Genomic DNA, 230,686 nt, shown 5'->3' with positions numbered 1-230,686 from the left:
CACTTTGTTCCTGCGCTCCTTAGGCTTGTTCATGCGGCAGATGACGACGCAGGCTTCCATGGGCGAGTTGTAAAAGAGGTTGGGTCCGAGGCCCAGAACACACTCCACCACGTCGTGGGTAACCAGCTTTTCGCGCATCGCCAGCTCTTCATTGCGAAAGAGGACACCATGCGGAAACAGGATGGCGCATCGGCCGGTTTTAGCCTTCATGCTCTCGACGATGTGCTGCCAGAAGGCGTAGTCGGCACGGCCTTGGGGCGGAGTACCGTAGATGTTCCGACCCCATGGATCGGCGGCCCAGGCCTCGCGGTTCCACTGCTTGATGGAATATGGCGGATTGGCCAAGACCACGTCGAACTGCATGAGTCGGTCGCCTTCGACAAAGGCGGGACCCGTCAGGGTGTCGCCCCGGAAGATGCGGAAGTCCTCGATGCCGTGCAGGAACAGATTCGTCCGGCCGATGGCCGAGGTGAGCAGGTTGCGCTCCTGACCGAATAGTCGCAGGTTCCGCCATTCCTTGTTCTGTCGCTTCAGGTGGGCGACGGAGGAGAGCAGCATGCCAGCCGAACCGCAGGTCGGGTCATAGATCGACTCGCCTGGCTTGGGTTCCAGCATCTCGGTCATCAGGTGGACCACGGTGCGATTCGTATAGAACTCCGCAGCGGTGTGGCCGGAATCGTCGGCGAACTTCTTGATCAGAAACTCGTAGCCCACGCCCAGTTCATCCTCCGGGCAGTTGGAAAGCGACAAAGTCTGCGAGCTGAAGTGCTCGATAAGTTCGCGCAGCATGTGATCCGGCAGGCGGTCTTTGTTGGTCCACTGGGCATCGCCGAAGACCCCGTACAGGGTGTCGGGGTTGGCGCGTTCAATGTCGCGCAGGGTATCCTGGATGGTTTTGCCCACGTTTTTGACCTTGGTGCGGGTGGCTTTCCAGTGTGCTTCCTCCGGAATCTGGAAACGGTGCTGTTCTGGGAGCGCGGCGTATTTCTGATCGCCACCGGATTCCTCCAGCGCATCAGCCAGCTCCTCGTCATACACGTCGCACAGGCGCTTGTAAAACAGTAGCGGGAAGATGAACTGCTTGTAGTCCCCTGCGTCGATGTAGCCGCGCAGCAAGGTGGCCGCGCCCCAGAGGTAGGATTCAAGTTCCGATTGGGAAATGTGTTTGTTCTTCTTCATAGCGCTACCACTTCCCATTCAGTAATGTCCGTTGGAATATCGACGCCATCCAGGGAGTCCCAATCGTAATCGCCGGTCGCCTGCATGTAGACGTCATCGGCGGCCGCCATGGCCGAGTGATAGGAGCCGAGCAAGTCATCGTTGAACCAAAGACCCCAACGACCGTTGGTTTGCGGTTTGATGAGAAAGCGGCCAACAGGTGATCTGTACTGATAGACTTTCATAACAGGCCCTCTCTGAGCAGCAGTTCCTTCAGGCGATCCTCGGCCGCATACGCTGCCTGCAACGACTCCTTGAGGTTGGCGATGGCCTGATTGATGGTCATGGATTCTTCCTCGATCACCGGCTCCACGTAGCGAGGGATGTTCAGGTTGAAATCGTTCTCGCGGATTTCGTCGAGCGTGACTACCCGGCAGATCCCTTCGGCATCCTGATAGGCCTCGTACCAGCGATGGATGTTGTCCACGTGCTCGGGTAACAGTTCGTTCTGAGCACGACCGGTCTTGAGTTCTTTCGAGGCGTCGATAAACAGCACCTTCTGGCGATGGGCCTTTGGTTTGCTGTCCCTGAAGACCAGCACGCAAGGCGCGAGGCCGGTGCCATAAAAGATGTTCTGACCAAGGCCGATTACCGTTTCGAGGATATCCATTTCCAGCAGCTTGCGCCGGATCTCGCCTTCCTTGGACATACGGAAGAGCACGCCATGGGGAAGCACCACGGCCATGCGGCCGGTCTTGCGGGCCATGGACTTGGTCATGTGCTGAACCCAGGCGAAGTCTCCGGACTTGGCTGGCGGGAGCCCCGCGAAGTTGCGGCCGTAAGGGTCGTTGATCCAGACGTCATCCCCCCACTTTTCCAGGGAGAAGGGAGGATTGGCGATGACGCAATCAAAGGTGGCGAGGCTGTCTCCCGAATAAAAGGCGGGCAATCGCAGCGTGTCGCCGCGTTCGATATGGAAATCTTCCGCGCCGTGAAGAAAGAGGTTCATCCGGGCGATGGAGGATGTGGTCAGATTCTTTTCCTGGCCATAAAGCTTGCCCAGCATGAGGTTCTCGTCACCGCCATGCTCTTTGACATGGTGCAGGGCCTCGAGGAGCATGCCGCCGGTCCCGCAGGCCGGGTCATAGATGGTTTCCCCGGCCTTGGGCGCAAGGATGCGGACCATCAGCGCGACCACGGAGCGTGGGGTATAGAACTCACCGGCCTTCTTATTGGTAAGGTCAGCAAATTTCTTGATCAGGTATTCGTAGGATTGGCCGAGGATGTCAGCCTTGCAGTGCTCATTGCCGAGGCTGAGCGACGAGAAGTGTTCAATTAGATCCTTGAGCAGCGCGTCGGAAAGGCGGTCCTTGTTGGTCCACTGGGCGTCACCGAAAATGCCGTGCAGGGTATCCGGGTTGGCTTGCTCGATACAGCGCATAGCCTTTTGGAGCGCATGGCCGATATTGGCACTCTTGGCCCGGACATCCTTCCAGTGACAGCCCTCTTGAACCTGGAAACGGTGGTTCTCGGGGAACTGGGCGAACTCTACATCCCCGCCGGACTCTTCCAGCGCGACTGTATACTCCTCGTCGTAGACGTCAGAGAGTCGCTTGAAGAACAGCAGCGGGAAAATGTAGGTCTTGAAGTCAGCCGCATCGACAGGACCGCGCAAGATATTGGCGGCCTCCCAGAGATGCCCCGAGAGGGTCCCGATATCCAGATCGACCGAATAGTTGTTTCCGTTCTTTCTGCTCATTCAGATTCCGTAAGTTGATAAGCGGACATAAAGTCGTTTATGTGACTGTATTTGCGTTCTTGCAAAATGCGTCTATGTCCGGCAATTATCAACCGGATTAATAAAAGGAAAGCTCTTTGATCCTAGAAGATTCAATCTCGCGCAGAAGAGCAAGCTTTGTTTCAATTTCTTCACGATTTATGAGGATAATTTGTTGTTTTTTCCCAGAAATCGATTCATTTTCTTTATGAAGACCTAGTCGCTGTTTCAAGTAGAAATGAAAAGCAGCTTTTATTTCAATGGCCACTTCTCCGTTGACCATATTGAATTCACATTCAATGCTCTTTTTTTGACCTGGAGAAAGATCTTTATGGGCTGCAATCTTGAACACTAAATTATTGTGCCATAGAAAATCATTTAAATGTCCGTGCGGAAATATTTTGCTGTCTCCAACAGAAATTATCCTGCTTAAGACAAAGTCTTTATACATTTTATCTTTGTGGCACAATCCCCTTACATGCCATCTAAGACCATCAAATCCAAAAGCATGTGGTGAAATCCATCGTGTTGTTGGATCAGGCGTATTCATCGATTGATATTCAATTTCTATTGACTCACTCCCATGCATGCTTTTAAGAATTTGCTTTAATATCTGGGAGTCGATAGCTCTTGCTAAAAGTGGCAGTTGATATGATTGAGGGACTCTACCGCAAAAGAATTCTCCAGGGGATTTGTCCAGACCAGATACTATGAGATGAGAAAAATATGACTCTCCTTCTAGCGTAGCCAATACCGGAAGAAATCTGTTCCCAGCCACATAATGTTTTGCACTGCTATCGTATTGGATGTTTGTTGGCGCTATCTCGCTGTATTTCTTTATATCTTTCGTTGCTTGAGGGATAGATACATCGAAATATTCCGTCAAATCTTTCCTGCTGATCTTACCATCCCAAAATAGTCGCGACTCGATAAATTCCAGTCGTTTCTTTGTACTCCATCTCATTTTTTCACCTGTTTTTAAGATCTTATTGCTAGAGCCATACACTATATCACATCAATAAATATTCACAATATATGAATATCGAGAATACTACTTTTCATCAATCATTATTTATTGACATACTTAGTATTCGTGTTTATCGTTTTAAGAGTTTGTAAAATCTGCCCAAGAGCAAATATTAACTACGAGGTACCAAATGGCAAAAAAAGTAACAGGTTCAACAGCTGCTAAGAGTGCGTCAAGTGTTTTGACGAGTAAGAACACCGGCACCAATTCTAAATCTGTAGCTGCGAGCGCTCTGAGTCAAACAAAGGCTCCGAACAAATCAACATCTCGAACAGTGGCGACGAAAGCCTCTGCCGTTCTGAGGGACGGAAGAACCAGTGCACAATCAAAAACTGCAGCCGGAAGTGCTTTGGCTCAAACAACATCCAGGAAGAAAGGAGGAAGGTAGGAAATGGCGAAATTTCAGGGCGCAGTGATCAAAGAGCAGGGCGTAAAATTTGCAATCGTGGTGGTGAAAAGCCATGTCGTCCAGGTGCAACATGAGGCTCTCAAGGCAATTGATGATTTTGGACGGTTTTTCCCAGGAATTCCGGTAATATTAATGGCTCAGAACGGCAGAGGCACTCCGACATATTATGGTCGCAGAGATATTGCTAAGTTTATGAGCAATGTTCCCATCCAAGCTATCCCATGGAAGGAATACACGGTTAGCTGATCGATCTTTACAAACTGGGCAGAACAAACAAGGGCAGTGTTATTCTCAGTAAAGGATAGACTGCCTTAATTTTCTTGCAGCATCGATCCGCTGAATACGGAATGAACATAAGGAGAGAGCATGATCAAAATCAAAATCGGGGAAGCAGAGGGTGAGCTCGGTAGCATTGAGGAAAGTTGGATCAATCAGCAGATTAATCGACGTCGAGCGGATGGGCTTTCGGTTTGTGTGAGAGTAGTCGTGCAAGAGGGCGATTTGGACCTAATTCTTGCAACTCCCAATTGCGGAGCCAGCGGAGGCGGAAGTAGACTTCCTCGGCCTCGCGAAAAAATGGTATTCGATCTTTGAAATCAACGGGGCTTAAATGACACTGATTTTACTGGGGGTAATTTGATTGCATTCCTGAAACAGCTAAAGCATCTTTTGTAAGATAAAAAATTGGAAAGGTTAAAAAACATTATGGCAAAGCTGTTCTTTTCTTATTCGCACAAGGATGAGGAGCTACGAAACGAGTTGGAAACTCACTTGGCGCTGCTGAAACGTCAAGGAGTTATATCCTCCTGGCATGATCGGCGTATTACTGCTGGCAGCGATTTTGATCAAACAATTAACTCCGAGCTTGAATCCTCTCAAATTGTCCTTCTTCTCGTCAGCGCCCACTTTCTCGCATCTGACTATTGCTATGAAAAGGAAATGACGCGTGCGATTGAAAAACATGAAGACGGAAGCTCAGTTGTGATACCAGTGATTTTGCATCCCTGTGATTGGCACTCTGGGCCATTCGGTCATTTGAGAGCTACGCCGACTGATGGGAAACCAGTTTCTATGTATGCCAATCAACATGAGGCCTTTGCCATTATTGCTAAAGATGTTCGCGATGCTGCAAACGCAATCCCTGTACCGGTTGAAACCCCGAAGGACGAACAGTCTCCTGTAAGGTTTCAAACAAATGTTCCCAAGGGCGATCGTTCAAGCAATCTAAGAATCAAACGGAAATTTGATGATCATGAACACGATGAATTTTTGGAAAATAGCTACGAGTACATGGCGCGATATTTCGAAGGATCTCTTCAGGAAATCTCAGCACGAAATACGCATATAAACACTAGATTTAAACGATTAAGTGAGACTAGTTTCGCGGCGTCCGTCTATGAAAGTGGTAAGCGAACTGCACAATGTTCTATATATTATGGTCAGGGTATTCTCGGCTCTCCGGGAATAGCTTACTCACAGTCCGGGGAGGTTCAGCGAAACAGTTTCAATGAATCACTTAGTGTTGTGGATGATGGGTACACACTACAGCTCAAACCTTTGGGTATGCAACTGTTTGACAATCGTCGTGAGGAGGCCTTGTCGCAACAAGGGGCTGCTGAATATTATTGGAGCATGTTTATTAGACCATTACAGGAATAATAGTGCCCCTATCCGACCAGAGGCCTGTGCAACTCGTTTGATTCACGCATGAACAGCTGCCATATAAATACTTGAATTGGCAGATAGTTCGCTCAGTGAGAATCTTACGTTAATGAGAACAAAACCGTAGATGTTAGAAATTGAGCCAATTCTTCAGGAGCACGTGAAAAATAGCGGACCTTTAACCTTTTTCATAAACTTCAAATACAGAAGTTATTGAAATTATCGATCATATAGCCCTCATTTTAGCAGACTTAATAAATATCTACAGATATGGCTTCATTCATTTACCTACAAAGTGCCAAAATCCAGGATATCTTTGATTCCCACGCAGGTCTAGAACTTGACGCCGCAGAATTCGTCGGCAATGATGAACGAGCTCTGAAACTCAGGACGAGTCTACGTCAAGATATTGAACGTGGTGAGGCCAGATACGTTTGCCCTATTTGCTACCAGCCTATTTACCTTTGCTCAAATCCTGGGAAAACAGGTCAATACTTTGCTCATCGTGATTCTGAAAATAATTGTCCAAAGTTGGAGAAACAAAATGCCAGCCAGGATATTATTAGAGCTATCAAATATAACGGAGCCAAAGAAAGTCATGCACATCTTGAAACCAAAAGACTATTGATTGATAGCTTAAACGCTGATCCGAATTTTTCAGGAGCCGAAGAGGAGAAAGTCTGGAAAAGCAAGAATGAGGATGGAAAATTCCGTCGCCCAGATGTCCAGGCAATATACCACAGCCCAAAAGGTGATTTGCGAATAGCTTTTGAGGTACAGCTATCAACTACGTTTCTTTCAGAGATCGTTCAAAGAAGCGAATTTTATCTCAATGACGGGGCACTGCTGATTTGGGTTTTTCGGCGGTTTGTGGAGAAAGGCCCAAAACTTACTCAGTTAGATATTTTCTATCCCAATAATTTGAATGCGTTCGTGATTAATGAGAAAACACGAGATATTTCAATTGAAACTGGACAATTGCATCTACGTTGTCACTGGGCAGAACCGATCATCAGCAACTCAAATATTGATCAGCGGTTGTTTGAACAAATAATTCCTTTTAAATCTTTAACCCTCAACCAAAGTAGACAGCAAACGTACTTTTTTGACTATGACACAGCAAAACTGATTGTACAGAAAGATATTAAGTTCAAGATACTTCAGGATCTCGGCAACCAACTAAAAAATCATTGCAAATTCAGGTCATGGGAATATGACGATCCCATTATAAAAAAGCTCAAGCACCTTTTTGCAGAGCATGGATACCATATCCCTAAGTCAACAGCGAAATTCCATCGGTTATTAAAATCATTGTATTCTCTTGAAGTAGGGCAGCCTATTGGATCAGGATTCAATAATCTTGTCGAACTTGGTCACAAACTTTACACAGCGTCACCCGGCGATTTATTTTTCTTTTTTGCTGCTAGCAATGCCTATAATCGAAGAGATGAGCTATTGGATCATGGCAATGCTGAGAAATGGAAGAGAAAAAAGAGTGAAGTTTGGAAAGAAATAGTAGAGAATCCATCATCTAAATTTCAATGGAACGAAGATTTTTCTGACTTCGTATTTCTTCTATTCCCTGAAGTGAAGGCTGCATTTGATCAATTAGTCGCCCAAGTAAGAAGTGAACGAGAATCGAAAGCCCTCTGGCCAAATCTTAAAACCAATGGGTGAACTATGAGTGAAAGACATTCTAGTGTCGGGGAAAACGTCGGGGAAAATTTTAGAAGCTATCCTGCAAAACAACACTATAAACATCCAGGAACTATCAATATTCATAGGAATAACAAAGCTTTTTATTGAACGTAATCTTCAGAAACCTCAGAAAAAAGGTACACTGAAACGTATTGGCCCAGCCAGAAGCGGGTATAGGAATTTTTGATTCTTGGAAAAAGTTTGGCTTGTTTTTCTGTAATCAGTGGATTTGGCAACGGTATTGACAAGTTCTTCTTTTGTCATATCTATTTAAAATAGAAAGAGTTTTAGTTTTGTTATTGATGATTTTTTGTCCTGGCTGTAATAATAATGCTTGTTCCATTTCCACTTTTCAAAAATTTTGAAAAAACACTCTGGTGAGGGTGGCAGCATGACTATCTATAGTTTTTTTAGAAAATGGGTTAATGACAAGATGTATTCTTTAAAGCTGAAAAAGCCTTGTCATCCTCAATCGAAAGAACCTCGTTGGATACCTCCGTGGATAAAGCCGGTCAAACGTGATGATCCCGACTGTGTTTATGACCCCGACTGGCATCATGATATAATGTACTCTGAATTGGCAGGTAATCTCAATTACGAAGCACAGGATAATTAGCTCATCCTTACGGGCTACTTCGTTCTCTCTTTTTCTCAAAAAGACTATTCAGCCGATCCTGTTTTAGGCAGCATTCTGAATTCTTCAAAATCTTTATTACGTGAATCTCGAAGATCTTCCATGTCTCTAAGAGTTACATTGCCTTCTTCTTGTGGAGTTACTAAAGGATCATGATTATCGCCAGGGTGGCCACCGAAACCTCCCGGATTAATATTATCCGTTCGGATACCAGCGACAGTTGCCCCTGGCCCTACCTGGCCTTGAACATTTGCCATTCTTCCGCCGGCCTCACTTCTGGTTGCATCAATGGTAGTATCCGCCTGAGCTTGTCCGTCACCCCAAGTATAATTTCCACTTTTAAGGAATCTTTGTTGATGGCTTTGTAATTGATTCATGCCAGGCGACCCGCCTGTTGCCATGTGATTAAGGGCGGCACCAGCTTTGTCTATATTTTCAGGGCTGTCGGACCCGTAGCGATCAGTTGCATACCAACCAACAAAGGCAGTTGTAGCATCGGCCCCTGTAGTTTCAGTTGTACGGGTCATACTGCTGGCCTCTTTCAGATATGAAGCTGCTTCGGTCGCACCAATCCTGCTTGCTAAATTTGTTGCAAATTGAAGCCCCTTACTATCCCCAAAGGTTTCAGAGACAGCTCTTTCACGAACACTGCTCATACTCTCTTTTATTGAATTAGCTGTCGATTCATCGACCGAAAACGACAATATTTTACCTTCGTCGCCGGTCGCTGTCATAATATATCTGCCACCTCCGTCTGCTTTTATTCCAATATTTACTCCAGCGCCTCCACCCCCATAGGCTTGTAATTGTTCTTTTTGACCTTGAGTCAAATTATTAACGAAACTGGATTTATCATTGAGTACCCTTCCCCATTCCGACCCGGCAACGTTAGCCAATTTATCACTATAGGCACGGGACTCGGCACTGGTATGACCATCAGTTTGCAGCTGGCTCCTCATCTTGTCCCAACTCTCATTCGTACCAAGGGCATGAGCTGCTTTTTCTGTATTGATATGTGCGTTCTGTTCTGCAAGAGCCATGGGAGACATCCCATTTATACTGGCAGAGGTGAGATTGGTGCCGCCATGACCGTCCGAAGTAAAACTACCTTTCCCCCATGCGCCGTTAAGATTCTGTACACCTGCCCCACCGGCCCCGAAGGTTGTACCTGCCATAGTAGAACCACTTGGCATAACAGCATTCGTTTTGCCCTGGGTCGCTTGTCCGTCAGGGCCAAGGGAAACCGATGCTTGACCGGCTTCTGTTCCTGCCTGTTGGTTAAAGTTATGCTTCATCTCTGCATAGTCGGCATCCGAAGTCCCTTGTGGAATTTGCCCTGCTTGTGTCAAGGCGTTCCTGGCGTTCATAGAGGAATTGTACCCACCAACCGGACTATGGACACTATTGAAAGCCTCTGCCGAGGCCATGTTGGAAAACCTATGCTGTGGCATACCTTCCAAATTCCCTGATGCTTTAAGCTGCTGGCTCATGGCCGCTGAGGTGCCTTCCGGAGTCATCAAGGCTCCGGCCTGTCCACCTGCTCCGCTTACCGCACCACTCAAACTCCCGGCCATCATTGCCAGGGCATGACCACCAAATTTAATCAGCATCATGGTGAAGAGACTTGCCAGCATGATACCCGACGAGCGGATAATGCCGAACATGCTCAGCATCTTTTCAGATAATGAAGGAAAGGCAGCCATCGAATAAACGCCTAATGATGACTGGCGCATCTCTTCAAAGGCGTATTGTGCGTAATCCATTGCCGCAGTATGAACCACTGCATCAGTGATGCCCCAGATGGTGAGGAAACAGAAAAATCCGAACATGGCTGAAAGGGCCTTGCCGACTACGGGTGTCGGCAGGAATAAGGCCAAGAACGGAATCATGCCAATGGCGATGGCAGTCATGATCGCCTTGATAATCGGTATCCATTCGTTCATGGCAATACCAATACCAACACCTTGGGAGGTGATCTTCCGGTTTGCCTCCATGAGCATTGCAGTTTCTACATCATCCTGATAGTAGAAAGTATAAAGAATTTCTGAGATTTGTCGTTGCTGGATGAGCTTCTCCGGTACGACCGTATTCCCCGTTGTGAATCTCAAGGTGCTGGTTATGAGGTCTTTACAGGTAGTATATTCAAGAGCATTGCCCGAATCAAAAGAAGCCTTGCCGCATGTCTTCCTGAGTGCTTCCGCATAATTAGTGGTATTTTGAAAAATTGGCCGGATAAGGTTCCATGCTTCGGTACAGGTTTTTGTTACACCTGCCGGTTCAGCCGAATCATAATAAACTGTATAGATTGCAGGGTGTACAGCCTTGCCAAGTTCAATCAAGAAATCGGTGGTGTCATTGCGGAGAGTATCAAGAGATAAAGTTGTTCCAGGCCGCATCAGTTCAAAAGTCACACAATCCTTGGTATAGCGTATCAGACTTGTTCTGAGGTGGTTATCTTTGATGTATGAGTTTCTAACCGACTCCAAGGTTTTGAAACCTATGCCACCAGCACCTCTGGAGTATTCTGAATCGGGAGCGGAAGCTGTATCAATAATCTCAACCAGCCCTCTTTCGATTTTGTTCAGTACACCGGCAGTAAAGACAACAGCATCAGGGATTCCACCAATAGTCTGAAATCTATTGAGCGTTGGGTCATAAACCGTGATATTTCCCTTGGGAACAAACAGGCCAAAATAGAGAATTATCCCGAAGAAAACAGGTACTGTCCAGATTAAAGGGGTGGCTTTCCCGCCATTGGACACCTGGACAAGCCAAGATATGGCCCCTGCAAGAAAGCCCATAACCGTTACTACTGCAAATAAACCAATATATCCGGCATCACTGAAGATCAGGGCCAGTCGGGTAAAGGCTTGCGTAATCGGGCCAAAACCGCCGTAGGTATAGTATTCCATGTCCATAGCAAAGGCAGGAGTGACATAGAATATGGTTGCAACCAGAAATACCAGACACAAAATGGCAGGGAATTTGACAGGAGTTTCTTTCATTGGTTTCAGCTATTGTAATGGCCAGATACTTTTCTAAGAGTGGTCATTTTGCACCGTAATTGCGGTCATAGTAGGCCCTGACATCCTCCTCATTGCTTATTACTCCTCCCTTTTCATCTTTCATATTTCTTGCACCAACGACATTAACCTTCTCTTCCAACACCTGATTTTCAGCAAAAATGTACGCCTTGGCGAGTTCGGCGGTATTATCGTGAAAAGTTGGTTGCCGGCCCACAATTGGCCTTGTCCCTGCCCGTTCTTGTCGGTATTCTGCATATTCTGCGGCTTGCCCGAACATCTGGGTTTGCATGTCAGTCACTGTTTGCCGACATGCCTGTTGCTCCGCGGGGTCTGATTGTGAGCACTCCTGGGATTTTTGATTTATAGCAGCTTGCTGGCTTTCCTGAGTTTGTTGTTGTGCCAGGTCTTCTTGATTTTTTTGGTTGTCCCATTCTCGTTGATCTGCAATCGCTTGATTGTATGCCGCTAAATCGGCCAGGTATTGATTATATTCAGCTTTTCGACCTTCAAAATACTGCCGCATCTGTGGAGTTGTCGTTTGCCCTTCCTGAAAATTCGGATTTTCGCCAAAACTTAGGTTGGGATCTGTGGATGCTAAAATTAAAAATAGAAAAATTGTTTTTTTCATATTTCCATTCTCCTTTGATTTCCAAACCCCTTTGTGTCGGGGTTCAATTCTATTGAAACCTTGAGAGCACATTATTCCCAAACCGCTGGGTGACTTCTTTGTTCATCCGGCTTTCAAGGTCTTGCATGTGGTCCAGATAGCTTAAAATGGCATTCATTTCTGATGTCGAGGCGATATAACTGGCTTTGGCCCCTTCTTTTAACTGTTGGATTTTCTCCAACATGATGGAAAGGTCCTGACTGGCATTTTCTGCAAAAATGACAGCGGCACAAGTGTCTGGGCTGCCAGACGACCCCGAAGCCTTTTTTTCCAAAACTTCTCTGGCTTTTCTGGCAATCATTTCCGCCCGAATATACAAATCCGAGATCATTTGCAGGCTGTAAGCAGAAGCGGTTATGTCGGCTAGGCCGCTTATGGTTGCACCTTCCGTCCTGGTGCCAACGGCACTTTTGAGAATAGGCAATGGAGACAACGGATTAGAGTCCATAAAAGCTATCTCCGTCGCTGTGTATGTGCCTTTGGTGCGTAATTTGTCGGCTAAACTAGTCAACTGAGTTCTGACATACGCTCCCATATCCTTATTGCCATCAGTAACCTGCGAACATTGGCCGGTAGTGCTTTTGAGGTAAATATCACCATTGGCAATGGATTTGATCGAATCAGTATTATTTTCTGAACATGGCGGCATGTAAGAAATTTTATATGCCTCAGCCGCTCCCGACAATTTGAGATCACCAACCAGACCACGAATGAGATCAATATGAGGCCCAGGTAGAGACATTTTGGCTCCGACATTTGCGAGCATCGAATCGCCGTTTAAAAACAAATCCAGCACATCTGCGTTACATCCCGAGGTTACGGCGGATACATCACCAGATGAAACAGCACCTCCGCTTGCTTGCTCTGCTGTTGTCAGGTCTGTCCACATTTCCGATACACCGCTGACTAATTTATTTTCTTTGACCGCAGTACCGAGTCTTTCCTTCATTTCCTCACCGGAACGAACACCATTCTCGTCGGCTACAATTCCTACCAATGATTTAGCCGCTGCACATTCGTCTATCTGCATCTGATTGAGTGCGTCAGATAAAGCCTCAAAGTTTTTAATTGTGTTGGAGCATTGCTCACAGAGAGTTTTAAGTGCCAGGTCGAAGGCCACCCCTGCGGCATTTGACAAGATGGCCTGGAGCTTATCACCCAGATAATCAGAATCCATAAACGAGAAACCGCCCATAAACACATCAATACCACCACAGCCGCTCTTTACTTTTGGCATTTCCAGAGTAACCGGATAATCGGCGGTACTTTTCCAGCGACCGGAAAAACTGCCGGCGGAATAATATCCCCGCTGTTGCCCCTCAAAATAGCCGGACTGCGTTGAATTGCTCTGTTGCAACCAATCATCCACCCAACCAGCCTCTGCAACTTGGCCTGATATTGGACATAGCAAACTCACGAATAAAGCTAAGATCATCTTTTTCATCATCTTTCCCTCCAGGGCTGTTCTTCTGTCTTTAAAATTGCACCTGGGTCAAGTGCGCCACCTTTTTGATAATCATACGTCTGGAAGGTATCTATGTTCGTTTCCCCGCCCATATAGCGGATGGCCTGATACAGTTTCCGTTCCATTTCCGACAGGGCCACTACCCCGACTGCTATCGGCATGGATTGTTCTGTTCCGTTTTTGATGAGAACCAAGGTTGGAGTGGTAGTGATGTTAAACCGTACCGCCAAAGTGCTGTGCCGGCCGATATCAATGGATTTGATCTGCCAGCCGTATTTTTCTACAAAATAAGTAAGAATTGCCGCTTGCTTATCACAGAATCCGCAGCCCTGGCCTACAAAAAACAGCAAGGCATGATTTTCACGAGCAGCCAGGATGGTGCCCGATATTTCCTTTTGTTGCTCCTGTACCCTGGCCGATATACCGGGTATCGTAGTCGGATAAACCTGATTGATATTGAATTTATCGCTGTATTTTTGAGTGACGAATTTTGAGGCATTGGCATAAGCCAGAGCCTTCCGGCGAGCCACATCCTGCATGATAAGATATTCCAGAATGTTCTTCTCATTCGGGTTTTGTACTGCTTTTTTCTGTACGCCATTCAACAGCCCTTGAAATTCGTCTGGATGTAAATTCCAAATTTCTTTGATGGTGTACTTGTCCATCGACGGATTTTTCTTCTCAAATGCCTTTGGTCCGGCCTCACGTGTTATGGTCGAGTTATGGCTATCAGATTCCTCCGGCACCCCTGGAGGTGGGTCGTGATACCAGAACCAACCTTCTTTGGCGGTTTTATAGAAAGCTGGCTCCGGCGAAAGAACCTCTTCGGCCAGGGCCTTTGTCGTCATGGTGATGACCAGAAGCCAGCAACATAGCCAGCAACACAGCCAGCTACCAATAATCCCGTTACCAGAGCCGGTTACCAAAGCGGTAAAGCCTTATGAAGAATTTTGCCTGCATCAACAAATCCAAAATATTTGCTGTCGTAACTGCGCGGGTTGGTGCCGATCATAAAGAAGTTTTTTTCTGGTACAATCCCTGAATATTGAAATTGAGGCAAAGGACGCTTTTGGCTATCAGCTTCCAACGCCTTGCCGACAAAAACACCCTCACAGAAAAATTGGCCTTGGACGTCACGGGTGAGCGTTTCACCTGGAGCGCAGCCAACTTTTTTTATCAGCTTGTCGAGTCTGTTGTTCAACATTGGCTTGGCATGTTTTTCCACTTCTTCTTTGCTCCCTTGAAAAACGAGATAATCGCCATTTTTGATTTTATCCGGGTTGAGCCCCGTCATGAAAAAAAGCCGATGGTCGAGTGAATCGCTGAGTGCGACGATGATCCGTCCCGGGATGAATGACCCCAGCAAAATGGCAACCAGAAAAACTATTGCCACGGTCTTTTCCCAGCGGGTTAACCCGAAGAGAAAACCCGCCAACCGGCTACTGAGGAGAAATCTCATTACCATTTCGCATCACCACATCTTTCAAAAGTATGACATGCCGCCTCTTTTCCGCTTCTGCACTCAGAAGAGCTTCTGTCCTGTCCAAGCTTGATTTGAATTGCTCTTCTGTCATTTGACCCGCTTTTATCAAAGCCGTTTGCTCCCGCAGGTAGCCATTGAGGTCAAAGGTCAAAATCTTCTGGGCAAGGAACTGGTCGTATCCCCAAATCGCACCACCTACGATCAGAGTCGTGATGACAATTATTTCCAGATAGCTGGGAGTTGTTTTTGTGGTTTCTGCTCCTGGTGCTTTTGCTGTTGATGTTTTTTCTTCACCAGGAGTTTTTGTTGTTTTTTCTGTCATGCTTTCTTCTTTTCTTTTTAATAATCTTTTAAGAACTTTTGCTGACTTTAACTTCACAAAATATCATGTTGTTTTATGGCATTTTTTTGATGGTGAAAAAAATAAGATTGCGAGCGCTATGCCATAGTCGTGCGACCGTTATGCCATACTCATTGCGACCGCTATGCCATACCTTGCGACCGCTATGCCATACCCTTGCGACCGCTATGCCATACCTTTGCGACCGCTATGCCATACCTTTACGACCGCTATGCCATACCTTTGCGACCGTTATGCCATACCTTTGCGGCCACTATCCCATGCCTTTGCTACCGCTATGCCATACCCATTACGACCGCTATGCCATACCCTTTGCGACCGCTATGCCATACCCCTTGCGACCGCTATGCCATACCCCTTGCGACCGTTATGCCATACCCCTTGCGACCGCTATGCCATACCCCTTGCGACCGCTATGCCATACCTTTGCTACCGCTATGCCATACCCTTAAACTGGTTTTTCTATGACTTTTTTGGTCTGCAAACGAACGATATGAATCTTGTCTTCGCTATCTATTGTCCAGGATTTAAGAGCTCCAACTTCTACAAGATTATCCAGTGAACGGCGTAAGGCTCTTCTGAAATCACTTAACCTACCGCAACTTGAACCACTCAATTCTAATAATTTGGACACCTGCATAGGGAAAATGGTTTGCATGCTATTGTAAAAACCATGTAGCCATTTTGATAAATTATTGGATAACGATACCCGCTGTTCCCATTGCACGGGTGTCCATCCTCGCTCAAACAGTGCGCCTAAACTACCGTTTAAGCGAAGTGAATATGTTTCTGTTTTGTAATCGTAGTAAAAATCGTGAATTAACGAGCCGCCGTACATTTGCCGCTTTCCCGTATATGAATCAGGGACTTCGATATACACCATATTTGCCGCCAAACGATCTATGACACCCATCAACCATTTTTCACCGGAACCACCAACGGTCTTTCCGGTAGCCGCCAAAAAGCCATTCATCGAAAAGCGCACGGCATTTCCCGGCTGGATATTGTTTTTGTCTGTCGTTAAATGAATAGCGTGAAGAAAAACATCAAGATCGCTCTGGTCGAGTTGCTCGCCGGTGTACCAAATTTCTATTCCATTGAGCGATGCAACTTTCTGTTGTTTTACGTATTTTCGCGTTCCTTTTTCTACCAAACCAAACAGGGCCGATTGCAGACAACTGTTTGGCGCCACATGCTCGATATCGGCATGAACAGGCAAAGCCGGGAGTTGCTGGTCTTCGAGATTATCAGGTAGCATTTGCAGAGATTTACTTTTGGTCATAGCTTTTCTTCTTAGCATCCGGAAGATGCGCTAAATGACTCAAAATTGATTTTCATTGGTTGGCCGTTACATTCTCGCCTGAAGGAAAAGCCGAATAGTCCTGGGCTTGACTCAGCGGTTTCCCCTGACCTTTGCTATAAAAGCAGTTAGACTTCTGCTTTTTGCTTCCTGATTAACTTTTTCCAAGAGGGTAAAAATGCCCACATCGCCTTGAATTTGAAAAATCTCATCGCCTCGGTCATAGACCAGGGCTGGAACATCGGTGATGCTGTACTGATTAAAGAGTGCGGGTTTGACCGAAATAGCCGGTTTAATCAGGTCACAGGGCTCCTCCGGTGTCTTTTCGCAGGTGGTATCTTTTTTCAGAACCTTGCTCCACCATTGTACTCTCTCTTTTTTGTTCTCTTTACCCAGACCGCCTACCATTCCCTTCATGACCGGCACGATCTCAGGCAGTCCATCGAGAGAGGCCATGTACCCCTGAAACGATGCCTCTGGGATCGAGCTCGATAGGAAGAGATAAACTTTTTCAGTCTCAAGAAAGATGCCTTGTGCTTCCTGTTCCCTTTGTTTGTTTTTCCCGCTTTCAGGTATAAACAAATTTACCTGCCTGTTGAACTCATCTGCTATTTTCTGCTGAAATTCGGGCTTCCTGAAATCAGCATTGGTCTTTTGGGCTGTTTTTAGTCCTGCCTCTTTATGGATATTTTCAGGAATAGTCATGGTCTTAGCCAGCTCTCTTGCCGTATCCATAGCGTTCCTGGTTGCTTTGTCGTCAATTACAGCCTGTGCCCTGGCCTTTTCCAAGAGATCAGGTGGCAATGCAGGGACAGTCTTGTCAGAACAAGATCCTTCAGCGCCTTGCACCGCTAAAGCAGATAAAGCCGATAAGCCGACAACCAATCCGGCCAGCATGATGATACTTATTTGTCTTCGCATATCATTCGCAACAGGTGCAACAGAGTACCTTCCTGAACACCACCCAGAGAAATTCATCATTTGACCCCTTTACTCCCTCATAGGGTGGATTGAGACCGGAATCATACGTCTTGGCTGCTTGGCCGATAGGATAGGTGGCCCGAAGATCGGGCCTGGCGGTGTGCATCTTGTAATGGCTCTTTGTCCAGATCGGCGTGTACTCGCAGCCACAATATAAATACGGATCGCAAAGCATAAACAGACGGTTCAGCTTGAAGATCAGCCGTGACGCTGCCGTATTACTGGCCTGAACAATATTATCGTTGTCCACATGGCCGCTTACGGGATATGTTGACCCGCTGCTCCCAATACACCAGGGCATGTAATCGAGAGGGTATCCCAAATTTACTGCCGTAGCATCTGTCATACAAAGCAACTGCATGGCTTTATTGGCAAATAATGCAACTTCCGGAGTGATAGTGGCCGCAAGTTCATCACTTTGCCACATTGAATCATATTCAGTCCACCAACCTCCCTTGTCGTCATTTTCACAAGGGTTTCCATCCAGCATCGAAAAAATAAACGCATGCGCCTGGAAGAAGGTTGATTCATCGGCAATAGATACAGCATCCGAAGATTTGTTCTTTCCGCCTAATTCGTCATCAATCGTACCCTCGGCATCACCACCAGAACCTGAAAACGGAGAATAATTAGCAACTGAAACCGTATCTATGAATAAAGATGGGTCCCAATATTCATAAATTTCACCTTCCTCGTAAAAAACTGGTGGAGGTCTTGGGCAGATGCAAATACCTAAAAATTTAAATTCCATATCATCCCAGTTGATATCCGAACCAGCGTTGAATGAATCGCCTTTTTTAATAATGCCGGCAAAGGATGGAAACGCAGAAAACAACAGCACTACGACCAGCAGGTATTTATTTGTAAATCGATCCATCGATCTTTATCTCCTGCACCATCATTTTTTTACCATTTTGGGTAATCACGCAAGGAACAGCGGCTAATTGCAGACGGTCAGCTATGGTTTTTGTCAGATAAAAGACGGGCCTGTTTAATTGCTTTATCAAGGGGGCGGCAAGTCCTGCGGAAATCAGCAATTTCTGTTGACGATTCTTGTTATAGGGCGACTTCACAAACCACTCCACTTGCCGTGCGTCCTCGCTATTAATGACCACCAAGCCATCAGGTAGAGAGACATAGTCCAAAGGGTTCCAGGTAAGCCCTCGCTGGTACATGATCTCCCCATTTTCACCTGGGATGTCGTGATCCAGGGTGTAGGTCATATCGACGAAAAACGTCCTGTCTCTGCCTGCTGCAGGCAGGGCATAGATGTCTTTTGCTTTGTAGTTCTGCCTGTTCTCCTCCATGACCTTTGCCAATTTTTCATAGTCAATACTCGCCTTGACCTCTTCAACCAGGTCAGGCTCCACTATGGGATAGGTCATTCCGATGGTGCCAAGATTTTTTCCATAGGCAAGAGAAGCCGGCAGAAGGCCAAAAATGACAATGAAAATAAAAAACTTATAGTTTGCCATTTTTCCGCAACTCGACCATTTCCAGGATGGCCCCATGATAGGTCATGCCGGAAGTAACTCTCTCTTCGATCATGGCGATTTCAGAAGCCTTTGAAGTGTAAATAAAATAGGCGTAATCGTTTACTATCAAACGAGCCGGGCCAATTCCAAAGGGTGTGTCAAAAAAGATTTCCGAGTAGTACGGAGGGTTGGATTTGATACTTTTCAGGAGCTTCATGGAAAAATCATCGTAATCAATCAATTTCAGGTCGAGTGCCTTGTCAAAAGCAGGAGATTCCAAAAAGATTTTGAAGGCCGAGTTGTCTTTGATTACAGTTCCAACTTCACCGAATTGGTCCAGATCAAGAATAGATTGGGTGATAATCATGAAACTGCCGGAGTATTTCCTGGCTCTGCGGTAGCCCTCATTGACAACCGGAGCAAGCATTGAGGACTTATCCAGAAACTGCCATGCTTCATCAAAAATAATCAGCCGATGCCGTGACCGATCTGAGAGATAAAGGTCTTGAGTTACGGCATTGATAATGAGCATGGTGACAATCTTGTAGAGATCAGGTTTTACCTTCAGGTTTTCGAGCTCAAGGACCACAAACTGATCATTGCGAATATCAAAGGTGCTGGGGCCGCAAAAGAATTTTCCGTAAAAGCCATACGAGGTGAAGTTCATCAAGAGAAAGCCTAACTTCCTTGCTTTCTCAATTAAATTTTTATTCTCATCATATTCTTTATGTTGTTCCATACCGGGGCCAGTAGGAAATGATTTCATAAATTCCCAGACCGTATTGGCATCAGCAGCTTGTCCTTTTTGATGCCATGCCCAATTCACCGCCCAATAAAATAAATTTATTTCCTCTATATCCTCACATCCTGTTTTTGAGTTGGCGTAGGCCATTTGCGCGAATACGGTTGCAATCGCCGATAATTCCTCCTCCGGCTCAATAATATTTGTAAAAGGATTGAGGCATATATTTGAATCAGGGCTGAAATCCAGATACCTTGCACCCAACATATCAGCCATTTTTTTGTAGGAACCACCAATGTCAATGATGCGGATTATCGAACCGCAGGCGTAATAATTAAAGGCTATGAAGTTGACCAGAAATGACTTGCCGGAACCAGATGTAGCGCAGCAAAAGCAATTAAAGTTGGTTGCCCCTTTTGCGAAAAAGTCGAGCGAAATCAACTGCCCTTTTCGGCCAGTGAAAATCAGATTCGGGATGCCGCCGGAACCGACAAAATCGCCCTGAACCGGCAGCAATGGGGTAATTGAAGGTACTGATGCAGTAAAATCACGCTCCAGATTTTCTATGTTCTTACCGCCCGTGTAGAGACAAAGAGGAAAAGACGAGATAAACAGAATTTTCAGGATCATGTTGTCCCTTTGCATCACATAACCGTTGTTCTCCCACAACCGTCTGACCCTGACACATGAATCTCTGGCATTTTCTACATCGTCCGAAAAAACCCAGAAAACGGGAATGATCTTGAGAAATTTTACACCATGTTCCAGATCATCGGCGGCCTCTACGTGTTCCGCTTGCTTGCGGTAAAGAAGAGTAGATAATGAACCAACGCCTTTCTGATTGAGCATAAGATTTGTTTTTGCGTGGATTGTTACATCTATCCCCTTCTGAAAGACGATATTGAAGCAATAGAGAAAATCAGTCTTGATCTGGTCAGCATCCGAGACAATGCCCCATATCCCGCCAAACAGGGAGTTGGTCTGCATCGGGTCAACTTCTTTGGGAAAGCTCTTTGGGGTTGTGCAACACCAGTATTTATCTCCAGCCTGAATATAATCGCTCCCTTCCTTGATAATGGTATCCGCATTGATAATCTGTTTCAGAATTGGGATATCAGGGCTGTAGGAATTGAAGTTATGCTCTGGATAATCCTTTGGGTAGGTATTGAGCAAGCGCCGCAACCATTCCATAAGGTTGCCCGGCGGCAGGTTTCTCGGGTAAAGCTGAGCAGCTCTCAAGGTCTCGTTGATCTGCCGCTTGATGTCCTGTAACGGTGCAATCTTCTTTTTATCAGCCAATTCTTCTGGTTTTGGCATACCAGACGCATCCCCGGGGACTTTAACCGCTACAAACAGACGGAAATTTCTGACTGGAATAAAGCTACATGCCTCCAGCCCCTTTTTCCCTTCGAGTAAAAATTCACTAACTCGTTCGGTATTGGTGACAATTATTGGTTCTGTTCTGGTCCGGCTTTTTCGGTACATATCTATGATCGGTTCTATGTGGGAATCAGCATGTAAAATAAACTGAATATTAGTGCCATAAGGCATCCCCGCCCTGAAAATACCCTCAAGTGAGTTCATGGCCTTTTCGCCTGCGTAGGTAAGCGGGGAACACTCCCATATTATCCCAAAGGTGCTGTCCTGATTGACATAGATTTCATGCTCCTGGTCGTAAGCGACATAGTTCAGGAAGGCAGAAAAAGGATGCCGCCTGGTCAACTTGGCAATATCGCTGTGTTTCAGGTATTCAGTGTTGCCGTAGAGAAGCCGCTTACAAAAATCTATCATTGTACTGCCTTTGCCTTTTCACTTATATCTGTCAACACCCACTGAGATTCTTTCAGCTTCAAATAGACATAGCGAGTCATAAACAGTTCGTCGTCCTCTCCTTTGTACGGCAGCATCAGTACCCGCATGATCTTGGGTGGTTCAAGCATTGGTTTGTCCGGTTCCTGCATGAGTTCGGTAAGTGCCTTGTACCGGCTATTCTGAGCAGTGAGCTGGTTGATGTTGGTCCTTATACCTGACTCAGCGGTTGTAGCCGGTGGACAGGGAATAGTGTCACCACTTACGTTCGTGCAGCTTGTCTCGCTTGCATTATCAACATCAGGGAATCTGGCCTCCTTGTAAGCGGATGACGTATCGATACACTTACCGGCATCATCTCTGGTGCGGCATTTGAAATTTTCTTCATAGGGATTGACAAGTTGTCCTACCAGCCCACCACAACCTGACAGGGAAACCAGAAGTAATAACGGCAGAATGACATAGTGTAATTTCATAACGATTCGTCTCTTTTGTAGTCTTTAATCTCCAGTTCTTTGCCTTCCGAGACAATAACCGTAACCTTCTTGGTAGCAGCCACTTCAATAACCGGAGTCGTCTGTTTTGCTAATTCCATGTAAAAATCCTGCAGGGTGTTTGCTCCCTCTGATAGCCCACCGCCAATGGCATGCTTCCCGAGCTGCGAGGAATCAATAATTTTGGTTGTTCCCAGGACAGATGTTGAGGTTGTGGAGGACGCCGCTTTTAACGCGTCGCCGGCCCCGCCAAAAATTCCGGCGATGATCGCCCTGGCGGTTGCCGCGCCCATCCGGGAAACCACTCGACCGGAGAGGCCAACCTTGGAGTCGGAATCAGTTACAAAACCTTTGAGAGGGGTATCAATAATGGCACTGCCTTCGTTGGAGAGACATGAAAGTGAGACCAAGCGCACATCTGCTCGTTCTTTATCCAACCTGCCTACGGCCTCGGCAATAACAAAACAGCCGGACAGGTTCGCCTTGATGTCATTTGGCAGCACTGCCGGGGTCTGGATACGGAGCAAAAGAGGTTCGGAGTTGCCCCCCTTGGCACCGCTCGAAGTAGCAGCATCGAAACCTGTCAAAAGTCTCGCCTCCATAAAAGATGGAGGAAGATAGACCGTCCGACCTTTTTTTTTATCGTCATCTTGAGGAAGAGCCGCGGCTTGGTTTGAAATCACTGAAATCTTGCCGACGATCCTCCTTTCCTGCTTTTGGTTTCCACGACCACGGCTACTCCCCCCAGGTGATGGCCCCAGATCACGACCACCTGATGATGGTTGACTATTGTGAAACACCGGCATTCCCTGTTCATCAAGCACTTGTTTTCCATTTGCCCCAAGTACTGGTATAGGTATGGGTTTTCCAACAGATAATTGTTCAGGCGTGGGGATAACTAATTTGCTTTCTGCATCTTTTTTTTTCTTCTCTTCAATAGCCAAAAAATCGGTCTGGCTTTTTGTCAGATCGGTCATGCCCTTTCTCAGAGCATCAATCTGCCGACCCTGTTCCTTGAGCATGGTCTTTTCAATCATGTCAGGATCAAGGTGAATGGTCCTGTTTTTTTCTGTCCCCGCAACATCCATGCTTTTTTTAGCGCGGGAATTATAACCAGTAACAGCGATTCCCATAACAATGAGGCCGACTACCGACCAGACTAAAACCTTTTTATTTCGTGGTGTCAGGTTGGTGAACCTTTCTTTCAGGGTCATTGTGATTGCTCCCGTTTTTCAACCACAAACACCCTGGTCGCCTCGCCGGTGTTCAGAACCTGATCTTCTATTGCCACGGCCAGGATGGCTTCACTGATAAAAAGTGACAGAAAGGTTTTCTCCTTCAATTCCATTGTTTCATCCCTCTTAGAGGCCACCTTGAATTGCTTCAATCGCAATCCTATCCCTTCCACATCCACGGTCTGGATCAGATTGACGCTAAGATCACCACACAGAGGAATCAGAGTGTCCGCAGTTGAAACCTTGTAGCTGGATGGATAGCCGCCTTCATAACCTTCCTTGATGATTTGCAAGACCTGTTTTTCCAAAGGCATGTTTTTGTAATGGTCGATATTCTTTTTGAAAACATCCTTTGCCGGTGCAGCCAGATGCAGTGTTACAGATGAGGTTGCCTGAGGTTCCGCAATCAGGGTGTAAACTGCCCCATTGCAGACAATAAATAACTCACTGGGTGTCTCAGCATAGGTGAGCTGTCCGTCCAACTCCTCGGCCTTGAATTTGATAAAGGCACTACTGCCGGAAAAATGGCCAGTTACGCCCTTTTCTTCCGAGTAAATTAAATCACTCATCGGCCCGGAACAGACAATCCGGTTGATGTCACGATTGGACAACTGCACGATGCTTGGCATATCAGGGGAAATGAATTTGACAGTTGTAGGCTTGTCAAAATGGTCATTGGTCATAGGTGAAAGTTTCAGGGGTTTTGGTCCCCTTATAACCGGTGCTTCTTCTGCTTGCACCGAAGAGGCAGCTAGTAGCAAGCACATGCTTATCTGAATAATTGTCTTCATTTCGTTTCCACCTCCACGTGCTTGTCCATCTTCATTTTTGCATCTGCTCTTTTTTTGAGCTGTTCTTCTGTTTCCTTTTCTGCTTTCTGTGCGTCTATGTCTGCTCTGAGGTTTTTCTCCTTGAACTCGCTAATCTCAAAACGACCGTCACGGATGCGATACGCGACCACAAAAGTTTTGGCGGTCTTTTCGAGTTTTGTATCTCCAGCAAACTGCACTACATTCCCGAACATCTCTATAGTGCCTTCGCCTAGAGTGATTTTCTCCATGTAAAATGTCGAACTTACTTGCGATTCTTCAATACGACCCGCCAAGGAGTACCAGCTTTTCGAGGCTTCCGGATAGGCTTCGGAGGTGTAGAGAGAGAGCAGATCATCAAACTGCCCTCTTGCCGTGGGCGGGGAGTAGGTAGTTGCCAGGTTGACAATCTTTCTGCTCATATCCTTGATGTAAGTCTCGGTAGGCTTGCCCTGGACGAACTCAATTGTGCCGGTCATAGCGGGTGGAATGAGCACAACACGTTGATATTTAACAGCCCGATACACCATAAGGGAGTTGAAGCAGACGGCTACGGCCATTGCCCCGACAGCAAATTTAAGCAGTCGGTTTTCAACGAATAAATTGCTGGTTTTTTGTACGAAAATGTCTGCTTTCACTCGTTAAACTCCTGCTGGAAATAGTCGGGATAGTTGTTCATCTTGACCAGGCCAAAGACATACAGGACATGCTTCAAGAATCCCCGTGCCTGAGATCGTTTGATTTTGGTGTAGGAATACTGAAATACCAGGAAGATAAGCCACATCAACTTACCGTAGAGGAGTGACAGGGTAAGAAAGAAGAGGAACAGGACCAACTCATCCACCTCAAACCACAGCACTTGGAACGGTTTAGAGAGATATTGCGGAAACTTTCTGGCAATCATTGCTTATAGCTCCTCGTTAAACGATTACAGCGCCGATAGACTGCACAACGGTATCAGCGGAAAGAAGAAATGCACCCCCAAGGACAACGCCTGCCGCAGGAAGAATCATCTGCCGGATAGCAAGGATGGCTGCAAAAGCCATAGAAGCAACACCAGCGACAAATCCAATAGGGCCAAGCAAAATCTGAGTTACCGCAATATCGTACAGATCATAGGCAAACGAACCGGCCGCCGGAGTTGTCATAGCGAAGGCACTGACTGTCTGGAGCAGTAAAACGGTTAAGAAGGCCAAAAAAGTTACTTTTTTCATGATGACTTTTCCTTTTGTTGATGTTGTTGCACCATTGTGCCTTTCAGTTTTTCGTGAGTTTTATCTCTACCCTTCGGTTGCTTTCCGGGCTGCTACTGTCAATCATCCCTTTTCCTTCCGCCAAGGCCACCTTGAAACCATTTCTTCGAAGCATGGTAGCAACAGCCTCGGCTCGAGACCTGGAAAGCTTCACGTTCTGGCTTTCGATTCCAATCGAACAGGTATAGCCGGTGAGATACAGAGGACAGGCGGCACAACAATCCCGCAAATCCATCAGAAGTTTGTTGCCGGCATCCGGGGACAAGTTGGCGCTGCCCAGGTCAAAATAAACCACAGGGAACGGACGGCTTTTCGGTTCAGCGTAAAAAGATGGGAGGCTTGCAATGATGAAAGTTTGATGGATGGGAATTTGTACAGGTGTGTTCATGGCAGGTGGGTAACTGAAAAAATCCTGCCGGATTTCAAGCCCCCAAGCCGGACGACAAACCGAACTGATGGCGATGAAAAATACCCCTACAATCCGGAAGGTTTTTTGAATTTGTTTTTTGGCCTGAGTCATCATTTCTGTCGCATTAAAGAAACTACCGTTTCTTTCTCTTTGTTTATGTTTTGTCGCACAGTTTTCAGGGTTGATTTGCAATTGCTCATGCGCTTTTCCCGAGGGCATTGTTGGACATATCCATGCCCTCAGGTTGCTCTTCAATCAGCTCCTTTTGCACTTGTCTTTCTTTGGCTCTGTGGGCTCTCTTTCGTACCCGGTACAATTTTCTAATGTCGAAAACTGACATCCTAAACCGGAAGGTTAACTCAATTTCTGCTATCAGATTTTCCATAAAAAGACGTTTATCTGGCGCAAGGTTCATAAACCTGGAAAACGCATAGCGTTCCCATTTTGTTTCCAGGTCGCAGGTGGCAATGAGTGCTTTTCGATATTTTACGTTTTTCTGACTCAACTGAGGTCTCAGAAAATCATGCAGTCCCCACAGTTTTTCCAGTAATTTCAGACCGATTAAATCGTTATCCGAGAGCGGGTCACTTATTGTTTTTATCCTTTCCATCCAGCGAAGTGTTTTCAGCGGAACTTTAGAGGTCTTAGCATATTCTTTGATTTCCATATCCCTCTATTCTCCTGATAGTATTTGATAATATCCTTCTGACCGATTGGATATGAATCCCAAAATGGTTGGCAATAGTGTAAAAGCTGACCGGTTTTGGTTGTGAAAGAATCCATTGAGAAACCTGTCTTTGTCGGCCAGTGAGTGCAGACAATGCTTCGGCAATGACTGAGTCATCGATGTCAGAAGATTCGTCTCGGTCGGGGGATTGTTCGCTTTGAATTGCCACGGTTGCCAGTTGTCCGTTAACTAAGGCAACACCAGCGGCCATCTGGATACATCTGGTGCGAAAAACAGTACGGAAATACTTGCTCGTTAAGGACAAATCCTTGTTTTGATCGATTAAGACCGAGATTACCTGATACACAGCAAGCTTGGCCTCTCCAGCCAAGTCACTTGAATCGCATGACATATACCGATGATATGGTGCGGCTATGTACCATATCAGCACCCTGTTTGCGCTCACCCAGGATTGAGCCAGTGGCCAGATGTTTTGTGTATTTGGGTTAACAGAACACATTTCGATTACCTGAGTATTCGATTGAGATAGATTCCGTTCATGCTTCATCCTCGCTCGGGGTGAGATACGACCTCAAATATGCTTCTGCAAACCGTTGATAAGGTGACTCTCCAGTTGATAACGCTAACGACTCAAACGGTATTTGTATTTTTAGTGACAAATCTTTAGCCTTTGTTTTCGTAAGCAATCGTCGCCCAATAGCAGATCACTTATCATTTGCGGGGACATGCCAATAAAATCCACATAACGTAAATATAAAACCAATAAATCGACATAAAATGTACAAATAATGAAGCATAAGCACATCTATACACATAATGTGAAATTATTGTAAATAAAAATCTTCACATTGGTTGTTTATTTTTATCCGCAGAATGTGTATAATGCGCAGATGGAAAATAACAAATCTGACATAATGGAAATTTTCAGCATCGCAACCATGCATATCTTATCCACCAAAGGAATAAAGCAAAACGCGATAGCTAAAAAGCTCAACATGGGGCCAACTACACTGAATAATTATATAAATGGGAGGAGGCAAGGAAGTGAATCTACGCGAAGAAGGATTGCAGATCAACTTGGTTGGAATTATGAAAAGCTGTTAGAGCTTGGTCGATGGATACTCCGAGGGAATCCTCCCGAGAAATTTTATCCACCATTTGTGCATTCTACAAAACAAGACCTTTCCGAATCAATGAATGACGCCACTCCGTCCTCAAAATTCTCAGGCACCAAAACTAGTCGACCTGATTATGCAATTCCTCAGAACACAGCAAATTTTATTTCTGTTCCCAAATTTGCAGCACAGCTACCAGTCGATCAAGGTTCTTTTCCAGATACAGACCTTGTTGAATCAGACATGATGTTCCACAAAAACTTCCTGATGAAGTTTGGAAATCCTGATCAAATGGCACTATTTGAGGTTACAGGTAATTCTATGAAACCATTTTTATATAATGGAGATGTCGTCCTGGTTAATTTATCAAAAAATAATATCACCGACATTATTGATGGTAAAGCATATGCGTTTCGTGAAAATCATACTGTCAAGGTTAAAAGGCTATCGCTCCAAGGAACTACTTTAATTGTGACAAGTGAAAATTCGCTCCTTTATCCACCATACATAGTTGACACAGGCAACTTCAGCATGATTGGCGAAGTTTTATGGGTAGGACACGAGGTCAATTAAAGGTTTTCTATGCCAGCAGTGCCTGCAACAGCCTGAGAAAAAGTTAAAGACTCTGGCCGTGGGAATCTTCGAGGTATACGAGAAGTTCAGCGATCGGTTGAGTGATCCTGTGGTGATTAACGGAGACTTCTTGGGATGGATCGAGAAGGAAATTGAAGAACGGACGAAAAATATTTGGGATACGATTGTTGATCCAAGAGATGATGAGCTTTTGCGGTTGAAGAATGTTGCGAATGATCTCCGTGAACGGCAACATCAGGTCTTCGTAAACGTAACCACTCATTTCGAGGGTTCTGCAACTCGGACGATAGAGAAGATCAAAGCGCTTCTGTAGATCGCGGGAGAATTATCAACTACAGGAGCAAATCATCCCTCATTAATCTTGCTTCGCAGGATCCCGGATGGATGGAAAGTGACAACTCTCCTGGCATCCAAATCAAGATCTTCCCCTGTCTGTGGATTTCTTCCACGTCTGGGATTCTTATCCCTGACATTAAATTTCCCAAACCCACTCAGCAGGAGATCTGATCCACTGATCAGGGTATTTTTTGACAATTTCAAAAATGCCTCTACCGCATCGACAGCCTGGGACTTGGTCAGGTTGTCATGATTTTTGTATACCTGCTGAACGAGATCTGCTTTGGTAATTGTCATTTTCACCTTTCCTTCTGTTAATGATGGTTGATTTTAGTGAGAACCAGCAACGATCATATTCCAAAATTGAATAAATTCAAAGAAATTGGTGTGATATGTTCAGTTTTTAGATACATTTATTTCTTACCGTGAGAGATGGAGGCTAACTGGGTAAGGTCCTCTCAGAACATCCAACCTATGAAAAAATTACTGAAGGTCGATAATGATTTCACCCCGTGCCCCGCTGACATCGGTGATGAATTGTATCCCAACGGTATTTTTGAGTTTAATATCACAAAAATTCTCGAACATATTCAAAGAACTCCCGATGGCATCACCGTTGAAGATGTAGCGGTACGCGATTTTCCCAATGATTTTTCTTCGATCAACGAATCCCATGTGGATTCAACTGATATTTCCACACCGGTAATATTGGCGGAAATCTCCCCTGGAGGATACAACTTAATCGACGGGAACCACAGAATGGAAACGGCTCGCAGAATGGGTGTCAAGAATTTGGTAGCATATAAATTGAACGTCGAACAACACATTCCATTCTTGAACAGCAAAAAGGCTTATCTCGCCTACATTGAATACTGGAACAGCAAATTGAGGAACTGAGAGAGCAGAGACGGGGAATTCTCGAAGTTTGATCTCTCTTATACCAGTTACGATTCTTTGGAATATGTAGATTCTTGGAATCAACCTGTTTTGTCACGTATCCAGGATGTCATCTTGGATGACGGCAGCAGGAACAATCAAGAATTCAAAAATGCTCCATTCCTCGCCATTTCGTCTGGGATAATTTCGAATTTACAAAAGAGCCGAATTGCTCCTTTTCTGGGGTGATATCGGGCTCTTCTCAAAGCCAAAATGATCAGTAATTATGTTAACTTGCAGCTTTGCTTAGACTGATAAGCTTGCCAATGAATACCTCTCTCTGTGCTGAGCTGATCTCATCTCGTCTTTGGTTGGTGCAGACAAGGAGAACAAAAGCGCGGACCACCTCCTCCTCCAAAGTAATGTTTGGCACCCGCCTGATGCGGACCGGCATGCCAAGTGGGGGCTGTGGGAGAGATCCCCCCCGACTACCCGATTCGACATTTTAATAGCCTCAGCATCACAGCACTTCACGGATGGCGAGCCATGCTCCATTTGTCTATCTCTACAAATGGCTTGTCTGCGCCATTCTCTGCCTGAAGAGCCCTGAAAAGCAAATTCTTGCCTTCGATCTGCACCTGAACAATTGTGTTCACAGTGCCAGTGCCTGCAGCCCCTACATCAACCTGATATATGCCACCGTCCTCATACGGAAAGACCTTAGGATCGTTGGCGGCTATTCCTGCGGGATCACGGACCCTCATGTGGTAATAGGAATGGGTGTGCCCAACAAAAACGGCACGAACTCTGTCTCCATATCCCAGAAGCATCCGCCAGAATGCGTTTCGCCGTTCAGGGTTTTGATCAAAAGAATCCCCCACATGTCGGACTCGAGGAAAGGCCGGTTCGTGAAACGAAATGAAAATATGGTCGATGGAGGAAGGGGTTTCCTTGATGACCTTCTCGACCCATTGCTTGCCTTTATCGTTGATGACGCCGTCTTTCCCAAGATCTGTATACCCATCGACCGCAATAATGCGCACATTTTTATGGTCCAGGTAGTAGTCACATGAAGTTGCGTGTCTGCGAACCGCGCCGGGAATGGAAGGGATCAGGACATCCCTTGCATGCCTAAAGTGCACACCGCCATTTTTAAATTCGTGATTCCCTATGACGGGCAAGAAAACGGGACGAGTGTCCGCTTTCGTAAAGACATGCTGGAAATCTTCATGGCGTGATACCAGGGGATCCATATCTCCAGCAACGACTATCAGTTCCGATGGCGTAAATGCCGGTTCCTGATTTGTATTTCTGTCGCGGATTTCCAGCAAGGCATTCTTCCATGCGTCGCCTTGACTGCGAGGATCGGCAAGCACAGAAAACGAGAATTTCTGTTCGGATGCCCAAACCTGGCGTGTGGTGCAGTCCGCCATCAACACCAGACAAATACCGATTAGCAATAGTGAAGAGAGGAACGTTTTCCTCATGTGCATTTCGAATGAACACCAATCCTCTGACATTTTTTATACCTCCATTAAAATATTGCCTGCATGGCAGTATCTTACTGGAAGAACATTAAGAAATGATTAAGAAGGCATCTGTTGTAATCGAGGAGCATTTTTCTAGGAATGAAGTCAATGAATCACATGTTTATGGTCTGCATCAAAGGCCGGATATAAGAACTGCAGCCAGATCTCAAACGCCAAAAACATATATCTCTTGCCAAACCGGGAGACGTTCATATAAGACACCTTCGGCCCACTAGAAGGTTCTAACACCGTCCAAAACAATCTGGAAACCTCCGACTTCATAAGGTATTAATCGTGGTGCTGAACAGTCTCTTCGACTTTGCCAGCACCTCTCAGGAAATTTACGAACAGCATGAGGCATTACCAGGAGCATTGCTTAGGTCACCTGACAAACTTTAAGCGCACTGCTTTTCCGCTACTATTGTTGTGGGGCTAGGTGTGAGACAGCAATGGTACAGTATCTGTAATTGCTGCCACGCTCATCAATATCATTCCAGATGTTCAAATGTTGGTCGCTTTTTTACTAAATGATCCACTAATTCATTTGTTGCCTGTGCAGTATTGGCGATTTGCCTCTGATACGCCAGGTTTTCCACTGCCGATACCTCCTGGTAAATACCCTCACGATATACATCACTGGCTGTTTGATAATAGCTTACGGTTTCTTCGATTCCCGCAAGCTTTTCAGGCAGAGCAGTGAGACTCCCTGTTTCAGGATCGTGTCGATAGCTTGCCTGCTTTCGTATCGGTTTCAGGATCGTAAATACATTCTGTTCAAGATGTCCGAGCTTTTGGTAATTGCCGACAAAAGCATGAGCTTCCGTGCCCCCTACCTTCAGAACATCATGACCGAAGAAACGGCTCAAATATGTCCAGTTGAGAAGACCGAACAGGGTCGGAGCATAATCGATCTGACTGGCGAGGGTTTTGACATGACCAGGTGCAATTTGTCCGCCGGGAGCATAGATAATCATCGGAATATGATAGCTTTTCACCGGTAACTCCGACTTTCCCGCCGATGAGGCACAGTGATCGCCAACAATGACAAAAATGGTGTTTTTGAACCAAGGACGGGTAGAAGCCTCACGTATTAATTGGCCGATGGCATAATCGGTATATTTTACGGCACCGCTTCGTCCAGAAGTTTTTGAGGGCAGGTCGATTTTGCCATCCGGGAACGTGTAAGGGCGATGGTTGGAAGTAGTCATGACAAAATAATGAAAAGGCTTGCCACTTGCAAAGGAGGCGTCGGCTTCGCGCAACGTCCATTGAAACAAATCTCCGTCACATGCACCCCAGGAATTGGCGAAGGTTACATCGTCTTTGCCCACCGAGTTGCGATCGACAACGCGATAGCCGTTATTGCCGAAAAAATAATTCATATTGTCGAAATAGCCGTAACCGCCGTAGATGAAAGCGGTATCATAGTCCTTTGCGCGAAACACCGAGCCCATGGTGAAAAGATGTTCGTTCTTCGGTCGTTTGATCAGTGACCGACCGGGTGTTGGCGGCAGCGAGAGCGCAAGAGCCTCCATACCACGATCGGTCCGCGTTCCCGTGGCATATAAGTTGTCGAAGACCAGGCTCTGTGAAGACAGTGCGTCAAGATTCGGCGTTAGGGAAGACTGAGGATTATAACTGCCGAGAAATGAGGCGCTGAGACTTTCGACTGTGATTTGAATTACGTTGGGATGCATTTCCTCACCTTGTCCGGAGACCTGTCTCAAGGTGTCGTGAGCGGTTGGATTAATCATCCTCGATCCGTCTTGAGACAGTTCACGATGCAACAGGGTAAAAGCTTTTTCAGACTCAATCGTCGAATAGAACTGGCGATAATCGAGTTCGTTATTACGAAAGGCAGCGACTAATGACCAAATACCGTTTTTAGCAATTTCTCTGTGGAAATTGTTGGTGAACTCCGGCAGCATCCGTTCGTTCAAAAACAACCCGATGAGAAGTGTGATCGTCAGCCATGCCGCGCTGAACGTCACTCTCTGTTTCAATGGTTCCGCCGCTGATTGAAACCACAATCTGGGCAAACCGCTTCCAAAAATGGCTAAGTGAACGACGAGGGTAACAGCAAACAATGCCATAATTAATTGCGGTAAGGGATAGGATTCACGAATGTTTCCTATCACCTCCGTTGTGTACACAAGGTAATCCACCGCGATAAAGTTGAACCGGGCCTCGAATTCGTCCCAAAATATCCACTCCGAGAGCACTCCGAAGAGTAAGACAAAGAGAATCACGAAGCCGCCAAGGTTCATGACCATCCGCATCCATGGTTTGGCAAACCAGCGATTCGGCAGGACGGTGAGTATGAAAGTCAACGGAATCGAAAAAAATGCAGCAGTTCCAAGGTCAAAGAGCAGTCCCCAGGAGAGCGCCGCCAAAAGACTGGCATCCCAAGTAACATTGGCGGATGCCTTGTATATCAGAGCAAGACGGAGTCCCTGGGCTAACCCGATAAAAACCAGGACAAAAAGTAAAGTTCCTCCGGTCTGCCGACGAAGAAGACCAGAAAACAATGGGCGTAATGTTGTCATAAAGTTTGCTGTTATACCGCTTAGTATTTTTTTCCTGAGAGTAAAAACAAGGTCACCAAAAATTTTTTGAAAGCCTCATTCTGTTGCCGGTTTGGTTGAGAGGCAGAAAAGGTAAAACTACATTCCTTTTTTGTTTGAACTTTGTTTGCCGAAACAAGATGTTTTTCTTCATGATTATGACCTTCATTATCCATGCAGGCAATGACTGGTGCAGGAAATATAAGCATCGCAATGAGAAAATATGTCGAAAATGATATGTATAATTTGAGTTTCATTCCTGTCTCAGTGTTAGTGAGCCAATATCGTTGGCAACATTGACCTCCAAAATTATTCAACTGTTATGCATGATTCAATGACACACCATAGCTTATCGACTATGAAGATTTGATGAAGAACGCCCAGATTCTATACTCTTCGAACAAATATAATGTTCTAGGCAATCCTACCTTATTATTACCGTCTTTCTGTCCATATTTGGCTGAAATTACAACAAGTAAAAAAGAACGAAAATCTTAGTCATATGCAAGGTAAAAAAAGTTTCAAACAATAAATGCAATACTCAAAATCTTAATCAGTTCTTCATGGTTGTTTGATTACTATTGGCTTGGAGAAAATCGACCATCAGGGCGAAAAAAGCCACAATTAGAAACCAACCAGAGAGAGACAGCACAGGTTTATGAAAAAGAGATTTTGGGGAGTCATAACGCTTGTACTCGTGGCCCAGATTGCACCAAAGGCACGGGCAGAAAGCAACACAGAGACTGCGGGAGATATTTTCCAGGTGATCATCCCGGCTAGCGCCTTTGGAGCCACATTTTTTGTGGATGATGAACAGGGCAGGGGCGAGTTTTACAAATCGTTTTTCACCAATCTTGGTGTTACCTACGCCCTGAAATATGCGATTAATAAGCCCAGGCCTGAAAATCACGGAGATTATTCCTTTCCATCCGGTCACACTTCGGCTGCATTTCAAGGTGCAACATTTATACATCTTCGATATGGCTGGAAATATAGCATTCCAGCATACTTAGGAGCATCTTTTGTGGGTTGGAGCAGGGTTGAAGGTGAATCAGACAAGCATGATGCCGTTGACGTTTTCGCGGGCGCAACTGTCGGGATTCTCAGCACGTATTTCTTTACCACGCCATATCAAAATTTGGCTGTTGTCCCTATCGCTGAAAATGGCGTCTATGGAATTGGTATCGTTGGGAAATGGTAGGTAAATGCCTAAAATCAAAATATCCCGTGGAGAAATGAGCGGAAAGATATATTTGCCAGGTAATATTTTCGTTAACTTTTTCGGCTTTTCTATGAAATAATCTTCCAATAAATCAACTAAATCTAAGGTTATTTGCGAGGCAAATCTCAACATATCGACATTTCTTAATTTGACAGCAGCCTGCATACCGTCAATCGAAGTCTCCATTGTATCATACAGGCTTTTATCTGAAACATTGCCCTGAATGTTTTTCCACTGACTTTCACCTTCATTCACTGTTTGAGTAACCATATCCCAATTAACCAATTGTTGGGCTAATAGTGCATGAACTTTAAACCCAACGTAGTCAAGCAACAGCACTTCTTTTGGGATTTTCATTGTGGATGTGTCCAATTCTTCCGAAATAGTTTTGTATGAATCTATGGCACATAAGGCAATTAATTGAAAATTTGCACTATCTTTTGCCGTTTTTATTTTTTCCATATTCTCATTAAGATTTTGCACAGCTTTGTGAGAGAGATAATTTTCAATTTTTCCGGACAAGGCATCCAATATTTCTAATGTCTTTTCTACTCCTTTTTTATCTTGACTTAAAGCATGCTCTGTTAAATCCTCATAAGGTGACATCGCATCGAATAAAATAGCCGTTCTACCGAATTGTTCTGCCAATGCTGGATTGTTCAATATCAATATAATGAATAATCCGGTCGTCCAAATAGACCTCTTCATTCTTACGTTTCTCCTTATGTATGTCACTTCAAATCAGTATCTGGAATTTGTTCCACTCAAATGTCTGGATTAGAATCTTTAACTACAAGCCCAAGTTGCTGTACTTTATTGAAAAGCAGCATTTTATCCTTATACGGTACGGCTTCGGTTGTATTTTCCAAATGATGGAGATTTTTTTTATCTGCAAGCATAAGGCAATAGCCCTCCGGGTTTTCGAGTACCCACCTCTGCAGGGCTTGAAAATCGTGAACTGCAACAATTGGCTTGGTTAAGCGAGCCGAAAATTGAAATTGGTCGGCCAGGCCCCCGGGATAGACGGCGATTGCCCCATCATCTTTCTGTGCCAACGATAGCGACCTGATAATTCCATCTGGGTTGAATAATAGATTGATTGCGTGAGACAAAGCCATATGCAGAAACATGAGATGCAGGAGCACGCAGAACGAAATAATGGCAGGACCTTGATCGATCTTAAAGTGGGGCCAAATCCATAGCAGAACGAATCCAGTGAGGAGGGGTATTAACCCTGCTGATAATGGTATATATTTGAGTATTGCCGCATCCCTTCCCAGTACCGGCAAAACCGGGAGCACAAAGAGCAGGCCAGCAAGAAGAGCAAAAAATATAAAAAAGATCCATATATCATGCGGCTTTTGAACAAGAGCTGAGACCGCTATTCGACTCAAAATTATTGCGACTATGGGCAACAATGGCAAAACATAGTGAATCTGTTTCCCACTTATCAGGGAGAGTGCAATAAGAGCCGGAATCAGAACGCATAAGCAAAATCGTAGGGGCTGATCGCAGGGTATTTTCCAGCTGCGCCAGAAAGGCAACCAGAGAGACCAAGGAAACAGTATTAACGGAAATAGAATGAGATACCAATAAAAAGGGCGTTGATGGGCGAATGATTGAGCAATTCGACCGGCAGTCTGGCCAAAGAGGATAGCATGGCCATAATCTTGACCACCGGCAAGAGAAGCTGGAATAGCCCAGGTCAGAACAAGCAGGACACCAACTGTTAGAGCAAATACAAATCCGCCATACCACCGCACCCAATTGGTGCTTGGGTGACTTATCCACAACGGGCCAAGAATTATTGGTGGCGCGATATAGACAAGGACTACTGGCCCTTTCGCCAATAAACCTAAACCTATAATGAGACCAAGAAGAGGCCATGACCAATACGGATGTTTAAAACCGGTCAAGACTACGAGGTAAGCGGCTAGAGAAAAGAAGACAACCAATGTGTCAAACATGGTGAGTGTAAAAAAAATGCTCCAAACTCCCATGCCCAATAGGATCACGGGGGATGTTCGACTAATATCGAGAGATGCCGGCCAAAGAATAGCGGCAAGCCGTTTCGTCAGGAACAAGGAGGCAAGCCCGAAAAACGGTGCTGTAAGTCTTGCCGTCCATTCGTTAACGCCGAACAACCACCAACCAAAGTGAATCAGCCAGAAAAGTAATGGAGGTTTATGGCTATATGGCTGGCCGTTAATATATGGCACAAGGAATTGATTGCTTTGCCACATTTCCCAGGCAACCGAAAGATAACGCGTTTCATCTATCGGTATTGGTGGGCGTGAAAAAATTCCAGTCACCACCAGACCGATACACAGAAACAACCAGAGCCAACTGGTCCTCAGGATGTTTGTACCCATGTTTTTACCTGCTTTGCTTCACTGCGGACAAAATACAGGTTCCGCAAATAGATAAAAATTCCTGTGGCCTGTCCTAAAATAAAAACAGGATCTCTGCGGTACACTGCATAGGCCAGAAGTATCACCCCTCCAAACAGACTGAAATACCAAAATGCTATTGGGATGACACTTCTTTTCAGTCTTTCACTCGCCAGCCATTGTACTAGAAATCTGGCGGTGAAACACGCCTGGCCAGTAAAGCCGATGATGAGCCAGATTGTGGTTTTTTCCACGACTTCGTCTCCTTTATGAAATAATATCCGTTATATTTGCCCGATATTCCGGCAGAAATCACACAGGGGTGATACAAAAGGCCTCTTGTGGATCGCAAGGCCGATCAAGTCGAAGTGCCGGTTTTTCTTTGACGATGTTCACCCCATAAAGAAATTGCCGTTTGACCTTCTATTTGGATAATCGTTAATCCAGATTATGAGAAACCTTGGGCACGGTGTAAGGGAGTTGTATATACTCAAGCACCTTGCCGGTCTTTTTGTATCCTTGTTGATCAAACAGTCTCGAAAGATTTAAGGTGATACCGGCATACAGCGACCTGCTATCTTCTTCGTCTTCTCCGTAGCCCCTGGTATAATAACCACCGTGCAATTCCACATATTTTAGAAAAGTATTTTCGATTGCATCAAAACCATCGAGTTTTAAAACAACCGAATAGTACTGGTTCGAGTAATCATCAAAAATACCGTTTACAGGGACATTAAAAATATACTCAACCCTGAAATCAATCTTCCGATCAAGATCCGGATATCGCTCCATCAATACACTGGTTAGGGCACCTACCGTATTCAAGGTCATATCCGCCCATGAAAACCCTTGGGATTTACTTGTCGCATCACCAAGTTCCATAAAAGCCTGCACTGTCCACGACGAAAGCGCCGCGTAGGTACTGGCCTTTTCAGGCGCGTAGCCCCAGCTTTTATAAAGACCGGTAAGAGCATCGGAGAAGGCATAGGTTGCCCAGAAATGACCGAGTTTGTCAGCACCACCATATTTCGAATCCTTTTCAAACCAGCCCTCATCTCCCGTATGCAAGCCGGCCGAACCGTAATCCCATGTCGCCAGTCCCCAGGCTGTAATGGCAGTTGCAGCGGCAAGATTGGTGTAGAGCATCTTTTGTTCTTTCGGCTGATCGCTCCACCACCCTTCCTGGTCGGCAGATGCACCACCGCTCTCCTCTTTGCTTTCTATCGCAACTGAGTTTTTGAGTGTCGGTGTTTCGCTTGATTGGACACTTTTCGTGCTGAAACCACTGAATAAAATCAATACAACGAGCACTATGGTTTTCTTCATGATTCTTCTCTTCCCCTGTAAATATCGGAATAAGCAGCAGTTCCTCATCATAATTGACAACACAAGTTGATGCGCTGTTCCACAATAACTTTGCCAAAACCAAGTTACACCATGAAGATTAAGAAATGATGAAGACGGTACCCAAAAAGCTTCAAGACTTCCGGCCAGTGGAAAAAGCTACCCCCTTAATCATTCCTTCACCTTCACATGCTATCCTACGGATTCCAAGGTTCGGGAAGAGTTCCTGGACGCATACACGATGAACTAACAGAATAGGTAGGGGATGAAAAATTTTTCCATAATTATTCCGACACTGAACGAAGCGGATAATATCAATCCTCTTCTCCGACAGATCGGCGCAGTTAGTCAGCCATTAGGGTTATCCCCCGAAATTATTTTCGTTGATGATGGCTCTACCGACCCTACCCGGCAATACATCGATGCCTACTCGGGAGATTTGCAGGTCCGTCTTATCCGTCGCGATACAAAAACGGGGCTGGCCGGTGCCGTCGTCGCCGGTGCACGGGCTGCTTCAAATCGCCATGTTGTGGTCATGGACGCCGACCTCAGCCACTCGCCGCACCTGATTCCCACCCTGCTTGCACCCCTGGCGGCCGGCAATTATGACATGGTCATCGGCAGTCGCTATCAGGTTGGTGGCCGAACACCCGACTGGCCGCTGGTTCGCCGGTTCGGGTCGCAACTCGCCTCCTTACCCGCCAGACTCCTCACCTCCGTCAGGGACCCTCTCTCCGGTTTTTTTGCCATCGACCGAGATCGACTGAGAGCGCTGGCGGACAATATGTCCGGCTTCAAGATCGGTCTGGCAATACTTGCCGGGACAGCCGAACCTTTGCGGGTTTTGGAGATACCCATCACATTTGTGGACCGTCACACGGGGACTTCAAAAATGAATTTCAACGTTTTCAAGGAATATCTCCTTCAGTTGGGGCGGCTTTTTTCAAGGCGGGCCACTGTTCGGAATCTTCCCCTCTTTCTCTGCCTGGGATGTATAGCCGGTTTTTTTGATTACACTCTTTTTTCGCTGCTTATAAGTCAAAGAGTACCCCTCGAAACAAGCCATATGGCAAGCCTTCTGCTGACAATGCACCTCTGTTACCCAATCGCCGGAGCATTCGCCAAGAGAACACCCGCAACTCGACCTGCGGGCGGTTACCGCCATTTTCTCCTGGTTGTAGCACTGGGCCTTTTTCTCCGAGGCGGCCAGCTGGCATCTCCAGCTGCCATGGGCGCATCATCCTCACTCCTTCTTCCCTTCATAATCGGCGGCACATCCTGCCTTATCTGGTTATCGGCAATCATCGCCAGCCGACTTGAAATGATGCGGCCACACCGGGTCAATTGGACAATCTTCGGGTCCCTGCTCATTGGTTATACCATTCTGCTCCGCCTGCTCTATCTCGGGAATTTCGATCTCATTCAGGAGGAAGCTTACTATTGGAACTACTCTCAGCACTTGGCCCTTGGCTACCTCGACCATCCACCGGTTGTCGCCCTGCTCATTAAGCTCGGCACCCAGCTGTTCGGCCAGAACGAACTCGGTGTGCGGTTCGGCGCTTTTCTTTGCTGGTTCGTCACCGCAATTTTCACCTATCGGCTGACCAAGATTATCTTCAATAAAGACAGTGCCATGAGAGCACTTGTTTTAGTAGCGACTCTGCCAATTTTTTTTGGGGTTGCAGTCGTCATGACTCCTGATGCACCCCTCATCGCCTGTTGGGCAGGGGCACTCTACTTCCTATATCGCGCTCTGGTTCTCGAGGCTCCGCAAGCTTGGATCGGGGCCGGAATCTGTCTGGGGATTGGGCTTGCCACCAAATACACCATTGCCTTTCTTTGTCCTGCCATCCTTCTCTTCATGCTTATCGATCCCACAGCCAGAAAATGGTTTCGCAGGCCCCAACCTTACCTCTGCGCAATCCTGGCGACGCTCATCTTCTCGCCGGTTATCTGGTGGAATTACCAAAATCACTGGGCATCGTTTCTATTTCAGAGCCAGGGGCGGTTGCAGGCTGGTGCACAGTTTTCTACACACCTCTTGCTGCTGAGCATCTTGATTCTCCTTACCCCTATCGGACTCTTAGCGGCGATTATCGGCATGTGGCCGCGACGCAGCGGTATTCCATCAATGGCCGCATGGAATAGGCGACACCGAGGCTATATTTTTTGTCTGACTATGGCGCTCATCCCCCTCGCCATTTTCATCCTCTTTAGTTTTACCAAAGAGATTAAACTCAACTGGACCGGCCCGTTATGGCTCGCGCTTCTGCCGTGTATGGCCTCCGCCATGGTCGCCGGCAGCGGAAGACTGCAGCACCAGGCCGCCCGCCTCTGGCCTGGCCTGCTCGTTGTTCTTGTCCTCACCTATGGCACACTCCTCCACTATTTCGCCCTCGGCCTGCCAGGGGTGTCGTTTGGTAGAAGCGCCTTTCTCTTTGGCTGGAGCGACCTTGCCCAAAAGGTAGAACAGCAGGTCGATGAGATTACCGCAGAAGACGGGAGACGGCCACTGGTCGTCGGTATGGACTCCTACAGAACAGCCAGCGGCCTTGCTTATTACCGCTCCAAGCTGCATTCGGACATTAAGGGAAGCAGTAATGTAAATGACACCACCGGATACCATCTGTTTGGCCACCAAGGCCTTATGTACAGTTACTGGTATCCGCCCAAATGGGCTTTCGGCAGGGATATCTTAGTCGTCTCGGAAGACAAAAACCGGATGGACCCAACCTATTTCGGCAACTCTTATCAACATCTCGGAGAAATCCATGAAATCACCGTAGAAAAGCGAGGAAAAGACAGCGGGCATTTTTACTGCCGTTTATTGACCGGATACACTCCCAGCAATCTTGTTAACCTGGCAAGGCACGATAACGTTACCAAGGAGAGTTCGAATGAAAAGTTGCAGTGACATTATTTTATATTGTCGCTGTCTGCTTTTCGGATTGATGTTGCTCTTCAATGCTCACATGGTTTGGGGCAAAGAGAGCAGTGATAATATCGATAACAAAAAAACTTTGTTTGAATATCTCCAAGGACAACCGACGGAAGATCAGCTTTTCTTAGGGATGGCCACTCTTCACCTGAATCCGAAAAGCCGCAGAATACGAAACTGGAACCAAAATCTTGTCGGTTTTCAATTTAAAGATTTTTTTGCCTGCACCTTTGAAAATTCCTTTTACAACCAGACGTGGGCAGCCGGATTGGCAAGAAATTTTTCAACGGCTGAGCTCAGCAATAACTGGGACCTGACGTTTGGCTATCGCCTCGGTCTTGCTTATGGTTATCAAGACGGTCAGGCCCCTTTTTCGACAATTTCTCCTATTATCCCGATCGTCGAGGTCTACAATCAGTATTTTTTCCGAAAACACTACGGGGTTGAACTGATGCTCACAACCTCGATATCCGTCAGTCTGTTCCATCAGTTTTGATGTCATTTTCAGATTATAGGACTCTGCCTTAACCAAATCTTCATGTGGATGCTGTTAAAATGCAAGGTTAGAAGATTTTACGCCACAATGGCTACAACTGTCCTATCTCTCCGGACACTCCGCCGTATCGATCTCTGGAGATTCTTTTATTCATAAAAGGTATGGTAGGCTATGCGGTATTCCTGCCCGTTTGATTGCACCATTAACCGGCTGCGTCGTGTAGAAGCGGAGAGACGTATAGTTGAAGATGTCTGGCCCGTGCAGCGACAGAAAGAACTAGCGGCTATCTTTTTACCGGTAGCTCCAAGGATAGCAGTAACTTTGCATTTCGGTGAAAACACGGCCGAGCTGATGACGAGTGGCGACTTTAATCGTACGAAAACGCTGGAATAGCAATTTTAAGAGATACTCTGAAAACCAACCATGAATATTCTAATAATCGATGACGAACCCGACCTCCTCGAAAAGCTCCAAACACTGCTTGCCAGTGAACATTACACTGTGACGACCGCAGCTGACGGTCCTGCGGGGCTTGAGAAATTCTGGAACGGAAGCTACGACCTTGTCCTCCTTGATATCATGCTGCCGGGCATGAATGGTCTTGAGATCCTAGCGGAAATCCGTGCCGCCGGCATCAAGACCCCTGTCCTGATGCTGACAGCCAAAGGAGACATCGACGACAAGGTGACCGGACTGAACCTCGGGGCCGACGATTATCTGGCCAAACCCTTCTCTGTCGCGGAATTGCTGGCCAGGGTTCGGGCAATCATACGAAGAGGCAATACCGGTAATCCAATCATTGAGGTCGAAGATATCCGTCTCAACACCATAAGTCGAGAGGTCACCAAAAACGGTGAAGTGCTGACCCTTACCACCAAGGAGTTCGCCATGCTCGAGTTTCTCCTACACAATCGCGGTCGAGCCATTTCCCGGTTTACTCTGGCCGAGCATGTCTGGGGAGATAATTTCGATCCCTTTAGCATGTCCAATTTCATTGATGTCCACATGAGCAACCTGCGCAAGAAATTGAAATCTCCGGAGCGCGACCAGATCATCAAGTCGATTAGAGGTGTCGGCTATCTTATTGAGAGGGAAGGAAAATGAAAGTCCGGACGAAGTTCACTTTGTGGATATCGCTCACCGCCCTGTCGACCGCTGCCATTTTCTCTATGGTGGTTTATTTTGAACTTCTGGATCAAACTTATGATTCTATCGACAAAGAATTAAATACTGCGGCAAATACTATATTTAACCGCCTGGATTTTTCCAAAGCAGGCGAAAAACTGCAGCTGGACAGCCAATATGACTATCTTGTCGAGCGTTATTGGCTGAAAATCACGAATAGTCAGGGTGCAACGATCTTTGCTTCACCGCTTGCAAATAAAGTAGATATCCCTTTGCTCCCTAGCAAAGTCCGGTATTTCATTGAAAAAGAGGTTCCGTTTTCCGAACTTTGGATCGACCCCGAAGAGATCGACGAGCTAGATGATATAACCGATGATTCCGTCAAATTCAGAGTGCGGGTACTTACAAAAAGCCGAACAGAAGAAAATTATAGCATCCTCATTGCCAAGCCCTTGCTTTTTCTCGATCTGGAACTCCGCGAACTCTTAACAGGATTAACCTCAGGTATTTTTGCAACCATAGTTTTGATTTTCCTGATAAGTTATTTTCTCGCAGGCAAGCTTCTTCGACCACTTGAGACAATCAATCAAGATATCAAGCAAATTCGTGAAAATTCGTTAGACAGGAGGATTGCTCTTGGCAGCAGCCGGGATGAATTGTACACACTTTCACACTCACTCAATAGTATGTTCGATCGTTTACAACACTCTTTCCTTAGGCAGAAGGAATTTGTCGGCAACGCCGCTCATGAACTGAAAAGCCCATTGACCATCCTCATGCTCGGACATGAAGAAATGCTGACTGCCGAGCCGCCGGAAGCCTTAAGGCTGGAGCTTTCTAAACAGCTCAATACCATGCGCCGCCTGGGCAAACTGGTTCGCAATCTCCTGGAGATATCTCGGCTTGAGCAGGAAGAGACTTGTATTCGAGAACCAATCAAACTAAATGACTTCATCGGCCAGGTTATAGACGATTACAAAGAAATCTTGGAAGGAAAAAATATTACAGTTGTCACCGAAATATCCGAACCATCCTTTACCGGCGACCCTGAGAAAATACTCCGGCTCCTCATCAATCTCATTGATAATGCTATAAAATACAACTCCGATGGACCAGGGACAATCAGGATCGACACCAGTAGAGCGCAAGGCATGTTGAATATTACCATCGCCAATACGGGACCGGAGATTCCCCGTGAAGACCTGCCAAAAATCTTTGACCAGTTTTACCGGGTGGAGAAGTCTCGATCCCAGGCATTTGGTGGGGCCGGTCTCGGTCTTACCATTGTCCGTCGGATAGTCGAACTGCATGGAGGGAGTATAGAGATGAGGAGCAGTGACGGATGGACAACCTGCAATATCACTATGCCATAGGGTATCCCAGAAAAGTTAACACATCCACTATTGTTCCTTCTTAGTCATGCACTGAAGCGGCTAGTCACCTCTTTTCGCTATAACATTTAAGATTCCCAAACCGAACCTTAACAAAATTGGTATCTGCTTCGTATTGACACACTAATGCTATATAATCATTTAGTTACTTCTAATACCTAGCAACACAAGAAGGTCATATTGATCTTTTGAGAAGGAAACATTTCCTGACAGGAAAATAAAAGGTAGAAGCCTTAGATTGTTCCTGAGTCTCCGTGATGGTCAGTGAGTATACGTACCAAATCTATTCTTCTATTTTTTACTTGAGCTTTTGCTTTCGGTAAGCCATGTTTTGATGGTCCTTAGCTCGTCCAGCCTCAACCGGTGCGTAGTCGATATATACTCTCTCACCAGAGGCGAGATTATTACAGAGATCGAAACCCTTTTTCATCAATACTCTCAAAAAGCAACTGGAGATGCATCTGGCAAAAGTCTCGGCGCTTAAACAGACCGCCCGATATAGACCTTGTGAGAGAGGATTACAGATCTAAGAGATTAACACTGTCCTTTGTCGCTAAGAGATGTCACGTCATCTCCTACAATTATGTGATCCAGCACCAGAACATCTACAGCCAACAATATGTTTTTTAACATGCGAGTGATCTCAATGTCTTGTCGTGTTGGACTACTACTCCCTGAAGGATGGTTGTGGGCCAAAATAACCGAGGCGGCATTTAGACGTAGAGCTTCTTTGACCACTTCGCGAGGGTGAACAACTGTAGAATCGATAGTACCAAAAAACAATTCTGTCCATTTAATAATCCTATGGTTACAGTCTAAAAACAGACAACCAAAGACCTCATGCTGTTTTTTTATGAGAAGGGTGGAGATCGCCTCCTTTGCATCTTCTGTCGATCCAATATAATCAGTTCCCTTTTTCAAAGCAGCACGGGTGCGACAACGACCTTCTTTGATGATCATTTTTGACGTTGCAGGGGTATATTGTCCCTGTTCGTTCTGGATAAACAATATCATGGCCTCACCTCATTAGGCATCAAAGTAAAAGACCATGCCAAGGACAAGAAAAATGCTGCGCTCCGATTAGACTTTATGTGAAATTGGTTATTATTCGTATTTTATAGGGGGGATTACCCCATTCTCTTCTCCATCAAAAATCATAGCTTAGTTACATGTTGTGGTCCGACGCACCATTATAATAACTGATTCTGACATATTTCTGACATTTCCAACAAACGGAAATTTTTTGTGTGAAAAAACTGAGCTTTCTGTAGTGATCCTATTTATTTATATGCTGATTTCCAGGGTAAATATCAGCACCATGTTTGATCCAAACCTCTATTTATGGTCATGGCCGGTCTCCTTGCGTTTTCTCGCAATTTTCACGGCCAGGCTCCAGTCCATGAAAAAAGTTTATCTGGTTGTTTTTGTATGTGAATAATGCCATGATATTTCTGTTGTGAGAGAGCGACTTCCGGCCTGCCAGCCAATTCAAGGGAAGTCGCTTTTTCGTGTCCGGTCATTAAAGTGGCACATTTTGTTTCTGCAGGTCATCTGAGGTAGAAATCCGCCTCGCTTCCATGAATGCCACAACATCATCGACCAAATATCTCACTGATTTTCCATTTTTCACGTAAGGAAAACCACGTCCATGAAACCGATCGTTCCGTAGGGTCTGTAATTTCCGTCCTGTCATCGCCTCAACTTCTTTTTCACTAATCCATTTTTTTTCTGCCATCACATTTTCTCCTTATGTTGAATAATAGAAAACCCAATACCCTGTTGGATATTCGGGGATAATTACACAATCAAAAAAAGGCTGCAGAAGCAAAAACGGGGATAAATTGGGGAAAACAGAGAGGTGATACAGGGGGATATTAGGGGTAAATTGGGGAAGATAAGGGAGTGTGGTTATTTTTTATTGTTTCGCAACATCCAAGCATTTAATTCAGACGGTAATGCCGTCACTGTCCCTGTACCGACTGACGACGCGGGAAAATCCTTATCACGTTTTCTCCAAAGCTTAATGGTTTTTGCGTGGACTCCACAATACTTCGCTATCGTTTCTAAGGTTCGCAACGGTTTTTCTTTTTCCCTCCATATGACGGACACATCTTTTGGGGCGACAGGTTCAACTGAAAATGGAGATTTCGAATTCGTATTTTTTGAATATAACATTTTTAACAGACTGAAATTCCAGTCATTGACCAAAATGTTATCTCTTGAAACTTCCACTTTCTTAATCAAAGAAACGAGCCTTTCAGGATACTCAAGCGAGCGAAAACTAACGCCCCCATTTGGGTCTTCGGTATTGACATATGGATCTATTTCGTATGATTGCCCAGCAGGACGCGATTCCAATGCTATATATTGATCGCGTCTTTCTATAAAAGAGGAAAGGTAAACAGGCTTCAAATTTACTAAAATCATTGGCACGTCAACAGGCCGAATATCAAGGAGGCCATTCCATTCTCTGAGACCTCCCAAGACATGTTCAGTACTCCTTTTCCAAAGCAAACCTGTATACCAAAATGACAAAAAAACATCTGTATAGTCGTTGAAAAAAGAACCATCATTATTGCTAAGCATTGCTTTGCGTAAAATATCGTTCTCGGTTGTCTGTATTTTATCGGCTGTCTCTTTGAGAAAATACACTATATCCCAACCCTATTTAGATAATTCCCTTGATATAGAAATCAAACTGATAAGCCGTCAAGGTTACGGCTTTTCGGGAGCTACCCTATCCAGTTTGAAAACCAATTATAATGGGTCGTTTATTGGTTACCCTTCTTGAGCCCCAGTTATCCCCTGCATGAACAAATTGTCAAATTAATTCTCAAAAAACATGGCAAAGATTTCTTACTCTCAATGCTCACTTGACAGTCTAAAGTTTTACGGCATTTAAACTGCCATTTTCAATGGCTCCATCTTGTTTTTATTACGTTTGTTTAGAATTGAACGGTTTCTGCGGTCACGTGCAAAGGTTTCTCAGCTTACTTGTACTCTTAAAATGAGCGGATATTTCATCAGGAATAGGCAATGACTTCCCATGGTGCTGGTGCACTTTTGGGGTCGTGGTGGGGAATATGGTGGGGAAATAAAAAAGGCACTTACCGAAAATAACGATAAGTGCCTGAAATTGCTGGAGCGGGATACGCGATTCGAACGCGCGACTTTCAGCTTGGGAAGCTAACACTCTACCACTGAGTTAATCCCGCTCACGACCCGGCCACTATAAAATCGATCCCCGGTTTTGTCAAAGGCTTTTCGCGCCGGGCGGCCCTCAGGAAGCCAAATTGCCGCTGACCACCAGGGTGAATTCCGAGCCCTTACCCTCAACGCTTTTCACTTCGACCGAGCCCTGGTGGGCCTCGGCAATATGCTTGACGATGGCAAGGCCCAGGCCGCTACCGCCCTGGGCCCGGCTCCTCGCCTTGTCGCTGCGGTAAAAGCGTTCGAAGAGCCGTGGCAGGTGTTCTCTGGCAATACCTATTCCCTGGTCGCGGACGGTAATGCGCACCTTCTCAGCCTCCCCGCTCTGTACAACCGTTGCCTCAATTTCTACCCGGTCGCCGCGCCTGCTGTAGGTGATGGCATTGACCAGGAGATTGACCACCGCCTGTTCGAGAAGGGTGGCGTTCATGTCCACCACGATCTCCTCCGGGCAATCAATGACCACCATCACCCCGGCCTGATCGGCCTGAAGCTGACAGGTTTCCGCCGCCGCATCAAAGACCGAGCGGAGCGGTCCGGCCACCAGGGCGATCGCCCCGCGCCTTGCCTCCTCCTCTATCTTCGAGAGCGCCAGCAGATCATCGATGATCGTCGCCAGTCGCTCCGACTGGTGCAGGACGATCTCCAGAAATCGCACCGCATCCTCGCGGATATCGACGGCGCCATCGAGAAGGGTCTCGACGTAGCCGCGAATGGAGGTGATCGGCGTCCGCAGCTCATGGGAGACGTTGGCGACAAAGTCGCGGCGAACGTTTTCCAGCCGCCGGATCTTGGTGACATCGTTCATAACGACCAGGACCCCGACATTTTCCCCGGCGCCGTTGCCGAGGGTGACGACGTTGGTCTGCAAAAACCGGTCACCGTCTTCGCCGAGAAGAACGATTTCCTCAACCACAGACTGCCGGGTCGCCAGGGTCCGGCTGATATGCTGCTGCAGCTGGACATTGCGGACGATCTGCTGGAGGATCTTGCCGGGAGCGGACTTCCTGTCGACGCCGAACAGTTCGGCGGCGGCGGAGTTGATGCTGATGACTCGTTCCTCACTGTCGATGGCGATCACCGCCTCGACCATGCTGGAAAAAACCGTCTCCAGCTGATTGCGCTGGGTTACGATTGCCTCGATCTTCTCGTCGAGCAGTTCGGCCATACGGTCCATGGAAGCGGCCAGGGTGAGCACCTCCAGGGAGGCGGTCTTTTTGACCATGGGCAGCATCCGCTGGCTGAAATCACCGGCAGCAAAACGCTCGGCGCTGTTGGTCATCTGTTCGAGTGGCCTGCTGATGTTGCGGGAGATAAGGAGCGTCGCCACCCCGGCGATAAGCAGCACAGCCAGTGACCCGACTATGACCCGCACCTTGATGCCCGCCAGGGTGACATCGAGGGCAGTGACCGAGACAGAGGTCCTGAGTACCGCATCGACATTCCCGCCGGCCGTACCCTTGGCAGAAGGGCCTGCCCCGATGCCGGTCAGCGGTATGGCTACGTAGAGAAGATTCTCCTTCAAGGTCCTGCTAAAGCGCCTGGAGGTGCCGACACTTCCCGCCAGAGCCTTGGCAATCTCGGCCCGCTGACCATGATTTTCCATGGTTGCCGGATCTTCGTTGGAATCGGCAACGACCCTGCCCTGGGGATCAATAACAGTAATCCGCGTCCCGGAACTCCGGCCGGCCTGGACGCAATATTCCCGCAGTTCCTGATTGCGTCCGTCCTGGAGATATTCCTTGACCTTGACGCCGATCAACTGGGCCCTGGACTGCAAATCCGCTTCTGTATCCTGAAGGAAGAATTCCTGCAGAGAGGTCACGTCGTACCAGCTGACGGTGATAACCACCAGGAGAATGGTCAGGACATTGGCGGGAAAGATCTGCCAGAGTATTTTTTTCGGTGAGATCATGCGCCTTCCCTTTCCTCCAGACTTGACCGGTAGCGATAGCCGATACCGCGAACGGTTTCGATCATTTTGCCGTATTCGCCGAGCTTCTTGCGCAATCCAAAGATCTGCACATCCACCGCCCGCGGGGTGATGAGAAAATCGTAACCGCGCACGTGGTCGATGATCTGCTGGCGGGTAAAGACCCAGCCGGTCTTCTCGGCCAGCAGGGAAAGGATACCGAATTCGGTGGTGGTCAGCAGCACCTCGTCGCCGTGCAGCCGCACCTCATGCCGGCCTTTATCGATTTCCAGGCCATCGACGACAATGAGGGTCCGGCGTTCCCCCGGCTCGTCGGATTCGCGGCGGTCGGCGGCGAGCCGCTTCACCACCGCCTTGACCCTGGCAATGAGCACCTTGGGGCTGAACGGCTTGGTTATATAGTCGTCAGCGCCGCACTCGAGCCCGGCGACAATGTCCTCTTCCTCGCCCTTGGCGGTGAGCATGATGATGGGGATGCCGCGATAGCTGTTGCCCTCGCCGCGGCGCATGGCGGCACAGACATCCATGCCGCTCATTTTCGGCAACATCAGATCGAGGAGCACGCAGTCGATCTTCTCCGCCCGCAGCTTCTCCAGGGCCTCTTCGCCAGAATCGGCGCAGGTGACATTGAGACCGGCCTTGATCAGATTGTAGCTGACCAGCTGCTGAATCTCCGCCTCATCCTCAACCACTAGTACGTTTATTTTTGCCATTGCTCGCCGTTACGCATCGAATTGTGCATGCAAAGTGACACCTTGTTTTTATTCTATTTTACCAGACCATCATTTTTTGAAACGACGGATTTTCAACCCCCGTCCCAACAATCTCCCCTATCCTGTACCATTTTTCGTCCAACCGCAAGTCCCTCCCAAGCAATCTAATGGAATCATAATATTTCCCTAATCCCCCCCGAACAATCCGCCTCTACCTTGTCCAGCATATCGCCGGGCGGCCTCTTTCAAGCCCCACCAACCAACTCTTGAAGAACAAAGGATCTTTCAAACAATGGAACAATACTACACCTTCCACCACGAGCTCACCAAGCTCAACAAAAAATTATTAACGATGAGCACCATGGTGGAAGAGCGGATCCGCAGGGCGGCTGGGGTCATTGAGAGCAAGGACCGCGAGATCATTCAAGACATCATCCGTTCCGACTACGAGGTGGACGATCTGGAGATCGAGATCGAAGAGGATTGCTTGAAGATCCTCGCCCTGCACCAGCCGGTTGCCAAGGACCTGCGTTTTTTGATCGCCGTCATCAAGATCAACAGCGAGATGGAGAGAATCGCTAATATCGCCGTCAGCATCGCCAAGCGGGTGCAGAACATCTCGAAACTGAAGCACGCCGGCGCGGAGTCCTATGATTTTTCCCGGATGAGCGACAAAGCTGTGCATATGCTGAAGAAAAGTATCGATGCCCTGGTGAAAGGCGACGCGGCCCTAGCCAGGTCCTTGTTTCTTGACGACGACGAGGTCGATGCCATGAAGGACCGCTGCTACGAGGACGTCAAGACGAGAATCAAAAACGATCCCCAGCATCCTGGCTTCCATATCAACACCTTTCTCCTCGGCCGCCACCTCGAACGCATCGCCGACCGGGCGGTGAACATCGCCGAGGAGGTCATCTACCTTGTCGAGGGCAACATTACCCGGGCCAAATAGGCCGCAATCTTCACATTCACCGGCCCGTGCCATCAACGATCTATGATCTATTCCTTTCTCCTCCCCAGTATTTTCAGCCTCTCGGTGGCCGCCTATTTCATTGGCAGTCGACGCGCCCGCACCATTGCCGGGCGTTGCGGCGGCCTGCGGGAAATGCACTCGCTGCCCACTCACTACGGTGTTTTCGCCGCCCTGTGCTGCGCCCTGCCGGCCTTGGTCCTTTTTGCCGTCTGGCTGGGCCTTGAGGAGAGGGTCGTCACTTCACTGGTGACCGCCGAGCTACCGGCCGAATTGAGCCGTTTGCCCGCCAACGAACTGTCCCTGATCATCAACGAGGTAAAGAACATCGCCTTCGGCGGCTTTACCGCCACAAGCGCCAACCCGGCGATCGAACGAGCCGCCGAGGCCTATGCCGCTCACCTGGCCGGGGCCCGCTACAGCGTTGCCATGGTGATCATCGCCACCGCCATCATTCCCGGCTGCTTCGCCCTGCGGCAGATCAGCATGGACCTTCGGGCGCGAAACCTGGTGGAGGGCATTGTCAAAGTTGTCCTCTTTGCCTGTTCGGTGGTGGCGGTACTTACTACTATCGGCATTGTCCTCTCCGTCCTCTTTGAGGCCCTGCGCTTCTTTCAGGCGATATCGCCCACCGACTTTCTCTTTGGCCGGCAATGGAGTCCGCAGATCGCCATGCGCGCCGACCAGGCCGGTTCGTCCGGGGCCTTTGGCGCCGTGCCGGTCTTTACCGGAACCATCCTCATCGCCCTGATCGCTATGCTGGTAGCCATCCCCCTTGGTCTTCTTTCGGCAATTTACCTCTCGGAATACGCCAGCCCACGACTGCGCAACTGGGCCAAACCGGCCCTGGAGATACTGGCCGGCATCCCCACCGTCGTCTACGGCTTTTTTGCCGCCCTGACCGTTGCGCCGCTGATCCGCGACATCGGCACCAGTCTCGGCCTGACCGTCTCCTCGGAAAGCGCCCTGGCGGCCGGGCTGATTATGGGGATCATGATCATTCCCTTTGTCTCGTCCCTTTCCGACGACGTTATCCACGCGGTGCCGCAATCGCTGCGTGACGGCTCGCTGGCCCTTGGTGCCACCCATTTCGAGACGATCAGGCACGTTGTCGTCCCCGCCGCCCTGCCGGGTATCGTCGGCAGCATCCTCCTCGCCGTCTCACGAGCGGTGGGCGAGACGATGATCGTGGTCATGGCCGCCGGCCTTTCCGCCAATCTCTCCTTTAACCCGCTGACCGCGGTGACCACGGTGACCGTGCAGATCGTCACCCTCCTGGTTGGCGACCAGGAGTTCGACAGCCCCAAGACCCTGGCTGCCTTCGCCCTTGGTTTGTTGCTCTTTGTCTTTACCCTTATCCTCAACTTCATCGCCCTGCGGGTCGTCCGCCGCTACCGCGAACACTATGAATAACCATCGCCATAAAACGGTTTGCCATGCAAGAAAACACTAATCCAACAGCAGCCGAGACGGCCCCATCACCGCCGCCCTTTGCCATGCCCAGCAAGGCGCTGCAGAAACGCTACCGCCGGGACAAATGGTTCCGGAGGATCGGCCTTGCCGCCGTTACCCTGTCGCTGTCGTTTATCGGCCTGCTGTTTTATCAGATCATCGCCGACGGCCACTCCGCCTTCATCTCCACTAAAATCCGTCTCCATGTCAATTTTACCGAGGAGACCTTTACCAAGGAAAAGCTGGCCGCAGCCGATTATCCCGGACTCGTCAAGAAGTCCCTGGCCGAGATGTTCCCCGAGGTTAAAGAGCGCAAGGACAAGAAACTCCTCTATGCCCTAATTAGTTCCGGAGCGGCCCATAAGCTAAAGGAAATGGTCGAGGCCGATCCGAAGATCATCGGCACCAGGCAGGATGTTTGGGTGCCCGCCAATGACGATGTCGACATGCTGATCAAGGGCAAGAGTGACCGCAACCTCCCCGAGGAAAACCGCCGCATTACCGACAAACAGCTGGCCTGGCTCGATACCCTGCAGGCTCAGGGACGGCTGGAAAAACAGTTCAACCTTACCTTTTTTACCAGCGGCGATTCCCGCGAACCGGAGCTGGCCGGCATTCTCGGGGCGGTGAAGGGCACCTTCCTCACCCTGCTCCTCACCTTGTCCCTGGCCTTTCCGATCGGTGTCGCCGCAGCGGTCTATCTGGAGGAGTTTGCACCGCAGAACGCCTGGACCGACCTTATCGAGGTCAATATCAATAACCTTGCCGCCGTGCCATCGATCATCTTCGGACTTCTTGGCCTTGCGGTCTTTATCAACTTTTTCGGACTTCCCCGTTCGACGCCGATTGTCGGCGGCCTGGTGCTTGCCCTGATGACCCTGCCGACCATCATCATCGCCGGCCGGGCCTCCCTGAAGTCGGTACCGCCGTCGATCCGTGAGGCAGCGCTTGGCATCGGCGCCTCGAAGATGCAGACGGTGACCCACCACGTGCTGCCGCTCGCCCTGCCGGGCATGTTGACCGGGACAATTATCGGCATGGCCCACGCCCTGGGTGAAACGGCGCCGCTGCTGATGATCGGCATGGTCGCCTTTATTGCCGACATCCCGGGGGCCTTTTCCGACCCGGCCGCGGTGCTGCCAGTACAGATCTATCTCTGGGCCGATAGCCCGGAACGGGGCTTCACCGAGAAGACCTCAGCGGCGATCATCATCTTATTGTGCTTTCTTATGACCATGAACAGCCTCGCTGTTTTCCTTCGTAAGAAATTTGAAATCAAATGGTAACGGAACGCTAACAAAAGGGTGGTTAAATGCCGGACAACAAGGGACAGGAACCTATGCGAAAATCTTTCGTATAACAGCATGATAAGAAAGGTCTACAGGATACCGGCGCAGGTTTAACTCATATCCCACAAACAACATTTTAACCCAAGGAGAATACAAATGAAGGTTTCAAAACTGGTAGTTGCAGGAAGTATGTCGTTATTCATGGTTAGCCCGGCCCTGGCCGCACGGGATTATATCTCGATTGTCGGCTCGTCCACCGTTTACCCCTTCGCCACCGTTGTCGCCGAGCAATATGGCAAAACCGGCGGTGCCAAGACCCCCAAAATCGAGTCTACCGGCTCGGGCGGCGGCTTCAAGCTTTTCTGCAGCGGCGTCGGCGTTGATTTCCCGGATATCACCAACTCATCACGGGCCATCAAGTCATCTGAGGCCAAGACCTGCGCCGACAACGGCGTCAAGGATATCGTCGAGGTGAAGATCGGTTATGACGGAATTGCTGTTGCCAACGCCAAGACCGCGCCTCAGCTCAGCCTCACCCGCAAGGATATCTTCCTGGCCCTGGCCAAAGAGGTACCGGATCCTGCCGACCAGACAAAGTTTATCGCCAACCCCTATAAAACCTGGAAGGACGTAAATTCCACCCTGCCCGACAAAAAGATCGAGGTTCTCGGACCGCCGCCAACCTCCGGAACCCGTGACGCCTTTGTCGAGCTGGTCATGGAAGAAGGTGGCAACACCTTTGAGTCCATCAAGAACCTGAAGAAATCCGACGCCAAGGCCCATGCCAAGATCTGCCAGACAGTCAGGGAAGACGGCGCCTATGTCGAGGCTGGGGAGAACGACAACCTGATCGTCCAAAAGCTCCAAGCCAACCCCAACACCTTGGGAATTTTCGGCTTCTCCTTCCTTGATCAAAACGGCGATGTCATTCAAGGCTCGTCCATCGACGGCAAGACCCCGACCTACGAGGCGATTGCCGACGGTTCCTACCCGGTATCACGCCCGCTGTTTTTCTATGTGAAGAAGGCCCATGTTGAGGTTATCCCGGGAATCAAAGGCTATCTCGCCGAGTTCGCAAGTGAAAAAGCCTGGGGCAAAGAGGGCTATCTGGCCGACAAGGGCCTGATCGTCATGCCCGATGCCGAGAGAAAGCAGGTCGCAGAGAATGTAGCAAAACTGAAAACCATGGAAATTAAGTAATCCTGGATAGTCGTAATAGAAGTGCTGCCCGGACAAAGTCCGGGCAGCACCGGAAGGACAAGAGTTCCATTTCTCAATCAAGATGAGAACGAAGCTGCAAAGGAGCAGCAGCGAGACAGTACAGTTTGGTACGGCGAGGAGCCGCACAGCGCAGCAGCTAAAGTTAAAGCTGAGTTGAGCAGCTTGTCTGCTCAAACGAAACTTATGCCCTTGCGGTATAACGCTTGATTGAGAAATGGAATAACGGAGAGAATAACAATGGAACTTATTGCATCGCGAATGACCGACCAACCCTTTGCCGGGCTCAGGGGAAACGACCTTGCCGAGATGGAAGAGCGGATCTTCGCCCGCCCTGTCGACAGAAAGACGGTCGGCAGCCCCTTTGTCGAAAACCCACGGATGACCTGCCGCGATGTCGATGTCTATTACGGCGAAAAGCAGGCGATTAAAAAAGTCAGCATCGATGTCGGCCAAAATCAGGTTCTGGCGATGATCGGTCCCTCCGGCTGCGGCAAATCGACCTTCTTACGCTGCCTGAACAGAATGAACGACACCGTCTCCGCCTGCCGGGTCGAAGGCGAGATCTGCCTCGACGGCGCCGATATCTACCATCCCTCCGTTGATGTTGTGCCGCTACGGGCAAGGGTCGGCATGGTCTTCCAGAAGCCCAACCCCTTCCCGAAATCAATCTACGACAACGTCGCTTACGGTCCGCGCATTCATGGGCTGACCAGGGATAAAACCGAACTCGACGAGATCGTCGAGACCTCGCTGATCAAGGCAGGCCTGTGGGAGGAAGTCAAGGATCGGCTGCGCGAACCCGGCACCGGCCTTTCCGGCGGGCAGCAGCAGCGGCTGTGCATCGCCCGGGCCATTGCCGTCAGCCCGGAGGTCATCCTCATGGACGAGCCCTGCTCCGCCCTCGACCCCATCGCCACCGCCAAGATCGAAGAGCTGATTGCCGAACTGCGTACCCAGTATTCCATCGTCATCGTCACCCACGCCATGCAGCAGGCATCGCGGGTGTCGCAGCGCACCGCCTATTTCCACCTCGGCGATTTGATCGAGGTCGGGCCGACCGACAAGATCTTTACCAATCCCGGCCACAAACTGACCGAGGACTATATCACCGGCCGCTTCGGTTGATCGCCACCCGATAGCGCCAGCTACGGCTATAAACGACAAAGGGGGCAGGCAATTTTCATTGCCTGCCCCCTTTTCTTTTTCTGCGTTCTGCCGAAGCCTGTCAACTCCGGCAACTCATCCCATTACGGCTCGTCGTGGCACAGATCACAGCTCTGGGAAATCGCCTTGCCGTCCTTGGTCTGATGCTCATCGTCGTGGCAGCGGAAGCAGCCAAAGCCTTCGCCCTCATCCTGATGGCCGAGGTGGCTTTTGTAGGCACCCCAGGTAATCTTCATATCCGGCCAGATATTGCCGAGATAGGTTTCAACCAAGAATGCCGAGGCGGCGGCCAGGGCCTTTTGGTTTTTGGTGACGACTTCCGCACCGTGCCGCTTGGTCTGAAGGGCCATCAAGGTCTCGCCGATCTGCTTTTTCGCCTCGTCGCGGGATTTATATTCCTTCTTCAGCGCCTCCAGACTGTCTTCACGGATACCGGCAATGGTCGGATCGATCTTCTTGCTTTTCAACCCAAAGTCCACCCTTTCCTGCGGATCGTCGTAGATATGGGTCGGCCGGTTGTGGCAATCGATACAATCCATGGTCCGCCAATGGGCCTTGCCGGCCTCGGCGCTTTTGCCGTCAGCGATATAGGTCTCGGTCGTACCATCGGCCCTGCTTACTTTGATATCGCCAACGGAGGTTCGCTTCTCGTCAAGGACCTGGTATTCGATCTTCAGGTTCTTGTCGGCATGCCAGTGGATGCCTTCGAAAGTCCCTGTCGCCGGATTTTTGCCGCCGAGATGCAGGGCAATATCCTGAACCTGGGGTTTTTCCTGGGAATCGTTTTTAAAGCTGACAAATTGTTTGGTGGTTTTGTCGTGGAAGGTCGCCGCATTATGACAACTGCCGCAGGTGTCGTGGGCCGGTCGCATGTTATGAACCGGTGTTGCTATCGGCCGGCTGTAATCGCCGGTGATGACCCCCTTCACCTGGCGCAAGCCAGAGATCTTCGCCTTGACGAACCACTCGGCACCGGAGCCGATATGACAGGAAACGCAGCCGACCTTGCTATGCGGGGAACGCTGATAGGCGGTGTACTCGGGCATCATCACCGTATGGCAGATGGCGCCGCAGAAATAATCCGATTCGGCGAAATGGTAGGCCTCATACATCAGCAGGGAAAAGACCACGACATTGACAATCGACAGCACCAGGAGCAGGACCATCGTCTTCCGGTGATTCTTCTTGTTGAAATCGATGACCACATGGCCCTTGTTGATGTTGCCGCCAAACCACTTTTTCCGCCGGAAATATCCAGAAAGCGGGATGAGCAAAAGGCCGCAGATGATACCGGCGGGAAAGACCAGAAAGGTGACAATCGCCGTATAGGGGTTGCTGACCATCCCCGACATATGCGCTATGACCCCGAGAAGGGTCAGAACAATACAGGCGGTGGTCAGTCCGATGCCGCAGAGGCCGAGCGGTGTCTTGGCCGACAGACCTATCTGTTCCTGCAGAGAAAGCTTCTCCGCCCCATTCTCTTGTTGCCCTGAAGTCTCCGGTGTATTCTCGGCCATGGTTCCTCCTCGTCAGTATGTTGCCGTCGTTCTCAAGCCTTGCATCGTGCGCATGCGCCGCCATGCATAAAAAATCCCAATGGCCCTTTATACAGCACTTTACTGAAGAAAAGAAGATCCTTCTCTTGGTGGGAGACAAGCTATTTCGTGAAGGGATAGGCGCAAAGGTAAGGGCGCGGGGTACGCCCTTAGAAGAGTGAAGGAAGGCAGTGCTATGGCACGCCGCCGACTACCTGACCGTCAAGCCCGGTGTCCCGGCAACGATCTCGCCGATCTTTGCGGCAAATCCGATGCCTGCGCCATGCAGATCGGCAAGCAGCCGTGCCGCCTGATCTTTTGGCAAGGCAAGCATCAAGCCGCCGGAGGTCTGCGGATCGTAGAGCAACTCCTCCTGGCTCCTGCTGAGGGTTCTTTGCAGAGAGAGGGGGTAGCGTGCCACCAGGGCCCGATTGGCCTTGTTGCTGCCGGTGGTCTGGCCTTTTTCGTACATGGCCAGGGCGCCGTCATAAAACGGCAGGTTGGCAAAATCAATGATCCCGTGTACCCCAGCGCCGAGGGCCATCTCAAGAAGGTGGCCGAGCAGGCCGAAGCCGGTGACGTCGGTGCAGGCATGGATATCGTAGGCCAGGGCCTTTTCCATCGCCGGGCCGTTGAGGGTGGCAAGGACCGGCAGGACATGGGCCTCAAGTTCCTTCAGGCTGAACTTTTTCGCCCGGGTGGCATTAAAGAGTACCCCGGAACCAAGGGGCTTGGTGAGAATCAGCACGTCGCCCGGCTTGGCCGCAGCGTTGGTGAGGATGCGATCGGGGTGGACAATGCCATTGACGCACAGCCCGTATTTCGGTTCGTTGTCATCGACGCTATGCCCGCCAACCAGACAGGCCCCGGCCTCAACAACCTTATCGTTGCCGCCGCGCAGGATCTCGCGAAGGATGCCCATGTCGAGCATCTTGGAAGGAAACATCACCACGTTGAGGGCGGTGAGCGGTTTGCCGCCCATCGAATAGACATCGGAAATGGAATTGGCGGCGGAAATCTGGCCAAACCAATATGGGTCGTCCACCGGCGGGGTGATGAAATCAACGGTGTTGATCATCGCCACCTCATCGGAGAGTCTATATACCGCCGCATCGTCGGAGGTCTCTATGCCGACGAGGAGGTTCTCATTCCGCTGAAAATTCAGACCCTTGAGCGCGTCCGACAGAGCCGCCGGACCAATTTTCGCCGCTCAGCCACAGGTTCTGGCGAGCCCCGTCAGGGTCTTTTTCTTAAACAACTGCATTGTGCGATCTCCTGAAAATAAAAACTCTGCAAAAAGAACGGGTATATGTCATTCTCAATGCCTTTTATCACCGGTATGCTCGTAACCGAAATTCACTTTGATATGGGGGTATGACGATATAACTATTGTCTAAATTCCACAATAAGCAGATGCAGCAAACCGGCAAGAAAAAACATCGGCGAGGGGGAAGGCTGGGTAATATCCCTGCTCTCGAAATTCTCGAACACTACCGTCCGCCATTATCGATTTGAAGGATGAAAAGGGGGATTGTCGCCTAGGCGTAGATTTTAAAGTTTCCGCACAAGCCATTGTCCATTTTTTCGTTGGACATTGTGGAATGCGTTGCCTTGGTTGAAGTGAGACTCTGTACAAATGACTAAAACACGAGCAGGAACGGTAAAATCACCGGTTTATACGGTGCATTTTCTGGTTGGAATTAAGTGTCATTTTCACTTATTGTTGAATTATTCCAATGTCTTTTTGTGAGTATTACCTTTCTCAGCCAAGGGAAATTAGATGCTCGGCAGTGGATATCTTCATCAATCCGGCCGATGATCCTTCAGCCAGTCGCGGAGGGCGTCATTAATGCGGGTCTGCCAGCCGCGTCCGGTGGCCTTGAAAGCCGAGACGATCTCCGGTGAGAGACGGATCTGAACCGGTTTTTTCGGTAGGACTTCCGCTGCTGGCTTGAATTGTTTGAGGTCGACCTTGGTCAGTTCCCTGACCTCTCCGTCATTGTCAGTCAATGGTAATCGCTTTGCCATATCTTTTTGCCTCCCGGTCGTTTGCCTTGCGAAAACTGATGATTCGAACTCCACCCGGCACAGGAGTGAAACAGAGGACATGCAGTCTCTTATCCAGATAGCCGACCGCTACAAACCGAGTTTCAGGATAGGTATTGCGATCATCCTCAGCGTATTTTGCGGTCTCCCAGTCGAAGTCAGTGGCTCGCTTGAACGGCAGGTCCCGCTCCTCGCTATTTTTTCAGACTTGGCTAAGTCGAATTAGATTTTCACGGAATTAATGTATACACATTAAATAAGATCGTCAATTGGTTAGCCGGACCGGATGATAGTTTCCAACATCCTACTCAACAAGCAATCGGTTTTTGCGCTGGAATTTAATCAAGAGTATCGAGGTGACGTGGTGCATCCAGCATAGTGGGAAAAACCTTGCTACATGCAATTGATAATAGTTCTGTAAACTGTCCCTGGAATTCCCTAAAGAACTATATTTATTTGATGTCCCTCTATTGTTAGAGCCCACAAGCCATACATTCGAGATGCATGGAAAACTCCATTTCAAATCGTGAACGTACTTTGCAATATCGTCGGTAAGCATTTTCATAAACTTCTGTTTGAGTTCAGGGGCTTGCCACCAATAGGCGGTGCGTTCCTTGCAACGATTAATTAGAGTCGATTTTGTCGGGAGGAGGCCGATGATGCCTCTCCCTCTCGTCAATATCAGCCCAGAAATTCCTTGCAAGAGAGCGAAAGTCCTTGAGGAGGTGATGCTCAACAACCGCATTATAGCCAACTACGTTTGGCCTTCCACTTGAGAAGAATTTAACGTGAAATCTTAGCTTGATCGAAGTTCGTTCAAATGGAAGTCCGATAGCATCATAAAGCACCTCGAACAATACAAATGGCCAACCGATAATCGTATAGACGTATGCACCACCAGTTTCCACCGGCTCATGTTCCTGGTGAACGCCCCAATAGAACAACTTTTCATCTGTGATCTCAACAACCCACGATGATCCATTTGGAATTTTCGAATCGGACACCATCGGTGTCGACGACATTTGGAACTGGTCAAGACGATGTGTGAATTGGTTTCGTTTTTTGTACAGGTGCTTGACTTGCAATTCCCTCTCTAACTTCACATCCTCAAGCGGGCATGCACGCGTGCTTACATTAGAACCATGCTCCATAAACTCCGGACGAAACACAAGGCGTATGCTAGAAAACAACCGTTTTCTCCCCTCCTCGGGAAGGCTATCGATGCCGTTGCAAAACGCATTTCGCACCCCATAAAGCGATTGGTACTCGTCTGCAAGCGCACATGCGGCTTCTACGGGAGTGGCGTTCGTCGGTAAGCAGTCTAATGCTTTGCTTCGCTCGGCTATGTGTTGTGTTTTCTTGCTCTTTAGCCAGTCTGAATGTGTCATAAATCTTCTTACCTGACCAAGCCGATCAAAACATGTCAGTAATAAGTAAGCAACAAGCGCTTCACGTTCGTGTCTTGGGTGAAGCCACCATCTGTCGCTCGAATGGTTATATCCTGAGTTACCAACTAAATGGTCGGATTCTTCGAGGAGGGCTTGCGCGAGGCGGAGGCGTGCAAGAATGAACTCTGCATTTTCAGATTTGATAGTATCAATGTTCATTCGCTTACACCTCTTTGCTTATGGGGTCAGAGTCAAATTAAAAATTTTATTTACTGCAAAATCTAAATCGACTCTGGCTCTCTTTACTGACCCTCTTTACCCTGACCCTCTTTACCGCACTGACCCTCTTTAAATTTCTCCACAGGGCTGTTTGCAGTATGTCCCTGAACTCCAGATTCACACTGCCGCAGTCATCGCTGTACCACAGGTTGTCGCCCGTATGTAAAGGAAGATGGCCGAAAAGAATGTTTACTGAAACAATTAGGATTTGGCCATTTTGCTTACTGCCGAAGAAGCTGCGATTTCACCGTTGCCTGTGTACTCCTCATGGTTCTTCTCTATAAGGGAAAGATGATACAGATAATTCACCATCATTCCTGCCGATTGGCTTATACCTTTTTCGGAAAGGTCGGCCGCCCAATTGATCCGCTCAATTTTTGCGCCATTTGACAAGTGGAAATGGCTCACCCTATCAAAGGCCTGGCGACCTTTCTTGGCGGAAAGAAGATACCGTGCACAAAGCCGAAGCAGAATGGGTTTTAAGGGAGATGTGTTGCCTTCCGCCAGATGCTCTTTGATGTTGTCCAAGGCTGCAAGAAAAAACTCTTTTGCATCGGTTACACCAGCAATTTCATTCAGGGACTTTTTCTCCTTTTCTGTCAGAACCACTTCATCCGGATGTTGGCGAAGATAGGCGAGAAAACCGGGGATCGGTGAAAGTGTTGAAAAGGTTTTAAGGTTTGGCAGTTTAGCGCTTAGATCCTTGACCACATTTTTAATTAGAAAATTGCCAAATCCTACACCGGCGAGACCGGTCTGACAGTTAGAAATAGAGTAAAAAATGGCACAGTCCGCCTTTTGCGGTGGGAGTGCTGTCTTTCCTTCATCAAGGAGGTCATGAATATTTGCGGCTATGCCATTGACTAGGGCAATTTCGACAAAAATAAGTGGTTCCTGTGGCATGCGAGGGTGAAAGTACGCATAACAACGCCTATCTTCGCGCAGCCGATTTTTTAAATCCTGCCAGGATCGTATCTCATGAACCGCCTCATATTTTATCAACTTTTCAAGAATTACCGCAGGAGTGTCCCAGGTTATACGCTGCAGATCAAGAAAACCGACATCGAACCATGAAGACAGGAGACTGAGAATATCTTGATCAAGAGACTTGAGTGCCGGATCGGAGGTGGCAAGCGGCAAGAGTTCGGCCCGGAGGTCAACGAGAAATTTAACGCCCTCTCGCAATCCATTGAATTGTTTAAGGAGATGCGTTCGCGGCGGGGTGAGGAGATTACGTAACGTATGATTCGTCCGCCGCCAACCCTCCGTCTCCGAATCTTTTAACCGAGCGTTGATAGCCGCTTCTACCGCAGCATTATCAACATCGTATTCCCTGGCAAGGAGTTCAAGAAATCTTTGACGACCCTGGGCATTGAGGGAGAGGTATGTTTCGCCCAGTTCCGCGGCCCTTGTCCGTGCGGAAACCTCCCCGCCCCGTCCTTCAAGGCATGCGTCAATTTTTTCTCGCAGTTTTTGCAGATCACTGGCCGGCAGATCGGGATCAAAATAATTTTGCGAACCGGATTGATCACCAAGAGGCCAGATCAGACGTATTCGTCGTAAGGTTTTATCCCATAAGGGCTCATCTCTTTCGAACATGCAATCGGTGATGATCAGGTGAAGGTGAGGCGACGTGACATCGCTTAATATGCTGACTCGAATCAATCACGTTTGATGATCAAGTCTTTTGCCTTTACAATCATCATCGTATCCTTTTATGTCCAAATTTGGCAAGAAACATCTCTTCGCCTAGAGAGGGGATTGAGAATATAGCCCAACACATCGTCGCTGCTACCAGATACAGAAGCCAAATCGTGTTTCCCTTGTGCCAGGGGAAACTTCAAATGAGACTTAGTATTCTTGATACTAGCGGATGTATCAGGTATGGGTCAGAGCTGAGAGCTGGGTTAGACTTGACAACTGGGCCTTCCCACGCTCAGGCTGAACTGGTTGTAATCCCAAAATTATCAAATTTTTAGATACGTTTTCAGATCTCTGTAATAATTTCCGTGAGGTCCCAGCATAATAAGCTCAAGGATTTCCTCCTTGATAAGGTGATAAGCAAGAAGATACATTTGGTTTTGAAGATTGAATTTATGAACAAAAACACCCTTCAAATCGCCTTTTTTCAGACCCAAGGGAGGGGTTCTGAATAATCCGCCTGACTTCAAAGGGTCGGTTCTGTTGATTCTGTCAGACTTTGCGAAATCGTCGCCACAGGCATACCGCGCCAGCGGCAAGAAACAGTGTGGAAGTGGCCGGTTCGGGGACTGCGTTTACATCCCCTTCGGTTATTTGAAAATTGTCGAGTGAGGCATTGCCGGATACCAGCGTCGCTCCATTACCGCGGGCGCCAAATGAAACCCACAGGGAGGATGCATTCCATTTGCCGATGACGGTATCTGCCAAGGTGAAAGAGTCGCCGCCCATCAGTCCGAGGAAAAGATCATCATTTGCAGCATCATAGGAAACGAACATCGTGCCGCTTGATTGTTGTACGAAACCGATTGGTGCTATGGTTTGATCGTCATCGGTTCGATACGCTGCAACGCTGTTCAGGGTGTTGAAATAGGTCCGGGCAACCCCAATAGCGGCCGAATCCGTTCCATCAAGATCGCGCCCGACACCCAGGACAAGAGAGATTGCGTCGAAAAAGCCGCTGCCCAGTACCGCTGCACCGGTATAGCTGTAATCAATCGATATCGAAAAGTCGTGATCGGTTGAAAGCTGGAAGCCGTTGAGACCATTACTTAAATAGATTGCATCGGTCGAGAATGACAAAGGCGCATTGGCAATCACCTCAAGGCGATTGTTTTGTTCTGCAAGGCGGAGGGTGCTATGGCTATCCTCAAACAGTGTCCAATAGGAGCCAAGGGTGTTGTCGTTGAAATTGTCGCTCAGCCCAAAGGCCAGGCAACTAAAACAACAAATGAAAGTTGGAACTGTGATGAGGTTTGTAAATATCGATCGCTGTAGATTCAAGATGCCGGCCTCCTTTCATATCCCTTGCAACTGCGCAGTTTTATCAGCCGATATATATGCAGTGAACGGCGATGATTGCAACGAATATTTCCCCAGAAAGCCAGAAACCATCCGCTCGTGGCAAGGACAGACAGTTCTTAACCTGTATGGCCCCCCTTCGCCTCATCCAGCACCTCGCGAACGGCCACCGATAATTCCATGAGAGTAACCGGTTTCATTAAGACTTTTTTAACACCAATGCCTTTCAGTCTCTCGGCGTTTAGTCGGGTGCTGAAGCCGGTGCAGAGAATTACCAGCATATCCGGTTGAATTTCCAAAATCTTCATCGCAAGCTCCATGCCTGACAGTTGCGGCATGGTCATGTCGGTGATGACCAGATCATATTTTCCCGGATGCACCTGAAAGGCCTCCCAGGCGTCAAGCGAACTCGCCCTGGTTTCTACCGTATAGCCAAGACCCTCCAGCAATTCTTTGCCCAAATCGATCAGATATTTTTCGTCATCGACATAGAGGATGGTTTCGGTCCCTCGCAGCAGTTCACTTTCGGACAAGAGCGAAGTCTCGGACTCAGACTCGACGAGCGGCAGAAAGATCTGGAAGGTGGTTCCGACATGCACCTCACTGTAGACCTTTATGCCTCCGCCATGGTCCTTGACGATCCCGTGGACCGTCGAAAGGCCCAAACCGGTCCCCTCGCCCATCGGTTTTGTAGTGAAGTACGGTTCAAATATATTGGCAAGATCATCGGCGGTGATGCCATGCCCGGTATCAATCACCACAAGTTTCAGGTATTGCCCGGTGGTGAGATCCGGGTAATTTATTGCATCCCTGTCGGTAATGCTCACCGGGACAAGATCGATCTCCAATCGCCCGCCACCTTTGCCCATTGCGTGGCAGGCATTGGTGCAGAGGTTCATTATGACCTGATGGATCTGCGTTTCATTCGCAATAACGGTACCTAAATCAGCCTGTATATGTTGATGGAGTTCTATACCCGAGGGAATCGACCCTTTAAACAGATCGAGTGCCTCATGCAGAACCTGGCTGATATCTATCGGCCGTTTCTCAAGGTTGCCTTGCTTGCTGAAACTCAGTATCTGTTTGACGAGATTCTTGGCGCGCAAGCTGGCCGATTGCAGCTGCACCAGATACGCCTGTATCTGTGGGTTGTCATGGCTGGCAAGCTTGGTTAAATCGGTATAGCCGATGATGGCGGTAAGAATGTTGTTGAAATCATGGGCGACCCCTCCCGCCAGGGTCCCGAGTGCCTCCATTCTCTGGGCCTGCTGCAGATGTGCTTCCATGATCGCTTTCTGCTTTTCATTGTTTTTTTCTTCGGTGATATCGCGGACAAAAGAGATGGAGAATTGCTCACCTTGGTATTCCAGGAGATTTGAGCTTATATGGACGGGGAAGACGTAGCCATTTTTGCTGCGGTGCAAGGACTCAAACTCCACTACACTGTGCTCGACCCTCTTTTCCCTCAGTCCCTTAAAGGTCTCCGGCGACAGGGCCGGATCGATATCAAAGAGCGACAGCTGGCAGAGTTCTTCCCGGGTATATCCAAGACTTTTGCAGGCCTGTTCGTTTACATTTAAAATCCGGGCATCCGCGCCACTTCTAAAGATGCCGACCGAGGCCTTGTCAAAGATAAACTGGGTGAGCAGCAGTGCCTCTTCAGCCCGTTTTCGCTTGGTGATATCGCGCACAAAGGCCACCATCAACATTTCATCATCGTCGTCGCCGAAGGGTTTTAATCGCACCTCCGCATCGAAGAGCCGGCCGTCCACCGTTTTATGAACCCAGTCAAAGGCCTGGAGGCGTTTCTCCGGAAGCTGCCCGGTAATTTTTTCAGCAAGCAATGCTGAGCTTATATTATCTCCTTGGAAAGGCGGGGAAAGATCAACAACACTACGGCCGAGAATCGCCTCCCTGGTTCCTGCAAAAATTTCACAAGTTGCTGGATTACAATCAATTATCTTCATTCCTTGCATGAGAAAGACCGCGTCCGGGCTGGTTTCAAAAAGACTTTGATACCGCTCCCTTTCCTTACGCAGCTGCTCGCCTTGCGAATGTATGACTGTGAAAAAATTGTTGAATTCTTGGGCCAATCTGCCAATTTCATCATTCGACTGCGTTGGCAGCGGTTTATGGATACCACTTTTGGTGTTGTCGTCTAACTGATGCAGCATCGCATCAATCGGCCGGCTCAAACGGCCACTCAGCAGAAACGTGGCAAGACCAACAGCCGCAACAACAGCAAGCATGGCGATGTATCCCAAACGGACAATCAAATCCACGGGGGCCATCACCTCTTCGAGATAGGCGGAGGAGACAACTATCCAGCCATATTCCGGCACGCTTTCAAATACTGCTATCTTTTTGCGGGCTTGCGGTTCTTCAGGGTTGCGCCATTCATATTCGACAATACCTGAATCCTGGGTAAGCATAGGTTTTAGGCTTTCGGTAGCCGCATCGATCGTTGACAGATCCGTCAAATACCCCAGCACCGGGTGCAACAACACCTTACCCTCTTTGTTGAAAACATATGCGTAGCCGCTTTTGCCAAACTTGAGAGAGGTAACCGCATCACGAAAATCTTGCAAATCGAGGAGTTCGTTAAATTCAGCCCGGTAACTTGAAACAGATATTATCCAATCCAGAGGTTCGAAATACACCATATACAGCGCCTTTGGACGAGCTGACTGCTCACCTGGATTCTGCCAGTCATATTCAATATAGCCCTCCTTACGCTTCAGCTGTTCACGAACAAACTGGAAACCGGTAACGTCGGTGTTTTCCACATCTTTGTTGGGATGGATGGGGACATTGCCATTGTGGTCGAGACAGTAGATGTATCCCGAGCTGCCGATTTGTTGGCTGAGAAAAATAGCCCGCAGCCGTTTGACGGCCTCCTCGCGAGTCAGCAATCCCTGATCAACTAAAGAGAGGTGCTGGCCGGCGATTTCCCGGTTCTTTTCGGCAATTGCCTTGAGGTGATTACGGATTAAGGCACCGGCACTGGCCCGCATGGATCCGGTCAGCACCCGGGTCGAATTGGCAAGTTCCTCTTTCACTCCCTGTCGCATTGAAGGTATGAAAAAATACTGCACCGCGACAGCCAATACGATCAGGGCGGGGAGCAACACCAGCAAAAACGAGGATACGATGCGAAAGCGAAAGCTTTCTGAAATTTGCTTTAGTAACGACATGTTGCCATCAAACTTGTAAAGAAAGGGCGTTTCTGAGAAATGTTACGACGAAGTAGTATCGCATAACATTGAGATGAATGCAAATTCGCTGCGTTCGCGGATTTGTTGCTTGCTGATTTACAAAATGCATCCGATCCCTTATGCTGAGCCAGGAAGAAGTCGTCCGCCAACCCTTACAGGCCTTTGGAGACAGCTGCCGAAGATGAGCAAACACTGGGAAATCTGTAAGATCGTCATCATCTACGCCCTGTTCGGCAGCGCCTGGATCTATTTTTCCGATACGGCTCTCAGCTGGCTGGTTCATGATCCGGCGATCATGACCAAGTTGGCGATTTTCAAGGGGCTGCTGTACATCATCACCACCTCCGTCCTCCTCTATTTTCTCATTGCCCGGCTGGACAGCAAAATCAAACAATCGATATCGGCACTTCGCGCAAGCGAGGAAAGGCTGCGCCTTCTTGTCAAAAATTCCTCGGACTGCCTGGTGATATTCAATGCCGACGGCCGTCAAAGGTACGCCAGCCCGGCAGCCGAGAGAATCAGCGGCTATCCGGTTGAAGAATTAATCGGGAAATCGCTCGACTTGCTCATTCACCCGGACGACCTCCCCCTGGTTACTGACGCCTGGCAGGAAGCCGTCGACCATCCTGAACGAACCGTCACCGTCCAATTCCGACATATCCACAAAACCCGCGAATGGGTCTACTTCGAGGCCGTCTCCCAGAGTTTTCTCGATGAACCGGCGATAAATGGGATCATTGCCAGCGTCCGGGACATTACCGAACACAAAAAGGCCGATGAAGAAAATCAAAGACTGCAGCTGCAGCTGACCCAGGCCCAGAAGATGGAAACGGTGGGACGCCTGGCCGGCGGCGTTGCCCACGACTTCAATAATATGCTCAGTGTGATTCTTGGCTACGCCGAGATGACCCAGGATCGATTGGGTCCGGACCACCCGGTTTTCGCCGATCTCCGGGAGATCGGCAAGGCGGCCGGCCGTTCCGCCGACCTGACCCGGCAACTCCTGGCCTTTGCCCGCAAACAAACAGTGGCACCCAAGGTCCTTGACCTCAATGAGACGGTAGGCGGCATGCTCAAAATGCTCAAGCGGCTGATCGGCGAAAACATTGAGCTGGCCTGGCTGCCGGGCCCAAGCCCCTGGCTGATCAAGATGGACCCCACCCAGATCGACCAGGTCCTCGCCAACCTCTGTATCAATGCCCGGGACGCCATCGGCGACACCGGCAAGGTTACCATCGAGACCACCACCGTCGCCATCGACGATGCCGACTGCACCCTCCACAGCGATTGTTATCCCGGCGAATATGTCGTCCTTGTGGTCAGCGACAGCGGTTGCGGCATGCCCCCCGAAACGATTTCCCACCTTTTCGAGCCGTTTTACACCACCAAGGAAATCGGCCGGGGGACCGGGCTCGGCCTTGCCACGGTCTATGGCATTGTTAAACAAAATCACGGCTTCATCAACGTCTACAGCGAGCCGAATAAAGGCTCCTCCTTCAAAATCTACCTGCCCCGGCACATCGCCGGCGACGAGCTGTCGATAAAGAGCGATGCCCTCCTTCAGGATGCCCGGGGCAATGAAACCATCCTGCTGGTCGAGGATGAACCGGCTATCCTCAAGATGACCATGACAATGCTTAGCCTGCAGGGCTACACGGTCCTTCCCGCAGCCACTGCCGGAGAGGCGATCCGCCTGGCAGGGGAGTACGCCGGAAAGATTCATCTGCTGATGACCGATGTGATCATGCCGGAAATGAACGGGCGGGAGCTGGCCAAGCAGGTCGTGGGTCTCCACCCGGATCTGAAGCTGATATTCATGTCCGGCTATACCTCCAACGTCATTGCCCACCACGGCGTACTTGATGAGGGGGTGAACTTCATCCAAAAGCCCTTCACCAAGAAAGAACTTGCCGCCAAGATCAGAGAGGTTTTTGACGGGAATCCGCAATAAACTGGCAAGACACTGTCCGCCGCCCAGGAAATCTTACCTGGGGCCGCTTATGACCCGCGGCTCCTTTTCGCCCCGGACAAAGGGTTTCGACAGGCGGATGACCACGTCCCGCCCCTCTTGAAACCGTCCGGCAGTGTGGTTGCGGGAGCGGATGAGCAGCGTGTCGGAGTCTTCGGTAAAAAAGAACAGCCGTGACTGGCTGTCCATGAGCATCCCGGGCTGAATGGCGCTGACATTGATAAAGCAGGTGCCGCCGAGTTCCTCCTGAATGCTCACCGTTGCCGGCAGCCAGTGCGGCAGGTGGCAATGACCGGAGGCCCAGACATCGACCCGCGCATGCCGCAGGACATCTTCAAAACGCGCCGATCTGTCTATCCGCCGATCGGCGATGGACGAGCCGAGGAGGCCGCTTTCTTCCAGTTGGGCATGGCTTACGGTGATGATGATCCGCTGCTGATTGCCGAGCACCATATCCCGCCACCAGGCAAAGGCCGCATCGGAGATCTCGGTTGCCGAACTGGCGACCGTATCGGCCAGCAGGAGCACGAGGACATTGCCGAACTCCACCCCATAGGCGGCGGGCCGGGGAAAATAGTGATTAAAGAGTGGCTGCGACCGGGCATCGTGGTTGCCGGCAAGCTCAAACCAGTGGCGGGCCTTTGAGCGGTTGCGGGTATTCAGGAACCAGGAAAATGCCTCATCCCGGCTGCGCGATGCCATAAGGTCACCGGCGATAACTCCCATATCGACCCGGGGCACCTGGGCGTTGACATCATCGATGGTCTTTTCGAAGGCCTGCCGTTCCTCCGCTGTTTTGGCCTGGATGTCGGATAGCATCCACAGGACAAAGGGCTCGCCCTTGCCGGCAGGCTGCTGAACCACCGGTGAGTCGCCCCCCGGTCCACCAGCACAACCGGCGAGAAAAAGCAAGAAGGCCAGCACCCAGCCGAACCTGCCAGCCCCCGTCCTCGGTATCGTCGCCCCCCTCTGCATACCGCCCACCTAGCTATTTCTTCGGAAAAACATTGCCTTTGCCGGAGTCTTCAATCCGTGCGTCACGATTAGGGAAGGTGATGCTGTTATCGTTGCCGGTCACCACCACCCGGTCGACCTTGTCCCGCAGCTCGATGGTATTCTTGTTGCCGTTGACCGAGAGGGTGAGGACGTGCCCGGCGCCATTCAGCTTGTTGTCGCTGCCCTTGACAAACAGGTTCTGTTTGGAGACCGAGGTGTTGATGGTGCTGCCGTCCGAGGTGATGATAACATCGCCGTCACCACCGCTGCCGCCTTCAATGACCACCCCGGGGGTCTGTACCCGCCCGCTCGAATCAATGGCAACTCCCCCGGCGGCACTGCCCTTGCCCTGGCCCGTCGCCCCTCCCGGCACCTGAACGCTGCCGTTCGGGCCGATCTCCACGCCCGGCGCCGACATGCTGCCGTCGGCGCGAATTTCCAGGCCGGGGAGACTGATCACCGCATTGTCCGCCGCAAAAACTGTACACGCGGCCATCAAGGTTATCCCGCCTGCAACAACAATCAATGATTTCATAGGCCTTCTCCCATAGCAAGATTTTGGTGGAACAGAGAGCATCTGTAACAAGCAATAAAATACGCCGTTGTGACCCTTTACACAAGTACTGTTGCAAGGATAACCAGAGACTGCACATCCCGGTGGACTACCCCAACATTACAGCTGCCGTATCAGGACGTTGACCGTCTGACTCCTGTTATTCGATACTCGAAGCGGACAGGAGAAAAATTGCACATCACCGGGAAATGCCTTATTCTTTGTTCAGAAAGCTGCCCCTCAGGCAGATGCACGGCAATCAGCCGCAAAAGCGCAAAAGGACTGAGCCCCTTTTCACAACTGAATTTCCCTTGTACGGACACCCTCCATGAACGAGCCAAAACCCATATCAATTGAGCAGCAGCTCGAAAGCCTCCCGCCGCTGCCGGTGACCGTGACCAATGTCCTGACGGTGACCAGCAATCCGGACAGCTCGGCCAATGATCTGGTAAAGGCAATTCTCCCTGATCAGACCATGTGTGTCGCCGTGCTGAAAATTGCCAATTCGGCCTTATACGGACGGTCGAAAAAAGTCGACTCTCTGGAGACGGCTGTCGCCTATCTCGGCTTCAATGAAGTGCAAAATATTGTCCTCGCCAAGGCTGCCGTGCAGGTCTTGCTACCGATCTTCAAGACCTGCGAGCACGACCTCAACGCCTTCTGGGATCACTCTTTTACCTGCGGATTGGCGGCGAGGATTATCGGCGAATATCTGGGGCTACCCTCCGGCCAATTCTTTGCCGCCGGCCTACTGCACGATATCGGCAAACTCGCCATGCTTCTCGCCTTCGGCAAACGCTACGACACCGCCCAATGGCTCACAGGGATTACTACAAAAGATCTACTGGCAAAAGAAAAGGCAGTTTTTTCCACCACCCACGACCTGGTTGGCAGTCGCCTGCTGCAACACTGGCAGTTTCCCGACAACCTCATCATCGCCCTGCGCCATCACCATCCCACGGGGACTCCCGGACAGCTCCAGGAATATCCCCTGGTGATCCAACTGGCTGACTTTCTTGCCCATATGCACCTCCTCCCGGAAAAACCGGACGAATACGTCCTGAAGGCTGCCCTCGACTCAAGCCTGCCCGGATTTTTCGAGCAATGGCGGGGCCTGCAGCTCCCGTGGGAGGATATTACCCTGGAATCGTTGTTTGCCTGGGTGAAGATAGACCGGGAAAACGGCAACGGTATTCTCGATATCCTCGCCCTGTAGCTGCGATGGCCGGCTGAGATGGCGGAGGGGAAGGCCGGGTTTTAAACGGAGGGACCCGGCTATGCTTCTCTGGCAATATCGCGGTGGAAGACGGTCAACCGCACCGGCAGATCACGGAGTATTGCCGCAACCTCTTCAGTGACGGCAACCGATCGATGGCGGCCGCCGGTGCAACCGATGGCGATCCGCAGGGTCTTCTTGTCGGCGGCCAGATTTTCTTTGATGAGGAATTGTAACAGGGGTGCGAGATGCTGCAGAAAGGCCTGGCCGGCGGCACTCGCCACTACGTGTCCGGCAACCTCGGGATCCCTGCCGTCTTTTGGCCGCAATTCGGGAACCCAGTAAGGGTTGGGGAGAAAACGCACATCCCAGAGCAGATTGACATCAAAGGGCGGGCCATATTTATAGCCAAAGGAGTAGAGTATAACTGTTAGCTGCTTTGTCGAGTCCATGGCCGTCCCCTCCCGTCACCGAGTGTTCTCCCTATCATCCTGTCATTCCTATATAAGCTATTTTTCGGGCAGTGCAAGTGCCGAACTTCCAAGAACGATTATCAGGGCATCTTTGTCAGGTGCAGGACTCTGGGCTCGACAGCCTTGCGACCAGCCGGATGTTGATAGACAACCGCCGGAAAGCCTAGGGCGATGACGCTGTAGACCACCTCATCTGCCGGAATCGCTAGTTGCCGGCGCATGGATTTGTTGCGCCGCAAGGCCTCGACGGCAAAGCCGATAAGACAGCTGCCAAGCCCCATGGCATGGGCGGCAAGGAGGATATTCTGGGTGGCAAGCAGGGCATCTTCCGCCGGACAACTGGCCTCTCTCCGGCCGGTGACGAGGATAGCAGCCGCCGCGCCATGGAAGAGCCGGTCCGTACCGTCTTCGTCCCATTCTTTGAGGGCCTTGGCTACCGAGTCGTAATAGTTACGGTAATAGCGGCCAAGGCTATCGCCGCCGAAGACTTTGACCAGGCCGCGCAGCACGGGGTTTGCCGCCATCTTGTTCAGACCTCGGTAAAAGTCACTCACCAGGCCGCCAAGAACGAGGAGGTCGTCACGGCTCGGTAAGATAATAAAATTCCACCCCTGGCTATTGGTGCCGGAGGGTGCGGTGGTGCCGATTTTTACCAGATCGGTAAGTACTTCCAGCGGCACGGACTTTTCCTGGTATTTCCGGCAGGAGCGGCGCGACCGCATCAGGGTGACGAGGTCTGCCGTTTGGATGGTACCCGGCGGCAGCACCTCCGCTTTTTCGGCGATGGTTGCAAGGCCAAGGAGCACCTGCAGGCCGGGAATAGCGATCGCCCCCTGTGGACAAGCGGCCTGGCAATGGCCGCAGAGAAAGCAGGCAATGCCATTGTGCACCGCCGTGCCGTCCTCAAGGCGTATCGCCTGGTACGGGCAAATTTCCACGCAGATGCCGCAACCCGTGCAGTCTTGCCGATTGATGATTACCTGTTGCATGAGCATCTTCTCGCTATCCTTTGTTTTGCAGGTGGTGTAAGAACACCACAGTCCTGCCGGGACGCCATCCCTTGACTGAAATTTAACCGTATCACGCCTGCCAATGAGTTCTTCCCCAAAAATTCCGAGCCGAGACCGCCGCTACCGTGAGGTGCTGCACGTCTGCCTGCCACTGGTCATCAGTCTTTCAGCGACCACGGTGATGGAGTTCATCGACCGAATCTTTCTTGCCAATTACAGCATCGACGCGATCTCCGCCGCCCTGCCCGCCGGTATCACCTCCTATCTGCCCATCGCCTTTTTTGGCGGCGTCGGCAGCTATGCCGGGGTCTTTATCGCCCAGTACACTGGCCGGGGTGACCACCAGAAGATCGGCTGCGTTTTGTGGCAGGGGATGTATTTCACCCTTGCCTCCGGCCTTATTCTCTATCTGCTGGGGATCTTTGCCGCAAAACCGCTCTTTGCCCTCGCCGGGCATCCGCCGGGGGTGCAGGCGCTTGAGGAGATCTATTTTTCCGTTCTCTGTCAGGGCGCGGTGCTGCATGTGGCGATGGCCACCCTTGCCACCTTTTATGCCGGGCGGGGAATCACCAGGCCGGTGATGTTGATCACCTTCCTCGGGGTCATCGTCCACATCCCCCTTGATTACGCCCTGATCTTTGGCCGCTGGGGCATGCCCGAGCTTGGCATCCGGGGCGCTGCCATCTCCATGGTGGCATCCTGGGCGGTGAACGTCATCTGTCTCGCTGGCCTGATCTTTACCAAGGCCAATAACCGCCGCTTCGGGGTCTTCACCTCTTACCGCTTCGACAAGGAGATCTTCACCAGACTGATGCGTTTTGGAATCCCCGGCTCCCTGCAGTTTACCATGGATATCCTCGCCTTTACCTTCTTTATTCTTCTTGTTGGCCGCATCGGCCTGGCCGAGCTGGCGGCAACCAACATCGTCATGTCCATCAACGCCTTGGCCTTCATGCCCTCAGCGGGCGTTTCCCAGGGGATGAGCATCCTCGTCGGTCAGGCCCTGGGCCGCGGTAATCCCGGCCTTGCCGCCACCTACGTAAGGAGCGGCAGCCGGATGCTGATGCTCTATATCCTGGCCATGGATCTGCTTTTTCTCTTTGCCCCCGACTTCGTCCTTGCGCCCTTTCTTGCCGCCGGCAAGGATTCCGCTACCCATCAGGCGGTGCTGGCCTTCAGCCATCCGCTGCTGCAGATCGTCGCCGCCTACCTGTTTTTCGATGCCCTGTACATGGTCTTCAGCGGCACCCTGCGCGGCGCCGGCGACACCCGCTTCATGATGCTGGCCATTGCCATAATCTCGCCCACCTGCCTGATCCTGCCGGTCTATATCGGCATTGAATACATGCAGATCGGCGTGGTAACCGCCTGGCTGTGGGTGCTGTTCTTCGTCACCTGCCTCTTTATCCTCTCCGCCCTGCGGGTCCGCCATGGGGTATGGAAAAAGATGCTGGTTATTGAGGATGTTGACAAGGCCTAGATTCTTGCAGGATGACTTTAAGGGCCTACTTCCCCTCGCCGGCCACGCCCCGCAATTGCCGGGAAAAGAAGAAGGCAAGACCGATCATAATAAGAAGCTGGAGGAGAAAGGCCTGCCAGCCGTAACGCTGAAACACCGCGCCCGGCAACACCGAGCCGAGGGTGCCGCCGGTATAGTAAAAGGAGATATACAGGCCGTTGGCAATGGCCTTGTTGTCGACGGCGAGCTTGTTGACAAGACCGGACAGCAGGGAGTGGGCGGTAAAGAGACCGGCACAGAAGACAAACATAGCGGCAAACATCACCAGATACTGTTCCACCATAAAACACAGGGTACCCAGGGCAAAGATCAGGATGCCGGCGGAAATGGCCCCCGCCTCACCGCCAAAGAAGCTGGTGATCCGCCGGGTATTGAGAGAAACCAGCAACCCCATGCTGTACCCCAGATACAGAAGCCCCACCCCGGTTTCCCGGGAGGCGGGATTGATCTGTTTCAGCTCGAAGGGCAAAAAGTTCATCAGGGCGGCAAAGACAAAAAACAGGCAAAAAATCGAAACATAGAGCCATATAAATGGCCTTGCCCGGAGCAGGGCGGCAATCTCTGCAAGCTTTGGCCGGGCGTACTGCAGCTTGGCGTCTCTGGCCATGTCCCGAAGCAGGTAACTGTTGAGCATGAGGAGCAAACCAAGGATGAAGAAAAAGAAACGCCAGCCAAAAAGATCGGTAAACAGCCCGGACAAGAAGCGGCCGAGAAAGCCGCCGACAATGGTTGCGGCGATATAGACGGCAATCGCATGCTGGACCTTTTCTTTTGGCGAGGTGTAGCTGATATAGGTCATGAGCGCCGTCAGAATTGCCGGGATCATCAGGCCCTGAACGCCACGCAGGGCAAGGAGGGTGAAATAGTTGTCGGCGGTGGCAAAGAACAGTTCAAGGATGCCGAGGGCAAGCAGCGCCGAACGGAGCATCACCTTGGCGGAGAAGGATTCAAGAATATAGCCGTACAAAAGAGGGGCGATGCCAAGCGGCGCCATCATCAGGGTGGTAAAGAGGATGGCCTGGAAGTTGCTCAGATGAAATTCGCTCTTAAACAGCGGCTGGATAGGTTGCGCCGCATACAGCGAACAGAAGGTTACAATTGTCGCAAAGTAGATGAATTTGCTGGTGGAATCAGTCACAGGACTACTCGTGGGAAAACCAAGGACCCAGCCTGTGGCACCGGCTGGAAATTATGACAAGACACCGAAAGTCTGCTTCAGGGCGGCGAGGTCAAAGGGTTTGGCGATAGCACCGGCAAAGCCGTACTCCTGGCAATTGATCATGATTGGATCATTGGCATAACCGCTGGAGACGAAGACCTTGGCCAGTGGGTCAATGGCAAGGATCGCCACTACGGCTTCCCTGCCGCCCATTCCCCCGGGAATAGTGAGATCCATGATTATTGCCGAGTAGCCGTTTCCTGCATTTTTTTGTTTGGTGAATTCTTCAATGGCTTCCTCGCCGCTGGCCACCCATACGGCATCAAAACCGAGATAGCGGAGCAGCTGGCAGGCGATTTCGCCAACCATATCCTCGTCATCCATGACGAGGATTTTCTTTTTTGTTTCATCCATCTGCAAGGGGGCCTCCGATTCTCTGGAACATTGCGGCAGGTTTTTCCCGCCTCGCTTATACCGCAAGGGCATAAGTTTCGTATGAGTAGACAAGCTGCTCAACTCAGCTATATACCGCAAGGGCATAAGTTTCGTATGAGCAGACAAGCTGCTCAACTCAACTTTTAGTATGCCAAAACAGCATATCTTCAGTCAAGAAATTAACTGGTGAAATGCTGTGACCTAAAAAGAGTTTGGAAAAAAATAATCCTCCTGCCGGATAGTGCGACCTTGTCTTTTTGACAGCCATTGCCGGGAGAAGTAATATAGTTAGGTTGGCAAGATTTTCTCAAATATTAATTTCCAGCCGCCATCCGCCATGCGGCACTACAACTGCACACCTTTACCATGTCATCTGCTCCGGGCTTTTCGGTTTATAAGAAGAAGGTGAATGGGTATCTGGTGGAAATACTGGACAATGGCGATCACCGCTCGCTGTATTTCGCTTCCGAACATCTGCAGAGCCGGATGTCCTTATCCTCCCCCCAGACCCTGATTCTTCCCTACACCCAGTATATGGCGGCAAGCCTCCTCCTCCAACCGGATCCTCGGGATATCCTTATTGTCGGCATCGGGGCCGGCTCATTGGTCCGTTTTTACTCCCACCATTTTCCTGGCTGTTACATCGATGGCGTCGACTCTTCGCCGCATATCCTCGCCCTGGCGCAGGGCTATTTCCGCCTCAGGGAAAGCGAGCAGATCGTCCTCCACTGCCAGGATGGCCTGGAATTTCTACAGGACACAGTCAACAAAAGTTACGACCTCATCCTGGTCGATGCCTTTGATGATCAGGGTATGGCGCCGACCATCTATTCGGCGCAATTTTTTGCTGCCTGCTCGGCACGGCTGAAAAACGGCGGAGTAATGAGCTGCAATCTCTGGAGCAGCGATGCGCCCCGCTACCGGGACATCAAGGCCCTAATTGCCGGCCATTTTGCCGATGCCCTGTACCTGCCCGTTCCCCAGCGGGGCAATATCGTCGCCCTGGCGATGACCGGCCCCATCCCCTGGCGGCTCCTTGCCAGAAAGGACAAGGATCTGAACAAATTGGCCAGCCGTTATCAGATTGATTTCAAGGAGGTGGCGGGCGTCGCCAGGGCCAACAACCTGAGCCTGTCGCAAAGGCTGCTGGCCTTCTGGCGTGATGCCGCCGGGGGGAGGTAGGACCTGCCCCTGACCGGGCCTAAAGAACATTGCCGGAAGGCTGCTTATCCTCGGCAATTCGCTTCTCTTGATCGACCAGGTCGTCAATCTCCCGCTGCCAATAGTCGCGGGTACCGAAGCCGTCGATGGCTCTGGTCATCCCATCCGCCGCAACCTGATGGGCACACCAGGCCATATAGTGGATAAAACGCATCGCCCGGAGCGGCTCGATGAGGCGGAGGGTCCGCCGGTCAAAGGCCCGAAAGGTCTCATATCCCTCCAGGAAGAGGTCGAGTTCAACCACCGCCTCGTCCGCTCCTCCGGGCAGCAGCATCCAGACGTCCTGGACCGGCGGGCCCATGGCCATATCGTCAAAATCGATGAGATGCAAAGATTCGCCTGGCCGGTTTATGATGTTGGAAAAATGACAATCGCCATGAATGCGGATGTTCTTGGTTGTAGCAAAAAGCGGTTCGATTGCGGCAATTATCCGCAATACCGTGGAGTTAAGAAGAGGCTTCAACTCCTCGGTGACGCAGGGGGAAGCAAGCAGATACTGGAGCTGGCTAAGAGTCGATTGCTGCGGTGCCAGGGTTATCCGGTGTTTCGCCTTGGCGGTCTCGCCGACTTTATGGACCCTGCCGATCAAGCGGCCGAGCTGCAGCCACTGCTCATCGGTAAACTCATCGCTGCTGCGGCCGCCGCATTTCGGGAAAACGGCGTAGAGAAGCCCATCGCTTGCGGCAAGGGTCTCACCATCCCGGAACAGGAGGGGCGCGATGACCGGAATCTCCTGCTCCGCCAGTTGACTGAGGAATTTATGTTCATCAAGGATGGCCTTTTTCGACCATCGACCGGGCCGGTAAAACTTCACAACCAGCCGGATGCCCTCTTCCGTTTCGATCTCGAATACCCGGTTGATGTAGCTATTGAGGGTGCGAAACAGGTTGTTGCAGCGAATGCCCAGTTCCTTCTCAACGAGATTCAGCACCCGGTCCGGTCCCAGATCGTGGAAGGCGCCGGTGCTGTCTTGCCGCTGTAATGTCATGATTTTCTTCCTTCTTTTATAGGCGTTGCGGCTCTGCCGGGAAATATGCCGGCCCCGGAAAAAAAATGGCCAGCTCGCAGGTACAATACCACATTAAAATTTTAAGCGGAAGCAAGGCCTTGCCAATCGGCCAGGGCACAACAACCATTGCTTTCCCGTACCCCGGAAAAGATTGGGCATTTGCTCCCGGGCGGTGTATCTTGCCCCAGTCCCCAAGGCCCCTATCCAGGAAGAACCACCGGCACCGCGCAAAAATGATTTTCCATCAACCACCCAGGCCAATACATGCCGGAACCGGCAACGACGTCATAAAAAGTGGCGGTTTCTGCAGGCGATGCGGCCGGAAACACTGGCTCGGCCCGGGCAACACCCTCGCCCATAGCCGGCAACTCATGGATCTCTTGACTGACCAAGGGACCATCGATCTTTTTGCTGGCCATTCCCCTGCTCTGCCGGCCCTGGCAACCGATTGGCTCCTTGGCCCGGCGCGAGGCAAGATGTTCGGCATCCTCGAATGTCTAGGTCCGGACGGGACAACTACTATTCTGCGCGCCTTCTCGGGCCAGTACAACGGTTTCTGGCTGGTCGACGGCTGGGTGCCGCCGCTTTTTCCGGTGGATGAATTTATGGCACTCAGTGCGCTGGTGGAGCCGCGGATCAAGGCCCTGAGCCGGGATATCGACGGCTGCCGGGCCCATGATGAAAAATGGCTGAACCTGCGCCGGGAACGGCGCCGGCAATCCCAACAGCTGATGCGGGAGATGCATGGATTGTACCGGCTCAGCAATTTCCGGGGAGAAACGGTCGGTCTCGACGAGGCCTTTTACGGGGAAAAATCCGGCATGCCGACTGGGACCGGCGACTGCTGCGCGCCAAAACTCTTGAATTATGCCGCCCGGAACCAGCTGCGACCGGTGGGTCTCACCGAATTTTACTGGGGACGGGAGAACCCCTCCGGCACCCGGCAACACGGTACCTTCAGTGGTTCTTGCCGGGAAAAATGTCAGCCGATTCTTGGTTTTATGCTTTGCGGCCTGGAAGAATGACCGGCCATGCAATCAGACATGGATGAAGAGATGGAAATTGTTTTTGCCGATGAAGCATTCGTCGTCGTTGGTAAGCCTGGCGGCCTGCTCGCCGTGCCCGGTCGCGGCCCGGACAAGCAGGACTGCGTCGCGGCCAGACTGCGCCGCCGCTTTCCGGCGATGATCGGCCAACCGGCGGTGCACCGTCTCGACATGTACACCTCCGGGCTGATGGTCTTTGCCGTGACCGCCCTGGCACACAGGGTACTGTCCCGGCAGTTCGAGGATCGCCTGGTTACTAAGCGTTATATGGCGCTCCTGGAGGGAATTGTTGCCGGTGAAGGTGGCGAAATCCGCCTGCCCTTCCGTCTTGATCCGGACAACCGCCCCCTGCAGATTTACGACCCATTGCATGGCAAACTGGGGATCACCGGCTGGCAAAAGGTCGCAGTTGAGGGAAGTTATACCCGGGTCATCTTCACCCCCCTCACCGGTCGCACCCACCAGCTGCGGGTACACGCCGCCCATCCCCTGGGGCTTGCCGCGCCGATTGTCGGCGACAGCCTGTACGGTACCGGACGGGACGGTGAGCAGATGTGCCTGCATGCGACCTTTTTGCAGTTTCTCCACCCGCTTACCGGCAGACTCCTGCAGTTTTCTTCCGAACCGCCCTTCTAAAGCAAAAGTTCACTATTTCATACCCAAGTTATCGGGGGCGAGACGTAGCAGCCAAAGATCTCCCTGTACCCAGGCCCCCATTTCCTTGCGCAGAGCGGTTTCCTGCCTGGCAACGACCTGCCAGCCGGTGGCCTTGGCCACCTCGTCGATATACTGCGGCGAGTGGGCAAAACGTCCAGTGGTTTCCAAGTGATAGGGGTAATCTTGTCCGGCCTCGGTGGAAAAGCAGAACAGGACCTCGGGTCGGGCGCGCCGCCGGAGGAGAGTAAAGGTCTCCTGCAGATCGCCGACATAGGCAAAGACATCGGCGGCCAGATAAAAATCAAAACTCTCTTCGACCTCCTGCAGAAACCCGGCAATGCTGGCGGCGTGGAGCTGGCGATAAATGCCCTTTTTCGCGGCCATGGCAATCATCTTGTCCGACAAATCGAGGCCATCGAGAATCTCCACCAGATCGGCGAAGGCCTGACCGCCAAGGCCGGTGCCGCAGCCGAGATCGAGGCCGTGGGCAAAGCTCTTTTCCCCGGCAAAGATTCGGTCAAAGAGGGCCCTGATGCTCTTTGGCACACAGTATTCAAGATCGCCGACCAGACTGCGTTCAAAATATTCGGAATAATTGTCGAAGACCTCTTTAACATAGAGATCGGGGGAAGAGGTGGCGAGTTCTCCGGTCAATGCGGCGACCATATGTTTTGCCGCCTGGTGTTCCGGGTTGTGCCGTAAAACCATGCGGTAATACCACACCGCCTGGTCAACATCGCCCGCCAGATGGTAGAGAAAGGCGAGATTGCTGTTCGCCGACTGGTGCTCTGGAGCCAAGGCCAGCACCTCGCGATAGGTGGCCATGGCCAGGGTGTACTGCGAGGTATCCTTGTAACAGCCGGCCAGATTGTACAGGGCGTCGACGTCCGCCGGATGCTCCCTCAGCACCTCTTGGTAGGCGATTATGGCCCCTTCCGGGTCACCTGCACGTTTTTTACTGAGGGCGAGATTAAAGAGTATATCGGCATCGCCCGGCTGCAGCTCCGCCGCCCTGATAAAGGCATCCCGGGCCTGTGCATAGTAGCCCTGGCCATAGTAAACCAGACCGAGGTTGTAATGCAGGACCGGCACCTCGGCAAAGTAGTCAAGCAGCTTGAGATACGACCGTCCGGCATCGTCGAGCCGGCCGTTTTGCTGGTCTTCGCAAGCTTTGGCAAAGAGCTGGTTCAATTCGTCTTGAAATTCTTGTAATGGCTTATGCATGATGGCACTGACAACCGGCAGGATATCAGAGATGGGTGGGGCTTACTGGTTGTGATGAAAAGCAAAATGTGGTAGTCGGCCTCCTCCCTTAAGACCGGTCCATTCGCAACTTTTCCCAAATCGGCACCATGGTAGTGTATTTCTTTGTGCCGCACAATATTTTTTAGGGGGTTTTTTTCTCTATCTGGATGGTAACAAAAATTCGGTTGTGGCGGGGACGGCGGGCGTTTTCACAACAGACGAAGCACTAAAAACCGAGCACACTGGCAACGATGCGATTTCGGCCGTTTTCCTTGGCCTGATACATATTTTTATCGGCCGCCGCCATAAAGATTTTGGCGGTGAGGCCGTCGCTGATTTGCGAGGTCACAAGCCCGATGCTCACTGACACGTGTTTGGCAGCCCCCGAAAAAAGGTGGGGGATATTCAGCCGGGCAATTTTTTGCAAGGCCCGTTCGGCGACTCCTTTTGCCGCAAAGGCGTCGGTCTCCGGCAGGAGTAATACAAATTCCTCACCGCCATAGCGGGCGATGACATCTGCCGGCCGCATAAGGACACTGCCAAGCGCCTTGGCGACCCGCCGCAGGGTGCGGTCACCCATGGCATGGCCGTAATGATCGTTATAGGGTTTAAAGAAATCGACATCCACCATGGCCAGAGATATCGGGGAACCGTTGCGGCTGGCCCTGGACCATTCCTTCTGAAATACATCGTCAAAACGACGGCGGTTGGATACCTCGGTGAGGCCGTCGAGATAGGCCAGCTGATCGAGCAACCGGTATTGGTGGACAATGCGCAGATGATTGGCAATGCGAATTTTTACAATGGGCGGAGAAAAGGGCTTGGTGATGTAATCAACTGCCCCGAGCTTCAGGCCATGCTCTTCATCAAGGACGGAGTCGAGAGCGGTAACGAAGATGACCGGGATTTTATTGGTTTTATCGTTATTTTTCAGATGTTTAATAACTTCGTAGCCGCCCATCTGCGGCATCACCACATCAAGAAGAATGAGATCCGGCGGCGAATCACCAAGGGCGTGCTGCAAAGCCTGCTCACCATCTCTGGCCAGCACCGGGGAGTATTCCTCCTTCAAAAGATCGGCCAGGACCTTCAGGTTCATCTTTTCATCATCGACTATCAGAATGCGCGGTTTGTCCTTCTGCTCCATGGTCAGTTCACACCTTTTTGCTTGATAGTATCGAACAAGACCCTGGCCTGTTCCGCCGCCGCGGCATATTCGATATCCTCGATTAGATAGGCGATTTTTCGCGATTGGTGGGCATAGGCGGTGCCGGAGAGGAGCTTTTCCACAACAAGAAACTGCTCCTCGGCGATCAGCTCGCCTTTTTGCAGGTGAGTAATCAAGCGCAGAAGCGGTTCTTCAACTGCTGTAAAACTGACCTCTCTCTTCGGAATCTCGAGCGGCTCTTGGTCTTGCAATCCATCGGCAGGCGGCAGAATCGCTAGAGAAGAAAGAATTTCATCAAGTGCCTCGACAAAGGGAGCCAAATGTTGTCCAGCTGCCTCCCTTTGGTCGGTTCGTACCGCATTCTCCAACTGCTCCGCCGCCCGCATCAGGGCAAATGCCCCGATGTAGCTGGCAACACCCTTGACCGTATGGGCCTTTTTGCCGATCTCCGGCCAGTCGCCGACGCCGGACAGCTCCCGCAGAAGGGTGGGCAGCGAACTGAAACTCTTTTTAAATTCATTGAGCATCTTCAAAAAAAGATCGGTCTTGTTGTTAAGAATCAACAACGCCGCGCTTTGGTTTATCCCCGGTAGATGGGCCGGCAGGATGGACGCCTCGGCAGGGGTCGCAGCCGCTGCCTCAGGCTCCGAATGCTCCTCCACTGCCGTAACTCTTCCCCGCAGCCATTTTTGTAGGGTGCGGTAGAGTACCGCTGAATCAATAGGTTTGGTGATATGGTCATTCATCCCGGCGGCCAGGCTCTTTTCCCGGTCGCCGATCATCGCATGGGCGGTCATGGCAATAATCGGCAGACACTGCAAGGCACGGTTTTCCCGGATCTTTCTCGTTGCCTCAAGCCCGTCCATGACCGGCATCTGAATGTCCATGAGCAGCAAGTCAAAGGAATTGTTTTCCAGGGCCTGGAGACATTCCTGGCCGTTACTGACAATGGTCACCGCCATCCCGCCATCTTTGAGAAATTCACTCGCCACCTCCTGATTGATCAGGTTATCATCGACCAGAAGAATTCGCGCCCCGGCAATTTCATTAAGATCAACCGCCGTGTTATCATTTCTGCTCATAGTCGAAGGTTTGGCCATACTTTCTACGCCCAGGATATCCACCAGGGCATCGTACATCACCGAGGCATACACCGGTTTGAGCAAAAATCCGTCAAGGCCAACCTTTTCCGCCTCGACATAGGCCTCCTCGCGGCCATTGGCGGTGACCATCAGCATCGCCGGAACGCGGGCAAGCACCGAATTGCCCTTAATCCGTCTGGCCGTCTCGATGCCGTCAATACCCGGCATAATCCAGTCAAGAAGCACAACGTCATAGGGTTTCCCCTCTTCAACTGCCTGCTCCAGACAGGCGATCGCCGACATCCCATCGACGGCGGTATCGACTCGCATATTCAAGGAACCGAGCATGGACGAAAGTACTTCCCGCGCCGCCCCGTTGTCATCAACGACCAGGGCGCGAATGCCCCGGAGGGACGACGCTGGGCCGATTACCTGGCTCTCAGCTCTTTCGAGCAGGCGCATTTTGGCAGTAAAAACGAACTCCATGCCCTGCCCCGGCAGGCTATTGGCCCATATCCTGCCACCCATCAACTCCGTCAATTGTTTGCAGATGGCCAGGCCGAGCCCGGTGCCGCCGTATTTGCGGGTGATTGAATCATCGGCTTGGGTAAACGCCGAAAAGAGCCGAGCCACCTGGTCCGGTTGTAGACCGATACCGGTATCACGGACGGAAAATCGCAGGGTGAGAGAGTCTTCCTCGCGGTCGGCGATGTCGACGGCGATGACGATCTCGCCGTGATCGGTAAATTTCACCGCATTACCGGCAAGATTCATCAGCACCTGACCAAGACGCAAGGGATCGCCGATGAGATGTAGCGAGACCCCCGAGTCGATCCGAAAGATAAACTCCAACCCCTTTTTCTCCGCCTGAATACCGACCACCGTGGCAATATTGCCAAGAATTTCTTCCAGGTTAAAGGGCACTTCCTCAAGCTGCAGCTTGCCGGCATCTATCTTCGAAAAATCAAGGATATCATTGATCAGACCGAGCAGGGTGTTGGCGGAACTCAGTACCTTTTCGACATAATGCCCCTGTTTGTCGCTCAGCTCCGTCTTGCGCAGCAAGGAGGCCATGCCGATGATGCCATTCATCGGGGTGCGAATCTCGTGGCTCATCCGCGCCAGAAAATCCCCGCGCGAGGCATTGGCCGCCTCCGCCTGCTCCTTGGCGGCTATGAGTTCGCGCTCCATCTGCTTCTGGTGAGTCATGTCCATCGCCGTGAAAAGATAGCCGACAACCCGCCCCATGGGACTGAACAGGCTGGTAACCGACAGACTCACTGTTAGATACGAACCATCTTTACAGACATACACCCATTCCTGAGCGCGGCTTTGTTTCTGTTTGACAAACTGCTCAAATACCTTCATGCCATGAAGGCTCGACTCCGGTATGCCACAGACCTTCCTGCCGTAATAGTCAAGCTCCTCGGCAAGATGAAGAGACAGGATATTTTTGTGATTGATCATCTCGCCGGGGCTGTAGCCGAGCAGGGTTGCGGCACCCTTGCTGAAGAGCTGGATGGTGCCATCCAGGTAGGTGGCGATAATGGACAACTGAGTGGCACCATCAAGCACCGCCTGCCGTTCGGAGTCGGCAACCTGGAAGCGATGGAGCATCTGCTCGGTTTGCTCAAACTGCTTCACCACGAGATCGGAGGTAATCTCCGCCGCCTCACGGGCCACCTTGATCTCTTGGCGCAGCATGTCGATTTCCAGCTGCATCTCTTCTCGCGTTTTTTCCATCACCGCAGACCCCTCAGCCCCTTCGTGGCGATGACAACCGCCATCGCCGCTGCCTTTTCAACGGTTTGCACCGCACACCTTCCTTCCAGCCCCAGGAGAACAATCTCCTCCGGCAGTTCGCCGTCATAAACCTTGGGCAGCACGGCAAGGACATAGGCTAGACCAGCGCCATGGTCGTGATGAGGGGCAGCCTTCGCCTGGCAGATTTCTTCGTGGGTCAAAAGGACGATCTCCCCTTCCCCGGCAAAACCCCGCACCGCATCGACAAAGACCACCCTGCCGCCCCGCTCCAAAAGCGGCAGGAGATTGAGCCCGGCAAGCCCGCCCTCGACGAGCTCGACCTGTGCAGGCAATGGCCGCATTGCCTGCAATCTGTCAAAGACAGCCATACCGGCGGCGTCTTCTGGAACAAAGCGATTGCCGATACAGATGATGGTTGCCCTCATCGGCCCAGACCAATACGCACGGTTCCTTTTTGTTCCCCCTTTTCCAGGCAGTGAACGGCGCATACCAGGCATGGGTCAAACGACCGGACGACATGTCCGGCCTCGACCGGATTGCGAACGTCCTTGATCGGTGTGCCGATCAAGGCCTCCTCCCATGCCCCGCGAACTCCCTGTTCGTCACGCGGCGAGCCGTTCCAGGCGGTGGGGGTGATGATCTGGTATTGGGAGATCTTCTCATCCTGGATTTTCACCCAGTGCCCCAAAGCCCCACGGGCCGCTTCGATCATACCGGCCCCCTGACCGTCGGGGATAGACTTCACCGATTGATAGAAGCTCTCATGGCGTTTCACCTGCAATTCATCCAGCCAGGTTTTCACCGGGGCGAGAAGCCGCGCCGGCCGCACCAGACGGGCCAGCTGCCGGACCATGACATTCGGTCCGTTTTCGGTGATCAGGCTGTGAAAGAGAGGATTGCCATCGATGAGCATCTCGGCAAGCGGCCCGGTCTCGACAACTTCACCGCCGTAGCGGGGTGCCTTGACCCAGGAATAAAACCGGCCGCCTTGCCCTGAGGCGTAAGGCTTGGTCTTACCGGAAAACGGATGCAGCGGATCGCCGCCCTGCTCATACCAGGAATGGGAAACATCTTCAGTGATTTTTGCCGCCTGCAAAGGAAAGACCGTCGTTCCAACGGCGCAACCGGCGGCCATCAATCTGCCGCCACTGCCCTGCAGACCAGTCTCGGCAGGCAAGGGAAGGTTGCCGTAGGAAAGGAAACGGTTCGGCCCCTTGCCCATGGTGTCGAGCCCGGCCAAACGGCAGAAGCGCAGAAAAAAACCCACATCGCTGTCCCGATGCGCCGGACTTTCGTCAAGCCAGGCCGCGAGATCATCAGAACTGCGCACCGCCAGCCAGCGTTCCAGGGAACAACCGAGGATACTTTTCTCGTACCATGACTGAAACCGGTCAACCACCAGGCTACACTGGAGGAGCTTGGAACTCTCGGGAATGGAGGTGACTCCGCCGGGGACCATGAACGAGGTATGCGGCCATTGACCGCCTATCATGGCCAAGACCTGCACCAGCAGTTTGCTTTCCCGGATGACCGCCAACGCGGCATGACCGGCGAGCGGTTGATAGCGCTGATGCGCCTCATAGCCAAGCGGATGGTCATGATACGCGTCACGATTGGCAAAATCCACCATAAACATCAGAATAGCCTGACGGACATCACTCTGCATGGTTTCAACCATTAAGGCGAGATTACGCAACCTCCTGGCGTTATCAGGAGGAGCAATGCCGACAATAGCCTCCAAGGCCTCGGTGGCTGCATTGAGGTGGGTGATGCTGCAAATCCCGCAAACCCGCGGTGTCACCACCAAGCCATCCAAGGCTCCACGACCCTGCATCATCCCTTCAAAGCCCCGGTACAGGGTTCCGGCACTCCACGCCTCGGTAATGACCCCATCCTCCATGTCAACCTTGATCTCGAGATCGCCCTCAGCTCTATTCAGAGGAATGTTTATTCCTTTCGCTATCTTGACCATTTGGTCCTTGTCCCCTTCATTACGAATACTCACATTGATTCATGACCGATCTACACTTTCGATTTCCTGTTCCGCAGGTGTTGTGGCGCAGCGGCTGCGGCCATCCCTTTGTACACCATATAATGGGCGCGATTCACTCCCATCGGCAAAGACAACGGAATACCCTCGATATTCGGTGTCTGGAAGAATGGCGACGCCCTCGGAAACTCCGGATCAGTACAGCCGAAACAAGGTACGCCGGCGCGGGTTTTCGAAGACTGCTGGTTCCACAATAATTTATTACAGGGCCCCGGCACCAGCGGCCCGGCACAGCCCATATGGAAAAACAGGCAGCCCATTTCGCCAAAGTCGGATTCCTCCACCCGGTACTCATGATACTCGTTTCGGGTACACCCCTGATGAATAGTGGTGTTATACCATTCGAGCGGCCGGCCATACTTGTCGAGTTCCAGAATCACCCCTCTGACAACCGACATAAGCGCCCCGGCGATGACGTCATGATGACAGGGACATCCCGCCAGATTGATCACCGGCTGGCCGGATTTCCCAAGAAAATCATTACCGAGAAAACCGCCGCGTTGTTTCTTGGTAAACTGCAGGCCGGTGGCCTCTATCGCATCATCGGCGCCAAACCCGCCAAAAGACGCACAGGTGCCAACAGCAATGACCACCCCTGCCTGCGAGGCGAGTTCATACAGTCGCTCTTTTTTGGGATGCCCGTCAACGGTATGAAACATCCCGGTACCCGCCGGCCCGCAGATTACCGAGCCCTCAACGAGGAGGATGTCGAGGGCCTGCCGGCCGGCAAGAATTTCTTCCAGGAGGCAATCGTGGGCATCAGGCGAGATATGGGAAAGTGAGGGATGCCAAAGCAGTTCAACGTCGAGGGTCCGCAAGAGCTCGACAATGTCCGGATACTCACTGCTTAAAAAGGAGAAGGTATCCCCTCCACAGCCGCCACCTTGCAACCAATATACCGTTTTCACTCCTGCCTCCTCCTTATGTGGACCATGCTAACACACCAGAATTGCCAATAATCCGCAAACCATATCCCCATCAGTATCAAGTAAAGTCGTGCCGATGTCAACCGTAGGCTTGGTATTTATGTTTCTTCACCTTGAAGTTTTTAGTACCTTAGAAAATCATCCCCTGCTTTTTAGGGGAGGTTTTTCGTCAAGGTACTTGATCCCTTTTGTTGCTGTTTAGGGGTTAGTGCCTTAGAAAATCATCCCCGGCTTTTGGGGGAAAATTTCTAAGGCACTTGATCCCCTTGCGGGGTGTTGCCGGATAGCAAGCCCGCGGTGGTAAAACCCGAGCAACCGATGGCAGAACGGCACAGCTGCTTCAATCTATCAATCCTTCCCAGGCAGCCGATATGGGCAGAAAACTCACCGACTTCCAGATCTTCGCCAAACCCGCCAGCTATCGCTGCAACTTGCAGTGCCGCTATTGCTATTACCTCGGCAAGTCTGAACTCTTTGCCGAAGAACCACTGCCACGCATGGCCGACGATCTGTTGGAGGCCTACATCCGTGGACATATTGCCGCCCACCCCGGCAAGACCGCGCATTTTTCCTGGCATGGCGGCGAGCCGACCCTCCTCGGCATGGCCTATTTCCAGCGCATCATCCAGCTGCAACATCAATATTGCCCGCCAAACCGGCAGATTACCAACGGCATCCAGACCAATGGCACCCTGCTTGACGATGCCTGGGCGGAGTTTTTGGCAAGAAACCGGTTTTCCGTCGGCCTGAGCCTTGATGGACCGGCGGAAATCCATGATTTCTACCGGACAACCAAGCAAGGAGGGGGCAGCCATGCTGCCGCCATGCGCGGCTATACCTGCCTTGTCAACCAGGGGATTGTTCCCGATATTCTCTGCGTAATCAGCGACCACAACGTCATGTTCCCCCTGCAGGTGTACCGTTTCTTTACAGGCATCGGCGCGAAATATCTGAGTTTTCTGCCGCTTGTCGAACACACCCCTGGCGGTGTCAGCAACCGGACGGTGGGACCGGAGGCCTTCGGCGCCTTTTTATGCACGATTTTTGACCTGTGGCTGGCAAAGGATATCGGCACCATCAAGGTGCAAATTTTCGAAGAGGCGGCGCGCACCGCCTTTCACCAGGATCACTCGCTTTGCCTGTTTCGACCGACCTGCGGTGAGATTCCGGTCGTCGAATTCAATGGCGACGTCTACGCCTGCGATCATTTTGTCCAGCCCGAATGGTGCATCGGCAACCTTCGACAGACCGAGCTGGCGGAGATCCTCGCCTCAGAGCAGCTGGCGGCCTTCGGCGAAGGCAAGCGCACCTCTTTGCCGCAGGTATGCCGATCCTGCGAGGTCTTGACGATGTGCAATGGTGAGTGCCCCAAGAATCGTTTTATCGACCTGCCGGGCGAGGCAATGAAGGGCAACTACCTCTGTGACGGTTACAAACTCTTTTTTAGCCACTGCGCCCCCTTTGTGCGGGAGATCGCCCGGCAATGGCAAAGACCCGTGGGATCGCAAGCCCCGGCGGCCGCCGCCACGGGCAGAAATGAGCCCTGTCCGTGCGGCAGCGGCCGGAAATTCAAAAAATGCTGCGGCGGTGCATAAGCCTCCGTCAGCTCTTTAACTTCCGGGTCAAAAAGTCGATGGTCCGTTTCCAGGCCAGTTCCGCCGCCACTTTGTTGTACCGGGCGGGATTGGTGTCGTTGTTGAAGGCATGCTCCGTCCCCGCATACATATAGAGTTCATGCTCAACCCCGGCCTTTTGCAGGGCCTCCTTGAGATCGGGAATCCCTGTATTGATGCGTTCATCAAGTTCGGCATAATGGAGAAGCAAGGATGCCTTGATCTTCACCACATCCTCCGTCGGCGGCTGCTTGCCGTAGTACGGCACGGCGGCAATGATATCAGCCGATTGCACCGCCAGGTAATTGGCCACGGCACCACCCCAGCAGAAGCCGACGACCCCGACCTTGCCGGTTGATTGTGGATGCGTCTTGAGATAGGCGGCAGCTGCGGCAAAATTCTTCACCGTACCCCCCATATCAAGCTCCTTGATCATGGCGATAGCCTTCTCGGGATCGGCAGGAGAACCACCAAACGGCGACAAGGCATCAGGGGCGAGTGCCAGAAAGCCCTCCAGGGCAAACCGCCGGGCAACATCTTCGATATGGGGATTCAACCCCCTGTTCTCATGCACCACCAGGATGGCGGGCTGCTTTCCGGCACCTTTGAGCTGGGCCTGGTATCCTGACATCTGGCCACCGGCCACTGCAAATTGTGCCACTTGTGCAGCAAGCCGTGTATCGCCGGCGGCAACGATCTCCGCCTGGGCAGGGCTCCCTTCCAGCAACGGAAGAACCGCGTATGCCGCGGCAACCCCCCCAGCGACAACGGCCAGCTTGTCGAGAAACTGTCGCCGGGTCATTTCCTTATTGGTATACCTTGCGTATAACTCGGTGGCACTCAGGTTTTCCATGATGATCCTCCCCTCCGCGGATTTGATGATTTCCACACATCGACATCTACTATATACTCCATCCCGATATCGCCTCGAAGTGTAGATCGGCTCTATCCTTCCTGTCAATAGGCTCCCCAAAAAGCAGAAAAATCGAGACACCTCGCCCCTTGCCGCCAAAACACCTCTTCTTTTGCGAAAAGTCACGGAACTCCGGTGTTTTCTTTACCGTCAACAACCCCTCTCCTTAATCGATTATGGCGGATTTATTGCACATTTTATTGATTCAAAACAGATTTAGGGTTGACAAAGTCCCCCCTAATAGTCTATTTCCTGTGAAATTGATTTTTTCCGGGGATGCAATTTCCCGGATTCTTAAGAAGAGGTTGCACAACTTGCATTTAAAAATCTGCCTTTCGGGGAAATAGCTCATTTCACCCAGGAGAAGGTGCATGGCGGAAGGTTGAAACGTTCTGTCCCATGCAAGATTGCAAAAAACTCTAAGCCAGAAAAATACTGACGAGAGGACCATGCAAAGACAAATCCGACCCTGTCTGTTTTACAAAAGTCTCATTTGTATCGTTTGCTGCGTAGTTATCGCCATTTCGACTTCTCAGGTTTCAGCCGTTGAAAGTCGTTCTGACTCATCATTATCATCGAGTGGTCTTTCCGATCAGCAGTTTGCCAATGAGGTGAAAGAGTACCTTGGCGCTCCCTATCGCAAAGGGGGCACATCCAAAAAAGGTTTTGACTGCTCTGGCTTTGCCAGGACGGTCTACGACCGGCTGCTGGGTATCGAGCTTCCTCACAGCTCCGGTGACCAGTTTCAGTCCCCAGAACTGCAAAAGATCGATACCCGCGAGCTGCAAACCGGCGACCTGGTCTTTTTTGGCAGCACTACCAAAAAGAAAAAGACAAAACGGATCAACCATGTCGGGGTGTATCTCTCCGACGGACAGTTTATTCATGCCAGCAGCAGTGAAGGCATTATCGTCTCCAGCCTCGCCGACAAATACTGGAAAAAACGCTTCGTCGGCTCCAAGCGCCACACAGCTCTCAGCTCCACCGGTGACAATAACAACGAGTACCGTTTTGAGCAGTACCTGGATATGCCGGTTTCTGAAGGTGGCCTTGTTTCGTATTTCGGCCGCAATGAATTCACAGCTTACTCTCCCGCCCTGCAAGACCTTGAAGCTGTCGACTTCGACCCCTTCGCCATTGATAATGACCGGTCCGCTTCTTTAGGCTTTCACAAAATTGGTTACAATCAAACGCTCTTTGATGGCTTCGATATCAGCCTCAGTGCCTTCCACGAGACCTTTGACAGCTCAGCTCCCTGGCCCGGAAGTGAATCTGCCGCCACCCTGTCAAGCAGCTATGACCTTGGTCAAACCGATGAGACTGCTGTGCGACACGGCATGACATTGGCCAGTGACTACCATCCCAGCGATTGGCTGAGCTTTACTCCGTCACTCACCTACTTTGATCATTCCTTGGCAGAAGACCAGCTTGCGGTTGTTCCAAAACGGATGCTCGGCTTCAGCACCCAACTCGCACCGCAGGATAGCGGCTGGTCCCTGTCGATGCTGGTACGGTATACGGATGGAGAAGATATCAGTAATGTTGCTAACTTTGACAACAAGATCAGCTCCCTTGATCTGGCCATTAAACTTGGCATAGCCGTCACCGAAAACCTGCAGTTCTCCATCATGAGCAAGCATGACAAGCGCTCCTTGGCCCTCAGGGCGACCGGCGATTCCTCGTTTGACCAGCCTGCCTCGAGTGATGTTGCCATGATGTTTGATTTCAGCTACTAAACAGAAACAGGCCAGCCGACTGGTTCTATCAGGAATGGAAGATTATATCTCTCTCCCATTCCTGCCCTGCAAAAGCAGGCAATCCAGAAAAGTTAGCAGAGAGTCGACCTCCTTGTTGGTGTCAAGCCGATTCAGTTGCCACGACGGAAGCTCCTCCGGTTCTTCGAAATTCTCCTTCTGCTGGAGATAAATCTCCCAACGACCATCAGACACTGCTGCCGGATCTGCTGCCCGTTTAGCGAGACGTGTCTTCGTTACATCTTCTCCACAACTGCACAGGATAAAAACCACCCGGGCCAGCCCGTCAAAACGCGCGCGAACTCTATCCCGCTCAGCCCGAGCATGATAGGAACCATCAAGGACCACCCAAGATACGGCTGGGTCAGCAAGATCATGCAGGGCAAGGTCCACCAGGGCGTCGTAGGTTAAACGGCTGAAGGCCTTGGAATATATGCCTTCATCCCGTGCTTCCGGACGGGCATCGGTGGCCCTGATTCCGGCCAAACCTTTGCGGACCACATCGGTATTGTAATAGGGAAACTGATGCTTGTGCGCCCAGGCCTTGGCGACAAAACTCTTACCCGAGGCGACCAAACCGAAAAACACCACCACCCTTTTGTCCCTTACACCCTCTTCTTTCATATCCGCCTTGCATACTCCTCGGCGAGTTGAAAATAACGCCCGGCGGAATCCAGCCAACGGCTCGCCTCCACAACTGCAATCGCTGGATCGGCTGCGGCAAGCAGACCGACCTTCCCCCGCACATAGGCCCGGTAACACTTATAAAAATCGAGCATGGTGAGCAAGCCGTCGTCGCCTGATCTGTCGATAAAACTCTTGATAAAAAAATCACTCAATGACGAAAGGCCATGAAAATCGAGATCCATCGCCAGAAAGGCCACATCGGCACAGATATCGATAAAGCGCAGGCTATCATTGAACTCCAGACAATCAAAGATATGAATTTTTTCTGGGGCCGCCAGGCAGATATTCCCGGAATACAGATCACCATGACAATCGCGAATACGGCCGGCGGCGATACGCTCGTTAAAGAGCTCTTCCCGCGCCAGGAAGGCCAGCGCACGCTCCTTGATCCCGGCAAATCGGTCTGCACTGAGTGATGCCCCGCCGACAAAGCGGGCCGTCTCGTTAAAATTATTAGTCACCGTTCTGGCAACTGCGCTCGCCCGGCCATTTTCGCGAATCTCCTTGCCCTGCCCTGCCTGCCGGTAAAAGGGTACAAGGATATCGACGATGAGGGCAAGATGTTCCCGGCGCAGCTGACCGGCAGCAATGACCCGGTTCAACATTCCCTCCTCGGGCATCTTTACCATCTTCACCCCGTATTCGATTGTCTCGCCGCTGCCTTGTAAACGAAAAGACTGCCCTTCCCGGCAGAGACGCACTGTGTCGAGATATATCTCCGGACAGAGACGCCTGTTGAGCAGCACCTCCCGCTCACAGAAAAACTTCCGCGTGGCCAGGGTGGAAAAATCCACAAACCCGAATGAAACCGGCTTCTTCCATTTATAGACAAATTCTCCGGCGATAATCACGAAGGAGATATGGGTCTGTAAAAGCTCCACCGGCCCATCAACAGGATGGGGATAGTTTTCCGGCAACAATAAATATTTAATATAATCCGGCACCTTAGTTTTCTTGGGTGTTCTGTGCGCCATGCCATTTCTCCCGGATTTCTCTTTTAACCCCTGACAATCCATGCGTTTATGGGTATGAGGGGGCCTTCGCCAATACTCCAGCAATTATGATAGATCGATTTCCCGGGAATGTAAAATGTGCGGCCCGCCGATTTGTTTTGCCGGGCATGACAAGAGGAGGTGATTGAAGGCAGCGAAGAGGATCAGCGGCACCATATTTTCTGGTCGCCAAAACGGATTGCCAACGCGGAAACACTGAAAAAAGGATTGACCGAAGGGTCAGAATCAGAGATGTCAGAGAGGGAAACGCCAAACCCTCAGCCGTTGCCACCCTTGCGTTTTCTCGATCCGAAGGCAAAGGGTATGTCGATACTGGCATAACTGGCAAGGAATTCTTTGATCAATTCCCGCCGTTCTGATACTTTCATGAGCCAATAACACGGACTGAGCATGAGAATACTTACTGCTTCTTGTGGTTTCATCGATTCCCTCCCTGGAAAAGATTGCCTGAACACTCTACGTATCGACGAAGTACAAAATTTTCTTTATACCAACAAGTGCACACGTTTCGTTTCAGTCGACTCACAGCTTAACTCAACTTTAGCATCAGGTCCTCAGCCACATGCGTTTTTCCTCACGACTCCCCAAAAGCCTCGAACCCAACGACTTCACCACGATCCTCGAAGAAAAAAAGGCCTCCGGTGCAAGAATTCTCGATCTCACCCAATCAAACCCAACAAGCGCTGGCTTTGCGTTTTCCTCGGCACCACCCCTCCCCAAAAAGCACGGTGCCGCCGATCCTTACCAGCCGTCGGCACAAGGCACGAAAAGTGCCCGCCAGGCAATTAAAAGGTATTACCGGGACAACCACCATGGACTGATCGATAGCGACGATCTTTTCCTCACCGCCAGTACCAGTGAGGCCTACAGCTTTTTAATGAAGCTGCTCACCGATCCAGGAGATGAGATACTCATCCCCGCCCCCGGCTATCCGCTCTTCGATTTTCTCGCAACTCTTGAAAATGTCAGGCCGACCCGCTACATGCTGCGTGAAAATGCTTCGGGGCAGTGGCGTATTGATTTCAATTCCCTTCGGCAGCAAATTTCTAGCCTGACAAGGGCCATTGTCGTCGTCAACCCCAATAACCCGACTGGCTCCTACATGACCAGCGAGGAATTGCAACAACTCGCCTTGCTGTGCCAAACCCATGGGATTGTGTTAATCGTCGACGAGGTATTCCTTGATTATAGAGTCTCAGGCAATTCTGCCGGCTCCTATTCGGCAGTATCCAATACCGCGGCTCTGACCTTCACCCTCAGCGGCTTTTCCAAGGTGCTGGCGCTTCCCCAGGTAAAACTCGGCTGGATCTATGTCAGCGGCGGTCCGGAGGACCACAAGAAAATGGCCAAACAGCGCCTGGAATTCATTGCCGACACCTACCTCTCGGTAAACAGCATGATCCAGCAGGCGGCAGCGCCGCTTCTTGCCACCCAGAAGGCTGTTCAGGAGGAGATTCTTGCCCGTATCCACGTTAATGAATTGCTGCTGCAAGAACAGACGGAGATGCCCGTTTGCGTTCGTGAGGGCGGCTGGTATGCGATTATCAACCTGCCGGAAACCATTGGCGACGAGCAATGCTGCTTGGATCTTCTTAAAAAGTATTCCCTGATTGTCCACCCCGGATTCTTCTATGACTTTGCGGACAGCAACCGGATTGTCGTCAGCCTGATCACGCCGGAAAAAGACTTTCACCAGGGTCTGATACTGCTCGATGCCTATATACGGCAAGGACGTACCTTTCGTTGAGCAGACGAGCTGCTCAACTCACTTTGATTTTTTCCATCTCCCGGAAAAAATATCGTCATCCTTCTTGCCGTAGGCTACCTGCGGTGCCGCATAGGTGTGCAAAGAAATAGAAAGTCTGTGACTTTCAAATTGTCTTTTTGATGAGCGGCTTCAATATGCCACAAGAGACCTGACTATGGCGTTTTCGGAAAAACGTCTTGCCCTGATGATGGCCGGCCGGCAATCAGGGTTTTTTGGCAGGACCGAAGAGCCGCAAAAATTTCCCGGGAATGGCTGTTTCGAAACGGCAGAGCTTGTTGGTTTTCGGGTGGATGAAGGCGAGGACCTGGGCATGCAATCCCATACGGCGGAGAGGATTTTCGCTTGCCCCGTACTTGTCGTCGCCGACGATGGGGTGATGGATCTCCTGCATGTGCACCCGGATCTGGTGCTTTCGGCCGGTTTCCAGATTCAGCTGCAATAGTGAGAAGGTGCCGTTATCACGGATTTTCTTGTAGTGGGTGATGGCCTTTTTGCCAAGATGCGGTTTTTGAGAGGAATAGACGATCAGGGCACTGCTCTCGGTGAGCCAGGAGGTGATGGTACCCTCCGCCGGTTCAACCCGGCCCTCAACGACGGCAACGTAGGTGCGCTCGGCGATGGTTGTCTCCCAGGTCTCCTGGATCTTTTTCTTGATGGTTTCATTTTTAGCAAACATCAGGAGGCCGGAGGTCTCCCGGTCGAGGCGGTGAATAATGAAGATCTTATTCTGCGGATCCTGCGACTTGACGTAGTCACTGAGCATGGCGTAAGCGGTTTTGCGCTTTTCCTTATCGGTTGCCACCGTCAAAAGGCCGGATGGCTTATCAATGACGATGATATCCTCGTCTTCGTGGATTATCTTCAAGCCCGGGCCCTCGGTTGCCGCGGCGACGCGGTCCCATCGTACCTCCACCTGCTGGCCGGGGATGAGGGGGTGGTCAAATTGCGTTATCGCCTTCTTCTCAACGAAAACCTGCCGGTCTTTCAGTACCGTCTTGACGAGGTTGCGGCTCTTCTGTGGTAATTTGGTGATCAAAAAGTGCAGCAGGGTATCTTCTTCGGCGACTGTGAAGGCGTCAATTTTTGCGTTTTTGCCAGACGGTCGGCGGTACTCGGTCTTCTTCATCATGCTCTCCGGGTGGTAGGTATGTGGATGATTGCCCCGCCTGTTTCGCCTGGCCGGGATCATGAGGTCGAAACCGCATCTGCAGACCTTTCAGGAAATTTCGTAAGACCTGGTCCTTGCAGGGGCGGTAATGTTTGTGGTCTGCTTTGCGAAAAAAGGCGCTCAGCTCATGGTCACTGATGGGCAAGCCGGCCTGGGCCATGATCTGCAGCATATCGACACTTTGCAGGTTAAAGGCAATCTTCAACTTTCGCAAAACAATGTTGTTGTTGAGGCGATTTTCCACCTCGACCGGCGGGCCTTCCTTTGTCCCCCTTTTTTTGGTGATCAAACCGTTGAGAAAGCGGGCAAGTTCCCCGTCGGTGCAATTCTGCTGTGCAGGATCATCGTCTTTCTTCAGCCAGTTACACACCTGCTCGCGGCTAACCCGGCAGCCGCCCAGAGCAAAGAGGGCAATCATCTTTTCATCGCCCAGGGAGAGGATATAGCGAACACTTCGTAATATCTCGTTATTATTCAATATTTACTCCATTCTCGAAATATCGGTACATCTTTAAAGACCGGCCAGAACGACCAATACGGTATTTTTGCATGGATGACAAGGGGAAAGGGCGGGCCGGGCTCAAGCTTCACGGCAATTGCGGTATTGCTCCGAAAGGTGTGCAGTAGGGAAAAGAGCCGACAAGGAGACCCGGGTGCACCGGGCCTCCTTGCCATACTGGTGAAAACCGATGCCGCCGGGCGAAAGGTTCAAACCACCCGGCCAGCATCTTTTATACCACAAGGGCATACGTTTCGTTTGAGCAGACAAGCTGCTCAACTCAGCTTTAGGCGGCGTCCTGAAGATCCCAGCCGCGAAGGCGGTAGTAATCGTTCAGCAGGTACTCCATCTCGTCTGCGCTAAGCGCCCGGCCATCCGGGAGCTTTTCCTTGTGCAGCCTTGGCGGCAGATGGTCATCTTCCGGCCGCAGACCCTCGCGAAGATTAAACTGCCGGGTCATATTGACGATCCGGGCGGCAATCTTCTCCAGGTCTTCCTTGGCCGCTGCCACCCCGGTTGCCAGGGTGATGGCTTTCTCCAGCTCCGCCCAAGTATATAAATCCCGGTAAAAGCGGCAGAGAACCAGGGTGTCAAAGATATTCAGGCGGTTCTCAAACTCGATGAGCAGCGCCGCCTTATCCTTGATCTGATCAGGGGGAATCATTCCCGACAATTCCGGTTTATAGAAGGTGGTTCGCAGATGGCAGGCACCACGCGGAGAGGTGGCAAAGGTCAGCCCCATTCCCTTGAGGACCCGCGGCTCATACCCCGCAGGCTCAAGCCCTTTGACGTGGATCGCCAGGTCGGTAAGCCCCCACTCCTTAGAGGCGCGAATAATGCCATCGGCGAGGACGTCGCCGACATCCTGACGCGCAGCAATCTTCTCGATCAGCGCCGCCACCTGATCGGCATCGCCATATTCGATCTCATAATCAACCCGGCCCTTGCTCTTTGCCTCCATAAATAGGGCGCAGAGATTGCCGGCGGTGATGGTATCCATGCCGAGGCGGTCGCAGAGATCGTTGAGATAGGCGATCTCCTCCATCTCGGTGATCATGCACAGGCCACCAAAGGAGTAGATGGTTTCGTACTCCGGCCCTTCCAGCTTGAGATCCTTATGCCGCCCCTTGCTCAGCTTCGCCATACGGCCACAGGCCATGAAGCATTTGGCGCAGGCATGCGGCTTAACCTCGTGCTCCTCATGGTACCGCTCGCCGCTGATCTGCTCGACGTGGTCAACGGTCCCCTGGTTCCAGTAGCGGGCCGGGAAGGCCCCGTTATGGTTCATGAGGGTGACCATCATCGTCGTGCCCATCTTCTTATAGGCCTTGACCCCGGGATGCTCGATGTTGGTCTTGGAGAAATTCTTGGCATACTCGGCCACGCCCTCCGGGTCGGCATAGGCCCTTTTGCGGTCGCCCTGAAAGACGATGGCCTTGACCAGTTTTGAGCCCATGACCGCCCCGACCCCGGTCCGTCCGGCGCAACGCCATTTATCATTGGCAATTATCGCGTAACGGACCAGATTTTCCCCAGCCGGACCGATAACCACCGCGCCGCGCTTGGCAAATCCTTCCTGTTGGTAGGCAAAGCGGGCCACTGCCGCCTCCTCCGCCGCAAAGGTTTCCATGCCCCATAGATCTTGAGCGGCATGAAAGACCACCCCGTCCGGATGAATGGACAAGACGGTCGGCTCAGACGATTTACCGTGCAGGACAACGGCGTCAAAGCCTGCGGCATCAATGGCCTCGGGCACCTTACCGCCCGAATAGGATTCGGAATAAAAGCCGGTCTGCGGCGATTTGGTGTATACGCCATAACGGCTGCCACCCCACAGCCTGCCACCGCAGAAGGGGCCGGTGGCGAAGATGAGATGGTTCTCCGGGGCCAGGGCATCGACGCCCACCGGATTGCGGTCAAGCAGCAGGCGGGTAGCCAGGCCCTTACCCCCAAAGCACTCGGCCAGAACTTCGTCACCAAGAGGTACGATGACGAAGTTTCGGGCTGTGAGATCAATGGTCAAAATACGATTATAAAATCCGAACATCGTCTCTCCTTTTATGATTGTCCCTTAGGCACTGATGGCCGCAAGACCTTCGCGGACGATGGCCAGTCCGCGCTGCAGCTGCTCGTCGGTAATGACCAGCGGCATCAGGAACCTGATATTGTTGCCGTAGGCGCCGCAGGCAAGAATAATCAGCCCCCGGTCAAAACAGAATTTTACCAGTGCTTTGGTTTCTGCCGTTGCCGGCTCCTTGGTGGTGCGGTCTTTGACCAGCTCCATGGCCATCATCGGTCCGAGACCGCGCACATCGCCGATGATCGCATGCTCTTTCTGCATCTGTTGCAGGGCCTCCCGCAGTGTATTGCCGAGCTTCTTACCTTTTTCCAACAGCTTTTCCTCAGCAAAGATATCAAACACCGCCAGGGCCGCGGCACAGGCCAGGGGATTGCCGTTGTAGGTGCCGCCGATGCCGGAGGCGTGGACACTGTCCATGATCTCCTTTTTGCCGACGACGGCGGAAAGCGGCATACCGGCGGCGAGGCTCTTGGCGACGGTGGTCAGGTCGGCGGCAACGCCGTACTGCTCCATGGCAAACATCGTGCCAGTGCGGCCGATACCGCTCTGCACCTCATCGGCGATGAGGAGAATATTATTTGCCTGGCAGATTTTCTGCAGCTTCTTGAAATACTCCTGCGGTGGGGCGACGAAACCACCTTCACCCTGCACCGGCTCAAAAATAATGGCAGCCACCTGCTCGGCCGGGACATAATGAACGAAAAATTCCTCCAGCTTATCGGCGCAGGCAACCTCGCATCCCGGATACTGCTGACCATAGGGGCAACGGTAGCAGTTGGCAAAGGGCATCCGGTACACCTCCGGGGCGTATGGCCCCATGCCCATTTTGTAAGGCTTGGCCTTGGAGGTCAGGGTCATGCCCATCAGGGTCCGACCATGAAAGCCGTTCTCAAAGGCGATAATCGCCGTTTTCTTGGTGTAATACCGGGCAATTTTCACAGCATTCTCGACTGCCTCGGCACCGCTGTTGACAAACATCGCAGCCTTCGGGAAATCACCGGGGACGGCGGCGCACAGCTTCTCGGCAAGCGTAACCGGTCCCTCATAGGGGGTGACCATGAAACAGGTATGGGTGAATTTTTCCGCCTGGTCTTTGATCGCCTGGACGACCTTCGGGTGCGAGTGGCCGACATTCATTACCGCGATGCCGCCGCCGAAATCGATGTAGTCATTGCCCTCAACATCGGTGAGAATGGCCCCTTTGGCGGAGGCGATATAGCGATCGGTACCGCTGACATTGCCTTTGGCGATAATGGCATTACGACGTTCGTGCAGGTTGCTATTGGTTTGTTTGGTATTCATTGGTTTCCTCTTTGTAAAAAACAAGAAATGATTTTTTAAGATACTAACGATGGTCCGGAACGCCCGAAACCATCAAGGTCAATCGATCCACCATCGATATGCAAAATATACGCCATCCGCATGGCTCTCCTCATGACCTGCCGTCGTCCCGGCCCTTGACCATGGCCCTCCGCTGCAGATGTCCGTTTACCGCCTCAAGAAAGGCATCATCGCGGTTGCCGTGATAGACCATGGAGGACGAGATCTCACTGGCCAAAATGGCAAATTTGATTTTTTCCGGCAAGCGGCCGATCCTGTTGCTAAACGGGCTGCCGTCCCTGGTCAGCATCCTTGGCAGGTGATCAAGGATGGCCTGATGGTATAAAGGCTGGTCGCAGACCTCGGGATGCCCCTGAAAATAGCTGAACAATCGGGCATAGCAGTCGTTGATCTCCCGGCTCACATCATTGGAGATATCGGTATAGAGAAGTTCCCCGGCCGCCTCCCGGTGCCGCCTAAAGATGACCTTGGCCTCTTCTTCCGCCCGTTTTTGCAATATCTGCAGGACATCGGCGACATACTCCGGTTTATGGGCGAGAAACTCCTCCTCGCTGAGCAGAAGATTGGCGATGATCTCATAGGAGGAGGAAATAACCCCGCACTTATTAGCCGAGGCGTCGCGCATCAGGATAATCCCCCCCTTCTGCAGGGCGGCCCGCGCTTCGGGGGTGATAAAGGAATTCGCCCCCTCGACGATAACCCGGCAAGTCGGTTCGCCGTCCTCGGTAAAAAAACCCCGCCAGTTGCCGGCATCGACCGTCTCCGGCCTGCCGCCGGCCGGGATGAACAAGTCGGCCGGCACGGTAAAGATCAGGGCGTTGTATTCCTTGTAAAATTCGTCGTTGGAGACCCATTCCTCCACCAGGCCATCGGCCGTTCGTGTCACCTTTTTAAACAGCTCCTGCATACCCTGCCGGCGGGTGACGGTGCGGTAGAGGAGGTAGCCGCCGGGGTGCAGGGCCTGCGGGTTGAAGGCACGTACATCATCTTTCAGGATAATTTCGCGCAGGGCGTCATGGTCGATGCCTTGCGGATCGACCAGGGCTGCCGACCCGTCGAGGATCAGCGGTATCGCCACCTTGGCGCAGCGTTCGAGCAGGATGGCCAGGCAATTGCCGGCAACATCGCCGTTCGGCCCGCCGGTGAAGATCACCCGGAAGGGATCGCGGGCCATATCGATGCCAAGGGTTGCCAAACACACCTCGGCAAAGCGGATGACGCCGTTTGAGGTCACCCCGTAATCCTTATGGTTGATGCCCACCTTCTTGCTCGACATAATCCCAGGCCCGAGGACATAGCCGCGTCGCACCGCCTCCCGGGCCACCAGCTCGATCATGCTGTCGTGCATGTTCTCGTCCGGACCGAGTTCGATGGGCTCCTCTTCCCGGTAATAATCAACTATCCGTGGATCACTGGCCCTACCATCCTTCGTTACGAAGAGATCAAGAAAGCCGCTGAGCAGGGCATACTGAAGGAGATGCAGCTGGCGGCGCATCCGCCCGCTATCACCGCCCTCTTCGGCCCGGAGAACGGCAACCATCTTCGAACCGCCTTCGTAGATATCCTTGTTTTTCAGATGTTGGGTATGGGCCAGGACATAGGTCTCCTTGAACAGGTTATTGGCGGCGGTGACATAATCATCACGGCCCTGGGTAATGACCGTCCGCCAGCCGCCGCGGGCGATATCGGAGAAACCGATATGGTAGGCGGCACCCGACCGGCAGGAAAAATAGCTGATGCGGAAGGGCCGATCGGCTGGCAAATCGCGGGTAAAATCGCCTTCCAGCCCAGCCAAGTAGGCCGGATCAAGGCGAAAGGCCAGGGCCCGTTTCTCGGCGATGAAGAAGTTGGTCTTCAGGGTGTGGTTGACAAAGAGCAGGCAGCAGCGAAAGATGGTCCGCCGGAACTGGTCAAGAAAGCGCCGGCCGGTAGTAAAATTTTCGACCATATCGGCCGTCTCAAGCCGCACCTGCTGGTAATCAAGTCCCAACTGCCGCGCCTCCGGAGAAAACCTGGCGTGAAACAGGCGAACCAGCTGCAGGGTCAGCTCCGGATGGTTGTGGAAGGCCCGCGACACCCCCTCCAGATCAAAGCTGTCCGGATGGGCATGGGCAAGATTGGTATGGCAAAAGCCGATAAAGGCGTGGACCAAGGTTGCATCCGGACCGCCGGCGATGCCTCCGGCGACGAATTTCTCGTACGAAAGAGAGGTCATCGGCATCAGAAGAGTCGTGTACATCTCCGCGCGCAGAAAGGCAAAAAGCTGTGAGTCCCTAGAAATCAGCGCACCCTCGCTTGTGGAAACATAGAAGGTCGCGAGGAAAAACGGCTGCTCTCCCTCGTGGAGGGTGAGACAATAGGCGCGATGCACCTTCAGATCGAGACGCCGGAAGACCTCGAGGATCTGCAGCAAAAAGCCTCTTTCCGGCGGATTGGCGACCCCGAACATCACCCGCGACTCCGGTACCCCGGCTACGCCGGAGCCTTCCTCGACGTCGAGGAAAACCCCGCCGAGGAAGCGGCACTGACCAAACAGCCAAAGCAGGCGGGCGATTCGCTGGATCGGCGAAGTACGGACATATTTCTTGTTGTTTTGCCAGAGGAGGTCAAGCAGCGGCAGGGCTTCACCGGCCGGAAAATCGTTGTACTTGGCGGCAATCCTGGCCTGCACCGCCTCTACCACCTCACCAGGAACAGCTGCCTGATCGGCGGTAAGGGCCTGCCCCTCATCGCTCTGACAATTGAAATCGAACTCCAGCACCTCAAGGGGAAATGCGGTGTTGGGAACCGGCGCATACGAGGTGTGCAGCTGGGCATAAGCGATGGGCTTTTCCGGCAACGACCGCAGAGCCGCGTACAGGGCTCCGGGCACCCCCAGCTGGGCGATGCTCACATTCTTTTCATTGTCGGCAAGGATAAAGCGCCGATTGTGTTCGAGAAGATGGAGATCGGAGGCGAGAACCGCCACCTCTTCAATATCCTCACTGTTGCAGAAAAAGAAATAGGGATGCATGCTGGCCTTCAACCAGGCGAGATTTGCCACCAATCTGGCCTGGGTGCTGAAAACGGATTTTTCTACTTGGGCAAGTATTTGCCCGTGATCGTCAACGATCATGCGCCACCTCTCCATGTGCAGTTTTAACGAAACGGCGAGCATTGAAGCCGCCGGTACGGCAACGCTAAGGGAATTGCAAATCTCAGTCCGGAAGTGAAGACTGAAAGTATTTCGCAAAATTACTGCCGGTTAGGGAGGAGTATGGCCAGAAAGAGCCGGGGGGACTTGATACAAATCCGAATCAAGATACTACAAACTACTTAATTCAATTAAAAAACATAACGATTCATATACGGATCGAAGAAAAACAATATATTACATTTATATTTCAACATGATAGATAGAAAATCGATTCATATCAGTATCAACAGGGATACAGAGAGGCGACGGCCAGCCGGTCGGCAAAGGATCTCGGGATTGTTTCAACCGATCTTATATTGCTTGAACTTCCTGATCACCGACGGCTGGCTGATACCGAGCAACTGGGCGACCTCGCGGGTGGTGCGACAGCGTTTTCGTGCATCAACCAACAATTCTCTTTCAAGGGCCTGCAACTTTCCGACAAGATCCCCTTTGCTCTCAAAAAAAGCCCCGCCACCGCGGGAGTCCTTGGTCGAGGTGGCGGAGAGACTGTCGACAATGAAGTCGGCTATCTGGTCGTCATTACTCATAACCACGGCATTTTCCAGAATACTCCGCAGTTCCCTGACATTGCCGGGAAATCGGTACTCTTCCAGGCAGCGGATGGCCTTCGGACTGATGGTTTTGGCCGCCCTGTAGGTGCGGTTGGCCTCACCCAGGTAAAAACGGGTCAGACCGGCAATGTCTTCCCGCCGCTCGCGCAGGGGCGGAATCTGCAGGATAAACGAATTCAACCGGTAGTACAGATCCTTACGGAAGGTCTTGTCGCCGACCAGGCCGAGGAGGTCCTTGTTGGTGGCGGCGATGATCGCGCACTCGACCTTAATCGAGCGGGTGCCGCCGACCCTGCGGATCTCGTGATTATCGAGATATTTTAGGAGCTTTGCCTGCAGCGGCAGGGGCATATCGCCGATTTCATCGAGAAAGAGCGTGCCCCCTTGGGCCAGTTCGAACAAGCCGATCTTGCCCTTTTCGTCGGCGCCGGTGAAGGCCCCTTTTTCGTAGCCAAAGAGCTCCGCCTCCAGCAAATTTTCCGGCAGGGCGGCGCAGTTGATCTCGACCAGGGGATGGCTGTTGCGCGAGCTGTTTTTGTGGATGAATTTGGCGAGCAGGCCCTTGCCGACGCCAGATTCACCGAGGATGAGGATGTTGGAGGCACCAATCTGCGATAGCTTCAGGGCCATCTGGAGAATCCGCCGCATCGCCGGACTTTCCGCTATGATATCATTGCGCTCCAGCTCAAGAAGAGCGAGGCCGCTCAACTCCTGGCGGTATTTTTCCCGTACCTGCTGGCTTTCCTCGAACTCCTTGCGCAGGGTGTTCAATTCGGTCATGTCGCGCTCGTTGACGACGATCAGGGCTATCTGCCCGTCTTCGGTAAGCGACGGCGTGCCGGTTGACAGCAGATATTTGCCGGTTTTTGGAATACGTTGCATCACCGTCTGCCGCTTGCCGGTAGCAAGAACCCGGGTAGTAACCGACTGGTCGAAGATCTTGCGGGCCACCAGATCCCTGATATTATGGCCGATAACATTCTTTGCCTTGATGCCGTTGAGGGTCTCGGAGGCCTTGTTGATATTGATAACCACACCCTGGCCGTCGCAGACCCAGATGCCGTCGGAGGAGGAATGGAAGATGGTTTCAAACTGGCGACTCAGCGTTTCAAAGGAAATTTCACTCATTGTTCCGGCTGGATACATCGTTCCACCTCAACTAGAAACCGAAAATCGGCCACATGGTTCATTGTTTTTCCTCCTCGCCGTAACCGGCAAGCCCTGCGCTCAAGGCTGCCCGGCGTTGTTTCGTCCTGGGACTCCGGTTGCCGAGCAATAACCATGCCGCCGGCTGCGGCCCCGAGGTTCAGGCGTAATTATTGCAATATGGGAATTCCGACCGATCGTCTCCCCTCACTTTCCGACATTCAGGGGAGAAATTCAACCTTTCCTTCATCCGGAAAGTACGGTTTACTGGTGACACACCCTTGACAGCAACACCCATACAGGTTCTGCATGAAATATAACAGTAAGAAGACAATAGCAATAATCACAATATGTTCGGTTGTTATCCTCATTGCCATGCTGGTCAACTACCGGCTCACTCAGCATGTCGTAGAAACCACCGTCATAGCGCAACAGGAAGATATCGCCGACAAAGCCGCAAACACCGTCGAGATTTGGCTCAATCAGCAGATGAAAATTCTTGAGGCGGCGGCAAACTCCATTTCCATAAACGATCTTAGCCAAAATACAGCAACCATGCTACCCCTACAGATGGCAATGCAGGCCGGCCATTTCACCGATGTGTATATCGGCACACCGGAAGGAGAACTCATCGACGGCGCTCAATGGCTGCCCCCGTCCGGCTACGATCCCCGCGAAAGGCCCTGGTATAAACGCGCCATGGAGACCGGATCCCTCAGCTTCACCACCCCCTACATCGACATGGTGACCAACGAGCTGGTCATCGCCCTGGTGAAACCGCTGCGTGCCAACGGCAGAATAGTCGGCGTCATGGGCGCCGACACGGTCCTCGACACCCTGGTGGAAAATGTCCTTAATTATAAACAGAGTGAATCGGGTTTTGCCTTTATCATCGAAAAAAGCGGTACGATCATCGTCCACCCCAATAAAGACTTTGTCATGCGAACACGGCTGCAGATTATCGAGCCGGAACTGGCAAACAAGATGAGCTCTGTCAATGGCACCGGCAACAAAACCCTTTCCTACCGGAGCATTGACGGCCGCGACCATCTCCTGTCATCAAAACAGATTAGCGGCTCGGAATGGTATCTTTGCGTCACCGTCCCCCGCGATGAGGCCTTTTCGATGACCCGGAGCACCACCAGGGTCTTCGCCATGGAGATCGTCCTCAAGCTCCTTGCCTTTCTGCTCTTCATTGTCCTCCTCGGCCTGGGCATCAGCAGTATCGCCATCTTTCTCTACAACAAACGCTACAGTACCGCAGTTCAGCAGCACCGTGAGGAAATTTCCGGAATCAGCAAGGATCTGGAGTGGAATATCACCAAGCGGATGGAGGTTGAGACCTATTACAAGACCCTGTTCAACGTCGCCAACGATGCCATTCTGATCAGCAATGATCTGAATTTTGTGGAGGAATGCAATCAGAGAGCGGTGGAGATGTTCGGTCTGCCCCGCGAAGAGCTACAGACCAAAACCATCCTTGACTGCTCGCCGGAATGGCAGCCGGACGGTTCGAACAGCCAGGAAAAGCTGGCGACGATCATCCAGGATTCCCGCAACGGCAAACAGAATGTCTTCCGCTGGTCCTTTCTTCGCGAAGGCGGCAGCGAGTTTCCTGCCTCGGTGAGTCTCACCAGTTTCCGGATGAATGACCGCGACCTGGTGCTGTCGAGTATCCGCGATATCTCAAAGCGGGTCGATGCGGAGGGCCAGCTGATGCAGGCCCAGAAGATGGCCGCCGTCGGCGAGATGCTCGGCGCCATCGCCCACCAGTGGCGGCAGCCGCTCAATACCCTCGCCACCTATATCTCCAGCCTGCAGGCGGCCTACTACAACTCGATGCTGTCAAAGGAGGTGGTGGAGCGGGTCGTCACCGGCGCCGGTGACCAGATCGCCTTCATGTCCAAGACCATCGACGATTTCCGTAACTTCTTCAAACCATCGAAGACCAAGGGCCCGGTTGACATCCTCACCTCGGTGATCAGCGCCGTCAAGCTGATGGAGGCGCAGATGCGCCACAACAATATTAACCTGACGGTAAAGAACATGACCGGCTCGAACACCCTCATCGTCTATGGGTATCAGGGCGAATTTATCCATGTCCTGGTGAATATCCTTGCCAACGCCAAGGATGCCATCCTCGAAAATATTAATAGGACGGTTGGATTGACAGTCAGGTCGATCGACATCATCGTCTCGGCTAACGGCGACAATGCCGTCATCGAAATAATCGATAGCGGCGGCGGCATTCCCGAGCAACTCCTGCCGAAAATCTTCAACCCCTATTACACCACCAAGGGCACCTCCTCCGGCACCGGCATGGGTCTGTATATGTCGAAGATGATAGTTGAAAAAGAAATGCGCGGCGAACTGCGGGCGGAAAACACCAAGGGTGGCGCCCGCTTCATGATTACCCTGAAAAGAATGGTTGGCTGAGAAAGACAATGATCACCACCGAAATGAAAAACTGTCATATCCTCCTCGTCGACGACGAGCAATCGGAGCTTGACGCCTACAGCCTGCTGCTGACCTCCATGGGTATTAAAAATGTCGTAACCCAGAACGACAGCCGCAAAGTCTCGGCAACCCTTGCCGGAATGCAGTCGCCGGTGCTGTTTCTTGACCTCAACATGCCCCATATGACCGGCCAGGATGTCCTGCGCGAGCTAAAGATCCTGCATCCACAGGTGCCGGTGATCATCATCACCGCCAACTCGGAGATCGAGACCGCCGTTGAATGTCTCCGCCTCGGCGCCCACGATTATCTCGTTAAACCCATCGACCTGAAGATGTTCAGTTCGGCCCTGCGCAACGCCCTGGAGATCAGCCTGCTGCGCAACGAGGTGATGTCCCTGAAGGGCATCTCATTTGCAACCGACGCCCCCCGTCACCCGGCCTTTGACCAGATCGTCACCCGCAGCCCGGCGATGCTGTCGATCTTTCAGTATATCGAATCAATTGCCGGGAGCGGCATGCCCACCCTCATTCTCGGAGAAACCGGCTCGGGCAAGGAACTGATAGCCAAGGCCATCCACGAGATCAGCGGTCTTACCGGCAACTACGTGGCGGTCGATGTCTCCGGCCTTGACGACACGCTGTTTTCCGATACCCTTTTCGGCCATGCCAAAGGGGCCTACACCGGGGCCGACGGCGTCCGCTCCGGACTCATTGAAAAGGCCGTCGGCGGCACCCTCTTTCTTGATGAAATCGGCGAACTCAGCGAGATATCCCAGGTAAAACTCCTCCGTCTGCTCCAGGAAAATATCTACTATCCCCTCGGTTCCGACCAGCCGAAACACTGCCAGGCCCGGATCATCACCGCCGCCAACAAGGACCTGTCGATGCTCGCCGGGCGGGACGGCGAGTTTCGTATGGACCTCTACTACCGCCTGAGTACCCATCTCATCCGCCTGCCACCCTTGCGGGAACGCCGGGAGGACATCCCGGCCCTGGTCGCCTTTCTGTCGGCCAAGGCGGCAACCGCTATGCACAAGGCGCCACCGACGGTCAGCGACCGGGCACTGGAGCTGCTGCTGCACCACCCCTTCCTTGGCAACATTCGGGAGCTGAAGGCCTATATCGTTGATGCGGTTGCCCGTTGCGATACCGGTCGGATCGAAGAGGACCTGATTGCCAGCCGGCTTATCGCCCCGATTTCACCCCAGCTGGAAACTGCCTCGGGGGCCTCCTCCCTCACCTCCCTTCTGGGAAGGTTCCCGAGCCTGGAAGAGCTCACCGAGTATGCCATAGGTGAGGCCATGGCCAGCTCCGACAACAACCAAAGCCAGGCCGCCCGTCTCCTCGGTATATCCCGCCAGGCGCTTAACAAACGGCTGCGCAAACGAGGTTGACAGCCGTTTCGCCCGTCTACCGCCTTCGGCAAAAAGCTGACAGCCTTGCGTCAACCCTGGCTGACAACGTCAACCCTGGTTGACGCGCTTGTTGACACCCCACCCGCACGTCCAGCACAGGCCGCCCGCCGCCCCAGACAATATGCCCTCCCGCCATCCCGCCAATGGCCGGGGTGCGCAAACACCTCCGCCTCTGGCACGTTATTTGTTAAGTCCCAACCGCAGAACCGTCGTCGTCGAGCAGGCGATCGACAATTTGCCACTTGGGCGCAACACTTACACCGTGAGGATTGTCTATGAACATGTTCAGCAAATTCACCATTCCCGTCGTTGCCCTGTCGCTGGCCCTCGGTTCCTACACCGCGGCGAGCGCCAACACCGTCAAAATCGGTAACATCGAACCAATGTCCGGTCCCTCGGCCACCCTCGGCAAGCAGGGTAAGGCCGCCCGCGAGATGGCGGTGGAAGAGATCAACGCCGCCGGCGGCATCAAGGCCCTGGGCGGAGCCAAACTGGAACTGATCTATGCCGACTCCGAAGGCAAGCCGGAAAAAGGCGTCGCCGAGACTGAACGGCTCATCAACACTGAGAAGGTCCACGTCCTGACCGGCTGCTGGAACAGCTCGGTCACTATGCCGTCCACCGCCGTCGCCGAGCGCTATGGCGTACCGTTTGTTGTACCGGTATCGGTTAAAGATCAGATCACCGAGCGTGGCTTCAAGAATGTCTTCCGTATCGCCGCCAAAGACGGCTGGTGGACCAAAGACCAGTTCGCCTTCCTGAAAGACATGCAGGCTGAGTTCGGCACCAAAGTAGAGACCCTCGCTTTCGTATACGAGAACGGCGACTGGGGCACAGGTTTCGCCACCCAGTGGAAGAAACTTGCCGAGGCAAATGGCTACAAGGTAGTTCTTGACGAGCCGTATCCGTCCACCGCCACCGACCTGAGCCCCGTTGTCCAAAAAATCAAGCGTGCCAACCCGGACGTGCTGATGCTCGTTTCCAATGCGGCTGACGCCATCCTCCTCACCAACACCATCGCCGAGTACAAAGTCAAGGTGAAGGCGATCATCGCCAGCGGCGGCGGCCATGCCGACCCGTCCTTCCTCAAGGCGGTTGGCAAAAACGCCCAGAATATCTTCGATATCGTTGAATGGGAAACCGACGTGAACAAGCCCGGCGCCAAAGAGGCCAACGACAAATACAAGGCCAAGAACGGTGAGAACCTGACCGGTGAGGCTGTTGACGCCTACCTGGCCATGTACGTCATCAAGGACGCCCTTGAGCGCGCCGCCTCCCTGGAACCGGCCAAGATCCGCGAGGCCCTTGCCGCCACCAACCTGACTGACGGCCCGGGCATGATCGTCGGCTACAACGCGGTCAAGTTCGATGCTACCGGCCAGAACGAGAACGCCTCTCCGGTGCTCGTCCAGATCGGCGATGTCGGTAAAGGCCTCGAGCGCATCACCATCTGGCCGAAAAGCGCCCGCCGTGCCGGTTACACCCCGGTATTCCCCATGCCCGTCAAATAATTTCATTTCTAAATCAAGATGAGAACGAAGCTGCAAGCGGATAGCAACGACACAGTGCAGCACAGCGCCGCAGCTCAAGTTACCCCTTGATTGAGAATTGTAATAAGGCAGGTACAACAACCTGACTCGTATAACCCAGGCGGGCTCTCGTTATGCCGAGGGCCCGCTTGATCGATTCTTTCTGGTGTTTCCGGGAGACAGCAATGCTTTACATCATCGAGGACATGATCAACGGTATCCTCATGGGGTCGATCTATGGCTTGACCGCCATGGGCCTGACCATCATCTTCGGGGTTCTCAAGGTCATCAATTTCGCGCACGGTTCGCTGCTCATGGTCTGTATGTACACGACCTACTGGGCGGTCACCCTGACCGGCATCCATCCCTACCTTGCCCTGGCCATCGTTATTCCGGCCATGTTCATCTTCGGCTACTACCTGCAGGCCATCGTCATCAAGCCGATCTTCATCGCCGAGAAGAATGTCCGCGAACCGATCACCGTCATCATCGTTACCACCGGCATCTGGTACATCCTTGACAATTCGGCCCTGCTGGTGTTCGGGCCGCAATACCGGGCTCTTGCCAACAACCCGCTGCAGGGCAAGATGCTTGAGATCGCCGGTATGCTTATCTCGCTGCCGAAATTTTATGGCTTCATCACCGCCCTGGTCACCGCCGGCACCATCCACTGGTTCCTGCAGAAGACGGTGATGGGCCGGGCCATCCGCGCCACCAGCATGGACCGGGAGGCAGCAAGTCTGATGGGTATCAACCAGTACCGCATCTACAATATCGCCTTCGGTATCGGCGCCGCCACCACCGGCATCGCCGCCGTTACCCTGCTGCCGTTTTACAACGTCTTCCCGACGGTCGGCGTGCTCTTTGACATTAAATGTTTCATCATCGTCGTCCTCGGCGGACTCGGTTCGATCAGCGGCGCCCTGCTCGGCGGCATCATTATCGGCTTGATCGAGTCGGTGGGCCCGCAGTTCATGACCGCGACCTGGACGGAGGCCATCGTCTACGGCCTCTTCCTTCTGGTGCTGTTTGTCAAGCCATCCGGTCTCTTCGGCCAGAAGGCCGACTGGTAACGGCAAGGATGACGGACGATGCCGCCAAGGCAGCGGCAGGCAATATAACCATCCGGGGGAGGCGCCTGCCATGCCATGTACCTTCCCCTACGAAAAGGATTTATCAATGAATCACCGACACTTCAATAAAGTCATGCTGGCCGGGCTTCTCGTGGTCGCCTTCGCGCTGCCCCTGATCGTGCGCAGCGCCACCTACATGCACATCCTGGTGTTGCTGTTGTTTTACGCCTATCTGACAACGAGCTGGAATATCGTCGGCGGCTTTGCCGGGGTTTTGCCACTCGGCCATTCCGCCTTTGTCGGCATCGGCGCCTATACCTCGACGGTGTTGTCGCTGCAGTACGGCATCAGCCCCTGGCTCGGCATGCTGGTCGGCGGGGTGCTGGCGATGGTCGCCGGAATCATCATCGGCCTGCCGACCCTGAAGATGCGCGGCGCCTATTTCGCCCTGGCGACCATCGCCTTTGCCGAGGGCTTTCGGGTCATGGTCGAGAACTTTGATTACATCGGGCCGCTGAAACTCAATGGCCCGCGCGGCCTGCAGATCCCGCCGATGGATACTGGCCTTGCCGGTTTCATGTTCGCTTCCAAGGAGCCATATTACTACATCATCCTCATTATGCTCCTTGCCGTCATGGTCCTCACCTATGTCATCTCCCGCTCGAAGCTCGGCCACTACCTCATCGCCGGCGGCGAGGAACCGGAGGCGGCCATGGCCCTTGGCGTCAACGTCGCCCGGGCGCGGCTGATTGCCATGGCCATCAGCTCCTTTCTCACCGCCCTGGCCGGCACCTTCTATGCCCAGTTTTCCCTGTACATCCACCCAAAGAGCATCATCTCCCTGGATATGTCCTTCGAGATCGCCTTCATCGCCCTGATCGGCGGCCGCGGCTCCATCGTCGGCCCGCTGCTCGGCGCCATGCTGCTCAGGCCGGTGAGTGACTTCTGCCGCATCTACTTCGGCGACACCCTGCCCGGTATGCATCTCATCATCTTCGGCCTGGTGCTCATCCTCGTCATGTACTACCAGCCACGCGGCCTGCAGGAACCACTCAGCCGTATGTACCAGCGACTGTTCACCGCCAAGAACGCAGCCACCACCGGGAGATAAGGCCATGACTATTCTGCGTGTAGAAAAGATGACCAAAGAATTCGGCGGTCTGCGGGCGATCGACAGCCTTGACCTGACCATTGAAAAAGGCCAGATCCTCGGCCTCATCGGCCCGAACGGCGCCGGCAAATCGACCGCCTTCAACTGTATCGCCGGGTCATTTGCCCCGACCAGCGGCGAGATCACCTTCGACGGCAAGGTAATCACCGGGGAAAAACCGTGGAATCTCTGCAAGATGGGGCTTGCTCGAACCTTCCAGATCGTCAAGCCTTTTGCCACCAAGAGCGTCCTCTACAACGTCACCGTGGCCGCCTTCGCTACCACCTCAAGCCGCAGGGTCGCCGAGGATAAGGCGATGGCGGTTCTCCAGTCCCTGAATTTTGCCGACAAGAAGGACATCATCTCCGGCAACCTGACCATTGCCGACCGTAAGCGCCTGGAGATTGCCAAGGCACTGGCCACCGAACCAAAACTCCTCCTCCTCGACGAGGTCATGGCCGGTCTCAGACCGAACGAGGTCGACGAGATGGTGGAGATCCTCAAGTCGCTGCGCGATAGAGGGATTACCATCTTCGTCATCGAGCATATCATGCGGGCGATCATGGCGCTGTCCGACCGGATCGTCGTCATTCAGTTCGGCAAAAAAATCGCCGAAGGCATGCCGAGCGAGATTGCCAATAACGAGAAGGTCATCAAGGCCTACCTGGGAGAAGATTATGTCGTTGCTTGAAATTGAAAAAATCGACGCCTTCTATGGCGATGTGCAGGTTATCTTCGATATGTCGCTGCGGGTGGAAAAGGGCGAGGTGGTGAGCATCATCGGCGGCAACGGCGCCAGCAAGTCGACGCTCCTGCGGGTCATTTCCGGACTGATGAACCCGACAGCCGGCCGGATCACCTTTGAAGGTAAGGACATCCACAGTGAACCGCCGGAAAACATCGTCACCCACGGCATCGTCCATGTGCCGGAAGGGCGGCGGCTCTTCCCGCTGATGTCGGTAAAAGACAATCTCCTGGTCGGCGCCTACAATAAACGGGCCCGGGGCGAGGTCGCCAAGACCCTGAAGGAGGTGTACCAGCTCCTGCCGCGTCTTGCCGAGCGGGAGAACCAGACGGCGATGACCCTTTCCGGCGGCGAGCAGCAGATGGTCGCCATCGGTCGCGGCCTGATGTCCAAACCGCACCTCCTTATGCTCGACGAACCATCCCTGGGGCTTGCACCGATTCTCATTAAAGATATCTTCGAAACGGTACGCAAAATCGCCGACATGGGCACCACCGTCCTCATGGTCGAGCAGGATGTCCGCCACTCTCTCAGCCTCAGCGACCGCGGCTACGTACTCGAACATGGCCGAGTCGTCATGGAAGGCAAGGCGAGTGAGTTGATAGACGATCCGCATATTCGCACCGCCTACCTGGGAATGTGAGCCGTAACCATCGACAGCTACGGCTGATGCCCCTTGATGCTCCGGATGAGGGCCTTCCGGCCCTCGGTCTCCGGCCTACAATGATCCGACCCCGAAATTCCGGAGTGCGGTGCGGAAGGCATTGAAGGGACTGAAGATGGTGTCGCCGAGCAGGATTGCGTAGCCAAACCAGTGATAAAAGGTCAGAGGTTGGTCGGTTTCCCACGCCAGGTAGCAGAGGAGTACCGTTGCGACCACCAGACCCACCACAGAGCTGACCACGTCAACAAAGAACATGGAGATTCCTATGTCGCCTGATTTAAAGAACTCCGCAAACAGAACAAACACCCCGATACCAATCAGAATGAACCCGGGTACCCCGTTGAGGGATATCCCCGCAACCTGCGTCACCACCAAATAAATAAGTATTAGAAAAGTCCACGGTATCTTATTGAAAAACGACGTTTTATTTATGCTCATAACAGTCTCACTGGTTGCCATCGTCAGATCCTCATTCATTCAGTCACTAGTCCCGCTCCATACTGCAGCACCATGAAAAACGCCCCTCAGGGTTTTGTTCCCAGGTGCTCGAGGCGCCCTCTCCAGTCCTGCATCTCCAGCATTTTGCCTGTTACCTGCCGCCGAAAACTGCCAAAGAGTATGCAGAGAGAAATACCCTCATAGCCGGGCAGTTAGGGAAACCTCGCACTTCAAATGCGCGGGACCGAAATGAGATCCCGGCCCCGCGCCGGCAGCGCATTATTCGCCGTACATCTGATTTGGTATCAGCAGCAGCAGCTTCCAGAAGCTCTGGGCCTGCTGAGCGGTGACCTTTTGCAAACCGAGATTGAGGCTTATGTCTGTCTTAGCGGGCAGGTTATTGACCCCACCGACGGCTGTACGAAATACCATGGTCCCGTTTATCAACGACAGACCAGGGTCGGAGGCAAAGAAGGCATCTTCACCCTTGGCATCAGCGAAGGCCGCTGACTCGTTGGCCGTTCCGCCTTTTCCTTCGTTGAGGATTACGTTCAACTCATAACGGGCCACTCCTTTATTCTCTTCAACCCATTTGATCCCGCCACCGACGGTATCCTTGGTATCACCTTGAGTAATAGTGAATTGCGGGAACCAGTTGTCGGTGTCGTATGAGTATATCAGCTGGCCATTGACGGTTGCTTCCGGATAGTTCCCCGATGGCCCGCTCGGCAGAACGGTATTTTGAAAGGTCACGGGATCGACATTGCCCAAGCTGACGGAAACGCTCTTATCACCGAGCATACGAGTGACTGTGGCACTTTTCTTCACGGCCTCGGAACGGAGTTTGCTGAGGGTCGTTTCAGCCTTCGGCGGCTTGCCGCTCAGCATGCCGCCGTATTTTGAGGTGAAGCCCTTAGCCTGCCCTATGGTCTGCACCTCCATACGAACCGGGGTATCCGCAAGATTCACCTGGCCATGCTGGTCAATTCCGTAGTTGCCGACGACCTTTCCTACCGTCTTGGTCTGAGTCGGATTGGCAGGGTTGATGACGCCGACATTGACATCGTACCGGCAGTCTCCAACCTGTAACACCCGGCCCAAATGCTTGGAGAAGATGTAGGGCTTGCATTTGACGACACCTTTGTAGAAGGTAGTCCCAACGGTGACATCATATTGGTAATTGTCGGTAACGTCGATCTTCGGGTAGTCACCGTCCCTGTTCTGCGGCAGGCGGGTATCCCAGGCTACGGCGAGGGTGCCCTTGATAAAATTGTCCTGGGTGAGCGGAGGATCGGCGGCAATGGCCGTCGTTGCGATCAAACCGGCGGCAAGTGCGAAAAAAAGTGTGCATCGCTTCATGGCATATCTCCTTGATGTGAACCTTCTTGAGCGCTTTACGGCGATCCGTCAAAAGCTATTCGCCGGGTCTAATAAGCAAATTATATGGTGACAAAAGGGGAAATGGCAAGACTGTATTTTTGCCGATGCAGCAATTATCAGCGTAAAGAACAACCTATTATAACAATTCGCCTCTTGTATTTTTGTAGGAATTTTATAAAGATGGGCATGCCATGGAAGAACGACGATGATAATCGAAAAGCCGCCCTCCGCCATTCCGCTCCCAGGTGAGGCGGCCGATGAGCGGACACTGCCGGTTCGACAGCCTTCCTCCTAGGCTATATGGTACAAATCGGTTAACCATTTTTCCTATAAGGTGTCAATTGACAAGGAGGTGCCCCGTATGACCTTTTTTCAGGCGATTGAGAAGTGTTTTAAGAAGTATGCCGATTTCAACGGCCGTGCCTCCCGCCCGGAGTTTTGGTGGTGGGTGCTCTTCGCCTTTCTCCTTTCCTGGGGTGGGCAAAGGATAAATCAATCCTTGGGGTCGATCCTGTCCCTGATCACCCTGCTGCCGTCTCTGGCCGTCGCCGCCCGGCGATTACACGATATCGGTCGCAGCGGCTGGTGGCAGCTGGTCGGCCTGATTCCGGTTCTCGGCTGGCTGGTGATGATCTTCTGGTGCGTGCAACCATCCGAGGGCCCAAACCAATACGATCAATAAGGCATATCCAAGAGCGGCAACTGCCGCCGCCAGCTCCCCAGGATTGTCATAACCGATTCTCTTTTTCAATCCCGGCCCACTCGCTTTCGCTAAGAGCACATCAAGGCCTTGGCAGAGGGCCAAGGGGCCTCATCGACAGGCAGGACAAGCGAAAAGATAGCCGATCCTGCCACTTTAATTCCAGTGATTATCGGCTATGTGGAGAAAGGAGATATCGACGTAAACGGGCACACTTATAAACTCCCCTCAACCTCCCCGGAGTCTTCGTGAAGATTGAAAGACTGATCGCGATCATCGTCCTGCTCCTCAACCGCCGCAAGATTACCGCCGGGGAATTGGCGGAGCGTTTCGAGGTATCGATCCGCACCATCTACCGCGACATCGCTACCTTGACCGGTGCCGGCATCCCGGTACTCTCCAGCCAGGGTCATGACGGCGGTCTGGCCATCCCCGACGGCTATAAACTCAGCCGGCAGCTGCTCACCCGCCGCGATCTCGAAGCGATGCTTGCCACCCTGCGCGGTGTCAACCAGGCCATGGCCAACAAGGACCTGCAGCGGATTATCGAGACGCTTGACAACCTTTTGCCAAAAGACGACGAACTGACCCGCCTGCCAAGTCGGCCCTCCTTCGTTGTCGACATAACTCCCTGGGGGCCGTCGGCAACACCGGAACACACGGTGCAGACGGTACAACGGGCGGTGGATGGCGCCTTGCTCCTCAAATTTTCCTATACCGATTCCTCCGGAAAAAGCAGCAAGCGCACCGTCGAACCGCACACCCTGGTCTACAAGGGCTACGCCTGGTATCTCCTCGCCTATTGCCGTCTGCGCCACGATTTCCGACTTTTTCGTCTTTCCCGTATCACTGGGCCGAACCTTGGCGACACCTCCTTTCTGCGCCGTGACATCGGTGACATCAGCCGGTTTCTTCAGTTCGACTGCGGTCCGACATATCCTGTTGTCCTGCGGTTCTCGCAGAGGGTACGGCCCAAGGTGGAAGAGTACTTTCCCGGCGCTGAGCTTACTGTCGACGGCGATGGCTTCATCACCGCCCACCTCGACCTGCCCGACGATCCGTGGCTTTTTTCCTTCATCCTTGGTTTCGGTGCCGATGTGGAAATCCTCTCGCCCGCAAGCTGGCGACAGAGAGTGGAGAAAATAGTCGCCGATATGAAAAAACTCTACGGAACTTGACATGATGGTGTCACCAGCCATGGTTACCTTTGCATAAAGGGCCTCGATAAACGCCCTAATCCAAGACGCGGCGTTGCCTGGCTGCGCCGTCCGTAACCATCAATTAAAGAGGAGTTGGCGATGAAAACTAATCCGGTAGTCTGGTTTGAAATCTATGTGCAGGATATGGCAAAGGCGAAGACCTTCTACGAACAGATGCTCGGGCTGCAGCTGATGCAGCTGCCCAGCGAGGGCATGGAGGGTATGGAGATGTGGTGTTTTCCCATGCTCGACAACGGCCCCGGAGCCATGGGTGCCCTGGTGAAGATGGAAGGCTGTCCTTCCGGCGGCAACAGCACCCTGGTATACTTCGCCTGCGACGACTGCGCCATCGAGGCGGCACGGGCCGGGGCTCACGGCGGTCAGGTCTGCAAGGAGAAATTCGCCATCGGCGAGCATGGCTTTATTGCCCTGATTATCGACCCGGATGGCAATATGATCGGCCTGCACTCCATGAAGTGATGGACTGTTGTCGGCAGTAGCCGACGTTTTGCCAAATCATCGAAAAAACTTTCTACAGCAACCTGCAGAGCACCTCTTGCCGGTTGCTGTTGAGCATAGAGTAGCCATCTTCTCAAAAAACTACGCAGGGGGTGGATTCATCCGACATTCAAAGGCCTGATTGCCATCAAAAATCACTCCCTGGTTTTTAGGAGCGAACAGCTGCAACAAACAACAAAAACCAGCCGACAATCAAGATAAAGCCGCCTATCGGGGTAATAAAGCCAAAAGGTTGAATAGAGACAAAGCTTTTGACAAGGACACTTCCTTGAAACAGGAGTGAACCAACAATAAAGGCCAAACCGGCACGGTGAAAAGTTCCTTGCGGATACAGTTTACAAAGAATTGCCACAGCGATCAGCGCGAGTGCATGAAAAAGCAGATAATCGGCAGCGAGATTAAAATTGGCGAGTTTGCCATTTTTTTCAAGCAGCGGTAACAGGGTATGGGAGCTGAGGGATCGGGCAATTATCCCAACGAGCGCAAAAAAACTGCCAGCGGCGATAAAGAATTGTGTCATTGTTTTCTCCCCTGGCCTAGACCGGCTAACACCTGTAGCCGGTGGCTTATTGAATAATCACAGCAGCCTGCTTATTTTTTCAATTCAATATAAAGGTTGTACAAATTCAACCACAAAAAAAAGGACTTACAACCATCGGTTGTAAGTCCTTGAGTTTACTTCTGGTACACCAGGACGGATTCGAACCGCCGACCCTCTGATTCGTAGTCAGATACTCTATCCAGCTGAGCTACTGGTGCTTTGACGTGTCGCTATATACCCCAGATTGAGTGCTAACTCAAGCCTGTTTTTTTTCTTTAATCTCTTTTTCCGCCTTATGAAAATGCAAGTCATTATCCATCGGTTTCATGTCCGACCGAGCGGTAATAGAGATTTCAACCTCGTAGCGTTTCTCCATTTCGTGGAGCTCAGATCTCTTGTTGTTGAGGAGATAGGATGCGACATCCATTGGCAGATGGCATTCGATCTTCCCCACGCCCTTTCTGCTGGCACCGGTTTGAATGCGTCGCAGATAATAGAGGGAAAGGGTTTCAACTGACCTGACCGTTCCCCGCCCTTTGCAGTGCTCGCATTGCCGATAGTTGCCGGCCTCGATGGGTGCACCAAGTTTCTGACGGGAAATCTGCATCAACCCGAATTTGGAGATCCGGCTGAAATCGACCTTCGCCTTGTCTTTTTTCATCGAATCCTTGACCTTTTTTTCCACGGCCATGATGTGTTTGCGATTACGCATATCGATGAAATCGACGACTATCAGGCCGCCCAGGTCTCTCAAGCGCAATTGCCGGGCGAGTTCCGCCGCCGCCTCCATATTCGCCTGAAAAATCGAGGCCTCGAAATTCTTGCCCTTTGAGGTCGAACCGGAGTTGACGTCAATCGCCACCAGGGCCTCGGTCGGGTTAATAACGATAGACCCTCCAGAAGGAAGGCTGACCTGCGGCTGGTAGATCGACTCTATCTGGTCCTCAATGCTGTACTGATTGAAGATCGGCCGTGCCCCCTGATGCAGGCGGACCTTGACGTTTCTCTGCTTTTCCGGGAGCAATTCGACAAAGGTTTTGACCTGTTCCAGGGCGGTACGATCATCAACCAGAATTTCTTGGATGGAGGGGTCAAAATGCTCCCGCAGGAATCGCAGCACACTTTCCTGATCTTCATATACCAGGCCGACCCCCTTCAACTCCTGGCCCTTTCTCTTGATATCGTCCCAGAGATTCATCAGGTATTTGACATCCCGGGAAAGGGCCTCCTCATTGATGTCAACACTGGCGGTTCGGACGATCCAGCCGATACCCTCCGGCAGGTCAATGGAGTTCATCGCCCCACGGAGTTGGGACCTTTTTTCTTCTCCTGAAATCTTTCTGGAAATGCCAGAAGAATCCGAACCCGGCATCAGCACTACACACCGCCCCGGAATGGAAAGATAGGTGGTCATATTGGCACCTTTCTTCCCGACTTCTTCTTTCACGACCTGAGCAAGAATCTCCTGACCCTTTTCAATGACATCGAGGATACTGAGCTTCTTCCACTGATGGGTCTCCACCAGATGGCGAACCTCTTTGCTCATCTCTTGTTTATAGTATTCGGGATGTATCTCACTGAATGGCAGGAAGCCATTTTTTTCCGTGCCATAATCAACGAAAGCCGCCTGCAGGCTCGGCTCAATAGCGACAATTTTCGCCTTATAGATATTGTTCTTGGTCTGGGTCCTGGATATGGTCGAGACATGGATCGATTCAAGTCTGCCATCCTCAAGGAGGGCCAGTCGGCATTCCTCGGGTTCCTCGGCATTGATGAGAAGCTTGCAGACTCTCTTCACCTCTTCATGGACTTCTTCTTCCAGCACGTCATCTTCTTCGGGCGCTGCATCAAACATCTCCTCGTCATCGTAGGAGTCATCGTCCAGATCTCTGTCGAAATGATCCCGAGGATATTCCTCAGGAACATCGTTGTCCTGAGGAACCGATGGAATTACGCCATCTTTTTCAGAGTCAGAAGCTAATTCTTCGTGCGGAACCGGTCTTTTCCCCCCTCGCCTGCCGCGTCTGCCACGGCCACTCTTGGACTTTCGACGGTCTCTTGGAATCTGTTCCCCGTCGTCATGAGTGGCAGGCGTGGAAACTTCCACAACCTCGCCGGGCACAGCTTCTGAGCCTTCCCCTTCGGGCTGTGCCACCGGTGCCTCCGGCTTGGGGCGTTTAGCCCCCTGACGCTTTCTCGGAGGCCGCCTCCTGGGCGATTTCCCGGTTTCGGGGCCCGGCATGGAATCCTGGCTCATTGCCTGATTCTTGTCTACAGGGGCTTCTTCATTGGGTGGGGCTGTTACCTGGCCGCTTGCAGCAGATTGTTTCGGCTGAGAGGCCTTAGCCCTCGGAGCCCTCTTGCGCGCCGCGGGCTTTTTCGGTTGATCCGTCGCCGCTCCATCCCCGGCGACTTCGGGCGTTGCGGTACTTTTCCACCATGCACCGGTTGTCGCTTTTATCTGAACAGTTTTCTTTTCCGCATCATTATCTGTGTTTCCCGCCATTTTTCACCTCTTCTCCCGATAGCACCGTTTCAAAGGAGATATCCGGAACGTTTTTGATGTGAGAACTGCCGCTTCCGACCATTTCCTTGGTCAGGCAAGGCTCTCCCCACCACTCTTTTATTTTGCAGACTTACCGGAACACATTCCGCAAGGTAATTTCAGCAGGTCGCTGCCCGTCAAACATGCGAGCAGCGGAACACTTAAGACCGTATCTGAACTGAAATTATTCCAACTTGCCGAACCCGTCCCTCCATTTTTCCCCGTGCAAAACGGCCCATGGATGCTTCGTCGCTTGGCGACAATCCTCTACACAATCCGCACAGGGCTAATTCATTCACCTCGGGAGGCAATGTTCTTCCCCCGTGACACTAGTACTGTCTATTGCAGCGAAACACAAATACTATTTGGTTACAAAACATGCCGTTGCCCGCACCTGCATAGCTTTCTTCGCTTTTCTCTAATTATATGGGAAAGATGTTTGATGCTGCCAACTGGTTGATCCTTGACTTTAACCTTGACAGTGCCGGCTGAGAACCGTACATTTCGCCAATTGGTCTAGTATAATCTCTCCGATCGGCATCAGGCTTTTCGTTTATCGTCAGGCTTTGGTGCAGCGGTGAATTTCCATAAGGATCTGCTATGTTGCAATTCTCTTCGGTAAGCCGAAAAGTTACGTCAAACGCAACACATCTTTCTCCAAAGGAGTCTATCGTGTCCCTCCGCCCACCCCGGTTTTCTGGTCTGCGTTTAGTTTTTTTCCTGCTCTCTCTCCAACTGATAAACGTTGCACCTCAAGATGTTTATGGCGAGAAGGTTACTACGGAAAAGTGGAATATTGCCGCAGACAAGGTCACCCGTTATGAAAATCCGAACAGCATAGTCGCCCAGGGTAATGTCGTCCTCGAAAAGAATGAAAAAGTCGTCGCAAAGCCGAAAAAGGCCTTAAATACCACCGCTTGGGCGGAACTTCTGGAAGAGGAGGTCAAACCACCGGAAGCTACTGCCGGTCAGGTCGAAAAAAGCAATGTCCCGGAATTCAAAACGACGGTTACCATTAAGGCTGACTGGATAGTCTATGACGTAGATCTTGAATCGATAAAGGCCAAGGGCAATGTTCGAATAATCACCAAGGACGAGCAGCTCTTTGCCAAAGAGGTCTCTCTCAACCTCGCGCAAGAAACCGGAAAGTTCACGGACGCCACCATTCTGCGCAACGAACTGTCTCTGCATCTGGAAGGAAAAACCATTGAAAAAACGGGGTACGACACCTACCGGATCGACGACGGCTGGGTAATAACCTGTAAACTGGAGAAGGGTGAGACTCCCCCCTGGAGCTTTGCCAGCGCCAGCACAGAGATCACCCAGGGTGGCTATGCAATTATGAAGCATGCCCGCTTCAACATCAAGGACGTACCGATCTTATACTCCCCCTACCTGATCTTGCCGGCAAAGAATACCCGCCAAAGCGGCCTGCTTTACCCCTATATTTCCTCTTCAAGCATCAACGGGCTCGGTCTCAATCTGCCATTTTTTCTCGACATTTCCGACTCGGCCGACATGACATTCTTTCCCGAATACTATTCCAACCGCGGCTTTATGCCGGGGGCGGAGTTTCGCTACGTCGCCAGTACCACCGATAAAGGCATGTTCACAGCCAGCTTTCTCAAAGACAGCCTTTCTGACTTTTCCGAAACAGAATATTATCATGATACCGGCGCATCCCACGATAATAGCGACAGATACTGGATCCGCGGTAAAGCCAACCATGTTTTTGGCGATGGCTGGCAATCCCGTCTTGATTTGGATATCGTCTCCGACCAAGATTATCTGACAGAATTCAACACAGGCGTTACCGGTTATAAAAAGACCTACGATAACTATCTCGAAACCTTTGGCCGCAGCTTCCAGAACCAGACCGAAACGCAACGCCAGAATTCATTTAAAACTCTTCGGAGTTACAAGGGCATGTCCCTTGAAACAAATCTCCTGGCAATCAATCACGCCAACACCAATGCCAGCGATACCGACACTCCCCTTTGGAAATTGCCAAGCGTTGCTTTTTCCGGGGCATTACCGGTTTGGGACACCAATTTTTCTTTTGATTGGAATTCTACCTATGTCAATTACTGGCGTGAGGATGGTGTAGGCGGGCACCGGCTCGATCTCCATCCGTCCATATCCGCCCCCATCCCCATCAGTCCATATCTGGAGACCCTGGCGGAATTTTCCCTGCGCGACACCCTTTATTACGTCGAAACATACGGCGATGCTGAATGGGACGAGGATGATACCCAAAACAGGTTCTTACCCGAATATAAGGTAGAGGTAGCCACCACCCTCGAACGCGATTTCGCAACCGGTGAGGGTGCAATGGATGGTTTTAATCACCAAATTCGACCCTTCGTCAAATACGGCCGGATACCGGGTGTTGATCAAACGCGTTTTCCACAGTTTGACTCAGTAGACCAGGTTGATGTCAAAAATGCCTTCACCTACGGCATGGACAACTTCTTCAACTCGCTGGCAGCCAAAAATTCCATCAAAAACACGGTATGGGATTATGCTTCTCTCCGCGTTGAGCAGTCCTATGATCTGCGCCAGAATCCATCAGAGGAACCATTTTTGCCTATTACCGCAAAACTTGGCTGGGCACCGGTCAATCATGCAAGAATTTCTTACAAAACAGCGTATGACGTCTATGAAGACGATTTCACCACCCACACCCTCGGTGGCAGCTATAGAAATAGTCGTGGAGATATTTTTGGCCTTGATTACAGTTACAAAGAAAAAACCTCAACAATGACCAGCGACATTGAACAGCTGAACGCAATTTTCCGTGCACCGATTATAAGCAGCTGGATTGCCGGGGCGGAGGTGCAACATTCCTTCTCTCAGGACGAGACTATTAAAGCTAACGGCTCCCTCACCTATCAGGCCCCCTGCTGGTCGGTCACTTTTGAAACGCAATATACACCCACGGATACGGCCTTTGTCATGCTGTTCAATTTAGCAAATATTGGCACCCCTCTGGGAGTTGGTCTTTAATGTATTCCTAGCCTCTGACCCGGCACTTGACAGGTTTTGAAAGCGGGAAGTGGTGGTGGAAGAGGAGACCTCCGGTTCATGCACTATGATATCTTCAACGGCGATGCTGATGGGATTTTTTCTCTCCATCAGTTTCGCTTGAGCACCCCATTCCCTGAGGCTCAGCTGATAACCGGCGTGAAAAGAGATATTTGCCTGCTGGCGCAGCTTGAGAATTTGTGTGGGTGTGTCCTCACCGTCTTCGACATCTCTCTCGACAGTAACCGTTTGTCATTGCTAAAAATTCTCCACGGCGGCAACGAGGTCACCTACTTCGACCATCATTACGCCGGTGATCCGATCAGCGGTCCGGGCTTACACACCCACATCGATCCCAGCCCAGCGACATGCACCTCTCTCGTCGTCGACAAGGTCTTCCATCACCAACATGGTCTATGGGCAATATGTGGCGCCTTTGGCGACAACCTCCTTGACCAGGCGTTAAATTTAGCAAAATCTTTTCGCCTCAGTGACCAACAGACTGAGCAATTGCGTGAACTGGGTGAACTGTTCAATTATAATGGTTACGGATCCACCCTGGAAGATCTCCACTTCCATCCCCAAGAGCTTTATGAAGCAATCCGGCCATACACAGACCCCTTTGACTACCTTGCCAATACTCAACAGGTGAACACCTTGCGAGTTGCATACCAGACCGATATTGCCCTGGCCATGCAACAGGAAGAATTGACCACAATAGGCATCAACAGAGTATACCATCTGCCGAATGCATCTTGGGCTCGTCGCGCCGTGGGCGTCTTTTCCAATCGAAAAGCGCGAGAATTGCCGGCCGCCGCCCATGCCATTATCACAGACAATCCCGACGGAACTCTGCGAATCAGTGTGCGAGCCCCACTTGCGGACCCACACCATGCGGACACCTTATGCAAACTCTATCCGACCGGCGGCGGCCGCTCAGCAGCAGCTGGAATCAACATACTGCCCAAAGACCTGCTCGACCAGTTTCTCAAATCGTTTCATTCTTTTTATTCCCGACAATGAGCAATCGCTACTTTATACCGCAAGGGCATAAGTTTCGTTTGAACAGAGCAGCTGTTCAACTCAGCTTTATACCGCAAGGGCATAAGTTTCGTTTGAACAGACCAGCTGTTCAACTCAACTTTATCTTCCTGGCTGAAACAGCCCTTTTTGCCGGTCAGCACCTCATGTATGCACTGGCGGGCCTCCTGGTGTGTTTTCTCCTCGGGATCTCGTTTCCAAATACCATTTCAGCTGCACAATCTGATCAGCAGGCTGCCGATCTGGTTACCGAGAATCAGCCGATCGATATTACCAACCCCCAATATCTTGACCTCTTCCGAGAGCTACAAGAGCAATACCATTTCCCAGAACCCCAGCTGCAACAGCTCTTTGCCAAGCTCCATATCGATCGGAAGGTTCTGCAGCTTATGGATCGCCAGGGAGAGGCCAAGCCCTATCATCAATACCGTTCCCTTTTCATTTCACCCATGACCATTGCCATAGGCAAGCAGAACCTGGCTATACACCAGCGCCTCTTTGATCGCATCGAGGAGCGATATCAAGTTGACAGGGAAGCCATCGTGGCCATTTGGTCGATTGAATCGAGGTTTGGCACCAGTCAAGGCAATTTTAGTCTCTTCCAAACTCTCAACACCCTCTTTGCCGCATACCCGCGTAGATCTGCTTTTTATCGCAAAGAACTGATCAACTTTCTCATTCTTTGCCGAGACAACGGTTTTGACCCTTGGAGCATCAAAGGCTCCTATGCCGGTGCCTTTGGCCAGGCACAATTCATGCCATCCAGTTTCAACACGTACGCCGTCGATTTCGATGGTGATCAGCGCCCCGACATTGTCAATTCACTCCCCGACATCTTTGCTTCTATTGCTCATTATCTTAAAGAATTCGGATGGATATTCCACACCCCCCTTTATGCCGAATTAGGCCGTGAATTGCGTTCCGACATGCTCATCCAGGCATATACCGAGGGAAGAAAAGGACGAGTTGATTGGCGCCGGCTGGCAAAGATACAAGACGTATCACTTCCCCAATCGCCAGGAGACATGCCGCTTTCCATCGTGGGTCTTGAACTAGCACCGCAGGATGGAAGCGGAATGCGCTATATTGCGGGATATCCAAACATGCACGCAATCAACGAATACAACCACAGCAGCAAATACGCCATGGCCGTCGCTGAGATGGCCGAGTCGCTGAAAAACTGAGGGTGCTTGAGCTATGGCCCAAAGGATACACCCTGGCCTTGTCATCCTCCTCGCGCTGCTTGTCATCTCTTTGTGTGTTCTCGCCTACCTGTATCTCAGCAACGAGCCCTACCAGCCACTCCATGGTCTTCATCCGAAGGATTTTCCCTCCTTTGTCGATGATATGGATCGAAGCTCACTGATAGACTGTACACGCCGTCACCTCTCGTACCTGCAAAAACAGGATCCGGAGAGGATTGTCTCATTTGGCACCGATTCCTACAGCATTGCCTGGCTCCTTCATTCCACTGACAATTTTTTAAAGAAGCTTGAAGAAGACCCTTCAGAAAAAGAACTGAGACGTTTTCTCGCGGACAACTATCTCGTGTACCAAGTAGGCGGCCGGAAGGGGCAGGGGCGCCGGCAAATGCTGGTAACCGGCTATTACGAACCGGTTTTTGAAGGAAACCTGACAAAACAGCCGCCTTTTCTCACACCGATTTATACGCTCCCGCCTTCGCTGGTTAATAACTCTGAAAAAAAGGGCGAAAAGCATGCCGGCCGCTTGAACCAAAACGAGCCAAGTACCGCATATTGGAGCCGTCGGGAGATCGAAACCAACCCTGGATTACTAAGTGGCTATGAACTCGCCTTCCTGAAAGACCCCGTCGACGCCTTCCTCCTGCATATCCAGGGCTCGGGAAGGATACGCTTTCCCGACTCTTCGGTTCGTACCGTCCGCTTTGCGGGGACAAACGGCCTTGAATATAAAAGCATTGGCAAGCTGCTGGTTGATGAGAAACGAATCCCGCTGGATGAGATCACTATTCCGGTAATACGAGCCTATTTGCTTTCGCACCCGGAACAGCAGCAACGCATCCTGCATCACAACCCCCGCTTTGTTTTCTTTTCCTGGGGAAACGAGCGTGGCCCCAAAGGAAGCTATGGAATTGAACTCAGCCCTGGCCGCTCTATCGCCGTCGATGATACGGCCCTGCCATGCGGTTCTTTTGGTTACCTGGTGTCGCGGATACCAAAGGAAGGAGCAGACGGAAGGGTTAAAGAGTGGCTCGCCATAACAAGATTTGTTTTCCCCCAGGATTCCGGTGCAGCCATCAAAGGAACCGGTCGAGTTGACATCTTTCTAGGGCATGGGGAAGCTGCCGAGTTTGCCGCCAATCACCTGAAAGAAAAGGGCAGTCTCTATTTCCTGGTGGAAAAACCTCCCCAAAGTACTCAATAGCTCTGTCTTGCCCCATTCCATCAACAGCAGAAGGTCCAGTTTGTTCCCACCCCTTGGCCTTGCCAATTTTTTGGAGTATTTATGAGCAATATCAACCATCCACCCATTGTCACCCTGCTCACCGATTTCGGCATGCAGGATGAATATGCTGCGGTCATCAAGGGTGTAATCTTGCGACATGCCCCAACCGCTCGCCTTGTCGATATCTCCCACCTCATCCCCCCTCAGTCTGTAACAACCGCATCGCATCTGCTTGCCCGAACCTATAGCTATTTTCCGTCCCATACGATTCACCTGGTGATTGTCGACCCCGGAGTTGGTACCAGCCGTGCGATTCTCGCTGTTGCCGCCGATTCTCACTACTTTGTCGGACCGGATAATGGTGTTTTCACCCCGGTTTTCGAGCATGCCAATACACTGACAGTCTACCGGATCAACCCTTCTCAACTTTTTCATAAGACCTGCAGTTCAACCTTTCAAGGCCGGGATATCATGGCCCCAGTGGCCGGGCAGCTCGCCGCAGGTCTCGATATTTGCCGGATTGGAGAAAAAATCGACCCGAGAGACTGCCTATTTCTTGAGAAATCATCCTGTAGACGCGAAGGCAAGACCCTGCTCGGTGAAATCATTCATGTCGATACCTTCGGCAACCTGTGCACCAATATCAAAAGGCAGGATGTGGAAGAGTTCTCCAAAGGCTGCGATATTGCCATTTATATCACCACAGACCTGAGTGTTCCTTTGGCGACAACATATTCCGATTTTGCCAAAGGGACGTTCTTGGCTCTTTTTGACAGCCACGATCACCTGGAGATAGCAGCGAATCACGGCAACGCCGCGCAAAAATTGCACATAGGCACCGGCGCTCCGATTACCCTTTCCCGCCGATGAAATCACCCGCTTGGCCTGCTCTGTTATTCTCTTCAACCAAAGAAAAAATTGAAATTTTCTTCTCAATGGCTAAACTTAAGACAATATAAGCTGGTAGAAACCTGCCCCTGGCTGCCAACCGTATCAATGCTTGCTCACGGTCGAGGGAGGTTTTTGGCACTATCTGCCGTCCGGCAATCCTACTCAATGTACATTCATTCCGAGGTAAGGAGGAATGCCATTATGCATTGCAAACTGAGGCTTTTTCTCCTTGGCGTTTTGATTGTAGTTCTTGCCCCATGTGCCGCTTTTTCCTTTTCTTTTTCCGAAGAAGAGCAAAAAGATGCCATCAGCGAAATGCCCCGACCAGGACATTCTCTTGCCTCCTTGCGTTGCCCAAAGTCCCTGAAATCTGGAAAGATTGCCACGATGATCGGCGAGACCCATCGCGACCAGCGCACCGGCATCGATGGGTTTTACGGATCGTTCATGACCCCGGACACCCCCGACTGGGGCAGGCGGGGCAGCACCAACAAGTCGATATACGGCAACCTTGTTGATACCCTCAACAGCGGCTTCCAACAGCTCGGCCTGAAAACCTATACAACTGCCGAAATCAACGCCCAAATCGCCAGGGTGGAACAGGAAGCGGTCCTTAATAACAATATCGCCGCTGCTGTGTCTGCGGCCGACCGGCTCAGTGCCGATTTCATGCTGAAGGGGATCATTGCCACCCATAGCCAAATCAATAAGGTTGTCAATATTGACGAGGTCTTCGTAACTATTACCCTCTCACTTGTTGATCGCAACGGCACCCAGATATCAACCGCCGAAATCAGTGAAACAACCTTCTCCGACGCCGACGTTCTCGCTACCATCCAAAAACTCGTTAAGAAACAATCACGGGAGATTACCTATCAGCTCTTCAAAGACTACTGTAATAGATAAGGGAGAAATTTGATCAGATGAATACCAGAACCTGCTTTTTCGCTCACCGCATGTTCCATGCGCTTTTTCTGCTCCTTGCAGTGGCGCTGACCTTCACCCCCACTCCGGGAAGTGCTATTGAAAAAGCGGATACCCTCATTGTCACCGCCGAGGGACTGGCCGACCCGAATGCCGAGATGTATAAAAAAGACAAGGGTCTGATGGCTGACGACCTGCGTCGGGATGCCCAGCGCCAGGCAGTGGAGAAAGCCGTCGGTGTCTACGTGGAAAGCAATACCCTGGTGGAAAACTACCTTCTTATTGAAGACAGGGTCCTTTCAAAAACCAAAGGATTGATCAAGCAGATCCACGAACAATCGGAACCCAGACTTGGCGAAGATGGTCTGATGCACATGCAGATCAAGGCTGAAGTGTATATCAGTGAAGTAAAAACAGCCCTGCAGAGCCTTTCCAAGGAGCGAAAACTGAGCCTCATCAAGGAACACGGCAACCCAACAATCTCGGTTGCCGTCATCGTTCGCGACGCGAAAAGAAGCTCCGACGATATCCCCGAAAATTCCGCAATCGCCGAAAACATTCTCAAAGAACATTTTGTTAATTTCGGCTATCGGGTCTGGTCCGAGGCATATACCCAACTGCTCAATCAGGACGCCGGTGCGACGAAGACCAACCGCCGGGTGGCCGACTTCTCGGTCATCGGTGAGGCAAAATTCAAGCAAACATCAATTACCTTGAAGGCCTCCGGCATTCAAGTCACCAAGCATGTTCTGACCTCCTGGACCGTTAAATGCCTCAACAACCATACCGGAGAGGAGATCTATTTTAACAACAAAGTCCCCAAGAACAAGGCCTGGGCGGATGAAGATCAGGCATTGGAAGACATCGGCAAACTCATTGGCGAGGAGTTTTCGAAAGACTTTTTCGAATCCCAATTGCTGAAACCATCCCAAAGGTACCAGATTCAGCTTACCGGTCTACCCGACTACGATACCGCCATGCTCTTCAAAGATGAATTTGTCGGCCTTCGCAACATCCTCAATGCCGAGTTAATCAATTTTGAGTCAAACGGCCTGAGCCAGTTTGAAGTGGAATGTACAACCAGCAGCAAGGCCTTTGCTCAGGTCGTCAACTCCACTATCCTGAAGCCCTTAAATGCCAAGTTGAATGGCCCGGAACTGAAGCTGGTTTCTCAGCATGGCAATGTAGTACGAATTGCCATTGATTCCGGTACGCAACCTGGATCGATACAGCGGGCGATCCAAAATAGTCCACCGGCTTCACTTGCCACTGCCTCTCCGGAGCGTGTCAATAAACTGATTCAGGATAAGGATCTCCGTGAAAAGGTCGACCGGATGCATAGCGAGCTGGGTGATGGTCGATCCGGCGGAATGAAAAATTAATTCCCACAGCGAGGACTAGACCTTACATAAACATCTCTTACCAACAGGAACACATGGATTGGTGAAACACTCAAATTTTTGAGGATTTTGCAGTAAAACAAAAAAGAAACTTAATATATGTTTGTATTTGTTTAAATATTCAGGAGGAAAGGTATATGAAAAATCTCTATTTCGTTCTTATCTCCCTCACCCTTCTCAACTCTGCCGTCTTTCTTTCCGGTTGTGTTCCAACCAGTACCGGAGCCGGGGGGGCAGCATCGCAACGGGCCAACCAGGTTGCTGACGACAACATGTACCGACCGGTGGAATACGCAAACGCCGGGAAGAAAGGCCCAACCGTTATAGTCTTGCCGGGAAGCATTAAGAGCAGCAGTGCAACCTTCACCCAAAAAGTAACGCCGAACAACATTGCCGATTTTGCCGAAATTGAGCTGAGTAATGCCAATTTCAAAGTGCTGGAGCGATCCGATTTAGGGCCGATGCTCAAGGAGATCGAACTGGCTGTCAATATGGGCTCACCCGATGCTCTCAAGAAGTTTAAGAAAGGAAAGTTCGCCTCGACAAAGTGGTTTATCAAGTTTGATATCCTCAAGGCCGAGGAAGTTGCTGAAGCCGGCCAGGGCTTTGATGGAAATGCCGTAGGTTCAATCTTTGGCACTGTTGTAGGCGGCAAGGCCGGGGCCATCGGCGACACAGCCATCTCTTCTGCACGAGCAAGCGAGCGTGCCGCGGTATGGCTGGTCGGTCTTCGCTACAAAATAATCGATGCCTCCACCTCCGAGCAGGTTTCCACCAGCTATGTGGAAACAAAGATGGAGACGGGCAGGAAGGCTCAGGCCCTGCTGGGAATGTCTGGCCATGCCTCACAGCTCGTCACTCTCGACACGGTGGTTCAGCGTTTGGTGCAAGAGGCCGTTGTCAAGATCGACAGGCAAAAATAGACGAGTAGCCACTCCAGGCACTATCTCCCCTGCCATTCTATTCTATCGACAATCGCTTGCAGAAAAAACCGGTTATAGGCGTTCAGCACCTGATAACCGGTTAATGTTTCTATGAAAAGGTTTATGCCTACTGCTATTTACCAGCCAACAGTGCGAACCGCTGCCAAAAGTCCGGGAAAGATTTGCCAACGCAATCCTCGCCGGTAATTTTCACTCCTGGTATACGAAGTCCGGCGACTGCAAAACACATCGCCATTCGGTGGTCGGAATAGGTGTGGATCTCGGCGCCTCGCAAATTCCGTCCACCATCACCATGAATAATCATCGACGACTCCCGTTCCTCAACATTCACTCCGAGTTTGGTAAGTTCAGTAACCACCGCCGCAAGGCGGTCACATTCCTTAATACGCAGGTGGGCAATATTGTTGAGCACTGTCGTCCCATGGGCAAAGGCTGCGACAACCGCCAGTGTCGGAGCGACATCCGGCATATCCCCCATATCCACGGTAATTCCTTCAAGCCGCTCTGCACCCTGAAGAGTTATGGCATCGCCGGTTTTAACAATCTCGCAGCCCATACGGCCGAGCAATGGCGCCAATAATGCGTCGCCCTGCAACGACGGTACGGGAACATTGGTAACAGTCACCCGGCCGCCGGTTATTGCCGCCGCCGCCCAGAAATACGAGGCATTGGAGGCATCCCCTTCAATTCTGTACTCCCGTGCCTTGTAACAACCCTGAGGCACGGAAAATGAGCTGAAATCGCGGGCACATTCAACCCGAATACCAAAATCCGCCATTACCGCCAGGGTCATTGTAATGTACGGTTTGGAGTAAATCTTCCCCTCTACCTCAAGAACCGCTGGTTTTTTGGCATATGGGGCAACCAGCAACAGAGAAGACAAATATTGGCTGCTTTTACCTTCGGGCAGGATGGTTTTTCCACCTTTCAATCCGTGACCATTGATGAACAGCGGTGGACAACCGGTGCCTCGCACCGATGAGATGTCGACTCCCCAACCTTGCAGTGCCGAAATTAATGGTCCGATAGGTCTTTGGTGCATTCGGCTGTCACCATCAATGGTATATTGAGTAGAGCCAAGAGATGCCACCGAGGTAAGAAAACGAGTGGCTGTCCCATTATTTCCTAAATAAATCGGCTCCTTTGAAGGTTGTATCACCCCACCATTGCCGACCACCCGCCAATCAGTACCCGTCTTGATTTCAGCCCCCAGCTGCTGCAAGGCCTGGGAGGAATACGCAGTGTCATCACTTTCTAAGGGGCCAATGAGCCTGCTCTCTCCGTCTGCCAAGGCGGCAGCGATAAGGGCTCTCTGGGTGAGGCTTTTTGAGCCGGGCACTTCCAGGGAAGCGTCAACCTTGCCAATGGGTCGGATTTCTATCATATAATTCTCACGACTGAATAGTTGATCGATTGGAGTAATCGACTAGATTTTTAAGCCCGTAGCGGTTTCCCAGGGGATATCGGACTGGTCAATCGACCCGCAATCCGCCAATGATCGACCTGATAGAAGGTAGTTTTTCAGCTTTGGCATATGCGTAGATCCCTTCAACGACATCCTCACTGGCCCTTGGGTTGACAAAATTGGCGGTGCCAATCTGCACTGCAGTGGCTCCGGCAAGCATGAATTCCAAGGCATCCTCCGCAGTCTCAATACCGCCAATACCGATGACCGGCACAGACACTACCTTGGCGACCTGATACACCATCCGCAAAGCCACCGGCTTGATTGCCGGACCGGATAATCCTCCGATTATATTAGCCAATGCCGGACGGCGCGTCGATACATCAATGGCCATGCCAATCAGGGTATTGATCAAGGAGATGGCATCAGCCCCCGCATCCGCAACCGCCTTTGCAATGACAGTAATATCAGAAACATTTGGCGAAAGCTTGACCATTACCGGCACATCGGCCTTGCTCTTCACTGCCGCGGTGACCGCTGCGGCCATGGCCGGATCGGTACCAAAGGCTACACCGCCTTTCTTAACATTCGGGCAGGAAATATTCACCTCAATCCCGGCAACCCCAGGGACACCCACCAGCCGACTGGTAATTTCTTCGTACTCAGTAAGGGAATCTCCAAGGATATTGACAATCACCGGCACATTCAGTCCCGCAAGATATTTCATCTTTTCGCTGATAAATCGGGCAACCCCGACATTTTGCAGACCGATAGCATTGAGCATCCCGCAGGAGGTCTCGACAATTCTCGGCGGCGGATTGCCATTGCGGGGATGCAGGGATATCCCCTTAACGATCACTGCCCCGAGACGCTGTAAATTCATCAAGCCCTCGAACTCCCTGGCATAGCCGAAGGTCCCCGAAGCGGTCATCACCGGATTGGCAATTTCAAGCGACCCAATATTGACACGCAAATCAGGAAGGGTATCATCTTGTGGAATCATATATTCCATTGTAATTCCTCCGCGTCATATACTGGGCCGTTCAGGCAGACATGGGTATAGGTTCCATCTTTTGCAACACGAGTACAGCCTAGACATGCCCCCATTCCACACGCCATGACGCTTTCCACGGAAACCTGACAGGGGAGTTTTAACGATCTGGCAATCTTGCTCACCCCCGCCAGCATCGGCTCAGGCCCACATGCATAGACCGTACACCCGGCAGGCAAAACTGCAGATTGCATGATCTGAGTGACAAATCCGTGATGTCCAAGAGTTCCATCATCGGTTGCGGTGAAAATCTTTATCCCAATCTGCTGAAAATCTCCTAATATCGGTTCTATTTCCATTTTTTCCCGTGCCCCGAGCAGGATCAAATCTTCACAGCAGTTTTTCTTTACCCGGCAATATTCTTTCGCTAAAAAGAGCAAGGGAGCAATCCCCAGGCCCCCGCCGATGATAACCGCCGGGGCCAATTTGTTAATGCGAAATCCTCTGCCCAAGGGGCCCAGGACGGATATCTCTTGATGAACTCGTACCTGAGATAAAAGCTCGGTTCCCCTCCCCACCACCTTGAAGAAAACTTGTAATCTTCCCTCACCGGTAGTCTGATGTATAGAAAAGGGTCGGCGAAGCAGTGGATCATTGCCCTTTCCTGCCTTGATCATGACAAATTGGCCAGGTGTGGCGCAGCCGGATATCTGCGGACAATCAAGGGTGAGCCGGAAGTTTTTATTGGCAAACTGTTCAACTTTAGCAACAATTGCTTTTTCCTGGTATTGTGACATAAACACCTATACAATTGACTGAATTTTAATCTGTTATTTCAATTTTTAGCCTTCAAACACGTCACCATGATCGCCGAAAGTCCCATCCTTATTATTTCAGCCCTCTTTGGCGCTGTTATCGGTAGTTTTCTCAACGTTGTCATCCTGCGACTTCCAGATCCGGAACAGTCTATTGTATTCCCGGCATCGCATTGTCCTCGCTGCAGCTCTCCTCTGCATTGGTATGAAAACATACCAATTTTCAGCTATCTTGTGTTACGCGGGCGATGTGGCCATTGTAAGGCGCCAATATCTTGGCAGTATCCGCTGGTGGAACTCTTGATGGCGGTAATAGCAACAGCCCTCGTGGCAAAATTTCATTTCTCTGTTGCCACTCTTGGCTATTTTCTTTTTGCCGCTTCCCTACTGGTCATAATCTTCATCGATATCAGGTTGCAAATTATTCCCGATATAATCAGCTTGCCCGGCATAGTTGTCGGTTTTGCCTTTTCTCTGGTGAGTAACACAGTCACCTGGCAAGATTCCCTTATCGGCCTTCTTTTGGGTGGTGGAGTATTGTATGCAATAGCCCTATTGTATGCAATTCTCAGAAAAATCGATGGAATGGGCGGTGGCGATATCAAACTGCTTGCCATGATTGGGGCTTGGCTCGGCTGGCAATCCCTACCATTCGTTATTTTATTCAGTTCGTTAACCGGTTCAATTATCGGTATTCTTGCCATGACCGTACAAAAAAAAGGTGGGCAAACCCGTATTCCTTTTGGGCCATTCCTTTCAGTTGCCGCTCTTGGCTATTTATTTTTCTTTGAGGAAATTCAAACCATTTACACTCTGTATCTGGAAGGACAGTGGCCATGATGATCATTCTAGCCAAGCCAACCACCGATTAGCTTTTCCCCCAAATCCTTACCCTTTGCCATGGCTTCAAGCCCCTGCTGCTTGCTATGACCATATCCTGAATAGTGCCTTCTAAACCATGAATTCTCCCGCCCAACAACCTTACCTCTGAGCTGAAGAAGCAATCCAATAAATCGCCAAGGTTCTTTCCCCGGGTGCATGAAGACAATCGGTTCAGCAACCTTAGCTCCACAGGCCTTAAGACGCCTCTGAACATTCCAAAAGTGCAACTGCCAGTATGATCTGCAGGATATGAAGGGTACAACTCTTTTTCCCTGGCAGACTTCTTGCCCATAGCGATCAAGAAAATCAAGCATAGGCCCGCAAGGATGATACGACCAGGTCGGACCAGCCAGAATAATGCAGTCCCAATTTCCAAAGCATTCTTTGGTTACAGGTCTGATGGGCATTCTTTTCAGGAAGAAGGTCGTTACCATGGCGATTGCGAGCCTTATGTTGGATCTAAAAGGAAATTCATAGGGATTTACAGGTTCCAGCCTTTCTTGGCTTACCGTCACACCGGTACTTTCCAAGCCCGCGATGAATTTCTTGAGCAGTATCTTGGTTTGCTGGGTGTATGAATAGTAAATTATAAGTATACGTTTTTCTGCCAAGTTAAGCCCTTGCACCTATATATTGAAGAGTTGGTGAATATCTCCTTGAAGAGGTATCAACCGGCAAAAACTTCTAATAAAGCCGATCTGCTTGTTAAGAACGCAGGGGCTTCTACAAGCAGCTTTCTACAACTAAGTTCTCGATCCATAATCTTTAACAAAAAAAAAGGCCTCCGACAAGTCGGAGGCCCTGTAAGCCATTTATAAAATGGCGAAGAAAACTACCCTTCTACTTCGTGTTCAACCTTTACGGCGATTTTATAGAGAACTGTTACCAAAAGAAACCCTGTAGCCCAGATTCCCAGGGTAATTCCTATCTCATTGGCAGTGGGAATATATTCCACAACCTCATCTAGCGGATTGACTGCTAATCCACCCATGACGAACCCTAGACCCTTATCAAGCCACAGGGCGATGAAGATCAAGGCACAGCCAATCCCTATGAAGAAATCAGTGGACCAGTTGGCAATCTTCATGTAGGCAAACAGACCAAGACCACCAAAGCAAAAAACCACCGAAGTCCACATGAAAGGCACTAGATTATTGTACACGTGGCCATGATGCTCAAGACCAAAAAAGAGATACTCAAGGGCATGCTTATGGCCAGGGATGTTTGAGTAATAACCAACAAAGAATTCAAGACATACAAAGAATGCGTTAATGAGAGCCGCATACATAATGATCGTCGTCAATTTGTTGATAGCTTCCTTGCCAACATCAAAATGAGCAATCCGTTTCATGATGAGACAGGCAATAACAATCAGAGCTGGCCCTGCGGCAAAGGCTGATGCAAGAAACCTTGGCGCGGTAATTGCCGACAGCCAAAAATGACGACCAGGCAGACCGCAGTAGAGCATGGCGGTAACTGTGTGGATTGAAACAGCAAATGGAATTGAAATATACACAAAGATGTATACCCACTTCGGCGGTTTCACCTGCTTACGTTCAGCCGTTAGGATGACCCAACCGCAGATGACATTTAGCCCAAGATATCCGAGCAAAACCACCATGTCCCAAAAGAGCATGGAGTTCGGGGTTGGATGAAAGATCATATTCAGCCCACGCAGGGGCTGTCCAATATCAGCCATGATGAACATAAGGCACATGACGATGGAGGAAATCGCCAGGAATTCGCCAAGTATGGTCATCCTGCCGAACGCTTTGTAGTTGTGAATATAGTAGGGGAGAACCAACATCAACCCTCCCGCCGCAACACCAACAAGAAAAGTAAACTGGGAAATGTACAAGCCCCATGACAAGTCACGGCCCATACCTGTCAAATGCATACCAAAGAGAAATTGTCTGAGATAACAAATTCCTCCCACCGCAATGAATGCGCTCAAAAATGCCAGCCACATCCAGTAGGCAGGGTTTCCTTTTAACGCTTTTTCGATCATGACATCCTCACACTATGTAAAAGACTGACGGTTTGGTTCCATAGGCCGCTTGCCTCTGGATGGTATGCTCCTTGTCAAGAATACGGCGAATTTCTGAGTTAGGATCATTAAGATCCCCAAAGATTATCGCACCAGCTTCCTTGACTGCCTCTACACACGCGGGTTCTTTGCCAAGTGCCAGACGTTCCCCACAAAAGTTGCATTTTTCAACAACACCGCGCATACGAGCAGGGAAATCAGGATTCAACTCTTCGATAAAAGGTAGCGGATCCATCCAGTTGAAACTCCTCGCTCCATAAGGACAACCCATCATACAAAACCGGCAGCCAATACAGCGATGGAAATCCATTGCCACGATGCCCGTCTTTTTGTCGACAAAGGTTGCCTTCGTCGGACAAACACGAACACATGGTGGCTCCGCACAGTGGTTACAGAGAACTAAGAAATCGTTATTACGTGTAGTATACGATGCATTGCTGGTCGACTGATCAGTGAAAGCGTTGGCGAATGGGGTTTTCCATATCCACTTGATCTCACTTTTCTTATTGTCAATCTTCGGAATATTATGCGCTTTGTTGCAAGCCTGAGTTGCCTTGTCAAGCAGTTCAGGATGTCCATAGAGCTTGCGCATGTCGATTAAAAGGCCAAGCTTTACTCCCTTTGGAGCAGTGTCATCCCCGTGGCCACCAGCTGCAGCGGCTTGGGCAGAGGCTTGATTCTTGGCTGCCGAGGCTACAGCTGGCGATCCAGTCAAATTGACCACAACCGGGGCACTGATCCCGGCCAAGGCAGTTGCTCCGGCAATTTTCAGAAATTTTCTTCTTTGCTTATCCATTAGTTTGTCTCCTTCTTTGCCGCCAACACACTCGGGGTCAAATGACAATCCCAGCAGAAGGGTTTTACAGAGGTGTAAACATGACAAGTGTCACAAAACTTCTCCTTATTGGTATGACATGCCATACAAGCCGTCTGCAGTCCCTTGCGATATTCCACGCCACCAACTTTTACCGCAACGCGATTGCCGTCACGAAGGACATCATCGCGCCATTCATTGAGGAGCACCATATGATTGGCACGCATCTCGGCAGCAGGTGCGACACATTCCTTTTGCCCCCCAGGCGGCAGCTCTACTTTAGGTACCGTGCTTGCCTTCGAGAACGCATTGAACCAGAGCGGGAAGGTTATCAACAGGACGAAAATGATTAGTCCAGGTATTATTGTTCCTTTATTGTACATTACCGTTACTCCTATGTTCTGTTCAGGATTTTCTATAGCATGGTACGGAGGCCTTCATCAAGCTCACCGCGGGTTTCGCCTTCTTGAACAAGCGCATTGGCAACCAACTCACTCAATCCACAGACTCCAACCCCAGGATTCCAGTAGTTCATGAGGGAAGTCAGCGTAGCCCGGTCGATCGCGCAGACACAAGACAGCATGTTCACTCCATGCTTTTCCTGAACATATTTCACTGCATTGGCTCGCGGCAATCCTGAACGCATTCTCAGCTCCATAATCTCGTCGGTATTGAGACCGGTACCGGAACCACAACAGAAAGTCTGCTCTCGAATGGTATTTTCCGGCATCTCCACCCAATCAACAACATGATCAAGAATATAACGAGGCTCATCCAACAGTCCCATTGCTCGGGAGGTGTTACATGAATCGTGGAATGTTGCCTTAACGTGGCTATTGCGGCTTTTGTCAAGTTTCAATTTGCCATTCTTGATGAGATCAGCAGTAAACTCACTTATGTGTACCATTTTGGACGATGCGGCATTGCTAAATACGGTACCAGTAATGGGCGATTTTGGTACTTCAAGGAAGTCTGCAGGACCATTCATGGTATCCATATACTGATGCACGACACGCCACATATGCCCACACTCACCACCTATGATGTATTTCACCCCTAAACGTTTCGCTTCGGCGTACATCTTGGCATTGAGTTTCTTCATGGTCTCATTATTTGTGAAGAGACCAAAGTTGCCACCCTCAGAGGCATAGGTTGACCAGGTATAATCAAGGCCAATCGCCTCAAATAGGATCAAATAGCCCATCGCTGTATATAAACCCGGTTCTGCGAAAACGTCGGCGGACGGAGTGATAAACAGGACCTCGGCACCCTTTCGGTTAAAAGAGATATTTGGCCTAATCCCAGTCAGGTTTTCAACATCATCAACAAGGAACTCAACGTTATCCTTGAAAGTATGTGGTTGCAACCCCATGTGGTTACCGGTACGGTTTGAATTTGAGGCCGGTTCAAGAATCCAGTTAATACCCACACCCACCAGATGCAATAATTCGCGAAGCATCATGGTCACCTCTGCGGTGTCTATACCGTATGGGCAAAAAACCGAGCACCGTCTACATTCTGTGCATTGGTACGAGTACATGAACCATTCTTTTAAAACGGCCGCAGTCATCTCTCTGGCACCAGCCATCTTGCCTAAAATTTTGCCGGCTAGAGTAAATTCATTGCGATATACCGATCTCAGGAGTTCAGCCCGAAGTACCGGCATATTTTTTGGATCACCTGTTCCAAGAAAGAAGTGACACTTGTCGGCGCATGCACCACACCGGACACAGCAATCCATAAAGATTTTCAAAGAACGGAATTTATCAAGCCTCTCCTTAAGTCCTCTGATGATGATATCTTGCCACCCATCTTGCAATTTCCAATCATCATCCTCAGGAGACCACTCCCTGGCATTTGGGAAAGACAAGCCGGATTGGCTGTTAAGATATTCCACCTTCTCTTTTTTGGCAGGGTAGGCGTAATTCCCGGATTTAAAGACTACCGGGATGTCCATCCACTCCATGGTAGGTATCGCTCCTGTCGCCAAGGATGGTCCCTGCACTACGCTTTTCGATAATTGTTGTAATTTTGGAACTGCCATCGTAACTATTCCTCTTAAGCTAGTATTGGGTCAATAACGTTATTTTTCATCCTTTGCCGGAGAAAGCTCCTTTTCAACCGGAATCCCTGCATCCACCATAAACTCGCGGAATTCATCCTCATAACCTGCATAGGAATGAGGGGTAATCTTTGGATTCCAGGGATTCAGATGACGCACCGCCCGGCTGTTATTCTTAAGATTCCTCGTTGGGCTAAGAAACACACCGGCGAAATGCATGAGCTTGCTGAAGGGGAAGTATGCAAGCAATATGCACACCAAGAAAACATGGATGTAGAATATAGAGCCGATTTTAGCACCAATAGTCGGAGACAGTGACACCAAACCAACGGTCAGTTGTTTGATGTTAACGATGTCTATGTCGGTACGCAGGACAAATCTCATGAGAATGCCGGTTACCGCGACGGCAAATATCAGCACCAGCGGGAAGTAATCATTCATCAGGGAGATGTAGCGGACATGGCGAGTAATCAATCGCCTGCTGAACAGGAGAAGACAACCGGCAACCAGACCGACATCGCTCATGTACCAGGTAGGTGCACCAACCTCGAAAATGCCATCAATGAATTCCCACCAGCCGATCCAGGCCGGTACCGGATCGAGGAAAAGGCGCATATGGCGAACAACGATCGACAGAAACGAATAATGGAAAATCAGGGCAAAAACCCAAAGCCATTTGGATGACTCGTAGGTAATATGCGGTCCTTCATGTATCTCCGACTTGGTGTTTCTGAAGAGAGAGCGAAAGGTCACTATCTCCAGAAACATTCTGGCCACGACTTCGGCAGTCGTAAAGGGGGCCTCTAGCCTGTCATGCTTGATAAAATCTAATGATTTCCCTTGTCCGCAGGTAGTCTGTATCGGAAATGGTACCGGGGATTTCGCCCACTGCACCACCTTGTAGACACAGCCGCCAAGGAAGATCATTATGGCCAGATACGGCAGGGCGACACCGAACAGATAGGGCATCCCGGGTATCTGAGATCCGAGCCAAGCAATCAGAACCAACGCAATGACTGCCAGGAATGAGAAGGCGTACTTCATTTCTTACCTCGCTTCAATTGAACTGTTTTGGAATCCACACAAATCAAACAGAGCCGGCTGTTTCATGCATGGAAACCAGTTAAAATACCATTATCCTCATTTTAAAACTTTTGTATTATCTTCAGACAGCAGCTTTGATGGACACCTGCTATCTGTTAATATATGGCTCCCTGACTTGATCTCGGCAATGCGCACCTTATACAAACGTTCCCGGCACTGCATGTAAATATCAAACGCTGCAAGCATGGCAAGATCGATTGCAAATTCAAAATCATACAGCTCCTGCACCAGGTGACGTCGCTCCTTGTCAGCGGTAAAGACCTCTCTGGTTATATGCTTCAATGCATTGAGCGGCGCCACCGCCTGTGACGGCGAAAAATCCTGAACCGAGCGAATGCTCATTATCTGCTCTAATGGCGCAAAAAATTCTTTCGAATCGGCCCCTTTGACCAAAAGGGGAAAGAGCCTGCCAAAGGCCTCTCGGATATTTCCACCGACTGGATTGGCAAATTTATCACGCTCCTTGATGAAGAAACCTGACGAACCATAGGTTGACAATGTATACTCTACCCATTTGTCTATGATTTTTTCCTTGTGGTTCCGAAAACCTTCAGCAAGATCCATGCAAATACAACCTATAATTAAGGAGTTAGTGTTTAGTTTATGGTCGATTATCAACGAAAAAATAGATGAATGACCATTCACAAATTGACATCTCTAGCACCTTTTCCCCTCTTTTTCAACAATATTTTCAAACTCATCCAGGAGTGAAAAAGGCTGTAAAGAGAGGGTCCCCAGACGTTTTACAACCGCGGCACATGGCTAATATCGCCGACTATGTTGACCGCCTCGCGGATGTACGGATCCTCCTTAACATTTTTCAACCAGATTTCTTTTGGATCACCCTTTTCATCTTCAGGCTCGTCGAATTCGCCCCCCTCGCCCTGCTCTTCTCGATATTTGCGATAATGGGTCCCGATCTTTTCCCGCACCAGCCGCGATTCCTGTCGCTGATTGCGCATATCGGCAAGATCAATTGGCATAACACTATGCTCGGCACGATAGGCGGCCTTGACAGCCTCTTCCTCTATGGTTTTCAGTCCCTCATCTTTTTCGCCCCGCTCCTTGCTTAACTTGCGAAGTTGCTCCAAATCAAAGGATTTGTCACTCCAAGGGGTAAAATGTATTGGCTCGATGGCGTCCCACGGCAAAGAATAATCCAGATATCGCTCTCCTGATTTGATATGCTCGAAAAGATTGGGTAAAAAGATGTCCGGTTCGACTCCTTTGTATTGGGTGGAACTTCCGTTAACCCGGTAGAACTTTTGGATCATCACCTTCAATACCCCAAGGTCCTCATACTTTCCGAGGTGAAGAAGGGGGATGTTCTCGTTCAGGTCAATAATCGTCTGAACTGTTCCCTTGCCGTGGGTGTGCTTGCTACCAACAACAACCGCTCGCTTATAATCCTGAAGCGCAGCTGCAACAATCTCCGAAGCCGATGCTGAAAACTTGTTTACCAACACCACCAAAGGTCCATCGTAATACTCTTTTTCGTCGGTATCGCTCAGCACCCGCTTGTCGCCAAAGCTGTTCTTAACCTGGACAATTGGGCCTGATTTAATAAAAAGCCCTGCTATATCAACGGCATCAACCAAGGCCCCGCCACCGTCGTCGCGCAAGTCCAAAACGATACCGTCGACGTTCTCTTTCTTAAGAGAAACGATCTCCTTTAGGGTATCATCAGTTGAATTACGACCCTTCGAGCCGTTGCGAGTGCCCTCAAAATCACGGTAGAAACTCGGAATAAAAATGTATCCGGTTTTTCCTCCGCCCGGCGACTCTATAATTGTGCTTTTGACAAACGTTTCTTCTATTTGCACTACGTCACGAACAATTCGTACAACCTGGGTACTGCCATCGACCTTTTTTACCGTCAACGAAACAGCCTTCCCCTTCGGTCCTCGAATGAGCCGAACAGCATCGCGCAGTCGCATGTCGGAAATGTCCACCGGTTCTTCCTTTTCCTGTGCGACCTGAAGAATGATATCCTCCGCTTTCAGGGTACCCTGCCGCGCCGAGGCACTGCCGGGAATTATACGAACCACCTTTATAAAGCCATCATCTTCCCGGAGCAGCGCGCCTATACCTTCAAGGCTCCCGCGCATACTTATATCAAATTGCTCCTTGCCAGCTGGGGGGATATAGTTGGTGTGTGGGTCAAAGGCTCGAGCTACACAGTTGAAGAATCGATCGTAATGATCCTGCAGGGTTTCCTGACGAAGCCGGAGGAAAAAGGTCTTGTTTCGTTTGCTGACTTTATTTAACGCTTCCTGCCATAGCTCTTCTTCGCTCTTCTTTTTCCCTGCCTTGTCTTTGTCCTTAGGCTTCGCCTGTTCCTCTTCGAGATCAAGAAATTGGGAGATCACCTGGGCCTTGATCAGCTTTCGCCAACGATCACTTAATTCTTTAATATCCTGAGCAAAATCGATCTTCTCAGGATCGGTTTCGTAGGATTCCTTTTTCTGAACATCAAAACTTCCAACCGTCACGACCCCAACTCCAGCGGAGATCTTCACCGTATTGCTAGCGAGCATGGAATCGACTGTCTTCTGCACCAAATCAATTTTCTCGTTAATTATGTCATATCCGGTGTCTGGCAGGGTAATGCGACCATTGGCAAGATTGTCATCTATGTACGGGGCAAAAGCAGACAGTTGCTCGACATCCTTTTTGAGAAGAAAGCGCTTCTGATAATCCAGTTGCTTGATATAGAGATGAAAAGCGGCCTTAGCCAATTCGTCATTGACCTCTTTGTCGCTAAAGTGGAGAGCCGGCAATTGCTTGTTGAGCAAATAGCCAATAAACCGGTTTCGCTTTTGGTCTACTTTCCCAGCTTCGGTTGAAGCGGCGTACGACCCTGCGGAAAAAGCGAGAAAACAAAGTACCAATTGGAAAACAATACAATTGCGAATAATTTTCATAAACATATAACAGAGGAGTTCGGCAGCTGGATAGAGACTATTTTTTGTTCCACAAGTGATAACAGAACAACCAAACAAATACCATGACAAACACGTACGAATTGTAAAATTACCGTGGGAAGATGACATTTTCTGCCTGATCACTCGGAACGTGTGGACGTCTCCGAACACCATTTCTCGGGAATCTGTGTGCACGCCGTCCACCCATAGCTCTTCAACATCGCCCCATTGGTAACACCCAGGGCTTTATTTTGTGGGAAGAAAACCGCCAATTCCGCCACGACCGGATGATACAGACTTGGTTGTGGCAAAAAGAGCAACTACAACCAAGACTCGGCTTGGGATACTGCCGGTGGGTCATCAGTACGATAGGCGCCAACCTGTCAGCTTATTCGACCGGTACGAAAGCCTGGGCAGTGGATGAAAAGAAGAACTATGCGGAAAAATATCGAAATATTATTGATTAGAAAGACAAAAAGCAGCAATATCGGAAACCCCGCTATTGAGGTCCACTCCCAGCTCCTCCGCAAACTTCTGTAGTTCGTGGTACGTGCAATTAATAATAGATAGACGCTTTGCCTCACTGACTTCGGCAAGCTCGATAACAAGAAATACAATCAAGGCCTCCGCCACTTGCTGACGCAGGCGGCTGGGATCGATGTTTTGCCGCTCACAGAAAGTACAGAACCTCCGATAATTGATTATCGATCGACTGATTCCGCGGTATATCGGGGTTCCACTATTGACATGGTGAAGATCGCGGAGAATGATTTCTGAGAATCTCTCTACTGCTGCTTGCCGAAGCCAGTTCATCTGTTCCTCACTGAGCACCAGCCGAGGGCCGTCTTTCGCTCGAATCAGGTAATAGATGGCGGAGTGCAGGGCAATTTCCGGTGTCTCACCGGAATGCCTGACCAGATACCATTCATTTTCTAAAAGTTCGGTGAGGTTATCGTTCATCATTTTCTCTGGTCAAACCGAACAGTTCACGAACGATAGTTACCTTCTGGTCACTATTGTCTCGTCCGGAACATGATTCACTCTTCAGATACATGAGGGGGTCGTGGAGAATTTTCGCAGAGAAAGCCTCCATCATCCGAACAAGAGTCTTCCGGTCTGCATCAGTAACCTGAGGCATCTTCGCTAAAGTCCGCTCCAGTTCGCTTAATGCGATGGAATCAATTTTTTTCTTTAGAGCCTGGATGGTTGGTGAAACTGATACCCCCTGATACCAATTCAGAAACTTGAGTGTTTCTTCCTCGACAATTCTCGCAGCCTTCACCGCCTCCTTATCACGTTCAGATTTGTTAATCTCAACGACATTGCTCAGATCATCGATATCGTACAGATATACATTATCGATTTCGATAAGCCGTGGATCAAGGTCACGGGGCACGGCTATATCGATGAAGAAGAGGGGATTGTTCATTCTCGCCCGCATCACCGATTTCACTTGCTCCTTATGTAGGATGATCTCGGTTGCACCTGTCGAACTAATAATGATATCAACATATTGCAGTTGAGACACCAACTCTTCCATGGAAACTGCTCGACCCTTGAAACGCCTGGCCAAATCAACCGCTCTAGCCAGGGTTCGATTGGCCACGACGACTTCCCCCACACCCTGGCCAACCAAATGTTCTGCCGCGAGTTCAGCCATCTCCCCGGCACCTACAAGGAGCACCTTTTTATCTTTCAGGTTACCAAAAATCTTTTTGGCAAGCTGCACCGCCGCATAGCTAATTGAAACGGCAGAGGAACCAATTGCTGTTTCGGTACGCACTCTCTTGGCAACTGAAAATGATTTATGCAGCATTTTATTGAGGAGCGGCCCGGTGCAACCAAAATGAGCGGCATGCCGATAGGCCTCCTTTAATTGTCCAAGTATCTGTGCCTCCCCCACCACCATGGAATCAAGACTGGCAGCGACCATAAAAAGATGATGAACGGCATCCTGACCGTGCAATAGATACAGATACTTCCGTGCGATCTCATTGCTGATACGGCTACCGAAGAGAAAATCAATGACCCGGTCTTCGACGTCTTCAAGAGGATCAGCAACCAACAGCAACTCGACACGGTTACAGGTGGAAAGCAGGTAATATTCGCGAAGACCTGGGACACCTTTTAATGCCAGGAGCGGCCCTTCATAACCGCCGGACATGGCAATCTGTTCTCGAATTTCAACCGGAGTGTTTTTATGATTTACCCCGAGCAAGATGATATTTTCACCCGGCATAACTATGCACCCCACCTAGTAGATATGTTACGCCCCACAGGGTAAATATAACCGCAGCAAAACCTACTACCGCCATCACCGCAGCCCTCTTGCCGCGCCAGCCCACGGTAAAACGCTGATGAATTTGGACAAGGTACACAAACCAGGTTATCAGTGACCAGGTTTCCTTCGGATCCCATTGCCAATAGGTCCCCCACGCCTGTCGAGCCCAGATCGATCCGGTGACTATCCCTATCGTTAAAAACACAAAACCAGTCGTCAAACAGTGATTGTTGAGTTGATCCAGGGCATCAAGGGAAGGAAAACGAGGGAAGAAGTACCCGAATTTTTTGCTTTTCAGTTCCCTCTCTAGTAGCAGATACATCAGACCCCCACAAAAGGCGAGGGATAGAAATCCGTAAGCAATCAGCGACACCCCGCCATGGACCGGCAGCCAAGCACTTTGCAGGGCCGGAAGTAGCGGATCTATGTTTTTTTCAGAAAAAGAAGAGATGAGGACAAGGGCAAAAATCAGCACGGAAACAAAAGTACCAAAATTCTTAACGGTATATCGCCACCGGAAAGACAAATAGGCCCAGGTAGTCGCCCAGGCGAAAAAAAACACCGCTTCATGCTGAGAGGTTATCGGGGTATGACCGGCAAGAAAGTAGCGCAAAAGGATATAGAGAGTTTGAAGAATACCCGAGGTCACCATGACCATTCTGGCTATCCTTCTTATCCTTTTGTCTTGACTGATAAAATAAACAAAATATGCCGCTGCGGCAAGAAAGGTGATGCCTAAAACCGTAAGGAAAAGGAGGTAGGTGAATTCTTCCATAGGTATCTCAGTTTAAAAGATGTGGGCCAGAGAGGCTGAGGAGTTCATACAAGACCTGCTGTTGATTACCGGTAGCTCGCTATTCCCCGGCATGTCGTTTCCGAGAGATCTCTTTCATCAAAAAATCTTCTGTCAGCGGCTGACACTCGGTCTCCGCTTGCCGTCGTGCTTTTCAAGAAACTGCCGAACTAGGGCAATGGCGTCGATATTCTCAGGAAGCTCCCGCAGGAGAAGCATTTGCAACTCAAACCATTCCTCCTTCCGCAAGAGGTCGAGTATCCCCAGATGAAGAAGACGATGGAATAATTCACTGTGATCAGCTGAAAAAGCACGACCCTCTAACAATCTTTCTCGTAACAAGAAGAGCAGATCTACCGCCGCCTCGTATTCCGGACCAATTTCCTCTTCCAATTTTTGGCGAATTTTCTTGGCCAAGGCCGGGCTTCCTCCGCCAGTCGATATTGCAATCAACATCTTGCCACGACGAAAATGCGCTGGAATATGAAAGTCACTGCCCTTGGGATCGTCGGCACTATTGAGGATCACCCCAGTTTTTTCCGCCTCTATTTTTATCCGGGTCTGTACAATACGGTCATTGGTTGCGGCAAACACCAGGAAGGCCCCCTTCAGGTCACCTTCAACATATCCCCTCTCTACCCAGGAAATCTGGCCTTCTTCTGCTAACATCCGCAATTCTGGCAGAACTGTCGGGCTGATAAGCCGAATCCGCGCATCGGCCTCCAGAAGTCCCCTCGTCTTGCGCAGCGCCACATCACCGCCCCCGACTACCACACAAAGCCGATCGGTTATTCGCAGGTTAACGGGATAAAAGGGCATAGCTGTCGCTAGTGTTATGATATTGTTGGCACAAGGAGAACCGCAGGTCAAAAAGGACCGTCAGTATGCTCAAATCCTGGCAAAAATTCCCATTCATTTTTTGTGACGCAGACGGTTGACAATTATCGTTTTGGCTTTTCCATCCCGGTTAATCATTTGTTTTTTAATGGAAATATCAAAATCTTTAGCAGCAAGCTGGAGAAACTTCGGCAAACTCTGTCTCGTCGCATCGTGCGCCAAAAAGATCATGCCATCAGGTTTTAACAGGGTTTGAAAGATATTTAACAGAGGTTGGAAAAACTCGTCACGAAAAAGAATTTCCGCCCCAGCTAAAACATCGAATTGCTCAAGTTTCGGTGGATTCAGCCAATCCAGGTGAATAAATTCTACTCCTTTTAACCCTGAGGCAGCAGCACTCACCTTTTGAAAATCCATAATGATATCTTCATAATCACTAATGGTCACCGTGTAGCCGGCGGCGGCAGCAGCGAGCCCTGGGGCACCTAACCCAGCGCCAAGTTCAAGCAGTCGGCAACCGGAGGTATCCCGCTGTGAGCCAAGAATGTAAGCAAGGACCATCGCAGCATCCCAGAGACGAATCCAGAACGGAAACTCCGACACGTTGGCAAAGGGGTCTTTTCCCTCAAGAAACTGCTCCAGATCAGCTATTTTCAGGAGACGAAGGCGTTTTTCGCCAACCTCGAAACGGTCAAAGGTCAGCTTATATTTCGAACGGATACGGTTGTAAATCTGACGTTCCTGTTCGGGAAGTGTTCGAATATCCATAAAAAATGCAACCTCAATAAAAAAAGAATCGGCTGATCAAAAAATCAGCCGACGCGCCAAACTACTGAAAAATGATTTCTCTGTCAATCAACAACCCCGAATGGACCAGCTTTCTCAGGCTAATTTGGTTTCCGTCAGTTAGTTAAGGAGGCTTCGAATATCTTTTTCAAGTACGGTGTGATGCACATAACCTTTGTATTTTTTCACCACATTACCGGTTTTGTTTACCAGAAATGCCACGGGAATTTCAAAGACCCCGCCGAAATCGCTAGCCGTTTTTGCGCCTGCGAGGAGGACCGGATAGTTAATCTCCTTACTTTCTACAAATTTTGCCACATTGGCCGGCCCCTGTTGATCGACGGACATGCCTATCACTGAAAATCCGGCGTCGGCCATGTCTTTTTGCAGCTTAACCAACACAGGGACCTCTTCCCTGCAGGGTGGGCACCAAGTGGCGAAAAAGGTCAACAAAAGAACTCTCCCCTTAAAAGCACTCGAATTGACAATCTTGCCGTCACGAACATTCTCAAGCGCAAACGCCGGCATCTGGGTGGCCGCAGTGATTTCCCCAGGAAACATAAATCCACCCGATATAACAAGGAAAAACAAAACAGCCAAGGTCGATTTTTGCAGCTTTTTCATGGAATTACTCCCGGGAAGATTTCAATATTATTCGCGCTATGATATACTCTTGCAACAATTTATCCCATATTCCTTTAAAGTCAACCACGGCCAAGAGAACTTCAGGTGCTCAATATGTTATAAAATCATCTGGTTTCCACCAATAAAAATAGCTTTTTATCGGCAATTTGGGTAAATGGATCTGGATCAACCTGGCTGAGTCACAGAAATTATTATTTTTTCAGGGACTGCTGCAAGGCAAATTAGTTATACCTTCTGAATTGCACCACAGTCCATGTTGCTGTTTTCAATGTTTATCTTCGCAAATTTTTCATTAAATTACGGTTTAGGATATCTATGACTCGACCCACCACAAACCGGCAGTTCAGCAGATTCCTCGGCGGGATTTTCGCCATTTTTCTGGTAGTATTGTTGTTCCCTGTAATCGGAAGGGCCGAAGTTGTCGATAAAGTTGTGGCTGTTGTCAATGACGATGTTATCACTCTTTCCGAGTTGGAAGAGGAGATGGCGAGAATTTACCAAATTTTAGCCAAAGAATCCTCCGGCCAGGCCCTGGTGAATTCCATGAACGAAGCCCGGGAGGCCACCATCAATTCGATGATCGACCGGCGTCTCATTAACCAACGGGCAAAATCGACCAATACTACGGTAAGCGACGAAGAGCTAGAGGCCGCTTTCAACACTACCCGAAACCGAATGGCCCTTGACCCAACTGAGTTTAAAAAGAAGCTCGACCGCTCAGGATTGACGGAAGAGACCCTCAAAAAGCAACTCCGTGACCAGGTATTGCAAAGTAAACTCGTTAGTTATGATGTTCGCGCCAAAATCGTCATTACCGAGGAGATGATTCGCGACTATTATAACGAGCATTTTTCCACTAAAATAGACAAAGACAGCTATTATTTGCTGCAGATGGGATTCCAGTGGAACCGGGGGATATCGGATCCGGAAAAATTGCGGGAAGAAAAAGAGGAGACCAAGAAACGAGCGGAGCGAGCACTGGACCTTGTAAAAAAAGGTCAGGAATTCAAAGATGTCGCCAAGAAATTCTCTGATTTGCCTTCAGCGAGCGACGGGGGTGATCTCGGCATCTTGCAGCTCGAAGACATGGCTCCAGCCATGCGAACCGCAGTGGCTTCGCTGAAGACCGGCGAGATAAGTCAAATCATACTGACAGCCGAGGATTATCAGTTCTTCAAGCGACTCTCCGCAACCGACCAAGCCACATCCTCCTCCTATGAAAAGGCCAAGGAAGAAATCAAGGAAAAGCTCTATGAGGAAAAATTAAAGGCAGCCTATTCGGATTGGGTAAAAGGCCTCAAAGAAAACGCCTATATTCGCAGACTGTAAACTCAACATCTAGCTCTTTTTATTTAGAAATTATGCAGCCCCATTCCACCGAAATAAAAACCGTCCCTCTCGGAGAATTCCTTCGGGAAACAAGAATCAAACAGGGACTTGATATTGAGTCGATAGCCGAAGGCACCAAGATATCACCCAAAAACCTCCAGGCTATTGAAGAGAGTGACTTTTCTTCGCTCCCGGCGGAAGTGTTTGCCAGAGGATTCTATACCCTTTATGCCCGTCAACTTGCTCTTGATCCAAGTGAAATACTGGAAATGTATGGGCAAGAACGGAAAATTCACCCCAAAGAAAACCGCTATAAAACCCCACCACCGAACAGATTAGCAGAAGACATGAAGAGCCTGGCGGAACCTCCAAGCGCCCTGCCTTTTGCATATTTTGGCTTCATATTCCTCCTGTTCCTCCTTTTTGGCGCTTTTTTATGCTGGTATTTTTCCTGGAACCCGGCTTCCTACCTCAGCAGTAAATTACGTAGCCTCGATCCAACCCTCAAAGTTGAACAAACAACACGACAGAACCCAGAAGCAAACGTCCCGCAATCACTCTTTGCCGCCGCTCAGGCCCGAAGCACGGCACCTGCGCAGACCAACATCTTGAGTCTTTCATCCCCAGCCCTTGCCTCGACTGAAGCCACGACCCAACCGGTAGAACCGGCCAAAACACTCTCCTCGCCGGGGACGACCAAATACCACGTCAATGCCGTCTTCCAGGAAGAAACCAAGGTGTCTCTCACCATAGACACCAACCCGGAACGGACAATGATCTTCAAGGAAGGAGAGCAGGTAAGCTGGCGTGCCATGGAAAAACTCATCATCTCTTTGCCTGGCAAAACCACGACTCGAATCTCCCTCAACCAAACGCCACTCGAACTCCCTAAAACCGGTGAAGAGAACATCACTCTGGCTATTCCCGAGATGCTTCTCAGATAGACCATCGAACTGGCAGTATGGAAACTGAAGCCATCGTCCTCGACTGCAGCGACTATGGCGAGTCGGACATAATTGTCACCCTGTTCTGTCAGGACGAGGGAAGGATTACCGCCATTGCCAAGGGCGCCAAGAAAAGCCTGCGACGATTCGTCAATAAACTTGAACTGTTCAGCTTTCTCCATATCGTTTGTGAGAGGAAAACCGGACGGCACCTGGCTTTTCTCGCCGAAGCCGATCTGCACACCAGTTTTATCAATATCCGCAACAACCTGGAACTCTACACCATTGCCTCGGTTGTCAGAGAGTTTATGCTTGTCGGCATCAAAGAAGCCGAGCCGGATGAACGTCTTTTCCGCCTTTGCCTGTGGACCTTCCACAATATTAACCTCCGGCAGCAACCAAAGGCCGTTCTTGTCCTTTTTCTCATTCGCTTTTTCGAGTATTTGGGATATCGGCCGAACCTGCATGCATGCAGCCGATGCGCCGAGCCGATTACGACCAAGCGGAGCTATAGTTTCACCCCAAGCGGCGGCGGAATCATCTGTTCAGGATGTGCAGGACCAGAGAAGACATCGATCATTTCCCACGGCACCATCAGGGTGCTCCGCTCAGCTCAGGATTTACCACTCGACCGGCTGCACTGTTTGAAGATGTCCGGAGCTATCCTCAAAGAGGCCCTTGCACTGCTCCATGGCTATGGAAGATACCTGTTACAAAGGGACATCGTGGCATGGAGGATGATGCAAACCCATACACATGCCTGACCAATCGCCCCTTTTTCCCATCCAGGCTACTCGAATAACGGACGAAAAACCGAGTTGAACCAACAGCGGCAAAAGGACCTGCATCCCGGTAAACGGCTCAATGCAATGGAATTAGACAAATAATAACCGAGGTACAATGCTATGAAGAAAGAGGGCTATTTCATTTTATTCTTGTTGTTTGTCACCACCGCCGCAGGTAACTGTTCAGCGGCCGGTGATGTGCGTATCGGTGGCGGGGCTAATTATTGGGTAGCGCTTGAAGATATTGAATTTGGCGATAAAAAATACGACAAGAATGGGGTGGCCTATCTGGCGTCGTATCAATACTGGCAAGGCCTGCTCGGCCTTGAACTTGATCTTGAGTTTCTGCCGGACCGGTTTGGGGAATCGGCTCTGGCCCCAGAGGCGTATATCCTCCTTGGCCGGGCCGTTTACTGTGGCCTGGGGGTTGGTATCATGTATAGTGACGAAGAGTTTGCCGAGAAGCCTTTCTTTGCCCTCAGGGCTGGCTTGAATCTTGAGATACTGCCCAGTCTTTATGCCGATTTTTACGGGAACTACCGATTCAACGATTCGGCAGAGCTTGAGGGAAAGGACACCAATATCGATACCGACACGGTTTTTCTGGGGATGGCTCTCCGTATAGCCCTGTAAACATAACCGGATAAATTGCCCAAAAGAGGGGTCGCCAAATCAGCCGACCTGCCCTAGATAGCGAATTTCTCCACTATGCTCAACTGTCGTTGTCCCGTCAGCGAGCCGAAGGATGAGCCCACCACTTGTGTCCAGTCCGACGACCTCCGCCTGGTATTGCGGTGCAGTAATTACGTCGAAGCCAAAAATCACCCGTTTGCCAAGGGTATCGGAAAGTGCCAGCCAGCGGTCGAGAAGCAGGTGCCGCCCCTGTCTGCCGGAGAAGCCCTCCTCCTTGAGGTCCCGTGCTTCTTCATGGTGGAGGATGCCAATGTTCCAGGCAAGTTTTGCGAGAAACACCGTGGTAAATTCGGAGAGATCGGTATTTCGGCCAAGAAGGAGTCGAAGACTTGTGGCAGTTCCCTCAATTTCTTCTGGGAATTGAGTGTTGTTGACATTTATGCCAAACCCGACCAGGGCGAATTCCTCGCCGTGCACCGGTTCGGTGTAGCTCTCCACCAGAAAGCCGGCAAGCTTTCTCCCCTCAACCAGCACATCATTTACCCAGCGAACCTGCCCATTTACCCCGGCGACCTCCCGCACCGCTTCACAGCAGGCAACGCCGGCAGTAAGCGAAATGAAACTGCGCCCCTGAGGCAACAGGGTATTGGCAAAGATCATACATCCCCACGCCCCGCCGTGCGGCGCATGCCACGAGCGGGAAAACCGCCCCTTGCATTGACTTAGTGTATCCGCGATGATGACGGTTCCGCTGACCATTGATTTGCCGTTTCGGGCGGCCGCAGCGATTAAACCACGGGCGTGGTCCATGGCCCTTGGTAACTGCTCGTGGCTTTCAATAACAGTACCAACGTAGGAACCGTAGCGAACGATCGCTCTCGGATCATACAGCGTGTGCGGCTCCTGGACCGACAATTCAAGTTGCAGACGCCGCAGGACCGCCCGGGGATCCGGGCGATTAACCGCCACAACCATCCTGCCCGGTATGCGTACCAAAGGAATTAATGTTCACTGTCCCACTCTGCCTTGACCCGGGTAATAATCTTCTGGATCAGCGGCAGTTTCTCCGGTGCGCAGACCCCGAGAAGCGGTTCGCCCTGACTGACGGAAACGCCAGGCTTGAAATATACTGAATGAATAACCCCACGCTCACCGTTGTAATACACCGGGGTGTCCCGCTTCATCAGCGACATTGTGAGAATCTCTTCACCCGGTTCAATGGTTATCGCCCGTGCACCTTTTTTATCGATTCGCGACTGGATGTCCATGGCAAAGAAATATTTTGCCGATTCCGGCGCGGGGAAGAGCGACAGCACCTCTTTCAGGATGCTCTCTATAATTTCCTTCTTTTTAAGCGGATGTTTGATGGTCATGAGCTTCACCCCTGCCTCGACGAATTGACCATCGAGTTCACTGCTCAGCTCCGCTACTATGCCGTTAACTTGGGCGGTGATGATCCGCGGGTTTCTTTCCCGGTTGATCTCGTAAAGGGCTGTGCCGGGAACCTGCAACCATTCGCCGCTGGTGGCAACCACCTCTTGACCAACGCCAGCCTTAAACGACACCCTGCCGGTATGAACGGAGAAAATGTCGACATAGCCAAAGGGATCGGACTTATAATTGCTGAGTAATTCGTCAAAATCCAATTCGTTAGACATACCCAAAACCTAGTTGTACTGATTATCTGAAAGGCCGGTAAAAGTGCATCCCGGCCGGAAAAATCGCTCATGCACCCGGCACAGCGCAGGCACTTGGTTTATACCGGCTGAGAAGATACAAGGCAAGACCAATTTTTCCTGAACTACACCAAACGCCAGGAAGGGTTGCGCTACCGGTTTTTGGTTTTCCACGCCCTTGGTTGGTGGTATAGTGCCGGCCAATACGCAAGAAATGCCTCCCTCCTTTGAAGCGCACCACAAACCAATTTTCTCTCACAATGATTGATACCCCCAAGGATACGCTTTTTAAGATCGATACAATACCGGAAGACTTCGTCTTCAACGAACGGGTCGTCGAGGTCTTCGACGATATGCTTGATCGCTCCATCCCTTTCTACAAAGAGGTGATCGAGGCCTCCGCCCAGTTGCTCGACACCTTTTTATCGCCGGGCGATACCGTCTATGACCTCGGTTGTTCCACCGGCACCAGTCTGCTGCTTTTCTGCCGCCTGCTGCGCCAGAAGAAACTGCATTTTGTCGGACTCGACAACTCGGCCCCCATGCTCGACAAGGCCCGGCTCAAGGCGGAATTGTACGGCAAACAGGGGAGCCTCGCCTTTGCCCTTGAGGACATAACCACCTTCAACCATCCTGGGGCAGCAGGGATCATCCTCAACTATACCTTGCAGTTCATCAGGCCCTTGCAGCGCCAGGAATTTCTCCATCGGCTTTTTGACAACCTGCGGCCGGGCGGAGTTCTGCTGATGAGTGAGAAGGTCATCAGCCACAACCGCCGCCTCAACCGTCAATACATATCCATCTACCACCAGTATAAAAAATCACGGGGCTACTCGGAACTGGAGATTGCCAAAAAGCGGGAGGCCCTGGAAAACGTTCTCATCCCTTTTTCCATCGAGGAAAACCTGGCGATGCTGGTCAAGGCCGGTTTTACCGCCGTCGAGACCTATTTCCGCTGGTTCAACTTTGTATCTTTTGTGGCGGTAAAACCCGCCTGAAAACTAGCCAACCATGGATTATCTGGCATCTCTCCCTTCTTCGGCAAATTTTGACGCTATTCTGCAAGAAAGCAGCAAACGCCATAACTGGGTGAATCAGGACAAAAAAGGCTTTCTTCGTTACCGCGAACCGGCCCTGCAGCTCGCCCAGTACCGCGCCGGCCATGTCGACTGCACCGGCGATCAAGTAATAATTGGCTCAGCCGAGGAGATGACTGACCAGAAACGGCTCATCGTCACCGACAAACTCAAGGCCTTTATGCCCTGGCGGAAAGGGCCGTTCTCGGTATTTGGCATCGATATCGATGCCGAATGGCGCAGTGAGAGAAAGTGGCAAAGGCTGGTGCCTGCCCTCCCCAACCTTTCAGGCAAAGTCATTGCCGACATCGGCTGCAACAATGGCTATTACATGTTCCGTATGACTCCGGCCCAGCCCAAACTCGTTCTTGGTTTCGAGCCATCGGTCCAGCACTACTACTGCTTCAAGGCTCTGCAGGGCATGGCCGGGTGCCCAGGTCTGGATATCGATCTCCTTGGTGTCGAGCATCTGGCCCTCTTTCCTTCCTGCTTTGACGTGGTGTTTCTCATGGGGGTCATCTATCATCGTCCATCGCCGGTTGATACCCTCCGCGACATCCATACTGCCCTGAAGCCCGGGGGAACATTGCTTGTCGAGTCCCAGGCCATCCCCGGTGAAGCACCGATGGCGCTGTTTCCAAAAGACACCTACGCCAAGGTGCCCGGAACCTACTTCGTGCCAACCGGCGCCTGTCTCTGCAACTGGATGACGAAGGCCGGTTTCGTCGATGTCAGCCTGTTCTGCCAACACCCCATGTCCAGCGCCGAACAACGCCGCACCGAGTGGATGACCTTTGAATCGTACAGCGACTTTATTACTCCTGGAAATCCGGACTTGACCCTTGAAGGTTACCCGGCGCCCTGGCGTATCTTCGTCAAAGGACAAAAAAAATCATGACCCGGTTCCATTAATATTTCGCCAGGTGTTGCCATTCCCCCTCACTATGGTTACACTGAGGCGACACTTCAATTTTTCTGCGTCTCCCCCGTCATGCGAGACACAGGCTGCACAAGGGATTTGTCTATCCCAATATACTTATAATAGTTATTTACCTTACGAAGGAGCCCCCGAAATGGATCTATCGAAATACACCTTGTACAGTAGCGGCCTGAAAGGCGCCGAGGCGACTTTTGGCGAGGCAGCGGAGAGAATGGGCATTAAGGAAGTTGTCTATTCCTTTGAAGGTCACAAGCTTACCCGCGACCAAAATGTTGTTGTTTTGGGCAAGGACCAGCTCGAACGAGGTGATATCAGCATGGAACTCGCTTCGCGCATGCTCAACCGCACCTACTATGAGACGGAAAAGATTCGCAAGGTCCTGCAGACAATCTTCCACATGGTCAATAGTGGCCACCAGGTATTCGTCATCGGTGCCATTCAAGAGGATGGCTCGGTCAAGGGCGGCACCGGTTGGGCAGTTGAACTGGCGAAGATGTTTAATCGCCCCCTCCATGTCTTCGACCAGCCACAAAAGAAATGGTTCACCTGGAAGGGATCCTGGCAAGAAGATACGCCACGCATTGAATACGACACCTTCGTCGGCAGCGGTACCCGCTATCTGAGCGACGCGGGACGAGAGGCAATAGACAATCTATTTACCAATTCCTTCGCCAACAGGTAATTCCGGCTGTTCTTCGGGGAGCTGCGCCATGCTCCCCCTGTTCTCTTACCCCGCAGTTTTCCGCGCCTCGCCTCAATGAACCGTTGCGAGGCACCAGGACACAATCTCCCTCTTTGCCAATGAACGGTCCTCCATGTCAGCAGATAACAACATAGGATCGCAGCTGTGCCCCGGCTGCCGGAAACTGATCAATCGCTCGGTCCCGCGCTGCCCCTACTGCCAGATGAGTCGCCCGGGGGCGTGGTGGAAAAGGTTCTTCCTGGCCGGCGGCGCAAACGACGCCGACAAGCTGGTAACGGTGCTCATCACCACCAACGCCATCATGTTTGTCGTCGCTCTGGCCATTGATCCACGGCTCTCCGGCTTTAACCCCTTTGAGTTTCTTGCCCCAACCAACCAAAGCCTGCTGGTTCTCGGTTCGACGGGAACCATGCCGCTCTTCCAGCTGGGGCGCTGGTGGTCTCTGGTGGCGGCCGGCTTTCTGCACGGCGGCTTGCTGCATCTGGTCTTCAATATGCTCGCCCTGCGCCAGCTCGCCCCACTGATGGTCCTCGAATTCGGCGCCAGCAGAACAATTATCCTCTACATTCTCGGCAGCGTCGGCGGCTTTGTCATCTCCAGCCTGGCCGGGGTCTCCTTTACCATTGGCGCATCGGCGGCGGTCTGCAGCCTGATCGGCGCCCTTCTCTATTATGGCAGGAGTCGCGGTGGTATCTATGGCCGCAATATCTTCAGCCAGATAGGCGGCTGGGCGGTGGGAATCGCCCTCTTTGGTTTTCTCGTCCCGGGGATTAACAACTGGGGACACGGCGGCGGCATGCTGACCGGTGCACTGCTGGCTTTTCTACTTGGTTATAAAGATAAGAAGAAAGAAACCTTCGGCCACCGGGTGGCGGCCATGGCATGTATTATCGGCACCGGGCTGATTTTAGTATGGTCGTGCCTGAACGGCCTCGCCTTTGTCTTTTTCAGCGGCTAGACTGCGAGTAAAATATCCTGCTGTGGCGAAATCCTTCCGCCCGTAACGAATGGCCACGAGCTGCCAATTCAGTACAGAGCGGAAGTCCTGGAACCATTCTATTCGTTTGGATCGATCTTCAAAATCCTGCCACCCGGCTTGAGACTGTCGCCCTTTTTGGCATTGATATTGGTAACAATACCGGCCATTTCAGCAAGAATCGGGGTCTGCATCTTCATCGCCTCCATGATCGCCACTCGGTCGCCGACCATCACTTCCTGCCCTTCGGTGACGGTGATCTCGACAATCTTGCCGGAGAACGGTGAACGAACATCGCCCGCCTTGGCCAGATCTAGTATCTCTTCCTTGTCGAGAATCGGTGCCTCACCTTGCTTGCCCACCGCGGCCTTGGCCTTGAAGGAAAAGATCGATGGATGGTGATCAACAATAAAATAGACGCTGGTTTCCCCTGAATCACTGACTGGAGAGGGACCAACCTCGATCATATGCTCCTTGCCGTGGTGATCCCGAAAACTCATCTTTTCACCGATATCAAAACCATTTTGGCGAAAGAGTATCGACGGCGGCAACACATAGACCTGGCCGTACTGTTCGGTAAACTTGAAGAATTCCACCGCATCGTTGGGGTGCTGCAGATAGAGTACAAGCTGTTCATCGGTCGGCTCAGCCCCAATCAGCTCAGCCAGGGCGTAGCGTTCATGGGCCAGATCCATATCGGCGATGCCATCGACGCCACCCTCCTTTTCCAGGACCTCCCGCCAATTATCGCCAAGCACCTTTTCGTAGATCCATTCCTCAGGCTTATAAAAGGGAAACGGTCCATATTTGCCAAGGAGCAGATTGCGCAGATCCCCGGAAGGATTACCGTACCGCTCCCCGCCAAGAACATTGGCGACCGCCGTGGTCCAGAGGATCTGCGAACCGGGGGTCACAGACCAATAGTTGCCGAGTTCCTGCTGCACCCGTGGTAGCTCCTTGTGGAGGATATCCGGCATCCGGTCGAGGAAACCGCCTTTGGCGGCCTGTTCAAGACTCGACCCCATCGCCCCGCCGGGCAACTTATGGATCTGTACCGTCGGCTGGAAGCCCTTGATCTGCGATTCGAATTGCTCGTAGTATTTGCGCTGGTCGCGGATGACATCGGAGGTGGCGATAACCGCCTCTTCATCAAAGCACACTGCTTCATAGCCGTATTCCTTGAGGGTCTGCACGACGGTCAAGATCGGTGCCGGTCCATAAAAACCGCTGAAGGCCGAGTCGGCGGCATCAACAATCGACGCGCCGTTCCGCACCGCCTCGACAATCCTGCCCAGGTCATTGCCATCGGTGTTGTGGCCGTGGTAGTGGATGGGAACATCAGGGTATTTCTGTTTCAGGGCATCAACCAGTTCGCCGATACGCTTCGGTGTTCCCAGGCCACCGTGGTTCTTGATACAGAGTGTGATGTCCTTGCCTGTGACGTCAATAATCTCGCCGGCCTTGGCAACGTAATAGGCATTGGTGTGTTCCGGCCCCGTAGAAAAACAGATACACGGTTCGTTGAGTTTTCCGGCCCGGTTCACCTCTTCGAATACCGCGTGCATATTTGGCACATGGTTGAGAAAATCAAAGGTTCGCCAGACATCGACATACTTGGCAAACTCACGGACGGTAAAGCGAATGACATTCTGCGGATACGGGCGGTAGCCAAAGAGATTGACCCCCCTGCAGAGCGTCTGGAACATGGTGTTTGGCATCTTCTCCCGCAGCTTTTTCAACTTCAGGAAGGGATCCACCTGTTTGCGCAGAATATCGACATGAATTGAGGCGCCCCCGGTAATTTCCAGGGAAAAATAACCGGCCCTGTCACGATGCTCGGCCGCCATGAGGTCGGTATGGAGAAGGATGCGGTTTTTGAAATCGGACTGGGACTGGTCGCGGGCGGTGTTGGTGATATAATAGCCCTTGGCCTGACGCAGTGTATCAATAATATTTTTAACGGGAGTCCCTTGAATAACGCGAGTCATGTTCTGATCCTTTAATTTGAAAATACTCTCAATCGGGTCCTTGCCATCCTGCTGAGGATTGGTGCCTTATTTGGCAAAGGGGTTTTCGCCCGAGTAATGAATCATGGCAATAAACTTTGCCAATTTCCCGGACTCGCTGGCATCCTCATCATAATGGAAGATATGTGGATGGGTGTCGATGTATGAGGTATCGAAATTGCCGGAGACAAAATCCTTCTCATTGGCAATGTTCACATAGAACGGGATGGTGGTCTTCGGGCCCCTGATGGCAAAGTTATGCAGACAGCGTTTCAGGCGACCGACCGTTTCGTCCCAGGTGAAACCATGGACGGTCAGTTTGACAAGGAGCGAATCGTAGACCTCGGGGATGATGTAGCCCTGATACACGAAGCCGTCGAGACGCACTCCGAAGCCACCGGTTGACCGGTATACGGAAACCATTTTCCCGCCTTCTGGCATGAAATCGTTTTTCGGGTCCTCGGCGTTGATCCGCACCTCAATGGCATGGCCGCGCATCTGCACGTCTTTCTGGGTAAAGGACAGCGGTTTGCCAAAGGCGATATTGATCTGGTTGCGAACGATATCGATACCGGTGATCATCTCGGTCACCGTGTGTTCGACCTGCACCCGGGTGTTGATCTCCATGAAATAAAAATTGTAGTCCTTATCGATCAGGAACTCGACCGTCCCGGCATTGAGATAATTGGCGGCCTCCGCGGCCTTCACCGCGGTTGCACAGATCTCGTCGAGGAGTTCCTTGTTCTTGATCATCGACGGGGCAATCTCGATCAGCTTCTGGTTGCGGCGCTGGATCGAACAGTCCCTGGTGCCGAGATGGACGGTATGGCCATGACTGTCAGCGAGGATCTGCACCTCGACGTGCTTCGGATTGACAACCACCTTTTCGAGATAAACCGAATCGTCATTAAAGGCGGCCAGGGCCTCGGCGCGGGCCACCGGGATCTGCTGTTTCATTTCAGTATCCGATTCAATCCGCCGAATCCCCCGACCACCACCGCCGGAGGTTGCCTTGAGCATGATCGGATAGCCGTATTTGGCGGCGAAGGCCAAGGCATCGGCCACCCCTTCCCGGCCCTGCCTGAGGTTTTGGGTGCCGGGAACCATGGGGATTCCCGCCTCGGCCATGATGTCACGGGCAATGACCTTGTTGCCGAGGTTCTGAATGATCTCGGAGGTCGGCCCGATGAAGATGATGCCGTTGTTTTCGCAGGCCTTGGCAAAAAACGGATTCTCAGCCAGAAACCCGTAGCCGGGATGAATGGCACAGGCCCCGGATTGTTTCGCCGCCTTGATGATTTTTTCGATATTAAGATAGTCACAGCGCGGACCATCACCGAGGAGGATTGCCTCGTCGGCAATCCGAATATGCCGGGACATTTCGTCTGGAGTTTCGTAGACGGCAATGGCCTCATAACCAAGTTCCTGAATGGCCCTGGTGAGGCGAATGGCGATTTCCCCACGATTGGCAACGAGTATTCTCTTTTTCACTGCAGCTCCTTGACCGGGTTCAGTCCGGATTCCTGTGCAATATTATTATTAAGGGAGTAACCGAGGTTACCCAGATGTCGCTAGGTCAGCCAATTTTGCCGAGAAGCCGCCTATTCGTCTCCCGGGTATTACGCAGCGGAGATCTTAATCAGCTGCGTTCGACAAATCAATCAATAATATTTACACAACGTAACATTGCTACTCAGGCAGATTGCCAGACACCATCTCCGGATCTGTGCAGCTCCCTGCCGGATGCACCGGCAGACCGGATTTTCAGCCGTTTAGGCTTGACGGAACCCGCCCCATCAAGTTATATATTGGAGTTTTGTCTGCAGATTCAAGGAGGACAAAAAGCGCTTCCCTCCACGCACTTGCACGGATATACCCGGCGCGACCGCTGCCGCAAAGCTTCTCCAATGATTACAATCGCAGAAGAAGAAAGGACGAGGGTTAAATTCACTCTCGGCCACTAGCCAATAGCCAAAGGCAGCCCGCAATACAGTCCGGCTCAAATAAAGGAATACTACCATGAAAGCACTCATCGCCCTGGAAGACGGGACCACCTTTGCCGGGCAATCGTTTACCGGTCACGGCGAGGCCGTTGGGGAAATTGTCTTCAACACCTCCCTCAGCGGCTACCAGGAAGTCCTCACCGACCCTTCATATACCGGGCAGATCGTCACCATGACCTACCCGATGATCGGCAACTATGGAATCAATCCTGAGGATATGGAATCAGCGGCCATTCACCCCCGAGCCTTCCTCATCAAGGAATATAACGCCTACCCGTCGAACTTTCGATCCACTCGGCCCCTCGGTGACTTCCTCCAGGAATACGGGGTCCTCGGGGTGGAAGGCTTTGACACCCGTGCCCTCGTCAGACACATCCGCTCGAAAGGGGCAATGAAAGGCTTCGTTTCAACCCTCGATTTGGACAAAGACTCCTTGATCCGAAGAGCCAACGAGTGGCCGGGATTTATCGGTCAGGACCTGGTCAAGGATATCACCTGCAAAGAGCCGTACGGCTGGGCAGGCAATCGCCCGGTGCCGGGCAGCAACTTTACCACCGCTGAGAGCAAGCCTGCAGGCGCCCTGAAGGTCGTGGCCTTTGATTTCGGTATAAAATACAACCAACTGCGAATATTGACCGAAAAGGGATGCCGGGTACAGGTGGTTCCGGCACACACCAGCGCCGAGGCGGTTCTGGCCATGCAGCCGGACGGTATTTTCCTCTCCAACGGCCCCGGTGATCCGGCAGGCGTTGAGGGTGTGGTCGAGACCATCAGGGCCCTCCTCGGCAAGAAACCGATCTTCGGCATCTGTCTTGGCCACCAGATGCTCGGTCTGGCCTACGGCGGTACCGCCTACAAACTGAAATTCGGCCATCGCGGCGGCAATCAGCCGGTGAAAGACCTTACCACCGGCCATGTCGAAATTACCTCGCAAAACCATGGCTTCTGCATCGATATCGACAGCCTGCCGCCGGGGGAAGTCGAGGTGACCCATATCAATCTCAACGACAACAGCCTGGAAGGCATGCGTCACACCAGGTATCCGGCCTTTTCCGTTCAATACCATCCAGAACATGCCCCGGGGCCACACGACGCGATCTATCTTTTTGATCGCTTTATCGCCATGATGCGCGGCTAACGGGAAATTCAACACGGCCACTAGAGACCATTTACCCGGCCCGGGACAACCAATAACGACAGCAAACACGGACAGATCATGCCGAAAAGAACAGACATCAAGAAAATCCTCATCATCGGCTCCGGCCCCATCATTATCAGCCAGGCCTGCGAATTCGACTACTCCGGCGCCCAGGCGGTCAAGGCCCTGAAGGAGGAAGGCTACGAGGTAGTGCTCATCAACTCCAATCCGGCGACCATCATGACCGACCCGGAGCTGGCCGACAGCACCTATATCGAACCGATCACCCCGGAATTCGTCGCCAAGGTCATCGAGAAAGAACGCCCCGATGCCCTACTGCCGACCCTCGGCGGCCAAACCGCCCTGAACACGGCGATCAAGGTGGCGGAGATGGGTATTCTTGATAAATACAAGGTCGAACTCCTTGCCGCCAATATCGCCGTCATCAAAAAGGCCGAAGGCCGGGAAGAATTCCGCGACGCCATGCGCCGCATCGGCCTGAAGGTTCCCGAGTCGATCATCGTCAACGATCTTGAGGCAGCCATGGCTGCCGGCGACCGCCTTGGCTTTCCAATCATCGTCCGGCCAAGCTTTACCCTCGGCGGCACCGGCGGCGGCGTCGCCTATAATCGCCAGGAGCTTGAGACCCTGTGCACCGCCGGCCTCGACCTGTCGATGAATACCGAGGTCATGCTGGAACGCAGCCTGCTCGGCTGGAAGGAATACGAGCTGGAGGTCATGCGCGACCGCAATGACAACGTGGTGATCATCTGCTCCATCGAAAACATTGATGCCATGGGGGTGCATACCGGCGACAGCATCACCGTTGCCCCCATCCAGACCCTGACCGACCGGGAATACCAGGATATGCGCGACGCGGCAATTGCCATCATTCGCGAGATCGGTGTCGAAACCGGTGGTTCGAACGTCCAGTTTGCGGTCAACCCGGAAAACGGCGAGATGATGGTCATCGAGATGAACCCGCGGGTGTCGCGGAGTTCGGCGCTTGCCTCAAAGGCCACCGGCTTTCCGATCGCCAAGATAGCCGCAAAACTTGCCGTCGGCTACACCCTCGACGAACTGAAAAATGATATCACCCGCGAGACCCTGGCGGCCTTTGAGCCGTCCATCGATTACTGCGTGGTGAAAATCCCACGCTGGACCTTTGAAAAATTCCCCCAGGCCGACGACCTCCTCACCACCTCGATGAAATCGGTGGGCGAAACCATGTCCATCGGCAGGACCTTCAAAGAGGCCTTCCAGAAGGCGATGCGCTCTCTTGAGACCGGCCGTTTCGGTTTCGGCGGCGACGGCAAGCAGGATCTGTCGCACCTTGACCGGGAAGACCTGGAACTCGGCCTGCGGGTGCCCAACTCCAAACGGGTTGCCCATATCTATGAGGCACTGAAGCGGGGCATGGCAATCGAAGAACTCTACGCCCTGACCAAGATCGATCCCTGGTTTCTCTATAACTTCCGCCAGATCATCGAAACCGAAGGGGAGATTAGCGGGCGTGGCTTCCAGGGTCTGGACGGGGAGTTCCTCCGCTACTGTAAAGAACGCGGTTTCTCCGACCGGCAGCTGGCCTTTCTCACCAATACCGGCGAAAACGATATCCGGCAGCTTCGCCAGAAACTCGCGGTCCTGCCAGTGTACAAGCTGGTTGACACCTGTGCCGCCGAGTTTGAATCCTATACGCCCTACTATTATTCAACCTATGAGGCCGAGAACGAGGCGAAGATCACCACCGGCAAGAAAATCGTTATCCTCGGCGGCGGGCCAAACCGCATCGGCCAGGGCATCGAATTTGACTACTGCTGCGTCCATGCCGCCTTTGCCCTGCGCGAGATCGGCGTCGAATCGATTATGATCAACTCCAACCCGGAGACGGTGTCAACAGACTACGACACCTCCGACAAGCTGTTTTTTGAGCCGCTGACCAGGGAAGACGTTCTGAATATCATCGACCAGGAAAAACCCGACGGAGTCATCGTCCAATTCGGCGGCCAGACGCCGCTTAACCTGGCCGTACCTCTCGCCGAGATGGGTGTAAAGATTGTCGGCACCCAGCCTGACGCCATCGACCGGGCTGAGGACCGCAAACGCTTCCAGCAGTTCCTGCAAAAACTCGGTCTCCGCCAGCCCGACAACGATACCGTACGGACCCTCGACGAGGCCCTGGCCGCCGCCGAACGAATCGGCTACCCGGTAGTCGTCCGGCCTTCCTACGTCCTTGGTGGCAGGGATATGCGCATTGTTTATAACGACCAGGGGATCAGGGACTTCATGATCGCCGTTGGCGGCACAACCCTCAAGCACCCGATACTCATCGACAAATTCCTGAAAGATGCCATCGAGATCGATGTCGACGCCATCTGCGACGGCAAGCGCACGGTCATCGGCGGGATCATGGAGCACATCGAGGAAGCGGGCATCCACTCCGGCGATTCCTGTTGCGTCCTGCCGCCGCATACCCTCAGCACCGCCTCCATTGAAGAAATTAAACGGGCCACCAAGGCAATGGCCGAGGAACTGGGTGTCATCGGGTTGATGAATGTCCAGTTTGCCATTAAGGACAACGACCTCTACGTCCTTGAGGTCAACCCCCGCGCCTCGCGTACCGTCCCCTTTGTCAGCAAGGCTACCGGGGTGCCCCTTGCCAAACTGGCCACCAAGGTCATGCTCGGCGCAACTCTTGAAGAGCTGGGACTGACCACCGAGGTGGTCATCAGTCACTGGGCGGTAAAGGAAGCGGTCTTCCCCTTTGACCGCTTCGAAAAGGTCGATACCCTTCTTGGCCCGGAGATGAAATCCACCGGCGAGGTCATGGGCATCGATGACAATCTCGGCTTGGCCATCGCCAAGTCGCAGCTGGCGGCGGGCTCGAAGGTGCCCCTGTCAGGTAATGTCTTTGTCAGTGTCCGCGACGGTGATAAAGAAGCCATGGTACCGATTGCCAAGGCCCTGATCGATCTCGACTTCACGCTGTATGCAACCACCGGCACCGCCTCGTATCTCCATAATGCCGGAGTACCCTGCCAGCTCATCAACAAGATCTCTCAGGGCCGGCCGCACATTCTCGACAAGATACGCGACAAGGATATTTCCTGGATTATCAACTCCTCGCTCGGCAAGAGGACCACTGAAGATTCTTATAGCATCCGCCGGGCCGCTCTCGATTATCATATTCCCTACACCACCACGGTGAGCGGGGCAGGGGCGCTGGTCAAGGGAATCAGGGAGTTGCGACAGAATCAACCGGGCGTTGCACCTGTCCAGTACTTTACACGAACTCGCTGATAGGGTAAGAATATTTGGATCCCTCCTCGACATTCAGTTTTTTCGATTTACTTTTATCTCGTGCATGGCACTTGGATCCCTGCCTAGTTGGCAGTAAATGGAGATACCCGCCGGCCACTTGTATCGGAGTCCCAGAAAAATACTGGGCAATCAGCGCAAAACGGGTGAAGCCTTACCAATAACCTGCAAACACCGGAGACTTCGTTGAATACTTTTTACAAAAATCTGAGTATGTGGTTGGTGATTGGCCTGACCATGATCCTGCTTTTCAATCTCTTCAATAAGCCGCAAACCAACCAGACTTCACTCACTTACAGTGAGTTCATGTCGAGCATCGAAAGCAAGGCTATCACCCGGGTAACCATCAGTGGTGATGTCCTTTCCGGTACTCTGCAGGACGGCAAACCGTTTCAGACCGTTTATCCGACGACTGACACTGAATTGATTTCTATCCTGCGCAAGAGCGGAGTCGATATCAATGTCAAAGAGGCCCAGAAAGACTCCTTTTTGATGACCATCTTCGTCTCCTGGTTCCCGATGCTTCTCCTCATTGGCGTCTGGGTGTTTTTCATGCGACAGATGCAGGGCGGCGGCAAGGGTGGCGCTTTGTCCTTTGGTAAAAACCGGGCGAGGCTCACCGAGCAAAGCAATAACAAGGTCACCTTCGCCGATGTGGCGGGTATCGACGAGGCAAAGGAAGAACTTGAAGAAATCGTCGACTTTCTGAAAGATCCGGGCAAATTTACCGCCCTTGGCGGACGGATCCCCACCGGTGTTCTCCTTGCCGGCGCACCGGGTACCGGCAAGACCCTCCTCGCCAAGGCCATCGCCGGTGAGGCCGACGTACCGTTTTTCAGCATCTCCGGCTCCGATTTCGTTGAGATGTTCGTCGGTGTCGGCGCCTCCCGGGTGCGCGATATGTTCGCCCAGGGCAAGAAGAATGCTCCGTGCATTATCTTCATCGACGAAATTGACGCGGTCGGCAGGCATCGCGGCGCCGGTCTCGGCGGCGGCCATGACGAAAGGGAGCAAACCCTCAACCAGCTGCTGGTCGAGATGGACGGCTTTGAAAGTAACGACGGCGTTATCATCGTCGCCGCCACTAACCGCCCCGACGTCCTCGATCCGGCCCTGCTCCGTCCCGGTCGCTTTGACCGGCAGGTGGTCGTGCCGATTCCCGATGTCCGTGGACGGCAGAAGATTCTTGAGATCTACGCCAAAAAAACCAAGATGGCCGCCAATATCGACCTGGAGATCCTTGCCCGCGGCACCCCAGGTTTTTCCGGCGCCGACCTGGAGAACCTGGTAAATGAGGCCGCCCTCATGGCCGCCCGCACTGGCGCGAAAGAAATCAACCTCGACCTGCTCGACAAGGCCAAGGACAAGATCATGATGGGCGCCGAGCGACGGTCGATGATCATCAGCGAGAAGGAAAAGACCATTACCGCCTATCACGAAGCCGGCCATGCCCTGGTGGCCTGGCTGCTCGCCGGCACCGATCCTATTCACAAGGTAACCATTATTCCGCGCGGTCGGGCTCTTGGTCTGACCATGCAGCTGCCCACCGACGATAAATACACCCATTCCAAAACCTATCTGGAAAACAGCATCTGCATCCTTTATGGCGGCCGCCTGGCTGAAAAGCTTATCTTCAACGAGATCACCACCGGGGCAGGCAACGACATTGAACGGGCCTCGGCCCTTGCCAGAAAAATGGTCTGCGAATGGGGGATGAGCGAAGAACTTGGGGCGCTGACTTACGGCAAGAAGGAGGAGCAGATCTTCCTTGGCCGAGAAATCGGCCATAACCGCGATTTCAGCGAGGATACCGCAAGGCTCATCGATGTGGCGGTGAAGAAGATCATCGATACCGCCATGGACACCGTAGCATCGCTTCTTGAACAACACCGTGACATTCTAGTGCGGATGAGTGAGGAGCTTCTCGAAAAAGAGACCATCGTCCTCACCGATATGGAAAGGATTATCGAAGAGCTGCGCCCCGGACAATATACCTCGCGGATTGCTGAGGTTTCCGCTGCGAGAAAGCGGGCCGCGGCGAAGCACGACAGCGAAGTCAAGACCGCCGTGGACGAGAAAGCAGCCGCGGCACCCGAGGCAAAGGCTGAAGAAGAACCCGCTCCGCAAACGCCTCCTGAAGACAAGCCGGATGCGCCGCAACAGCCGAAATGGCAGGCTGACAAATGAAGATAATGGGCATCCTCAATGTGACGCCCGACTCCTTCTCCGACGGCGGCAAATTCGCCTCCCATGAGGCAGCCATTGCCCAGGCCGAGCGCCTGATCAGCGATGGCGCCGATATTCTCGACGTGGGGGGCGAATCGACCCGCCCCTTCGCCCCGCCGGTGTCCACAGAAGAGGAACTACGCCGGGTTATCCCGGTCATAGAGGCCATCCGGCAAAAACACGCCATCCCGATTTCCATTGACACCACCAAGGCCGCAGTCGCCGACCAAGCGCTGAAGGCCGGTGCAGACATCATCAACGATGTCTCCGCCCTGCGCGCTGACCCGGAAATGCTGACGGTTGTTCGCAACACCAGTGTTCCGGTGATCATCATGCACATGCAGGGGACCCCTGCCGATATGCAGGTGCAACCGACCTATAACAACGTCACCCAGGAAATCATCGATTTCTTTGCCGAGCGAATTGCCTGGCTTGGCGCCAATGGCGTCGACCTCAGCCGCCTGATCATTGATCCCGGCATCGGTTTCGGCAAGACCGTCGACCACAACCTGTCCATCATCAAGCACCTGGACGATCTGGCCGCCCTCGGCCTGCCGGTACTTCTCGGCCACAGCCGCAAACGCTTTCTCGGTGAGATAGCAGCTATCCCCGTAGAAGCCGCCAGGGATCTGGTAACTGCAGTGGTTTCGGCTCTTTGTGCCGAAAAGAACATAGCTATCATCAGAGTTCACAACGTCGCCGCGACCCGCCAGGCACTCCTCATAGCCGGCGCCATCGCCGCTGCCTCCTGAAATTTGCGGATCAAAGCTGCCGTAGCGCTCCTCGCTCTGCCTATTCGCCCTTACGCACCAGACAATATTCATCAAAGGTGATGAACCGAAAAACGTAGGGGGTGCCGGTGGTGCCGATGGCGATCTCGTCACCGTCGTGCAGTTGCGCTGATCCGCCGGAATCGTCACCCCCGACATTGCGCCCGTCGATCTTGGTACCACAAGCGCTCCCCCGATCAACCAGGGTATATCCCTTTTCGTCTCTGATAATCTGGAAATGCTCTCGGGAGATATTCAGGCGATGACCGCGATCTACCAAATAAATATCATTGGTGGGCGGGCTGTCATCCCTTTTTGGGCGTTCCAAAAGTTCCAATCTGCCGTTGATTTTCTGGACCCGCGACTCCCTGCCAACCCGAAACGGAAATGCATATATGGCAATACAATCGCCTTTGATGGCATTCGGGGGGACCGCATCTCTTGCTTCCGGGGTCAGGGCCTGCAGCATCGCTTTCGGGAGGCTGCAGGTCAATATTGCCAGCTTATGATCCATAGGTCTATCGTCTGCTCATGGGTGAATGATCGTGAAGAAACCGGTCGAGTAACTCCTCCAGCATATCTTCTCTCCCGGCGAATATCAAATTTTTTCTCCCGTCAAGCCAACTGCTTGCATTCCTCCAGGACCACGATTAGTATCAAGATTCTTTTCTTCCCCATCCTCCTTAACCCTCTTGAAAATCATGCCAGCGCCAACCTCACCAGCATATGCCGGGCAAATCGCCGAGCAACTTCGTCTCCGCGAACACCAGGTCAGCCACACCCTGACCTTGCTTGGCGAAGGCGGCACCGTACCGTTTATCGCCAGGTACCGGAAGGAACAGACCGGTTCCCTTGACGAAGTGGTCATAGCCGCCATCCGCGACCAGCATCAGAAACTGATCGAGATCGATAAGCGCCGTGAATTCATTATCGACAGCTTAAGCAAAATGGAAGTCCTTGACGACATCCTCAGTCGGCAGCTGGAGAAGGCAAAAAGCCTCACCGAGCTTGAGGACATCTATCTGCCATTTAAGCCAAAGCGCAAGACCCGTGGTCTTGCCGCTCGGGAACGGGGGCTGGAGCCTCTGGCTGCCATGCTCAGGCAAGGTGTCAGCCCCCTGCCGTTTGATCGCTTTCTTGATCCGGAGAAGGGTCTGCTGGTAGATGAGGACGCCCTGGCCGGAGCAAGAGACATCATCGCTGAAGACGCCAGTGAAGACCCACCGACCAGGGCCGAATTACGCCGTCTTTTCAGAGAATCGGCGACGATTGAATCAGCAGTGGTGAAAAAACATCAGGAGGAGGGTCAAAAATACCGAGACTATTTTGACTGGCGCGAGCCTGCCGCCAAGGCACCGGGACACCGGCTGCTCGCCATGTTTCGCGGCGCCCAGGAAAAGTTCCTCACCCTGACCATCCGGCCGCCTGAAGAAAGCGCCCTGCGCCTCCTGAAAAAAAGGCATCTGCCGAACGGCCCCTGGCAGGGCGAGATCGCCACGGCCCTCGAAGATTGTTACCAGCGCCTCCTCGCCCCTTCTCTTGAAAATGAGCTGACGGCCGAACTGAAGATCCGGGCCGACCAGGAGGCCATCCGGGTCTTCGTCGACAACCTTCGCCAGTTGCTCCTTGCCCCTCCCCTTGGCCAGAAACGGGTGCTGGCCCTGGACCCCGGGTATCGTACCGGGGCGAAGGTAGTGTGTCTCGACGGCCAGGGCAAACTCCTTGACACCACGACCATCTTCCCCACCCACGGCGGTACAAAACTCGCCGAGGCAGGAAAGGTTATTACCAATCTGGCGAAAAAACACGCAATTGAGGCCATCGGTATCGGCAACGGCACCGCCGGACGAGAAACCGAGGAATTTATTCGAGGTCTTGGTTTGGACAGGGCCATCATCATCACCCTGGTCAACGAAGACGGGGCCTCGATTTATTCCGCCTCGGAGGTTGCCCGAGCAGAATTCCCCGACCATGATATCACCGTTCGCGGCGCTGTTTCCATCGGCAGACGCCTGCAGGACCCATTGGCCGAACTGGTAAAGATTGAGGCGAAATCCATCGGCGTCGGTCAATACCAGCATGATGTCAACCAGTCGGAACTGAAAAAAAGTCTGCAGGAGGTGGTCGAAAGCTGCGTCAACAGTGTCGGGGTCGAACTCAACACCGCCAGTCGTGAACTGCTGACCTTCATCTCCGGTCTCGGCCCAACCCTTGCCGGCAACATCGTCACCTACCGAAACGACAACGGTCCCTTCACCAGCCGCCGGGAACTCCTCAAGGTGCCCCGGCTTGGCCCGAAGGCATTCGAGCAATGCGCCGGATTTTTACGCATCCAAGGCGGCAGCAATATCCTCGACACCAGTGCGGTCCACCCGGAACGCTATCCCCTCGTCAAGAAGATGGCCGCTGATGCCGGGGTGTCGGTGGAGGCCCTCCTCCGCTCGACAACACTTCAGCAATCCATCGACCTGGGGCGGTACACCGACGACATGGTCGGCATGCCGACACTTCTTGATATCGTCGCCGAACTTGCCAAACCCGGCCGCGATCCGCGACAATCGTTTGAGCAATTTCATTTTGCCGAGGGACTCCACGGAATGGACGATCTGCATGAAGGCATGCTCCTCCCGGCGATAATCACCAATGTCACAAAATTCGGCGCCTTTGCCGATATCGGTATCAAGCAGAACGGCCTTATCCATGTCAGCCAACTCGCCGATCGCTTTGTTAAAGATCCCGCTGAGGTGGTGAAAGTCGGGCAAAAGGTTGAGGTCAGGGTTGTGGAAATTGACAAGAAAAGAAACCGCATTGCCCTGTCAATGCGCAGAGAACCGGCAAGCGGCAATCAATCTGAACGGTGAAAATGCCCTTGCGAATTCACCAAAGGGGTGGTTAAAGAAGCCCTGTTCCCTGTTCAATACTGAGAAAGTTAAAAGCTGAGTTGAGCAGCTTGTCTGCTCAAACAAAACTTATGCCCGTGCGGTATCATAACCGCAAGGCACCCTGGAACATCATGACGGGAAATCGTATCTATTCAATTCTTTATATCGAGGACAACCCAGCCAACCGCCAGCTGGTGCAACTCATCCTTGAGCAAAAAAGCTACCTGGCGCTCAGTTTGGCCGAAAGGGGTGGCGAGGGCATCGCGATGGCCAAGCACAGCCCCCCGGACCTGGTTCTTCTCGACATCTCGCTTCCCGACATGAGCGGTTACGCCGTGCTGACTGCCCTCCGCACCGATCCTGCCACCGAAAAGATTCCGGTGATCGCGATAAGCGGCGATTTCCCGCCGCAAATCCCTCCGAACATCCAGCATATGTTCGACAAATATCTTCCCAAGCCGATAGAGATACTGCCGCTCTACCAGGCAATCGACGAACTCCTGCACATCTGAACCACCTTTTTCTGGCTAAAATCCGGCATCTTGAGATTGCCGTTCGTCGGCCAAAGACCTTCTTTTCGCCCTGAGACGGCGGAGCATGTTTTCCACAATAAAGAGGGCAAGCCCTGTCCAAATGAGCAAAAAGCCCATCATCCTCTCCCGGCTGAAATCCTCCCCATAGATAAACACACCAAGCAGAAGGTTGATCGAAGGGGCCAGAAACTGCAGAAGGCCAAGGGTTGAGAGAGGTATCTTCTGTGCCGCATAGCCAAAAAGCAGCAGAGGTACCGTAGTGATAATGCCGGCCCCAGCGAGAAGCAACGATCCGACGGTACCGATGTGGACAAACGCTCCGCCCCGGGCATATTCAAGCCCCAGAAGAAAGACCAGGCAGGGAAGAAAAAAGACCGCTGTTTCCAGGCACAGGCCATCCAATGGGGCAAGAGAGGTCTTCTTGTGCAGCAGACCATACACCGCAAAGGTCATGGCGAGCACCAGGGCAATCCAGGGAAATTTCCCGTAAAAAAAGGTCAGATACAGTACCCCGAGAACCGCGAGGCATATTGCCGCCCATTGCAGAGGCCGCATCTTTTCCCGAAAAAAGATCATGCCGAAGACGACGTTGAGGAGCGGATTGATAAAGTAGCCAAGACTCGCTTCCACGATATAGCCGGCGTTGACCGCCCAGATATACAATAGCCAATTGACCGCCAGCAAAAGAGAGGTGGCGGAAAAGGTAAGGAGATTTTTCCGCTCGCCTGCCTCCCGGAAAAAGGCCGCCTTCTGTCCCAAAAAGACAATGAGACCAAGGGTCAAGAAGAGAGACCAAACCATGCGATGGCTGAGAATTTCATATACCGGCACCTCGACCAACAGTTTCCAATAGGCCGGCAAAATTCCCCAAAGGATATAGGCCGCTGCCGCGGCCAGCACCCCACGGTATTCTTTCATCGATCCTCCCGCCGGCAACCAACAGCTGCTGTGAATTTCCTATAAGTAGAAAGATTTGACACAAAAATCGCTGTCCTGTTGGCAATAGATGGGGAACACGTGACCTTCACGAAAATCTTCCCCAAAAAGCCGGGGATGATTTTCTAAGGTACTAACCCCCAACCGAAACAAAAGGGATAAGTACCTTCACGAAAATCCTCCCCAAAAGCTGGGGATGTTTTTCTAAGGTACTAAAAGTCCGCTGGATATCCAGTAATATACGATGTAAGAACCCGCCCCCAAAAGCATTACGGCAGAGATTTTTTGGACATAGGGAAGGATTCGCCGCAACGCGCCGATCACAACGCCCTCCTTCACCACGGTTATACCGAGGGTGAGGAGCTGCAATACGCCGCCCATACCGAGGATATAGCCGAGGAATTGAAGAATTCCCGTAGTAAAGTCTCCCGCTGCAACCGAACTGCCGACAACCATAAGAAAGATCGGCAGAGTACACCCGAGAGAGGTGGCGCCGAAGGCCAGCCCGAAAAGAAAAAAACCGAAAACCGAAATCTTCCGGGGATCCCCGATTTTTCCCGCAAGATTGACAACCCAATGAATAGACAGAGAGTTGCCAAGAAGTATCCAGGCCCCGCAGACTATTAAGAATCCCCCGATAACCACAGCCAGCCAGGGCATGACCGCCATGAGAAATGTCCCGCCGGCGGAGACAATGGCACCAACCACCCCAAAGAGCAGGGCAAAGCCGGACGTCACCATCAAGGCTATCCAAAATGCCTTGGCCAACCTGAGAGCAAGTGATTGTTTGCGAAACGACCTGTCATCAGCCCCCAAGTAGAGAGTGAGATAGACCGGCAGCAAGGCAAAACCGCAAGGATTAACCGCCGAGACCATCCCGGCACCAAAGGCATAGCCGAACGGCAAAATATCTGCCAGTTGCCCCAACAATTGACTTATTTCCACCTGAAGTCCCATTTCCCTTTCTCCTTGCTGAAATCAGACCATTTACGAAAAGCGGGATCATACCACACGACGGGCAATATTTACAGGATAAGGAACCCTCTTCAAAAGCAATGCATCCTCCCGCAAATTCCTTGCGGCAGTGCAGGAATGCAAGGCTGTGAAGGAGATGTCCCGGCCATATTCTTTTAGCAATTGGCCGATGTTTTCTGGTATAGTTTCATCGGAACCTTTGAAAACAGGAACACTGCACCAGTCCGCATCCGCGGCCAGGGAAATGAACGAATATGGCAACAACCCAGGCATTCAACCTGCTTTTCAGAACGAAGTCGCTCCCCAAGCCATCGTCGTTCGCCCTTGATCTAACCTATCATTGTTTCAGCCGGCAAGCTCCCCTGGAGATCCTCGAGCGGATTATTGCCGATAACCCCCAGATGACCGCCGATCTGCTCCGTTATGCCAAAAGCCCGCTGGGCGGTATCACAATTAGAGAAGACTCGATCGGCCAGGCCCTCAGTGCCCTTGGCTCGGAGAATACCGCCAGTCTGGCGCTAATTTTCTCACTTCTCTCCCAGTATCGGCATGGCAAGTGCCCGCACTTCGATTACCAGCGGTTTTGGCAAAAGTCCCTGGCACGAGGAGCCGCGGCTCGGACTCTTGCCATCCAGGGGCAATTTGATGCCCACAAGTTTTTCGCCTACGGGGTTCTCAGCTGTATCGGCGAACTGGCCTTGGCCACAGCATTTCCAGAGGAATACGGCGATCTCCTCCTGGAAAGCCTCCCCTCTGACAAGGCGATACAAAAGGAAAAAAATCTTTTCGGCCTCTCGGCGAACGATCTTACCTGTAATCTGCTCGCCATCTGGCATCTTCCCGAACCCCTCATAAGGGCGCTGCGAACCCCGACCGATACCGCCAGCAACCAGGTATTCAGCGGATCAGCCCTGAAAATCCGTAAGATCATGATTCTCGCCAATCACATCGCGAGGATCTGTCTTTTTGAATTGCCACTTGCCGACACATTCCTGACAGTCGAGCAATTAGCGGAAGAACAAGGCATCCCTGTCGAACAATTTGGCCCTTTCTTTGACCGGATAATTACCTTGTGGCAGTCTGCCAGTGAATTTTTCGAGGTACCCACCTTGCACTGCCCGGATTACCACGAGATAAAAACCATGGATGATGCGGCCATGGCCGCACCCCATGGCAAAATGGGACCTCTCACCATTCTGGCCGCCGATGACGATCCGGTTACCCTCTTTTGTCTACAAAAAATGCTCCAGACCGATCACCGTGTTGTCCTCCTCGCTAAAGACGGTGAACAGGCCCTGGAACTGGCTCTGGAATATCGCCCGCAGCTGCTCATCACCGACTGGCGGATGCCTAAGCGGAGTGGTATCGATCTCTGTAAAATTCTTCGAAAAACCAGTGTTACCCAACAGATATATATCATCATGCTGACCGGCAATGAATCGGACGACCAGCTGGTTCAGGCCTTTGACGCCGGGGCCGACGATTATATTATCAAGCCCTTTACCACCAAGGTTCTGCAGGCGAGAATCTCCAGCGCCGAACGGCTCATCCGCTCACAGCAGACCATCTCCCAGGATCGTGAGGTGATAAAGCGCTATGCCGAGAAGTTGGCCTCAGCCAACCGCAAGCTGCAGAATATGGCAATGACCGATTTTCTCACCGGTTTACCGAATCGGCGAAGTGCCCTGCAGCGCCTGCAAAACCTCGTCGCCGAGGTGCGTCGCTACGGCGAGCCCTTGTCATGTCTGATGATCGACATCGATCATTTCAAGAACATCAACGACACCTACGGCCATGATTGCGGCGACACGGTTTTGCGCCAGATAGCCAGACTTCTAGAAGAAAAGGCGAGGAGTTACGATATGGTGAGCAGATGGGGCGGCGAAGAATTCCTCATCATAAGCGCCAGGAGCGGCGCCGTTGACACACGCCAGCTTGCTGAACGGCTGAGAAAGGCCGTGGAGAATAACGCCATTGGCCTTTCCGATGACCTGAAAATCCGCTTGACCATCAGCATCGGAGTAGCCACCTGGAGCCCCAGTTTCAACAACGAGGGCCAGTTGATCACTGTTGCCGATCAGGCACTCTACCTCGCCAAAACCAATGGTCGCAACCGGGTGGAGCAGGGAGGAGCCATTCTTATCGCTTCATAATCACCTGGACAAAGGCATGCGCTTAAAATCCCGGCCATCCGCTACCCGGCCCGTTTCATTTCCTGACCCGGGCCTGATAGTAGTAGCGGTTCAGGTCGAAAAGCCCGGCCTGCACCGGGTCCTCGGCGGAAAATCGCTCCTGAAACCGGTCATATACCTGCCAGAAATCGGGTCTTGCCCGGTTCACTCCGAATTTTTCCAGGGCAAGAACGGCACTCGCACTGCCATCGAAATTTTGCAGCAATGCTAAAAACTCGCCCATCTCGCGACGATCCACCTCAAAAAAATAGTTGGGATACGAACCGACTAAGCCTTCGATAAATACGGCGCTGTCGCGCTCCGGGCGCAACCGCGATTCTTCTCCGATCAGAGTGGTAACATCGTCATGCCAGCGGTTGACCACGGCCGAGAGGTAGACGTCTTTCTCCGGTTTGTCAGCTTTGATGCGAACATAGGCAAGGTTGGCGTTGTGGTCGGCAACATGGGAAAAAAAAGACACCCCCGGCTTGGAAACCGCTCGGAATCCCTGGATAAAGTCGTCGATACCGGCAAACTTTTCCGGGATCTTCGGGTATTGTTCACCGGCTCGGAGGTAGTTGCGGTCAAAGCGCATGCCTATATCGGCCCGGAAATGGGTATTCACCAGGTATTCGACGAACTCCCGTTTCGGCTCAGCGGTTTTAAAGGCAAAGCCCGCTTCAAGGTCCGAGCTTCGATAATCGATGCCCTCATCCTCTAAATCCATCCCCCCATACCACTCCCGCATCATCGCGTACCGGCGATCTTTCGGCATGAAATCAATAAAGTAGGTCTCCCCTTCCTGGCGCAACGAATCCATATAGACGCGAATCGAGGCCTGATGCAATTTATGGCCAAAGACATTAAATCCGGCCACCAGGGAATAATAGATACGCTCTATCAGCGGATAGTCCATCACCCAGACCGTCCCCGGCAGTTCCCCCAGAGGCCCTTCATGCACCGAGGCACTGTCAAAGTGTCGAAAGACGGTGAGTAGCGGCGTATCCGAAGCCTTGTTGCCACGCCAGATAGCCTCGGCCCCCGGCTCCCGGTAACGGTAGGAGGACGAATAATAATCCTGTCTTTTTTTGGCAAACTCGGAAGACTTCTTGCGGTACTCTCTGTTAAAGGTGGTTTTCAACAAATCCCATACATCGTCCTCCAGAAGCGGCATCTCCAGCAAATCGGCATAGGTGACCAGGACTCCGGGATTCTGTACGCTGAGGTCATATTTCGGATCAAGGAAAAGCAGCCAGAAGTGGTCTTGGATGACATTCAAGGCAATCTGCCCTTTACAGACCGGTCCACGGATAAAGGTCATGATGATGTAGTTGATATTGTCGAGAAGGAACTGGTAACGCGAACCCGGTGGTATCTGCTCAAACGATTTAAAGGGATTGGCGCTTATTCTCAGGTCATAGCCCATCCGCTGCGGCGGCAGGAGCCATGCCGGCTCGATAAACAACTCATGGAACCGCCGGTACTGGGCATCGGAAAGCTCAAAAACCATGTGGGTCTTATGAACAATGGTCGAATGAATTTTGCGAAACCGGTAGTAAAAGGGCTGCACACCAGGATCGTCATACGGTAAATCGGTGGCAATGACCGCAACCGGTTGCCCCGGCGGGGTAGAAGAACGGACCAGTTCGTAGAAGACATTGCTTTTCGTTGGAAACTTGATGTGGGCCAGGAAAAGGTGCTCGTAGAGGTACCGCGCCGTCACCGCGTGTTTGGCATCACTCTGATTGAGAAAGGCTTCCCATTGGCCGATCTTCTTGCCGTCCATGGAGGGAATGGCCAAAAGCTGTTCCTGCTGCGCCTTGTCCGGGCCTTTCGCCCCCTGGACCAGCCATCCAGCTATGGTTGCGAATTCTTCCTCTTTCAGCGGCGGAAAACCAAAGGGCATTCCCCGGTTGGGATGGCTGGAAAGAAACTGACCAAGCTCTCCCTCCGACTGGGCACAAACCAAATTATCATCCTCGGCAACGAATTCATCTTTATCGCGTATCGGGTTTTTCCTTTTGTGGTCGAGCAGCTGCATTATCAGGGAATTATTCAACCCTGCCACGGCGGTGTTGTCAGTAACGCTGTAAAATCCCTTCTGCCGCCATTCCTCGGTGCTTTGTGCATCCATGAATAACCGGGTCGGCTCCATGGTCTGCAGCCGGTAGGCGTTGTACACCGCCTTCTTGGTCGCCCCACGGTCCAAGCCCTCAAAGGAATCAAGCTTCAACTGGCAGGGCGAATTATAACAGCTGTGACAGACAACGCAGCGTTTGACCAGGATCGGCTGGACCTTGCTCTGGTAATCGATTTCTTCGGTGGGTATTGCGAATTGGACGGGAGGCAGTGCCTTGGCGACGCAACCCGCCACGCAAAGAAGGGACAGCAATAACAGCAGACGCGGTGAAATCATGGAGTTCCCAAGGGTCAGCGATGCAAAGAATAGAGGAGAAAGGACTGTAAACCATACACAATAATGGCCTCAGTCCTATCACCTCCCCCTGCCTTTTGCAACCCTATTCGGGACCTGCGGGAAAGGGCAAAAACACTCCACCACCCTGACAATCCGGGCCCCTGGCCTCGGCAAAGGACCGCACCACCTTTAGAAATTCTCGATCTTGTTTCCCTTGGCGACACACTGTTCCAGTTCGCGGTAACACGTATTGACCGACCGGACCATGTTGAGAATTTCCAGATATACCGGATCATCCTCACCAAGGGCAGCCTCCGCCTTGACGAGAAGTTCGGCACCCCGGCTCTGATATTCGCGGAGCTCTTCCATCAGCATTTTCCGCTTGCCATGCTTTTCCTTCTCCCGAATCAGCAAAGGCAAAATCCGCTCAATCGAGTACTCAACCAGAGCATCCCGTGGAGTATTATACTGCTCCGAAACCTTTTCCAGATTTTCCAGAGTCTTTCTCGACACTACATAGGTTTTTGGCACCCGCTGAACGGCCCGGCCGACACTGGCGAACTCGCTGGCGATAGTGTGCAGGGCCTGGGTATCCTCTATCAGATGATCAAAAAGTGACTTCTGCTTTATACCCAATTGTCCGGCAAGAATACTCAAGGCATCTATCGATCTTTCGGAAAGTTTAAAAGTCGTCCGCACCGACTGCCTGCCGCGCAGATCAGCGGTGGACTCCTCAGAATACTGCAGATGAAAAAACGGCGTTTCTTTCTCTTCCATGGCACCGACTCCTCGCACCCGGCAAAATCACATTACCAACTCCTCACACATACAAATAGTAATATGTCTATATCAACTGCCGACATTTTTACTATTATCATTTTTCAGGGAGAGATAAACCTGAAAAGAAAAAAATTGCAGCAGGAAAACAGTGAGAGGCTGGCGAAAAAACGGCAAAGGAGGGGGTGCAGGTGGAAAATGCCGTATTTCCCGAACTACCGGGAAATACGGCGGAGAACTTTTTTGCGATCTAGCTCCAGGGCTGAACGAGAACCGCGCAGGATTTGTACTCCGGCGTGCCGGTGATTGGATCGCGGCGGTCGGAGGTGAGGTTATTGACCAGGGTTTCCTGATGGTGGAAGGTCATGAAGACACTGCCCGGCCGGCTGCGTTCGGTAACCTTGGCGCGGACCTTGACCTCGCCCCGCCGCGAGGCGACGCGCAGCCAGTCGCCGTGGGTGATACCCAGGGCTTCGGCATCCTGTGGACTGATCTCCAGCAACTCCTCGGGAACAATCTCGGAAATGCCCACCGCCCGTCTGGTCATCGAACCATTGTTGTAATGTTCGCGCACGCGGCCGGTAATCAGGACATAGGGATACTTGTCATCCGGAACCTCGCCCGAGCCTTGATGCTCAAGCGGCATGAACACCGCCTTGCCGCCGGGGCGGGAGAATAGATCGGTATACATGGTCGTGGTACCCGGATGGTCCTTGGTCGGACACGGCCACTGGATGCCCTTCTCCTCCAGCCGGGCATAGCTGATACCGCCGTAAATAGGCACAAGAGAGGCTATTTCATCCATAATTTCCGCGGGACTCGCATACTGCATCGGATAGCCCATGCGGGTTGAGATCTCACTGATGACCTGCCATTCGGCCATTCCCGCCACCGGGGTAACCGCCCTGCGTATCCGCTGCACCCGCCGTTCGCCGTTGGTGAAGGTACCATCTTTTTCGGCAAAGCTCGCACCGGGCAGGATAACATCGGCATACTTGGTGGTTTCGGTGTGGAACATATCCTGAACGACCAGAAACTCAACGGCGTCAAGGGCTGCCCGGACATGACCGGCATCGGCGTCGGTCTGGGCCGGATCCTCACCGAGAATGAAGATTCCCTTGAAATTGCCGCGTCGGCATTCATCGAGCATCTCCACAGATTTCAGCCCTGGTTTATCGAGAATGGTGACCCCCCAGGCCTTCTCAAACTTCTCACGTGCCGCCGGATTACTGACTGGCTGGTATCCGGGTAGTGTCGCAGGCAATGGGCCAAGATCCGAGGCACCCTGGACATTATTCTGGCCGCGCAGGGCCATGATCCCCGTTGAATCCCGGCCGATATGGCCGCAGACCAAGGCCAGATTGGCGATGGCCATAGCGTTCTCGGTGCCGGTGAGATGTTCGGTAACCCCCAGGCCATAGACGATCATCGCCTTATCGGCATGGGCATACAAGCGGGCGGCTTCGATGATTTTATCGCGCGTCACCCCGGTCAACTGTTCAACCCGGTCGAGATCGTACTCTTTCACCTTCATCTTCAGTTCGAGAATACCTTCGGTCCTCTCTTCGATGAACTTTTTGTTTTCCCAGCCGTTTTCAAGGATGACGTTGACGATGCCGTTCAGCAGGGCGATATTGCTGCCCGGTTTGAGGTTCAACCAGACATCGGCCCGCTCGGCCATCCAGGTTTTCCGGGGATCGCCGACGATCATCTTCGCCCCGTTGGCCAGGGCTTCCTTCAGATACAGGGAAACGATGGGATGTCCCTCGGTAGGATTGGAACCAAAGAGAAACAAGGTATCGATATCGGGCATTTGATTGAGGGAGTTGGTTGCGGCACCTGCTCCAAGGCTTGTGGCCAGACCGGCCACGGTGGGGGCGTGTCAGACCCGGGCGCAGTTATCGACATTGTTGGAGCCGACCGCGCAACGTACCCATTTTGCCAGGAGATAGTTTTCTTCGTTACTGCACCGCGACGAGGAGAATCCGCCGACCTTCTTCGGGCCGTGGGCGGCAATCAATTCCTTGAATTTTCCGGCGACAAGGTCAAGGGCCTCGTCCCAGCTGGCCTCGCGGAAGCCGTCCCCTTCCTTGATAAGCGGCGTACGGATGCGGTCCTTATGGTGGATGAAATCATAGCCGTAGCGCCCCTTGATGCACAGATTGCCCTTGTTGACCGGGGCGCTGTAGTCCGAGGTAACCCGAATGACCCGGTCGTTTTTAACATTCAAAAAGAAGTTGCAACCGGTACCGCAGTAGGTGCAGGTCGTCTTTACCTTGGTGATCTCACCGGCACGGCCAAGGCCGCGGCCTTTCCGGTCGGACAGGGCGCCGGTTGGGCAGGTCGACACGCACTGCCCGCAGAACTCGCAATTTTCAAGGGTACGCGGTTCGCCGAAGGCGGTATCCGGCATAACCGTAAAACCGCGGTTGACCATGGAAAGCGTCCCGGCCATTACTACATCGTTACAGATCCGGGTACACCGGCCGCAAACGATACACTTGTTCGGTTCGTAGGTGATGAAGTGATTGTCCTCGCGAATCGGTAATTGCCACTGCTCGCCGGGGTATTTATCGAGTTTCGCTCCATATCCATAAGCCAGTTCCTGCAAGGTGCAATCGCCGGCGGCCTCACAACACATACAGTCATTGGGATGGTTGGAAAGCAGCAGTTCCAGGACGGTCTTCCGCAAGCGGGTAAGACGCGGACTCTCGGTGGTAATCACCATCCCCCCCTCCGCCGGAGTTGTGCAGGAAGCCAGGGGCCGTGGCACCCCTTTGATTTCGACGATACACAGTCTGCATGCCCCATAAGGCTTCAACCGCGCATCATGACAGAGGGTCGGAATGAAGATTTCCGCCTCCCTGCAGACCTCAAGAATCGTCTTGCCTTTTGCGAAAGATACTTCCCTTCCGTTGACCGTAATTTGTAGTGGCGTATTCATCTTGTCTGTTCTCCGGTTAGCCATCGCTTTCATGCCGAAATATTGCGTAAATTGTCAAATTTTTGCTGATCTGCAAGCCTACACCTCTCAGTTGGCAACAGCACCACAAACACCAATTCTTACCAATACTGCCGCAAAATCCTAGCCACCGCTAACCAGGTACGCCCTCTCTGAGGCATACTTGACAAACCGATTCATCCCTGATAATCCCCGAACTTGTGGTATAAAAGCCAAGTCTTCACTGCCCGGGGTAAAAAACCGATGACCACCAGCAAACACGACGAGATTATCCAGATAGTCGACAAGCACAACAGAAAAATTGGCCACCAGCCTAGATCTGTTATGCTTGCCGAGAAGCTGATCCCCCGGGCTAGCTATGTCCTGGTTTTCAATGACCGAGAGGAGATCTTTCTGCAGAAAAGAACGGCTACCAAGGATATCTACCCAGGACACTGGGATGTGGCGGCCGGCGGCGTTGTCCTGGCCGATGAATCCTATGAAGAATCGGCACAGCGGGAACTGGAAGAGGAACTGGGGGTGCATGGCGTGCCATTGCACTTTCTCTTTGATCACTATTATGACGCAGGCGGCAACCGGGTGTGGGGGCGCGTCTTTGCCTGTTTGTACAATGGCCCCTTCATTCTCCAAGAGTCGGAGGTAGCGGCCGGCAGGTTTATCTCGGTAAAAAACGCCCTCCTCCTGAAAGACCGGGAGCCTTTTTCACCAAACGGCCTGGAGATACTCTACAAACTGCAAAGGTATCGGCAGAAGCCTCAAAGTGAGATATTCTTTCTGCACGGCCTTGATTCGTCCGGACAAGGGACTAAAGGCCGGTTTTTTGCCGAACATTTTCCCCACGTCCATTGCCCGGATTTCCATGGCACCCTTGCCGAGCGCCTGGACCAGCTGACCGCTCTGTGCCGGGATCTGCCTAGGGTGGTCTTCATCGGTTCAAGCTTTGGCGGCCTGATGGCAACCTGTTACGCCGCAGGTTTCCCTGAAAAGGTGACCCGGCTCATCCTGCTGGCACCTGCCCTGAACTACGGCGAATACCGGCCACCGCAGGAAAAACTGCAGGTTCCGGCGACCTTAATCATCGGCAACGACGACACGGTGACTCCGCCGGCCAAGGTCATCCCCCTGGCTGAACAGAGCTTTGCCCAGCTGACCATTCACCGGGTCGATGATGACCACATGCTGCACGGGACCTTTATGGCCATGGCCTGGCACGAACTCCTTATGGATTGAGCAGCGGTTGATCCTTTCCTTCTGCTATAAGACCTGGCCAGCCAAGGAAATCAGCGGGGGACCAGCCAGCTGGCGCCGATGGCCAGTGGCTGGATGCGCTCCTCCGCCACCGGCTGTCCGGCCACCGCCCGCCGCAGGTCGACAAGCGGCTGGCCATAGCCGGTGTCGGCCAAGGGAAAGGTGCTGTGGTGGATGGGCAGGATGAAGGGACGGCCAAGATCTTCAAAGGCCAGGACACATTCGTCCGGGGCCATGTGCCCGTAGGCCATGAACCAGCGCGGATCGTAGGCACCGATGGGCAGGATCGCCAAACGAAACCGGCCGAATTTGGCCTGCGCCTCCCGGAAATAATCGCCCTTACCGTAGCCGCTGTCACCGGCAAAGTAGATATTGCCGCTCGGGGTGGTGATGGTAAAGGCCGCCCACAGTGCCTCGTTGCGGTCAAAAATCCCCCGCGCCGACCAATGGTGCATCGGCTGCAAGTGGATGCTCACCGCCTCGCTTATCGCCACCTTTGCCCCCCAGTCGTAGGCCTCGGCAGCGATAGCCGGAACCTGGCCGGCCAGCAGCTTGTCATTGCCAAGCGGCACGAGAATTCGCGGCCGGTCCCGCTCCGAGAGTCGTGCCAGAGTCGGCAGGTCAAGATGGTCGTAATGGTTGTGGCTGATGAGCACCAGATCGATTGGCGGGAGATCGTCAAAGGCAATACCCGGCGGATGAACCCGGGTCGGCCCTGCCCAGGAGACGGGGCTCACCCTCTCGGCCCAGACCGGATCGGTGAGGATGTTCAGCCCCTCAACCTGGATCAGGACGGTGGCATGGCCCACCCAGGAAACCCGCAGATCTTCACCATAAACCCGCGCCGGTGGCCGGTCATAAGCGGCAAGCTCGCTATATTTCGGCCAATATTGCTGCTCGGAGGTCATCCGCCATTTAAGAAAAGCGCCAAGGCCCTTGTCCATCGGCTTGCCGGGATTGAAAAACCGCCGGCCATCGAAATGATCCGATACCGGCCCCTGGTATGGACCGGCACAACCTGCCAATAAAAACGCCATGATGGTCATGCGTAAAAATCCAGGTAACATTGGTATCAATTCCATCCACCCTGCAAAAAAGTCCCTTGTGTAGAGCATTGCCCCACGGGCAATGCGCCTTACTGTATTGGCCATAACCACAAGATATTATCATAACCTTCATTAATCGAGGTTTGACTTCTATGAACAAACACTTTTTAGTCACCATCAGCAGCGACACCGACAACCTCTTCGGCGTCCGTTTCGTCAGTTCCTTTTTTAGCGATCTCTCGCAGCACATGGTCACCCTGCTGCATATCTGCAGGCTTGAAGGGGACAATATGAACAAGGCCTTGACGGAGATGTGGCTGCATCCAACCGATAAAACCGAGTGCAAGCTCACCGTGGGACTGCAAAGATCCCTCGACAAGGCCAAGGAACTCCTCGGACAGGGCAACTTTGCCATTGACCGGACAATCACCAAAACGGCGGTGGAACGGTACGGCAAGGTGAAAGACATCCTCACCGAGGGCTCGCAGGGGCTTTACGATGCCATTATCCTCGGCCGCCGCGCCTCCTACGCCCTACAGTGGATGTTCGAGCGACCGGCGGAGGAACTGGCCCAGGCAATGACCCGTGACAGCTGCTGCGACGTACCCCTGTGGATCTGCCCGGAATCGGACCCCGGCCGCAAAAACGTCCTGCTCTGCGTCGACGGTTCAGACAACGCCTTCCGGGCGGTTGACCACGCCGGCTTCATCCTCGCCACCGAAAAGCAGCACGGCATCACCCTCTTTCATGTGCACAACACCACAACCGTCGAATCGGATGCGATCTTTTCCCGGGCCAAGGAGATACTGCACGGCCACAATATCGGCAACGACCGTATCCGCTGCACCAGCACCTGGGGAATGTCAGTCGCCGGTGCCATCCAAAGCGAGGGCGAAAAAAACGGCTATGCGGCAATTGCCCTGGGCATGCACGGCACACGGGAGAAGGGGCTGCTGAAGGATTATATCCTGGCGGGCGGCACCATGGCCAAACTTATCGGCAAGGTTGAAAAGACCGCGCTGTGGTGTTGTCCATGACCCCGTCCCGTTTCAATCTTGAGACTCCAGGTCAAGGACCATCCCAACCTTCATGAGGGCCTGGCGCAAGGCGGCATTGATCGGCATCCGGAGCGTGCCAAGGCCCGGATGCAGGGCGGTGATACGCATGCCCGCTTCACCGAACAGCGGCATCGGCGCCTGAGGGTCCTCGATCATCGGCAGTGGATTTCCAGTACCGGCAGGATCCTTCATAAACCGCAAGGGCATAAGCTTCGTTTGAGCAGCTGAGCTGCTCAACTCAGCTATATACCGCAAGGGCATAAGTTTCGTTTGAGCAGCCGAGCTGCTCAACTCAGCTATAACCCGGCACATGGCCAGCCGGGGAACGCCGTCCCGGTCACGGTTGCCGGCAAAGCCGAAGAGGCGGCAAACCACTGGCCGCGTTGCATATTGACTGCAACCCCAGAGGCCCGCCTGTGTAAGATCGGGACGATAGAGGACACAGCGCCCCCTGTCCCCGGCATCCTCCAGCTGCTGCAGAAGGGCATCGGCCTGGCCGTCGCGAAACAGAGTAAAGGCCAGGGGAAGACACTCCAGGACGGTCGCCTCGACATTCTCTGACAAACAGCAATGACCACAGCCCTGCGGACAGCTGAGTCCAGTCCGCTCTGCAAATGCCGCCACGGCAGCGTCAAGCTGCCTGTAGATTGACATAACCTCATCTGCCAGATCCTGGAGCATGGTCGCCGGGTTCGTTTTAAGGAATACGCTCAGCCGAGCAGCAGGGAATCCTGCACCAGCTCTTCCCCTTGCGCCCTGTAGAATTGCTGCAGCAGATCGTTTACCGTAAGATTCTCCTTGTCTCGACCCTGCACATCAAGAAGCACCCGGCCCTGATGGAGCATGATCAAGCGGTTACCGAAACTGATGGCGTGCTTCATGTTATGGGTGATCATCAGGGTGGTGAGGTTGCGGGTCCTGACGATCTCCTGGGTGAGGCCGAGGATCTGGCCGGCGGTCTTCGGATCAAGGGCGGCGATGTGTTCGTCGAGGAGCAGCACCTCCGGCTTGATCATCGTCGCCATCAACATGGTCAAGGCCTGCCGCTGACCACCTGACAGCAAGCCAACCTTATCGCCAAGACGGTTCTCAAGCCCCAGCCCTAACTGCTGCAACTCACCGCGAAAACGCTCCCGGTCGCGCGCCTTGACGCCCCGCGCCAGACCCCGCCGCCGGCCGCGCAGACTGGCGATGGCCATGTTCTGTTCGATGGTCGCCGACGGGCAGGTGCCAAGAAGGGGATTCTGAAAAACCCGGGAGATGAGCGCCGCCCGTTTATACTCCGGCCAGGCGGTAACGTCCCGGTCGGCGATAAAGATCCTGCCGGAATCGGGGAAAAAACCGCCGGCAATGCAGTTCTGCAGGGTCGATTTACCGGCGCCGTTGGAACCGATCACCGTCACAAAGTCACCCTCATCAAGGCGCAGATTGATGTTGTTCAGGGCGAAAACCTCGTTGACGCTGCCCTTGTGAAAATACTTTATGATGTTTTCGAGTCGTATCACCGGGCTATCAGTCTTTTCTTGAGGTTGGGAGTAATCAGGGCGCCGATCACCAGGACAGCGGTGATGATATTCAGATCGCTCGGGTTGAAGCGAAAGCTGCCGAACTGCAGACCAAGGGCCAGGGCAATGGCCAGGCGGTAAACCACCGAGCCGAGGAGGGCGGCAATAAAGGCCTTGGCCATGGTTTGACAGCCGAATACCGTCTCGCCGATGATCACCGAGGCGAGACCGGCAACAATGGTCCCGATACCCATGCCGACATCGGCAGCCCCTTGATTCTGGGCAACCAGGCCGCCGCACAGGGCGACCAGACCGTTGGACAGCCCAACCCCGAGGATAATAATCAGATGGGTATTGACACCCTGGCTGGTGATCATCTGCGGGTTATCGCCGGTGGCAAGAATTGCCTGACCGATCTCCGTCCCCATAAACCAGATGATACAAGCAAGAACCAATCCGGCAAAGGTGCCAAAGATCAGTAATCCGGCGTAATGAATCGGTACACCCAGTCGCGTCACCGCATCAAAGACCGTCTCGACCCCGAGCAGGGCGACATTTGGCCCGGCCATGATGCGGATATTGATGGAATAAAGGGCGATCATGGTGAGGATCGACGCCAGCAGGTGGAGAATTTTAAATTTGGTATTGAGGACCGCCGTGACCATTCCGGCGACAAAACCTCCGGCCAGAGCGAGCAGCAGAGACAGGTAGGGGTTGACCCCGTTGGTTATCGCCACCGCCGAAATTGCCGCCCCGAGAGGCAGGCTACCGTCAACGGTGAGATCGGGAAAATCAAGGATGCGGAAGGTGAGATAAACGCCTATGACCATTATGCCATAGACGAGACCGTGCTCAATGGCGCCGAGCGCTGCGTACCACGTCATGATGATGTCCGTTGCTTCTTTATTTGCCTGTTGCCCTGCCTGGAATATTGTCAAGCGCTAATGCCGCGACCACCGGGAAATTGCCAAATGCCAGGCTGCAGGGGCGTTGGAAAGAAGGAAGACAAGCTATCTTCTCGTTTGCGCCCCCCGGCTCCGGGAGGTGCCCACTATCTGGCCGATGCCGGCGCTCCGGCTTGCACACATCTAGCCGATAATGCGGGGAAGGTCAACGAAGCTTTTTGCCATTTTTTAACGACAGTGCATCCCAGGATCTGGCGACTCAAAAAAGTCTCTCCGAAAAATAAAAAACCCGCCGCAGGCCTCAGATTGACTTGTTGGTATCAACCTGGGACTGCGGCGGGGCGGGGAGTAGAGCGGGCTGCGCCCAATCGAGGCAGCGCAGCCGTTAAAACGAAAGCTTAATGGACCGGCAATTATTGTTGCGGAGCGTTATCCATCATCATGCCGCGCCGCCCACCAAAACCGAACCCCGGGCCATGACCACCCCGACCGCCACCCATGGGGCCGATATACTGATCAACTCCGGCGGCTTCAGCTTTGTCGTGCAGAGCCGTCCTCAGGTCAAAAAGTTCCCCGGCGACCTTGGCCGCCAGCTGCGGATCAGCCTTCTCACTACGCAAAATCGCACGGTTCTCGGCATGTTTCATGGCAATCTGCTTATGCAGTGCCTGATTGTCCTTAAAGAATTTAGTGACCTTGGCCTGGGTCTCCGCATCAAGCGGCTGCATCATCCGCCCCTGCATCGGTCCCTGCATCTGCGGACAATCCGGGTAGCCGCCATATCCCATGCCTCCTCCCCTGCCCCAATTAGCCGACGCGACACTTGCCATGGCCAATCCCGCTACTAAAACGATTGCAATAATCTGCTTTTTCATGTGAGTTCTCCTTGTGTAGGTTATTTGTTGCCGCCAACCGGCAGGTTGGCTAGGCTTTCTTTACCGGGCAAGTGGCTGCACCTTGCAACCTTTTCTGCCGTCTTCCTTTGCAAAGAGAAAAGCAACTCCAATGCCAGTTGAAAAATAATTGATAACTACTTGTTTTGTAATGAAATATTCTTTCTTCATACAGGCACCGGAGCCCTTACCCATCAGCAACTAGGTAAAAACTACCCACCCGGTTCTTGCCCTGCCGGGTATATACTTCCCACCACCATGCCGCGACTCAGTTTCGCGCCGTTGACGACGGTGAATGCCTGGTGTATGTAATGAAAAATGCCCTTTTACCGGGGGTAGAAACAGCTTCACGACACTCAGCAAGAATCAAGAGGTTCAATGTGAAAACACTTTTAATACCACAAGGGCATACGTTTCATATGAACAGACCAGCTGCTCAACTCATTTTTATCCTGACCTTTTTGTTATTTGGTGGTTTTATCGGGACGGGCTGGGCAGCCGATAACAAAATACCCATCGACAAACAAGTGTCCGTGGAAAAACAGCTGCTTGCCGAGGATTACCTGCTCACCACCAAGGCCTGTCGTGGTCACGCAAAAAAATCTGCGCAGGATTCCTGCATTGAGCGTCGGAAGGCGATACTCGTCAAGGCTTACAAAGATCTGGACCGTGACCCCAAGGCCTATTTTGCGGCTAAAGCACGCACTAGCCAAGACGAAAAGACCCTCCGGGAGGCCCGAAAACTGATCTCCACCCGCAAGGGCTACTGATTCGACTCCTGCGCATTTAAAGCCAGAATTTATTTCTTCAGCTATTTGAATCGCCCGGTTTTTGCAAGTATACTGAGTTCATTCGTGCGACACAGCGCCTGAATGCAGGAACAGGGGGACATCTCCCCGTGACAAGGACGACGATCCGCCAAGGAGCTCCCCAATGCCTGTCCCCAACGGCCAGCAACAGATCCTCGATTCAGCCAGCGGCGCTGACTTGTATAGGGATTTTTTTGAGGAGGCTGCCGACGGCTTGTTTATCGTCGACCGGGAGTGGCGGTTTGTTACCGCAAACCGGCAATGGCTTGACATGACCGGCTATACCCTACCGGAATTGATGAACATTCCGTATTTCAGAATGCTCACTGCCGAGGATCTTTCCCGGCAACCACTCCTCTCTGATATCCTCAGAAAAGGCCACATAGCGACACAAGAGCGGTGCTTCCAGCGCCGGGACGGCAGCCACTTCTACGCCGAAATTCGCGGCAGAATGCAGGGCGACGGCAATGTTGTCTGCGTTGCACGCGACATCACCGAACGCAAACGAAGCGAAGCATCGGCAGCAGAACGCACCCGGGAATTGGCCGCACTCCAGACCTTGGGGCTTGTAGTCAGCTCCTCTCTATCTCTCAACCAAGTCGGCAAGGCGGCCTTGCAGGGCATCTTGGCTGCCGTCCAGCCTGACCTCGCCTATTTGTTTCTCCGCCATGGCGACAAGCTGCATCTCCAGGAGATTGCCCCACAGGAAGCCCTGCCGCGCCTGGGAGTCATTCCTGAACACCGGGTAGGAGAGTGTATGTGCGGGCTCTCGGTAAAAGAAGAAAGACCGCTATATTCACGCGACATCCATACCGACAGCCGCTGCACCTGGGATGAATGCAAGGCCGCCGGGATACGTTCCTTCGCCACCCTTCCCCTACGCTCCGGGCCGGAAATTATCGGTGTCATCGGTTTGGCCTCGCTTACCGATCGAGACTTCGAGGCCAGCTCGCACTTCCTCGAAACCCTCGCCCACCAAGTATCCCTGGCACTGGCCAATGCCCGGCATTATGAACTGGCGAGGCAGGAGTTGGCCGAACGAAAAATTGCCGAAGAACAGCTGTACCAGGAAACCGTCTACAATCAAATTATCCTGGAAAGTCTTCCCGGCCTTTTCTATCTCTTCGATCAGGATGGCAGGATCCTCCAATGGAACAGTAATTTCGTCAAAATTTCCGGATATACGCCGGTGGAGCTGGCGTCCCTTACCCCTGTGGATTTTTTCCTGGGAGAGGACCGGGAGAAGATTATCGCCACCATGAACGAGGTCTTTCAAACCGGCGAGGCAACGGTTGAGGCCAATTTAGTCAACAAGGATGGCAAGGTAACCCCCTATCTGTTTTTTGGCCGGCGCTTCCTGTTCGATGGCAGACCCTGCGTTACCGGCATGGGTATCGACATCAGTGAACGGCGGAAGGCGGTAGAGGCCCTCCGGGAAAGCGAGGAAAAGGCACGAGCCATTTTTGAACGGTCGCCGGTAGGCCTGCTCCTCATTGATAAGCAGTCGAGGATACTCGAATGTAACGAACATTTTGCGAGGATCTTCGGAGCGGCCCGCGAGCAGTATCATGGAATTAACCTTCTGGACCGTCTGCCGCCCGGTCCCATTCGCCAGTATCTCATTGATTCCATGACCGGCGAGGGCCTATTGACCTTTATCGGTTCCCATACCTCCATCTTCACTGGCAAAGAGGTGCATCTGTCCATTGCCACGGAAAAGGTCAACCCGGACCTGTTTGTCGTGGTCATGGCCGATATTACCGAACAGAAAGAGGCGGCCATCGCCCATGAAAGGCTCCAGGAGCAGTTGCTGCAGTCACAGAAGATGGAGTCGGTAGGCCGCCTAGCCGGCGGTGTGGCCCATGACTTCAACAATATGCTTACCGCCATCCTCGGCCACACCGAACTGGCCATCGAGAGTTGCTCCGTTTCCGATGCCGTCTATTCCAACCTGAAGATCATCGAAAGTGCCGCGCACCGCTCCGCCGACCTGGTTCGCCAGCTTTTGGCTTTCGCCCGCAAACAGACGGTGGATCCGAAAATCCTCGACCTCAATGACCGTCTGGCTGGTATCCTGACAATGCTGAGCCGCATGATCGGTGAGAATATTGAACTCGTCTGGAAACCGAAAGCCGGCCTCTGGCCTGTTAAAATTGACCCGTCGCAGATTGATCAACTCCTCGCCAATCTCTGCGTCAACGCCCGCGACGCTATTGACGGTGTCGGCAAAATTACCATCGATCTGCGTAACACTCCCTTTGATGCCGAACAGGCCGCCCAAAATCCGGCGATCATCCCTGGGGACTACGTGGAACTGAGTGTCAGCGATACCGGCTTAGGGATAGACAAGGAGATTCTGGAACATATCTTTGAGCCCTTTTTCACCACCAAGGAAGTCGGTAAAGGCACCGGCCTTGGGCTATCGACAGTGTATGGGATCGCCAAGCAGAACCAGGGCTTTGTCAGTGTGTACAGTGAACCCGGCACGGGAACCACCTTCAAGGTCTACCTGCCGCGATTTGTGCCGGCGATCTTGACACCACATCCTGCCCATGAAATCGATCAGAACATGGAAGCGCCCAGAGGGAGAGGTCAGTTAGTGCTTTTGGTTGAAGATGAGGAAGTCATTCTCGATGTCGGTCAGACGATGCTTATGCGCCTTGGATATACCGTTGTCGCCGCCCTGACGCCACGCGAGGCCCTCCGCGCCGCGCAGGCCCACGCCGGAGAGATCCAATTGCTTATCACCGACGTTATTATGCCGGAGATGAATGGCCGTGATCTGGCGGAACTCCTGGTCGGCATCATCCCGGGGCTCAAATGCCTGTTCACATCCGGATATACTGCCGATATCATAGCCAATCACGGAGTTGTCGACACCACCATAGCTTTTATCCAGAAGCCGTTTTCTTATATGGAACTGGCCGTTAAGGTCAATGAGCTCTTAGTACCTTCAGGAGCATTTGAGGCGTAGCACCTTATCCCTTCTTGTCACCGGTCATACCGAATTCAATGGGAATCTTGGTGTAAAAGACATTCACCCCTTCTTCCTGCAGCCGAGCAAACATGCGCTCGGCCTCCGCGCCGCTGACCGCCATGGTCACCTCTATGGGCTGATCAGTCAGCTCGAAGAAGCCGCTCGAGCGAATTTTCCGGTCATGGCCGAAACCCACGGCACCGGTAATGAGGGTGGCGCCGTTGATCCCCATCTGATGCGCCTCCTCAAGCAGCCAATGGGCCAGGGACTGGTTACGGTGCCTGCGATCCTGTTGGGTGAAAAAGGTGATTTGATAGCCATTCATGGGATCTTCCTTTTTTTATACCACAAGGGCATAAGTTTCGTTTGAGCAGACAAGCTGCTCAACTCAGCTTTAAATACGTTTGCAGAGGGCGACGCTGGCGATTCCGAGGATGGTCATGGCCAGCGAGCCGACAACATGGGCAGAAATCGCCATCCCCGCCCACAGTAGCCGCCCTTCTTGCAACAGACCCGTGACCTCCGCCGAAAAGGTGGAAAAGGTAGTCAAGCCGCCAAGAAAGCCGGTAATGATCAGGAGTCGCCACTCCGGTGCCAGACCGGGATGACCGGCAAAAAGTGCCACGGCCAGGCCTATGAGATACCCGCCCAGCAGATTGGCAACCAAGGTGCCGAGCGGAATGGCCGGAAACAGCGAATTCAGGGAAAGCCCCAGCAACCAGCGCAACACCGCGCCCGCCGAGGCACCGATGCTAATCGCTACAATCGAATTCAACATACGCCGTTCCTCATAGAGAAAATGCCCTGCGCACCGGCAAAGGATGAAGTCAAAATCCCCGCCCCGCTTCTGGAAGGACTCACCAGGGAAAAATACTACCATCGAAGGTGCGGTTCGTCACCAGGAGATGTGCGTGGCGACTACACCAATGGCCTACAAAATCCACATCTTGACACAGAAAGGCCGGCAAGTGGCGCACCGGCATTGTTTGTCGGACGCGCATTTGATAGTATGAAGAAATCCTTGCGATATAAGGTAGCCAAAAACGGACCACGGCCCTGGTATGCCGCCTTGGCGCGACTTCGTTGTTAAATTTTTTTGAACGAGCTGAATATTTCTCATGAACGCATCGTGGCTGGAATTTCTTCTGTTGATTTTTATCATTCTCCTCAACGGTTTGCTGTCGCTATCGGAATTGGCCCTCGTTTCGGCCAGGAAGGCGCGGCTGGAACAACTCGCCAACGAAGGCGACAAAAAGTCTGAAGTGGCCCTGCAACTTGCCAATTCGCCAAACAATTTTCTATCGACAGTGCAGATCGGCATCACCTTTGTCGGTATCCTGTCCGGGGCCTTCGGTGGGGCGACCATTGCCGAGTTTCTCGCCCGCCACCTTGTTCAATTCCCCCTGCTCGCCCCGTACAGCAAGTCAATCGGGGTGGCCGTCGTCGTTGTCGGTATCACCTATTTATCTCTGATCATTGGTGAACTGGTACCGAAACGACTGGCCCTCAATAATCCGGAAAAAATCGCCCGCCTCGTCGCACCAACGATCAGGCATCTTTCCCGGCTGGCACACCCTCTGGTCGTCCTGCTCGGCGGCTCAACCAACCTGCTGCTACGCATCTTCCGTTTTAAGCCCTCCGCCGATCCGGTGGTCACCGAAGAAGAGATACGGCTGATGATAAACGAGGGCACCCGTGCCGGCACCTTTCAGGAGTTCGAGCAAAATGCCATTGAACGGGTTTTCCGGCTGGCCGACCGCCGGGTAACCGTTCTCATGACCCCACGGGCGGACATGATCCAACTGAGCCTCGACGACAACATCGAAGAAACCAAACGCCGCATCGCCAAACATAAATTCTCGTCCTATCCGGTCGTTCAAGGCTCCCTGTACAATATTGTCGGCGTGATCCGTGGCAAGGAACTGCTGGCCCGGACAGTCCTTGGGAAACCTTTTAACCTCAAGCAGCTCTGCCACCCGCCGATCTTTGTTTCGGACTCAACCCAGGCAATCAAGGTACTTGAATTATTTAAAAAATCAGCAACACGTATTGCCTTTGTCGTTGACGAATACGGCGTCATCCTCGGCCTTGTCACCCATGGCGACATCCTGCGCTCGGTTTTTGACGATTTGGAAGATGCCGGCGAGGGCAAACGGGGAATCGTTGAACGGGAGGATGGCTCATGGCTCGTCGCCGGCAGTTTCCCGATAGATGAATTCTTTGATTATATGGCAATTAGAATCCAGGGCGACGAAGAGCAGACCACCATGAACACGGTCGGCGGCTTTGCCATGGAGAAGATCGGCTCCGTGCCGAAAGAGACGCAGCATTTTCACTGGAAGGGCCTGCGCTTTGAAATTGTCGACATGGATGGCAGACGGGTTGACAAGATCCTGGTATCGAAGATGTAATTTCTGCAAAGGGCACCTTCCAAAGCCAGGCCCCCTTTACACCATTTTACAGGGATCGGCCAGCTCCTTAGCCCAGCACCTCCTTGATCTTGTCGATCAGGGCCTGCATGGCGAATGGTTTTTGGATAAAGTGCACCCCTTCTTCGAGAACACCGTGGGGAGCAATGACATCGGCCGTGTAGCCGGACATGAACAGGCACTTCAGGTTCGGGCGGAGGGCCTGCAGATTCTTGGCCAGATCACGGCCGTTCATTTCCGGCATGATCACATCGGTCATGAGCATGCTGATTTTCCCCGCATGCTCCTCGGTGATGCGAACGGCTTGGCCGGGTGATGAAGCCGCTAAAACGGTGTATCCCTGCATTCTCAGCATGGTCGCCGTCACATCGAGGATCATCGGCTCGTCTTCCACCAGAAGTATGGTTTCCTGGCCCCGGACCGCCGTTATTTCCTCCTCATTTCTCAGCTTCGGTTCTTCCGGCGCCGCATAGACCGGCAGATACATCTTGAAGGTCGTTCCCTGGCCGGGTTGGCTGTCGACCACCAGGAATCCATTGTTCTGTTGAACAATGCCATACACCGTCGCAAGACCCAGTCCTGTGCCCTTGCCTATTTCCTTGGTAGTAAAAAACGGCTCAAAAAGGTGGCCGATCGTTTCCCGGTCCATGCCGCTGCCGGTATCGCTTACCGATAGCAAGGCAAATTCACCTGGCAGATAGTCTAAGTGGGTGGCGCAATAGGCCGTATCAAAGGAGGCGCTGCTTGTCTCGATCGTCACCCTGCCGGTGTCAGCGATGGCATCACGGGCGTTGACACAGAGATTGGCCAGCATCTGATCGATCTGCGACGGATCCATCTTGATCGGCCGCACCTGTTCGCCGGGCAGCCAGACCAGATCAATATCCTCGCCGATCAGCCGCCGGAGCATCTTCAGCATCCCGGCAACGGTGTCATTGAGATCCAGCACCTCCGGCGCCACCGTTTGCCTGCGGGCAAAGGCCAGGAGTTGACGGGTCAGATCGGCGGAACGTTTGGCCGCCCTGCTGATTTCCTGCAGGTTGGAAAAAAGCGGCTGGCCCGGACCAACAATGCCAAGGGCAATTTCGCTATGCCCAAGGATGACGCTCAACATATTGTTGTAATCATGGGCGACACCTCCGGCCAGCCGGCCCACCGACTCCATTTTCTGCGCCTGCAGCAACTGCATCTGCAGCTTTTTGTTCTCCTCTTCCGCCCTCTTTTGGCTGGTGATATCCCGGACACTGGCAATAACTCCGCGAATGGCCGGATCACCAAGAAAGCTCTGAGCAATGGCCTCGCAATACACCCACTGCCGCGTTTTGTGAATATGCCGATACTGAACAGTTACCTCCTTTTCCGGGTGCGCAACACCTTCGTTCCAGGCGGCGGTGATAGCCTGCATATCATCGGGGTGAATAATGGTATCAAGGCTCCGGCCCTGCAATTGCTCCACCGGGAAACCGGTAATCTTCTCCGCCGCTGGGCTGACGTAGCGCTGGCTGCCGTCGGCATTGAGTATGACCAGACTATAGGGGGAATTCTTCACCAGAAATCGCAACCGTTCCTCACTGTCAATGAGGGCCGCTTCGGTTTTCTTTCGATCATCGATATCCTGCAGGGTCCCATACAGGCGAACACAGACCCCGTCCTTCATCTCGGCCATACCGATGGCCCTGACCCAGAGACTCATGCCTTTAGCGGTAGAAATCTGCAATTCGACATCAAAGGCTTCACCGTGCTGAATCGCCCGGGCCACGACCCTATCAACAACATCCCGGCTGAAACCTTTCGGAAAGAAATGCAGATGATTGGCCCTCGTCGGCTGGAAGCCCGGCTCCACCTCCATAATCTCCCTGGTCATCTCCGACCACTGTATAGCCCCGGTCAACTGCGAGACCTCCCAGCCGCCTACCCTGGCCATCCGGCTGGTCTGGGCGAGGAGGTCTTTGGTATTGGTAAGTTCTTCCTCGGCCCTTTTGCGTTCGGTGATATCGCGGATTATCCCTTCGGTTCCTAAAACCGATCCCTCTTTGTCGTGATAAAAACTGGCGGTCATAGAGGCATCGATCGTCGTTCCGTCTTTTCGCAGCAGGGACACCTCATAGTCACGGACGACCTCATCCCGCTGCAGCATTTCGAGAACAGCCAGGCGTTTTTCCTCATGCAGCCAAAACCGCTGATGCGGCATGCCGAGCATTTCCTCAACCGAATCATAACCCAGTAGTCGGGCTCCGGATGGACTGACCAGGACCAAAGACCCCTGGGAATCCAAGCGGTAAAAGATATCATCGGCATTCTCAATGATGCCGCGATAGCGGGATTCGCTGACCCGCAGCTCCTCCTTGTTCGCTTCCAATTCAGCTGTCCGTTTGCGGACAGCGGCGCGAAGCGATTGATTCCAGACAAAAAAGAAGACGAGAAGCAGGCCGAGAACGCCTACTCCAGCCAACAAAGCATGGAGGGATGGCTGGCTGATGAGCGGTGCGCCATACCATTTCTTGGCAATGTCCTGCAGTTCACCAGAGGAGATGAGGTCGAACCCGGATTCTACCTGGTGCAGCAAGTCGCTATTGCCCTTCAGCACTGCCCGGTGAAACTGCCCGGCGGGAAAAGGTGAAGACTCGTTGAACTGTTTCTCCATCCCGTACTTATAGAGAAAATAGAGGGCGGGAGGCTTGTCGATGACAAAGACATTGACCTTATGTTCTCTGGCGGCTTGAATGATCGCCTCGTAGCTCTTGAACAGAACCAGATTGTCTATGCCATGCTGCTGCAAACGATCAACGGCGGCATCACCCTCCTTCACCGCTACGACAAAACCCTTGAGCGATTTCTCGTCGGTAATGCCACTGATTTCATTATTGAAAAAAGCCGAGACTTCAATATCGGCATAGGGTTTACCAAAATCCAGCCAGCCCAGCCGTTCCTCGGTCTTGAAGGTCGTGTCGATGACATCGAATTCCCCGGCCTTCATTCGCTTGAGGGCAGTGTCCCAGTCCATGGCACTGATGTCGACAGCGACACCGGTCTTTTTTTGCCAAAGCCGCCACTGATCGACGAGGATTCCCTGGAGCTTGCCATCGCTGTCGTGGCAGACATAGGGGGGATAATTGTTATCCGTCACCACTCTGATGCTTTGCCGGGGTGCCGTGTCCTGAACCGCCGCCCGGCAGAAAAACCCCTGGCCGATAAGCACCAGTGAAAAAAGGAGAAGGGAGATGAACCATCGTCTCGACGAGTTATTCCACTTACAGCTACGACTCATAAACCCAAACGCTCCAATGAAATGAGTGTACGCTCCAAGAAAAATACCCCCTTCCCCAGGTACTTTCACAAAGAAACAATCACATAGGCGGTTGCGAAGTACGCAGCAAAAGATTCACAAAAGTCATATTGAATTTTCTGCCCGGTCAATAACCCTAAAGACCTGCCATCATCGCCGCCACGTCGTCTTCAGGCGTGGTGATCCCTTTTAGATCAAACTGTTCAATGAGGGCCTTGGCCACATTGGCCGAAAGAAAGCCGGGCAGGGTCGGTCCAAGGCGAATGCCCTTGACCCCCAGGTGCAGCAGGGCCAATAGCACCAATGCGGCTTTCTGTTCATACCAGGCAATATCAAAGGAGATCGGCAGATCGTTGATATCGCCCATGCCGAAGACCTTCTGCAGTTCCATGGCGATCACCGCCAGCGAGTAGGAGTCGTTGCACTGGCCGGCATCGAGGACCCGGGGAATGCCGCCGATGTCGCCGAGATTCAGCTTTAGGTATTTGTATTTGGCACAACCGGCAGTGAGGATAATTGCGTCCTTCGGCAGCAACTCAGCGACCTTGGTGTAGTAATCGCGGGTTTTATGACGGCCGTCGCACCCGGCCATAACGACAAAACGTTTGATTGCCCCGGACTTGACGGCATCGATAATCTTGTCTTTTAGGGCCAGCACCTGATGGTGGCCAAAGCCCCCGACGATCGAGCCGCTGTCAATGGCTTCGGGTGGCTTGCAGGTCTTGGCCATGGCGATGATTGCCGAAAAATCCTTGGCCTTGCCGTCCCGGCGATCGGGAATATGGACGCAGCCTTCAAAGCCGACCGCCCCGGTGGTAAAAATCCGCTCGATATGCTCGGGATTGGGCGGGACGATGCAGTTTGAGGTAAACAGCACCGGGCCATGAAACGATTCAAACTCTTTTTTCTGCATCCACCAGGCGTTGCCGTAGTTGCCGACCAGATGCTCGTATTGCTTCAATTTCGGATAATAATGGGCGGGCAGCATCTCACTATGGGTGTAGACATCGACACCGCTGCCCTTGGTCTGCTCCAACAGCTCGTGCAGATCAACCAGGTCATGGCCGGTGACCAGGATACCGGGATTGCCGCGTACCCCGAGGTTTACCGTCGACATCTCGGGAATGCCGTAGCCATCGCTGTTGGCCTTATCCAGGAGGGCCATGGTCTCCACGCCGACCTTGCCGGTCTTAATGGCAAGACTGAGGAGCTCAACCTTGCTCATCGCCGGATCGACGAGGGCGGCCAGCCCCTCCATGAGAAACTCGAATATCTGCCGGCTGTGCCCCTTCAATTGATAGGCATGCTCGGCGTAGGCGGACATCCCCTTCAGACCGTAGAGGATGGTGGCCTTCAGCGACCGTTCGTCCTCATCGGCAATCTCCAGCCAGCCGCCGGCACCGCTTGCCGCCTTGGCAAGGATGTCCGCTTCATCACCAAAAGTCCACCTGGCGCATTCCGGGGTGTCGCCTGCCAATTCGCGGCCATTGGCCTTTTTATAGGCCTGGCAAACCTGCTCCTTGAGGCTATCCCGATAGGCAACGCCTTTTTTGATAAAATTTACAAAGTCGTTGCGGTCGAAGTTGGCATTGGTGATGGTCGCGAAGAGACCTTTATCAACAAAAAAGGCCACTTCCTCATTGTAGATGTCCAATTCCTTGCCCTTGACACCCCAAACCGAAATCCCCTTGAGAACCCAAAGGAAAAGGTCCTGGAGATTGGCAACCTCTTCCTTTTTGCCGCATACCCCCTGAATGGTGCAACCTGTGTTTTTCGCTGTTTCCTGGCACTGATGACAGAACATCGACATATATTACCTCCTTGGTGGATATCATAGAGTAAACCGCTTCCCCTGTAATCTGAGTACAACACACCGCTTTACAAATATACGCCTTTTCTACGAGCCACTACAAGGCTTATTCAACACTTCACAAACGGTCATTCAAAGGACAGGCGGTTTGACTTTCCGGTTGTCTTGCCTCTACAATAAGGGGAGAGTCGGCACCTGCGGTTACCCCTCCGCATCACCGGGACAAGTAACAAAAAGCAGGGATTTCCCCTGAAACGGGAGCCTCTTTCCCATAACGGATGTGCACATGACAGCAACGAAAAGGGTATACACCTTAGTCACCATATTATGTATCCTCATCATCGTTTTCGTCGCCGGCGATTATTTCATCAGGTTCCGCGTCGTCCTGCCGGAGTTCGCCGAACTCGAACGGCAGGAGGCGGAAAAGGATATGACCCGGTGCAAATCCGCCATCGAACGCGAATACCGGCATGTGGAAAAACTGGCAACCGACTGGGCCCTCTGGGACGACCTGTACCAATACGCGGTTGACAGCAACGAGGCCTTTGCAACCTCCAATTTCCAGTGGGATACCCTGATTAAGACCGGAATTTACTTGATGTATGTCATTGACGCCGAGGGCAGAATCGTATACGGAGAATCCACCCTGCCCTCGACCAAGGAATTTATCAAAATCAGCCAACTGCCGGAGGAAAGATTCCCCCTCGATCATCCCCTCCTCAATATCCCCGAAAGTGAAATCAGTATAGCTGGAATCTTTCTCACCGGCCATGGCCCCTTGCTCCTTGCCTCACACAGAATTCTCAACAGCCTCGGTGAGGGGCCGAGTCGCGGCTACATTCTGGTCGGCCGTTTTCTCGAAGAACAGGTGATGGATGACCTCCGCAGGCAAACCCAGGTCCAGTTCACCGTCCGCGACCCCCTCTCGGCACCTTTTTCCGAAACCGAGACCAAACGGGTTGAAGAACTGGCTACCAGCAATCAGATCAATGAGATCGCCAATTCGCAGACCTTGTACAGTTACGGCCTGCTCAACGATATGCTGGGGAAACCCGCCCTCCTGATTACCGCGACCCTTCCCCGAAATATTATGGCACGGGGTTATGATACCGCGCGTTTCTCTTCGGTGGTTCTCCTGGTTTCCGTCGGGCTGATCATCTTTGCCTCATTCACCCTCACCCTGGTATTGGCCCTGAAATCACGGCGCCGTCAGGAAGAGATAGAGGCCCTGGTCGAGTTGCGTACCGATCAATTGCGGCTTTCCGAAGAAAGATTGCACGCCCTCTCCGACGCCTCCTTCGAGGCTATTTTTATCACCGAGGCTGGTATCTGCCTGGAACAAAATAGAGCCGCCGAGATCATGTTCGGCTACAGCGGCGAAGAGGCGGTTGGCCGCCATATAAGCCAGGGAATAGCCCCCGAGGACCGGTATCTGATAAACCAAAAGAGCCTGGAAAAGGAAAGCAACCCCTACGAAATCCTGGCCATCCGTAAGGATGGTCAAATCTTTCCGGCGCAGATTCAGACGCGTGAGGCGGAGTATCGCGGCCGGACGGTCAGAGTGAGCGCCATTCGCGACCTTACCCTGCAGAAACAGGCGGAAAAAGAACACCAGCTGATGGAAGAAAAGCTGCGCCGCGCCCAGAAAATGGAATCGATTGGCCTGATGGCGGGTGGTGTCGCCCATGACCTGAATAACATCCTGTCGGGCATAGTCACCTATCCGGAACTGATTCTTATGACCCTGCCTAAGGACAGCCCTTTGCAAAAACCGCTCAAAACCATACGGGAATCGGGGAAAAGTGCCGCGGCGGTAGTCGAGGACCTTCTGACCATCGCAAGGGGCGTAACAAGTGCCCGAGTAAACAGCAATATCAACAGGATCTTGAGTGGTTATATAGAATCACCGGAGTTTCACAATCTCCAGTCGCTGCACAGCCACGTGACCTTCAGGGTGGAACCGGAGCCACGGCTTCTGAATATCAGCTGCTCGGAGATCCATATCAAAAAATGCATCATGAATCTCATGACCAATGCCGCCGAGGCGATCGTCGGGAAGGGAGAGGTTAGAGTAACCACCCGCAACCAGTATTGCGATGCGCCGCTGGCCGGCCACCCGGAGATGCAGCAGGGAGAATATGCCGTGCTGTCGGTTGCCGATACCGGCACGGGCATTCCCGTTGACAGCCTTGAGCGAATTTTTGAGCCATTCTTCTCAAGAAAGGTGGTTGGCCGCAGCGGTACCGGTCTTGGCCTGGCTGTCATCTGGAATACCGTGCAAGACCATCAGGGCGGTATAACCGTCGAAAGCGGCAAGCAAGGCACAACCTTTGAGCTGTTTTTCCCGGCGACCAGGGAAGGTATCGACAACATAGACCCCGATGCGATTGATATTATACAATATCAAGGTAATGGTGAGGCGATACTGGTGGTCGATGATGACAGCCGCCAGCGATCGATTGCCCTGGAAATTCTTGAAATTCTCAAGTACCGCGGCAATGCGGTCGGCAGCGGCGAAGAGGCCATTGACTTTCTGCGCCGGGAAAAGGCCGATCTGGTGATTCTCGACATGGTCATGCCACCTGGCATGAACGGCTGCGAGACCTTTAAAAAGATTCTCGAACTGCACCCGAAGCAAAAGGCAATAATCACCAGCGGCTACTCAGAAAGTCAAGATGTCCAACAGGCACTGGCCCTCGGGGTACGAAGGTTTGTCAAGAAGCCCTATCTTATGGGCACCCTGGCGGTGGCCATCAAGGACACTCTGGACAATCCTTCGTAAAGGAGAAGCATGCGAATCCTCCCTGTGATCTTCTAGCGTCCCGGACACCGGCCGAGGAGTTCCAGGATACCCTGCAGAAGTTGCAGCGGGGTCGGCGGACAGCCGGGAATGACCGCATCGACCGGGATAACACCCGCTACCGCGCCGCAGCTGGCATAGGAAATGCCGAACTCCCCACCGTCAACTGCGCAATCACCCATGGCGATTACCAGTTTCGGCTCGGGAGTGGCGTCGTAGGTACCTTTGAGGGCGGCCTGCATGTGTCTTGACACCGGCCCGGTCACTAGGAGCAGGTCGGCGTGGCGGGGCGAGGCGACAAAATGGATGCCGAATCGCTCGATATCATGAAAACTGTTGTTCAGCGCATGCATCTCCAGCTCGCAGCCGTTGCAGGAACCGGCATCGACCATCCTGATCGCCATGCTACTGCCGAAGACCCGGGCGATTTCCTTCCTGCAGACCTCGCCCAGCTGCACCACGTCCTGGTCATGCAAGGGCAACTTCTCCGTCAAACAGCCGGTTTTAAAGATTCTTCCAAGAACACTAAACATTTTCCTACTCTTGTTGAGAAATTGAACTGGAATTACAGGTCATGGCCGGAATACGACCCATTAACCGACTTGTTGCACAAAGGGAAATCAGGGACGATAACCCCCTTCATCATCGCCTCAAGGGCCGGCCAGTTGAGCCAGCTGGGATCGCGGGGGAAATACCTGGCAACCTTGCCACCCGCCTCAAAGTGCACATAGGCCAGGACCTCGCCGCGCCAGCCCTCAACAAAGCCGATACCGCTGCACTCCTCCGCAATCCGCGGGAACTCAACCGCCGCATCCCCGGCCGGCAGCTTTCGCAACAGCTCTTCCAGGAGATCGAGGGAGACGAGGATCTCATCGCCACGAACCCGCAACCGGCCGGAGGCATCGCCCTCCAGGCAGTGGGGCACGGTGATGACCATCTTTTCATACGGGGCGTAGGGCGCGTCCCGCCGCAGATCCCAGCATTCGCCGGAGGCCCTGGCGATATAGCCAAGGACACCAAGACTTCGGGCCTTTTTGGAACTTAATTCCCCTGTGGTTCTGAGACGATCCTGCAACGATGGATACTCGTAGAGGAGCGGCAGGAATTCCCGCAATTCGGAGCGCAGCCCCTCGTTGGCCGCATACAGCATATCGATCTGCGCCGCGTCAAGGTCTCGCCTCACCCCGCCGGGAACAACCACGTCCATCAATAATCGATGGCCAAAGACAGCAGCGTTCTGCCGCTGCCACAGTTCACGGAGGCCGGCGCACTGTACCTGGGCAAAGGTAAAGCCGACGTCGTTGCAACAGGCACCGATATCACCGAGGTGGTTGGCAATCCGCTCCCGTTCGGCAAGTATCGCCCGAATCACCAGGGCCCGCCGCGGCAGATCTAAGCCGACTGCCGCTTCACATGCCATGCAGGCCGCCCAACTATGGGCCACCGTGCTGTCGCCCGATACCCGCCCGGCCAGACGGGCAAGTCCCTGCGCGTCGCGGCCCTCGGCACATTTCTCAATGCCCTTGTGGACATAGCCGAGATGTTGTTCGAGACTGAGGATATCCTCGCCCATCGCCTGAAAACGGAAATGGCCGGGCTCGATAATTCCGGCATGCACCGGCCCCACCGGGATCTCATAAACGCCCTCACCGGAAACCTTATGAAAGGGATACAGACAATCGGGCGGGGTCATCTCGGCAGGCGTCCCGGCCAGGGGAAAATTCTTACGCAAGGGGTATTGCCCCTCCTGCCACGCCTGGTGCCGTATCCACCGGCGGCCATCGGGATGGCCGGTAAATTCGACCCCGAACATGTCCCGAAGGTACCGCTCCGGCCGGTTGGCGGCCGGGAAAAAGGGCGTCTGAGAAGGCAGCTCCCGTTGCCATTCGGAGACCACCGTCTGCAGGATAAGGTGGCCGTTTCTGCCGGCAATTGCCGCAAAGACATGAATCTTCGGCGGCAGGTGCTCGCCCCACACGGCACACCAGCGAACGCGTTTGGCAGCCGCCACGGCCGCGGCCTTGCCCCAGTCACCGCTGGCGATGGTGACGACCTTGACCGGACCCTGCGGCGCCTTTTGCAGCTCGGTCCGTATCCCGGCTTCTTCTAGTAATTGTACAAGAGAATCGACGTCCGGAGAAAGCCGTTGCCAGCCGATATGCGCTTGACTGATCATAGCACCCCCCTCCCGACCAGCATGATGGTCGCCTGATTAAGCCACTCGGCCAGCACCGCCGGGATGGCGACACCCAGCCACAACACCATGGCGAGATGGATGTAGACCGGCCACATATTGGCGACAACCGGTTCCTGGTCCTTGGGCGGTGTGCCAAAAACCATCGGCTGCAGATTGCGGAACAGTCCGGCAAAGGCAACCGCAAGGCCCAGTACCAAGGGCGGTGCCAGCCACGGATAGCTCTTGATGGTTGCGGTAAAAAGAAGAAACTCACTGGTAAACACGCCAAAGGGCGGAAACCCGGCAATGGCGCAGGTACCGATGAGCAGGCCCCAGCCGACAAAGGGCTGGGTGCGGATCAGCCCGCGAATTTGCAGCATCTTCTGAGTACCGGCAATATGGGTGGCGTGACCGACGGTGATGAAGATCGCCGACTTGGTGAGCGAATGGACGATCATGTGCAGCAGAGCGCCAAAGGTGGCCAGGGGCCCGCCGATCCCGAAGGCAAAGGTCATCAAACCCATATGCTCAATCGACGAGTAGCTGAACATGCGCTTGATATCATACTGCCGGTGCAAAAGCAGCCCGGCAACGGAAAAGGACAGCATACCGAAGCCCATCATCAGATTACCGGCAAGATGATTGCCAAGGGCCGGATCAACGAGCATTTTAAAGCGGACCACGGCATATAAAGCGATATTCAGCAGCAGCCCCGAAAGAATAGCCGACATCGGCGTCGGGCCCTCGGAGTGGGCATCGGGCAGCCAGTTATGCAGGGGCACCAGACCGACCTTGGTGCCGTAGCCGACAAGGAGGAAGACAAAGGCCAGGGCCAGGACGCCTGCATCCATGCGGTCGGCATGCTGGTGCAGGACCGTCCACAACAGTCCTTCGTCCGAGCCGGGAATGATCTTTACCGCGGCAAAATAGACGAGGATGGTGCCAAAGAGGGCCTGGGAGATACCGACGCCGCAGATGATGAAATACTTCCAGCCGGCCTCGATGGATTCGTGGGTGCGATACAGACTGACGAGGAGGACGGTGGCAAGGGTCGCACCCTCCACCGACACCCAGAGAATGCCCAGGTTGTTGGTGGACAGGGCCATCAACATGGTGAAGAGAAAGCCCTGATACATCGAATAATACAGGCGCATCCGCAGGTCATCGACCCGGCCGATAGCCGCCTCATGCTCCATATAGGGCCCGGAGAAAATAGCGGTGGTCAGGCCGACAAAGGCATTGAGCAAAATGAGATAGACATTGAAACCGTCGATGTAAAAAAGCTTGTTGGCCGACAGCATCGGCCCCTGGTGAAATACCTGGGTGGCCAGTAACAGGGCGGTGGCAAAGGTTGCCGCGCAGATCAAGAGATTGACGGTTTTCGCCGAGCGCCGGTGGCCGATAAAGGCGAGGATGACGATGCCGGCAAGGGGAAAGAACAAGGTGGCAGCCAGGGCATTCATTTTTCCACCTCGGTCAAATGATTGAGACGATCGGTATCGAGACTGCCAATTTCAGTTCGAATATGAAAGAAAAATACCCCGAAGAGGATGGCGGCGACGAGAACATCAAAGGCGATACCCAATTCAACCACCATCGGCATGCCGTGGGTTGACACCACCGCCGCGAAAAACAGGCCGTTCTCCATGGACATGAAGCCGACGACCTGGGCAACCGCCTTACGCCGGGAAATGACCATCAGCATGCCGATAAGCACCACCGCCAACGATATGGCAATGGTGTTGCGGGTCGAGAGCAGGGACAATTCCCGGATCGGCAGGGCGACATAATAACTGAACAGCACCAGACCGGCGGCAAAGAGCATGATCAGCATAGGGTTGCCGATGACCTCCACCTCGCGGCGGATATTCAGGCGAATGACCAGGAGGCGCAACTGCCCGGGAATAAAGAACACCTTGAGAAAGAGGGTCAAAGCAGCAGAGATGAGCAGATGATATTTGCCGGCGATAAAAGCCATGAGGACCGTTGCCAGAAATATCAACAAACCCTGGAGGGCAAAGGTGTTTATCAGGCTGTCAAGGCGGACCTGGGCAAGCAGCAGAAAAGACGACAGCAGGATCAAAGCGGCAAGGGTCAAGACCACCTGCTCGGGAAGGGACAACGAAGCAATCAACATCTTACTGCACCTCAAGGATGATATGGCTCATCATGCCAAGTAAACTGAGAATAAAGGCCAGGCCAAGGTATTGCGGTGCCCGGAACAGACGCATCTTCGCCTGAATGGTTTCCGACACGGCAAGGATCGCCCCCCAGATCATGAGTTTCCCGGTGACAGCCAGGGCACCAAGGGCAAGATCGGCAGGCACGAGGGTGAGGGCCACGCCCCAGGGGACAATCAAATTGACGATGAGCAGTGAATAGAGGGTGAGCTTCAACATCGCCGCCCACTCCATGAGGGCCAGATGCCGGCCGCTGTATTCAAGAATCATCGCCTCATGGATCATGGTCAATTCAAGATGTGTTGCCGGATTATCGATGGGGATGCGCCCGGTTTCGGCGATGGCGACCAGCACCAGACCCATCGACGAGAAAATGAGTGAGGGGTACAGGGTCAGGTTGCGCTGGCCGAGATCGGCGATGACCGTCGACAGGTTGGTGCTCGACACATTCATCGCCAGGGTAAAAAAGGCCATGAGCAGTGCCGGCTCGGCAAGCGAAGAGATCGTCACCTCCCGGGAAGAGCCCATGCCGCCAAAGGCGGTACCGACATCCATGCCGGCCAGAGACAGAAAGAACCGGCCAAGGGCGAGAAAGCCGACCAGGGCGATAACATCGGCCAGCGCGGCGACCGGCAATTGTACGGTAATGACCGGGACAGTCGACACCGCCAGGCAGGTTACCGAGAAGACGATATAGGGGGCCATGCGAAAGATCCACGAGGCGGTATCCGCCAGGACAACGTTCTTGCGCGAAAGCCGCAACAAATCACGGTACGGCTGCCAGGGCGGCGGCCCTTTGCGGTTTTGCAGCCGGCATTTCAACCATTTGACCCACCCTGCCATGAGCGGTGCGAGCATGATAACGATGAGGGTCTTGGCAATAGCCCACAATAAGCCGGTCATACAATCACCCACAACAGGAATAATAAGGTAAAGAAGGAATAGCAGAGATAAACCCGAAGGTTGCCGCCCTGGATATGCGAGGTCCTTTCGGCCATCTTCAACATGATTTTGCCGATGGGGATATACAGCATCAGCCACATCCGGTCGTTTACCCGGAGGATGTAATGCGGGTCTTTACCCGGCCCCCCCGGTTCAACCTTTTCAACGATCAGCCAGATGAAGGAAAAGACCCGGCGGATCGGCATGGCAAAGGCCGAGGCGGTGTATTGCATGCGTGGGTTCAGGGGGCCAAAACCGCAGTCCCAGGCCGGGGCAATGCGGATGCTGTTGTCGCGGCGAAGCGGATGAAGCAAAGCCCAGACCAGCAACCAGCTGACGAGAATCCCGAAAAAAACCGCCGGGGCGCCATAGGAGGCGGTTTGCGAGCTCACCGGGGTCAACCACAACCAGCCGTTGTCAGTGGCACTTGACAAACCGGCACCCATTAGGCCTTCAGGAATTGCATTCAGCGCCCGGACTGTCCAGGTGGGAAATATGCCAAAGCCAAGGCAACACAGAGCAAGCAGCACCTGACCGAAACGCATGCCGAAGGCAGGGTCCCTCGCCTCGGATATCTCCGGACTGCGGGCCTGGCCGAGAAAGACAATGCCGTAGACCTTGACGAAACAGGCGGCTGCCAGGGCGCCGGTCAGGGCCAGCATGGCGGCGGCCACCGGAATCATTGCCCCGAGGATGCCACTTTTGAGGAGCGGTCCCTGCAGCGCCGCCTGGAAGGTCAACCATTCGGAGACAAAACCGTTAAAGGGCGGCAAGGCCGAGATGCTGATACAGCCGACGAGAAAGCATACGGCGGTGACCGGCATTTTCCTGATCAAGCCGCCCATCTTTTCCATGTCGTGCTGGCGGCTCTGCTGCAACACCGCCCCGGCGCCAAAAAAAAGCAGGCTCTTGAAGAGGGCATGGTTGAGGCAGTGATACAGGGCGGCGATGAGGGCCAAGGCGGCGATTTCCAGGTGCTGGGTGGCATAAAAAATCATCGACAGGCCTAGGCCAATATAGATGATACCGATATTTTCAACGCTGTGATAGGCAAGGAGGCGTTTCAGATCGTGCTGCATCAGGGCGTACAACACCCCCAAAACCGCCGAGGCCGAGCCGATCAATAACACAATAACGCCCCACTGCCAGGGCATGGTGCCGAGCAGGTCGTATACGAAACGAATGAAGCCATAGACGGCGACCTTCAGCATAACTCCGGACATCATTGCCGAGATATGGGAAGGGGCAACGGGATGGGCAAGCGGCAACCAGACATGGAGAGGCACAATACCGGCCTTCAGGCCAAAGCCGATAAAGGCAAAGGCAAAGGCCATGGAGGCCCAGGCCGGACTGAGAACGGCGGCCTTCATGGCGGCAAAGCTAAAGCCGTCGGAGAATCCGGCAAGAATGCCGTAGGCAAGGAGCAAAAACGACCCGCCGACGACCGCCATAAGCAGGTAGATAAAGGCGGCCTGGCGGTTTTCCAGCTTGTCGTGCTGGTATACCACCAGAAAGTAGCTGGCCACCGACATCAATTCCCAGGCAAGCATGAAGGAAAAGGCGTCGGCCGCCAGCAGCACCAGGAACATGCCGCAGACAAACAAACCGGTAAAGACGGTGAGTGCGCCGATGGGCATTTGGCGACCGATATACTCACGGATATAGGCGGGTCCGTAACAGCCGGCGATAAAGGTTATCATCCCAACAACAAAGAGGAAAAAACCAGACAACGGGTCAAGGCTTAGGTAGACATGCAGCCACGGCAGGCCGATAGGCAGGATCACCAGCTCGTTTGTCCGCGCCAGCAAGGCCATGCCGCCGCCATAACAGGCGGTGAGCCCGGAGACCCCGAGAAGAAAGAATGACAGCCGCCCCTGAAAATACGGAAAACGTAGAAAAAGCAGCGGCACCACTGATGAAAGCAAGGCCAGCAACACTGCTAATTCGGCAAAAGTAAGAGCCATATTGTAACCCATCGCAATCTAAACAAAATAGTGAACTTCAGCGGCCAAACCAATCTCAGGCCGATGCACAGTACCTTCTCCTACAAGATACGTAATCCTTTCTACCGGTTGGTATACCTCTGCAAAAATCTCATGTCAACGCACTCATTGTACCATAAGGGCATAAGTTTCGTATGAGCAGCCCAGCCGCTCAACTCAGCTAATACCATAAGGGCATAAGTTTCGTATGAGCAGACGAGCGGCTCTACTCAGCTTTATCACCAGATTCGGTTCTCGGAAGGAACAAGAAATTGGGAAGGAACTGCCTTGAGCGGCTTTTGGTCAATCAGGCTAATAAGCTGCGGCCATTGACCGGTAGATAAAGCCGGTCAATGGCCGCACGGTTACAACAACCAAGTCGGAGTGATTTGCAAAAAGCTCTTACTGTTTTACCAGTTCCACCCGGCGATTTTTTGCCCGACCACTATCCGAATCATTGCTGGCAACCGGGGCGGTTGGGCCGTCGCCATAGGGAGTAAGCCGCCAAGCGGTTATGCCATATTGTTTGGTTAGAGCAGCGACTACGCTTGCCGCCCGGTCTTTGGAGAGGCGGACATTATGGTCGAAGTTGCCAACATTATCGGTATGACCGACCACATAGAGCTTCATGCCGGGGTCATTCTGGAGCATCTTGACGATCTCCTGAAGAGCCTTCTCTGAACCGGCCTTGATCTCAGCCTTATCGGTATCGAAGTAAATGCCGTAAACCGCCACTCGGCCGGTATTGTTGATGCTGCCGGACATGGCGGCGGCATCGGCCACCACTTCCTGCTTCATTGCCTGTTTTTCGATGAGTTGGATGGAATACATGCCGTTGCCGCCGGCAATAACCTGGCACCAGATTTCAGCCTCCGGCAACACTACTTTGATTGTGGAGTACTCCATACCACCATCCTCAAAGCCGAATACCTGATCACCGCCAATTGCCTTGGCGGCGTTGACATAGTTTCGAACAATCTGCAGGCCGCTCGGGAGTTGTATACCCTCATTGGCATAATAATTAACGTACAAATGCTTCCCTTCAATCGCCTCCTTCTTGTCGGGGCCGACGAAGAATTCGAAGCGGTCAAAGGCTAATTCTTCAGCATTGTAGATATGGAACCCCGGCATCCGGGTAAAAAGCTTGGGATCCTTGCTGCCCGGCGAATCGGCGGGATCAGTTGCCGCAAGGGCCAAACCGGACAATGACAACAACAGCATAGACATCAAAATCAGGTAAATATTCCGTCTCATAGGTGCCTCCAGAAACAAATTAAATCTCAAACAACGGTTGCATACAAGAAAACCACCGGTATCGGTAACTTGCTTGAGTAACATGTAAAACCTATTAAAGATCCGAAAACTTATATACCAGCAGCAAACGTGTCAGGCAAGAATGATGTTACTTGAAACGCCGATAATATTGCTGCCCGCAGAGAGCAATCTCAATGGGGCGGGCGATGTCTGCCGTGCTTATATCGATTGAGTCAGGTTGCTTATTCGTATCCTACCATTTTTTCATGGAAATGATCTATTGACATACCAACAGAATACAGTAACAAATATCCTGATGAAACCAGGAGGGGCATTACACCAAAGGTATCTCATCCAAAGCAGTTACAACATCCTTGAGAGCACCCGGCCGCGCAGAAAAATTGCATGAACCTTCAATAAATAAAAAACCTTCTCCGTCCATATCCCAGTAATGGGCGTTTGTTTTTTTCACATTAACAAATGGAGGCACTTCCATGCGCAATAAAAAGAAACGTACCCTCCCTAAAGAAAACCTGCACTCCTTGGGAGAGCGCGCGACTGCAACCATAAAGAATCTGGTCCCCATCTCGTTGCCGGTGTCCACCTTCCCTGCCACTTTTGACCTCCGGGAGGAAGGACGTGTCACCCCGGTGCATGACATGGTTGCATGCGGCTCCTGCTGGACAACAGCTGCCATAGGATGCCTGGAATCCTTTTTGTGCCCCCATGAGAATTGGGATTTTTCCGAGGATCATCTCCAGATAAAAATGATTGGTTCTTGCAGTGCTGGCGCAAGCCATGTCCTTGCTACCAATTATCTGGTCTCCTGGCTTGGTCCAGTCCGGGAAGCCGATTTTGATTATCAAAACCCCTCTACCCCCACCGTTGTCAAGCACTGCCAAAAAGTTTACTTCCTGCCGGTACGCGAGGATGCACTGGATAACGGCTGGATAAAGTATGCCATTACCTATTTTGGCGGGGTCTATAGCGATATCAGCTCCACCGGCCTGGCCAGTTATGAGCATAACACCTATTATGATCCCCACGATTCAATCGTTCATGCCATTGTGCTGGTAGGATGGGATGACAATATGCCGAAAGAGCTTTTTACCAACCATGATCATATTAATGATGAGATGGTTACCCCGCCGGGCAATGGCGCCTTTATTGCCAGGAATAATAAAGGCACGGATTTTGGTGAAGGCGGTTACTATTATATTTCGTATTATGACGCCTCTGTAACCTCTGGCGCTACAGTCTTCACTGCAGACAAAAAGTCCAACTACAGCCACATCTATCAGTATGACCTCCGGGGAATGGACAGTTTGCTTTGCGTCCTGGAATATGCAGCCAATATCTTTACCGCAACCGATGATGACGAACTTGTGGCCGTCGGGTTTTATGGCTTTGAACTGCCCGGGGAAATCAAGATTGAGATCTATGTCAACCCGGGCCAGGGCCCGGTTGACAGTTCGGGGCCTGATGCGACCGTTTACACCACCCTGCCCATGAATGGCTTCTATACTGTGGAACTGCCACAGAGGATAAACCTCAATGCCGGTCAAAAATTTTCGGTTGTTTTGTCAACTTCTGACCCCAACGGTTTTAATGTTAGCCTGGATAACCAGCAAGGCGGAATTGGCCATCTAGTTCAACCAGGGCAATGTTATATCAAATGGAAGGATGAGTTCGGTGAGATTTATCCTCAAGGCTGGACAGATCTGACCACTTATAAAGAGGACGCCAGCCTGTGCATTAAGGCGTACACAAAGTCGTTTAGTTATACTCTTCCTGGGGTAAACACCAGCATAATCAAAGATTTTGACAATGATTTCGTGATGTTAGAGGTCACCAATACCAGCAGCAAAGATATTTCAATCAAGCCGCTTGTACGGGCTTATGCCAAAAAAGGTAACCGGCTCATCCTGCCTGCCCAGTATGCTTTGGCCGGACGGAAAAAGATCAAACTACAAGAAGGAATAGTCAAGATAGCCGCAGGTCAGACAGTCAAGGTCTTGACCGCTGCCTTTAATGCAAAGACCTACCAGAAGATGGAATATTCCCTGGAGGTCTATGATGTTACCAAGGACATGTATGTACGTATCGTGGACTGGACTCATGTGGGTATTGTTAAAAGCCGACCGAAAGTCGTCTCCACCACCCCAACATCCAACCAACAGATAAACTATCCCAGCTTAGACAGAATCACTGTAACTTTTAATAAAAACATCAAGATGGGCCCCAATTTCCATAACATTAAAGTAACTTCACCAATAGATTTCAAATTCGTTTTTTGCTCTATTGAAGTGGACGCCTTGATTATTAATACCGTGGGCCCTTTAGCCCCCCGTCAACTTGGCGGAGTCCAATGGACTGTCAAGATTCCCAAGGATGCCGTGCTGGATATGAACGGCAACAGCCTGGCAAAAGACTATTCTTGGAATTTTACCACGATAGGGGTGAATTAGGAGAGGCACCAGACCTAATTCCACCACCCAGCCAACAAACAACCGATGATTTCTTCCATGGAGAAACACAATGAAAGACACTTTGCAACCGGGTATAGAGCACACTTTTACATTCAGCATCGATACCACCAAATTAGTCCCTGCCCTCTTTCCAGAAGCCACTGAACTCCAGGTTATGCCGCAGGTCTTTGCCACTGGATTCATGGTGGGTCTTATCGAGTGGACGTGTATCCAGGCGGTGAATCCGCATCTCGACTGGCCGGCGGAACAAACCGTGGGAAGTCATATCGATGCAAGCCACATTGCCGCCACACCTCCGGGCCTGGACGTAACCGCCACGGTCAAACTCATTGAGGTGGATGGCCGACGCCTGGTGTTTGAGTTTGAAGCGCACGACAACTTCGACCTTATCGCCCGTGGCAAACATGAGCGCTTCGTCATAAATAAGGAAAAGTTTGATGCCCGGCTGGCAAAAAAGACGAAGGGAGTATAATAGCCGACCAGAGGCGAGGAGGTCGGACCATTGCCGTGCTGCATACAACAAACCTGGCGATGAAACATCTTTGGCGGCGGCTGGTGGGCGGCGACAGGAAAAAGTCCATCCGCATGAAGCGTCTTTTAAGAGTTAAAGCAGATACAAACGAGTGACAGGAAGAGTGTCCAATGTCTACCCTCAGCAGCCCCATCCTCATCGTTGAAGACGATCAGAACACCTCAACCTTGGTGGCAACATATCTGCAACGCGAAGGTTTTTCCACCATTACCGCCTATGACGGTGAAGAGGCCCTGCGCCAGGCGCGCCTCCGAAAACCTGGTTTCGTTATTCTTGATGTAATGCTGCCGAAGATCGATGGCTGGGAGGTGTGCCGGCAGCTTCGCAAGTTTTCCGAGGTGCCGATTCTCATGCTGACCGCCCGCGAGGAAGAGATTGACCGGGTGATGGGGCTTTCTCTCGGGGCCGACGATTATGTGGTGAAACCCTTCAGCCCGCGCGAACTTGTGGAAAGGGTCAAGGCAATACTCCGCCGGGTGCAGCCGCCTCCGGCGCCGGAAAAATCAATTATCCGGCATGGCAGACTTGTCCTTGATCAGGAAAAGCACAAGGTGAGCCTTAACGGTGCCCCGGTAAACCTGACCTCTTCAGAATACAAACTGCTGCAGACCATCATGTCCTCGCCGGGACGCGTCTTTTCGCGAAACGAGTTGCTGGAGCGTTTTTACGAACACGGCGAGACGGTTATCGACCGGGTCATCGATGTCCACATCGGCAAGCTCCGGCAGAAGATCGAGGACGATCCCGCCAATCCGAAGCGGATTGTCACTGTCCGCGGGTTTGGCTATCGGTTCGCCGAAGCAGACGAGGAGTGAGGGGATGCAGAACCGCCTGCTCTGGAAACTGCTGCTGACCAACATCCTCCCGGTAATCGCCGTCATCTTCCTTGTGGTCTGGCTGGCCATAGACAAACTTGCCGCCCAATATTTCATGGAATTGATGAAGATCTATGATGTCTCACCCAACGACATCCATCAGATGTTTTTGACCTCCATTCATCAATACCTGGTGTGGGCCGCTATCGCCGCCTTTGGCATGGCCTTCGTCCTCAGCTACCTCCTCACCCGCAGGGTTCTCAGACCGCTTTCGCAGATGACCGCCATAACCAGAGAAGTCGCCGCCGGCAATTTTTCCCTGCGTGCCGAGATCACCACCAGCGACGAAGTGGGTCAGCTCGGCGTAGCCTTCAACAATATGGCCGACAGACTCGGCAAGATCGAACAACTGCGAAAGGCCATGGTTGCCGATGTGGCCCATGAGCTGCGTACCCCCCTGACCAATCTGCGGGGATACCTTGAGGCATTGAACGACGGCATACTACCGCCCTCGCCTGAAACCCTGCAGATGCTGCAGCAGGAAAATCTCAGGCTGGTTCACCTCGTCGACAACCTGCAGCAACTTGCCCGCGCCGATGCGGCCAGGGCATACCTGAAACGCGAAGAGATTCTGCTGACGGGTCTCGTCAGCCAGATGACGGAACTGCACCTTCCCAACTTCCAGAAAAAAAATATCAGTATCAGCATCGCAGGAAGCGACGGAACCACTGTCTCAGCGGATCGTGACAAACTCCTGCAGGCTCTGCAGAATCTCCTGGATAACTGCTGTAAATACACACCGGCAAACGGCCGGGTGCAAATATCCATAAGCCGGGTGAAGGACGGCATAAAGGTCGATTTCTGCAATAGTGGTCCGGGCATTGCCCCGGCAGACCTGCCCTTTATCTTCGAACGCTTCTTCCGCGCCGACCGGTCGCGGTCCCGTGACGCCGGCGGCGCGGGGATAGGTCTTGCCATCACCAAAGAGCTGATCGAGGCCCACGGTGGTGCGGTTGGCGCCACAAGCAGCCATGACGAAACCCACATCTGGTTTACCCTTCCCGCCTGAGCAGTCTCTTTACCGAATCTTTACATTCCCTTTATTGACCCTTTACATCGAGCCTCTATTGTTACAGACAAGAGGAAGCCTTTCCGGCAGGCAGGTTGCCTTCGGAAAGGCCCAGTCATGAAATCATTCTCATCTGTAAAAAGGAGTCCGACGATGAATCGACACGCACGAATTGTAGCGATATTGCTCCTCGGCCTGGGAATCCCCCTCTGTTTTTCCGTTGCAAAATCCTTGGCCGAGTTGCAGGAGGCAACCTTCGCAGTCGCCTGATACGACGTCGGCAAGGGCGCCCTGGATGGGCGCGATGGCGTTATACGGGTAGACAGGGGATGGCATGGCACAAATGAAATCAATACAGTCGTCTTCGACCCAAAGAAAATACAGGTCCATGAGATGGAGGACAGCCTGAAAAAAGCCGATACCTATATTCGCACCATCCCGCCGGCAAAAGACGGCAAAGGCTCCGGCAATTCCAGGTGATTGCAGGGGGAAACAAGTGACAACGGTAATCCAAATATCGAGGTGAACAATGAAAACATATATACTCATCCTGCTGATTCTGACAGGAACTGCGATGGCGACGACAATCGCCGATCAATTAATCAGACCGGTTGCGGCAACCGTGCCACAATCGCAAACCGGCGGAGAGCTGGCCAGGGCAATGTTTGCCGGCGGCTGCTTCTGGTGTATGGAAAAACCCTTTGAACAGCTGGATGGGGTTGTATCAGTGGTCTCCGGCTACACCGGCGGCACATCGAAAACTCCGACCTACGAAAACTACGTTAACGGCGGACATATCGAAGTGGTTGAAATCACATACGACCCTAAAAAAACCAGCTACCGGCAACTCCTTGACGTATTTTGGCAACAGGTGGATCCGACCGATGGCGGAGGCCAGTTCGTTGACCGGGGGCATGCATATTCGACTGCCATTTTCTACACTACCGATGAGGAGCGACGCTTGGCCGAGGCATCAAAGGCAGATCTTGCTGCCAAGGGGATTTTCAAGGGCCCGCTGGTCACCCCGGTCCTGCCATACACCACCTTCTATCCTGCCGAGGAATATCACCAGGATTATTACAAAAAGAATCCGGTACGCTATTCATTTTATCGAAGCCGTTCGGGCAGGGATGACTTTCTTAAAAGCATTGACTGGAGTAAAAACACCATGGACAGACAAGCTGGCAAAGACGACTTGAAAAAACGCCTGACCGCCTTGCAATACCAGGTGACGCAGGAAAACGGCACGGAGCCACCCTTTAATAATCAGTATTGGGACAATAAGGAGGCGGGAATCTACGTTGATATCGTCTCAAACGAACCGCTTTTCAGCTCACTCGACAAATATGACTCGGGCACCGGATGGCCGAGTTTTACCCGACCACTGGTTGAGGACAATATAGTAACGAAGGAAGATCGGCATCTGTTCTCGGTGCGGACCGAGGTGCGCAGCAAAAAAGGCGACTCCCATCTCGGCCATGTCTTCGACGACGGACCGGCACCGACAAAACTCAGATACTGCATGAATTCGGCGGCACTGCGTTTCATTCCCGTGGCCGACCTGGAGAAGGAAGGACTCGGGGAGTTCAGCAAATTATTTGCCCGCTAATCTCTAACCTCTCTCTTGCAACCTGCCTCCCCCACCGGCGATCTGCCGCTCCCCCCGGACAGATCGCCGGTGGCCCATATTGATCACACCAAGTCAGTGCCTTCATTTGTTACAAGTTGCCCGGTGCAGTAAGTCAACTTTTTTATTGACCGACGGTCGGTCGACAGGTTATTGTGTCTTTCACAAGATCAATACCGGCAAGGAGAATGAAGATGGAAAGCAGAATACAGATCAATCGCCTGGAACGGGCCCGCATTCTGATTGCGGCCCGCCGGCTGTTTCAACGGCAAGGCTTCGAAGCCACTACCTGGAAAGATCTCTCGGATACCTTGCACGCTCCGGAGCACGAATTACTCTGCCATTTCCAATCCCTCGATGACCTGCTTGAGGCCGTATGGTCCGAATAACCAAAAAGCCGGAGGAACGGCGCGAGGAGATTGTCGAGGCGGCAAGGGTCCTTTTTCTGCACAAAGGCTACGACAGCACCACGATGAAAGATATCATGACCCACCTCGGCATCGCCAAAGGGACCATCTATCATTATTTTGCCTCAAAGGAGGAGTTGCTGGAAGCCGTGCTGGATTGCATGGTGGCCGGTATGCTGAATAAAATGCACCTCCTGCACCAGTCCTCGACGGGCGATGCCTTGTCCCGCATGCGCTTTTTCATTGAACGAAGCGCAAGCGACGACCATGACCCCGAGGTCATCGAACGATTGCACCAGCCGGGAAACACCGGTATGCATCTCCGCCTGCTCGCCAAAATGATCACCAGTCAGGCACCGCTTTATGCGGCATTGATAAAGCAGGGATGCGACGAAGGAATATTTAAAACCGACACGCCGCTTGAGTCCGCCGAATTTCTTCTTGCCGCCAGCCAATTCCTCACCGATCTTGGGATATATCCCTGGCCGCAACCAGTCCTGCTTCGCCGGATCAATGCCCTGCCAGCCCTGATTGAGGCGCAACTGGCGGCCAGACCGGGCAGTTTTGACTTCATCAAGGACCTGCTGGCCACCCGCAGAATCGCCCCCGATTGAGGTGAACTTGTCGACATACGCTCCCCGGGAATTGTTGCATATTCCGACCCCAAATGAGGTTATCATGAAAAAGTTGTATCTTGCCGTGTCCATCCTGCCTTTATTCTACTGTGTCACTCCGGTTGTGGCTGCTGAAACCAAAGCATCGGGGTTTTCCGGAAACATCGGTATGGGCCTGTTCATGGTCAACACCGCCGACAATCTCGACCCGAAAGGATCGGAGAAGCGCTTGACCGACCTGAATGGAGCGGCTGACATGGAAACCGAAGTCATGCCTTTTGTACTGCCCTCTATGACCTATACCTTTGACGGCGGCACCAGGGTCTTCTTCAAAGGCGATCCGGGTAATGAGGAATTCGGTGGTTTTGCCCTAAGCCTCGGGGCAGCCCTGCCGGTAGCCACTCTTGGCATCTTTGAGGCTGCCGCCATATACTCCCCCTTTGAACGCGCCTGGCAGAACCCCTATGCCCTGGGTGTCGGTAGAGATTCCACCTCGGTCGCAAAGGTAGGGGCAAAGATCGGGTTCACCGCCATTCTCGGTTCGCCTCTTGGACTTTCCGCGGTCTACATGAACGACGATACCGAGGATGATCTGCTTGCCGGTCTCTTTCCCGATCTTGCCCGCGATGGCGAGGTCTTTGGCATCACCTGTGGCTACACCTTCCTTCGCGCAAAAACCTTCGATCTCCGTGGCGAATTGTCCTATCTCTCCGGGAACTACGAAGGAGACAGTAACTCCTTCCAAAAAGGCAGAATGACGGTACAGGGCCGATACACCATAGACCGGCTCTCTTTCCTGCCAAAGATTACCTACAGCTATACAGAGTATGACAAAGAGGACCCGGTCTTTGCCAAGACCAGGGAAACCAATGGCTACGGAGGCACAATGATGATCAGCTACGCCGCCCCCTTCGGCCTTGAAGGGTGGGCGGCGCAAGGCCTCGTCGGCTATTCCCGGGGTGACGGTAGCATTACCTTTTATGACACCGAGAAATTGACCACCGGACTGTTCATGACCTATCGATTTTAAGGCCGATGAGCTTTCAAGTTGGCTCGCAAGTAGGGTACACTCCGTGCACCCTACGAAAAACAAATACAATCTTGAATGCAAAAGCGAATACGATGAAGAAAATTTGCGGAAGTGGAGAATTGTCTCGCTTCCGCCCCCCCGCAGCATAAACACCACCACCCAATACGGATACCTAGACGACCTCCCTTCTGCGCAAGGCTCATTCCCTTCGAAATCCCGACATTCCCATAAAAGCACAATTTTCGACAGATCTGCAGGTAAATTCCTCATTTTTCCAGGTTGGAGGCCCTAAAAGAGGGAGAAAATCCGGCCTCGGCAGGTAAAAGACTGCAAATAAGAGCAACAAATTGCATTTCGGCCAATTTTTAGGTTGAAAAATTATGATGGATGTTTTACATTTTTGTATCGTTTTTTGTATGTTTATTTTTTTTCGATACATGTCTGTAGTAAAAACCGCTTTTAAACCCATATCGGAGAACGCATCATGAGTGGAATCCAAGCCCGTCTGAACGCCATTTCGGCAATCATCAGCTACAAGCCATCCCAAACCCCGTTGAACTTCAGCGAAAGCAAGCCCACTGACGTGTTTGGATCCAACGTCTTTAACGACAAGGTCATGAAGGAACGTCTTCCCAAGCATGTATATAAATCACTGAAAAACACCATCACCTTCGGCGAAAAACTTGACGCAACCGTCGCTGACGTGGTGGCCAATGCCATGAAGGACTGGGCCATCGAGAAGGGCGCAACCCATTTCACCCACGTCTTTTACCCGCTGACCGGCATGACCGCCGAGAAACACGATGCCTTTTTAGTGCCGGACGGTGACGGCGGCGCTGTCGCCGAATTCTCCGGAAAGATGCTCATCCAGGGCGAGCCCGATGCCTCTTCGTTCCCCTCCGGCGGCCTGCGTGCCACCTTCGAGGCCCGTGGCTACACCGCCTGGGATGTCACCAGCCCGGCATATATCCTTGAAAACCCGAACGGTACCTTTTTGTGTATCCCCACCGCCTTCGTTTCCTGGACTGGCGAGGCCCTCGACAAGAAAACCCCGCTGCTGCGCTCACTGCAGGCCCTGAACACCCAGGCCAAGCGCGTCCTGAAGCTGTTTGGCGTCACCACCAAACTTCCCATCACCGCCTATGCCGGCCCCGAGCAGGAATACTTCCTCATCGACCGTAACTTCTTCTTCTCCCGCCCCGATCTCCTCTTGGCCGGCCGCACCTTGTTCGGTGCCCCGTCCGCCAAGGGCCAGGAGTTTGAGGACCAGTATTTCGGCGTCATTCCCCGCCGGGTCCTTTCTTTTATGATGGAAGTGGAAAACGAACTCTTTAAGCTCGGTGTACCGGTGAAGACCCGTCACAACGAGGTGGCCCCCAGCCAGTTCGAGATCGCCCCCATCTATGAGCAGGGCAACCTCGCCGCCGATCATAACCAACTGGTTATGACCACCCTGCGCACCGTCGCCAAGCGCTACGGCATGATGTGCCTGCTGCACGAGAAGCCATTCGCCGGCATCAACGGCTCCGGCAAGCACCTGAACTATTCCATCGGCAACGCCGAGCTGGGCTGCCTCTTCGATCCGGGCGCCACCCCACATGCCAACGCCCAGTTCCTGCTGTTCTGTGCCGCCGCCATCCGCGCCCTGCACAAGTACGGCCCACTGCTGCGGGCCACCGTCGCCTCCGCCTCCAATGATCATCGTCTCGGTGCCAATGAGGCCCCCCCGGCCATCATGAGCGCTTATCTCGGCGAACAACTCACCGATGTCTTCGAGCAGATCAAGAAGGGCGAGGTGAAGAGTTCCAAGCAGAAGGGCGTGATGAATATCGGCGTCGACACCCTGCCGCCGCTGCCGATGGATCCGGGCGACCGTAACCGCACCAGCCCCTTTGCCTTTACCGGCAACCGCTTTGAGTTCCGCGCCGTCGGCTCCTCGCATTCGATTGCCGGTGCGCAGGTTGCCCTGAACACCATGATGGCCGAGTCCCTCGACTTCGTGGCAACCGAGCTGGAAAAACTCGGCAAGGTAAACAAAACCCAGTTCAATGAGGGTGTCCAGAAGGTTCTGCAGGACATCATGAAGAAGCACGACGCGGTCATCTTCAATGGCGACGGCTACTCCGAGGCATGGCACAAAGAGGCCAAGAAACGCGGTTTGGCAAACCTGAAAACTACCCCGGAAGCCTTACCGGTATTGTCCGCCAAGGAAACCATCGAGCTGTTCACCAAATACGGCGTCCTCACCGAGGCCGAGCTCAAGTCCCGCCAGGAGATCTATCTTGAACAGTATGTGAAGACCGTGACCACCGAAGCCAATCTGGTGATCCGCATGGCTCGCACCATCATCTTCCCGGCGGCAATGCGCTACCAGGGCCAGCTTGCCGAGACCTGCAACAGCCTCAAGATCATCGGTCACGACTTCAAGATGTTTACTCTGGAAGACGTCACCACCAAGCTGCGCGCCATGCAGGCCGAGGTGGATAAACTTGAAAAACTGATGGCCCACGAGGGTGGAGACACCCTGGCTCATGCCAAGTTCATGTGCGACAAGGTGCTGCCGTCAATGAAGACCGTCCGCGGCTATGCCGATGCCCTGGAAACCGTTGTCGCCGACGATCTCTGGCCGCTGCCCTCCTACCAGGAGATGCTGTTCATCCGTTAATACGACAATACCTGCGGCTGCCCTCTATAAAATGGGCGTCGTACCCTGAGAAATGTATTAATTTTTCAGGCACTAGCAAGAAATGGCCACTCCTTCGCAGGAGTGGCCTTTTTGCTTTTCCCGGACGAGTAAACCCTGGACCGTAGGGAAGGGATACCTTGACTGGGCAGGGAAAACTCGGTAGGATGGCCCCAGTCGGCAAGAGCATAAGGCAGGAGAAAGAGGCCTTGCTTCACCATCATTTTCGACCTTCGCAGCAGGCTATGACAAAAACACCGGGTCTTCCGCCTGTCAGGCTAAGACTACAATCAATACAACCGAGGACGGCAGCACCAACCTCGGATACACCAGCATTCCGGCAGTGACCAGCCCTCCCGAAGAACTCAACATACCGATAGACGGCCGCCCCCGCCATCGGATCTTCCCACCATCGAGGACGCCGATCAGAACCTCTGGTGACGGCTCATCACGGCAACCGGAAGACATCGCCATCGACCGTCCGGACCAGACGCTGCCCGGCCGAAAAGGCGAAAAGACGCCAAAGTCCCCTAGCCGGCGCCGGGTGGGGCCGGACAAACCACGGCGCTGGTGGCCCTTGCTGCTGTTTTTCACCTTCATCATTGCCCTGGCCTGCTCTGCCGCGATCTACTACGAAACCCAGACCTCTACCCTGCAGGCCAAATACATCAGCGCCTTTGCGGCAAAGCTCAACTACCAGACGGCGAAAGGCCCGAGTGACTCCATCGTTTTCCCGAAGAAAGGCCCTTACGACCTCCGCCTCGGCTACGTTCAGTTGCCGGCGATGGCCGAAAAACTCAAGCAAAAGGGCATGGAAATAGTCAGCCAGGTCAGGGTCAGTGACGAGCTGCGCGCCTACGCCACCTATGGTTTCAACATCCCCTACAGCGAAAAAAGCCAGGCCGGCCTGCATATCCTTGATGCAACCGAGCAGACGATGTACCGGATGACCAACCCGAAACGGGTCTATGCCGATTTTGCCGCCATCCCTCAGCCGGTGGTCCAGGCCCTGCTCTTTATTGAAAACCGCGACCTGCTGTCCGATAAATATCCAAAGGTCAACCCCGCCGTCGACTGGGGCCGGTTTTCCAAGGCGGTCATGGTGAAGACCGGCGAGCTGGTCAATATCAACCTGCCCTCCATGGGCGGCAGCACGCTCGCTACCCAGACCGAGAAATTCCGCCATTCCGACAGCGGCATCACCTCGTCAATCACCGACAAACTCTACCAGATGGCCTCGGCCAGCGTCCGCGCCTACCGGGGCGGCGAGGACACCTCGGCCTTCCGCAAGCAACTGGTTCTCGACTATGTCAACTCCGTGCCGCTATCGGCCGCGCCCGGCGCCGGCGAGGTGATTGGCCTGGGCGATGGTCTCTTCGTCTGGTACGGCGCCGAGTTTGCCGAGCTGAACCGCCTCCTCCAGCTGAAAAATGCCACGGGGACCGCCCTTGAACAGCAGGCCAAGGCCCTCAAGCAGGTGATCAGCCTGATGATCGCCCATCGCCGCCCATCCTTTTACCTCGTCAAGGGCCACAGCGAACTGGCGCTGCTCAGCAACAGCTACGCACGGCTCCTGGCCCAGGGTGGTTTTATCGAACCGGCCCTCAGCGAGGCGGTGCAGACCCAGCCACTGGTCTTCCGCAATTTCTCGGCCAACTCGGCGGCGCCACAGGTGGAGATCAATAAAGGGGTCAACGTCGTCCGCAACCGCCTCAGCAGCCTCTTCGACGCCTCCCTCTACGATCTTGACCGGATGGACATGACGGTGAACGCCACCCTCAACAGCAAATTGCAGGAGGAGGTCAGCTGGTACCTCAAGACCCTTGAGATGCCCACTGGCGCCGAGGCCATGGGCCTGGTCGGCAAATACCTGCTGGCCCCGGACCAGGCGGCAGCCCTCGCCTACAGCTTTACCCTCTTTGAGTGCACCCCGGCCGGTAATGTGGTGCGGGTGCAGACCGACACCACGGAAACGCCTTTTGACATCAACGAGGGCAGCAAGCTGGAACTCGGTTCCACCGCCAAGCTGCGCACCCTGGTCACCTACCTGGAAATCATCGCCGAACTGTATGGAGAGGTCGCCAAGCTCAGCCCGGAACAGCTCGATGAATTCGCCGAGCAGCGTCCAGATGTACTCTCCACCTGGGTCTGCGATCAGCTCCGGGAAGATCCGATGCTGCCGCTCCGTACCCTCTTGCGGCTGGCCATGGAGCGTACCTACTCGGCCAACCCGGAGGAACAATTCTTCACCGGCGGCGGCCTGCACGTCTTCGGCAACTTCCGCAAGGAGGACGACAGCCGCGTCGTCACCGTCACCGAGGCCCTGCAGAACTCCATCAACCTGCCCTTCGTGCGAATCATGCGCGACATCGTCAGCGCCACCCGCTCCGCCCAATGGGAAAACAACCGCAAGGTCCTCGTTGACGACAAGGACCCGCGGCGTAAGGAGGTGCTCGACAAATTCATCGACACCGAAAGCCGGGTCTTTCTTGGCCGCTTTTGGAAAAAATACCAGGGCCAGAATTCCCAGGAGCGTCTCGAAACCCTCCTGTCCGGGATGCACCCGACACCATTGCGCCTGGCCATCATCCACCGCCACCTCTTCCCCAAGGCCGATGAGGCAACCTTTGTCCGTTTTATCAAGGAGGAACTGCCCGGTGCCGAGGCGGCCACCGAGTCCAAGTTGTCGACAATGTACGAGAAATACAAGCCAGGAGCCTACAATCTCAAGGATCTCGGCTACCTGGCAGCCCTCCATCCCCTGGAGCTCTGGCTCCTGGATTACCTGCAACAACCCGGGGTAAAATCCCAGAAGGACGCCATGGAAAAGAGTGCCGAGGTCCGCCGCGAGGTCTACGGCTGGCTGCTACGCACCAAGGCCAAAAACGCCAGGGATTCGCGGGTGCGGATCGTCCTTGAGATCGACGCCTTCTCCGATATCCACAGACGCTGGGCCAACCTCGGCTATCCCTTTGAGCAACTGGTGCCGTCGCTGGCCACCGCCCTCGGCAGCTCCGGCGACCGGCCGGCGGCGCTGGCCGAATTGATCGGCATCCTCCTCAACAACGGCAAACGCTATCCCACCCACCGTTTCACCAGGGTGGAGTTCGCCAAAGACACCCCCTATGAGACCATCGTCGAGCCACCGCCGCCGCAACCGCAGCAGGTGCTCAACCCCGATGTGGCGCGGATCGTCAAGGAAACCATGGGCAAGGTGGTCAGCGAAGGCACCGCCAGGCGGCTGTTGAACAGCTTCCAGCAGGCGGACGGCAGCCCCTTGCCGATCGGCGGCAAAACCGGCACCGGCGACAACCGCATCTTCTCCTCCGGCACCGCCGGGGCGAAGACCTCATCAAAGGCCTTAAACCGCACCGCGACCTTTGTCTTCTACCTCGGCGACCGCCATTTCGGGGTACTCACCGCCTT

Annotated in this window: 192 protein-coding genes and 2 tRNA genes (2 of these 194 cut by a window edge); 73 read left to right on the top strand and 121 right to left on the bottom strand. The window is 52.3% G+C overall.

Going from position 1 to position 230,686, the window contains the following annotated elements:
• From OEL83_07225 to OEL83_07210, 4 genes are all read right to left on the bottom strand, one after another.
• A protein-coding gene (locus OEL83_07225; protein ID MDK9706828.1) for a type I restriction-modification system subunit M crosses the window boundary here: on the bottom strand, positions 1-1,179 show its 5' portion. The gene continues 345 nt to the left of window position 1, outside the view; the window shows 1,179 of its 1,524 coding nt (coding positions 1-1,179); it begins with the start codon at positions 1,177-1,179; the stop codon falls past the left edge of the window.
• On the bottom strand, positions 1,176-1,403 hold the full coding sequence (locus OEL83_07220) for a hypothetical protein (protein ID MDK9706827.1): 228 nt from the start codon (positions 1,401-1,403) through the stop codon (positions 1,176-1,178). The genes OEL83_07225 and OEL83_07220 overlap by 4 nt, the downstream gene beginning before the upstream one ends.
• Positions 1,400-2,917: a type I restriction-modification system subunit M gene (locus OEL83_07215; GenBank protein ID MDK9706826.1), complete on the bottom strand. Its 1,518-nt coding sequence runs from the start codon at positions 2,915-2,917 to the stop codon at positions 1,400-1,402. Before OEL83_07215 ends, OEL83_07220 begins: the two co-directional genes overlap by 4 nt.
• A 97-nt stretch (positions 2,918-3,014) precedes the next feature.
• Positions 3,015-3,899 carry a WYL domain-containing protein gene (locus tag OEL83_07210; GenBank protein MDK9706825.1) on the bottom strand — a complete coding sequence of 295 codons (885 nt, stop codon included), beginning with the start codon at positions 3,897-3,899 and terminating at the stop codon, positions 3,015-3,017.
• A 454-nt stretch (positions 3,900-4,353) separates the two neighbouring features.
• Between OEL83_07210 and OEL83_07205 the strand changes: the two genes are divergently transcribed.
• The 3 genes from OEL83_07205 (at position 4,354) to OEL83_07195 (ending at position 7,710) form a co-directional block, all read left to right on the top strand.
• Positions 4,354-4,617: a hypothetical protein gene (locus OEL83_07205; protein MDK9706824.1), complete on the top strand. Its 264-nt coding sequence runs from the start codon at positions 4,354-4,356 to the stop codon at positions 4,615-4,617.
• A gap of 459 nt (positions 4,618-5,076) precedes the next feature.
• Positions 5,077-6,030, top strand: a complete 954-nt coding sequence (locus tag OEL83_07200; protein MDK9706823.1) for a toll/interleukin-1 receptor domain-containing protein — start codon at positions 5,077-5,079, stop codon at positions 6,028-6,030.
• A gap of 273 nt (positions 6,031-6,303) precedes the next feature.
• On the top strand, positions 6,304-7,710 hold the full coding sequence (locus OEL83_07195) for a DUF6035 family protein (protein MDK9706822.1): 1,407 nt from the start codon (positions 6,304-6,306) through the stop codon (positions 7,708-7,710).
• A gap of 681 nt (positions 7,711-8,391) precedes the next feature.
• Here the strand turns inward: OEL83_07195 and OEL83_07190 are convergent.
• The 20 genes from OEL83_07190 to OEL83_07095 form a co-directional block, all read right to left on the bottom strand.
• Positions 8,392-11,370, bottom strand: a complete 2,979-nt coding sequence (locus OEL83_07190; GenBank protein ID MDK9706821.1) for a conjugal transfer protein TraG N-terminal domain-containing protein — start codon at positions 11,368-11,370, stop codon at positions 8,392-8,394.
• A gap of 43 nt (positions 11,371-11,413) precedes the next feature.
• Entirely contained in the window at positions 11,414-12,019 is a 606-nt protein-coding gene (locus OEL83_07185) for a hypothetical protein (GenBank protein ID MDK9706820.1), read from the bottom strand.
• A 49-nt stretch (positions 12,020-12,068) separates the two neighbouring features.
• Complete coding sequence (locus OEL83_07180) at positions 12,069-13,505, bottom strand: conjugal transfer protein TraH (protein ID MDK9706819.1); 1,437 nt, start codon at positions 13,503-13,505, stop codon at positions 12,069-12,071.
• Entirely contained in the window at positions 13,502-14,371 is an 870-nt protein-coding gene (locus OEL83_07175; GenBank protein ID MDK9706818.1) for a conjugal transfer protein TraF, read from the bottom strand. The genes OEL83_07180 and OEL83_07175 overlap by 4 nt, the downstream gene beginning before the upstream one ends.
• 71 nt (positions 14,372-14,442) lie before the next feature.
• The gene (locus tag OEL83_07170; GenBank protein ID MDK9706817.1) at positions 14,443-14,982 is read right to left on the bottom strand and encodes a S26 family signal peptidase; all 540 of its coding nucleotides are present in this window, start codon (positions 14,980-14,982) and stop codon (positions 14,443-14,445) included.
• Entirely contained in the window at positions 14,963-15,385 is a 423-nt protein-coding gene (locus OEL83_07165; protein MDK9706816.1) for a hypothetical protein, read from the bottom strand. Before OEL83_07165 ends, OEL83_07170 begins: the two co-directional genes overlap by 20 nt.
• A gap of 430 nt (positions 15,386-15,815) precedes the next feature.
• A complete protein-coding gene (gene trfA, locus OEL83_07160) occupies positions 15,816-16,649 on the bottom strand; it encodes a plasmid replication initiator TrfA (GenBank protein MDK9706815.1) in 834 nt (277 codons plus the stop codon).
• A 111-nt stretch (positions 16,650-16,760) separates the two neighbouring features.
• Positions 16,761-17,588: a type-F conjugative transfer system pilin assembly protein TrbC gene (locus tag OEL83_07155; protein ID MDK9706814.1), complete on the bottom strand. Its 828-nt coding sequence runs from the start codon at positions 17,586-17,588 to the stop codon at positions 16,761-16,763.
• A 1-nt stretch (position 17,589) separates the two neighbouring features.
• Positions 17,590-18,525: a TraU family protein gene (locus OEL83_07150; GenBank protein ID MDK9706813.1), complete on the bottom strand. Its 936-nt coding sequence runs from the start codon at positions 18,523-18,525 to the stop codon at positions 17,590-17,592.
• Positions 18,506-19,123: a hypothetical protein gene (locus OEL83_07145; protein ID MDK9706812.1), complete on the bottom strand. Its 618-nt coding sequence runs from the start codon at positions 19,121-19,123 to the stop codon at positions 18,506-18,508. The genes OEL83_07150 and OEL83_07145 overlap by 20 nt, the downstream gene beginning before the upstream one ends.
• Positions 19,110-21,656 carry a TraC family protein gene (locus OEL83_07140; GenBank protein MDK9706811.1) on the bottom strand — a complete coding sequence of 849 codons (2,547 nt, stop codon included), beginning with the start codon at positions 21,654-21,656 and terminating at the stop codon, positions 19,110-19,112. The genes OEL83_07145 and OEL83_07140 overlap by 14 nt, the downstream gene beginning before the upstream one ends.
• Positions 21,653-22,150 (bottom strand): type IV conjugative transfer system lipoprotein TraV, encoded by a 498-nt coding sequence (gene traV, locus OEL83_07135; protein ID MDK9706810.1) that lies wholly within the window; start codon positions 22,148-22,150, stop codon positions 21,653-21,655. Before traV ends, OEL83_07140 begins: the two co-directional genes overlap by 4 nt.
• Positions 22,147-23,145, bottom strand: coding sequence for a TraB/VirB10 family protein (locus tag OEL83_07130; GenBank protein MDK9706809.1), 999 nt, complete (start codon positions 23,143-23,145; stop codon positions 22,147-22,149). Before OEL83_07130 ends, traV begins: the two co-directional genes overlap by 4 nt.
• 233 nt (positions 23,146-23,378) lie before the next feature.
• Positions 23,379-24,194 (bottom strand): type-F conjugative transfer system secretin TraK, encoded by an 816-nt coding sequence (locus OEL83_07125; GenBank protein ID MDK9706808.1) that lies wholly within the window; start codon positions 24,192-24,194, stop codon positions 23,379-23,381.
• Positions 24,191-24,850 (bottom strand): type IV conjugative transfer system protein TraE, encoded by a 660-nt coding sequence (locus tag OEL83_07120; GenBank protein MDK9706807.1) that lies wholly within the window; start codon positions 24,848-24,850, stop codon positions 24,191-24,193. Before OEL83_07120 ends, OEL83_07125 begins: the two co-directional genes overlap by 4 nt.
• A complete protein-coding gene (gene traL / locus OEL83_07115) occupies positions 24,847-25,116 on the bottom strand; it encodes a type IV conjugative transfer system protein TraL (GenBank protein MDK9706806.1) in 270 nt (89 codons plus the stop codon). Before traL ends, OEL83_07120 begins: the two co-directional genes overlap by 4 nt.
• A gap of 16 nt (positions 25,117-25,132) precedes the next feature.
• The gene (locus tag OEL83_07110; protein MDK9706805.1) at positions 25,133-25,426 is read right to left on the bottom strand and encodes a hypothetical protein; all 294 of its coding nucleotides are present in this window, start codon (positions 25,424-25,426) and stop codon (positions 25,133-25,135) included.
• 43 nt (positions 25,427-25,469) lie between these two features.
• Complete coding sequence (locus OEL83_07105; protein ID MDK9706804.1) at positions 25,470-26,093, bottom strand: OmpA family protein; 624 nt, start codon at positions 26,091-26,093, stop codon at positions 25,470-25,472.
• Complete coding sequence (locus OEL83_07100; GenBank protein ID MDK9706803.1) at positions 26,071-26,541, bottom strand: hypothetical protein; 471 nt, start codon at positions 26,539-26,541, stop codon at positions 26,071-26,073. Before OEL83_07100 ends, OEL83_07105 begins: the two co-directional genes overlap by 23 nt.
• Positions 26,519-27,109, bottom strand: coding sequence for a sigma-70 family RNA polymerase sigma factor (locus OEL83_07095; protein MDK9706802.1), 591 nt, complete (start codon positions 27,107-27,109; stop codon positions 26,519-26,521). The genes OEL83_07100 and OEL83_07095 overlap by 23 nt, the downstream gene beginning before the upstream one ends.
• A 343-nt stretch (positions 27,110-27,452) precedes the next feature.
• On the opposite strand from OEL83_07095, the gene OEL83_07090 reads away from it, so the two are divergent.
• Positions 27,453-28,250: a LexA family transcriptional regulator gene (locus tag OEL83_07090; protein MDK9706801.1), complete on the top strand. Its 798-nt coding sequence runs from the start codon at positions 27,453-27,455 to the stop codon at positions 28,248-28,250.
• A 43-nt stretch (positions 28,251-28,293) separates the two neighbouring features.
• Here the strand turns inward: OEL83_07090 and OEL83_07085 are convergent, their stop codons facing one another.
• On the bottom strand, positions 28,294-28,533 hold the full coding sequence (locus OEL83_07085) for a hypothetical protein (GenBank protein MDK9706800.1): 240 nt from the start codon (positions 28,531-28,533) through the stop codon (positions 28,294-28,296).
• 83 nt (positions 28,534-28,616) lie between these two features.
• Entirely contained in the window at positions 28,617-28,904 is a 288-nt protein-coding gene (locus OEL83_07080) for an integration host factor subunit alpha (protein ID MDK9706799.1), read from the bottom strand.
• Between the two features lie 177 nt (positions 28,905-29,081).
• On the opposite strand from OEL83_07080, the gene OEL83_07075 reads away from it, so the two are divergent.
• On the top strand, positions 29,082-29,504 hold the full coding sequence (locus tag OEL83_07075) for a ParB/RepB/Spo0J family partition protein (protein ID MDK9706798.1): 423 nt from the start codon (positions 29,082-29,084) through the stop codon (positions 29,502-29,504).
• A gap of 509 nt (positions 29,505-30,013) precedes the next feature.
• Here OEL83_07075 and OEL83_07070 read toward each other — a convergent pair.
• From OEL83_07070 to OEL83_07035, 8 genes are all read right to left on the bottom strand, one after another.
• Entirely contained in the window at positions 30,014-31,003 is a 990-nt protein-coding gene (locus OEL83_07070; GenBank protein ID MDK9706797.1) for a metallophosphoesterase, read from the bottom strand.
• 497 nt (positions 31,004-31,500) lie between these two features.
• Positions 31,501-33,558: a sulfatase-like hydrolase/transferase gene (locus OEL83_07065; protein ID MDK9706796.1), complete on the bottom strand. Its 2,058-nt coding sequence runs from the start codon at positions 33,556-33,558 to the stop codon at positions 31,501-31,503.
• Between the two features lie 20 nt (positions 33,559-33,578).
• Positions 33,579-33,833 carry a hypothetical protein gene (locus tag OEL83_07060; protein ID MDK9706795.1) on the bottom strand — a complete coding sequence of 85 codons (255 nt, stop codon included), beginning with the start codon at positions 33,831-33,833 and terminating at the stop codon, positions 33,579-33,581.
• Positions 33,834-34,129: 296 nt separating this feature from the next.
• The gene (locus tag OEL83_07055; GenBank protein MDK9706794.1) at positions 34,130-34,513 is read right to left on the bottom strand and encodes a hypothetical protein; all 384 of its coding nucleotides are present in this window, start codon (positions 34,511-34,513) and stop codon (positions 34,130-34,132) included.
• Between the two features lie 114 nt (positions 34,514-34,627).
• Positions 34,628-35,506, bottom strand: a complete 879-nt coding sequence (locus OEL83_07050; GenBank protein MDK9706793.1) for a hypothetical protein — start codon at positions 35,504-35,506, stop codon at positions 34,628-34,630.
• Positions 35,507-35,562: 56 nt separating this feature from the next.
• Positions 35,563-37,170 (bottom strand): glycosyltransferase family 39 protein, encoded by a 1,608-nt coding sequence (locus OEL83_07045; GenBank protein ID MDK9706792.1) that lies wholly within the window; start codon positions 37,168-37,170, stop codon positions 35,563-35,565.
• Entirely contained in the window at positions 37,152-37,442 is a 291-nt protein-coding gene (locus OEL83_07040) for a lipid-A-disaccharide synthase N-terminal domain-containing protein (GenBank protein MDK9706791.1), read from the bottom strand. Before OEL83_07040 ends, OEL83_07045 begins: the two co-directional genes overlap by 19 nt.
• 184 nt (positions 37,443-37,626) lie before the next feature.
• Entirely contained in the window at positions 37,627-38,514 is an 888-nt protein-coding gene (locus OEL83_07035) for a YfiM family protein (protein MDK9706790.1), read from the bottom strand.
• Positions 38,515-38,797: 283 nt separating this feature from the next.
• On the opposite strand from OEL83_07035, the gene OEL83_07030 reads away from it, so the two are divergent.
• The 4 genes from OEL83_07030 to OEL83_07015 all read left to right on the top strand — a co-directional run bounded on the left by OEL83_07030 (position 38,798) and on the right by OEL83_07015 (position 44,464).
• Entirely contained in the window at positions 38,798-41,446 is a 2,649-nt protein-coding gene (locus tag OEL83_07030) for a glycosyltransferase family 39 protein (GenBank protein MDK9706789.1), read from the top strand.
• Positions 41,430-41,966, top strand: a complete 537-nt coding sequence (locus OEL83_07025) for a hypothetical protein (GenBank protein ID MDK9706788.1) — start codon at positions 41,430-41,432, stop codon at positions 41,964-41,966. The genes OEL83_07030 and OEL83_07025 overlap by 17 nt, the downstream gene beginning before the upstream one ends.
• 423 nt (positions 41,967-42,389) lie before the next feature.
• A complete protein-coding gene (locus OEL83_07020) occupies positions 42,390-43,070 on the top strand; it encodes a response regulator transcription factor (protein ID MDK9706787.1) in 681 nt (226 codons plus the stop codon).
• A 20-nt stretch (positions 43,071-43,090) separates the two neighbouring features.
• Complete coding sequence (locus tag OEL83_07015) at positions 43,091-44,464, top strand: HAMP domain-containing histidine kinase (protein MDK9706786.1); 1,374 nt, start codon at positions 43,091-43,093, stop codon at positions 44,462-44,464.
• 316 nt (positions 44,465-44,780) lie between these two features.
• Here the strand turns inward: OEL83_07015 and OEL83_07010 are convergent, their stop codons facing one another.
• The 7 genes from OEL83_07010 to OEL83_06980 form a co-directional block, all read right to left on the bottom strand.
• Complete coding sequence (locus OEL83_07010) at positions 44,781-44,912, bottom strand: hypothetical protein (protein ID MDK9706785.1); 132 nt, start codon at positions 44,910-44,912, stop codon at positions 44,781-44,783.
• A gap of 104 nt (positions 44,913-45,016) precedes the next feature.
• Positions 45,017-45,496, bottom strand: coding sequence for a DNA repair protein (locus OEL83_07005; GenBank protein MDK9706784.1), 480 nt, complete (start codon positions 45,494-45,496; stop codon positions 45,017-45,019).
• Positions 45,497-46,001: 505 nt separating this feature from the next.
• Positions 46,002-46,217, bottom strand: coding sequence for a DNA-binding protein (locus OEL83_07000; protein MDK9706783.1), 216 nt, complete (start codon positions 46,215-46,217; stop codon positions 46,002-46,004).
• Positions 46,218-46,390: 173 nt separating this feature from the next.
• A complete protein-coding gene (locus OEL83_06995) occupies positions 46,391-47,134 on the bottom strand; it encodes a hypothetical protein (GenBank protein ID MDK9706782.1) in 744 nt (247 codons plus the stop codon).
• Between the two features lie 488 nt (positions 47,135-47,622).
• Positions 47,623-47,697, bottom strand: a tRNA-Gly gene (locus OEL83_06990).
• 65 nt (positions 47,698-47,762) lie between these two features.
• Positions 47,763-49,607, bottom strand: coding sequence for an ATP-binding protein (locus OEL83_06985; protein MDK9706781.1), 1,845 nt, complete (start codon positions 49,605-49,607; stop codon positions 47,763-47,765).
• Positions 49,604-50,338, bottom strand: coding sequence for a response regulator transcription factor (locus tag OEL83_06980; protein MDK9706780.1), 735 nt, complete (start codon positions 50,336-50,338; stop codon positions 49,604-49,606). The genes OEL83_06985 and OEL83_06980 overlap by 4 nt, the downstream gene beginning before the upstream one ends.
• Before the next feature lie 292 nt (positions 50,339-50,630).
• Here OEL83_06980 and phoU point away from each other — a divergent pair, with 292 nt between their 5' ends.
• From phoU to pstB, 5 genes are all read left to right on the top strand, one after another.
• Positions 50,631-51,290, top strand: coding sequence for a phosphate signaling complex protein PhoU (phoU, locus tag OEL83_06975; protein ID MDK9706779.1), 660 nt, complete (start codon positions 50,631-50,633; stop codon positions 51,288-51,290).
• A 42-nt stretch (positions 51,291-51,332) separates the two neighbouring features.
• Positions 51,333-52,721 (top strand): phosphate ABC transporter permease subunit PstC, encoded by a 1,389-nt coding sequence (gene pstC, locus OEL83_06970; protein ID MDK9706778.1) that lies wholly within the window; start codon positions 51,333-51,335, stop codon positions 52,719-52,721.
• 83 nt (positions 52,722-52,804) lie between these two features.
• Positions 52,805-54,046: a phosphate ABC transporter permease PstA gene (gene pstA, locus OEL83_06965; protein ID MDK9706777.1), complete on the top strand. Its 1,242-nt coding sequence runs from the start codon at positions 52,805-52,807 to the stop codon at positions 54,044-54,046.
• 159 nt (positions 54,047-54,205) lie between these two features.
• Positions 54,206-55,249 (top strand): substrate-binding domain-containing protein, encoded by a 1,044-nt coding sequence (locus OEL83_06960; GenBank protein MDK9706776.1) that lies wholly within the window; start codon positions 54,206-54,208, stop codon positions 55,247-55,249.
• Positions 55,250-55,576: 327 nt separating this feature from the next.
• The gene (pstB, locus tag OEL83_06955; protein ID MDK9706775.1) at positions 55,577-56,395 is read left to right on the top strand and encodes a phosphate ABC transporter ATP-binding protein PstB; all 819 of its coding nucleotides are present in this window, start codon (positions 55,577-55,579) and stop codon (positions 56,393-56,395) included.
• Positions 56,396-56,517: 122 nt separating this feature from the next.
• Here the strand turns inward: pstB and OEL83_06950 are convergent, their stop codons facing one another.
• The 7 genes from OEL83_06950 to OEL83_06920 all read right to left on the bottom strand — a co-directional run bounded on the left by OEL83_06950 (position 56,518) and on the right by OEL83_06920 (position 67,876).
• On the bottom strand, positions 56,518-57,951 hold the full coding sequence (locus tag OEL83_06950) for a NapC/NirT family cytochrome c (GenBank protein MDK9706774.1): 1,434 nt from the start codon (positions 57,949-57,951) through the stop codon (positions 56,518-56,520).
• A 229-nt stretch (positions 57,952-58,180) separates the two neighbouring features.
• Positions 58,181-59,170, bottom strand: a complete 990-nt coding sequence (gene selD, locus OEL83_06945; GenBank protein MDK9706773.1) for a selenide, water dikinase SelD — start codon at positions 59,168-59,170, stop codon at positions 58,181-58,183.
• A gap of 602 nt (positions 59,171-59,772) precedes the next feature.
• The gene (locus OEL83_06940; GenBank protein ID MDK9706772.1) at positions 59,773-59,997 is read right to left on the bottom strand and encodes a BrnA antitoxin family protein; all 225 of its coding nucleotides are present in this window, start codon (positions 59,995-59,997) and stop codon (positions 59,773-59,775) included.
• Between the two features lie 641 nt (positions 59,998-60,638).
• On the bottom strand, positions 60,639-61,622 hold the full coding sequence (locus OEL83_06935) for a hypothetical protein (GenBank protein MDK9706771.1): 984 nt from the start codon (positions 61,620-61,622) through the stop codon (positions 60,639-60,641).
• Between the two features lie 261 nt (positions 61,623-61,883).
• Positions 61,884-63,281, bottom strand: coding sequence for a malonyl-CoA decarboxylase (locus OEL83_06930; GenBank protein ID MDK9706770.1), 1,398 nt, complete (start codon positions 63,279-63,281; stop codon positions 61,884-61,886).
• 594 nt (positions 63,282-63,875) lie between these two features.
• Positions 63,876-64,664: a PEP-CTERM sorting domain-containing protein gene (locus tag OEL83_06925; protein MDK9706769.1), complete on the bottom strand. Its 789-nt coding sequence runs from the start codon at positions 64,662-64,664 to the stop codon at positions 63,876-63,878.
• A 137-nt stretch (positions 64,665-64,801) separates the two neighbouring features.
• Positions 64,802-67,876 carry a cache domain-containing protein gene (locus OEL83_06920; protein ID MDK9706768.1) on the bottom strand — a complete coding sequence of 1,025 codons (3,075 nt, stop codon included), beginning with the start codon at positions 67,874-67,876 and terminating at the stop codon, positions 64,802-64,804.
• 202 nt (positions 67,877-68,078) lie between these two features.
• Here OEL83_06920 and OEL83_06915 point away from each other — a divergent pair, with 202 nt between their 5' ends.
• Positions 68,079-69,848, top strand: coding sequence for a PAS domain S-box protein (locus OEL83_06915; protein ID MDK9706767.1), 1,770 nt, complete (start codon positions 68,079-68,081; stop codon positions 69,846-69,848).
• Positions 69,849-69,881: 33 nt separating this feature from the next.
• On the opposite strand, the gene OEL83_06910 is transcribed toward OEL83_06915, so the two are convergent.
• Complete coding sequence (locus OEL83_06910) at positions 69,882-70,841, bottom strand: metallophosphoesterase (protein MDK9706766.1); 960 nt, start codon at positions 70,839-70,841, stop codon at positions 69,882-69,884.
• Between the two features lie 13 nt (positions 70,842-70,854).
• On the bottom strand, positions 70,855-71,397 hold the full coding sequence (locus OEL83_06905; protein MDK9706765.1) for a DUF3060 domain-containing protein: 543 nt from the start codon (positions 71,395-71,397) through the stop codon (positions 70,855-70,857).
• Between the two features lie 346 nt (positions 71,398-71,743).
• On the opposite strand from OEL83_06905, the gene OEL83_06900 reads away from it, so the two are divergent.
• A complete protein-coding gene (locus OEL83_06900; GenBank protein ID MDK9706764.1) occupies positions 71,744-72,631 on the top strand; it encodes an HDOD domain-containing protein in 888 nt (295 codons plus the stop codon).
• Between the two features lie 59 nt (positions 72,632-72,690).
• Here OEL83_06900 and OEL83_06895 read toward each other — a convergent pair whose 3' ends face one another.
• Together OEL83_06895 and OEL83_06890 are read right to left on the bottom strand one after the other, a co-directional pair.
• Complete coding sequence (locus OEL83_06895) at positions 72,691-73,083, bottom strand: hypothetical protein (GenBank protein MDK9706763.1); 393 nt, start codon at positions 73,081-73,083, stop codon at positions 72,691-72,693.
• Positions 73,084-73,184: 101 nt separating this feature from the next.
• Complete coding sequence (locus OEL83_06890) at positions 73,185-74,093, bottom strand: nitroreductase family protein (protein ID MDK9706762.1); 909 nt, start codon at positions 74,091-74,093, stop codon at positions 73,185-73,187.
• Between the two features lie 103 nt (positions 74,094-74,196).
• Here OEL83_06890 and OEL83_06885 point away from each other — a divergent pair, with 103 nt between their 5' ends.
• Positions 74,197-75,594 carry an MATE family efflux transporter gene (locus tag OEL83_06885; GenBank protein MDK9706761.1) on the top strand — a complete coding sequence of 466 codons (1,398 nt, stop codon included), beginning with the start codon at positions 74,197-74,199 and terminating at the stop codon, positions 75,592-75,594.
• A 25-nt stretch (positions 75,595-75,619) separates the two neighbouring features.
• On the opposite strand, the gene OEL83_06880 is transcribed toward OEL83_06885, so the two are convergent.
• Entirely contained in the window at positions 75,620-76,771 is a 1,152-nt protein-coding gene (locus OEL83_06880) for an MFS transporter (protein ID MDK9706760.1), read from the bottom strand.
• A 51-nt stretch (positions 76,772-76,822) separates the two neighbouring features.
• Positions 76,823-77,206: a response regulator gene (locus tag OEL83_06875; protein MDK9706759.1), complete on the bottom strand. Its 384-nt coding sequence runs from the start codon at positions 77,204-77,206 to the stop codon at positions 76,823-76,825.
• A gap of 387 nt (positions 77,207-77,593) precedes the next feature.
• On the opposite strand from OEL83_06875, the gene OEL83_06870 reads away from it, so the two are divergent.
• Entirely contained in the window at positions 77,594-78,409 is an 816-nt protein-coding gene (locus tag OEL83_06870; protein ID MDK9706758.1) for a fused MFS/spermidine synthase, read from the top strand.
• A 19-nt stretch (positions 78,410-78,428) separates the two neighbouring features.
• On the opposite strand, the gene OEL83_06865 is transcribed toward OEL83_06870, so the two are convergent.
• The gene (locus OEL83_06865) at positions 78,429-79,436 is read right to left on the bottom strand and encodes a serine/threonine protein kinase (protein ID MDK9706757.1); all 1,008 of its coding nucleotides are present in this window, start codon (positions 79,434-79,436) and stop codon (positions 78,429-78,431) included.
• Between the two features lie 254 nt (positions 79,437-79,690).
• Between OEL83_06865 and OEL83_06860 the strand changes: the two genes are divergently transcribed.
• Together OEL83_06860 and OEL83_06855 are read left to right on the top strand one after the other, a co-directional pair.
• On the top strand, positions 79,691-80,482 hold the full coding sequence (locus OEL83_06860) for a hypothetical protein (GenBank protein ID MDK9706756.1): 792 nt from the start codon (positions 79,691-79,693) through the stop codon (positions 80,480-80,482).
• 6 nt (positions 80,483-80,488) lie between these two features.
• Positions 80,489-81,139, top strand: coding sequence for an RluA family pseudouridine synthase (locus OEL83_06855; protein MDK9706755.1), 651 nt, complete (start codon positions 80,489-80,491; stop codon positions 81,137-81,139).
• Between the two features lie 12 nt (positions 81,140-81,151).
• Here the strand turns inward: OEL83_06855 and OEL83_06850 are convergent, their stop codons facing one another.
• The 6 genes from OEL83_06850 to OEL83_06825 form a co-directional block, all read right to left on the bottom strand.
• A complete protein-coding gene (locus OEL83_06850) occupies positions 81,152-82,384 on the bottom strand; it encodes a tetratricopeptide repeat protein (GenBank protein MDK9706754.1) in 1,233 nt (410 codons plus the stop codon).
• A gap of 247 nt (positions 82,385-82,631) precedes the next feature.
• The gene (locus OEL83_06845) at positions 82,632-83,552 is read right to left on the bottom strand and encodes a diguanylate cyclase (protein ID MDK9706753.1); all 921 of its coding nucleotides are present in this window, start codon (positions 83,550-83,552) and stop codon (positions 82,632-82,634) included.
• A 2-nt stretch (positions 83,553-83,554) separates the two neighbouring features.
• Positions 83,555-86,398, bottom strand: coding sequence for a response regulator (locus OEL83_06840; GenBank protein MDK9706752.1), 2,844 nt, complete (start codon positions 86,396-86,398; stop codon positions 83,555-83,557).
• Positions 86,398-86,844 (bottom strand): hydrogenase maturation protease, encoded by a 447-nt coding sequence (locus OEL83_06835; GenBank protein MDK9706751.1) that lies wholly within the window; start codon positions 86,842-86,844, stop codon positions 86,398-86,400. Before OEL83_06835 ends, OEL83_06840 begins: the two co-directional genes overlap by 1 nt.
• Positions 86,841-88,424 (bottom strand): nickel-dependent hydrogenase large subunit, encoded by a 1,584-nt coding sequence (locus tag OEL83_06830; GenBank protein ID MDK9706750.1) that lies wholly within the window; start codon positions 88,422-88,424, stop codon positions 86,841-86,843. The genes OEL83_06835 and OEL83_06830 overlap by 4 nt, the downstream gene beginning before the upstream one ends.
• 17 nt (positions 88,425-88,441) lie before the next feature.
• Positions 88,442-89,377 carry an NADH:ubiquinone oxidoreductase gene (locus tag OEL83_06825; GenBank protein ID MDK9706749.1) on the bottom strand — a complete coding sequence of 312 codons (936 nt, stop codon included), beginning with the start codon at positions 89,375-89,377 and terminating at the stop codon, positions 88,442-88,444.
• A gap of 389 nt (positions 89,378-89,766) precedes the next feature.
• Between OEL83_06825 and OEL83_06820 the strand changes: the two genes are divergently transcribed.
• Positions 89,767-90,990: an anaerobic sulfatase maturase gene (locus tag OEL83_06820; GenBank protein ID MDK9706748.1), complete on the top strand. Its 1,224-nt coding sequence runs from the start codon at positions 89,767-89,769 to the stop codon at positions 90,988-90,990.
• A gap of 7 nt (positions 90,991-90,997) precedes the next feature.
• On the opposite strand, the gene OEL83_06815 is transcribed toward OEL83_06820, so the two are convergent.
• A complete protein-coding gene (locus OEL83_06815) occupies positions 90,998-91,861 on the bottom strand; it encodes a dienelactone hydrolase family protein (protein MDK9706747.1) in 864 nt (287 codons plus the stop codon).
• 509 nt (positions 91,862-92,370) lie between these two features.
• Between OEL83_06815 and OEL83_06810 the strand changes: the two genes are divergently transcribed.
• On the top strand, positions 92,371-93,657 hold the full coding sequence (locus OEL83_06810) for a C40 family peptidase (GenBank protein MDK9706746.1): 1,287 nt from the start codon (positions 92,371-92,373) through the stop codon (positions 93,655-93,657).
• 42 nt (positions 93,658-93,699) lie between these two features.
• On the opposite strand, the gene OEL83_06805 is transcribed toward OEL83_06810, so the two are convergent.
• The 3 genes from OEL83_06805 to OEL83_06795 form a co-directional block, all read right to left on the bottom strand.
• Positions 93,700-94,299 (bottom strand): AAA family ATPase, encoded by a 600-nt coding sequence (locus tag OEL83_06805; GenBank protein ID MDK9706745.1) that lies wholly within the window; start codon positions 94,297-94,299, stop codon positions 93,700-93,702.
• On the bottom strand, positions 94,296-95,336 hold the full coding sequence (locus tag OEL83_06800; GenBank protein ID MDK9706744.1) for a hypothetical protein: 1,041 nt from the start codon (positions 95,334-95,336) through the stop codon (positions 94,296-94,298). The genes OEL83_06805 and OEL83_06800 overlap by 4 nt, the downstream gene beginning before the upstream one ends.
• A 296-nt stretch (positions 95,337-95,632) precedes the next feature.
• A complete protein-coding gene (locus OEL83_06795; protein ID MDK9706743.1) occupies positions 95,633-95,797 on the bottom strand; it encodes a hypothetical protein in 165 nt (54 codons plus the stop codon).
• A gap of 140 nt (positions 95,798-95,937) precedes the next feature.
• On the opposite strand from OEL83_06795, the gene OEL83_06790 reads away from it, so the two are divergent.
• Positions 95,938-97,122: a pyridoxal phosphate-dependent aminotransferase gene (locus OEL83_06790; protein MDK9706742.1), complete on the top strand. Its 1,185-nt coding sequence runs from the start codon at positions 95,938-95,940 to the stop codon at positions 97,120-97,122.
• A 223-nt stretch (positions 97,123-97,345) separates the two neighbouring features.
• Here the strand turns inward: OEL83_06790 and OEL83_06785 are convergent, their stop codons facing one another.
• From OEL83_06785 to OEL83_06760, 6 genes are all read right to left on the bottom strand, one after another.
• Positions 97,346-98,272 (bottom strand): RluA family pseudouridine synthase, encoded by a 927-nt coding sequence (locus OEL83_06785; GenBank protein ID MDK9706741.1) that lies wholly within the window; start codon positions 98,270-98,272, stop codon positions 97,346-97,348.
• Positions 98,220-98,789: a DUF1456 family protein gene (locus OEL83_06780; protein MDK9706740.1), complete on the bottom strand. Its 570-nt coding sequence runs from the start codon at positions 98,787-98,789 to the stop codon at positions 98,220-98,222. The genes OEL83_06785 and OEL83_06780 overlap by 53 nt, the downstream gene beginning before the upstream one ends.
• A 307-nt stretch (positions 98,790-99,096) precedes the next feature.
• The gene (locus tag OEL83_06775) at positions 99,097-100,857 is read right to left on the bottom strand and encodes an aldehyde ferredoxin oxidoreductase family protein (GenBank protein MDK9706739.1); all 1,761 of its coding nucleotides are present in this window, start codon (positions 100,855-100,857) and stop codon (positions 99,097-99,099) included.
• A 24-nt stretch (positions 100,858-100,881) separates the two neighbouring features.
• Positions 100,882-102,192 (bottom strand): 4-aminobutyrate--2-oxoglutarate transaminase, encoded by a 1,311-nt coding sequence (gabT, locus tag OEL83_06770; GenBank protein MDK9706738.1) that lies wholly within the window; start codon positions 102,190-102,192, stop codon positions 100,882-100,884.
• A gap of 130 nt (positions 102,193-102,322) precedes the next feature.
• Positions 102,323-105,346, bottom strand: coding sequence for an NAD-glutamate dehydrogenase (locus tag OEL83_06765; protein MDK9706737.1), 3,024 nt, complete (start codon positions 105,344-105,346; stop codon positions 102,323-102,325).
• 362 nt (positions 105,347-105,708) lie between these two features.
• A complete protein-coding gene (locus tag OEL83_06760) occupies positions 105,709-107,109 on the bottom strand; it encodes a sigma 54-interacting transcriptional regulator (GenBank protein MDK9706736.1) in 1,401 nt (466 codons plus the stop codon).
• A 327-nt stretch (positions 107,110-107,436) separates the two neighbouring features.
• Between OEL83_06760 and OEL83_06755 the strand changes: the two genes are divergently transcribed.
• The 7 genes from OEL83_06755 to OEL83_06725 all read left to right on the top strand — a co-directional run bounded on the left by OEL83_06755 (position 107,437) and on the right by OEL83_06725 (position 116,139).
• Positions 107,437-109,563, top strand: a complete 2,127-nt coding sequence (locus tag OEL83_06755; GenBank protein MDK9706735.1) for a cache domain-containing protein — start codon at positions 107,437-107,439, stop codon at positions 109,561-109,563.
• A gap of 8 nt (positions 109,564-109,571) precedes the next feature.
• On the top strand, positions 109,572-110,978 hold the full coding sequence (locus OEL83_06750; protein MDK9706734.1) for a sigma-54 dependent transcriptional regulator: 1,407 nt from the start codon (positions 109,572-109,574) through the stop codon (positions 110,976-110,978).
• A 296-nt stretch (positions 110,979-111,274) separates the two neighbouring features.
• Complete coding sequence (locus OEL83_06745) at positions 111,275-112,510, top strand: ABC transporter substrate-binding protein (GenBank protein MDK9706733.1); 1,236 nt, start codon at positions 111,275-111,277, stop codon at positions 112,508-112,510.
• 203 nt (positions 112,511-112,713) lie between these two features.
• Complete coding sequence (locus OEL83_06740) at positions 112,714-113,601, top strand: branched-chain amino acid ABC transporter permease (protein ID MDK9706732.1); 888 nt, start codon at positions 112,714-112,716, stop codon at positions 113,599-113,601.
• A 106-nt stretch (positions 113,602-113,707) separates the two neighbouring features.
• Positions 113,708-114,712 (top strand): branched-chain amino acid ABC transporter permease, encoded by a 1,005-nt coding sequence (locus tag OEL83_06735; GenBank protein MDK9706731.1) that lies wholly within the window; start codon positions 113,708-113,710, stop codon positions 114,710-114,712.
• Between the two features lie 4 nt (positions 114,713-114,716).
• Complete coding sequence (locus tag OEL83_06730; GenBank protein ID MDK9706730.1) at positions 114,717-115,442, top strand: ABC transporter ATP-binding protein; 726 nt, start codon at positions 114,717-114,719, stop codon at positions 115,440-115,442.
• Positions 115,429-116,139, top strand: a complete 711-nt coding sequence (locus OEL83_06725; protein MDK9706729.1) for an ABC transporter ATP-binding protein — start codon at positions 115,429-115,431, stop codon at positions 116,137-116,139. The genes OEL83_06730 and OEL83_06725 overlap by 14 nt, the downstream gene beginning before the upstream one ends.
• A gap of 75 nt (positions 116,140-116,214) precedes the next feature.
• Here OEL83_06725 and OEL83_06720 read toward each other — a convergent pair whose 3' ends face one another.
• Together OEL83_06720 and OEL83_06715 are read right to left on the bottom strand one after the other, a co-directional pair.
• Positions 116,215-116,598: a hypothetical protein gene (locus OEL83_06720; GenBank protein MDK9706728.1), complete on the bottom strand. Its 384-nt coding sequence runs from the start codon at positions 116,596-116,598 to the stop codon at positions 116,215-116,217.
• Positions 116,599-116,877: 279 nt separating this feature from the next.
• A complete protein-coding gene (locus OEL83_06715; protein ID MDK9706727.1) occupies positions 116,878-117,957 on the bottom strand; it encodes a hypothetical protein in 1,080 nt (359 codons plus the stop codon).
• Between the two features lie 382 nt (positions 117,958-118,339).
• Here OEL83_06715 and OEL83_06710 point away from each other — a divergent pair, with 382 nt between their 5' ends.
• From OEL83_06710 to OEL83_06700, 3 genes are all read left to right on the top strand, one after another.
• Positions 118,340-118,660: a DUF805 domain-containing protein gene (locus OEL83_06710; protein MDK9706726.1), complete on the top strand. Its 321-nt coding sequence runs from the start codon at positions 118,340-118,342 to the stop codon at positions 118,658-118,660.
• Positions 118,661-118,926: 266 nt separating this feature from the next.
• Complete coding sequence (locus OEL83_06705; protein MDK9706725.1) at positions 118,927-119,856, top strand: YafY family transcriptional regulator; 930 nt, start codon at positions 118,927-118,929, stop codon at positions 119,854-119,856.
• A 120-nt stretch (positions 119,857-119,976) separates the two neighbouring features.
• Complete coding sequence (locus OEL83_06700; protein MDK9706724.1) at positions 119,977-120,357, top strand: VOC family protein; 381 nt, start codon at positions 119,977-119,979, stop codon at positions 120,355-120,357.
• A 187-nt stretch (positions 120,358-120,544) separates the two neighbouring features.
• Here OEL83_06700 and OEL83_06695 read toward each other — a convergent pair whose 3' ends face one another.
• The 3 genes from OEL83_06695 to OEL83_06685 form a co-directional block, all read right to left on the bottom strand.
• Positions 120,545-120,916, bottom strand: coding sequence for a DUF423 domain-containing protein (locus OEL83_06695; protein MDK9706723.1), 372 nt, complete (start codon positions 120,914-120,916; stop codon positions 120,545-120,547).
• A gap of 162 nt (positions 120,917-121,078) precedes the next feature.
• Positions 121,079-121,155: transfer RNA gene (locus OEL83_06690), tRNA-Arg, on the bottom strand.
• A 38-nt stretch (positions 121,156-121,193) separates the two neighbouring features.
• Positions 121,194-123,443 carry an Rne/Rng family ribonuclease gene (locus tag OEL83_06685; protein MDK9706722.1) on the bottom strand — a complete coding sequence of 750 codons (2,250 nt, stop codon included), beginning with the start codon at positions 123,441-123,443 and terminating at the stop codon, positions 121,194-121,196.
• 711 nt (positions 123,444-124,154) lie between these two features.
• Here OEL83_06685 and lptD point away from each other — a divergent pair.
• From lptD to OEL83_06645, 8 genes are all read left to right on the top strand, one after another.
• Positions 124,155-126,488: an LPS assembly protein LptD gene (lptD, locus tag OEL83_06680; GenBank protein ID MDK9706721.1), complete on the top strand. Its 2,334-nt coding sequence runs from the start codon at positions 124,155-124,157 to the stop codon at positions 126,486-126,488.
• Positions 126,489-126,566: 78 nt separating this feature from the next.
• A complete protein-coding gene (locus tag OEL83_06675; GenBank protein MDK9706720.1) occupies positions 126,567-127,529 on the top strand; it encodes a DHH family phosphoesterase in 963 nt (320 codons plus the stop codon).
• 92 nt (positions 127,530-127,621) lie between these two features.
• Complete coding sequence (locus tag OEL83_06670; protein ID MDK9706719.1) at positions 127,622-128,731, top strand: lytic murein transglycosylase; 1,110 nt, start codon at positions 127,622-127,624, stop codon at positions 128,729-128,731.
• Positions 128,732-128,744: 13 nt separating this feature from the next.
• Positions 128,745-129,953 (top strand): MltA domain-containing protein, encoded by a 1,209-nt coding sequence (locus tag OEL83_06665; GenBank protein ID MDK9706718.1) that lies wholly within the window; start codon positions 128,745-128,747, stop codon positions 129,951-129,953.
• Positions 129,954-130,034: 81 nt separating this feature from the next.
• Entirely contained in the window at positions 130,035-130,844 is an 810-nt protein-coding gene (locus OEL83_06660; GenBank protein MDK9706717.1) for an SAM-dependent chlorinase/fluorinase, read from the top strand.
• A gap of 222 nt (positions 130,845-131,066) precedes the next feature.
• The gene (locus OEL83_06655; GenBank protein ID MDK9706716.1) at positions 131,067-131,771 is read left to right on the top strand and encodes a hypothetical protein; all 705 of its coding nucleotides are present in this window, start codon (positions 131,067-131,069) and stop codon (positions 131,769-131,771) included.
• A 17-nt stretch (positions 131,772-131,788) separates the two neighbouring features.
• Positions 131,789-133,171, top strand: a complete 1,383-nt coding sequence (locus tag OEL83_06650; GenBank protein ID MDK9706715.1) for a hypothetical protein — start codon at positions 131,789-131,791, stop codon at positions 133,169-133,171.
• Positions 133,172-133,326: 155 nt separating this feature from the next.
• Positions 133,327-134,112: a hypothetical protein gene (locus tag OEL83_06645; protein MDK9706714.1), complete on the top strand. Its 786-nt coding sequence runs from the start codon at positions 133,327-133,329 to the stop codon at positions 134,110-134,112.
• A gap of 133 nt (positions 134,113-134,245) precedes the next feature.
• On the opposite strand, the gene aroA is transcribed toward OEL83_06645, so the two are convergent.
• The 3 genes from aroA to OEL83_06630 form a co-directional block, all read right to left on the bottom strand.
• Positions 134,246-135,517, bottom strand: coding sequence for a 3-phosphoshikimate 1-carboxyvinyltransferase (gene aroA / locus OEL83_06640; GenBank protein ID MDK9706713.1), 1,272 nt, complete (start codon positions 135,515-135,517; stop codon positions 134,246-134,248).
• 88 nt (positions 135,518-135,605) lie between these two features.
• Positions 135,606-136,541, bottom strand: a complete 936-nt coding sequence (locus OEL83_06635) for a dihydroorotate dehydrogenase (protein MDK9706712.1) — start codon at positions 136,539-136,541, stop codon at positions 135,606-135,608.
• Entirely contained in the window at positions 136,538-137,326 is a 789-nt protein-coding gene (locus OEL83_06630; protein MDK9706711.1) for a dihydroorotate dehydrogenase electron transfer subunit, read from the bottom strand. The genes OEL83_06635 and OEL83_06630 overlap by 4 nt, the downstream gene beginning before the upstream one ends.
• A gap of 66 nt (positions 137,327-137,392) precedes the next feature.
• On the opposite strand from OEL83_06630, the gene OEL83_06625 reads away from it, so the two are divergent.
• Positions 137,393-138,184 carry a prepilin peptidase gene (locus OEL83_06625; protein MDK9706710.1) on the top strand — a complete coding sequence of 264 codons (792 nt, stop codon included), beginning with the start codon at positions 137,393-137,395 and terminating at the stop codon, positions 138,182-138,184.
• An 8-nt stretch (positions 138,185-138,192) separates the two neighbouring features.
• Here OEL83_06625 and OEL83_06620 read toward each other — a convergent pair whose 3' ends face one another.
• From OEL83_06620 to OEL83_06555, 14 genes are all read right to left on the bottom strand, one after another.
• Positions 138,193-138,837: a hypothetical protein gene (locus OEL83_06620; GenBank protein MDK9706709.1), complete on the bottom strand. Its 645-nt coding sequence runs from the start codon at positions 138,835-138,837 to the stop codon at positions 138,193-138,195.
• 221 nt (positions 138,838-139,058) lie between these two features.
• On the bottom strand, positions 139,059-140,234 hold the full coding sequence (gene nrfD, locus OEL83_06615) for a polysulfide reductase NrfD (protein ID MDK9706708.1): 1,176 nt from the start codon (positions 140,232-140,234) through the stop codon (positions 139,059-139,061).
• A 7-nt stretch (positions 140,235-140,241) separates the two neighbouring features.
• Complete coding sequence (locus tag OEL83_06610) at positions 140,242-141,069, bottom strand: 4Fe-4S dicluster domain-containing protein (protein ID MDK9706707.1); 828 nt, start codon at positions 141,067-141,069, stop codon at positions 140,242-140,244.
• The gene (dsrJ, locus tag OEL83_06605; GenBank protein ID MDK9706706.1) at positions 141,069-141,470 is read right to left on the bottom strand and encodes a sulfate reduction electron transfer complex DsrMKJOP subunit DsrJ; all 402 of its coding nucleotides are present in this window, start codon (positions 141,468-141,470) and stop codon (positions 141,069-141,071) included. The genes OEL83_06610 and dsrJ overlap by 1 nt, the downstream gene beginning before the upstream one ends.
• Positions 141,471-141,502: 32 nt before the next feature.
• On the bottom strand, positions 141,503-143,053 hold the full coding sequence (locus tag OEL83_06600; protein MDK9706705.1) for a (Fe-S)-binding protein: 1,551 nt from the start codon (positions 143,051-143,053) through the stop codon (positions 141,503-141,505).
• A 117-nt stretch (positions 143,054-143,170) separates the two neighbouring features.
• Positions 143,171-144,193: a sulfate reduction electron transfer complex DsrMKJOP subunit DsrM gene (dsrM, locus tag OEL83_06595; protein ID MDK9706704.1), complete on the bottom strand. Its 1,023-nt coding sequence runs from the start codon at positions 144,191-144,193 to the stop codon at positions 143,171-143,173.
• Positions 144,194-144,289: 96 nt separating this feature from the next.
• Positions 144,290-144,817: an RsbRD N-terminal domain-containing protein gene (locus tag OEL83_06590; protein ID MDK9706703.1), complete on the bottom strand. Its 528-nt coding sequence runs from the start codon at positions 144,815-144,817 to the stop codon at positions 144,290-144,292.
• Between the two features lie 179 nt (positions 144,818-144,996).
• The gene (locus OEL83_06585; GenBank protein ID MDK9706702.1) at positions 144,997-147,177 is read right to left on the bottom strand and encodes a carboxy terminal-processing peptidase; all 2,181 of its coding nucleotides are present in this window, start codon (positions 147,175-147,177) and stop codon (positions 144,997-144,999) included.
• Between the two features lie 456 nt (positions 147,178-147,633).
• A complete protein-coding gene (locus OEL83_06580; GenBank protein ID MDK9706701.1) occupies positions 147,634-148,140 on the bottom strand; it encodes a hypothetical protein in 507 nt (168 codons plus the stop codon).
• Positions 148,127-149,416: a glutamyl-tRNA reductase gene (gene hemA, locus OEL83_06575; protein ID MDK9706700.1), complete on the bottom strand. Its 1,290-nt coding sequence runs from the start codon at positions 149,414-149,416 to the stop codon at positions 148,127-148,129. Before hemA ends, OEL83_06580 begins: the two co-directional genes overlap by 14 nt.
• Positions 149,406-150,233 (bottom strand): c-type cytochrome biogenesis protein CcsB, encoded by an 828-nt coding sequence (gene ccsB / locus OEL83_06570; GenBank protein ID MDK9706699.1) that lies wholly within the window; start codon positions 150,231-150,233, stop codon positions 149,406-149,408. Before ccsB ends, hemA begins: the two co-directional genes overlap by 11 nt.
• A gap of 132 nt (positions 150,234-150,365) precedes the next feature.
• Positions 150,366-151,070 carry a bifunctional precorrin-2 dehydrogenase/sirohydrochlorin ferrochelatase gene (locus OEL83_06565; protein MDK9706698.1) on the bottom strand — a complete coding sequence of 235 codons (705 nt, stop codon included), beginning with the start codon at positions 151,068-151,070 and terminating at the stop codon, positions 150,366-150,368.
• A 93-nt stretch (positions 151,071-151,163) separates the two neighbouring features.
• The gene (locus tag OEL83_06560) at positions 151,164-151,856 is read right to left on the bottom strand and encodes a protein N-lysine methyltransferase family protein (protein MDK9706697.1); all 693 of its coding nucleotides are present in this window, start codon (positions 151,854-151,856) and stop codon (positions 151,164-151,166) included.
• 138 nt (positions 151,857-151,994) lie between these two features.
• Positions 151,995-152,498 (bottom strand): TlpA family protein disulfide reductase, encoded by a 504-nt coding sequence (locus OEL83_06555; protein MDK9706696.1) that lies wholly within the window; start codon positions 152,496-152,498, stop codon positions 151,995-151,997.
• Positions 152,499-152,834: 336 nt separating this feature from the next.
• Here OEL83_06555 and OEL83_06550 point away from each other — a divergent pair, with 336 nt between their 5' ends.
• From OEL83_06550 to OEL83_06535, 4 genes are all read left to right on the top strand, one after another.
• The gene (locus tag OEL83_06550) at positions 152,835-153,848 is read left to right on the top strand and encodes a SurA N-terminal domain-containing protein (GenBank protein MDK9706695.1); all 1,014 of its coding nucleotides are present in this window, start codon (positions 152,835-152,837) and stop codon (positions 153,846-153,848) included.
• 32 nt (positions 153,849-153,880) lie between these two features.
• Positions 153,881-154,792: a helix-turn-helix domain-containing protein gene (locus OEL83_06545; protein ID MDK9706694.1), complete on the top strand. Its 912-nt coding sequence runs from the start codon at positions 153,881-153,883 to the stop codon at positions 154,790-154,792.
• Positions 154,793-154,809: 17 nt separating this feature from the next.
• Positions 154,810-155,556: a DNA repair protein RecO gene (recO, locus tag OEL83_06540; protein MDK9706693.1), complete on the top strand. Its 747-nt coding sequence runs from the start codon at positions 154,810-154,812 to the stop codon at positions 155,554-155,556.
• A gap of 141 nt (positions 155,557-155,697) precedes the next feature.
• Positions 155,698-156,210 (top strand): hypothetical protein, encoded by a 513-nt coding sequence (locus OEL83_06535; protein ID MDK9706692.1) that lies wholly within the window; start codon positions 155,698-155,700, stop codon positions 156,208-156,210.
• A gap of 39 nt (positions 156,211-156,249) precedes the next feature.
• On the opposite strand, the gene OEL83_06530 is transcribed toward OEL83_06535, so the two are convergent.
• Complete coding sequence (locus OEL83_06530; GenBank protein MDK9706691.1) at positions 156,250-157,179, bottom strand: biotin--[acetyl-CoA-carboxylase] ligase; 930 nt, start codon at positions 157,177-157,179, stop codon at positions 156,250-156,252.
• Positions 157,180-157,211: 32 nt separating this feature from the next.
• Positions 157,212-157,868, bottom strand: coding sequence for a hypothetical protein (locus OEL83_06525; protein MDK9706690.1), 657 nt, complete (start codon positions 157,866-157,868; stop codon positions 157,212-157,214).
• 278 nt (positions 157,869-158,146) lie between these two features.
• Here OEL83_06525 and cmoA point away from each other — a divergent pair, with 278 nt between their 5' ends.
• The 4 genes from cmoA (at position 158,147) to OEL83_06505 (ending at position 161,563) form a co-directional block, all read left to right on the top strand.
• Positions 158,147-158,884, top strand: coding sequence for a carboxy-S-adenosyl-L-methionine synthase CmoA (gene cmoA / locus OEL83_06520; GenBank protein MDK9706689.1), 738 nt, complete (start codon positions 158,147-158,149; stop codon positions 158,882-158,884).
• Positions 158,885-158,897: 13 nt separating this feature from the next.
• Positions 158,898-159,860: a tRNA 5-methoxyuridine(34)/uridine 5-oxyacetic acid(34) synthase CmoB gene (gene cmoB / locus OEL83_06515; protein ID MDK9706688.1), complete on the top strand. Its 963-nt coding sequence runs from the start codon at positions 158,898-158,900 to the stop codon at positions 159,858-159,860.
• A gap of 175 nt (positions 159,861-160,035) precedes the next feature.
• Positions 160,036-160,584, top strand: a complete 549-nt coding sequence (locus OEL83_06510) for a hypothetical protein (GenBank protein ID MDK9706687.1) — start codon at positions 160,036-160,038, stop codon at positions 160,582-160,584.
• A gap of 133 nt (positions 160,585-160,717) precedes the next feature.
• Positions 160,718-161,563, top strand: a complete 846-nt coding sequence (locus OEL83_06505; protein ID MDK9706686.1) for a rhomboid family intramembrane serine protease — start codon at positions 160,718-160,720, stop codon at positions 161,561-161,563.
• 98 nt (positions 161,564-161,661) lie between these two features.
• On the opposite strand, the gene OEL83_06500 is transcribed toward OEL83_06505, so the two are convergent.
• Positions 161,662-163,569 (bottom strand): pyruvate carboxylase, encoded by a 1,908-nt coding sequence (locus tag OEL83_06500; GenBank protein ID MDK9706685.1) that lies wholly within the window; start codon positions 163,567-163,569, stop codon positions 161,662-161,664.
• A gap of 66 nt (positions 163,570-163,635) precedes the next feature.
• Complete coding sequence (locus OEL83_06495; GenBank protein MDK9706684.1) at positions 163,636-165,078, bottom strand: ATP-grasp domain-containing protein; 1,443 nt, start codon at positions 165,076-165,078, stop codon at positions 163,636-163,638.
• A 528-nt stretch (positions 165,079-165,606) separates the two neighbouring features.
• Between OEL83_06495 and carA the strand changes: the two genes are divergently transcribed.
• From carA to folP, 4 genes are all read left to right on the top strand, one after another.
• Positions 165,607-166,728, top strand: a complete 1,122-nt coding sequence (carA, locus tag OEL83_06490; GenBank protein ID MDK9706683.1) for a glutamine-hydrolyzing carbamoyl-phosphate synthase small subunit — start codon at positions 165,607-165,609, stop codon at positions 166,726-166,728.
• 78 nt (positions 166,729-166,806) lie between these two features.
• Complete coding sequence (gene carB, locus OEL83_06485; GenBank protein MDK9706682.1) at positions 166,807-170,028, top strand: carbamoyl-phosphate synthase large subunit; 3,222 nt, start codon at positions 166,807-166,809, stop codon at positions 170,026-170,028.
• A gap of 204 nt (positions 170,029-170,232) precedes the next feature.
• Complete coding sequence (gene ftsH, locus OEL83_06480; GenBank protein ID MDK9706681.1) at positions 170,233-172,233, top strand: ATP-dependent zinc metalloprotease FtsH; 2,001 nt, start codon at positions 170,233-170,235, stop codon at positions 172,231-172,233.
• The gene (folP, locus tag OEL83_06475; GenBank protein ID MDK9706680.1) at positions 172,230-173,024 is read left to right on the top strand and encodes a dihydropteroate synthase; all 795 of its coding nucleotides are present in this window, start codon (positions 172,230-172,232) and stop codon (positions 173,022-173,024) included. The genes ftsH and folP overlap by 4 nt, the downstream gene beginning before the upstream one ends.
• Positions 173,025-173,064: 40 nt before the next feature.
• On the opposite strand, the gene OEL83_06470 is transcribed toward folP, so the two are convergent.
• On the bottom strand, positions 173,065-173,556 hold the full coding sequence (locus OEL83_06470) for an FHA domain-containing protein (protein ID MDK9706679.1): 492 nt from the start codon (positions 173,554-173,556) through the stop codon (positions 173,065-173,067).
• Between the two features lie 187 nt (positions 173,557-173,743).
• Here OEL83_06470 and OEL83_06465 point away from each other — a divergent pair, with 187 nt between their 5' ends.
• A complete protein-coding gene (locus OEL83_06465; GenBank protein ID MDK9706678.1) occupies positions 173,744-175,903 on the top strand; it encodes an RNA-binding transcriptional accessory protein in 2,160 nt (719 codons plus the stop codon).
• A gap of 152 nt (positions 175,904-176,055) precedes the next feature.
• Positions 176,056-176,436, top strand: a complete 381-nt coding sequence (locus tag OEL83_06460) for a response regulator (protein ID MDK9706677.1) — start codon at positions 176,056-176,058, stop codon at positions 176,434-176,436.
• Between the two features lie 15 nt (positions 176,437-176,451).
• Here OEL83_06460 and rarD read toward each other — a convergent pair whose 3' ends face one another.
• Both rarD and OEL83_06450 read right to left on the bottom strand, forming a co-directional pair.
• Positions 176,452-177,375, bottom strand: coding sequence for an EamA family transporter RarD (gene rarD / locus OEL83_06455; GenBank protein ID MDK9706676.1), 924 nt, complete (start codon positions 177,373-177,375; stop codon positions 176,452-176,454).
• Positions 177,376-177,597: 222 nt separating this feature from the next.
• Positions 177,598-178,350: a hypothetical protein gene (locus OEL83_06450; GenBank protein MDK9706675.1), complete on the bottom strand. Its 753-nt coding sequence runs from the start codon at positions 178,348-178,350 to the stop codon at positions 177,598-177,600.
• Between the two features lie 272 nt (positions 178,351-178,622).
• Between OEL83_06450 and OEL83_06445 the strand changes: the two genes are divergently transcribed.
• A complete protein-coding gene (locus OEL83_06445) occupies positions 178,623-180,521 on the top strand; it encodes a diguanylate cyclase (protein MDK9706674.1) in 1,899 nt (632 codons plus the stop codon).
• A gap of 55 nt (positions 180,522-180,576) precedes the next feature.
• Here the strand turns inward: OEL83_06445 and OEL83_06440 are convergent, their stop codons facing one another.
• The 3 genes from OEL83_06440 to fdhF form a co-directional block, all read right to left on the bottom strand.
• Positions 180,577-182,955, bottom strand: a complete 2,379-nt coding sequence (locus OEL83_06440; GenBank protein MDK9706673.1) for a fatty acid cis/trans isomerase — start codon at positions 182,953-182,955, stop codon at positions 180,577-180,579.
• Positions 182,956-183,144: 189 nt separating this feature from the next.
• Entirely contained in the window at positions 183,145-183,732 is a 588-nt protein-coding gene (locus OEL83_06435; protein ID MDK9706672.1) for a hypothetical protein, read from the bottom strand.
• A 250-nt stretch (positions 183,733-183,982) separates the two neighbouring features.
• Positions 183,983-186,676 carry a formate dehydrogenase subunit alpha gene (gene fdhF / locus OEL83_06430; protein ID MDK9706671.1) on the bottom strand — a complete coding sequence of 898 codons (2,694 nt, stop codon included), beginning with the start codon at positions 186,674-186,676 and terminating at the stop codon, positions 183,983-183,985.
• A gap of 261 nt (positions 186,677-186,937) precedes the next feature.
• Between fdhF and OEL83_06425 the strand changes: the two genes are divergently transcribed.
• Positions 186,938-187,924 carry an alpha/beta fold hydrolase gene (locus OEL83_06425; protein MDK9706670.1) on the top strand — a complete coding sequence of 329 codons (987 nt, stop codon included), beginning with the start codon at positions 186,938-186,940 and terminating at the stop codon, positions 187,922-187,924.
• Between the two features lie 50 nt (positions 187,925-187,974).
• On the opposite strand, the gene OEL83_06420 is transcribed toward OEL83_06425, so the two are convergent.
• Complete coding sequence (locus OEL83_06420; protein ID MDK9706669.1) at positions 187,975-188,988, bottom strand: MBL fold metallo-hydrolase; 1,014 nt, start codon at positions 188,986-188,988, stop codon at positions 187,975-187,977.
• Positions 188,989-189,140: 152 nt separating this feature from the next.
• Between OEL83_06420 and OEL83_06415 the strand changes: the two genes are divergently transcribed.
• The gene (locus tag OEL83_06415) at positions 189,141-190,025 is read left to right on the top strand and encodes a universal stress protein (GenBank protein ID MDK9706668.1); all 885 of its coding nucleotides are present in this window, start codon (positions 189,141-189,143) and stop codon (positions 190,023-190,025) included.
• A gap of 12 nt (positions 190,026-190,037) precedes the next feature.
• On the opposite strand, the gene OEL83_06410 is transcribed toward OEL83_06415, so the two are convergent.
• From OEL83_06410 to OEL83_06390, 5 genes are all read right to left on the bottom strand, one after another.
• Positions 190,038-190,700: a YkgJ family cysteine cluster protein gene (locus tag OEL83_06410; protein ID MDK9706667.1), complete on the bottom strand. Its 663-nt coding sequence runs from the start codon at positions 190,698-190,700 to the stop codon at positions 190,038-190,040.
• Positions 190,701-190,756: 56 nt separating this feature from the next.
• Positions 190,757-191,551, bottom strand: coding sequence for an ATP-binding cassette domain-containing protein (locus tag OEL83_06405; GenBank protein ID MDK9706666.1), 795 nt, complete (start codon positions 191,549-191,551; stop codon positions 190,757-190,759).
• The gene (locus OEL83_06400) at positions 191,548-192,435 is read right to left on the bottom strand and encodes an ABC transporter permease (protein MDK9706665.1); all 888 of its coding nucleotides are present in this window, start codon (positions 192,433-192,435) and stop codon (positions 191,548-191,550) included. Before OEL83_06400 ends, OEL83_06405 begins: the two co-directional genes overlap by 4 nt.
• Positions 192,436-192,869: 434 nt before the next feature.
• Complete coding sequence (locus OEL83_06395) at positions 192,870-193,331, bottom strand: periplasmic heavy metal sensor (protein MDK9706664.1); 462 nt, start codon at positions 193,329-193,331, stop codon at positions 192,870-192,872.
• A 60-nt stretch (positions 193,332-193,391) separates the two neighbouring features.
• The gene (locus tag OEL83_06390; GenBank protein MDK9706663.1) at positions 193,392-193,520 is read right to left on the bottom strand and encodes a hypothetical protein; all 129 of its coding nucleotides are present in this window, start codon (positions 193,518-193,520) and stop codon (positions 193,392-193,394) included.
• 140 nt (positions 193,521-193,660) lie between these two features.
• Here OEL83_06390 and OEL83_06385 point away from each other — a divergent pair, with 140 nt between their 5' ends.
• Together OEL83_06385 and OEL83_06380 are read left to right on the top strand one after the other, a co-directional pair.
• Complete coding sequence (locus tag OEL83_06385; protein MDK9706662.1) at positions 193,661-194,119, top strand: hypothetical protein; 459 nt, start codon at positions 193,661-193,663, stop codon at positions 194,117-194,119.
• A gap of 163 nt (positions 194,120-194,282) precedes the next feature.
• A complete protein-coding gene (locus tag OEL83_06380; protein MDK9706661.1) occupies positions 194,283-197,132 on the top strand; it encodes a PAS domain S-box protein in 2,850 nt (949 codons plus the stop codon).
• Positions 197,133-197,136: 4 nt separating this feature from the next.
• Here the strand turns inward: OEL83_06380 and OEL83_06375 are convergent, their stop codons facing one another.
• Both OEL83_06375 and crcB read right to left on the bottom strand, forming a co-directional pair.
• On the bottom strand, positions 197,137-197,460 hold the full coding sequence (locus OEL83_06375; GenBank protein ID MDK9706660.1) for a DUF190 domain-containing protein: 324 nt from the start codon (positions 197,458-197,460) through the stop codon (positions 197,137-197,139).
• A 69-nt stretch (positions 197,461-197,529) separates the two neighbouring features.
• Complete coding sequence (gene crcB, locus OEL83_06370) at positions 197,530-197,913, bottom strand: fluoride efflux transporter CrcB (protein MDK9706659.1); 384 nt, start codon at positions 197,911-197,913, stop codon at positions 197,530-197,532.
• Positions 197,914-198,253: 340 nt separating this feature from the next.
• Here crcB and OEL83_06365 point away from each other — a divergent pair, with 340 nt between their 5' ends.
• On the top strand, positions 198,254-199,546 hold the full coding sequence (locus OEL83_06365) for a hemolysin family protein (GenBank protein MDK9706658.1): 1,293 nt from the start codon (positions 198,254-198,256) through the stop codon (positions 199,544-199,546).
• A 67-nt stretch (positions 199,547-199,613) separates the two neighbouring features.
• On the opposite strand, the gene OEL83_06360 is transcribed toward OEL83_06365, so the two are convergent.
• Both OEL83_06360 and hcp read right to left on the bottom strand, forming a co-directional pair.
• The gene (locus OEL83_06360) at positions 199,614-202,832 is read right to left on the bottom strand and encodes a PAS domain S-box protein (GenBank protein MDK9706657.1); all 3,219 of its coding nucleotides are present in this window, start codon (positions 202,830-202,832) and stop codon (positions 199,614-199,616) included.
• Positions 202,833-202,986: 154 nt separating this feature from the next.
• Entirely contained in the window at positions 202,987-204,654 is a 1,668-nt protein-coding gene (gene hcp, locus OEL83_06355; GenBank protein MDK9706656.1) for a hydroxylamine reductase, read from the bottom strand.
• A gap of 292 nt (positions 204,655-204,946) precedes the next feature.
• On the opposite strand from hcp, the gene OEL83_06350 reads away from it, so the two are divergent.
• Positions 204,947-207,442 (top strand): response regulator, encoded by a 2,496-nt coding sequence (locus OEL83_06350; protein ID MDK9706655.1) that lies wholly within the window; start codon positions 204,947-204,949, stop codon positions 207,440-207,442.
• A 32-nt stretch (positions 207,443-207,474) separates the two neighbouring features.
• On the opposite strand, the gene nuoB is transcribed toward OEL83_06350, so the two are convergent.
• From nuoB to OEL83_06315, 7 genes are all read right to left on the bottom strand, one after another.
• Complete coding sequence (gene nuoB, locus OEL83_06345) at positions 207,475-207,993, bottom strand: NADH-quinone oxidoreductase subunit NuoB (protein ID MDK9706654.1); 519 nt, start codon at positions 207,991-207,993, stop codon at positions 207,475-207,477.
• Between the two features lie 32 nt (positions 207,994-208,025).
• A complete protein-coding gene (locus OEL83_06340) occupies positions 208,026-209,636 on the bottom strand; it encodes an NADH-quinone oxidoreductase subunit C (GenBank protein MDK9706653.1) in 1,611 nt (536 codons plus the stop codon).
• Positions 209,633-211,099 carry a hydrogenase 4 subunit F gene (locus OEL83_06335; protein MDK9706652.1) on the bottom strand — a complete coding sequence of 489 codons (1,467 nt, stop codon included), beginning with the start codon at positions 211,097-211,099 and terminating at the stop codon, positions 209,633-209,635. Before OEL83_06335 ends, OEL83_06340 begins: the two co-directional genes overlap by 4 nt.
• Positions 211,096-211,773 (bottom strand): hypothetical protein, encoded by a 678-nt coding sequence (locus OEL83_06330; GenBank protein ID MDK9706651.1) that lies wholly within the window; start codon positions 211,771-211,773, stop codon positions 211,096-211,098. Before OEL83_06330 ends, OEL83_06335 begins: the two co-directional genes overlap by 4 nt.
• 1 nt (position 211,774) lies before the next feature.
• A complete protein-coding gene (locus tag OEL83_06325; GenBank protein ID MDK9706650.1) occupies positions 211,775-212,719 on the bottom strand; it encodes an NADH-quinone oxidoreductase subunit H in 945 nt (314 codons plus the stop codon).
• Positions 212,716-214,722: a hydrogenase 4 subunit B gene (hyfB, locus tag OEL83_06320; protein ID MDK9706649.1), complete on the bottom strand. Its 2,007-nt coding sequence runs from the start codon at positions 214,720-214,722 to the stop codon at positions 212,716-212,718. The genes OEL83_06325 and hyfB overlap by 4 nt, the downstream gene beginning before the upstream one ends.
• 420 nt (positions 214,723-215,142) lie before the next feature.
• Entirely contained in the window at positions 215,143-215,994 is an 852-nt protein-coding gene (locus tag OEL83_06315; protein MDK9706648.1) for an OmpA family protein, read from the bottom strand.
• A gap of 494 nt (positions 215,995-216,488) precedes the next feature.
• Between OEL83_06315 and OEL83_06310 the strand changes: the two genes are divergently transcribed.
• The 4 genes from OEL83_06310 (at position 216,489) to OEL83_06295 (ending at position 220,899) form a co-directional block, all read left to right on the top strand.
• Positions 216,489-218,462, top strand: a complete 1,974-nt coding sequence (locus tag OEL83_06310; GenBank protein ID MDK9706647.1) for a lectin like domain-containing protein — start codon at positions 216,489-216,491, stop codon at positions 218,460-218,462.
• Between the two features lie 70 nt (positions 218,463-218,532).
• Positions 218,533-218,955 (top strand): thioesterase family protein, encoded by a 423-nt coding sequence (locus OEL83_06305; protein ID MDK9706646.1) that lies wholly within the window; start codon positions 218,533-218,535, stop codon positions 218,953-218,955.
• Positions 218,956-219,125: 170 nt separating this feature from the next.
• Positions 219,126-219,830: a response regulator transcription factor gene (locus tag OEL83_06300; GenBank protein ID MDK9706645.1), complete on the top strand. Its 705-nt coding sequence runs from the start codon at positions 219,126-219,128 to the stop codon at positions 219,828-219,830.
• A gap of 4 nt (positions 219,831-219,834) precedes the next feature.
• A complete protein-coding gene (locus tag OEL83_06295) occupies positions 219,835-220,899 on the top strand; it encodes an ATP-binding protein (GenBank protein ID MDK9706644.1) in 1,065 nt (354 codons plus the stop codon).
• A 129-nt stretch (positions 220,900-221,028) separates the two neighbouring features.
• Here the strand turns inward: OEL83_06295 and OEL83_06290 are convergent, their stop codons facing one another.
• Complete coding sequence (locus tag OEL83_06290) at positions 221,029-221,448, bottom strand: hypothetical protein (GenBank protein MDK9706643.1); 420 nt, start codon at positions 221,446-221,448, stop codon at positions 221,029-221,031.
• On the opposite strand from OEL83_06290, the gene msrB reads away from it, so the two are divergent.
• The 6 genes from msrB to OEL83_06260 all read left to right on the top strand — a co-directional run.
• The gene (msrB, locus tag OEL83_06285) at positions 221,429-222,508 is read left to right on the top strand and encodes a peptide-methionine (R)-S-oxide reductase MsrB (GenBank protein MDK9706642.1); all 1,080 of its coding nucleotides are present in this window, start codon (positions 221,429-221,431) and stop codon (positions 222,506-222,508) included. The genes OEL83_06290 and msrB overlap by 20 nt on opposite strands.
• A 212-nt stretch (positions 222,509-222,720) precedes the next feature.
• Positions 222,721-222,915 (top strand): TetR/AcrR family transcriptional regulator, encoded by a 195-nt coding sequence (locus tag OEL83_06280; GenBank protein ID MDK9706641.1) that lies wholly within the window; start codon positions 222,721-222,723, stop codon positions 222,913-222,915.
• On the top strand, positions 222,903-223,547 hold the full coding sequence (locus OEL83_06275; GenBank protein MDK9706640.1) for a TetR/AcrR family transcriptional regulator: 645 nt from the start codon (positions 222,903-222,905) through the stop codon (positions 223,545-223,547). The genes OEL83_06280 and OEL83_06275 overlap by 13 nt, the downstream gene beginning before the upstream one ends.
• 64 nt (positions 223,548-223,611) lie before the next feature.
• A complete protein-coding gene (locus OEL83_06270) occupies positions 223,612-224,577 on the top strand; it encodes a DUF2860 domain-containing protein (protein MDK9706639.1) in 966 nt (321 codons plus the stop codon).
• A 484-nt stretch (positions 224,578-225,061) separates the two neighbouring features.
• On the top strand, positions 225,062-227,242 hold the full coding sequence (locus OEL83_06265) for a glutamine synthetase III (GenBank protein MDK9706638.1): 2,181 nt from the start codon (positions 225,062-225,064) through the stop codon (positions 227,240-227,242).
• Between the two features lie 361 nt (positions 227,243-227,603).
• A protein-coding gene (locus tag OEL83_06260) for a transglycosylase domain-containing protein (GenBank protein MDK9706637.1) crosses the window boundary here: on the top strand, positions 227,604-230,686 show its 5' portion. Its footprint extends 205 nt past the window's final position; the window shows 3,083 of its 3,288 coding nt (coding positions 1-3,083); the start codon lies at positions 227,604-227,606; the stop codon falls past the right edge of the window.

Origin of the sequence: Desulforhopalus sp. (assembly GCA_030247675.1) — a bacterium.
Taxonomy (GTDB): domain Bacteria; phylum Desulfobacterota; class Desulfobulbia; order Desulfobulbales; family Desulfocapsaceae; genus Desulforhopalus_A.
The sequence above is the reverse complement of the archived record's forward strand: the minus strand, read 5'-3'. Positions and strand labels throughout refer to the sequence as shown.

What these genes read in the sequence shown, in the direction of transcription:
- OEL83_07220 (MDK9706827.1), bottom strand. Translation starts at nt 1,403, where the DNA reads ATGAAAGTCTATCAGTACAGATCACCTGTTGGCCGCTTTCTCATCAAA.
- OEL83_07215 (MDK9706826.1), bottom strand. Translation starts at nt 2,917, where the DNA reads ATGAGCAGAAAGAACGGAAACAACTATTCGGTCGATCTGGATATCGGG.
- OEL83_07210 (MDK9706825.1), bottom strand. Translation starts at nt 3,899, where the DNA reads ATGAGATGGAGTACAAAGAAACGACTGGAATTTATCGAGTCGCGACTA.
- OEL83_07205 (MDK9706824.1), top strand. Translation starts at nt 4,354, where the DNA reads ATGGCGAAATTTCAGGGCGCAGTGATCAAAGAGCAGGGCGTAAAATTT.
- OEL83_07200 (MDK9706823.1), top strand. Translation starts at nt 5,077, where the DNA reads ATGGCAAAGCTGTTCTTTTCTTATTCGCACAAGGATGAGGAGCTACGA.
- OEL83_07195 (MDK9706822.1), top strand. Translation starts at nt 6,304, where the DNA reads ATGGCTTCATTCATTTACCTACAAAGTGCCAAAATCCAGGATATCTTT.
- OEL83_07190 (MDK9706821.1), bottom strand. Translation starts at nt 11,370, where the DNA reads ATGAAAGAAACTCCTGTCAAATTCCCTGCCATTTTGTGTCTGGTATTT.
- OEL83_07185 (MDK9706820.1), bottom strand. Translation starts at nt 12,019, where the DNA reads ATGAAAAAAACAATTTTTCTATTTTTAATTTTAGCATCCACAGATCCC.
- OEL83_07180 (MDK9706819.1), bottom strand. Translation starts at nt 13,505, where the DNA reads ATGATGAAAAAGATGATCTTAGCTTTATTCGTGAGTTTGCTATGTCCA.
- OEL83_07175 (MDK9706818.1), bottom strand. Translation starts at nt 14,371, where the DNA reads ATGACGACAAAGGCCCTGGCCGAAGAGGTTCTTTCGCCGGAGCCAGCT.
- OEL83_07170 (MDK9706817.1), bottom strand. Translation starts at nt 14,982, where the DNA reads ATGAGATTTCTCCTCAGTAGCCGGTTGGCGGGTTTTCTCTTCGGGTTA.
- trfA (MDK9706815.1), bottom strand. Translation starts at nt 16,649, where the DNA reads ATGACCAAAAGTAAATCTCTGCAAATGCTACCTGATAATCTCGAAGAC.
- OEL83_07155 (MDK9706814.1), bottom strand. Translation starts at nt 17,588, where the DNA reads ATGCGAAGACAAATAAGTATCATCATGCTGGCCGGATTGGTTGTCGGC.
- OEL83_07150 (MDK9706813.1), bottom strand. Translation starts at nt 18,525, where the DNA reads ATGGATCGATTTACAAATAAATACCTGCTGGTCGTAGTGCTGTTGTTT.
- OEL83_07145 (MDK9706812.1), bottom strand. Translation starts at nt 19,123, where the DNA reads ATGGCAAACTATAAGTTTTTTATTTTCATTGTCATTTTTGGCCTTCTG.
- OEL83_07140 (MDK9706811.1), bottom strand. Translation starts at nt 21,656, where the DNA reads ATGATAGATTTTTGTAAGCGGCTTCTCTACGGCAACACTGAATACCTG.
- traV (MDK9706810.1), bottom strand. Translation starts at nt 22,150, where the DNA reads ATGAAATTACACTATGTCATTCTGCCGTTATTACTTCTGGTTTCCCTG.
- OEL83_07130 (MDK9706809.1), bottom strand. Translation starts at nt 23,145, where the DNA reads ATGACCGATCTGACAAAAAGCCAGACCGATTTTTTGGCTATTGAAGAG.
- OEL83_07125 (MDK9706808.1), bottom strand. Translation starts at nt 24,194, where the DNA reads ATGAAGACAATTATTCAGATAAGCATGTGCTTGCTACTAGCTGCCTCT.
- traL (MDK9706806.1), bottom strand. Translation starts at nt 25,116, where the DNA reads ATGATTGCCAGAAAGTTTCCGCAATATCTCTCTAAACCGTTCCAAGTG.
- OEL83_07110 (MDK9706805.1), bottom strand. Translation starts at nt 25,426, where the DNA reads ATGAAAAAAGTAACTTTTTTGGCCTTCTTAACCGTTTTACTGCTCCAG.
- OEL83_07105 (MDK9706804.1), bottom strand. Translation starts at nt 26,093, where the DNA reads ATGCCCTCGGGAAAAGCGCATGAGCAATTGCAAATCAACCCTGAAAAC.
- OEL83_07100 (MDK9706803.1), bottom strand. Translation starts at nt 26,541, where the DNA reads ATGGAAATCAAAGAATATGCTAAGACCTCTAAAGTTCCGCTGAAAACA.
- OEL83_07095 (MDK9706802.1), bottom strand. Translation starts at nt 27,109, where the DNA reads ATGAAGCATGAACGGAATCTATCTCAATCGAATACTCAGGTAATCGAA.
- OEL83_07090 (MDK9706801.1), top strand. Translation starts at nt 27,453, where the DNA reads ATGGAAAATAACAAATCTGACATAATGGAAATTTTCAGCATCGCAACC.
- OEL83_07085 (MDK9706800.1), bottom strand. Translation starts at nt 28,533, where the DNA reads ATGAGTGGTTACGTTTACGAAGACCTGATGTTGCCGTTCACGGAGATC.
- OEL83_07080 (MDK9706799.1), bottom strand. Translation starts at nt 28,904, where the DNA reads ATGACAATTACCAAAGCAGATCTCGTTCAGCAGGTATACAAAAATCAT.
- OEL83_07075 (MDK9706798.1), top strand. Translation starts at nt 29,082, where the DNA reads ATGAAAAAATTACTGAAGGTCGATAATGATTTCACCCCGTGCCCCGCT.
- OEL83_07070 (MDK9706797.1), bottom strand. Translation starts at nt 31,003, where the DNA reads ATGTCAGAGGATTGGTGTTCATTCGAAATGCACATGAGGAAAACGTTC.
- OEL83_07065 (MDK9706796.1), bottom strand. Translation starts at nt 33,558, where the DNA reads ATGACAACATTACGCCCATTGTTTTCTGGTCTTCTTCGTCGGCAGACC.
- OEL83_07060 (MDK9706795.1), bottom strand. Translation starts at nt 33,833, where the DNA reads ATGAAACTCAAATTATACATATCATTTTCGACATATTTTCTCATTGCG.
- OEL83_07050 (MDK9706793.1), bottom strand. Translation starts at nt 35,506, where the DNA reads ATGAAGAGGTCTATTTGGACGACCGGATTATTCATTATATTGATATTG.
- OEL83_07045 (MDK9706792.1), bottom strand. Translation starts at nt 37,170, where the DNA reads ATGGGTACAAACATCCTGAGGACCAGTTGGCTCTGGTTGTTTCTGTGT.
- OEL83_07035 (MDK9706790.1), bottom strand. Translation starts at nt 38,514, where the DNA reads ATGAAGAAAACCATAGTGCTCGTTGTATTGATTTTATTCAGTGGTTTC.
- OEL83_07030 (MDK9706789.1), top strand. Translation starts at nt 38,798, where the DNA reads ATGAAAAATTTTTCCATAATTATTCCGACACTGAACGAAGCGGATAAT.
- OEL83_07025 (MDK9706788.1), top strand. Translation starts at nt 41,430, where the DNA reads ATGAAAAGTTGCAGTGACATTATTTTATATTGTCGCTGTCTGCTTTTC.
- OEL83_07020 (MDK9706787.1), top strand. Translation starts at nt 42,390, where the DNA reads ATGAATATTCTAATAATCGATGACGAACCCGACCTCCTCGAAAAGCTC.
- OEL83_07010 (MDK9706785.1), bottom strand. Translation starts at nt 44,912, where the DNA reads ATGAAAAAGGGTTTCGATCTCTGTAATAATCTCGCCTCTGGTGAGAGA.
- OEL83_07005 (MDK9706784.1), bottom strand. Translation starts at nt 45,496, where the DNA reads ATGATATTGTTTATCCAGAACGAACAGGGACAATATACCCCTGCAACG.
- OEL83_07000 (MDK9706783.1), bottom strand. Translation starts at nt 46,217, where the DNA reads ATGGCAGAAAAAAAATGGATTAGTGAAAAAGAAGTTGAGGCGATGACA.
- OEL83_06985 (MDK9706781.1), bottom strand. Translation starts at nt 49,607, where the DNA reads ATGATCTCACCGAAAAAAATACTCTGGCAGATCTTTCCCGCCAATGTC.
- OEL83_06980 (MDK9706780.1), bottom strand. Translation starts at nt 50,338, where the DNA reads ATGGCAAAAATAAACGTACTAGTGGTTGAGGATGAGGCGGAGATTCAG.
- phoU (MDK9706779.1), top strand. Translation starts at nt 50,631, where the DNA reads ATGGAACAATACTACACCTTCCACCACGAGCTCACCAAGCTCAACAAA.
- pstC (MDK9706778.1), top strand. Translation starts at nt 51,333, where the DNA reads ATGATCTATTCCTTTCTCCTCCCCAGTATTTTCAGCCTCTCGGTGGCC.
- pstA (MDK9706777.1), top strand. Translation starts at nt 52,805, where the DNA reads ATGCCCAGCAAGGCGCTGCAGAAACGCTACCGCCGGGACAAATGGTTC.
- OEL83_06960 (MDK9706776.1), top strand. Translation starts at nt 54,206, where the DNA reads ATGAAGGTTTCAAAACTGGTAGTTGCAGGAAGTATGTCGTTATTCATG.
- pstB (MDK9706775.1), top strand. Translation starts at nt 55,577, where the DNA reads ATGGAAGAGCGGATCTTCGCCCGCCCTGTCGACAGAAAGACGGTCGGC.
- OEL83_06950 (MDK9706774.1), bottom strand. Translation starts at nt 57,951, where the DNA reads ATGGCCGAGAATACACCGGAGACTTCAGGGCAACAAGAGAATGGGGCG.
- OEL83_06940 (MDK9706772.1), bottom strand. Translation starts at nt 59,997, where the DNA reads ATGGCAAAGCGATTACCATTGACTGACAATGACGGAGAGGTCAGGGAA.
- OEL83_06935 (MDK9706771.1), bottom strand. Translation starts at nt 61,622, where the DNA reads ATGAACATTGATACTATCAAATCTGAAAATGCAGAGTTCATTCTTGCA.
- OEL83_06930 (MDK9706770.1), bottom strand. Translation starts at nt 63,281, where the DNA reads ATGTTCGAAAGAGATGAGCCCTTATGGGATAAAACCTTACGACGAATA.
- OEL83_06920 (MDK9706768.1), bottom strand. Translation starts at nt 67,876, where the DNA reads ATGTCGTTACTAAAGCAAATTTCAGAAAGCTTTCGCTTTCGCATCGTA.
- OEL83_06915 (MDK9706767.1), top strand. Translation starts at nt 68,079, where the DNA reads ATGAGCAAACACTGGGAAATCTGTAAGATCGTCATCATCTACGCCCTG.
- OEL83_06910 (MDK9706766.1), bottom strand. Translation starts at nt 70,841, where the DNA reads ATGCAGAGGGGGGCGACGATACCGAGGACGGGGGCTGGCAGGTTCGGC.
- OEL83_06905 (MDK9706765.1), bottom strand. Translation starts at nt 71,397, where the DNA reads ATGAAATCATTGATTGTTGTTGCAGGCGGGATAACCTTGATGGCCGCG.
- OEL83_06900 (MDK9706764.1), top strand. Translation starts at nt 71,744, where the DNA reads ATGAACGAGCCAAAACCCATATCAATTGAGCAGCAGCTCGAAAGCCTC.
- OEL83_06895 (MDK9706763.1), bottom strand. Translation starts at nt 73,083, where the DNA reads ATGGACTCGACAAAGCAGCTAACAGTTATACTCTACTCCTTTGGCTAT.
- OEL83_06890 (MDK9706762.1), bottom strand. Translation starts at nt 74,093, where the DNA reads ATGCAACAGGTAATCATCAATCGGCAAGACTGCACGGGTTGCGGCATC.
- OEL83_06885 (MDK9706761.1), top strand. Translation starts at nt 74,197, where the DNA reads ATGAGTTCTTCCCCAAAAATTCCGAGCCGAGACCGCCGCTACCGTGAG.
- OEL83_06875 (MDK9706759.1), bottom strand. Translation starts at nt 77,206, where the DNA reads ATGGATGAAACAAAAAAGAAAATCCTCGTCATGGATGACGAGGATATG.
- OEL83_06870 (MDK9706758.1), top strand. Translation starts at nt 77,594, where the DNA reads ATGTCATCTGCTCCGGGCTTTTCGGTTTATAAGAAGAAGGTGAATGGG.
- OEL83_06865 (MDK9706757.1), bottom strand. Translation starts at nt 79,436, where the DNA reads ATGACATTACAGCGGCAAGACAGCACCGGCGCCTTCCACGATCTGGGA.
- OEL83_06860 (MDK9706756.1), top strand. Translation starts at nt 79,691, where the DNA reads ATGATTTTCCATCAACCACCCAGGCCAATACATGCCGGAACCGGCAAC.
- OEL83_06855 (MDK9706755.1), top strand. Translation starts at nt 80,489, where the DNA reads ATGCAATCAGACATGGATGAAGAGATGGAAATTGTTTTTGCCGATGAA.
- OEL83_06850 (MDK9706754.1), bottom strand. Translation starts at nt 82,384, where the DNA reads ATGCATAAGCCATTACAAGAATTTCAAGACGAATTGAACCAGCTCTTT.
- OEL83_06845 (MDK9706753.1), bottom strand. Translation starts at nt 83,552, where the DNA reads ATGGAGCAGAAGGACAAACCGCGCATTCTGATAGTCGATGATGAAAAG.
- OEL83_06840 (MDK9706752.1), bottom strand. Translation starts at nt 86,398, where the DNA reads ATGGAAAAAACGCGAGAAGAGATGCAGCTGGAAATCGACATGCTGCGC.
- OEL83_06835 (MDK9706751.1), bottom strand. Translation starts at nt 86,844, where the DNA reads ATGAGGGCAACCATCATCTGTATCGGCAATCGCTTTGTTCCAGAAGAC.
- OEL83_06820 (MDK9706748.1), top strand. Translation starts at nt 89,767, where the DNA reads ATGGGCAGAAAACTCACCGACTTCCAGATCTTCGCCAAACCCGCCAGC.
- OEL83_06815 (MDK9706747.1), bottom strand. Translation starts at nt 91,861, where the DNA reads ATGGAAAACCTGAGTGCCACCGAGTTATACGCAAGGTATACCAATAAG.
- OEL83_06810 (MDK9706746.1), top strand. Translation starts at nt 92,371, where the DNA reads ATGCAAAGACAAATCCGACCCTGTCTGTTTTACAAAAGTCTCATTTGT.
- OEL83_06805 (MDK9706745.1), bottom strand. Translation starts at nt 94,299, where the DNA reads ATGAAAGAAGAGGGTGTAAGGGACAAAAGGGTGGTGGTGTTTTTCGGT.
- OEL83_06800 (MDK9706744.1), bottom strand. Translation starts at nt 95,336, where the DNA reads ATGGCGCACAGAACACCCAAGAAAACTAAGGTGCCGGATTATATTAAA.
- OEL83_06795 (MDK9706743.1), bottom strand. Translation starts at nt 95,797, where the DNA reads ATGAAACCACAAGAAGCAGTAAGTATTCTCATGCTCAGTCCGTGTTAT.
- OEL83_06790 (MDK9706742.1), top strand. Translation starts at nt 95,938, where the DNA reads ATGCGTTTTTCCTCACGACTCCCCAAAAGCCTCGAACCCAACGACTTC.
- OEL83_06785 (MDK9706741.1), bottom strand. Translation starts at nt 98,272, where the DNA reads ATGATGAAGAAGACCGAGTACCGCCGACCGTCTGGCAAAAACGCAAAA.
- OEL83_06775 (MDK9706739.1), bottom strand. Translation starts at nt 100,857, where the DNA reads ATGTTCGGATTTTATAATCGTATTTTGACCATTGATCTCACAGCCCGA.
- gabT (MDK9706738.1), bottom strand. Translation starts at nt 102,192, where the DNA reads ATGAATACCAAACAAACCAATAGCAACCTGCACGAACGTCGTAATGCC.
- OEL83_06765 (MDK9706737.1), bottom strand. Translation starts at nt 105,346, where the DNA reads ATGATCGTTGACGATCACGGGCAAATACTTGCCCAAGTAGAAAAATCC.
- OEL83_06760 (MDK9706736.1), bottom strand. Translation starts at nt 107,109, where the DNA reads ATGAGTGAAATTTCCTTTGAAACGCTGAGTCGCCAGTTTGAAACCATC.
- OEL83_06755 (MDK9706735.1), top strand. Translation starts at nt 107,437, where the DNA reads ATGAAATATAACAGTAAGAAGACAATAGCAATAATCACAATATGTTCG.
- OEL83_06750 (MDK9706734.1), top strand. Translation starts at nt 109,572, where the DNA reads ATGATCACCACCGAAATGAAAAACTGTCATATCCTCCTCGTCGACGAC.
- OEL83_06745 (MDK9706733.1), top strand. Translation starts at nt 111,275, where the DNA reads ATGAACATGTTCAGCAAATTCACCATTCCCGTCGTTGCCCTGTCGCTG.
- OEL83_06740 (MDK9706732.1), top strand. Translation starts at nt 112,714, where the DNA reads ATGCTTTACATCATCGAGGACATGATCAACGGTATCCTCATGGGGTCG.
- OEL83_06735 (MDK9706731.1), top strand. Translation starts at nt 113,708, where the DNA reads ATGAATCACCGACACTTCAATAAAGTCATGCTGGCCGGGCTTCTCGTG.
- OEL83_06730 (MDK9706730.1), top strand. Translation starts at nt 114,717, where the DNA reads ATGACTATTCTGCGTGTAGAAAAGATGACCAAAGAATTCGGCGGTCTG.
- OEL83_06725 (MDK9706729.1), top strand. Translation starts at nt 115,429, where the DNA reads ATGTCGTTGCTTGAAATTGAAAAAATCGACGCCTTCTATGGCGATGTG.
- OEL83_06720 (MDK9706728.1), bottom strand. Translation starts at nt 116,598, where the DNA reads ATGAGCATAAATAAAACGTCGTTTTTCAATAAGATACCGTGGACTTTT.
- OEL83_06715 (MDK9706727.1), bottom strand. Translation starts at nt 117,957, where the DNA reads ATGAAGCGATGCACACTTTTTTTCGCACTTGCCGCCGGTTTGATCGCA.
- OEL83_06710 (MDK9706726.1), top strand. Translation starts at nt 118,340, where the DNA reads ATGACCTTTTTTCAGGCGATTGAGAAGTGTTTTAAGAAGTATGCCGAT.
- OEL83_06700 (MDK9706724.1), top strand. Translation starts at nt 119,977, where the DNA reads ATGAAAACTAATCCGGTAGTCTGGTTTGAAATCTATGTGCAGGATATG.
- OEL83_06695 (MDK9706723.1), bottom strand. Translation starts at nt 120,916, where the DNA reads ATGACACAATTCTTTATCGCCGCTGGCAGTTTTTTTGCGCTCGTTGGG.
- OEL83_06685 (MDK9706722.1), bottom strand. Translation starts at nt 123,443, where the DNA reads ATGGCGGGAAACACAGATAATGATGCGGAAAAGAAAACTGTTCAGATA.
- OEL83_06675 (MDK9706720.1), top strand. Translation starts at nt 126,567, where the DNA reads ATGCACTATGATATCTTCAACGGCGATGCTGATGGGATTTTTTCTCTC.
- OEL83_06665 (MDK9706718.1), top strand. Translation starts at nt 128,745, where the DNA reads ATGGCCCAAAGGATACACCCTGGCCTTGTCATCCTCCTCGCGCTGCTT.
- OEL83_06660 (MDK9706717.1), top strand. Translation starts at nt 130,035, where the DNA reads ATGAGCAATATCAACCATCCACCCATTGTCACCCTGCTCACCGATTTC.
- OEL83_06655 (MDK9706716.1), top strand. Translation starts at nt 131,067, where the DNA reads ATGCATTGCAAACTGAGGCTTTTTCTCCTTGGCGTTTTGATTGTAGTT.
- OEL83_06650 (MDK9706715.1), top strand. Translation starts at nt 131,789, where the DNA reads ATGAATACCAGAACCTGCTTTTTCGCTCACCGCATGTTCCATGCGCTT.
- OEL83_06645 (MDK9706714.1), top strand. Translation starts at nt 133,327, where the DNA reads ATGAAAAATCTCTATTTCGTTCTTATCTCCCTCACCCTTCTCAACTCT.
- aroA (MDK9706713.1), bottom strand. Translation starts at nt 135,517, where the DNA reads ATGATAGAAATCCGACCCATTGGCAAGGTTGACGCTTCCCTGGAAGTG.
- OEL83_06635 (MDK9706712.1), bottom strand. Translation starts at nt 136,541, where the DNA reads ATGATTCCACAAGATGATACCCTTCCTGATTTGCGTGTCAATATTGGG.
- OEL83_06630 (MDK9706711.1), bottom strand. Translation starts at nt 137,326, where the DNA reads ATGTCACAATACCAGGAAAAAGCAATTGTTGCTAAAGTTGAACAGTTT.
- OEL83_06625 (MDK9706710.1), top strand. Translation starts at nt 137,393, where the DNA reads ATGATCGCCGAAAGTCCCATCCTTATTATTTCAGCCCTCTTTGGCGCT.
- nrfD (MDK9706708.1), bottom strand. Translation starts at nt 140,234, where the DNA reads ATGATCGAAAAAGCGTTAAAAGGAAACCCTGCCTACTGGATGTGGCTG.
- OEL83_06610 (MDK9706707.1), bottom strand. Translation starts at nt 141,069, where the DNA reads ATGGATAAGCAAAGAAGAAAATTTCTGAAAATTGCCGGAGCAACTGCC.
- dsrJ (MDK9706706.1), bottom strand. Translation starts at nt 141,470, where the DNA reads ATGTACAATAAAGGAACAATAATACCTGGACTAATCATTTTCGTCCTG.
- OEL83_06600 (MDK9706705.1), bottom strand. Translation starts at nt 143,053, where the DNA reads ATGGAGTGGATGGACATCCCGGTAGTCTTTAAATCCGGGAATTACGCC.
- dsrM (MDK9706704.1), bottom strand. Translation starts at nt 144,193, where the DNA reads ATGAAGTACGCCTTCTCATTCCTGGCAGTCATTGCGTTGGTTCTGATT.
- OEL83_06590 (MDK9706703.1), bottom strand. Translation starts at nt 144,817, where the DNA reads ATGGATCTTGCTGAAGGTTTTCGGAACCACAAGGAAAAAATCATAGAC.
- OEL83_06585 (MDK9706702.1), bottom strand. Translation starts at nt 147,177, where the DNA reads ATGAAAATTATTCGCAATTGTATTGTTTTCCAATTGGTACTTTGTTTT.
- OEL83_06580 (MDK9706701.1), bottom strand. Translation starts at nt 148,140, where the DNA reads ATGATGAACGATAACCTCACCGAACTTTTAGAAAATGAATGGTATCTG.
- hemA (MDK9706700.1), bottom strand. Translation starts at nt 149,416, where the DNA reads ATGCCGGGTGAAAATATCATCTTGCTCGGGGTAAATCATAAAAACACT.
- ccsB (MDK9706699.1), bottom strand. Translation starts at nt 150,233, where the DNA reads ATGGAAGAATTCACCTACCTCCTTTTCCTTACGGTTTTAGGCATCACC.
- OEL83_06565 (MDK9706698.1), bottom strand. Translation starts at nt 151,070, where the DNA reads ATGCCCTTTTATCCCGTTAACCTGCGAATAACCGATCGGCTTTGTGTG.
- OEL83_06560 (MDK9706697.1), bottom strand. Translation starts at nt 151,856, where the DNA reads ATGGATATTCGAACACTTCCCGAACAGGAACGTCAGATTTACAACCGT.
- OEL83_06555 (MDK9706696.1), bottom strand. Translation starts at nt 152,498, where the DNA reads ATGAAAAAGCTGCAAAAATCGACCTTGGCTGTTTTGTTTTTCCTTGTT.
- OEL83_06550 (MDK9706695.1), top strand. Translation starts at nt 152,835, where the DNA reads ATGACTCGACCCACCACAAACCGGCAGTTCAGCAGATTCCTCGGCGGG.
- OEL83_06545 (MDK9706694.1), top strand. Translation starts at nt 153,881, where the DNA reads ATGCAGCCCCATTCCACCGAAATAAAAACCGTCCCTCTCGGAGAATTC.
- recO (MDK9706693.1), top strand. Translation starts at nt 154,810, where the DNA reads ATGGAAACTGAAGCCATCGTCCTCGACTGCAGCGACTATGGCGAGTCG.
- OEL83_06535 (MDK9706692.1), top strand. Translation starts at nt 155,698, where the DNA reads ATGAAGAAAGAGGGCTATTTCATTTTATTCTTGTTGTTTGTCACCACC.
- OEL83_06525 (MDK9706690.1), bottom strand. Translation starts at nt 157,868, where the DNA reads ATGTCTAACGAATTGGATTTTGACGAATTACTCAGCAATTATAAGTCC.
- cmoA (MDK9706689.1), top strand. Translation starts at nt 158,147, where the DNA reads ATGATTGATACCCCCAAGGATACGCTTTTTAAGATCGATACAATACCG.
- cmoB (MDK9706688.1), top strand. Translation starts at nt 158,898, where the DNA reads ATGGATTATCTGGCATCTCTCCCTTCTTCGGCAAATTTTGACGCTATT.
- OEL83_06510 (MDK9706687.1), top strand. Translation starts at nt 160,036, where the DNA reads ATGGATCTATCGAAATACACCTTGTACAGTAGCGGCCTGAAAGGCGCC.
- OEL83_06505 (MDK9706686.1), top strand. Translation starts at nt 160,718, where the DNA reads ATGTCAGCAGATAACAACATAGGATCGCAGCTGTGCCCCGGCTGCCGG.
- OEL83_06500 (MDK9706685.1), bottom strand. Translation starts at nt 163,569, where the DNA reads ATGACTCGCGTTATTCAAGGGACTCCCGTTAAAAATATTATTGATACA.
- carA (MDK9706683.1), top strand. Translation starts at nt 165,607, where the DNA reads ATGAAAGCACTCATCGCCCTGGAAGACGGGACCACCTTTGCCGGGCAA.
- carB (MDK9706682.1), top strand. Translation starts at nt 166,807, where the DNA reads ATGCCGAAAAGAACAGACATCAAGAAAATCCTCATCATCGGCTCCGGC.
- folP (MDK9706680.1), top strand. Translation starts at nt 172,230, where the DNA reads ATGAAGATAATGGGCATCCTCAATGTGACGCCCGACTCCTTCTCCGAC.
- OEL83_06470 (MDK9706679.1), bottom strand. Translation starts at nt 173,556, where the DNA reads ATGGATCATAAGCTGGCAATATTGACCTGCAGCCTCCCGAAAGCGATG.
- OEL83_06465 (MDK9706678.1), top strand. Translation starts at nt 173,744, where the DNA reads ATGCCAGCGCCAACCTCACCAGCATATGCCGGGCAAATCGCCGAGCAA.
- OEL83_06460 (MDK9706677.1), top strand. Translation starts at nt 176,056, where the DNA reads ATGACGGGAAATCGTATCTATTCAATTCTTTATATCGAGGACAACCCA.
- rarD (MDK9706676.1), bottom strand. Translation starts at nt 177,375, where the DNA reads ATGAAAGAATACCGTGGGGTGCTGGCCGCGGCAGCGGCCTATATCCTT.
- OEL83_06450 (MDK9706675.1), bottom strand. Translation starts at nt 178,350, where the DNA reads ATGGGACTTCAGGTGGAAATAAGTCAATTGTTGGGGCAACTGGCAGAT.
- OEL83_06445 (MDK9706674.1), top strand. Translation starts at nt 178,623, where the DNA reads ATGGCAACAACCCAGGCATTCAACCTGCTTTTCAGAACGAAGTCGCTC.
- OEL83_06440 (MDK9706673.1), bottom strand. Translation starts at nt 182,955, where the DNA reads ATGATTTCACCGCGTCTGCTGTTATTGCTGTCCCTTCTTTGCGTGGCG.
- OEL83_06435 (MDK9706672.1), bottom strand. Translation starts at nt 183,732, where the DNA reads ATGGAAGAGAAAGAAACGCCGTTTTTTCATCTGCAGTATTCTGAGGAG.
- OEL83_06425 (MDK9706670.1), top strand. Translation starts at nt 186,938, where the DNA reads ATGACCACCAGCAAACACGACGAGATTATCCAGATAGTCGACAAGCAC.
- OEL83_06420 (MDK9706669.1), bottom strand. Translation starts at nt 188,988, where the DNA reads ATGACCATCATGGCGTTTTTATTGGCAGGTTGTGCCGGTCCATACCAG.
- OEL83_06415 (MDK9706668.1), top strand. Translation starts at nt 189,141, where the DNA reads ATGAACAAACACTTTTTAGTCACCATCAGCAGCGACACCGACAACCTC.
- OEL83_06410 (MDK9706667.1), bottom strand. Translation starts at nt 190,700, where the DNA reads ATGTCAATCTACAGGCAGCTTGACGCTGCCGTGGCGGCATTTGCAGAG.
- OEL83_06400 (MDK9706665.1), bottom strand. Translation starts at nt 192,435, where the DNA reads ATGACGTGGTACGCAGCGCTCGGCGCCATTGAGCACGGTCTCGTCTAT.
- OEL83_06395 (MDK9706664.1), bottom strand. Translation starts at nt 193,331, where the DNA reads ATGAAAAAGCAGATTATTGCAATCGTTTTAGTAGCGGGATTGGCCATG.
- OEL83_06390 (MDK9706663.1), bottom strand. Translation starts at nt 193,520, where the DNA reads ATGAAGAAAGAATATTTCATTACAAAACAAGTAGTTATCAATTATTTT.
- OEL83_06385 (MDK9706662.1), top strand. Translation starts at nt 193,661, where the DNA reads ATGAAAAATGCCCTTTTACCGGGGGTAGAAACAGCTTCACGACACTCA.
- OEL83_06380 (MDK9706661.1), top strand. Translation starts at nt 194,283, where the DNA reads ATGCCTGTCCCCAACGGCCAGCAACAGATCCTCGATTCAGCCAGCGGC.
- OEL83_06375 (MDK9706660.1), bottom strand. Translation starts at nt 197,460, where the DNA reads ATGAATGGCTATCAAATCACCTTTTTCACCCAACAGGATCGCAGGCAC.
- crcB (MDK9706659.1), bottom strand. Translation starts at nt 197,913, where the DNA reads ATGTTGAATTCGATTGTAGCGATTAGCATCGGTGCCTCGGCGGGCGCG.
- OEL83_06365 (MDK9706658.1), top strand. Translation starts at nt 198,254, where the DNA reads ATGAACGCATCGTGGCTGGAATTTCTTCTGTTGATTTTTATCATTCTC.
- OEL83_06360 (MDK9706657.1), bottom strand. Translation starts at nt 202,832, where the DNA reads ATGAGTCGTAGCTGTAAGTGGAATAACTCGTCGAGACGATGGTTCATC.
- hcp (MDK9706656.1), bottom strand. Translation starts at nt 204,654, where the DNA reads ATGTTCTGTCATCAGTGCCAGGAAACAGCGAAAAACACAGGTTGCACC.
- OEL83_06350 (MDK9706655.1), top strand. Translation starts at nt 204,947, where the DNA reads ATGACAGCAACGAAAAGGGTATACACCTTAGTCACCATATTATGTATC.
- nuoB (MDK9706654.1), bottom strand. Translation starts at nt 207,993, where the DNA reads ATGTTTAGTGTTCTTGGAAGAATCTTTAAAACCGGCTGTTTGACGGAG.
- OEL83_06340 (MDK9706653.1), bottom strand. Translation starts at nt 209,636, where the DNA reads ATGATCAGTCAAGCGCATATCGGCTGGCAACGGCTTTCTCCGGACGTC.
- OEL83_06335 (MDK9706652.1), bottom strand. Translation starts at nt 211,099, where the DNA reads ATGAATGCCCTGGCTGCCACCTTGTTCTTTCCCCTTGCCGGCATCGTC.
- OEL83_06330 (MDK9706651.1), bottom strand. Translation starts at nt 211,773, where the DNA reads ATGTTGATTGCTTCGTTGTCCCTTCCCGAGCAGGTGGTCTTGACCCTT.
- OEL83_06325 (MDK9706650.1), bottom strand. Translation starts at nt 212,719, where the DNA reads ATGACCGGCTTATTGTGGGCTATTGCCAAGACCCTCATCGTTATCATG.
- hyfB (MDK9706649.1), bottom strand. Translation starts at nt 214,722, where the DNA reads ATGGCTCTTACTTTTGCCGAATTAGCAGTGTTGCTGGCCTTGCTTTCA.
- OEL83_06315 (MDK9706648.1), bottom strand. Translation starts at nt 215,994, where the DNA reads ATGAGACGGAATATTTACCTGATTTTGATGTCTATGCTGTTGTTGTCA.
- OEL83_06310 (MDK9706647.1), top strand. Translation starts at nt 216,489, where the DNA reads ATGCGCAATAAAAAGAAACGTACCCTCCCTAAAGAAAACCTGCACTCC.
- OEL83_06305 (MDK9706646.1), top strand. Translation starts at nt 218,533, where the DNA reads ATGAAAGACACTTTGCAACCGGGTATAGAGCACACTTTTACATTCAGC.
- OEL83_06300 (MDK9706645.1), top strand. Translation starts at nt 219,126, where the DNA reads ATGTCTACCCTCAGCAGCCCCATCCTCATCGTTGAAGACGATCAGAAC.
- OEL83_06295 (MDK9706644.1), top strand. Translation starts at nt 219,835, where the DNA reads ATGCAGAACCGCCTGCTCTGGAAACTGCTGCTGACCAACATCCTCCCG.
- msrB (MDK9706642.1), top strand. Translation starts at nt 221,429, where the DNA reads ATGAAAACATATATACTCATCCTGCTGATTCTGACAGGAACTGCGATG.
- OEL83_06290 (MDK9706643.1), bottom strand. Translation starts at nt 221,448, where the DNA reads ATGAGTATATATGTTTTCATTGTTCACCTCGATATTTGGATTACCGTT.
- OEL83_06280 (MDK9706641.1), top strand. Translation starts at nt 222,721, where the DNA reads ATGGAAAGCAGAATACAGATCAATCGCCTGGAACGGGCCCGCATTCTG.
- OEL83_06275 (MDK9706640.1), top strand. Translation starts at nt 222,903, where the DNA reads ATGGTCCGAATAACCAAAAAGCCGGAGGAACGGCGCGAGGAGATTGTC.
- OEL83_06270 (MDK9706639.1), top strand. Translation starts at nt 223,612, where the DNA reads ATGAAAAAGTTGTATCTTGCCGTGTCCATCCTGCCTTTATTCTACTGT.
- OEL83_06265 (MDK9706638.1), top strand. Translation starts at nt 225,062, where the DNA reads ATGAGTGGAATCCAAGCCCGTCTGAACGCCATTTCGGCAATCATCAGC.